Origin of the sequence: Nocardia sp. NPDC057272 (assembly GCF_042668615.1) — a bacterium.
Lineage (GTDB): Bacteria > Actinomycetota > Actinomycetes > Mycobacteriales > Mycobacteriaceae > Nocardia.
On the sequence record NZ_JBHUYK010000001.1, the window covers coordinates 1 to 230686 of the forward strand.

200 protein-coding genes, 3 tRNA genes and 1 pseudogene (1 of these 204 cut by a window edge) are annotated in these 230686 nt (G+C 68.4%); 92 read left to right on the forward strand and 112 right to left on the reverse strand.

All coding sequences use genetic code 11. The annotated features are described in order from the left end of the window. Window positions 1-114: 114 nt before the first annotated feature. Entirely contained in the window at window positions 115-1734 is a 1620-nt protein-coding gene (locus ACFULV_RS00005; RefSeq protein ID WP_378651460.1) for a DHA2 family efflux MFS transporter permease subunit, read from the reverse strand. A 73-nt stretch (window positions 1735-1807) separates the two neighbouring features. Here ACFULV_RS00005 and ACFULV_RS00010 point away from each other — a divergent pair, with 73 nt between their 5' ends. Beyond that, the gene (locus tag ACFULV_RS00010) at window positions 1808-2317 is read left to right on the forward strand and encodes a MarR family winged helix-turn-helix transcriptional regulator (protein ID WP_378651466.1); all 510 of its coding nucleotides are present in this window, start codon (window positions 1808-1810) and stop codon (window positions 2315-2317) included. 110 nt (window positions 2318-2427) lie between these two features. Here ACFULV_RS00010 and ACFULV_RS00015 read toward each other — a convergent pair whose 3' ends face one another. After that, on the reverse strand, window positions 2428-3276 hold the full coding sequence (locus ACFULV_RS00015; RefSeq protein ID WP_378651469.1) for a DoxX family protein: 849 nt from the start codon (window positions 3274-3276) through the stop codon (window positions 2428-2430). Between the two features lie 149 nt (window positions 3277-3425). Between ACFULV_RS00015 and ACFULV_RS00020 the strand changes: the two genes are divergently transcribed. Continuing rightward, on the forward strand, window positions 3426-4547 hold the full coding sequence (locus ACFULV_RS00020; RefSeq protein ID WP_378633412.1) for a PQQ-dependent sugar dehydrogenase: 1122 nt from the start codon (window positions 3426-3428) through the stop codon (window positions 4545-4547). Between the two features lie 55 nt (window positions 4548-4602). On the opposite strand, the gene gatB is transcribed toward ACFULV_RS00020, so the two are convergent. The 8 genes from gatB to ACFULV_RS00060 form a co-directional block, all read right to left on the reverse strand. Continuing rightward, entirely contained in the window at window positions 4603-6108 is a 1506-nt protein-coding gene (gene gatB / locus ACFULV_RS00025) for an Asp-tRNA(Asn)/Glu-tRNA(Gln) amidotransferase subunit GatB (protein ID WP_378633409.1), read from the reverse strand. Between the two features lie 45 nt (window positions 6109-6153). Beyond that, complete coding sequence (locus ACFULV_RS00030) at window positions 6154-7533, reverse strand: alpha/beta hydrolase family protein (protein ID WP_378651472.1); 1380 nt, start codon at window positions 7531-7533, stop codon at window positions 6154-6156. Between the two features lie 52 nt (window positions 7534-7585). After that, window positions 7586-8620, reverse strand: coding sequence for an ATP-dependent 6-phosphofructokinase (locus tag ACFULV_RS00035; RefSeq protein ID WP_378633402.1), 1035 nt, complete (start codon window positions 8618-8620; stop codon window positions 7586-7588). Window positions 8621-8648: 28 nt separating this feature from the next. Next, on the reverse strand, window positions 8649-9533 hold the full coding sequence (locus ACFULV_RS00040; protein ID WP_378651475.1) for a hypothetical protein: 885 nt from the start codon (window positions 9531-9533) through the stop codon (window positions 8649-8651). Between the two features lie 109 nt (window positions 9534-9642). Further along, window positions 9643-10452 (reverse strand): formate dehydrogenase accessory sulfurtransferase FdhD, encoded by an 810-nt coding sequence (fdhD, locus tag ACFULV_RS00045; RefSeq protein ID WP_378633397.1) that lies wholly within the window; start codon window positions 10450-10452, stop codon window positions 9643-9645. A gap of 77 nt (window positions 10453-10529) precedes the next feature. Next, window positions 10530-11165 (reverse strand): DUF1345 domain-containing protein, encoded by a 636-nt coding sequence (locus ACFULV_RS00050; RefSeq protein ID WP_378651477.1) that lies wholly within the window; start codon window positions 11163-11165, stop codon window positions 10530-10532. Between the two features lie 47 nt (window positions 11166-11212). Then, the gene (locus ACFULV_RS00055; protein WP_378651480.1) at window positions 11213-12124 is read right to left on the reverse strand and encodes a LysR family transcriptional regulator; all 912 of its coding nucleotides are present in this window, start codon (window positions 12122-12124) and stop codon (window positions 11213-11215) included. Window positions 12125-12136: 12 nt separating this feature from the next. Continuing rightward, complete coding sequence (locus ACFULV_RS00060; RefSeq protein ID WP_378651483.1) at window positions 12137-13378, reverse strand: FUSC family protein; 1242 nt, start codon at window positions 13376-13378, stop codon at window positions 12137-12139. 296 nt (window positions 13379-13674) lie between these two features. On the opposite strand from ACFULV_RS00060, the gene ACFULV_RS00065 reads away from it, so the two are divergent. From ACFULV_RS00065 to ACFULV_RS00075, 3 genes are read left to right on the forward strand one after another with little or no spacing between them, the layout of a single operon-like run. Then, the gene (locus ACFULV_RS00065; protein ID WP_378633383.1) at window positions 13675-15996 is read left to right on the forward strand and encodes an FdhF/YdeP family oxidoreductase; all 2322 of its coding nucleotides are present in this window, start codon (window positions 13675-13677) and stop codon (window positions 15994-15996) included. A gap of 20 nt (window positions 15997-16016) precedes the next feature. Next, window positions 16017-16682 carry a hypothetical protein gene (locus tag ACFULV_RS00070; protein ID WP_378651486.1) on the forward strand — a complete coding sequence of 222 codons (666 nt, stop codon included), beginning with the start codon at window positions 16017-16019 and terminating at the stop codon, window positions 16680-16682. 11 nt (window positions 16683-16693) lie between these two features. After that, window positions 16694-17194 (forward strand): NADPH-dependent FMN reductase, encoded by a 501-nt coding sequence (locus ACFULV_RS00075; RefSeq protein ID WP_378651489.1) that lies wholly within the window; start codon window positions 16694-16696, stop codon window positions 17192-17194. 55 nt (window positions 17195-17249) lie between these two features. Here ACFULV_RS00075 and ACFULV_RS00080 read toward each other — a convergent pair whose 3' ends face one another. Genes ACFULV_RS00080 through ACFULV_RS00090 form a run of 3 tightly spaced genes read right to left on the reverse strand, consistent with a single transcriptional unit; the run spans window position 17250 to window position 22283 of the window. Further along, window positions 17250-20240 carry a protein kinase gene (locus ACFULV_RS00080; RefSeq protein ID WP_378651492.1) on the reverse strand — a complete coding sequence of 997 codons (2991 nt, stop codon included), beginning with the start codon at window positions 20238-20240 and terminating at the stop codon, window positions 17250-17252. A gap of 43 nt (window positions 20241-20283) precedes the next feature. Further along, window positions 20284-20973 (reverse strand): response regulator transcription factor, encoded by a 690-nt coding sequence (locus tag ACFULV_RS00085; protein ID WP_358063879.1) that lies wholly within the window; start codon window positions 20971-20973, stop codon window positions 20284-20286. Next, window positions 20970-22283 (reverse strand): sensor histidine kinase, encoded by a 1314-nt coding sequence (locus tag ACFULV_RS00090; RefSeq protein WP_378651495.1) that lies wholly within the window; start codon window positions 22281-22283, stop codon window positions 20970-20972. Before ACFULV_RS00090 ends, ACFULV_RS00085 begins: the two co-directional genes overlap by 4 nt. A gap of 156 nt (window positions 22284-22439) precedes the next feature. Between ACFULV_RS00090 and ACFULV_RS00095 the strand changes: the two genes are divergently transcribed. The 3 genes from ACFULV_RS00095 to ACFULV_RS00105 are packed head-to-tail and all read left to right on the forward strand — an operon-like array spanning window position 22440 to window position 26002. Further along, the gene (locus ACFULV_RS00095) at window positions 22440-22763 is read left to right on the forward strand and encodes a hypothetical protein (RefSeq protein WP_378633368.1); all 324 of its coding nucleotides are present in this window, start codon (window positions 22440-22442) and stop codon (window positions 22761-22763) included. Between the two features lie 27 nt (window positions 22764-22790). Continuing rightward, window positions 22791-23513, forward strand: coding sequence for an ABC transporter ATP-binding protein (locus ACFULV_RS00100; RefSeq protein ID WP_378633366.1), 723 nt, complete (start codon window positions 22791-22793; stop codon window positions 23511-23513). Then, on the forward strand, window positions 23510-26002 hold the full coding sequence (locus ACFULV_RS00105) for an FtsX-like permease family protein (RefSeq protein WP_378651498.1): 2493 nt from the start codon (window positions 23510-23512) through the stop codon (window positions 26000-26002). The genes ACFULV_RS00100 and ACFULV_RS00105 overlap by 4 nt, the downstream gene beginning before the upstream one ends. Before the next feature lie 115 nt (window positions 26003-26117). On the opposite strand, the gene ACFULV_RS00110 is transcribed toward ACFULV_RS00105, so the two are convergent. Next, window positions 26118-28667, reverse strand: coding sequence for a protein kinase (locus ACFULV_RS00110; RefSeq protein WP_378651501.1), 2550 nt, complete (start codon window positions 28665-28667; stop codon window positions 26118-26120). Between the two features lie 154 nt (window positions 28668-28821). Between ACFULV_RS00110 and ACFULV_RS00115 the strand changes: the two genes are divergently transcribed. Then, complete coding sequence (locus ACFULV_RS00115) at window positions 28822-29718, forward strand: hypothetical protein (protein ID WP_378633358.1); 897 nt, start codon at window positions 28822-28824, stop codon at window positions 29716-29718. A 10-nt stretch (window positions 29719-29728) separates the two neighbouring features. Here the strand turns inward: ACFULV_RS00115 and ACFULV_RS00120 are convergent, their stop codons facing one another. Both ACFULV_RS00120 and ACFULV_RS00125 read right to left on the reverse strand, forming a co-directional pair. Beyond that, complete coding sequence (locus ACFULV_RS00120; RefSeq protein ID WP_378633355.1) at window positions 29729-30394, reverse strand: response regulator; 666 nt, start codon at window positions 30392-30394, stop codon at window positions 29729-29731. 9 nt (window positions 30395-30403) lie between these two features. After that, window positions 30404-31567 (reverse strand): sensor histidine kinase, encoded by a 1164-nt coding sequence (locus ACFULV_RS00125; RefSeq protein ID WP_378651505.1) that lies wholly within the window; start codon window positions 31565-31567, stop codon window positions 30404-30406. 167 nt (window positions 31568-31734) lie between these two features. Between ACFULV_RS00125 and ACFULV_RS00130 the strand changes: the two genes are divergently transcribed. Both ACFULV_RS00130 and ACFULV_RS00135 read left to right on the forward strand, forming a co-directional pair. Further along, the gene (locus ACFULV_RS00130) at window positions 31735-32496 is read left to right on the forward strand and encodes a hypothetical protein (protein WP_378633350.1); all 762 of its coding nucleotides are present in this window, start codon (window positions 31735-31737) and stop codon (window positions 32494-32496) included. Between the two features lie 40 nt (window positions 32497-32536). After that, window positions 32537-32968, forward strand: coding sequence for an SRPBCC family protein (locus tag ACFULV_RS00135; protein ID WP_378651508.1), 432 nt, complete (start codon window positions 32537-32539; stop codon window positions 32966-32968). Window positions 32969-33097: 129 nt separating this feature from the next. Here the strand turns inward: ACFULV_RS00135 and gatA are convergent, their stop codons facing one another. Further along, window positions 33098-34585: an Asp-tRNA(Asn)/Glu-tRNA(Gln) amidotransferase subunit GatA gene (gene gatA, locus ACFULV_RS00140; RefSeq protein WP_378633346.1), complete on the reverse strand. Its 1488-nt coding sequence runs from the start codon at window positions 34583-34585 to the stop codon at window positions 33098-33100. Next, window positions 34582-34878 (reverse strand): Asp-tRNA(Asn)/Glu-tRNA(Gln) amidotransferase subunit GatC, encoded by a 297-nt coding sequence (gene gatC, locus ACFULV_RS00145; RefSeq protein ID WP_378651510.1) that lies wholly within the window; start codon window positions 34876-34878, stop codon window positions 34582-34584. The genes gatA and gatC overlap by 4 nt, the downstream gene beginning before the upstream one ends. 235 nt (window positions 34879-35113) lie before the next feature. Here gatC and ACFULV_RS00150 point away from each other — a divergent pair, with 235 nt between their 5' ends. After that, complete coding sequence (locus ACFULV_RS00150; RefSeq protein ID WP_358105186.1) at window positions 35114-35764, forward strand: amino acid-binding protein; 651 nt, start codon at window positions 35114-35116, stop codon at window positions 35762-35764. A 5-nt stretch (window positions 35765-35769) separates the two neighbouring features. Here the strand turns inward: ACFULV_RS00150 and ACFULV_RS00155 are convergent, their stop codons facing one another. From ACFULV_RS00155 to ACFULV_RS00165, 3 genes are all read right to left on the reverse strand, one after another. Next, window positions 35770-36285 carry a GNAT family N-acetyltransferase gene (locus tag ACFULV_RS00155; RefSeq protein WP_378633343.1) on the reverse strand — a complete coding sequence of 172 codons (516 nt, stop codon included), beginning with the start codon at window positions 36283-36285 and terminating at the stop codon, window positions 35770-35772. Between the two features lie 70 nt (window positions 36286-36355). Further along, a complete protein-coding gene (locus ACFULV_RS00160; RefSeq protein WP_378633340.1) occupies window positions 36356-36700 on the reverse strand; it encodes a hypothetical protein in 345 nt (114 codons plus the stop codon). A 20-nt stretch (window positions 36701-36720) separates the two neighbouring features. Further along, window positions 36721-37917: an ATP/GTP-binding protein gene (locus ACFULV_RS00165; RefSeq protein WP_378651512.1), complete on the reverse strand. Its 1197-nt coding sequence runs from the start codon at window positions 37915-37917 to the stop codon at window positions 36721-36723. 324 nt (window positions 37918-38241) lie between these two features. On the opposite strand from ACFULV_RS00165, the gene ACFULV_RS00170 reads away from it, so the two are divergent. Further along, window positions 38242-38553 carry a hypothetical protein gene (locus ACFULV_RS00170; RefSeq protein ID WP_378651515.1) on the forward strand — a complete coding sequence of 104 codons (312 nt, stop codon included), beginning with the start codon at window positions 38242-38244 and terminating at the stop codon, window positions 38551-38553. A 21-nt stretch (window positions 38554-38574) separates the two neighbouring features. Here the strand turns inward: ACFULV_RS00170 and ligA are convergent, their stop codons facing one another. From ligA to ACFULV_RS00195, 5 genes are all read right to left on the reverse strand, one after another. Further along, on the reverse strand, window positions 38575-40698 hold the full coding sequence (ligA, locus tag ACFULV_RS00175) for an NAD-dependent DNA ligase LigA (RefSeq protein ID WP_378651518.1): 2124 nt from the start codon (window positions 40696-40698) through the stop codon (window positions 38575-38577). A gap of 89 nt (window positions 40699-40787) precedes the next feature. Beyond that, window positions 40788-41846, reverse strand: coding sequence for a methionine synthase (locus ACFULV_RS00180; RefSeq protein ID WP_378652389.1), 1059 nt, complete (start codon window positions 41844-41846; stop codon window positions 40788-40790). A 201-nt stretch (window positions 41847-42047) separates the two neighbouring features. Continuing rightward, window positions 42048-43166 (reverse strand): tRNA 2-thiouridine(34) synthase MnmA, encoded by a 1119-nt coding sequence (gene mnmA, locus ACFULV_RS00185; RefSeq protein ID WP_378633331.1) that lies wholly within the window; start codon window positions 43164-43166, stop codon window positions 42048-42050. Further along, window positions 43166-44386, reverse strand: a complete 1221-nt coding sequence (locus ACFULV_RS00190) for a cysteine desulfurase family protein (RefSeq protein ID WP_378651521.1) — start codon at window positions 44384-44386, stop codon at window positions 43166-43168. The genes mnmA and ACFULV_RS00190 overlap by 1 nt, the downstream gene beginning before the upstream one ends. Window positions 44387-44599: 213 nt before the next feature. Next, entirely contained in the window at window positions 44600-45034 is a 435-nt protein-coding gene (locus tag ACFULV_RS00195; RefSeq protein WP_378651524.1) for an ester cyclase, read from the reverse strand. A 393-nt stretch (window positions 45035-45427) separates the two neighbouring features. Here ACFULV_RS00195 and ACFULV_RS00200 point away from each other — a divergent pair, with 393 nt between their 5' ends. The 5 genes from ACFULV_RS00200 to ACFULV_RS00220 all read left to right on the forward strand — a co-directional run bounded on the left by ACFULV_RS00200 (window position 45428) and on the right by ACFULV_RS00220 (window position 52965). Continuing rightward, window positions 45428-46006, forward strand: coding sequence for a dihydrofolate reductase family protein (locus ACFULV_RS00200; protein WP_378651526.1), 579 nt, complete (start codon window positions 45428-45430; stop codon window positions 46004-46006). A gap of 46 nt (window positions 46007-46052) precedes the next feature. Next, entirely contained in the window at window positions 46053-46538 is a 486-nt protein-coding gene (locus tag ACFULV_RS00205) for an Lrp/AsnC family transcriptional regulator (protein ID WP_378633322.1), read from the forward strand. A 198-nt stretch (window positions 46539-46736) separates the two neighbouring features. Further along, window positions 46737-50210 carry an indolepyruvate ferredoxin oxidoreductase family protein gene (locus tag ACFULV_RS00210; RefSeq protein WP_378651529.1) on the forward strand — a complete coding sequence of 1158 codons (3474 nt, stop codon included), beginning with the start codon at window positions 46737-46739 and terminating at the stop codon, window positions 50208-50210. A gap of 182 nt (window positions 50211-50392) precedes the next feature. Next, entirely contained in the window at window positions 50393-51475 is a 1083-nt protein-coding gene (locus tag ACFULV_RS00215; RefSeq protein ID WP_378651531.1) for a Glu/Leu/Phe/Val dehydrogenase dimerization domain-containing protein, read from the forward strand. After that, complete coding sequence (locus ACFULV_RS00220) at window positions 51472-52965, forward strand: APC family permease (protein ID WP_378651534.1); 1494 nt, start codon at window positions 51472-51474, stop codon at window positions 52963-52965. The genes ACFULV_RS00215 and ACFULV_RS00220 overlap by 4 nt, the downstream gene beginning before the upstream one ends. A 59-nt stretch (window positions 52966-53024) precedes the next feature. Here ACFULV_RS00220 and ACFULV_RS00225 read toward each other — a convergent pair whose 3' ends face one another. Beyond that, window positions 53025-53765, reverse strand: a complete 741-nt coding sequence (locus tag ACFULV_RS00225; protein WP_378651537.1) for an IclR family transcriptional regulator — start codon at window positions 53763-53765, stop codon at window positions 53025-53027. Then, window positions 53762-55255, reverse strand: a complete 1494-nt coding sequence (locus tag ACFULV_RS00230; protein WP_378651539.1) for an APC family permease — start codon at window positions 55253-55255, stop codon at window positions 53762-53764. The genes ACFULV_RS00225 and ACFULV_RS00230 overlap by 4 nt, the downstream gene beginning before the upstream one ends. Window positions 55256-55493: 238 nt before the next feature. Between ACFULV_RS00230 and ACFULV_RS00235 the strand changes: the two genes are divergently transcribed. The 3 genes from ACFULV_RS00235 to ACFULV_RS00245 all read left to right on the forward strand — a co-directional run bounded on the left by ACFULV_RS00235 (window position 55494) and on the right by ACFULV_RS00245 (window position 58731). Further along, window positions 55494-57059, forward strand: coding sequence for a flavin monoamine oxidase family protein (locus ACFULV_RS00235; protein WP_378652392.1), 1566 nt, complete (start codon window positions 55494-55496; stop codon window positions 57057-57059). Between the two features lie 29 nt (window positions 57060-57088). Beyond that, window positions 57089-57733 carry a Rid family hydrolase gene (locus ACFULV_RS00240; RefSeq protein WP_378651542.1) on the forward strand — a complete coding sequence of 215 codons (645 nt, stop codon included), beginning with the start codon at window positions 57089-57091 and terminating at the stop codon, window positions 57731-57733. Window positions 57734-57879: 146 nt separating this feature from the next. Then, window positions 57880-58731, forward strand: a complete 852-nt coding sequence (locus tag ACFULV_RS00245; RefSeq protein WP_378651545.1) for a 3-hydroxybutyryl-CoA dehydrogenase — start codon at window positions 57880-57882, stop codon at window positions 58729-58731. Window positions 58732-58785: 54 nt separating this feature from the next. On the opposite strand, the gene ACFULV_RS00250 is transcribed toward ACFULV_RS00245, so the two are convergent. The 4 genes from ACFULV_RS00250 to ACFULV_RS00265 all read right to left on the reverse strand — a co-directional run bounded on the left by ACFULV_RS00250 (window position 58786) and on the right by ACFULV_RS00265 (window position 68486). Further along, on the reverse strand, window positions 58786-64938 hold the full coding sequence (locus ACFULV_RS00250) for an amino acid adenylation domain-containing protein (protein WP_378651547.1): 6153 nt from the start codon (window positions 64936-64938) through the stop codon (window positions 58786-58788). A 378-nt stretch (window positions 64939-65316) separates the two neighbouring features. Beyond that, on the reverse strand, window positions 65317-66228 hold the full coding sequence (locus tag ACFULV_RS00255) for a lysophospholipid acyltransferase family protein (protein WP_378651550.1): 912 nt from the start codon (window positions 66226-66228) through the stop codon (window positions 65317-65319). 47 nt (window positions 66229-66275) lie between these two features. After that, the gene (locus tag ACFULV_RS00260) at window positions 66276-67094 is read right to left on the reverse strand and encodes a GNAT family N-acetyltransferase (protein ID WP_378633297.1); all 819 of its coding nucleotides are present in this window, start codon (window positions 67092-67094) and stop codon (window positions 66276-66278) included. Between the two features lie 96 nt (window positions 67095-67190). Then, window positions 67191-68486, reverse strand: a complete 1296-nt coding sequence (locus ACFULV_RS00265; RefSeq protein WP_378633294.1) for an amidohydrolase — start codon at window positions 68484-68486, stop codon at window positions 67191-67193. A gap of 106 nt (window positions 68487-68592) precedes the next feature. Here ACFULV_RS00265 and ACFULV_RS00270 point away from each other — a divergent pair, with 106 nt between their 5' ends. The 5 genes from ACFULV_RS00270 to ACFULV_RS00290 all read left to right on the forward strand — a co-directional run bounded on the left by ACFULV_RS00270 (window position 68593) and on the right by ACFULV_RS00290 (window position 74950). Beyond that, on the forward strand, window positions 68593-69687 hold the full coding sequence (locus tag ACFULV_RS00270) for an Lrp/AsnC family transcriptional regulator (protein ID WP_378651552.1): 1095 nt from the start codon (window positions 68593-68595) through the stop codon (window positions 69685-69687). Window positions 69688-69883: 196 nt separating this feature from the next. After that, window positions 69884-71425, forward strand: a complete 1542-nt coding sequence (locus ACFULV_RS00275) for an ABC transporter substrate-binding protein (RefSeq protein ID WP_378651555.1) — start codon at window positions 69884-69886, stop codon at window positions 71423-71425. After that, window positions 71422-72363 (forward strand): ABC transporter permease, encoded by a 942-nt coding sequence (locus tag ACFULV_RS00280; RefSeq protein WP_378651558.1) that lies wholly within the window; start codon window positions 71422-71424, stop codon window positions 72361-72363. Before ACFULV_RS00275 ends, ACFULV_RS00280 begins: the two co-directional genes overlap by 4 nt. Then, a complete protein-coding gene (locus tag ACFULV_RS00285) occupies window positions 72360-74192 on the forward strand; it encodes a dipeptide/oligopeptide/nickel ABC transporter permease/ATP-binding protein (RefSeq protein WP_378651560.1) in 1833 nt (610 codons plus the stop codon). The genes ACFULV_RS00280 and ACFULV_RS00285 overlap by 4 nt, the downstream gene beginning before the upstream one ends. Next, entirely contained in the window at window positions 74189-74950 is a 762-nt protein-coding gene (locus ACFULV_RS00290; RefSeq protein ID WP_378651563.1) for an ABC transporter ATP-binding protein, read from the forward strand. Before ACFULV_RS00285 ends, ACFULV_RS00290 begins: the two co-directional genes overlap by 4 nt. A gap of 75 nt (window positions 74951-75025) precedes the next feature. On the opposite strand, the gene ACFULV_RS00295 is transcribed toward ACFULV_RS00290, so the two are convergent. Continuing rightward, window positions 75026-76354 carry an NAD(P)/FAD-dependent oxidoreductase gene (locus tag ACFULV_RS00295; protein ID WP_378651566.1) on the reverse strand — a complete coding sequence of 443 codons (1329 nt, stop codon included), beginning with the start codon at window positions 76352-76354 and terminating at the stop codon, window positions 75026-75028. Between the two features lie 145 nt (window positions 76355-76499). Between ACFULV_RS00295 and ACFULV_RS00300 the strand changes: the two genes are divergently transcribed. Next, complete coding sequence (locus ACFULV_RS00300) at window positions 76500-77354, forward strand: LysR family transcriptional regulator (protein WP_378633279.1); 855 nt, start codon at window positions 76500-76502, stop codon at window positions 77352-77354. Between the two features lie 20 nt (window positions 77355-77374). Here ACFULV_RS00300 and ACFULV_RS00305 read toward each other — a convergent pair whose 3' ends face one another. The 5 genes from ACFULV_RS00305 to ACFULV_RS00325 all read right to left on the reverse strand — a co-directional run bounded on the left by ACFULV_RS00305 (window position 77375) and on the right by ACFULV_RS00325 (window position 82344). Further along, entirely contained in the window at window positions 77375-78361 is a 987-nt protein-coding gene (locus ACFULV_RS00305) for an aminoglycoside phosphotransferase family protein (protein ID WP_378651568.1), read from the reverse strand. A gap of 35 nt (window positions 78362-78396) precedes the next feature. Further along, the gene (locus ACFULV_RS00310; RefSeq protein ID WP_378651571.1) at window positions 78397-79995 is read right to left on the reverse strand and encodes a protein kinase; all 1599 of its coding nucleotides are present in this window, start codon (window positions 79993-79995) and stop codon (window positions 78397-78399) included. A 127-nt stretch (window positions 79996-80122) separates the two neighbouring features. Then, window positions 80123-80473 (reverse strand): hypothetical protein, encoded by a 351-nt coding sequence (locus tag ACFULV_RS00315; protein WP_378651574.1) that lies wholly within the window; start codon window positions 80471-80473, stop codon window positions 80123-80125. Window positions 80474-80564: 91 nt separating this feature from the next. Then, complete coding sequence (locus ACFULV_RS00320) at window positions 80565-81521, reverse strand: electron transfer flavoprotein subunit alpha/FixB family protein (RefSeq protein ID WP_378633270.1); 957 nt, start codon at window positions 81519-81521, stop codon at window positions 80565-80567. Between the two features lie 37 nt (window positions 81522-81558). After that, window positions 81559-82344 carry an electron transfer flavoprotein subunit beta/FixA family protein gene (locus ACFULV_RS00325; RefSeq protein WP_378651577.1) on the reverse strand — a complete coding sequence of 262 codons (786 nt, stop codon included), beginning with the start codon at window positions 82342-82344 and terminating at the stop codon, window positions 81559-81561. Window positions 82345-82531: 187 nt separating this feature from the next. Between ACFULV_RS00325 and ACFULV_RS00330 the strand changes: the two genes are divergently transcribed. From ACFULV_RS00330 to ACFULV_RS00345, 4 genes are all read left to right on the forward strand, one after another. After that, entirely contained in the window at window positions 82532-83320 is a 789-nt protein-coding gene (locus tag ACFULV_RS00330) for a class I SAM-dependent methyltransferase (protein ID WP_378651580.1), read from the forward strand. Next, on the forward strand, window positions 83317-84861 hold the full coding sequence (locus ACFULV_RS00335) for a 1,4-alpha-glucan branching protein domain-containing protein (protein ID WP_378651583.1): 1545 nt from the start codon (window positions 83317-83319) through the stop codon (window positions 84859-84861). The genes ACFULV_RS00330 and ACFULV_RS00335 overlap by 4 nt, the downstream gene beginning before the upstream one ends. Next, on the forward strand, window positions 84858-86111 hold the full coding sequence (locus ACFULV_RS00340; protein WP_378633263.1) for a glycosyltransferase family 4 protein: 1254 nt from the start codon (window positions 84858-84860) through the stop codon (window positions 86109-86111). Before ACFULV_RS00335 ends, ACFULV_RS00340 begins: the two co-directional genes overlap by 4 nt. Window positions 86112-86286: 175 nt before the next feature. Then, on the forward strand, window positions 86287-88227 hold the full coding sequence (locus ACFULV_RS00345) for a TerD family protein (RefSeq protein ID WP_378651586.1): 1941 nt from the start codon (window positions 86287-86289) through the stop codon (window positions 88225-88227). A 119-nt stretch (window positions 88228-88346) separates the two neighbouring features. Here ACFULV_RS00345 and ACFULV_RS00350 read toward each other — a convergent pair whose 3' ends face one another. Then, on the reverse strand, window positions 88347-89645 hold the full coding sequence (locus ACFULV_RS00350) for a putative glycoside hydrolase (protein ID WP_378651589.1): 1299 nt from the start codon (window positions 89643-89645) through the stop codon (window positions 88347-88349). Between the two features lie 175 nt (window positions 89646-89820). Between ACFULV_RS00350 and ACFULV_RS00355 the strand changes: the two genes are divergently transcribed. After that, window positions 89821-90810: a polysaccharide deacetylase family protein gene (locus ACFULV_RS00355; RefSeq protein WP_378651592.1), complete on the forward strand. Its 990-nt coding sequence runs from the start codon at window positions 89821-89823 to the stop codon at window positions 90808-90810. Window positions 90811-90819: 9 nt separating this feature from the next. On the opposite strand, the gene ACFULV_RS00360 is transcribed toward ACFULV_RS00355, so the two are convergent. Next, window positions 90820-92112 carry a PQQ-binding-like beta-propeller repeat protein gene (locus ACFULV_RS00360; RefSeq protein ID WP_378651596.1) on the reverse strand — a complete coding sequence of 431 codons (1293 nt, stop codon included), beginning with the start codon at window positions 92110-92112 and terminating at the stop codon, window positions 90820-90822. 122 nt (window positions 92113-92234) lie between these two features. On the opposite strand from ACFULV_RS00360, the gene ACFULV_RS00365 reads away from it, so the two are divergent. Continuing rightward, window positions 92235-92981 (forward strand): acyltransferase, encoded by a 747-nt coding sequence (locus ACFULV_RS00365; RefSeq protein ID WP_378633250.1) that lies wholly within the window; start codon window positions 92235-92237, stop codon window positions 92979-92981. A gap of 102 nt (window positions 92982-93083) precedes the next feature. Then, window positions 93084-93623 (forward strand): DUF1697 domain-containing protein, encoded by a 540-nt coding sequence (locus ACFULV_RS00370; protein WP_378651599.1) that lies wholly within the window; start codon window positions 93084-93086, stop codon window positions 93621-93623. A gap of 35 nt (window positions 93624-93658) precedes the next feature. Here ACFULV_RS00370 and ACFULV_RS00375 read toward each other — a convergent pair whose 3' ends face one another. The 10 genes from ACFULV_RS00375 to ctaD all read right to left on the reverse strand — a co-directional run bounded on the left by ACFULV_RS00375 (window position 93659) and on the right by ctaD (window position 103505). Then, complete coding sequence (locus ACFULV_RS00375) at window positions 93659-94900, reverse strand: class I SAM-dependent methyltransferase (RefSeq protein ID WP_378651602.1); 1242 nt, start codon at window positions 94898-94900, stop codon at window positions 93659-93661. Then, on the reverse strand, window positions 94901-95878 hold the full coding sequence (locus ACFULV_RS00380; RefSeq protein WP_101466273.1) for a class I SAM-dependent methyltransferase: 978 nt from the start codon (window positions 95876-95878) through the stop codon (window positions 94901-94903). A 216-nt stretch (window positions 95879-96094) separates the two neighbouring features. After that, window positions 96095-96871, reverse strand: a complete 777-nt coding sequence (locus tag ACFULV_RS00385) for an enoyl-CoA hydratase-related protein (protein ID WP_378633242.1) — start codon at window positions 96869-96871, stop codon at window positions 96095-96097. 9 nt (window positions 96872-96880) lie between these two features. Next, window positions 96881-97687 carry an NUDIX hydrolase gene (locus ACFULV_RS00390; RefSeq protein ID WP_378633240.1) on the reverse strand — a complete coding sequence of 269 codons (807 nt, stop codon included), beginning with the start codon at window positions 97685-97687 and terminating at the stop codon, window positions 96881-96883. A 211-nt stretch (window positions 97688-97898) separates the two neighbouring features. Then, window positions 97899-98735, reverse strand: a complete 837-nt coding sequence (locus ACFULV_RS00395) for an ABC transporter ATP-binding protein (RefSeq protein WP_358063630.1) — start codon at window positions 98733-98735, stop codon at window positions 97899-97901. An 18-nt stretch (window positions 98736-98753) separates the two neighbouring features. Further along, window positions 98754-98912, reverse strand: coding sequence for a hypothetical protein (locus ACFULV_RS00400; protein WP_378633237.1), 159 nt, complete (start codon window positions 98910-98912; stop codon window positions 98754-98756). Window positions 98913-99052: 140 nt separating this feature from the next. Next, on the reverse strand, window positions 99053-99835 hold the full coding sequence (locus ACFULV_RS00405) for a peptidyl-tRNA hydrolase (RefSeq protein ID WP_378651605.1): 783 nt from the start codon (window positions 99833-99835) through the stop codon (window positions 99053-99055). Window positions 99836-99945: 110 nt separating this feature from the next. After that, the gene (locus ACFULV_RS00410) at window positions 99946-100371 is read right to left on the reverse strand and encodes a hypothetical protein (RefSeq protein WP_378651608.1); all 426 of its coding nucleotides are present in this window, start codon (window positions 100369-100371) and stop codon (window positions 99946-99948) included. Between the two features lie 80 nt (window positions 100372-100451). Continuing rightward, window positions 100452-101681: a phosphoserine phosphatase SerB gene (gene serB, locus ACFULV_RS00415; protein WP_378652394.1), complete on the reverse strand. Its 1230-nt coding sequence runs from the start codon at window positions 101679-101681 to the stop codon at window positions 100452-100454. A gap of 81 nt (window positions 101682-101762) precedes the next feature. Further along, window positions 101763-103505 (reverse strand): cytochrome c oxidase subunit I, encoded by a 1743-nt coding sequence (ctaD, locus tag ACFULV_RS00420; protein ID WP_378633231.1) that lies wholly within the window; start codon window positions 103503-103505, stop codon window positions 101763-101765. A gap of 298 nt (window positions 103506-103803) precedes the next feature. Here ctaD and ACFULV_RS00425 point away from each other — a divergent pair, with 298 nt between their 5' ends. The 8 genes from ACFULV_RS00425 to ACFULV_RS00460 all read left to right on the forward strand — a co-directional run bounded on the left by ACFULV_RS00425 (window position 103804) and on the right by ACFULV_RS00460 (window position 123599). Continuing rightward, on the forward strand, window positions 103804-104607 hold the full coding sequence (locus tag ACFULV_RS00425) for a VOC family protein (RefSeq protein ID WP_378651610.1): 804 nt from the start codon (window positions 103804-103806) through the stop codon (window positions 104605-104607). 189 nt (window positions 104608-104796) lie between these two features. Beyond that, window positions 104797-105216, forward strand: a complete 420-nt coding sequence (locus ACFULV_RS00430; protein ID WP_378651613.1) for an AMP-binding protein — start codon at window positions 104797-104799, stop codon at window positions 105214-105216. A 144-nt stretch (window positions 105217-105360) separates the two neighbouring features. Continuing rightward, complete coding sequence (locus tag ACFULV_RS00435; protein WP_378651616.1) at window positions 105361-118851, forward strand: amino acid adenylation domain-containing protein; 13491 nt, start codon at window positions 105361-105363, stop codon at window positions 118849-118851. Beyond that, the gene (locus ACFULV_RS00440) at window positions 118848-119858 is read left to right on the forward strand and encodes an ATP-binding cassette domain-containing protein (protein WP_378633221.1); all 1011 of its coding nucleotides are present in this window, start codon (window positions 118848-118850) and stop codon (window positions 119856-119858) included. Before ACFULV_RS00435 ends, ACFULV_RS00440 begins: the two co-directional genes overlap by 4 nt. Further along, window positions 119855-120673, forward strand: a complete 819-nt coding sequence (locus ACFULV_RS00445; protein WP_378633218.1) for an ABC transporter permease — start codon at window positions 119855-119857, stop codon at window positions 120671-120673. Before ACFULV_RS00440 ends, ACFULV_RS00445 begins: the two co-directional genes overlap by 4 nt. Beyond that, the gene (locus ACFULV_RS00450) at window positions 120673-121461 is read left to right on the forward strand and encodes an ABC transporter permease (RefSeq protein ID WP_378633216.1); all 789 of its coding nucleotides are present in this window, start codon (window positions 120673-120675) and stop codon (window positions 121459-121461) included. Before ACFULV_RS00445 ends, ACFULV_RS00450 begins: the two co-directional genes overlap by 1 nt. 48 nt (window positions 121462-121509) lie before the next feature. Continuing rightward, window positions 121510-122604 (forward strand): ABC transporter substrate-binding protein, encoded by a 1095-nt coding sequence (locus ACFULV_RS00455; RefSeq protein ID WP_378651619.1) that lies wholly within the window; start codon window positions 121510-121512, stop codon window positions 122602-122604. An 86-nt stretch (window positions 122605-122690) separates the two neighbouring features. Continuing rightward, on the forward strand, window positions 122691-123599 hold the full coding sequence (locus tag ACFULV_RS00460) for a dioxygenase (RefSeq protein ID WP_378651622.1): 909 nt from the start codon (window positions 122691-122693) through the stop codon (window positions 123597-123599). 279 nt (window positions 123600-123878) lie between these two features. On the opposite strand, the gene ACFULV_RS00465 is transcribed toward ACFULV_RS00460, so the two are convergent. After that, on the reverse strand, window positions 123879-124070 hold the full coding sequence (locus ACFULV_RS00465; RefSeq protein WP_378651624.1) for a hypothetical protein: 192 nt from the start codon (window positions 124068-124070) through the stop codon (window positions 123879-123881). A gap of 125 nt (window positions 124071-124195) precedes the next feature. On the opposite strand from ACFULV_RS00465, the gene ACFULV_RS00470 reads away from it, so the two are divergent. Together ACFULV_RS00470 and ACFULV_RS00475 are read left to right on the forward strand one after the other, a co-directional pair. Beyond that, window positions 124196-124549 carry a hypothetical protein gene (locus ACFULV_RS00470; protein ID WP_378651627.1) on the forward strand — a complete coding sequence of 118 codons (354 nt, stop codon included), beginning with the start codon at window positions 124196-124198 and terminating at the stop codon, window positions 124547-124549. Between the two features lie 15 nt (window positions 124550-124564). Beyond that, a complete protein-coding gene (locus tag ACFULV_RS00475; RefSeq protein ID WP_378652397.1) occupies window positions 124565-125419 on the forward strand; it encodes a PQQ-binding-like beta-propeller repeat protein in 855 nt (284 codons plus the stop codon). 21 nt (window positions 125420-125440) lie between these two features. Here ACFULV_RS00475 and ACFULV_RS00480 read toward each other — a convergent pair whose 3' ends face one another. Next, a complete protein-coding gene (locus ACFULV_RS00480; protein WP_378651630.1) occupies window positions 125441-126118 on the reverse strand; it encodes a TetR/AcrR family transcriptional regulator in 678 nt (225 codons plus the stop codon). Window positions 126119-126213: 95 nt separating this feature from the next. On the opposite strand from ACFULV_RS00480, the gene ACFULV_RS00485 reads away from it, so the two are divergent. The 3 genes from ACFULV_RS00485 (at window position 126214) to ACFULV_RS00495 (ending at window position 129610) form a co-directional block, all read left to right on the forward strand. Then, window positions 126214-127506: a lipase family protein gene (locus tag ACFULV_RS00485; protein ID WP_378651633.1), complete on the forward strand. Its 1293-nt coding sequence runs from the start codon at window positions 126214-126216 to the stop codon at window positions 127504-127506. A gap of 8 nt (window positions 127507-127514) precedes the next feature. Continuing rightward, entirely contained in the window at window positions 127515-129053 is a 1539-nt protein-coding gene (locus ACFULV_RS00490; protein WP_378651636.1) for an AMP-binding protein, read from the forward strand. A gap of 152 nt (window positions 129054-129205) precedes the next feature. Beyond that, window positions 129206-129610, forward strand: a complete 405-nt coding sequence (locus ACFULV_RS00495; protein WP_378633201.1) for a hypothetical protein — start codon at window positions 129206-129208, stop codon at window positions 129608-129610. 1 nt (window position 129611) lies between these two features. Here the strand turns inward: ACFULV_RS00495 and ACFULV_RS00500 are convergent, their stop codons facing one another. Then, window positions 129612-130769 carry an epoxide hydrolase family protein gene (locus ACFULV_RS00500; protein WP_378651639.1) on the reverse strand — a complete coding sequence of 386 codons (1158 nt, stop codon included), beginning with the start codon at window positions 130767-130769 and terminating at the stop codon, window positions 129612-129614. Window positions 130770-130832: 63 nt separating this feature from the next. Here ACFULV_RS00500 and ACFULV_RS00505 point away from each other — a divergent pair, with 63 nt between their 5' ends. Beyond that, entirely contained in the window at window positions 130833-131789 is a 957-nt protein-coding gene (locus ACFULV_RS00505; protein WP_378651642.1) for a helix-turn-helix transcriptional regulator, read from the forward strand. A gap of 47 nt (window positions 131790-131836) precedes the next feature. Here ACFULV_RS00505 and nrdF read toward each other — a convergent pair whose 3' ends face one another. Then, window positions 131837-132799, reverse strand: coding sequence for a class 1b ribonucleoside-diphosphate reductase subunit beta (gene nrdF / locus ACFULV_RS00510; RefSeq protein ID WP_358105034.1), 963 nt, complete (start codon window positions 132797-132799; stop codon window positions 131837-131839). 394 nt (window positions 132800-133193) lie between these two features. Here nrdF and ACFULV_RS00515 point away from each other — a divergent pair, with 394 nt between their 5' ends. From ACFULV_RS00515 to ACFULV_RS00525, 3 genes are all read left to right on the forward strand, one after another. Continuing rightward, window positions 133194-134180, forward strand: coding sequence for a hypothetical protein (locus ACFULV_RS00515; RefSeq protein WP_378651645.1), 987 nt, complete (start codon window positions 133194-133196; stop codon window positions 134178-134180). Window positions 134181-134199: 19 nt separating this feature from the next. Beyond that, window positions 134200-135144: a hypothetical protein gene (locus tag ACFULV_RS00520; protein ID WP_378651648.1), complete on the forward strand. Its 945-nt coding sequence runs from the start codon at window positions 134200-134202 to the stop codon at window positions 135142-135144. A 136-nt stretch (window positions 135145-135280) separates the two neighbouring features. After that, the gene (locus tag ACFULV_RS00525) at window positions 135281-136261 is read left to right on the forward strand and encodes a peptidase (protein ID WP_378651650.1); all 981 of its coding nucleotides are present in this window, start codon (window positions 135281-135283) and stop codon (window positions 136259-136261) included. Here ACFULV_RS00525 and mgtE read toward each other — a convergent pair. Further along, on the reverse strand, window positions 136258-137706 hold the full coding sequence (gene mgtE, locus ACFULV_RS00530; protein ID WP_378651653.1) for a magnesium transporter: 1449 nt from the start codon (window positions 137704-137706) through the stop codon (window positions 136258-136260). The genes ACFULV_RS00525 and mgtE overlap by 4 nt on opposite strands. 360 nt (window positions 137707-138066) lie before the next feature. Then, window positions 138067-138642 (reverse strand): TetR/AcrR family transcriptional regulator, encoded by a 576-nt coding sequence (locus tag ACFULV_RS00535; RefSeq protein ID WP_378651656.1) that lies wholly within the window; start codon window positions 138640-138642, stop codon window positions 138067-138069. Between the two features lie 80 nt (window positions 138643-138722). Between ACFULV_RS00535 and ACFULV_RS00540 the strand changes: the two genes are divergently transcribed. After that, window positions 138723-139409 carry a DUF899 family protein gene (locus tag ACFULV_RS00540; RefSeq protein ID WP_378651658.1) on the forward strand — a complete coding sequence of 229 codons (687 nt, stop codon included), beginning with the start codon at window positions 138723-138725 and terminating at the stop codon, window positions 139407-139409. Here ACFULV_RS00540 and ACFULV_RS00545 read toward each other — a convergent pair. Next, the gene (locus tag ACFULV_RS00545; RefSeq protein WP_378651661.1) at window positions 139388-139915 is read right to left on the reverse strand and encodes a hypothetical protein; all 528 of its coding nucleotides are present in this window, start codon (window positions 139913-139915) and stop codon (window positions 139388-139390) included. The genes ACFULV_RS00540 and ACFULV_RS00545 overlap by 22 nt on opposite strands. A 183-nt stretch (window positions 139916-140098) precedes the next feature. Between ACFULV_RS00545 and ACFULV_RS00550 the strand changes: the two genes are divergently transcribed. Together ACFULV_RS00550 and ACFULV_RS00555 are read left to right on the forward strand one after the other, a co-directional pair. Then, window positions 140099-141091 carry an LLM class F420-dependent oxidoreductase gene (locus ACFULV_RS00550; protein ID WP_378651664.1) on the forward strand — a complete coding sequence of 331 codons (993 nt, stop codon included), beginning with the start codon at window positions 140099-140101 and terminating at the stop codon, window positions 141089-141091. Window positions 141092-141131: 40 nt separating this feature from the next. Next, window positions 141132-141587 carry an RDD family protein gene (locus ACFULV_RS00555; RefSeq protein ID WP_378651666.1) on the forward strand — a complete coding sequence of 152 codons (456 nt, stop codon included), beginning with the start codon at window positions 141132-141134 and terminating at the stop codon, window positions 141585-141587. 17 nt (window positions 141588-141604) lie between these two features. Here the strand turns inward: ACFULV_RS00555 and ACFULV_RS00560 are convergent, their stop codons facing one another. Further along, window positions 141605-142093 carry a DUF3558 family protein gene (locus tag ACFULV_RS00560; RefSeq protein ID WP_378651669.1) on the reverse strand — a complete coding sequence of 163 codons (489 nt, stop codon included), beginning with the start codon at window positions 142091-142093 and terminating at the stop codon, window positions 141605-141607. Between the two features lie 398 nt (window positions 142094-142491). Between ACFULV_RS00560 and ACFULV_RS00565 the strand changes: the two genes are divergently transcribed. Then, window positions 142492-143976: a cellulase family glycosylhydrolase gene (locus tag ACFULV_RS00565; protein ID WP_378651672.1), complete on the forward strand. Its 1485-nt coding sequence runs from the start codon at window positions 142492-142494 to the stop codon at window positions 143974-143976. A 71-nt stretch (window positions 143977-144047) separates the two neighbouring features. Continuing rightward, window positions 144048-144458 (forward strand): RDD family protein, encoded by a 411-nt coding sequence (locus ACFULV_RS00570; RefSeq protein ID WP_378651675.1) that lies wholly within the window; start codon window positions 144048-144050, stop codon window positions 144456-144458. Between the two features lie 50 nt (window positions 144459-144508). On the opposite strand, the gene nrdE is transcribed toward ACFULV_RS00570, so the two are convergent. The 4 genes from nrdE to ACFULV_RS00590 form a co-directional block, all read right to left on the reverse strand. Continuing rightward, entirely contained in the window at window positions 144509-146590 is a 2082-nt protein-coding gene (nrdE, locus tag ACFULV_RS00575; RefSeq protein WP_378633474.1) for a class 1b ribonucleoside-diphosphate reductase subunit alpha, read from the reverse strand. A 59-nt stretch (window positions 146591-146649) separates the two neighbouring features. After that, the gene (gene nrdI / locus ACFULV_RS00580; RefSeq protein WP_378633160.1) at window positions 146650-147123 is read right to left on the reverse strand and encodes a class Ib ribonucleoside-diphosphate reductase assembly flavoprotein NrdI; all 474 of its coding nucleotides are present in this window, start codon (window positions 147121-147123) and stop codon (window positions 146650-146652) included. Between the two features lie 30 nt (window positions 147124-147153). Then, on the reverse strand, window positions 147154-147387 hold the full coding sequence (gene nrdH / locus ACFULV_RS00585; RefSeq protein WP_358184484.1) for a glutaredoxin-like protein NrdH: 234 nt from the start codon (window positions 147385-147387) through the stop codon (window positions 147154-147156). 387 nt (window positions 147388-147774) lie between these two features. Then, the gene (locus tag ACFULV_RS00590; RefSeq protein ID WP_378651678.1) at window positions 147775-148344 is read right to left on the reverse strand and encodes an NAD(P)H-dependent oxidoreductase; all 570 of its coding nucleotides are present in this window, start codon (window positions 148342-148344) and stop codon (window positions 147775-147777) included. 96 nt (window positions 148345-148440) lie between these two features. Between ACFULV_RS00590 and ACFULV_RS00595 the strand changes: the two genes are divergently transcribed. Both ACFULV_RS00595 and nadE read left to right on the forward strand, forming a co-directional pair. Beyond that, complete coding sequence (locus ACFULV_RS00595; protein ID WP_378633472.1) at window positions 148441-149088, forward strand: TetR/AcrR family transcriptional regulator; 648 nt, start codon at window positions 148441-148443, stop codon at window positions 149086-149088. Window positions 149089-149094: 6 nt separating this feature from the next. Beyond that, window positions 149095-149919 carry an ammonia-dependent NAD(+) synthetase gene (gene nadE, locus ACFULV_RS00600; RefSeq protein WP_378633155.1) on the forward strand — a complete coding sequence of 275 codons (825 nt, stop codon included), beginning with the start codon at window positions 149095-149097 and terminating at the stop codon, window positions 149917-149919. A gap of 28 nt (window positions 149920-149947) precedes the next feature. Here the strand turns inward: nadE and ACFULV_RS00605 are convergent, their stop codons facing one another. Genes ACFULV_RS00605 through moaA form a run of 3 tightly spaced genes read right to left on the reverse strand, consistent with a single transcriptional unit; the run spans window position 149948 to window position 151606 of the window. Next, window positions 149948-150310, reverse strand: coding sequence for an iron chaperone (locus tag ACFULV_RS00605; protein WP_378633152.1), 363 nt, complete (start codon window positions 150308-150310; stop codon window positions 149948-149950). A gap of 2 nt (window positions 150311-150312) precedes the next feature. Then, entirely contained in the window at window positions 150313-150555 is a 243-nt protein-coding gene (locus tag ACFULV_RS00610) for a MoaD/ThiS family protein (protein WP_056812377.1), read from the reverse strand. Beyond that, entirely contained in the window at window positions 150548-151606 is a 1059-nt protein-coding gene (gene moaA, locus ACFULV_RS00615) for a GTP 3',8-cyclase MoaA (RefSeq protein ID WP_378633150.1), read from the reverse strand. Before moaA ends, ACFULV_RS00610 begins: the two co-directional genes overlap by 8 nt. Window positions 151607-151748: 142 nt before the next feature. Between moaA and glp the strand changes: the two genes are divergently transcribed. From glp to ACFULV_RS00630, 3 genes are read left to right on the forward strand one after another with little or no spacing between them, the layout of a single operon-like run. Beyond that, window positions 151749-152954: a gephyrin-like molybdotransferase Glp gene (gene glp, locus ACFULV_RS00620; protein ID WP_378633147.1), complete on the forward strand. Its 1206-nt coding sequence runs from the start codon at window positions 151749-151751 to the stop codon at window positions 152952-152954. Then, entirely contained in the window at window positions 152951-154033 is a 1083-nt protein-coding gene (gene moaCB, locus ACFULV_RS00625) for a bifunctional molybdenum cofactor biosynthesis protein MoaC/MoaB (RefSeq protein WP_378651681.1), read from the forward strand. Before glp ends, moaCB begins: the two co-directional genes overlap by 4 nt. Beyond that, on the forward strand, window positions 154026-154457 hold the full coding sequence (locus ACFULV_RS00630; RefSeq protein ID WP_378633142.1) for a molybdenum cofactor biosynthesis protein MoaE: 432 nt from the start codon (window positions 154026-154028) through the stop codon (window positions 154455-154457). Before moaCB ends, ACFULV_RS00630 begins: the two co-directional genes overlap by 8 nt. Before the next feature lie 2 nt (window positions 154458-154459). Here the strand turns inward: ACFULV_RS00630 and ACFULV_RS00635 are convergent, their stop codons facing one another. The 3 genes from ACFULV_RS00635 to ACFULV_RS00645 form a co-directional block, all read right to left on the reverse strand. Next, window positions 154460-155491, reverse strand: coding sequence for a CobW family GTP-binding protein (locus ACFULV_RS00635; RefSeq protein ID WP_378633140.1), 1032 nt, complete (start codon window positions 155489-155491; stop codon window positions 154460-154462). Window positions 155492-155620: 129 nt separating this feature from the next. Beyond that, window positions 155621-157261, reverse strand: a complete 1641-nt coding sequence (locus ACFULV_RS00640) for an N-acetylmuramoyl-L-alanine amidase (RefSeq protein WP_378651684.1) — start codon at window positions 157259-157261, stop codon at window positions 155621-155623. 187 nt (window positions 157262-157448) lie between these two features. Then, window positions 157449-157985 (reverse strand): RNA polymerase sigma factor, encoded by a 537-nt coding sequence (locus ACFULV_RS00645; protein WP_378633135.1) that lies wholly within the window; start codon window positions 157983-157985, stop codon window positions 157449-157451. A gap of 242 nt (window positions 157986-158227) precedes the next feature. Here ACFULV_RS00645 and ACFULV_RS00650 point away from each other — a divergent pair, with 242 nt between their 5' ends. Further along, window positions 158228-158563, forward strand: a complete 336-nt coding sequence (locus tag ACFULV_RS00650) for a hypothetical protein (protein WP_378651687.1) — start codon at window positions 158228-158230, stop codon at window positions 158561-158563. Window positions 158564-158572: 9 nt separating this feature from the next. Here ACFULV_RS00650 and ACFULV_RS00655 read toward each other — a convergent pair whose 3' ends face one another. The 3 genes from ACFULV_RS00655 to ACFULV_RS00665 all read right to left on the reverse strand — a co-directional run bounded on the left by ACFULV_RS00655 (window position 158573) and on the right by ACFULV_RS00665 (window position 161908). Beyond that, entirely contained in the window at window positions 158573-160060 is a 1488-nt protein-coding gene (locus ACFULV_RS00655) for a nitrilase-related carbon-nitrogen hydrolase (RefSeq protein WP_378651689.1), read from the reverse strand. 76 nt (window positions 160061-160136) lie between these two features. Continuing rightward, on the reverse strand, window positions 160137-160817 hold the full coding sequence (locus ACFULV_RS00660; protein ID WP_378651692.1) for a response regulator: 681 nt from the start codon (window positions 160815-160817) through the stop codon (window positions 160137-160139). Then, a complete protein-coding gene (locus tag ACFULV_RS00665) occupies window positions 160814-161908 on the reverse strand; it encodes a sensor histidine kinase (protein WP_378651695.1) in 1095 nt (364 codons plus the stop codon). The genes ACFULV_RS00660 and ACFULV_RS00665 overlap by 4 nt, the downstream gene beginning before the upstream one ends. Before the next feature lie 215 nt (window positions 161909-162123). Between ACFULV_RS00665 and ACFULV_RS00670 the strand changes: the two genes are divergently transcribed. Continuing rightward, window positions 162124-163092, forward strand: a complete 969-nt coding sequence (locus tag ACFULV_RS00670; RefSeq protein WP_378633122.1) for a cation diffusion facilitator family transporter — start codon at window positions 162124-162126, stop codon at window positions 163090-163092. A 510-nt stretch (window positions 163093-163602) separates the two neighbouring features. Here ACFULV_RS00670 and ACFULV_RS00675 read toward each other — a convergent pair. Continuing rightward, window positions 163603-166962 carry a WD40 repeat domain-containing protein gene (locus tag ACFULV_RS00675; protein WP_378651698.1) on the reverse strand — a complete coding sequence of 1120 codons (3360 nt, stop codon included), beginning with the start codon at window positions 166960-166962 and terminating at the stop codon, window positions 163603-163605. Window positions 166963-167061: 99 nt separating this feature from the next. Between ACFULV_RS00675 and ACFULV_RS00680 the strand changes: the two genes are divergently transcribed. From ACFULV_RS00680 to ACFULV_RS00690, 3 genes are all read left to right on the forward strand, one after another. After that, window positions 167062-167559: a hypothetical protein gene (locus ACFULV_RS00680; RefSeq protein ID WP_378651701.1), complete on the forward strand. Its 498-nt coding sequence runs from the start codon at window positions 167062-167064 to the stop codon at window positions 167557-167559. Between the two features lie 212 nt (window positions 167560-167771). Then, the gene (locus tag ACFULV_RS00685; RefSeq protein ID WP_378651703.1) at window positions 167772-168422 is read left to right on the forward strand and encodes a hypothetical protein; all 651 of its coding nucleotides are present in this window, start codon (window positions 167772-167774) and stop codon (window positions 168420-168422) included. Beyond that, on the forward strand, window positions 168422-169102 hold the full coding sequence (locus ACFULV_RS00690; RefSeq protein ID WP_378651706.1) for a hypothetical protein: 681 nt from the start codon (window positions 168422-168424) through the stop codon (window positions 169100-169102). The genes ACFULV_RS00685 and ACFULV_RS00690 overlap by 1 nt, the downstream gene beginning before the upstream one ends. A 542-nt stretch (window positions 169103-169644) precedes the next feature. On the opposite strand, the gene ACFULV_RS00695 is transcribed toward ACFULV_RS00690, so the two are convergent. After that, window positions 169645-171006, reverse strand: a complete 1362-nt coding sequence (locus ACFULV_RS00695) for a lipase family protein (protein ID WP_378651709.1) — start codon at window positions 171004-171006, stop codon at window positions 169645-169647. Then, the gene (locus ACFULV_RS00700) at window positions 171003-172151 is read right to left on the reverse strand and encodes an esterase/lipase family protein (RefSeq protein WP_378633107.1); all 1149 of its coding nucleotides are present in this window, start codon (window positions 172149-172151) and stop codon (window positions 171003-171005) included. Before ACFULV_RS00700 ends, ACFULV_RS00695 begins: the two co-directional genes overlap by 4 nt. Before the next feature lie 192 nt (window positions 172152-172343). On the opposite strand from ACFULV_RS00700, the gene ACFULV_RS00705 reads away from it, so the two are divergent. Further along, a complete protein-coding gene (locus ACFULV_RS00705) occupies window positions 172344-173618 on the forward strand; it encodes a PucR family transcriptional regulator (RefSeq protein ID WP_378651711.1) in 1275 nt (424 codons plus the stop codon). A 43-nt stretch (window positions 173619-173661) separates the two neighbouring features. Here the strand turns inward: ACFULV_RS00705 and ACFULV_RS00710 are convergent. Next, window positions 173662-173988 (reverse strand): annotated as a pseudogene (locus tag ACFULV_RS00710) (transglycosylase family protein); the annotation flags it as partial. 397 nt (window positions 173989-174385) lie between these two features. On the opposite strand from ACFULV_RS00710, the gene ACFULV_RS00715 reads away from it, so the two are divergent. Beyond that, window positions 174386-174880 carry a DM13 domain-containing protein gene (locus tag ACFULV_RS00715; RefSeq protein WP_378651714.1) on the forward strand — a complete coding sequence of 165 codons (495 nt, stop codon included), beginning with the start codon at window positions 174386-174388 and terminating at the stop codon, window positions 174878-174880. A gap of 28 nt (window positions 174881-174908) precedes the next feature. On the opposite strand, the gene ACFULV_RS00720 is transcribed toward ACFULV_RS00715, so the two are convergent. Then, a complete protein-coding gene (locus ACFULV_RS00720) occupies window positions 174909-175541 on the reverse strand; it encodes a response regulator (RefSeq protein ID WP_378651716.1) in 633 nt (210 codons plus the stop codon). Window positions 175542-175552: 11 nt separating this feature from the next. Continuing rightward, complete coding sequence (locus tag ACFULV_RS00725) at window positions 175553-176755, reverse strand: sensor histidine kinase (protein ID WP_378651717.1); 1203 nt, start codon at window positions 176753-176755, stop codon at window positions 175553-175555. A gap of 246 nt (window positions 176756-177001) precedes the next feature. On the opposite strand from ACFULV_RS00725, the gene ACFULV_RS00730 reads away from it, so the two are divergent. Further along, on the forward strand, window positions 177002-177562 hold the full coding sequence (locus ACFULV_RS00730) for a heme-binding protein (protein ID WP_378633096.1): 561 nt from the start codon (window positions 177002-177004) through the stop codon (window positions 177560-177562). A 50-nt stretch (window positions 177563-177612) separates the two neighbouring features. Here ACFULV_RS00730 and ACFULV_RS00735 read toward each other — a convergent pair whose 3' ends face one another. After that, window positions 177613-178566 carry a DNA polymerase domain-containing protein gene (locus ACFULV_RS00735; RefSeq protein WP_378651719.1) on the reverse strand — a complete coding sequence of 318 codons (954 nt, stop codon included), beginning with the start codon at window positions 178564-178566 and terminating at the stop codon, window positions 177613-177615. 198 nt (window positions 178567-178764) lie between these two features. Between ACFULV_RS00735 and ACFULV_RS00740 the strand changes: the two genes are divergently transcribed. The 3 genes from ACFULV_RS00740 to ACFULV_RS00750 all read left to right on the forward strand — a co-directional run bounded on the left by ACFULV_RS00740 (window position 178765) and on the right by ACFULV_RS00750 (window position 180732). Next, a tRNA-Glu gene (locus ACFULV_RS00740) sits at window positions 178765-178837 on the forward strand. A gap of 126 nt (window positions 178838-178963) precedes the next feature. Further along, window positions 178964-179569 carry a QsdR family transcriptional regulator gene (locus ACFULV_RS00745; protein WP_378633091.1) on the forward strand — a complete coding sequence of 202 codons (606 nt, stop codon included), beginning with the start codon at window positions 178964-178966 and terminating at the stop codon, window positions 179567-179569. 17 nt (window positions 179570-179586) lie between these two features. Continuing rightward, window positions 179587-180732 (forward strand): acyl-CoA dehydrogenase family protein, encoded by a 1146-nt coding sequence (locus ACFULV_RS00750; protein ID WP_378633088.1) that lies wholly within the window; start codon window positions 179587-179589, stop codon window positions 180730-180732. Between the two features lie 55 nt (window positions 180733-180787). Here the strand turns inward: ACFULV_RS00750 and ACFULV_RS00755 are convergent, their stop codons facing one another. The 8 genes from ACFULV_RS00755 to ACFULV_RS00790 form a co-directional block, all read right to left on the reverse strand. Beyond that, entirely contained in the window at window positions 180788-182008 is a 1221-nt protein-coding gene (locus ACFULV_RS00755) for a cytochrome P450 (RefSeq protein WP_378651721.1), read from the reverse strand. Then, entirely contained in the window at window positions 182005-183258 is a 1254-nt protein-coding gene (locus tag ACFULV_RS00760) for a cytochrome P450 (protein ID WP_378633083.1), read from the reverse strand. The genes ACFULV_RS00755 and ACFULV_RS00760 overlap by 4 nt, the downstream gene beginning before the upstream one ends. Next, complete coding sequence (locus ACFULV_RS00765) at window positions 183258-183806, reverse strand: ATP/GTP-binding protein (RefSeq protein WP_378633469.1); 549 nt, start codon at window positions 183804-183806, stop codon at window positions 183258-183260. The genes ACFULV_RS00760 and ACFULV_RS00765 overlap by 1 nt, the downstream gene beginning before the upstream one ends. 43 nt (window positions 183807-183849) lie before the next feature. Beyond that, window positions 183850-184194: a DUF742 domain-containing protein gene (locus tag ACFULV_RS00770; RefSeq protein ID WP_378633080.1), complete on the reverse strand. Its 345-nt coding sequence runs from the start codon at window positions 184192-184194 to the stop codon at window positions 183850-183852. Beyond that, on the reverse strand, window positions 184191-184601 hold the full coding sequence (locus ACFULV_RS00775) for a roadblock/LC7 domain-containing protein (protein WP_378633077.1): 411 nt from the start codon (window positions 184599-184601) through the stop codon (window positions 184191-184193). The genes ACFULV_RS00770 and ACFULV_RS00775 overlap by 4 nt, the downstream gene beginning before the upstream one ends. Further along, on the reverse strand, window positions 184598-185992 hold the full coding sequence (locus ACFULV_RS00780) for a sensor histidine kinase (RefSeq protein WP_378651722.1): 1395 nt from the start codon (window positions 185990-185992) through the stop codon (window positions 184598-184600). Before ACFULV_RS00780 ends, ACFULV_RS00775 begins: the two co-directional genes overlap by 4 nt. A gap of 197 nt (window positions 185993-186189) precedes the next feature. Then, entirely contained in the window at window positions 186190-187395 is a 1206-nt protein-coding gene (locus tag ACFULV_RS00785; RefSeq protein ID WP_378652400.1) for an SGNH/GDSL hydrolase family protein, read from the reverse strand. A gap of 2 nt (window positions 187396-187397) precedes the next feature. After that, window positions 187398-188396, reverse strand: coding sequence for a saccharopine dehydrogenase NADP-binding domain-containing protein (locus ACFULV_RS00790; RefSeq protein WP_378651725.1), 999 nt, complete (start codon window positions 188394-188396; stop codon window positions 187398-187400). A 118-nt stretch (window positions 188397-188514) separates the two neighbouring features. Between ACFULV_RS00790 and ACFULV_RS00795 the strand changes: the two genes are divergently transcribed. Continuing rightward, window positions 188515-189429, forward strand: coding sequence for an AraC family transcriptional regulator (locus ACFULV_RS00795; RefSeq protein ID WP_378651728.1), 915 nt, complete (start codon window positions 188515-188517; stop codon window positions 189427-189429). Window positions 189430-189432: 3 nt separating this feature from the next. Here ACFULV_RS00795 and ACFULV_RS00800 read toward each other — a convergent pair whose 3' ends face one another. Beyond that, the gene (locus ACFULV_RS00800; protein ID WP_378651731.1) at window positions 189433-189675 is read right to left on the reverse strand and encodes a hypothetical protein; all 243 of its coding nucleotides are present in this window, start codon (window positions 189673-189675) and stop codon (window positions 189433-189435) included. Between ACFULV_RS00800 and ACFULV_RS00805 the strand changes: the two genes are divergently transcribed. Then, the gene (locus ACFULV_RS00805; RefSeq protein ID WP_378651733.1) at window positions 189665-190060 is read left to right on the forward strand and encodes a TetR-like C-terminal domain-containing protein; all 396 of its coding nucleotides are present in this window, start codon (window positions 189665-189667) and stop codon (window positions 190058-190060) included. The genes ACFULV_RS00800 and ACFULV_RS00805 overlap by 11 nt on opposite strands. On the opposite strand, the gene bla is transcribed toward ACFULV_RS00805, so the two are convergent. Then, window positions 190053-190916 (reverse strand): class A beta-lactamase, encoded by an 864-nt coding sequence (gene bla / locus ACFULV_RS00810; RefSeq protein WP_378652402.1) that lies wholly within the window; start codon window positions 190914-190916, stop codon window positions 190053-190055. The two genes, ACFULV_RS00805 and bla, sit on opposite strands and share 8 nt — an antisense overlap. Window positions 190917-191138: 222 nt before the next feature. Between bla and ACFULV_RS00815 the strand changes: the two genes are divergently transcribed. The 3 genes from ACFULV_RS00815 to ACFULV_RS00825 all read left to right on the forward strand — a co-directional run bounded on the left by ACFULV_RS00815 (window position 191139) and on the right by ACFULV_RS00825 (window position 196838). Further along, on the forward strand, window positions 191139-192014 hold the full coding sequence (locus ACFULV_RS00815; RefSeq protein ID WP_378651736.1) for a LysR family transcriptional regulator: 876 nt from the start codon (window positions 191139-191141) through the stop codon (window positions 192012-192014). Window positions 192015-192124: 110 nt separating this feature from the next. Then, window positions 192125-193018: a serine hydrolase gene (locus ACFULV_RS00820; protein ID WP_378652405.1), complete on the forward strand. Its 894-nt coding sequence runs from the start codon at window positions 192125-192127 to the stop codon at window positions 193016-193018. A 40-nt stretch (window positions 193019-193058) separates the two neighbouring features. Then, window positions 193059-196838: an arabinosyltransferase domain-containing protein gene (locus ACFULV_RS00825; protein WP_378651739.1), complete on the forward strand. Its 3780-nt coding sequence runs from the start codon at window positions 193059-193061 to the stop codon at window positions 196836-196838. Between the two features lie 65 nt (window positions 196839-196903). Here ACFULV_RS00825 and ACFULV_RS00830 read toward each other — a convergent pair whose 3' ends face one another. Next, window positions 196904-197992, reverse strand: a complete 1089-nt coding sequence (locus ACFULV_RS00830) for an alpha/beta hydrolase (RefSeq protein ID WP_378633059.1) — start codon at window positions 197990-197992, stop codon at window positions 196904-196906. Window positions 197993-198251: 259 nt separating this feature from the next. Between ACFULV_RS00830 and ACFULV_RS00835 the strand changes: the two genes are divergently transcribed. Beyond that, window positions 198252-199415, forward strand: coding sequence for a metallophosphoesterase (locus ACFULV_RS00835; RefSeq protein ID WP_378651742.1), 1164 nt, complete (start codon window positions 198252-198254; stop codon window positions 199413-199415). A 30-nt stretch (window positions 199416-199445) separates the two neighbouring features. Here ACFULV_RS00835 and ACFULV_RS00840 read toward each other — a convergent pair whose 3' ends face one another. Further along, the gene (locus ACFULV_RS00840) at window positions 199446-200153 is read right to left on the reverse strand and encodes an LppP/LprE family lipoprotein (RefSeq protein WP_378651745.1); all 708 of its coding nucleotides are present in this window, start codon (window positions 200151-200153) and stop codon (window positions 199446-199448) included. A 175-nt stretch (window positions 200154-200328) separates the two neighbouring features. Here ACFULV_RS00840 and ACFULV_RS00845 point away from each other — a divergent pair, with 175 nt between their 5' ends. The 5 genes from ACFULV_RS00845 (at window position 200329) to ACFULV_RS00865 (ending at window position 207439) form a co-directional block, all read left to right on the forward strand. Continuing rightward, window positions 200329-200685, forward strand: a complete 357-nt coding sequence (locus ACFULV_RS00845) for a PadR family transcriptional regulator (protein WP_378651747.1) — start codon at window positions 200329-200331, stop codon at window positions 200683-200685. Further along, the gene (locus tag ACFULV_RS00850) at window positions 200676-202019 is read left to right on the forward strand and encodes a permease prefix domain 1-containing protein (RefSeq protein ID WP_378651750.1); all 1344 of its coding nucleotides are present in this window, start codon (window positions 200676-200678) and stop codon (window positions 202017-202019) included. The genes ACFULV_RS00845 and ACFULV_RS00850 overlap by 10 nt, the downstream gene beginning before the upstream one ends. Window positions 202020-202067: 48 nt before the next feature. Then, window positions 202068-203465 (forward strand): 3' terminal RNA ribose 2'-O-methyltransferase Hen1, encoded by a 1398-nt coding sequence (locus tag ACFULV_RS00855; RefSeq protein ID WP_378651753.1) that lies wholly within the window; start codon window positions 202068-202070, stop codon window positions 203463-203465. Next, window positions 203466-205985, forward strand: coding sequence for a polynucleotide kinase-phosphatase (locus tag ACFULV_RS00860; RefSeq protein ID WP_378651756.1), 2520 nt, complete (start codon window positions 203466-203468; stop codon window positions 205983-205985). Window positions 205986-206062: 77 nt separating this feature from the next. Continuing rightward, on the forward strand, window positions 206063-207439 hold the full coding sequence (locus ACFULV_RS00865) for a DUF4246 domain-containing protein (RefSeq protein ID WP_378651759.1): 1377 nt from the start codon (window positions 206063-206065) through the stop codon (window positions 207437-207439). A gap of 202 nt (window positions 207440-207641) precedes the next feature. Here the strand turns inward: ACFULV_RS00865 and ACFULV_RS00870 are convergent, their stop codons facing one another. Both ACFULV_RS00870 and ACFULV_RS00875 read right to left on the reverse strand, forming a co-directional pair. Next, window positions 207642-208337, reverse strand: a complete 696-nt coding sequence (locus tag ACFULV_RS00870) for a class I SAM-dependent methyltransferase (protein ID WP_378651762.1) — start codon at window positions 208335-208337, stop codon at window positions 207642-207644. 37 nt (window positions 208338-208374) lie between these two features. Further along, entirely contained in the window at window positions 208375-209019 is a 645-nt protein-coding gene (locus ACFULV_RS00875; RefSeq protein WP_378651765.1) for a dihydrofolate reductase family protein, read from the reverse strand. A gap of 61 nt (window positions 209020-209080) precedes the next feature. Here ACFULV_RS00875 and ACFULV_RS00880 point away from each other — a divergent pair, with 61 nt between their 5' ends. Next, window positions 209081-209599 carry a winged helix-turn-helix transcriptional regulator gene (locus ACFULV_RS00880; RefSeq protein WP_378633032.1) on the forward strand — a complete coding sequence of 173 codons (519 nt, stop codon included), beginning with the start codon at window positions 209081-209083 and terminating at the stop codon, window positions 209597-209599. Between the two features lie 3 nt (window positions 209600-209602). On the opposite strand, the gene ACFULV_RS00885 is transcribed toward ACFULV_RS00880, so the two are convergent. Continuing rightward, window positions 209603-210619, reverse strand: coding sequence for a fatty acid desaturase family protein (locus ACFULV_RS00885; protein ID WP_378633030.1), 1017 nt, complete (start codon window positions 210617-210619; stop codon window positions 209603-209605). Window positions 210620-210743: 124 nt separating this feature from the next. Here ACFULV_RS00885 and ACFULV_RS00890 point away from each other — a divergent pair, with 124 nt between their 5' ends. Next, window positions 210744-211229: a nuclear transport factor 2 family protein gene (locus ACFULV_RS00890; protein ID WP_378651767.1), complete on the forward strand. Its 486-nt coding sequence runs from the start codon at window positions 210744-210746 to the stop codon at window positions 211227-211229. A 92-nt stretch (window positions 211230-211321) separates the two neighbouring features. Here ACFULV_RS00890 and ACFULV_RS00895 read toward each other — a convergent pair. The 7 genes from ACFULV_RS00895 to ACFULV_RS00925 form a co-directional block, all read right to left on the reverse strand. Next, a tRNA-Ala gene (locus tag ACFULV_RS00895) sits at window positions 211322-211394 on the reverse strand. Window positions 211395-211575: 181 nt separating this feature from the next. After that, window positions 211576-212316, reverse strand: a complete 741-nt coding sequence (locus ACFULV_RS00900) for a DsbA family protein (protein WP_378633026.1) — start codon at window positions 212314-212316, stop codon at window positions 211576-211578. A gap of 65 nt (window positions 212317-212381) precedes the next feature. Beyond that, complete coding sequence (locus ACFULV_RS00905; protein ID WP_378633024.1) at window positions 212382-213713, reverse strand: MFS transporter; 1332 nt, start codon at window positions 213711-213713, stop codon at window positions 212382-212384. Next, entirely contained in the window at window positions 213710-215347 is a 1638-nt protein-coding gene (gene pgm / locus ACFULV_RS00910) for a phosphoglucomutase (alpha-D-glucose-1,6-bisphosphate-dependent) (RefSeq protein ID WP_378633023.1), read from the reverse strand. Before pgm ends, ACFULV_RS00905 begins: the two co-directional genes overlap by 4 nt. 47 nt (window positions 215348-215394) lie before the next feature. Further along, window positions 215395-215757, reverse strand: coding sequence for a fluoride efflux transporter CrcB (gene crcB, locus ACFULV_RS00915; protein ID WP_378633021.1), 363 nt, complete (start codon window positions 215755-215757; stop codon window positions 215395-215397). Between the two features lie 64 nt (window positions 215758-215821). Further along, on the reverse strand, window positions 215822-216238 hold the full coding sequence (gene crcB, locus ACFULV_RS00920; RefSeq protein WP_378651770.1) for a fluoride efflux transporter CrcB: 417 nt from the start codon (window positions 216236-216238) through the stop codon (window positions 215822-215824). Window positions 216239-216412: 174 nt separating this feature from the next. Further along, a complete protein-coding gene (locus ACFULV_RS00925; RefSeq protein WP_378633018.1) occupies window positions 216413-217906 on the reverse strand; it encodes an MFS transporter in 1494 nt (497 codons plus the stop codon). A 129-nt stretch (window positions 217907-218035) separates the two neighbouring features. Between ACFULV_RS00925 and ACFULV_RS00930 the strand changes: the two genes are divergently transcribed. From ACFULV_RS00930 to ACFULV_RS00945, 4 genes are all read left to right on the forward strand, one after another. Then, the gene (locus ACFULV_RS00930) at window positions 218036-218713 is read left to right on the forward strand and encodes a TetR/AcrR family transcriptional regulator (RefSeq protein WP_358070330.1); all 678 of its coding nucleotides are present in this window, start codon (window positions 218036-218038) and stop codon (window positions 218711-218713) included. A 57-nt stretch (window positions 218714-218770) separates the two neighbouring features. Next, a complete protein-coding gene (locus tag ACFULV_RS00935) occupies window positions 218771-220072 on the forward strand; it encodes a D-arabinono-1,4-lactone oxidase (RefSeq protein ID WP_378651773.1) in 1302 nt (433 codons plus the stop codon). 142 nt (window positions 220073-220214) lie between these two features. Next, complete coding sequence (locus ACFULV_RS00940; RefSeq protein ID WP_378633013.1) at window positions 220215-220628, forward strand: arsenate reductase ArsC; 414 nt, start codon at window positions 220215-220217, stop codon at window positions 220626-220628. 52 nt (window positions 220629-220680) lie between these two features. Further along, the gene (locus ACFULV_RS00945) at window positions 220681-221079 is read left to right on the forward strand and encodes a VOC family protein (RefSeq protein ID WP_378633010.1); all 399 of its coding nucleotides are present in this window, start codon (window positions 220681-220683) and stop codon (window positions 221077-221079) included. On the opposite strand, the gene ACFULV_RS00950 is transcribed toward ACFULV_RS00945, so the two are convergent. Together ACFULV_RS00950 and ACFULV_RS00955 are read right to left on the reverse strand one after the other, a co-directional pair. Then, on the reverse strand, window positions 221055-221543 hold the full coding sequence (locus ACFULV_RS00950) for an NUDIX hydrolase (protein ID WP_378651776.1): 489 nt from the start codon (window positions 221541-221543) through the stop codon (window positions 221055-221057). The genes ACFULV_RS00945 and ACFULV_RS00950 overlap by 25 nt on opposite strands. A 124-nt stretch (window positions 221544-221667) precedes the next feature. Then, a complete protein-coding gene (locus tag ACFULV_RS00955) occupies window positions 221668-222363 on the reverse strand; it encodes a helix-turn-helix domain-containing protein (protein WP_378651779.1) in 696 nt (231 codons plus the stop codon). A gap of 141 nt (window positions 222364-222504) precedes the next feature. Between ACFULV_RS00955 and ACFULV_RS00960 the strand changes: the two genes are divergently transcribed. Beyond that, complete coding sequence (locus tag ACFULV_RS00960) at window positions 222505-223329, forward strand: DUF1266 domain-containing protein (protein WP_378633002.1); 825 nt, start codon at window positions 222505-222507, stop codon at window positions 223327-223329. Here the strand turns inward: ACFULV_RS00960 and ACFULV_RS00965 are convergent. Then, window positions 223307-224194: a hypothetical protein gene (locus ACFULV_RS00965; RefSeq protein ID WP_378651782.1), complete on the reverse strand. Its 888-nt coding sequence runs from the start codon at window positions 224192-224194 to the stop codon at window positions 223307-223309. The two genes, ACFULV_RS00960 and ACFULV_RS00965, sit on opposite strands and share 23 nt — an antisense overlap. Before the next feature lie 111 nt (window positions 224195-224305). Between ACFULV_RS00965 and ACFULV_RS00970 the strand changes: the two genes are divergently transcribed. Then, window positions 224306-224515, forward strand: a complete 210-nt coding sequence (locus ACFULV_RS00970) for a DUF5302 domain-containing protein (protein WP_378651784.1) — start codon at window positions 224306-224308, stop codon at window positions 224513-224515. An 89-nt stretch (window positions 224516-224604) separates the two neighbouring features. Here the strand turns inward: ACFULV_RS00970 and ACFULV_RS00975 are convergent, their stop codons facing one another. The 9 genes from ACFULV_RS00975 to ACFULV_RS01015 form a co-directional block, all read right to left on the reverse strand. Then, the gene (locus ACFULV_RS00975) at window positions 224605-225666 is read right to left on the reverse strand and encodes a hypothetical protein (RefSeq protein ID WP_378651787.1); all 1062 of its coding nucleotides are present in this window, start codon (window positions 225664-225666) and stop codon (window positions 224605-224607) included. 53 nt (window positions 225667-225719) lie between these two features. Beyond that, window positions 225720-226328 carry a methyltransferase family protein gene (locus ACFULV_RS00980; RefSeq protein ID WP_378652408.1) on the reverse strand — a complete coding sequence of 203 codons (609 nt, stop codon included), beginning with the start codon at window positions 226326-226328 and terminating at the stop codon, window positions 225720-225722. Window positions 226329-226330: 2 nt separating this feature from the next. Further along, window positions 226331-227011: a cation transporter gene (locus tag ACFULV_RS00985; protein WP_378651790.1), complete on the reverse strand. Its 681-nt coding sequence runs from the start codon at window positions 227009-227011 to the stop codon at window positions 226331-226333. A 14-nt stretch (window positions 227012-227025) separates the two neighbouring features. After that, window positions 227026-227355 (reverse strand): ArsR/SmtB family transcription factor, encoded by a 330-nt coding sequence (locus ACFULV_RS00990; RefSeq protein ID WP_378651793.1) that lies wholly within the window; start codon window positions 227353-227355, stop codon window positions 227026-227028. A 124-nt stretch (window positions 227356-227479) separates the two neighbouring features. Further along, on the reverse strand, window positions 227480-228334 hold the full coding sequence (locus ACFULV_RS00995; RefSeq protein ID WP_378651796.1) for a hypothetical protein: 855 nt from the start codon (window positions 228332-228334) through the stop codon (window positions 227480-227482). 170 nt (window positions 228335-228504) lie between these two features. Beyond that, window positions 228505-228581: transfer RNA gene (locus ACFULV_RS01000), tRNA-OTHER, on the reverse strand. 93 nt (window positions 228582-228674) lie between these two features. Further along, window positions 228675-229505 (reverse strand): helix-turn-helix domain-containing protein, encoded by an 831-nt coding sequence (locus ACFULV_RS01005; protein ID WP_378632988.1) that lies wholly within the window; start codon window positions 229503-229505, stop codon window positions 228675-228677. Then, the gene (locus ACFULV_RS01010) at window positions 229502-230017 is read right to left on the reverse strand and encodes a DUF6879 family protein (RefSeq protein ID WP_378651798.1); all 516 of its coding nucleotides are present in this window, start codon (window positions 230015-230017) and stop codon (window positions 229502-229504) included. The genes ACFULV_RS01005 and ACFULV_RS01010 overlap by 4 nt, the downstream gene beginning before the upstream one ends. Then, window positions 229989-230327 (reverse strand): hypothetical protein, encoded by a 339-nt coding sequence (locus ACFULV_RS01015; RefSeq protein WP_378632983.1) that lies wholly within the window; start codon window positions 230325-230327, stop codon window positions 229989-229991. Before ACFULV_RS01015 ends, ACFULV_RS01010 begins: the two co-directional genes overlap by 29 nt. A 341-nt stretch (window positions 230328-230668) precedes the next feature. Here ACFULV_RS01015 and ACFULV_RS01020 point away from each other — a divergent pair, with 341 nt between their 5' ends. Beyond that, window positions 230669-230686, forward strand: the beginning of a protein-coding gene (locus ACFULV_RS01020; protein WP_378651801.1) for a hypothetical protein. It continues 204 nt past the right edge of the window; 18 of the gene's 222 nt are visible here — the first part of the coding sequence; its start codon is at window positions 230669-230671; its stop codon lies beyond the right edge, outside the window.

Sequence of the window (230686 nt, forward strand, 5' to 3'; positions counted from 1 at the left end):
TCGTTGATGCGACCGGCGGCGAGCCTGTTATCGGGTAGCCCGATCCCGGCAAGTTACCCATGTTCTGGCGAAATCACGGGTTGCGATTCGCGGGCGGGGCGGACTGCCCTGCTGTCAGACGAGCGCGGGTTGTGTTGTCGACGTCGACGACTCGTCGTCGCGGCCGGTTCGGGAGGGAATCAGGGCCGTGGCCACGAGGCCGAGCAGGACGAAGCCCGCGGCCAGATAGGCGCCGAGGTTGACGCCGGCGGTCATGGCGGATCGACCGGCGGTGGCTACTTCCTGCGTATCCGGCTGGGTGGCAAAGCCTTCGATCGCCGCGCCCGCGCTGCCGGTGATGGCGTGCGCGTATTGCTGGGCTTGCGCCGGAGGCGTACCGACCGAGGTGAGGTCGTCTTCGACATTCGAGCTCAGCGTGGTGAAGAAGATCGTCGTGAGCAGTGCGATGCCGAGGGCGGAACCCAGTTGGCGGAAGGCGCTCTGGATGCCGGATGCCTGGCCGTTGTCGGCTTCGGGAATGTCGGCGAGGACGACGTTGGTCACTTGAGCCGTAGCGAAACCGACACCGATGCCGTACACACACAGGACCAGCGCGATCGACCACCACGAGCTGTCGGTGGCGGCGAAGAAGCCCAGTGCGGCCAGGCCGACGACCTCCAGCCCCAGACCGAGGCGGACCATGTTCAGCGGCGAGGCCTTCCCTGCCATCCCGAAGCTGGCACCACTGGCGATGAAGCTGCCGATGGCGATCGGCACCAGGGCCAGACCGGACTGCAGGGCGCTGTAACCGAGGGTGAACTGCAGCCACAGCGGGAGCACAGCGACGATGCCGAACTCACCGAGGCCGATGATCAGCGTCGCGATATTGCCGTTGCGGAACGAGGCGAGCGAGAACAGGCTCAGGTCCATCAGCGCCTTGTCGGCATTGCCGCCGCGGCGCAACAGCACCTGCCGGATGACGAACCCGCCCAGCGCCAGCACACTCAGCACGAGCGCGACCAGCACCGGCGAAGGTCCGCTCGCCCAGGTGAAGCCGGCGATCCCCATCGGATGGACGGTGGTGATCCAGCCGTAGGTGCGGCCCTCGACCAACCCGAAGGCCAGCAGCCCGAGGCCGAGCACCGACAGGATCGAGCCGAGCACATCGAGTCGACCGGCGACCTTCGGCGACGGCGCGATGCACGCCAGCACACCGACCACGATCAGCACAGCCAGGGGCACATTGATGCCGAACGCCCAGCGCCACGACACATGCTCGGCCAGCCAGCCACCGAGCAGCGGGCCGAGCGCGGCGGCCGCACCGATCGTGGAACCCCATACCGCGAAGGCCTGACCACGGGCTTTGCCGGTGAAGGTGGCGTTGAGCAGGGCGAGCGAGGTCGGCAGGATCATCGCCGCGCCCGCGCCCTGCAGGAATCGGGCGATGACGAGCAGTCCGCCGTCCGGTGCCAGCCCGGCCAGGATGCTGGTCGCGCCGAACACCACGACACCGGCGACGAACACCCGGCGTGCCCCCACCATGTCGGCGAGGCGGCCGACTACCAGCAGCAGGGCCGCGAAGACGATCGCGTAGGACTCCTGAATCCATTGCGCCTCGGTGGAACCCGTGTCCAGGTCTTCGATGATCGACGGGATGATCACGTTCACGATCGTGGTGTCGACCACGATCAGCGCCACGCCGAGGGCGATGGCGATCAAGCCGAGCCATCGGCGGATGGACGACTCTTGACTCATCGCACACACTCCTATTTCCATGGTGGAATATTTCCATGGTCAAAGTAGATTGTGGGCAATAGGATGTCAAACGATGCGAAAGGAACCTATGAGCCAGTCGGACGCTCGCGCCCAGTACGAACGAATCCACGAGGGCATGCGGGCCTACGGCGCGAGTTACCGGGAACTCGCCCGCCGATTCGCGACCTGGCTCGGGTTGCACTCGACCGATGCCGAGGCCCTGATCGAGATCCTCACCGCAGAGGAACGCGGGACCACACTGTCACCGGCACGCCTCAGCGAACGGATCTCGTTGTCCAACAGCGCCACCACCGCGCTGCTGAACCGGCTGGAACAAGCCGGTCATATCGTGCGCAGCCGAGAACACGACGACCGTCGCGTGATCACACTGCGCAGCACACCCCGCATCCACACCCTCGCCAACGACTTCTTCGGCCCGCTCGGCACGAAGGTGGAGGACACGGTGATGGGGAAATACTCCCCCGAGGAGCTGCGACGATTCGAGTCGTTCCTGGCCGACGTGCACGCCACCATGACCGCCCACCTGACTGAACCCGCACCATCGCGACCACTGATGTCGTGAGAACATCGGTAACTCACCGGGTACCGGCTCACCGAGTTGCCGCGCGACCGCCCGCCGCGTCATCGACGCACCGCGCCCCTAGGTCTGGCTCAAAGACGCGGAGAGGCGGATCAGAAGGGGCCGATGCCCTTCAAGGGATTGCCGCCGTGGAGGAACCAGAAGGTGAGGATGGCAGCGGCGACGGCCAGGACGACCACCGCGAAGGAACCGTAGGAGGGGCGGGTGGCCCAGCCTCGGGTGCGGTCGAAAGACCAGCGGCCGGGGCCGGTGAGGATGATCGCCAGAGCGGAACCGGCCAGGACGGAGTCGAGTTCGACGCCGGTGGGGGTGCCCGCGTTGTACTGGAAGCCGGGAACCATGCCCTGCTTCCACATCCACGCGTTCAGGATCGTGGCCAGGACGGCGCCCGCGGCGAGCGGGGTGGCCAGGCCGATCACCAGCAGGATGCCGCCGCCGAGTTCACCGGCGATCACCAGCGCGGTCGACAGTGACGGGTAGTCCCAGCCGCCGCTTTCCATCATGGTCTTGGTGCCGTCGAGGCCGGGGCCGTGGAACCAGCCGGTCAGCTTCTGCAGACCGTGGTAGATGAAGGTGTAGCCGACCACCAGGCGCAGCACGAACAGGCCGAGGTCGAGGGTGCCGCGGCGAGCCTCGCGGTTGCGGCGCTGCAAGCGGACGGTGCCCGCCGAGGCCGCCGACGCGGGCGGGATCGTCGCGTACCCGTAATCTTCGTCGCCGCCGCCACGACCGGTTTGCGCGGTACTCGCACCGGGAACCTCATCACCGGGGTCGAGACCGAGATCCTCGTCGGTACGGGGGATGTCCTTCGGATCCGGCTTACGCATCTGCGTCGTCGGCGAATCGAACGGGCTGGTCACCGGGCGACCCGCCGCCGACGCGCCCTGCCCGGCCGGTGCCGAACCTTCGGCCTTCGGAGTGTCATTCGACTTGTCGGTCACCGACTCACCTTATGACGTGCCGTCCCGGTGTGCCGCCCTTCCTCGCAACGGGCGTGTCAGCCCCGCTCGACTTCCGGTCGCGTCGGGGCAGCCGCATTCGGACGCGACGGGCGTGTCAGGCCCGCACCGCTGCCGGTAACGTCTGACCTATGAGTTCGGGAATCGCGGGCCGCGTGGCAGTCGGGGTGGCACTGAGCACCGTTTTGCTAGCCGGGTGCGCCCGTTTCGACGAGTCGGCGTCGAGTCCGTTCACCACCGAACCGCAACTGGGTGGGTCCGGCGCGGAACCGAAGAAGCCGCAGGAAGACCCCTCGCAGCCGCCGCGACCGACCGGACCGTGTATCGATCCCGATCCCAATGTCATCGCCACCTGCATGGAATCGGGGGCCGGGCTGATCGCGGTGGGCGAGGGCGCCTTCGTCGCGGAGCGAAAGACGGGGCGGATCCTGCAGGTGAAGCCGGTCGACGCGAGCACACCGCAGGAGACGCCGGTGGAGATCGCCAGCGTGCCCGTCGACGGGTCGGCCGACGGCGGCATCTCCGATATCGTGCTCTCCCCCACCTTCGGTGAGGACGGGCTGATGTACGCCTACATCACCACCGGCAGCGACAATCGGGTCGTGCGGCTGTCCAAGGGCGGGGCCGCCAAGCCGATCCTCACCGGAATCCCCAAGGGCGCCGACGGAAATCGCGGCGCACTGGAATGGTCCACGCCGACGCAGCTGATGATCCTCACCGGTGACGCCGGAAACCCCGGCGCCGCAGCCGATCCCGGCTCGCTCGGCGGCAAGCTGCTTCGCCTGGACTCCCCGTCGGCGGGCGCGAACAACCCACAGGTGGTGGCGTCGGGTATCGGTTCGGCCGGCGACATCTGCCGCGACGGCAAGGAAGGCATGTGGGTCACCGACCGCACCGCCGCCGAGGACCGGCTCCAGCACCTGAGCCCCGACGGCACCCTCAGCGTCTCCTGGACCTGGCCCGACCGTCCCGGCGTCGGCGGCTGCACGGCCACCGGTGACGGCGTCGGCATCGCGCTCAGCGAGGGCAAGGCGCTGGCCGCCGTCGCCGCGGACCCCAATACGTTCGCCGTCACCACCGCCCCCACCCTGATCGCGCAGGACAAGTACGGCAGGTTCCTCGGCGCCACCGCCAGCGCCGACGGCAGCATCTGGGTCACCACCACCAACAAGACCGACGGCGAGCCGGGTGAATTCGACGACCGCGTCGTGCGCATCCCGCCCCCGCAGGGTGGAGCCGGCGGCCCGGACTAGGAGATGAAGCGGCCGCCCGTACTGCGAAAGCAGTGCGGGCGGCCGCTTCGCATCCTCAGCTACAGGCGGCGATGACCAGATCGCGTACGCGGGCGGCGTCGGCCTGGCCGCGCGTGGCCTTCATGACGTCGCCGACGATCTTGCCCGCGGCCTGCACCTTGCCGGAGCGGATCTTCTCGGCGATGTCGGGGTTGGCGGCGAGGGCCTTCTCGACCTCGGCCTGCAGGGCAGAATCGTCGCTGACCATGCCGAGGCCCTTGGCCTCGACGATGGCGGCGGGCTCGCCCTCACCGGCGAGGACGAAGTCGACGACCTGCTTGGCGACCTTGTTGTTGACGGTCTTGGTTTCCACCAGTGCGATCACCGCGGCGACCTGGGCGGGGGTGATGGGCAGGTCGGCGAGGGCGATGTCGCGTTCCTTGGCCTTCTCGGTCAGGTAGGCGACCCACCAGGAGCGCGCCTCGTTGGCGGGGGCGCCCGCGTCGACAGTGGCGATGATGAGGTCGAGGGCGCCCGCGTTGACGAGGTCGCGCATGACCTCGTCGGACAGGCCCCAGTCGGCCTGGATCCGGGCACGCACCAGCCACGGGTATTCGGGGATGGTGGCGCGCAGCTCCTCGACCCATTCGGCGGCCGGGGCGACAGGCTCGAGATCGGGCTCGGGGAAGTAGCGGTAGTCCTCGGCGGTTTCCTTGCGGCGACCGGCGGCGGTGGAGCCGTCGGCCTCCTGGAAGTGGCGGGTCTCCTGGACGATCTCGCCGCCGGCGGTGAGCACCGCGGCCTGACGACGCATCTCGTAGCGCACCGCGACCTCGACGCTCTTGAGCGAGTTCACGTTCTTGGTCTCGGTGCGGGTGCCGAATTCCTTGGCGCCGATCGGCATCAGGGACACGTTGGCGTCGCAGCGCAGCGAACCCTGCTCCATCTTCACGTCGGAGACGTGCAGCGAGCGCAGCACCTCGCGCAGCGCGGTGACGTACGCGCGAGCCACCTCGGGGGCACGCTCGCCGGCACCGGTGATGGTCTTGGTGACGATCTCGATCAGCGGCACGCCCGCGCGGTTGAAGTCGAGCAGCGAGTGGCTCGCACCGTGGATGCGTCCGGTCGCACCGCCGACGTGCAGGGACTTGCCGGTGTCTTCCTCCATGTGCGCGCGCTCGATCTCCACCCGGAAGATGGACCCGTCGTCGAGTGTCACGTCGAGGTAGCCCTCGGTGGCGATCGGTTCGTCGTACTGGCTGATCTGGTAGTTCTTCGGCTGATCGGGGTAGAAGTAGTTCTTGCGCGCGAACCGGCCCCACGGGGTGATCGAACAGTTCAGCGCGAGACCGATCCGGATGGCCGATTCGATGGCCTTCTCGTTCACCACGGGCAGCGAGCCGGGCAGGCCGAGGCACACCGGGCACACCTGGGTATTGGGTTCGGCGCCGAACTCGGTGGGGCAACCGCAGAACATCTTGGTCGCCGTGGACAACTCGACGTGGACCTCCATGCCGAGCACCGGCTCGTACCGGGAGATGACATCGGCGTAATCCATCAACTCGACCGTGGGTGCACTCATGACGCCCAGTCTAGGTAAGCCCGCTGACGCACTCGGCCGGTGGTCCTAGCGTGGCGGGACGCGCTGGGTGAGCCAGCCGGTGACGTAGGTGAGCACCGCCGGGTCGATGGTCGTCTCGATGGTCGCGTACTCGCTCGGCTTGCCGGTCGCGGTGGGCTGCATCAGGTGGTTGAGGCCGGGAAAGGTGTACACGGCCGCGTCGGGAGCGGCGGCGAGGTTCTCGCGCATCGGGCCCTCGTTCTGGGTGGCGACGACCTGCTGGTCCTTGTCGCCGAAGAACGCCAGCACCGGCACGCGCAGCGCCTGCAGCGTCGGTTTCGGGTCGTGGGTGATGAACGAGGTCATGTACGGGGTGTTGAACCCGTCGACCACCTCCTGGGGCGCGCGTTCGGCCACGGGCAGGGAGTCGTTGTGCCGCTGGGTGAAAGCCCGCGCGCCCTCGATATCGCCCGCGCGCAACAGCCTCGACCATTCACTGACGTAGGCGACCTGCTGGTCGATCTGGTCCTGCGGTGCGCCCGTCGCGGCCATGATCACTTTGTTCTGCTCGATCAGCACGTCGGCGCCGGGCACCGACGGACCTGCCATCAGGACCGCGAACGCGACATCGCTGCCGGGCAGCGCGGCGACCATCGGGGCGAGGTAGCCGCCTTCGCTGTGCCCGAACAGACCCACCCGGGCGGGATCGATCTCGGGGCGGGCACGCAGGAACGCGAGGCCCGCGGCCGCGTCGGCGGCGAGGTCGGGATAGGTGGCGTCGTCGAGAGTGCCGCTGGTGCCGCCGACACCACGGTCGTCGGTGCGCAGCACGGCATAGCCTGCGCGAGTGAAGGTGTCGGCGAGCAGCTGGAACGGGCGGTGACCCATCAGCTCTTCGTTGCGGTCCTGCGGGCCACTACCCGTGATCAGCAGCATCGCCGGAAACGGGCCACTACCTTCGGGTTCGGTGAGCGTGCCGGCGATGGTGATGTCGCCGTTGTGATAGGTGACGTCCTCGCTGCGGTACGGGTACGGCGGCTTCGGGTCCTGCGGGCGGGGCAGGTTCTCGATCTTGCCGCGCTGCAGCGTGACCGGAGCCTTCTCCCCGGACTGCACCCAGTCACCGGTGAGCCGGTCGCCGTCGAGCTTGCCGCGGAAGCCGGGGTCACCCGGCGCGTCGGGGATGGTGAACTCCACCCGGTCCGGTTCGGTGCGAACGTCTTTCAACGGCGCGTCGCTCACACCCTGAGCCGGGATGTCGATGGTGGCCGATCCGTCCTCGGCGAAATTCACCCCGATCGCGATCGGCTGCCCCGGCACCTCGATGTCACCGTGCCAGCTGCCCCGCACAGTGGGGGCCGCCGCGTCGTCCGAGGACTGCGAACACCCCGCCACCAGCGCGGTGACGACGAACAGAACCGAAACGATCACTCGACCGGTGCGCATGAACCCACGGTACCGACGCGCACCGACCATGGTGGAGGAACCCGCGCCGGTATCAGCCGAAGAACGCCGACGCCTCGCTGAGCCGTTCCGGCGGAACGCGTTTGAGCTGCTTGGTCGCCTCCGACAGCGGAACCAGCCCGATATTGGTGCCGTGCAGCGCCACCATCTGACCGAAATGTCCCGCGTGCACCGCCTCGGCCGCGTGTACCCCGAACCGCGTCGCGAGAATGCGGTCGTAGGGCGTGGGGCTGCCACCGCGCTGAATATGGCCGAGCACCGTGGTGCGCACCTCTTTGCCGATGCGGCGTTCGATCTCCGACCCCAGCTGCTGGGCGACGCCGGTGAACCGCTCGTGGCCGAACTCGTCGATCCCGCCCTCGCGCAACGCGAATCCGGATTCCGGCGCGGGATGCGCGCCCTCGGCGACGACGCAGATGAAGCTCTTGTCACCGCGCTGGAAGCGGGCCTTGATCATCGCGCACACCTGGGACACGTCGAACGGTTCCTCGGGCACCAGGGTCAAGTGGGCGCCCGCGGCGATCCCGGAGTTCAGCGCGATCCAGCCGGCGTGGCGGCCCATCACCTCGACCAGCATCACCCGCTGATGGGATTCGGCGGTGGTGTGCAGACGGTCGATGGCCTCGGTGGCGATCGACAGCGCGGTGTCGTGGCCGAAGGTGACGTCGGTGCAGTCGATGTCGTTGTCGATGGTCTTGGGCACGCCGACCACCGGCACGCCCTCGTCGGCGAGCCAGCTCGCGGCGGTGAGGGTACCTTCGCCGCCGATGGGGATCAGCGCTTCGATGCCGTTGTCGTCGAGGGTCTGCTGGATCCTGGGCAGGCCGGCGCGCAGCACCTCGGGATTGGTGCGTGCGGTGCCGAGCATCGTGCCGCCCTTGGTGAGCAGGCGGTCGGTGCGATCGTCGTTGTGAATGCGGATCTTTCGATCCTCGAGTAGGCCGCGCCACCCGTCCTCGAAGCCGACGATGGCATCGCCGTAGCGTCCGTTCGCGGTGCGGACCACAGCCCGGATCACCGCGTTCAGACCTGGACAATCTCCGCCTCCGGTCAAGACTCCGATGCGCATGGCGTTCATCTTGCCGCACCGGCCCCGATCAGGGGCAGTGACCTCCGGCCAGCTCGCTCAGGTGCCCCGAGATGAGCGTCGCCATCTTGTCGAGCATGGCCATACCGTCGTTGAAGCTGCCCGAATCCGGTTGTGCGGCGAAGGCGATCGCGATCCGCCCGGTGGGCGAGTCGATCAGACCGAATTGGCGGACCAGGTACTTACCCGCCGGGTCGGGCCCCCACCCGCCCTTGAACTCGGCACTGCCGAACGCGCCGAGACCCCAGTGGTGGCTGGCGATGATCTGCTGCATCAGCCCGACCACGCGCTCGCTCTGCGGGATGCACGGCAGCTGCGAGGCGAAGCGCACCTGGTCGGCCAGCGTCCATTCGGCCTGACCGTAGACCGACGCGTCGGCGCGGGTGCGCGTGGTCGGCACGGTGGTGCGGGTGTCGCCGCCTTCGCGCAGCACGCCCTCCACCGCCTCGGCCGCGTCGGCACCGCTACCGAGCGAGGCCCACAGGGTGTCGGCGGCGCCGTTGTCCGACGCGGTGATCGCCGCGGAGGCATACGACGAGTAGGAAGCGCTGTTACGCAGGGCCGCGATGGCGAGCGGCACCTTGATCGTCGACCAGGCCGGCCCGGAGGACCAGTTGCCGAAGGTGACCATCTTCTTGCCGCCCACCGGCATGATCGCCAGCCCCGCGCTCCCGCGGAAACCCTGCTGGAGCTCGCTGAAATCGGCGGCGAGGCTGCCGGGTACCGCGATCGAGATCGTGCCGTTGTCGGCGCCGGGATCGGCGACGGGAACCGTGGTGGTCACGCTCGGCCGGGCGGCCTTCGGCTCGGCACCGCAACCCGCGGTCGCGAGCACGACCACGCCCAGCAACGCGGACAGCACCACCCGGACGTGATGGCGTCGTTCATTATTCATTATGTGAAGCATTTTTGTTTGTAAACTCCCCCGGGGCGTTCGGTGCTGGCGACCCGTACCGTTACCGTACTGCGACATATGCCGATCGCCCACTTCGAGCACCGAACCCTCAGGTCAGACGGTGTTCGCCCGTATAGATATTCATCGTTTCGGCACGCAGGAAGCCGACGAGTGTGAGGTCGGACTCGGCGGCCAGGTCGACAGCGAGCACGCTCGGCGCCGACACCGCGGCCAGGATCGGGATCCCGGCCATCACCGCCTTCTGCGCCAGCTCGAACGACGCGCGACTGCTCACCACCAGCACCAGATCGTGCGCGGGCACCCGGTTCTCGCGCACCGCCCAGCCGATCACCTTGTCGACGGCGTTGTGCCTGCCGATGTCCTCGCGCAGGGCCAGCAGCGTGCCGTCGGCGGTGAACAGGCCCGCCGCGTGCAAGCCCCCGGTGGCTTCGAACAACTTCTGCCCGGCGCGTAGCTGTTTCGGCAGGTCGGTCAGGGTGTCGGTACTGATCGACACCGAGTCGTGCGGGATCGGGAAGCGGGTGTGGGTGCGTACTTCGTCCAGCGCGGTCTTACCGCAGAGGCCGCAGGCGCCGGTGGTGAGGAAGTTGCGGGTGTGGATCGGCGCCGGATTACGCAGGCGCAGATCGAGGACGTTGTAGGTGTTGCGGCCGTCGCTGTCGGTGCCTGCGCAGTAGCGCGCGGTGACGATGTCGTCGGCCGATCCGATGATGTCCTCGCCGAACAGGAACCCGTGGACCAGGTCGATGTCGTTGCCGGGGGTGCGCATGGTGACGGTGAGCGATCGGCCGTCGACCCGGATCTCGAGCGGCTCCTCGACGGCGAGAGTGTCGGGTCGCTGAATCCGCCCGGCCGGGGACAGGCGGGTCGTCTTGCGCCGTGCGGTCACTCTGCTCATCCCATGACTCTGCTCACTGTGCGGGTTCTGATCAAACACGGGTTGCCGATCAGGTGATCGGCGCGATGGATCAACACTCAACCGGTGGCGAGTCCGGCGACGAGATTGATCGTCGTCGCCAGAATGACCGTCCCGAAAATGTACGACAACAGGCAGTGCCGAAGGGCGATGGCGCGAATCTTCTCGTTGGAGACATTGGTATCGGAGACCTGGTAGGTCATGCCGAGGTTATAGCTGAAATAGAAGAAGTCGCGGTAGTCCGGCTGCGCGGTGATGTTGAAGTCGATCCCGCCGCGCGGCTGCTGGTAGTAGATGTAGGCGTAGCGCGCCGCGTACATCAGGTGCACCGAGGCCCACGCCATGAACACTCCGCCCAGCGCGACCGCTGCCGCGATGTTCGACGCGGTGGAATGGCGCAGGACCAGGACCACCACGATGCCGACCAGTCCGCTCAGCGCGGCGGCCACCACCGACAGCTCCTCGATGAACGGCTGGAAGTCTTCCCGCCGCGCGACCCGCTCGGTTTCCCCGGGGCTCATCGGCCACAACACGAACCACCCGGCGATGACGAATACTGTTGCCGCGGAAGCGATTCCCGACAGAATTCCCAGCGGCGCCTCGTGCCCCAGCCCGACGGCCAGTCCGACGATCACGCCGATGACCGCCGAGCCGACCAGGCGCGTGACAGCCGACAGCAGCAACCGGGTGCTCATGGTCGTGCACAGTACCCAACGGGTTGCCCGGTCATAGCTGAACGGGATCAACCGGTGGCCGGGCGCGGCGCGACAGCGAAGTCGGTGGCCCGTGCGGTGCCGATGAGCGCGGTGGTGAGCACCGATCCGGGCTCGACCGCCGCGGTGACGAGCACGATCTGCGCGGTGACCACCGGGTCGGTGAGTTCGAACACCCGGATGTCGGCGGTGGGTCCCAGCGCCGCGACCCACGGCTGCGGCACGATGCACGCCCACCGCCCGGTGCGGGCGTGTTCGAGCAACGTCGCCACCGAGTCACTCTCGAGTTGCGGTGCCGCGGTGAGGCCCAGCGTCGCGAGCGCGTCGTCGATCAGCTGACGACCGCGCATCCCCGGTGGCAGCAGGCACATCGGCAGTTCCAGCGCGTCTGCCCAGGAGATCTCGGTACGGCCCGCGACGAGCGCGCTCCCCGCGACGAGAACGTGGCGTTCGGCGTAGAGCGGGGTGAGGGTGAGGCCGGAAGTATCGACACCCTGCGCGTAGACGATGCCGGCGTCGAGCTCGAATCGGCGAATCCGTTCGACGATGTCGAGCGAGCGCAGACTCGTCTCGACCCGCACCCGCATCAACGGATGTTCGGTACAGAAAGGGTCGGTGAGCAGCGCGACCGTGCTCGACGCCGCGGGCACCACCCCGATCCGCAGTTCACCGGTGAGACCGGTTTGCAGCGCGCGGACCTCGTGTTCGAGCGCCCCGCGGTCGGCGATGATCCGCCGGGCCCACAGCACCAGCCGCTCCCCCTCGGGGGTGAGACCCTCGAACGTGCGCGCGCGGCGGACCAGCGGCACGCCGAGTTCGTGTTCGAGTTTGCGGATCGCCTCCGACAGCGCGGGCTGCGACACGTAACAGGCCTTCGCCGCCCGGGCGAAATGCCGTTCCCGGGCGAGCGCGACGAAGTATTCGAGCTGACGGAACAGCATTCGGCGATCGGGTCAGTCGTCCTGGTCGTCGGCCGCTTTGTTGCGCGCCTTCACGATCTCGAGCGCCTTCTCGGCGGTGGCCTGGTCCGGGTAGGGGCCCATCCGGTCGCCGTACCAGCAGGCCTTGCCCTGTTCGGCCTTGTGGTGCTTGAGGCAGTAGTACCACTCGTTGTCGTCAGCCATGCCGACAGTATGCAACGTTTCGCATACCGGCGTCTCGTAGGTGGGTAACGCGGGGGTAGCGGGTTCGCGAATGAGCAGGGCGACAGCGATTCCCACCGCGACGCCGATCACCGTGTCGACCCCGCGTTCGGTGAGCAATGTGAGCGGATCGGACGGATCGGCCAGTTCGGTCATCGACATGATCAGCGGCGTGAAGAAGCCCATCGCCACGGCGTAGTGGCGGGCCATGAACAATTCGGTCGGGTAGAGCAGCGCGATGATCGCCAGGCCGAGCATCGCCGGGCTCGGACCCGGGATCAGCAGCGGCGCGGTGACCGCGAGTCCGATGAACGTGCCGACCACCCGGTGCATGCCGCGGGTGATCCGGTCACGGGAGCTGGCGGCGGCCAGGGGCACCGCGGCGCCCGCCATCGCCCAATTGGCATGGCCGACGCCGAGCAGCAGCCCGATCCCGCCGGAGATCGAGATCGCCAGCGCGTAGCGTCCCGCCTGCACGTACGACACTCCTCCGGTGCGATGTGGCGCGATCGGTACCCGCATCGCACACATGCCTGCCCGGCGGACTCGCCGCGTCGACTCGAGATAACCGACCAGCACGCACAACGCCGCGGTGCCCGCACACAGCACCGATGCCAGGAGCGGATCGCGCTGAGCCCCGGCCACCATGGCGATGGCGCCGAACGCGAAGATCCCGAAGAACGGCCCCTCCGGCCGCAAGCCGAGGCGGTCGGTGATCGGCGAGGCCACCGCGGCGAACACCGCCACCGCCGACACCAGCACCGCGGGAGGGGCGTGCAGGCGCGCGAGCAGGATGCCGGCGCCGACGGCGCCGACCAGCATCACCGCCGCTTCGCTCTGGTGGATCAAGCGCCGGTGCGGCGATTCCGCGAAGCCGTACATCCCGGTGAAGGAACCGAAGACGGCGTAGATGAGCAGGTCGGTGCGGCCCACCGCGATCAGCACGAGGCCGGGAATCGCGAGACCGACGAAAACGCGGGCGGCGGGCAGATGATCGATCTCGGTGACGAACCGGTGATAAATCTGGCGCGCCCGTGTTCGCGTGGTGCGCAAGGGTTCCTCCGAAGTCGGTCGCGGGACATGCCCGTAGGGCCGATGATCAAGCCTGCACGATCCGCGCGCACGCCGTCAACCTGCGGTGATCCCGGTCGCACCGGCGAAAACGGCGCTCTGGCGGGGGTGATAAGCGCGACCGATCGACCGGTCGGAAATCGGTCTTGGACGTCGCCGACCGACACGACGAAAGTTACCTACGCCCTTCCGTGATCTCGACGGTAGAGAATCCAACCGAGGCACTGGACAGAGCACATCTTTCTCGACCCGCATTCACCGCGAAGGGAAGATCTGACATGGCTGACGGCCCGCACACCATCTGGGATCCCGATCAGGGCCCGAGCGAAGCAGCAGACCGGGCAGCCGTGCCGAAAGCCAAGCCCTACCACCATCCGGCGGCGGGCTGGGGCGCGGCGATCGCGGTCGGAAAGTTCATGGTCGGCAAGGAACACGAGCCGTTCATCGGCACCAAGGCCATCCTGAAGATGAACCATCAGGAACGCGGCTTCGACTGTCCGGGCTGCGCGTGGCCCGACGCCACCGACGGCTTGGTCCTCGACGTGTGCGAGAACGGCATCAAGCACGTGACCTGGGAGATGACGCACAAGCGGTGCACTCCTGAATTCTTCGCCCAGCACACCGTGACCGAGCTGGCAACCTGGAGTTCCTTCGACCTCGAGGACCAGGGCAGGCTCACCGAGCCGATGGTCTACGACCCCGAGACCGACCACTATGTGCCGATCAGCTGGGCCGACGCGTTCGAGATGGTGGGCAAGGCGCTGCGCGAGCTGCCCGACCCGAACGAGGCCGCGTTCTACACCTCGGGCCGACTCGCCAACGAGGCGACGTTCCTCTACCAGTTGATGGTGCGCGAGTACGGCACCAACAATCTGCCCGACTGCTCCAACATGTGCCACGAAGCCAGCGGCCGAGCTCTGCAGGCCTCGCTCGGCACCGGCAAGGGCACCTGCGACCTCGAGGACTGGGACAAGGCCGACGCGCTGTTCGTCATGGGCCTCAATGTCGCCTCGAACGCGCCGCGCATGCTGACCTCGCTCGCCGAGGCCTACAAGCGCGGCGCCCAGGTGGTGCACGTCAATCCGCTGATCGAAGCGGGCTCGCGCAACACGATCATCCCGCACGACTTCCTCGCGATGGCCACCTTCCACCCGACCAAGACCGGCACGCTCAACCTGCAGGTGCGTATCGGCGGCGACTTCGCGCTGATCCGCGGCATGGCCAAGGCCGTCCTCGAAGAGTCCGCGACCGACGAGAAGGCTCTCGACCACGAGTTCATCGAGCGCTACACCGTCGGCTTCGACGAGTACGTGCGCGAAGTCGAGGCGACCACGTGGGCCGATATCCAGACCGAGTCGGGCCTGAGCGAGGCCGAGGTCCGCAAGGCCGCCCGCATCTATTGTGACTCCGACCGCAGCATCATCAGCTGGTGTCTCGGCATCACCCAGCACGAGCACGGCGTGGAGACGATCCGCGAGATCGTCAACCTGCTGCTCCTGCGCGGCAACCTGGGTCGCGAAGGCGCGGGCCCGTCGCCGGTGCGCGGGCACAGCAATGTGCAGGGCAACCGTACGTGCGGCATCGACAACAATCCGCCCGCCGCGTTCCTCGACCGGCTGGCCGAGGTATGTGAGATCGACGTGCCGCGCGCCAACGGCTACGACGTCGTCTCCGCCATCGAGGCGCTGCAGAAGGGCAAGCTGAAGTTCTTCATGAGCATGGGCGGCAACCTCGTCCAGGCCGCGCCCGACAGCGAATACACCTTCGAGGCGTTCCGGAAGGCCGATTTCACCGTCATGGTCTCCACCAAGCTCAACCGCAGCCACGTCGTGCACGGCAAGCGGGCGCTGATTCTGCCCTGCCTGGCGCGCACCGAATACGACGAGCAGCGCAGCGGCCCGCAGGTGGTCTCGATGGAGAACGGCATGGCCGTGGTGCACCTGTCCAAAGGCATGAAGAAGCCCGCGTCGCCGCATCTGCTGTCGGAGCCCGCGATCCTGGCGGGTATCGCCAAAGCCGCACTGCCCGAGACGAAGACGCCGTGGGAGTACTACGTCGAGGATTACGACCGCATCCGCGACACCATGTCGAAGGTGCTGGACGGTTTCGAGGACTACAACCGGCGGGTGCGGCTGGGACTCGGATTCCGGATCCGCCAGCCCGCGCGTGAGCTGATCTTCCTCACCCCGTCCAGCAAGGCGGAGTTCTCCGCCGCGACGCTGCCCGACACGACCAACCCGGCCGGGGTGCTCACCCTGGCGACGCAGCGCTCCCATGATCAGTGGAACACCACCATCTACACCAACAACGATCGCTATCGCGGGGTGAAGAACCTGCGCACGCTGGTCTTCATGAACTCTCGCGATATGCGCGACCGCGGCCTGAAGGAATTCGACGAGGTCGACATCACCAGTACCGCCCGTGACGGGTCGACGCGGTCGCTCTACAGGTACAAGGTCGTCACCTACGACATTCCGCCGGGCTGCGCCGCCGGGTACATGCCGGAAATGAATGTGCTGTGCGCGATCGGCGATTACAGCACCGAGAGCGATCAGCCGATGATGAAGAGCGTGAAAGTGACTGTCACACCGTCGAGTTGAACTCATTCGAGGAGATGGCAATGAACCAGCACACGCGAAAGACACTGGCGTCGATCGTCGGGCATCCGGCGCCGCGCGATATCGAATGGACGCAGTTCATCACCATGTGGGACGACATCGCCGACGAGGTCGAGCAGGAGCACGGTGATCGGCTGGCGGTGAAGATGAACGGGCATCGCGAGGTGTTCCATCGCCCGCACGACGGGCGGGTATCGATCGGCGATATCGAGCGCGCGCGCCAATTGCTGAAGGACACACCGGTACTCAAAGGTTCGGGCGATATGTTCGTGGTCGCGATGGACAGCGAGAGAGCGCGGGTATTGCATTTCGACCTCGACACTCCCGAGGTCGCCGAGACCGAACGCGATGTGACCAACCACGACAAGGTCGCCCACCATCTCCGCACGGTCGAGCGTCACACCGGGCACGACGATCAGCAGGTGTTCATCAAATATTTCGATGATCTCGCGGTGGCGTTGATCGAGTCGATCGGCACCGAGAATTTCGTGCTGCTCGGGCACGGGCGCGGCAATTCCGATGTGGCCGATGATTTCGTGAAGCGCTTGCGCGAGATCAATCCCCCACTCGCCCAGCGGATTGCCGGGGTCGGCGTGATCGACCTCAGCGCGGCCGACGACGCGACGCTCGAGGCCGCGGCTCAGCGGATCCTCGAGGCCGCGAAGTAGGGGGACAACCGATGTCATATCTGCTCGCACTCATCGCCGAACCCGGCGAGAAGTCCCCGGCGCAGCAGTTGGCGACCGAGGCCCAGCGGGTCGCGATCCGCAACAGTATCGACGTGGTGAGCCTGGCCGAGCTCGACACCCTGCCGCCCTACAGCGCCGCGATCGACACCGAGGACGGGCGGCCACTGATCGCCAACCAGTTGCGCCGCTCCACGCTGGAAGCCGACGGTGTGCTGCTGTTCGCGGCCGAGGGCGAGTCCGTGGCGCCGCTGGCGGCGAGTGTGATCGCGTGGCTGGCCAATCCGGAGTCGGCGCCGACCGTCGGGGGCAAGCCGGTCGCGGTGATCACAGTCGGGCCGGGTGAGGTGATCAATCAGGACTTGGCCGATCGGTTGCGCAAGGCGGGCGCCGAGGTGGTGGCCGACGGTGTGTCGATCACCGGATCGTGGAGTGACCCGGACACCGTGGCCCGGCTCGGCGACACGGTGGTCGCGGTCGCTTCGGCGAGCTGAGGTTCCCTACGCGACCGCGGCCCCCGAGTTATCGGGAGCCGCAGTCGTTTTCGGGTCAGTAGACGTAGACCACGGCGTTCTCACCGCCGGTGCAGGTGACGAGTTTGCCCTCCGGTGCACACGTCATCGTGTAGGTGCGGCCGGTCACCGGGCTGGTCGCCACCACCGAGCGGGCGCCCGTCCCGCCGCCGGCGTAGGCCTCCCGGACCGCTTCGGCGAATCCGCAGCTGGTGACCGCGCTGCCGACGGCGACCTTGTTGTAAGAGCCTGTGGCGGTGCCGGTTTCACAGGGCTGCGCGCCCGCGGGCAGGGTGACCGGTCCCGCCGAGGTGGTGGGGGCGGCCGTGGTCGCGCGCGCAGTCGTGCCCGCGGGTTGGCCGGAACCACCCGGCGCCTGCGAAATCGGTGCGGCCGTGGAAGTTTCGGCGGGATCGGCGGCCGACATCATGCGCCAACCGATCGCGCCACCGACCGCGAGTACCAGAACGGCGAAGACACCGGCCAGCACGGGCAGCAGAACCGATCGGCGACGCTCCGAATCCTGGTGCGCCCAGGCCGGATCGGAACCATACGCGGGATCCGGTCCATAGGCCGGGTCAGGCCCGTAACCGGGGTCGTATGCCGGATCGCGGTAGGCGTGATCACCGTAGGCACTGGGCGGTTCGTCGTAGTCGGAGTACGCGTTCTCCTGACCCACGTACTGCCGGGTCGCGGCCGACCTGGCCGGATCCTCGAACTCCGGCGGGGCCTGATGGGCAGCGAAAGGCGCGGCACCGCCACGGTACTGATGTGTCGGCTGCGAGCGCTGCGGATCGAGTCCGTCGGCGCCGTAGTGCTGGGTCGGCGCCGATCGTTGCATGTCGGCGGGGTCGTACTGCTCGGTCGCCGGTGCGTACTGCGCGGGCGGGCCGCCGAACCGGTCGTCGGCGTCCTCGTCGAAACGCTCGGGGGGACCACCGAATCGATCTCGCGGATCGTCGAGATCGCCGCCGAACTTCTGCGTCGGCGGCGCGAAGGCGGCGGGGTTGTACTGCTCGGTCGGCGGGCCGAACGCGTCGCCTCGGCCATGGCCGGAAGGGCCGTCGAATCCGGCATCCGGCGGGCCGCCGAAAGGTCCTGCGGGACTGTCGAACCGGTCGTCGGGGGCGTTCTGTTCCGCACCGAACCGCTGGGTCGGAGCCGCGAAGGGGGCAGGCGAGTTCGGGCGGGGTGCGTCGAATTCCGGTGTGGGAGCGGGGAACCGGGGGTTGGGGTTCGACGCCGGCGGGAGGTATTGCTCGGTGGGCGGGGTGTATGCCGCCGGGAGGGGATGTTCGCCGGAGTAGCGCTGGGTGGGGGCGCCTCGCTGGGGATCCTGCTGCGGCGGGAGACGGTGCGGGCCGGTGGGCGCCGGGTAAGGGGTGGCCGACGCGGGACGCTGTGGCTGCAGCAGGGGAGCCGATGTTTCGCCCGGCTGCGCACCGTCGTAGAGGTGCGCGTCGGGGAAGGGGCGCATCCGTGGGAGGCCCTGGTCGGGGGTGTAGGCCGGGGGCGGCTCGGGGGCCTCCGGCTCATCGGCCGACGGGAGGGGCGCGAAGTAGGTGTCGGCGGGCCGGATTTCGGCGGGGCCGGTCGGCTGGATCACCGCGGGTATCGAGATCTCGCCGGTGCCCTCGGCGGGAACACGGCGGAAACCGGTGGTATCCGATGCTCCGGGGCGCGCCTCGGGCGGACGGATGATCAAGGTCGGCTGGGCGCCGGTCGCGGTCGACTGACTGCGCGAGGTCTCCACACCACCGGTGGCGGTCACCGCGCCGATCACCCGGAACTCCCCGGTCGGCGTCGGCACCTGCTCGACGTCGGCGGGATCCTGCGAGTCGGGGACGCCCTTGCGGGCACCACTCGCGGCACCGATGGGCACCGCACGCGCCGGCCCGGTGGCGGACCCCGCGGGGCCGCCACGCTCGGCACCGGCCGGTCCGCCAGGAGCACCGGTCGGCGCCCCGGCGGCACCGCGTCCCACACCGGCGGCGAAACCGGCGGCGGCGGCGAAACCGCGCCCGGGAGCCGAGCCCGGGCTACCTTGCGGGGCACCCGATGGCGCGCCGGCGGCACTGCGGAGCGTGGGACCGGACGAAGAACCTGGAGTCACATCATGGCCACCGGGGACGCGGCGGGCCCCGTCGTACGACGCGAAAGCACCCGATGGCGCCGGCGCGCCGGCTTCCCGCACGGCCGAAGCCAGCGCTCGGCGAGCGGCGACGGCCAACGCACCGGCCGACGCGTAGCGATCGGCCGGGTCCTTGGCCATGCCGGTGCCGATGACGTCGTCGAGCGCGCCGGGGATACCGTGCAACAACTCGCTCGGCCGCGGCGGGGCCTCGGACAGGTGCGCGCGGACCAGCACGCTCATGCTCGCCGCGGGGAAAGGCGAAGCGCCGGTGAGGCATTCGTGCAGCACACAGGCCAGTGAGTACACGTCGGCGCGATGCGAGATCGGGCCGACATCGAAGCGTTCCGGTGCCATGTAGATGTAGGAGCCGACCGCCATCCCGGCCTGGGTCACCGCGCTGTCACCCTCGGTGTGCGCGATGCCGAAGTCGGCGAGGTAGGCGAAATCGGCGGGCGTGACCAGGATGTTGGCGGGCTTCACATCGCGGTGCACCAGCCCACCCGCGTGCGCGGCGTCCAGCGCGGCGGCGATCTGCTCGACGACGGCGACCGCGCGTTCCGGGCTCATCGGCCCGCCCCCGCGCAGCACGGTCCGCAGATCGGAGCCGGGCACCAGGCGCATATCGATGAAGAGGACCCCGTCGATCACACCCCAGTCGTGGATCGGGATCACGTGCGGTTCGGCCAGCTTGGCCGCGGCCTGGGATTCGCGCCGGAACCGGACCTGGTAGGCAGGGTCCTGCGCGAGCTCCTCGGCCAGCAACTTCAGAGCGACCACTCGGTCCTTGCCGGTGTCGTAGGCCTCGTAGACCTCGCCCATCCCGCCTTTACCCAGCATCGACCGCAACTCGTACGGGCCGAATCTGCTCCCCGTCCGTGACCCAGGTGCCTGCACCAGCGTCCGCCTCCCACTTCTGGCAGGCCCGTGGACCTGCTTCTCAGTAGGAAGATTCTCCCGGTGTCACTACGCCGTGGTCAAACGCGAACACGATCGCGGCGGCTCGATCGCGCAGGTCGAGCTTGCCGAATATGTGTCCGACGTGGCTTTTCACGGTTACTTCCGAGATACCGAGTTCGGCGGCGATCTCGCTGTTGACCCGGCCCGAGCCGATCAATTCGAGCACTTCGTACTCGCGGGCGGTGAGTTCGCCGAGCCGGCGATCGGTTCGGGTACCGACCGGTTTCACTGTTCTGTACGCCGTGAGCACCCGTCCCGTCACCGAGGGATCGAGCCACGCGCCACCGCCCGCCACGGTCCGGACCGCGCGGATCAGATCCTCCGCGGGCGAATCCTTGAGCAGGAAGCCCGCGGCGCCCGCGCGCAGCGCGCCGGAGAGGAGCTGATCGTCGTCGAAGGTGGTGAGCACCAGCACCGGTGGGGCGTCGGGGCGGGCGCGCAGCAACCGGGTCGCATCTATGCCGCCGACCCGCTTCATCCGCAGATCCATCAGCACCACATCGGGTCGTTGCGCGGCGACGGCGGCCGCGACCTCGTCGCCGTCGGCGCACTCGTTGATGGTGAAACCGTCGCGACGCCGCAGGATGCGACGCAATCCGCCGCGCACGAGTTCCTGGTCGTCGACCACGAGCACTGTCACCAGCTGCTCGATCGGCGAAGCGGTCGTCACGTGTCCTCCTGAAGTTTGTTCCAGAGCTTGCCCGGCAGCACGGCCGAGAGGGTGGCGCACGAGCCGGTTCGCAGGGGGAAGCCGACCCCCACGGTCCAGCCGTCGTCGCGGTTGCCCGCGGTGATCTTCCCACCGAGCAGTTCGGTGCGTTTGCGCATGCCGCGCAGTCCCATCCCGGTATCGCGGCGCGGCGCGGGCCCGGGCGGCAGCGAATTCGACACCACCAGCGTGGCCGCCTCGGCCGAGACATCGAAGCGCACCGTGGCGGGGGCGCCCGGCGCGTGCTTGATGACGTTGGCCAGCGATTCCTGACCGATCCGGTAGAGCGCGTGGCCGATGGCACCGGAGACGGTGGTCAGGTCGCCGGTGCGCGCGTAGTCGACGGTGAGCCCGGCGCGGCGGAAGTCGCCGATGAGTTCGTCGATATCGGCGGCGCCCGGCTCGGGAGCCAGTTGCGCCGGGCCCGCGTCGAGCATGCCGACCGTGCGCCGGATGTCGGCCATCGCCTGGCGGCCGAGGCGTTCGGCCTCGACGAGCGCTTCCACCGCCTCGGTGACGTCGTCGTCGGTCTGGAGCGCGCGGCGGGCGGCGGTCAGGTGCAGCAGGGTGATCGAGAGCGAATGGGCGATCACATCGTGGACTTCGCGGGCGATCCGGCGTCGTTCCTCGTCGGCGGCCTGACCGGAGCGGATCGCCTGATTCTCGCGCTCTTGATACAGGAAACGTCGCTGATACTGCAGCATCACCCCGACGAACATGCCGAGCAGGATGCCGATGATGTACATCGGTAGTCCTTGCAGCGGCTGCTCACCCCAGTGCACGTGCCCGGCCACGTCGAACGCGACCAGTTCGAGGATCGCGAGCAGGGTGAATCCGATCGTCCACCCGCGCGAGGCGACCGCGGCCACCTCACCGGCGACGATCACCAGCACGAACGGCGCGAAATCGGCGTTGACCGGCTGCAACAGGAACAGGGCGCAGGAAGCCAGTGCGCTCCCCTTCAGCAGCACGGGGTGGGGATTCACCCGGAAGATCGCGAACAACGGGATCGGCAGGAACGCGGTGGCCATCGCCAGCAGCGGCAGCACGCTCGGGAAATACGCGTGCCGTTGGATCACCGCCGCACCGGTGACCACCAGCAGGGCGAGGTCGGCGGTGAGGATCACCGCGGGCGGATAGTCGTAGGGCAACGATTCGATGCGTTCGCGGACGGTGGTGAGCAATCGTGGCACCGCGGCTCTGGCCGCGAACCGCTGCCGCAGGCTCACTCGGCCCGGCGCCTTCGCGGGGATGGCGTGGCTCACATCCATGATGTAAGGCTAGTCGCCGCCTACCGGGCGAGCATCGTCCCGCGAACGGTACCGATCTCCTACCTGGGTAGGAGAAGAAGTCGGGTCCCCGGGACGACGATTCGGCCGTTCGCCGCCCGTAACGTTCGATTCACCCGCTCACGGAAGGTGAAGCCCATGACCTGGACCGATCTACACCACCGCACCGAGATCGTGCACACCGTGCTCGCCAGGGCAGCGGTCGACCCGAACGACCCGGCCCTGTTCGCCGGCATCGCCGAGCTCGACACGCTCTTCGGCGGAGTCGACGGCCTGCTGCAGGCGCTGGCCAACCGCTGGGACAATCATCTGCGCGTCAAACTCGAACTGGCCGAGATCGACGGCCGCACCCCGATGGAGGCCTATCTCGAGCTGGCCGCCGAACAACCGGCCCTGCGTGGGCTTCTCGACGCACGCCCGGCGATCGGGCAGACTACCCGCGACCGCGCACTCGCACGCTGAAACCCGAAACTCCCTGGGGGACAAGATATGCCCGACATCGAATCGCCACAGCAGCCGATGCTGGAGTTGACCCGGGTGGTCAAGCAGTATCGCGTCGGTGATCAGGAAGTCCGCGCGCTCGACGAGGTGAGCATGCGCATCGAAGCAGGCCAGTTCACCTCCATCATCGGGCCGTCGGGTTCCGGCAAGAGCACCCTGCTGCACCTGCTCGGTGCGCTCGATCGTCCCGATGAGGGCTCGATTCGTTTCCGCGGCACCGAGATCGGCGATCTCGACGAAGACCAGCAGGCCGCGTTCCGGCTCGAGCAGGTCGGCTTCATCTTCCAGTTCTTCAACCTGCTGCCCACGCTGTCGGCCTGGGAGAACGTCGCCGTGCCGAAGCTGTTGGACGGCACCGGCTTACGTAAGGCCAAGCCGCGCGCGCTGGAACTGCTCGATCTCGTCGGCCTCGGCGATCGCGCACAGCACCGGCCCGCGGAGCTCTCCGGTGGGCAGATGCAGCGCGTGGCGGTGGCCAGGGCACTGATCATGGATCCGCCGCTGATCCTGGCCGACGAACCGACCGGAAACCTCGATTCCAAGACCGGCGCCGCGATCCTCGCGCTGTTGGGCGACATCACGGCGCAGGGCAACTCGGTGGTGATGGTGACTCACGACATGAGCTCCGTCGACTACTGCGACCGGGTGATCACCTTGCGCGACGGTCAGATCGGCGCGGACGAGCGCGTCGCTTCGCGGGTCGACGCATGATCGCCGCCGCCATCGATCGATTGCGGCTGTTCAACTTCGGTGAACTGCTCCGCCATCCCGGCCGCACCCTGATGTCGGGAGCCGTGATGGGAGTCTCGGCCGCGCTGATCGTCGCGGTGCTGAGCATCTCCGGGTCGGTCACCGGGTCGGTCGACAAGCTCACCAAGGGTCTGGCGGGCACCGCCGAACTCGAGATCACCGGTATCACCGACGCGGGCTTCGAACAATCACTGCTACCCCAGATCGCCGCGACACCCGGAGTGGCGACGGCGGTGCCGATGCTGCGCGGCACGCTGGGTGCCGGCCCCGACCGGGCACTGCTGATCGGCGCGGATCAGAATATCGGCGCGCTCGGCAGCGATCTGGCCGGGCCGATGTCGCAGTACACCACCAAGCTGCTCAGCACCGAGCGCGGCGTGCTGGTCGGCGCGGCCATGGGCCTGCGCGAGGGCGACCCCGTACCGATCGGGGCGGGCACGGCGAAGGTGGCCGCGGTCCTCGACTCCGAGGCGACCGACCGGCTCAACAGCGGACACGTCGTGGCGGGTCCGCTGCCGCTGATCCAATTCCTCACCGACCGGGTCGGCAAGCTCGATTCGGTCCAGATCGTGGTGAAGCCCGGCACCGATGTGGCCGCGCTGCGCACCGCCCTCACCGAAGCGGTGGACGGCCGGGCGGTGGTGGCCGAGCCGAGTCTGCGCACCGCGCAGGCCGGTGGCGCGATCCAGATCATGCGGTACTCCACGCTGATGTCGTCGGCGGCGGCGCTGATCGTGTCGGCCTTCTTGATCTACAACGCGATGAGTATGGCGGTAGCGCAACGCAGGCCGACGCTGTCGCTGTTGCGGGCGATCGGCGGCAAGCGGGCCCCGATGGTGCGTGATCTGCTCGTCGAGGCCGCGATGCTCGGGCTGATCGGCGGGGCGATCGGCGCGGGAATCGGTGCGCTGATGGGGCGGTTCGCGATCGACAGGCTGCCCGCCGCGATCGTGCAATCGGTCGAGGCGCGCACCGAATTCCAGGTGCCGAACTACGCGATCCCCGTCGCGATCGCCGCGTGTGTGGTGGCGACGGTGCTGGCGGCGTCGATCGCGGCCAGACAGGTGTACAAGGTCGCCCCGGTCGAGGCGTTGGCGCCGGTGGAGGCCAGCGATGCCGCGGCGACCAACTCGGCGTTGCGCTGGGTCGCCCTGGCCGCCGGTGTGCTTCTCGGTGCGGCGGCGGTGGCCATCGCCTTCGTCGACCTCGGGCGACTGTCGCTGGCCGCGATCACCACGTCGTTCACCGCGACGGTGTTCCTGTGTTTCGCCGCCACCGGTCCGATCGTGCGTGGATCCGCGGCGATCGCCCGCTGGTTCGGTGCGCCGGGCGCGCTCGGGGCGACAACGCTGGAACGCGCGCCGCGCCGGGTCTGGGCCACCGCGATGACGGTGATGATCGGCGTCGCGGCGGTGGTCGCGCTCGGTGGCGCGTCGGGCAACATGGTGAAGTCGGCGACCGATTCTTTCCAAAGTCTGGGCGACACCGACCTTTACGTGAGTCCGAGCCCCGTCGAGCAGTTCCCGACCGGGCCGGTGCTGCCCGACGGGCTGGCCGCACGGGTCGCGAACGTCCCCGGCGTGGAACGGGTAAGCCCCGCCCAGATGGCCTTCGCGACCATCGGCAGCGGTCGGGTGATGTTGCAGGGCTATCCGCCGAGTACCGCCGATACCCGTCTCGGCGCGGTCGATCGGGCGGTGATCGACCGGATGGAGCGGCGCGAAGGTGTGGTCATCACCCGTGATGTGGCGCGGTCGCTCTCGCTGACCGTCGGCGACGAGATCACCATGCCCACCCCGTCCGGTGAGCGCAAAACAGCTGTGCTGCAGGTTATCCCGTACTTCACCGCCGTCTCCGGTGTGGTGATGATGAACCTCGACCAGATGCGGGAGTGGTATCAGCGACCCGGCGAGACGATCCTGTCGATCCACTACTCGCCCGGTGCCGACCCCGATGCGGTGCAGGCCGCGGTCCGCGCGATGGTTCCCCGGGAAATCCACGTCGACACCGGCGCCGACATGGTCGACGCGATCTCCTCGAGCGTCCAGCAGGGTGCGGCGATGAGCAACATGATCCTGTGGATCGTCGTCCTGGTGGCGACGGTGGCGTTGCTGAACACCCTGATGCTGTCGGTCCTGGAGCGACGCAGGGAGCTGGGGGTGCTGCGCGCCATGGGCACCAACCGCAAGTTCCTCCTGCGCTCGGTGCTCGCCGAAGCCGCGGGCATCGGATTCATCGGCGCGGCCATCGGTCTCCTCGTCGGCGTCGCGGTGCAGTATCTGGCCACGGTGGCGATCGGGCACGCGATGACCATCGACATCGTCTACCGGCCGAGCCCGCTGATCGCGGTCTACGGTGCGGTCGCGCTGGGCCTGGCCCTGCTGGGCTCGATCCCGCCCGCACTGCGCGCGGCGCGGATGCCGATCGTGGCCGCGCTGGCCGTGGACTGACCTCGGTCGCCGCGGTGCCCGGCATCTCAGCCCGGCGCCGCGGCGGCGACGCCTTCCCTGACACCGCCACCTCGGTATCGCAGGTCGATCGCCCCGGAATCGGCCCTGTCATCGCTCAGAGCGGAACTTCGTCCCACCACGCGATGACCTCGTCCTGCGCGGAAGGGCGGGTGGCCCCGCCGGTGCCGCTGCTGCCCCGGCGACTCACCACCACAAGGTAATTCGCGCGGGCGGAGTCGCCGGGGAAGCTCAACACCTGGTGCGCGGTCTGGATGCGGATGCTCGCCGGATCCGGAACCACCCACCGCTGCAGCGAGAACGGCACTTCGTCCTTGTTCCCCACGTAGCGGACGGTCGCGGGCAGCGCCTCCAGCACCGACCGCGCCTGGCTCGCGTTCGCGTATTCGAGCACCAGGTAGCTCACCGCACCCGCCTGATTGTCGAGCCGCTCGCACTGCCACCCGGTCGTGATCGGAGTCCACTGCAACGCAGGCTCTTTCCACGCCAGCTCGCTGACATTGCGCACCCCCACGCACCGCGCCCCCCGATACCCCACACCGTCGCTCATCTGCCCTTGCGGAACCAAGGTCGGGAAAACCCGCCGACTCTCCGCGAACGAATCCGCCATCTCGGTCACCGAATTCGACGGCCCGCTCGCGCCGTCTTCCACGTCGAGACCGTCGTCGTCCCCCGGCAACACCACCACGACCAACGCGACAACCAACGCGACCAGCACCAGAACCAGTGCCACCAACACAACCCACCCGAACCGCTGCATCCCCGACACCCGTCGAGGCACCGGCCAATACCCCCGATGCGGCACCATCCAGGGCCCCCGCGGCCCGGGCCGCGGGGGCCCGTGCTGCTGCCCCGCACCACCCGGCATAACCGGGCCACCCGACTGCCCCGCCGCCGCCGACTGGCCCGCGTCTACCTGAGGCCCCGCGCCACCCGGCTGCCCCGCACCACCAGGCTGGCCTGGGCTGCCCGGCTGACCCGCAATGCTCGGCTGTCCGGCAATGCTCGGCTGTCCGGCAATGCTCGGCTGACCCGCGTTACTCGGCTGACCCGCGTTACTCGGCTGACCCGCATTGCTCTGTGCTGCGCTGCCAGGCTGTCCCGGCTGGCTGGACTGCCCTGCGGCCCCCTCCGGCGCCACAGGCCCGGCTGGGGCCGTGTTCGAGGCCCCAGCGATCGACGTCACCTCGGTCAGGGCCGCCGCGTTCGCCGCGTTCAGCTCGCCCGCGTCGCGCATCGATACGACATCGGTTGCCGCAGTGGCCGATACCTCGCCGGACGCCGCACCGCCGGTCGCTGCGTCGCCATCCGATCGAGCCACCGTGGATGACGGCTTGTCGAGAGACACTGGGCTGGCGGATATTCCGGCATCGCCCACGGGCACGGCCCCAGCTTCGGCGCCCCCCGGCGCGGGGGCCTGCAGGCCCGCGGATGGCGGCACGGCAGCCGAGGCCGCGACCGCGGGCGCAGCGGCAGCCATGGGCGCCGCACCAGGCGCAGCGGGCGCGGATCGGCGCGCATTCGGCTCTCCGGCAGCGGGACTCGCGGCCGGACGCTGGACCACCGGAGGTACTTCGCCGGGCGGCACCGCACCGCTCGGCGCGGCCGGGCGCGGGGCAACCGGCGGGACAGCCCCGAAAGGCCGCGAGGGCGGTTGCCAATCAGGTTGTGGCGCAGGCTGTCCGGGGGGACCCGGGTACCCTGGCTGTGCCATACCGGGCGGTACGTAAGGCGCGGCAGGTCCTTGCTGCGGGGCGGGCGGGTAGTAACCCGGCATCGGGTTCGCGGGCGGGCGTGGCAGGACCGGTGGGGTCTTGGAGGTCAGCGCCTGGCGGGCCGCCTTGGCGAACGCTGCGCAGGAATCGAACCGTGCCGCAGGATGTTTCGCCATCGCGGCGGCGAGGACGGCATCCATGATCGGCGGCAGACCCGCGCGACGCAGCGCCAGGGGCGGGGGCGCGGCGTAGAGGGTGCCGCGGATGATCTCGTTCGGATCGGCGGAGTCGAAGGGCGCCAGTCCGGTGAACAACCAGTACAGCGAACACGCCAGCGAGTACTGGTCGGAGCGATGGTCGAGTTCGGCACCGGTCATCTGCTCCGGCGACGCGTAAGCCAGTGTCGCGGTGAACATTCCCTGCTGGGTGAGGTGGGTGGAGTCGGCGCGAAGACGGGCGATACCGAAGTCGGTGAGGAAGACCCGCTCGCCCTGGCCGCCGGTGGAGCGGGCCAGCAAAATGTTGGCGGGCTTCACATCTCGGTGTAGCACTCCCCTGCCGTGCGCGTAGTCCAGCGCGTCGGCGACCCCTTCGATGATCTGCACGGCCCGCTCGGGCGGCAGCGCCATCGGGTCGACCGTCGCGGCGTCGATCCCGTCGACGTACTGCATGCTGATCCAGAGTTGTTCGCCCTCGGTCCCCCGGTCGAAGACGGTGACGATGCCGGGATGGTCGAGCCCTGCGGCGAGATCGGCCTCCCGTTCGAACCGCGCGCGAACGCGCTCGTCGGCGAACAGATCCCGGTTGAGCAGCTTGAGCGCGGTGAGCCGGTCCAGGCGCGGATGCCGGGCCAGATACACCGTGCCCATGCCGCCCTGGCCCAGCATCGCCTCGATGGTGAACCCCGCGAACACCTCACCGATGTCGTGCACTACGACCCCCTTCCGACCGTGTGACCACGTTCATTCGAATTCTCGCCGAAAATCGGTGAAACTTGCTAACAGTCGTCCGGGTGTGACCGGACGCGTTCGACGAGAAGTTTGCACCGCCGGAGCACGCGCAATGGGTGGTGGGGAGGATTCGGTGGTGAAGTCGACCGGAACGGCGGCTGCCTGTCGCAGGCTGCTGCTCTGTGGGGTGCTGGCATCTGCCGCACTGTCCACCTCGTGCGCCACGCCGGGCACCCCGACGGCGGTGAGCGCGCCCACGGTCACCGTCAACAGCGAAGACGCCTGGCATCCCGGCCTGTCCATCGGGCTGCCCGATTCGCTGGCCGCGGAGTTCACCCTCTTGCAGTCGAAGCTGCCGGGCCAGGTCGGCATGGCCTTGATGCCGGTCGGCGGCGGCCGGATGACGATCTACGGCGACTGGACCACCGGCATCGCCTGGTCCACGATCAAGATCCCGCTCGCGGTCGCCGCGTTGCGCCACGACTCCGACCAGTCGATCTTCGAGATGGTGGAGGCCGCGATCACGGTGTCGGACAACGACGCCGCCGAAGGCCTGTGGGAATCCCTCGGTGACGCACCGGAAGCCGCCGACGCCGTGCAGCAGATCCTCGACGAGGCGGGCGACGCGGCCACCGGCAAGTCGGGCACCCGCACCGAACTCGACGGCACCTCCTTCGGCGGCACCGAATGGTCGCTGGCCAACCAGGTGCGGTTCGCGTCGCGGCTGCCGTGCCTGCCGCAGGCGGAGGTCGTCACCTCGCTGATGGGTGAGATCACCGAGGATCAGGGGTGGGGTCTCGGCTTGCTGGACGATACCGAGTTCAAGGGTGGCTGGGGTCCCGACGACGTCACCGGGGTCTACACCGTGCGCCAGTTCGGACTGGTGCCCGTGGGCAGCGGGCAGCTCGCGGTAGCCCTTGCGGCACAAGCCGATTCGGGTTCGTTCGACGACACCACCGCGCTGCTCGACCGGATGGCGCTGCTGCTGGCCCGGCACCTGCCGAACTTGCGCGGCGGCGTCTGCCCGCGCTGAGCGCACCGGCTCAGCCGGGAACGACCAGGCCGGATTCATACGCCAGGACCACCGCCTGGGCGCGGTCGCGCAGCCCGAGCTTCGAGAAGACCTTGGAGACATGGGTTTTCACGGTCTGCTCGGCCACGAACAGCGCCGCGGCGATCTCGGTGTTCGACAACCCCTTGGCCACCAGTTCGAGGACCTCGCGTTCACGCGGGGTGAGGGTGCCGAGCGCGGGCGCGGGGGCGGTACGCACGGTATTGCGCCTGCGGGTGACGTCGGCGATGAGCCTGCGGGTGATCGTCGGCGCGAGCAGCGCCTCACCGTCGGCCACCACCCGCACCGCGCGCACCAATTCCTCGGCGGGCGCGTCCTTGAGCAGGAACCCGCTCGCCCCGATGCTCAGCGCCTCGTAGACGTAGTCGTCGATGTCGAAGGTGGTGAGCATGAGCACCCGCACCGGCGGATCGAGATTCGCGGTGAGGATCGCGCGGGCGGCATCGAGGCCGTTCATCTCCGGCATCCGCACATCCATCAGCACCACGTCGGGACGCAGCCGCTTGGCTTCGGCCACCGCCACTTTGCCGTCAGGTGCGTCGCCGACGACGCTGATATCGGTCTGCGCACCCAGCAGGGCGCCGAAACCCTGGCGCACCATCGCCTGGTCGTCGGCGATCAAAACGGTAATAGCCACCCGACCACCCTAGTGGGTGGGCAGTGTCACCGAGACCTCGAATCCGCCGCTGAGCGTGGGTGCCGCGTGGAGCTCACCGCCGACCGCGACAACGCGGGTGCGCATGCCGTCGATGCCGTGCCCACCGCCCGCACCGGGCTGGGGCACCGTGGCGGTCGCCGCGTTGTGCACGGTCACGCTCACCTCGCCGGGGCCCACCGCCACGGCGACGTGCACCGCGGCACCCGGTGCGTGCCGCGCGCAGTTGGCCATCGACTCCTGCACCACCCGATAGACGACGAGCCCGGTCGTCTCCGGCACCGATTCCAGATCCCCGGTCACCGTCCAGTCGACGGGCAGACCCGCGCGCAGGGCCGACGCGCAGAGGGCGGGCACGTCCGAGGCGCGCGGCTGCGGCGCGTGTTCGGGCAGCTGGCCATCACTGCGCAACACCCCGAGCAGGCCGCGGATCTCGTTGAGCGCGGTACGGGCGGTGGCGCCGATCGACTCGAACTCGGCGCGTGAGGCGGGGTCGAGGTCGGTGATCCGGTACGGCGCGGTCTGCGCCTGCACCACCACCATGGACATGTGATGGGCGACCACATCGTGCAGGTCACGGGCGATGCGCGCCTTCTCCTCGAGGATCGCCCGGCGCGCGCGCTCTAGCTCGGTCACCTCTTCCTGCCGCTCGAGCTTGCGCCGCGAGGCCAGCAAGATCCGCACGAGATAGCCGAACAGCGCCAGCGCGCCGAACCCCATCGCCCAGCCCCACAGCGGACCGGTGTCCGAGCCGGGCATCGTCGTGGCGAACAGCATCGAGGTGGCCGCCCAGGCGACGACCACGATCGGCACCGCCGCCCGCAGCGCCACCGCGAACAACAGCACGAACAGCACGATGATGTGCACCACCTGGAAGGGCAGATCGTTGTCGGCGCCCGGCTGCATGCCGATCGAGAACAGCAGCGCGGCCCCGGCGGAGATCGCCCACCCCATCGCCGGGTTGACCCGTACGAACAGGATGGGGAAGGCCGCCAGCGCCGACAGCAGCGGCGCGGTGACCGGCGAGACCTCGTGGGTGACGAACAACGTCGGCCACGCGATGCTGTACAAAATCAGCGCGACCAGCACCGTTGCGAAGTCGAACCAGGTGCGCGCGGGTATTCCTCGCGCGGCGGGGCGCAGTGGTGCGGTCATGACAGTGAGCCTACGAACCGTCCGGTCAGCGGACCTCATACCCACGAACCGAATACGACCCCCTACCCTGGTGTGACCCCGGCGCCGGGCCTGCCACCCGCGCGCCCCGATAAACAAGTCCGTAGCGGGATGCCCGCCGCGTGACCCGCTCCTTACCGTCGGAGGCCATGAACACCCCGCTTCGCCCGGTACCCGCCGCCGCTCGGGCCCGTACCGCAGATTCCGCCGCCTCCGCGCCGTCCCCCGATTCCGCGCAGCACCGCCGTCGTAGCGGTGTCGCGCTGTGCACGGCCGGGCTGGCCATGGCCGCCGCCGTGGTCATGTCGGCACCGGGCGCCATGGGCGGTACGACCCCGACCGGCAGCGAGAACGTCGCGGCCGCCGCCGCGGTGCGCGCGCTCATCGACGACAGCCCGGACGCCACCTCGCTCATCCCCCGCGATTTCGGCTACAAGTTCGGTTACGACCCCGTCCAGCTGGACGGCTTGCTGGTGAACCCGAACGGCGGCTGCTCCTCACCGGTGACGCTGCCCGCCGAGTTCGAGTCGGCGTGTAAGGCGCACGACCTGGGCTACGACGTGCTGCGCTATGCCGAGCGGGTCGACGAACCCCTCGGCGGGTGGGCGCGCCGCTCGGTGGACGCGGCGCTGAACCGGCGTATCCACGCCTCGTGTCAGCAGCGCGACGACGAGTTCTCCCGTGCTCGCTGCGGCGTGATGGCCGATATCGCGTTCACCGCCGTGGACGTGAACTCGCGACGTCAGGAGTACGGCGCACCGGTGGTCGAGAACGTCTTCGCCCAGACCGACCCGGCCGACCGGCCCAACCTCTGGCCGCTCGCCCGCACCGTTCTCGGCTTGTTCGCGGTGACGGCGGCTTCGGCCGTGATCATCGACGCGCTGCGCAAGTTCCGCCGGCGCTTCGTCTGATGCGGTTGCCGAAAACTAGAACATGTCCTAGTTTTCACACATGTCTCTAGTCATCGACGAAACGATCGAGATCGACGCCCCCGCCGCGAAGGTGTGGGAGGTGCTCACAGATTTCGAGCGCTACGGCGAGTGGAACACCTTCTGCTACGAGGCGTCGAGCACGCTGGAACCGGGCTCGACCATCGACATGCGGGTCCAGCTGGGCAGCAACCGCCGTCCACAGCGGGAATGGATCCGCAGCCACACCCCGGGCGTCGAGTTCAGCTACACCATGAAGCCGGTGCCGCTGGGCGCGCTGCACAGCCTGCGCTCGCACACCGTCGTCCCCCTCGGCCCCGACCGCTGCCGCTACGAGTCCCGGTTCACCCTCGCGGGCTGGCTCAGCCCCGTGGTGAAGTTGGCGCTCGGCAAGGATCTGCGAGCCGGCTTCACCGCGATGACAGCGGGCGTCGGCCAGCGCGCGGCGGCCTGAGCGCACTCGTTCGGGTACCGTCCGGCCAACACCGAGGCGGCCGCCTGCACGGCAACCCCCGGCCGCGACTCACCAAAAACGGGGCGCGCCCGGCTCTTTCGAACCAGCGCGCCCCGCTCGGGGAATTTCTCAGACCGCGCTCGGGGTCGGCAGCGCGCCACGAGCCACCTCGTAGGCCGCGCCCACCCGGTACAGGCGGTCGTCGGCCAGCGCGGGGGCCATGATCTGCAGACCCACCGGCAGGTTGTCGTCGGCCGACAGACCCGACGGCACCGACATGCCGGGGTGACCCGCCAAGTTGGTCGGCAGGGTGCACAGGTCCGACAGGTACATGGCCAGCGGGTCGTCGACCTTCTCGCCCAGCTTCCACGGCGTGAACGGGCTGGTCGGCGAGACGAGCACGTCGACCTGCTCGTAGGCGGCGTCGAAGTCGCGCGCGATCATCGTGCGGACCTTGAGCGCCTGGCCGTAGTAGGCGTCGTAGTAGCCCGCCGACAGCGCGTAGGTGCCGATCATGATGCGGCGCTTGACCTCCGGGCCGAAACCGGCCTCACGGGTCAGCGACATCACCTGGTCGGCGCTGTGGCTGCCGTCGTCACCGACGCGCAAGCCGTAGCGCATGGCGTCGAAGCGCGCCAGGTTCGACGACACCTCCGACGGCATCACCAGGTAGTACGACGACAGCGCGTACTCGAAGCTCGGGCACGACACCTCGACCACCTCGGCGCCCAGTTCCTTCAGCACCGCGACGGCGGCGTCGAAGGAGGCGATGACGCCGGATTGGTAACTGTCGGAATGCAATTCGCGCACCACGCCGACGCGCACGCCCGTCAGGTCACCGTTGGCGCCCTGCTTGGCGGCGGCCACCACCGGCGCCACCGGCACATTGCGCGAGGTGGAGTCGCGCGGGTCGTGCCCGGCGATCACCTCGTGCAGCAGCGCGGTGTCGAGCACGGTGCGACCACACGGACCACCCTGATCCAGCGACGACGCGCACGCGATCAGGCCGTAGCGCGAGACGGTGCCGTAGGTGGGCTTCACCCCGACCGTCGCGGTGACCGCGGCGGGCTGACGAATCGAGCCACCGGTGTCGGTACCGATCGCCAGCGGTGCCTGGAACGAGGCCAGCGCCGCCGCCGAACCGCCACCGGAACCACCGGGGATGCGGGTGGTGTCCCACGGGTTGCGGGTGGGACCGTAGGCGGAGTTCTCGGTGGACGAGCCCATCGCGAACTCGTCCATGTTGGTCTTGCCGAGAATCGGGATGCCCGCGGCCCGCAGCCGGGCGGTGACCGTCGCGTCGTACGGCGACATCCAGCCCTCGAGGATCTTCGAGGCACAGGTGGTCGGCATGTCGGTGGTGGTGAAAACGTCCTTGAGCGCCAACGGAACTCCCGCCAGCGACGAGGCGGGTGTTTCGCCCGCGGCGAGCGCGGCGTCGACCACGGCGGCCGCGGCGAGGGCTTCGTCGCCCGCCACGTGCAGGAAGGCGTTGAGCTCACCGTCTACCTTGCCGATGCGATCCAGGTGCGCCTGGGTGACCTCGGTGGAGGACACCTCGCCGCCGTGGATCTTGCTCGCCAGCTCCGCAGCCGACAGCTGGGTCAACTCAGTCATTCGCCCTCTCCCAGGATCTGCGGGACCAGGAAACGCTGTTCTTCCACGGCGGGCGCCTGGTCCAGCGCCTGCTCGGGGGTGAGGCTGGGCGTAACCACATCGGGCCTGGTCACATTGGTCGTCGGATTCGGCGACGCGGTGGCGGGGACATCGGCGGCGACCTCGGTGATGGTCTGCACGTGGCTGAGGATCGAATCCAGCTGACCGGCGAACTGGTCGAGTTCGGCGTCGGTCAACGCCAGCCGGGACAGCCGGGCGAGGTGAGCGACCTCGTCGCGGGAGATTGCGGGCACCGCGGGACCCCTTTCGGCTTCGGTGGGCAGTATTCGGTACAGCCTAATTGGCGGGGCCCAGAGGTTTTTACGCGCCCGTCCCCGCACGTCGGACGCACCCGCCGCACACGAAAGTTCGCGCATGTCGCGCCGATGGGGTCATACTTCGGGTCGAGAACCCGCGTTCAGGGGTGTAAGTATTGCTTCACCGGGTATTCGTCTCGAACAACCCCGGCCGTTATGGAAAGGAACGCACGTGTCATACCTGCTCCGCGTGCAACTTCCGGATCGACCGGGAAGCCTCGGCTCCCTCGCACTCGCCCTCGGCGGGGTCGGCGCGGACATTCTCTCGCTCGATGTCGTGGAACGCGGCGCCGGCTTCGCGATCGACGATCTCGTCGTCGAAGTCCCCACGGGCGCACTTCCCGACACCCTCATCACCGCCGCGGAATCGGTGCGCGATGTGAGCGTCGACTCCATCCGCCCGTACTCCGGCGTGCTCGACACCCACCGCGAGCTCGAGCTGATCGACCAGGTCGCCAGCGCTCGCGACGACCGGCTCCAGGTGCTCGTCGACGGCTGCCCGCGGGTGCTGCGCGTCGGCTGGTCCACGATCATCGGCCTCGGCCCGGCAGGCGCCTACCGCATCGTCGGCAGCCCGAGTGCCCCTGAGACACAAGCGGGTTCGGCCCCGTGGATGCCCATCGAGAAGCCGATGTGGCTCGACGGTGAGGCCGAATGGGTGCCGGAGATCTGGCGCGACATGGACACCAAGCTCGCCGCCGCACCGCTGGGCAACACCGGCCGGGCACTGCTCCTCGGTCGCCCCGGTGGGCCCGACTTCCGCCCGTCGGAAGTGGCGCGGCTCGGCTACCTCGCCGGCATCGTCGCCACCGTGCTGAACTGATCGGGTCAGCGCAGCGCGAGCCGCATCACGAACAGTTGCAGTCCGTCGTGGGTGGCCCAATCACGTTCGGGGACACCGACAAAGCCGAGCCGCTCGTACAGCCGGTGCGCGTCGACCATCGAGAACATCGTGGTGAGCGCGACCGCGTCGAAACCGCCTGATCGCGCCTCGTCGACGACGGCGCGAACCAGTGCGGTGCCGACGCCGAGTCCGCGGGCCCGCTTCGACACCGCGAGCATCCGGAACTCGAGTTCGCCGGGCTGAGCGATCTCCGCGTAGGGCGTGCCGGGCTTCGCGACCGTGAGCGAGCCGACGACCTCCCCGTCGTGCACGGCCACGAGGACCTCGGCCTCGGCCGCCCGATGCGGCACGTCGGCGAGTTCGCGCACGTAGTCGTCCCCGTCGGCGACATAGCCGTCGCCCACGTACACCTCGACGGTCAGCGCGGCGACCGCGTCGTATTCGTCGGGGTGGGCGGGCCGGATCAGAAGTCCGGTGGTCTGGTCGTCGGTACCGTGCATCCCCGAATGGTCCCATCCGGACGCTTGTGAGCTCCGACTCACCCATGCCCGGCGAGGCCGGTGAGGTCGCTCAGGAGCCGAGGTAGGGGCGCAAGCCGGGGTGCTCGGTGTGCCAGTCGTCGGGATTGTGCGGTGGGTAGGCCACGGCGAGGTGGTCGCCGGGTGCGGGCCAGTGTGCGGCGTCCCAGGCGAAGCGGCGGTAGACGACCTTGCCGGTGATCGACGGGCCGGTGACGGTGCCGGTGATCGTCACGTAGTGCTCACCGGTCATCGCGGGCAGCGGGCTGACACCGGTCACGTAGAGCGACCCGTGTTCGAGGTTCGCCCTGCCCCGGCCGGTCCGCCCGGAGACGACGGCCGCGATCGTCACCACCAGCATCGTCACCAGCGCTACCGCCATCACCACTTCGAGCATGCGCCCATGCTATGCCCCGCTCACAGCGGCGTGAGTTCGCTGACCCCCAGGGCACGGCGCACCTGCCACACCGCCGTGCGGGTGCGCTGGGAGCGGCCGTTGCCGCGGTCGATCAGCGCTCGATCGGCGGTGGTGTAGATCAGTTGTGCGCCACGGGAATTGGTCTCCGGGTTCTGGAACAACTGGACGAGGCGGTCGGTCTCCTCCACCGGCAGGCCGACTCCGAGATCGTCGACCGCGAGCACCTGGCCGGTGTCGAGGGCTTCCAGCATGGCGGGCAGTACGCGCAGCAGCGAACGGGTGGCGGTGGATTCGTCGGCCAGTTCGAACGGGACGTCGATGCCCTCGTGCACCAGGCTCAGCCCCGCGCCGCGGCGCTCGACCATGCGCCGGTACAGCGCGTCACGTGCCGCACGCAGGGTGCTCAGCTCGCGTTCCACGAGAATCTGCTCGGGGTGGTCGATTTGGCCTGCCAGCGCGCCGATCTCGGCGTCCAGATCACGCAGGTAGTCCGCGTACATCGGATCGTGTTCGGCGACGAGCAGATCCTCGATCCCGAGATCGGCGGTGCGCAGCAGCATCAGCAGCCGCGCCGCGTTGTCGGGCGAGCGGGAGATATGGCTGCCGAGGTCGTGCGCGAGCGCGTCGGTGTCGACATCGCCTTGCTGCACAGTCAGATTCGCCGCGAACCACCGGTACGCGGGCACGAGCGCCTCGGCGTACATCTGCCCCGCCAAGCTCAGCAGCAGCGCGTTCGGCCGCAGCAACGGCACCAGCGCCGCCACCCCGTACCGGGCCGCTTCGAACATCGGCCCGATCTTCACCTCGTCACCCCGGCGTTCGAACACGATCCGCTTGCGCGACCGAGGATGGGTGTAGAGCCACTCCGCGACCACGTCGGCGTTGTCGAGCCGGAACCCGTAGGTATAGGGCACGCCCTCGGCGACGAATCCGGCGACGAATTCCGTCGGCCGCTCGGCGAACCCGAGATGCGGTCGCCGCACCGGGCCCGCGTAGGGATCCCATCCGCTCACGGAATTCAGGACCGCGTCCCGCATCTGCCCGATCGCGTCGATCACGCTCGTCTTCCCGGCCGCCGCCACCCCGTGCACCGCGGTCACCGGCACCGCCAACGGCCCGCCGGCCCCCTTGGTCAGCCGCAACTGCTGAGCCTCCGCCAGCGATCCATGATTGGTCACCTGAAAACTGCGCAGCAAGGGTCCGCCTCTCCGAGATTCTTGGCAAGACTAAGGGACGTAGGGTGTCCGCCGACACAACAGGCTGGTCCACGGCTCCAGCGTTCTCGGCCGAATCGCAAGCCGACCGTGCGCGATGACCAGCCCCCGTTCGCCTCGCAGCACTGCCGAATCCCGCCTGATCTCGTCAGGACATGGGTAACTCACCGGGCACGGGCAAATGCGACTACCACTTCATAGCTTGCCGCGCGACAAAGCCTCCCCGTCCCGTAGTCTGGCTGAAATTCACGGAGAGGCGGAACAGTGGCGGTTCGGGTGATTGTTCGCGGAGTTGTCGTTGCCGCAGTGACCGCGGGAGCGCTCGTGCCCGCGGCGCTGGTGAGTGCGCCCAGCGCACTGGCCGATCCGTGCCCGGCGGGAACCGCGCGGGTGTTCCTGGGGAACTCGACCAACTCGTGTCAGGGTGCGGGGTCGGTGTCCTACACCGACGCTCCGGTGTCGAAGGTGTGCTCGATGACGAGCACCGATGTGACGGTGGAGATCCAGACCAACATCAAGAAGCGGCCGCTGCGCACCCAGGAGCTCAGCAACGGGCAGTGCGCGTCGTTCGACATGAAGACCCAGATCGGCAACACGGTCACCGTCACCCCGAACTGACGCCGGGGTGTTCGGGCTCGGCTAGTCCGCCACGACCGGATCCTCGTCCGGTGCGACCCTGACCGCGTCGGGGCCACCCTCCAGGAGCCGCCGGAAGCCGTCTTCGTCGAGGATCTGGACGCCGAGTTCTTCCGCCTTGGCCGCCTTCGAACCGGGCGCCTCGCCGATCACCACGAACGCGGTCTTCTTCGACACCGAGCCCGCCGCCTTGCCGCCGCGAACGAGGATCGCCTCCTTCGCGCCGTCGCGGCTGAAGGTCTGCAGGGATCCGGTGACGACGATCGACAGACCGTCGAGGTTGCGTTCGATGGATTCGTCGCGCTCGTCTTCCATCCGCACCCCGGCCGCACGCCACTTGTCGACGATCGCACGATGCCAGTCGACGGTGAACCATTCCACGACCGCCGCGGCGATGGTGGGGCCGACACCGTCGGTGGCTGACAGTTCTTCTCCTGTCGCGGATTCGATGCGCGCGAGGTCCGCGAACTCGGCGGCCAGCGCGCGGGCCGCGGTCGGACCGACATGGCGGATGGACAGCGCGACGAGCACCCGCCACAGCGGAGTGTCCTTGGCCGCTTCGAGGTTCTCGAGCAGGCGGGCACCGTTGGCCGAGAGGGCACCGTCCTGTTTGGTGAACAGCGGCACGCCGAGCAGATCCTGCGCGTCGAGGGCGAACAGGTCGCCTTCGTCGGTGATCGCGCCCGAGGTGAGCAGGGCGTTGGCGGCTTCGTAGCCGAGGGCCTCGATGTCGAAGGCGCCGCGACCGGCCAGGTGGAAAACGCGTTCGCGCAGCTGGGCCGGGCAATGCTGCTGGTTGGGGCAGCGGATGTCGGCGTCGCCCTCCTTGGCGGGGGCGAGTTCGGTGGCGCACTCGGGGCAGTGCGTCGGCATGACGAATTCGCGTTCGGTACCGGTGCGCGCGTCGACGACGGGCCCGAGGACCTCGGGAATCACATCACCGGCCTTGCGGATCGTGACGGTATCGCCGATGAGCACGCCCTTGCGCTTCACTTCCGAGGCATTGTGCAGGGTCGCCATCGACACGGTCGAGCCGGCGATCGAGACCGGCGACATCACCGCGAACGGGGTGACCCGACCGGTGCGGCCGACGTTGACCTCGACGTTGAGCAGCGTGGTGGTGGCCTCTTCGGGCGGGTATTTGTAGGCGATGGCCCAGCGTGGGGCACGTGAGGTGGAGCCGAGGCGGCGTTGCAGGGCCGTCTCGTCGACCTTGATCACCTGACCGTCGATCTCGTGCTCGATGTCGTGGCGATGTTCGCCCCAGTAGGCGACCCGCTCGATGACCGCGTCGATGCCCTCGACCAGGCGGGTGTGGGCCGAGACCGGCAGGCCCCAGGCAGCCAGTGCCTGGTAGGCCTCGTGCTGGGAGGCCGGGCGGTAACCCTCGATACGGCCGAACCCGTGGCAGATCATCCGCAGCCGACGCTGGGCGGTGATCGCGGGATTCTTCTGGCGCAGCGAACCGGCGGCGGTATTGCGCGGATTCGCGTAGGGCGGTTTGCCCTCGGCGACGATCTGCGCGTTCAACGTCTCGAAGTCCTCGAGCCGGAAATACACCTCGCCGCGAACTTCCAGGAGCTCCGGGATCGGGAATTCCTCAGTGGGGGTGAGCTCTGCGGGGATGTCTTCGATGGTGCGCGCGTTGAGGGTGACGTCCTCCCCGGTGCGCCCGTCACCGCGAGTCGCGCCGCGCACCAGCTTGCCGTTCTCGTACACGAGGTTCAACGCGACGCCATCGATCTTGACTTCGCACAGATAGTGCAGCCCGGACCCGGTTTCGGCTTCGACCCTGCTCGCCCAGGTGCGCAGCTCGTCGTAGTCGAACACGTTGTCCAGCGACAGCATCCGCTCGAGATGGTCGACCGCGGTGAACTCGGTCGCGAATCCACCGCCGACCAGCTGCGTGGGCGAATCGGGAGTCCGCAGATCCGGATGCGCGTCCTCGAGAGCCTGCAACTCGCGAAGCAACGCGTCGAACTCACCGTCGGTGATGATCGGCGCGTCCCGCAGGTAGTAGCGGAACTGATGCCCACGCACCTCGTCGGCCAACTGCTGCCACTGCACCCGCTGCTCGGGCGTAGCGGCTTCGGCACTCACAGAAACCGCGCTGTCGCTGTCACTCACCCACCCGAGGTTAGTCGAGCACACCGACACATCCACGCACGTCGCAGCCGTGCGGGAACGAGATTTCGTGGAGATCGGCGGGAACTACGTCACCGATGACCGCGGCCCGACCGCGACTGTTCCGGCCGCTCGATGGTGAGCGACTCCGGGTCCTCGGCGAAAGCGCGGGCGACGTCGGCGGCCACCGCGAGGGCCTTGCGAGACCACGCGAGCGGAGCGCCCGCCAGACCGCAGGTGGGGGTGACCAGGACCTGGGTGAGGGCCGCACGAGGGAAACCGAGGTCGTCCACGAGCCGGACCGCGGGCTCGGCGGCGGTGCGCCAGGTGAGCGGGCTCGTGGGCGGTTCGGTGGGGATGAGTCCGAGGGCCAGCTTCTTGCCGGAGTCCACGGCTTCGCCGATGTCGTCGAAGTCGGCGGTGGTGATGGTCGACGCGTCGAAGGACAGGGCGGCGGCCGCGGTGCGGCGCAGGGTGGGCAGGGCCGGGCGGGCTGCGCAGGTGTGCAGGACGACCGGGCCCGGTTGGGCGTTGATCACGACGTCGAGGAAGTGGATCGCCTCCGGCCCGGGCAGCGCACGGACGGTGTTGAGCACGCTCGGGCCGGTCAGCGATCCGTCGAGAACCGTTGTCAACTGCGGTTCGTCCAGTTGCACAACCACTTTCGCCCCGAGTCGTTTACCGATCTCGGCGGCGTGCAGGGCAAGGCCCTCGGCCAGCGAGTCCGTGAGGTCGCGCAGCGCACCGCGATCGGTGAGAATGCGATGGCCGCCGGGCAGTTCGACCTCGGCGGCGAGGGTGAGCGGCCCGACCGACTGGATTTTGATCGCCCGGCCGGAACCGACGAGACCCGCTGTCTCCCAGGCTTCCTCGATCGCGTCGAGATCTACGCGCACGAAGTCGCGGGCCTTGCGCGAGACCGAACCCGGGCGGTCGGCGAGCCGGTAACCGCGGGTGGTCGCGTCGAACCGCAGATCGACCAGGAGCGCGGAGGCGCGCCCGATCATGTCGGCGCCGATCCCGCGATCGGGAAGTTCGACGAGGTGGGGCAGTTCCGGCAGTTCACCGATAATGGTGGTCGCCGCCTCGAGTGGATCGGTGCCCGGCCAGGAACCGAGGCCGGTGGCGAACGCCCCGGCGAGCAAGTCCACCCGCTCCGCCGCGGATCGGTCGTCGGACTGCTCACTACCACGCCACAACGTCACGCGCTCAACACCTTTCGTGTCGTCTGGGTCAGTGGTCCGCACCGGATCGGCGTCGACCACCACGAACCGTGCGCCGCACCACGGCGCGGGCCGTCACCCGTCATCCTGCCGTGCGCGCCGACTGCCGGCGCACCCACCACGACACGATCAGGCTGACGCCGCCGACGAACCGGACTCGACGTCCGCGGCACGGTCGGTGCCGTTGATGGTGCCACTGCCGATCACGGTGTCGCCGCCGTCGTCGTCGGGCAGGTACAGCACGATGGCCTGACCCTTGGCGACGCCGGTGAGCGGCTCACGCAACCTGGCGACGAAGCCGTCGCCCTCGGGCTCGACCACGGCGGGCGCGGTCCCGCCGTGCGCGCGCACCTGCACGACGCACTCGATCGACGAGGTCGGGCGCACGCCGGACGTCCAGATCGCGCGGTCGGCGGTGACGATGTCGACCTGCAGATCCTCGACCGAACCGACCTTCACGGTCCCCGAATCGGGATCGATCCCGGTCACATACCGCGGCTTCCCGTCGGCGGCGGTATGGCTCAGGCCGAGGCCCTTGCGCTGACCGACGGTGAACCCGTGCACACCCTCGTGACTACCGAGCACCGTGCCGTCGGAATCGACCAGCGCACCGGGCCGGATGCCGATCTTGGCACCGAGGAAGGCGCGGGTATCCCCGGACGGGATGAAGCAGATGTCGTGGCTGTCGGGCTTGTTCGCCACCGCCAGCCCACGCTCGGCGGCTTCCTCGCGGATCCGCGGCTTGGGGGTGTCACCGACCGGGAACATCGCCCGCGCGAGCTGCTCGGCGGTGAGCACCGCCAACACGTAGGACTGGTCCTTGTCCGCGTCGACAGCACGACGCAGCACACCCTCGTCGAGCCGCGCGTAATGCCCGGTCACCACCGCGTCGAAGCCCAGCGCCTGCGCGCGATCGGCCAGCGCGGAGAACTTGATCTTCTCGTTGCAGCGCAGGCACGGGTTCGGGGTCTCCCCCGCGGCGTAGGCGGCGACGAAGTCGTCGATCACGTCTTCCTTGAAGCGATCGGCGAAATCCCAGACGTAGAACGGAATTCCGAGCACGTCGGCGGCGCGACGCGCGTCACCGGCGTCTTCCTTCGAGCAGCAGCCACGCGACCCGGTGCGCAGCGTGCCCGGGTTCGCCGACAGCGCCAGATGCACCCCGACCACCTCGTGCCCGGCGTCCACGGCCCGCGCCGCGGCCACCGCGGAATCGACACCACCACTCATCGCGGCGAGAACTCTCATCAGGCACCTCCTCTAGCGCCGGCCAGGCCTGCGGCCCTGGCCCGATCGATGACCTGCGGCAGCACGGTCAACAGTGTTTCGACATCGGCTCCGGTCGACGTGTGACCGAGCGTGAAGCGCAGCGAACTGCGCGCCTGCCACGGTTGCACACCCATCGCGATCAGCACATGACTGGGCGAGGCGACGCCCGCGTTGCAGGCCGAACCGGTGGAGCATTCGACACCGGCGGCGTCGAGCAGCATGAGCAGCGAGTCGCCCTCGCAGCCGGGGAACGTGAAATGAGCGTTGCCGGGCAGTCGTTGCGCCGGCCCGTTGAGCACGGCATCCGGCACCGCGGCCCGCACACCGTCGATCAGCTCGTCGCGCAACGCCCGCAACCGCTGAGCGCGCGCGGGCAGGTCGGTGACGGCATCACGCAACGCGGCGGCCATCCCGATCGCCGCGGCCACATCGGAGGTACCGGAGCGCAGGTCGCGTTCGTGCCCGCCGCCGTGCACCAGCGGCACACACGGCACACTTCGGCCCAGCAGCAGTACGCCGATCCCGTGCGGACCGCCGACCTTGTGCCCGGCCACGCTCAGCGCGGCCAGCCCGCTCGCGGCGAAGTCGACCGGAATCTGGGTCACCGCCTGGATGGCGTCGCTGTGCATCGGGATGTCGAATTCCTGTGCTACAGCAGCCAATTCGGTAATCGGCTCAATGGTCCCGACCTCGTTGTTGGCCCACATCACACTGACCAGCGCCACCTCGTCGGCGTGCGCGGCGAGCACCTCGCGCAGCACCTGCGGCGAGACGACGCCCTCCGCGTCGACCGGCAGCCAGCTGACCTGCGCGCCCTCGTGCTTCTCCAGCCACTCCACGGCATCGAGCACCGCGTGATGCTCGACCGAGCTGGTGACGATCCTGGTGCGCCGCGGATCAGCCGCCCTGCGCCCCCAGAAGATCCCCTTGACGGCGAGATTGTCGCTCTCGGTGCCCCCGGAAGTGAAGATCACTTCGGACGGCCGAGCACCCAGATCGGCGGCGATCGACTCGCGCGCCTCTTCCAGCGACCGCCGCGCCGCCCGCCCCGATCCGTGCAGCGAGGACGCGTTGCCGACCGCCCCGAGGGCAGCCGTCATCGCCTCGACGGCGGCGGGCAACATCGGAGTGGTCGCCGCGTGATCGAGGTAGACCGTCTTGGGCGCACCGTTGACCGGACCCGAATAAGCCGACTTCATGACCGACAAAGCCTATACCACCGCTGACCTGGTCATCTTCGGGGTCCACCCCTGCTTCCTACGATTTTTCGACGATTTACCCAGGATCCTCAACGCGGGCATCACCGATCGGTATTCCCGGATCGACGGTACAGACGCCGGGAATCCGCTCGATCAGACGACCTCAGCTCCCTCCGTGCGTCATTGCGTGGGTGCGGTCTGCCACATCACGGGTCAGGTTGTCGCGGAGTGCGCCGACGGGACTACGCCGAGTTGCTGCATCATCCCGAGCGTGTCCCAGGAGGCCCAACTCTCGATGATCTTGCCGTCCTCGAAACGATTGATCGTAATTCCCTGAACAACTGCCGATTTGCCGGTGGCGGGCATACCCATCATCTCGCCGTCATTGGTTCCGGTTCCCGTCCATCGGGTGGTGACGAAGTCGCCTTCGGCGATCTGTTCGTTGATCAGGAACCGTTGATCCGAGAAAGCGGCGAGATACATCTGCACGAGCCGCCTGAGGCCTTCGGGGCCATGAACCTCGGCGAACGGGTTCTGCGGATCGTGGTTGATGCAGCCGTCGGCCATGACCTCGTCGAAGACATCGAGGTCTCGCGAGTTCCACGCGTCGAAAATGCGCTTGGCTGAAGCCTTGTTCTGCTCTGACATGGCGTTTCCTAACTGGTAGTGACGCCGAACCGGCGAAGGGGCTCGTCACTACAGGCAGCCTTCGCCGCGCCCGGCGTTCAGCATGGTGTGACGTTCGAGCCCCGATGCCGACGGAATCCAGCCGTCACAACCCGATACGAGGACGCTGCCATCACGGAGGATGCCCGCCCCAGAAGTTGCCCGGCAAGCATTCGACTCCCCACCGGGCGCAAACGTGAAGCCGGTGTACGGAATAATTGTGCGCCTTTTTCGCAGGCGAGGTAAGGGGCGACAGCGAGAAAGCGCGGCCGGATACACCGAAGGCGACGACCACCTGCCCTCCCCGGTCGGCGCGATGAGTTTTCCGGGCCTACGTCGTCTGCATCGATACATCCAGACGACAAGGAGAATCCGATGGCGACCACGTACACATTCGATGTCTTTTCCAGCCTCGACGGCTATGGCAGCGTCAGCGGGGGCGACTGGGGTGGGTACTGGGGCAAGCAAGGGCCCGAGCTGCTCGGCCACCGGCTGGCTCTGTTCGAGGTGGATCAGCGGATGGTGTTCGGGCCCAAGACCTATCGGGCATTCGCGGAGATGCTGGCTTCGGGCGACGTGGCGGAGGTGCGTGACCCCTGGGTCACCCGGATGCGCGATCTCCCGGCGACGGTGGTGTCGAGCACGCTGGAGGGGCCGCTCGACTGGCCGGACGCGACGATCGCCCGCGGTGACGCCGTCGACGTGGTCGCCGAGCTCAAGGAGAAGTCCGCCGTGCCGTTGCGCTCCCACGGCAGCCTGTCGATGAACCGGGCGCTGATGGCCGCGGGACTCGTCGACCGCGTCCAGGTGACGGTGTTCCCGGTGATCACCGGACAGACCGGTGACGACCCGATCTTCCGGGGTGCGGCCGACTTCGACCTCGAACTGCTCGAGAGCCGGACGCTCGACGGCGACATCCAGGAACTCGTCTACCGGCCGACCCTGCACGGCTGAGATCAGGTGTGCAGTTCCCGGGTTCGGTGCGTGTCAGAATGCGCCCATGACCATCAAGTTCGACGCGCTCGATGCCGCCTTGCTGGCCGAACTGGCCCGTGACCCGCGAGCGCCGATTCTCGAGCTGGCGCAGCGACTCGGGGTCGCCCGCAATACCGTGCAGGCGCGGATGAAACGGCTCGAGGCATCGGGTGCCGTGCGGGGCTATCCGCCCGATATCGATGTGCAGGCCATCGGGTTCGCGGTGCACGCCTTCCTCGGCATCGAACTCGATCAGAACAAGATGGATCCGATCATCGAGACACTGCGCGGGTTCCCGCACGTCCTCGAGGTGCACGCCACCACCGGCCGCGCCGATCTGCTGGTGCGCATCGCCGCGCAATCGCAGCAGGATCTCCTGGAGATCATCCAGCGGGTGCACGCCATCGACGGCGTGAACCACACCGAGACCATGCTCGCCCTGGCCACCCCGATCGGGTATCGGAGCCTGCCGCTGGTCGAGCACCTGACGAACCGGACGAATCAGCCGTGATGTGACCCAGGTCTCTCGTCCTCGAGCAGATTGACACATCCAGCCCAGTGGTACAGATCACTTTTGAGCAGACTGATCAACTATTCGACTGACTGTTGACACCGATTGCCGCTCCACGGCACATTTCGCAGCACCGATAGCAAGTTCCTTCGTTGCGCAGCTCACGATCTGGGTTGTGGAAAGTGTGGTGAGGCGTTCATGACCACCGTCGTCTGTGCGACTGCCCGACCGTCGGCCGAGCCGGCCGCGCCCTACGACCTCGCCGATCGCTACCGCTCCGGCGCGGGCCCGGTGCTGCTGACCGGGGTCCAGGCCATCGCCCGGCTGCTGGTGGAACAGCACGTGCGCGATATCCGCGCCGGTCGCCGCGTCGCGACGTTCGTCTCCGGCTACCAGGGCAGCCCGCTGGGCGGGGTGGACAAGATGCTGCTCGGCATGCCCGAGGTGCTCACCGAGCACGACATCACCTTCGTCCCCGGGTTCAACGAGGAACTGGCCGCCACCGCGGTCTGGGGCAGCCAGGCCGAGCTGCCCGCCGGGCGGCCGACCCACGACGGCGTGGTCGGAGTCTGGTACGGCAAGGGTCCCGGCGTCGACCGCGCGACCGACGCCATCCGGCACGCCAACATGTACGGCGTGAATCCGCGCGGCGGCGTGCTGCTGCTGGTGGGCGATGATCCGGCCTCGAAGTCGTCGACCGTGCCCGCGGTGAGCGAACGCTCGCTGGCCGCCATGGGTGTGCCCGTTCTGTTCCCGCGCAATGCCGAGGAGATCATCACCCTCGGCATGCAGGGCATCGCGATGTCGCGGGCGTCGGGTTGCGTGGTGGCGTTGAAGATCGTGGCCGATGTCGCCGACGGGGCGTGGACGGTCGACGCGGATGTAGCCGACCTCGCCCTGACGGTGCCCGAAGTACAGTGGGAGGGAACGACTTTCGTCTACCGGCAGCGGCCGATGGCGGCTCCGACCGACAGCGTGCTCGCCGAAGCGGACCTGTACGGGCCGCGCTGGGCGACGGTGCACGCGTACGGTGCGGCCAACGCTCTCGACGTCGTCGAGGTGGACCCGGCCGAGGCGAAGGTGGGGATCGCGGCCACCGGCACCACCTTCGACGCGGTCCGCCAGGCTCTGCTGGATCTGGGTGTCGACGAGGCGACCATGCACCGCGCCGGAATCCGGTTGCTGCGCATCGGCATGCCCTATCCGCTGGGCACGGCCGCGCTCACCGATTTCGCCCGCGGGCTCGAGCAGTTGATCGTCGTCGAGGACAAGACCGCGTTCATCGAAACGCAGGTCCGCGAGATCCTCTACGGCACCCCGGACGCGCCCCGCGTGCTCGGCAAGCAGGACGAGCGCGGCGCGCGCCTGATGCCGGTCGACGGCGAACTCACCGCCGGACGGCTGCTGGCGCCGCTGCGCCGGGTGCTACGCGGACGGGTGGAGCTGAAAAGGGCAGCGCCACCGGCACTTCCGCTGGAAGTTCTCTCCGCCAAGCGGACGCCCTATTTCTGCAGCGGCTGCCCGCACAACCGCTCCACCGCCCTGCCCGACGGCTCGATCGGCGGCGGCGGCATCGGCTGCCACACCCTGGTCACCATGTCCGGGCGCACCGACAGCGCGGTCACCGGGCTCACCCAGATGGGCGGTGAGGGCAGCCAGTGGATCGGGCAGGCGCCGTTCACCGATGTGCCGCATCTGTTCCAGAACATCGGCGACGGCACCTTCTTCCATTCCGGTCAGCTGGCGATCCAGGCCTGCGTCGCGGCCGGGGTGAACATCACCTACAAGCTGCTCTGGAACGAGGTCGTCGCGATGACCGGCGCCCAGGACGTGGAGGGCGGGATCACCGTCGCGCAGCTCACCCACAAACTCACCACCGAGGGTGTCCGCAAGGTCGTCATCTGCGCCGATGAGCCGAAGCGGCACAGCAAGCGAGCGCTGGCGAAGGGCACGCTGTTGTGGCATCGCGACCGGCTCGACGAGGCGCAGAAACTGCTGCGCGAGATCGAGGGCGTCACGGTGCTGATCTATGACCAGCACTGCGCCGCCGACGCCCGCAGACAGCGCAAGCGCGGGACACTGCCGACCCGCAACACGCGGGTGGTGATCAACGAGGCCGTATGTGAGGGCTGCGGTGATTGCGGCGCCAAGTCGAACTGCCTGTCGGTGCAGCCGGTCGAGACCGAGTTCGGGCGCAAGACCCGTATCGATCAGACCTCGTGCAACACCGATTACAGCTGCCTGGACGGCGACTGCCCGTCCTTCGTGACGGTGGAGTTGGATCCGGCCGAGGGCAAGTCCCGGCGGCGCGAACCCGTCGAGCCGCCCGCCGTGGCCGATCCGGGCGTGGGCGCGCCGACTCGCACGCAGAACGTGCTGATCGCCGGAATCGGGGGTACCGGCATCGTCACGGTGAACCAGGTCCTGGCCACCGCCGCCCTGCGCGCGGGCTACGAGGTGGAGAGCCTGGACCAGATCGGCCTGAGCCAGAAGGCCGGCCCGGTGCTGTCCCACCTGCGGTTCTCCACAGGGGAATTGGAGCCGGCCAATCGGCTCACTCCCGGCAGCGCCGACTGCCTGCTCGCCGTCGACCTGCTCACCGCCACCGACCCCCGCTACCTCCAGTACGGCGACGCGGCGAGCACCGTGGCGGTGGCGTCGACGAGCCAGACCCCGACCGGCGACATGGTCTTCGACAAGTCGGTGGCCTACCCGGCGACGGACACCCTGCTGGATCGGCTTGCCACGGTGACGCATTCGATCAGTCACTTCGACGCGCTCGCGGCGGCGCTGACGCTGTTCGGGAACACGGCGGCGGCCAATTTCCTGATCGTGGGCGCGGCCGTCCAGAACGGCGGGCTGCGCCTGCCGGTCGCGGCGATCGAGGAGGCCATCGGGATCAACGGTGTCGCGGTGAACGCCACCATCGCGGCGTTCCGGTGGGGGCGGGTCGCCGTGGCCGATCCGGCGGCGTTCGCGGCGGCGGTCGACTCACGTCGGCCGCGACGCACCCAGCCGGTGGCGCCCGCGGAGCTGCTGGCGAACACCAGCGTCGAGGGCGAGGTGCGCCGGATCGTGGAGCTGCGAGCGGCTCAGCTGATCGGCTACCAGAACGCGAAGGTGGCGCACCGCTACCTCGAGACGGTCGAATCCGTCTGGGCGGCAGAACGTTCGGTCACCGAGCGCACCGAATTCAGTGCGGCGGTCGCGCGCGGGCTGTACAAGTTCACGGCTTACAAGGACGAGTACGAAGTGGCCCGGCTGCTCGTGGACCCGGACTTCCTCGCCGACGTGCAGGCCCAGGTGCCCGGTGGCGAGAAGCTCACCTACAAGCTGCACCCGCCGATGCTGCGTGCGCTGGGCCGCGACAAGAAGATCGGTCTGCGGCCGAAGTCGCATGTGGCGCTGAAGGTTCTGGCCAAGGGCAAGTTCCTGCGCGGCACCAAGCTCGACCCCTTCGGCTACGCCCACGTCCGCAAGGTCGAACGCGAACTGCTGGCCCACTACACCGGCATGGTTCGCCGGCTGGCACACGATCTGACCACCGAGAACTACGAAACAGCCACCGCGGCAGCGGCACTGACCGATGTCGTGCGCGGCTACGAGGACATCAAGCTCGGCAATGTCGAGCTGTACCGCGCCGGGCTGCGCGAGCTCGGTATCGAGGACTGACCGAACCACGCTGCCACCGAACCCACGGTGCCACTCGGCTGCCACGACCCACGGCCGAGCGCCCCGCGGTACCACCACGTCGCCGCACCAGCGGCACAACGGAACCGCCGCGTACCCGCGGCATCACCACCCCGCGCACCAGGGCACAACCCTGGTGCGCGGAAACCGGAAAGGAATCGACAGTGACCGTTGCGCACACCGAGGCAGGAGTCTTCGGCCGATCGCACGAGTTGAGCGCCCGCGCCCACGAGCAGGTCGTGTTCTGCGAGGACGACAGGTCCGGGCTGAAAGCGATCATCGCGATCCACTCGACCGCACTCGGCCCGGCCCTCGGCGGAACCCGCTTCTACCCGTACGCCGACGAATCCGCGGCCCTGCAGGACGTGCTGCGGCTGTCCTGGGGGATGACCTACAAGGCCGCCGCGGCCGGTGTCGACCTCGGTGGCGGCAAAGCGGTGATCATCGGCGATCCGGCCACCCTCAAGAGCGAGGACCTGCTCGCCGCCTACGCGCGGTTCGTCGAAACCCTCGGTGGGCGCTACATCACCGCCGGTGATGTGGGCACCAACACCGACGATCTGGATGTCATCGGTCGGCACACCCGCCACGTCACCGGCCGCAGTGTCGGCGCGGGCGGCAGCGGCGACAGTGCCCGGCTGACCGCGCTCGGCGTCTTCCACTCGATGCGCGCCGGAGCCGAATTCGTCTGGGGCGCACCGACACTGGCCGGTCGCACGGTCGGCGTCGAGGGTGTCGGCAAGGTCGGGCGCGAACTCACCGCCCTGCTGCTGGCCGACGGCGCCGAGGTCTGCGTGACCGATGTGAACGAGGCGGCGCTGCGGCGCATCACCGACGAACTGCCCGCCGTCCGCCTGCTGTCGACAGTGTCCACCGCGCCGGTCGACGTGTACGCCCCCTGCGCGATGGGCGCCACCCTCACCGCGGCGAGCGCCGCGACGATCGAGGCGAAGCTCGTCTGCGGCGCGGCGAACAATCAGCTCGCGACACCCGAGGTCGAGCAGGCGCTCACCGACCGCGGCATCACCTGGGTGCCCGATTTCGTGGCCAATGCCGGTGGCCTCATCCAGGTGGCCGGTGAGCTGCGCGCCGCCACGCCGGCCGAGGTCGAAGCCGAGGTCGCCGACATCTACCCGCGCTGCCGCGAGATCATCGCCGCCGCCATCACCGAGGGGATCGGGACCGGCGCCGCCGCCAACCGATTCGCCGAGCGCCGTCTCGATGCCATCCCGCGGTCTCTCTCATGACGAGCAAGAGCGGCTTGTTCCGCACCAAGTCCGTCGAGCAGTCGATCCGCGACACCGACGATCCCGATGCCAAGCTGAAGAAGGATCTGACGGCCAAAGACCTGACGATCTTCGGTGTCGCCGTGGTGATCGGCGCGGGCATCTTCACCCTCACCGCGCGCACCGCGGGCACCGTGGCGGGACCGGCGGTCTCACTGGCCTTCGTGTTCGCGGCGATCGCGTGCGGGCTCACGGCCCTGTGCTACGCGGAGTTCGCCTCGACCGTGCCGGTGGCGGGCAGCGCGTACACCTTCGCCTACGCCACCTTCGGCGAGGTGATCGCCTGGATCATCGGCTGGGATCTGATCCTGGAGTTCGCGCTCGCGGTGTCGGTGGTCGCCAAGGGCTGGTCGCAGTACCTCGGCGAAGTGCTCGGATCATCGGCGCCGGTGCTTCACCTCGGCACGGTGAAGTTCGACTGGGGCGCGGTGCTGATCATCGCGGTGGTCGGCGTGCTGCTGGCGACCGGGACCAAGCTGTCCTCGCGGGTCTCGGCCATCGCCGTCGCGATCAAGCTAGGTGTGATCGCGCTGGTGCTGGTGGTCGGTGCGACCTACTTCAAGCCGTCGAACCTGACGCCCTATATCCCGCCGGCGCAACCGTCGGAGAAGGCCGATGGGATGCACCAGTCGCTGTTCGCCTTCCTCACCGGCTCCGGTGGCACCAGTTACGGCTGGTACGGCCTGCTCGCCGCGGCAAGCCTGGTGTTCTTCGCCTTCATCGGCTTCGACGTGGTCGCCACCACCGCCGAGGAGACGCGCAATCCACAGCGCGACGTCCCGCGCGGCATCCTGGCGTCGCTGGCGATCGTGACGGTGCTCTACATCGCGGTGTCGCTGGTCCTCACCGGGATGGTGTCCTACACCGAACTGGCCGACGGCAACGCCACATTGGCCACCGCCTTCGCCATCCACGGCGCCACCTGGGTGAAGAACATCATCGCCATCGGCGCGCTGGCCGGGCTCTCGACCGTGGTGATGGTGATGTTCCTCGGCCAGACCCGGGTGCTGTTCGCCATGGCCCGCGACGGTCTGCTGCCTCGCGGTCTGGCGCAGACCGGCAAGAAGGGCACACCCGTGCGGCTGACCGTGCTCGTCGGTGTGGTGTGCGCGCTGCTGGCCGGATTCGTCGAGTTCGGCACGCTGGAGGAAATGGTCAATATCGGCACACTGGTCGCGTTCGTCCTGGTGTCGATCGGGGTGCTGGTACTGCGTCGCACCCGCCCGGATCTGCCGCGCGGGTTCCGCGTCCCGTTCGTCCCGGTGGTTCCCGTTCTCGGCGCGCTGGCCTGCGTGTGGCTGATGGTCAACCTCTCGATCGAGACCTGGCTGCGCTTCGTGATCTGGATGGCACTCGGTGTCATCGTGTACTTCGCCTACGGTCGCAGGCACTCGGTCCTCGGTCGCAGGCGACCGGATTCCGCGGAACCGGAGCTGACACCGGTCCGATAGACCCACCGCACACCCGGGGCCCGGCGATTCGGTGGGATCGCCGGGCCCCGGGTGTGCGGTCAGAGTGTCAGCTGACCGGCCGCCGACGTGAGCAAGCCGACGAGGTCGCGATCGTGCATGGGCAGGCGGCCGGTCTTGCCGATCGCGGCCAGGGCACCGGTGACAGTGCCGTCGGCGGTGCGGATCGGGACGGCGACAGCGCTGCGGCCGAGGCGGCATTCGTTCACCTCGACGGCGACGGCGTCCACGGCGACTCGGCGCAGCTCCGCGGCGAGATCGGCGGCGTCGGTGATGGTGGAGGTGGTGACCTTGCGCAACGTTGCCTCGACCACGGATTCGGGGTGCCGCGCCAACAGGATCTTGCCGATGGCGGAGGCGTGCGGGCAGGTGAGCAGCACCTTCTCACCACTGAGCTCGTGGTCGGGGTCCTTGTCGATCATCCTGATCCGGCCGCCGGCGAACGAGGCGAGATGGATGCCGAAACGCAGCTGGGCACGCAGTTCGCCGAGAATCCGGTGGTTGCCGGAGACGGGCTCGGGGGCGGCGGCCCCGGCGAGCTCACGGGTACGGCGGCCGAGGGCGAAACCGGACAGGTCCTCGATCCGCACCAGGTAACCGTCGGCGACAAGCAGATTCAGCAGGCGGTACGCGGTCGCGGGGGCGATGCCGGTCTGCGCGGCGATGTCCTTCGCGGTGGCGCCCGAACCCAGTCGCGCCACGGCCTCGAGCAGCGCGAGGGCCTTCTGGACAGCCCTCGGCTCGTGCCCGGTCGGGCCGTCGCGGCGGGTCGTCGTTGTCACTGTTCGGCGCGGTCCGCCCCTACCAGGGCCATCGCGCCGCGGGCGTTGACGGCGAACACCCCGGCGCCGGGCAGCACGTCCGCGGATTCGGGACTGTCGAAAACACCGATGGCCATGAGACTTCCGGGACAGCTGTCGCGCAGATAGCGATACCAGCCGGCACCGGCCAGCAGCACCGCGAGCACCGTCGCGGGCGCGACCACCACACCGTCGCTCGCATCCGACACCGTCAGACAGACCAGCACCGCGGCGAGCACCCCACTGCCGACCCAGCCGGCGACGAGGTCGGCGCGGCTGCGCTCGCGGATCCGGCCGAGGAACAGCACAGCACCCACCGCGACCAGGATGTAGGACAGCGCGAGTGCCGTGCGCATCACGGTCTTGGCCGCGGCGGGCACACCGTCGAGCGCGACGAAGCCCGAACCGACCGTCGCGACGATGCCGATGATCAGCACCAACGCCACGTGCGGGGTCCGCAACCGCGGACCGACCCGGCTCAGCAGCCGCGGCAGCACACCCTCCACGCTCATCGAATACATCAGTCGCGACGCGGCGTTCGACGAAGCCATCGACGACCCGAGCCACGAGCACGTCAGCCCCGCGTCGAGCAGGATCACCACGAGCAGACTCGACCCACTAGCCGTCCCGTGCAGATACGCGTTCACCACCGCCCCCGCATGCCCGGACCAGGCCGCCCACGACGCGAAGATGAACAGCGCCCCGCACAGCACCGGGGTGAGCAGCACCGTCCGGGTCACGGTGACCAGCGGACGCCGCGTCTCCGGTGCGAAGAACGTGGCGCTCTCGAAACCCGCGAGCGCGAACAGCGCCGACATCGCGATGGCCAGCACCGCGGGAACATTCGGTGCGGCCGGGGTGATCGCGACAGCAGGCCCCGACACCAGCATGAGGCCGATGATGAAGGCCAGCGAACACGCCTCGACCGCCAGGATCGCGATCGCGGCGAACCGCACACCACGCACCAGCACCGCGCCGATCAGCACCGCGATGCCGAGATAGACGGCCCCGATCTGCCAGCCGCGCAGCGTGATTCCCAGCTGCGCTGCCATGGCCAGAGCGGTCTGCGACCCGTGATACATCGTCAGCGACGCACTGCCCAGGTACTTCACCAGCATTCCGACACCACAGGTCAGCGCCGCGCGCGGTCCGGCGCCGTGGCTGACGAAGGTGTAGAGCCCACCCGCCGCGGACAGGCGCCGGGTGAACTGTGCGACGCAGTACGCGATCAGCGTGATGACAAGCGTCGCGATGACGATCGTCACCAGGCCGGGCAGCAGGGCGTTGTGGGTGAGCATCGTGACCGGCAACAGCACCATCGACGCGGCGGGCGCGGTGGTCGCGATCGACTGGCCGAGCAACGCCACACCCGGCAGTTGCCTGCGCCCCAGCGCCCGCAACGGCGACACCGCGGGGCGCTCGGGTTCCCCGGCCGCGAACGAGCGCGCGACCGCGTCGGCCAGTGCCGTCATCCCACACCTCCCAGCGTTGTCGGTGCGGGCGAGGATATCCAGACCTGGTTTCGGCGGTATTGCGGGCGCGAGTCGACCGGTGGCAACCGAGCGAGAAAGTGACGGCGGGCGATCCCACTCGCCGACCGGTGAACGTTTTCCGCGGCGTAGCGGCACCGACCCACCGTCGACGGACGCTGTCGCAGAACGGATATCGCGGCGGACGGAGCTACCCATGGCAGTCACCAGAAGATCATTCATGCAGAGTCTCGGCATCACCGGCGGGGCCGGCCTCGCCTACGGCGCGATGTCGACCCTCGGCCTCGCGCCCGCCACGGCGCAGGTGTCGTTCCGCTCGCCCGCCATGGGCGACCTCATCGGCAAGAGCGACGGTGGCGCGAAAGTGGCGATCCTCGGCGGGGGCCCCGCGGGGTTGTGCGCGGCCTACGAACTGGGCAAGGCCGGATACGACGTGACCGTGCTCGAAGCCAGGAAGCGCGCGGGCGGACGGGTGTGGTCGGTGCGCAACGGCACCACCGAAACCGATCTCAACGGCGAAACCCAGAGCTGTACCTTCGCCGAAGGGCACTACTTCAATCTGGGCGCCACGCGAATTCCGCAGGGCCACATCACCCTCGACTACTGTCGCGAACTCGGTGTCGAGATCCAGCCGTTCGGCAATCAGAACGCGTCCACCTTGGTCAACTATCAGAGCGGCACCTCGATCTCCGGGCAGTCGGTGCAATACCGCGCCGCCAAGGCCGACATGTACGGCTACATGTCCGAGCTGCTGCAGAAGGCCGCGACGCGGGGCGCACTCGACGACGTGCTCTCCGGCGCCGACAAGGAAGCGCTGTCGTCGTTCCTGCGCGATTTCGGCGACCTCTCCAGTGACGGCCGCTATCTCGGCTCGACCCGGCGCGGCTACACCGCCGAACCCGGCGCGGGTCTGAACTTCGGCGAACAGCCGAAGCCGTTCCCGATGTCCGACACGATCCGCAGCGGTCTCGGCCGCAACTTCAGCTTCGAATTCGGCTACGACCAGGCCATGATGATGATGACCCCGGTCGGCGGCATGGACCGCATCTACGCTGCCTTCCAGCGCGAGATCGGCACGCAGCGCATCCATTTCGGCGCCGAGGTGTCGGCGATGAAGAACACCCCCGACGGTGTGCGGATCGAATACACCCAGGACGGCGCGCGCAAGTCCCTCGACGCCGACTACTGCATCTGCACGCTGCCGCCCCATCTCGTCGGTCGCCTGGCCAACAACCTGCCCGCCGATGTACTCACCGCGCTGAAGGCGGCGATCCCGGTGTCGTCCGGCAAGCTCGGCATCGAGTACTCGCGCCGCTGGTGGGAGCTCGACGACCGGATCTACGGCGGCGCGAGCAATACCGACAAAGACATTTCGCAGATCATGTTCCCGTACGACCACTACAACGGCGACCGTGGCGTGGTGGTCGGCTACTACAACACCGGCAAACGTCATCAAGCCTTCGAATCACTCACGCACCGGCAGCGTCTGGCGAAGGCGGTCGACGAGGGCGCGGCGATTCACGGCGACAAGTATCGACGCGACATCGCCTCGTCGTTCTCCGGCAGCTGGCGGCGAACCAAGTACTCCGAGGGCGCGTGGGTCGGGTGGTCGGGCAGCAGCTCCCACGGCGGCGAGGCCACCCCCGAGTACACGAAGCTCCTTGCCCCCGTGGAGCACATCTACTTCGCCGGGGACCACCTGTCCAACGCGATCGCCTGGCAGCACGGCGCCTTCACCTCCGCCCGCGACGTGGTGACCGCCCTGCACGCTCGCGTCGCCGCCTGAATCTCTCACCCCGACAAGGAGTATCGACCATGAAGACGACGATCACCCTGGCCGTGACGGCCCTCGCGGCGCTGACCCTCACCTCCTGCTCGGCCGACCCGGCCGAGTCGAAGCCGTCCGCTGCGCCGAGTACCTCGGTTCTCGAAGCAGGACAGGCGAATCCGATGATCGCCCAAGGCGTGACGATCGCCGCCGACGCCACCGTCTACAAGACCAGCGGGCTGGGCCCCACCGCCACCAACAAGGCCGCCCCCACCGGCAGCCCCGAATCCTTCATCGACACCCAGCAGTTCGCGGACGCGAAGCTGCCCGCCGGTGTCACCGTCACCGAGGCACAGGGCATGTCGGTGCTGGCCAGAATCCGGGAGAACCTCGAAGCTCAGGGCCTGACCCTGGACGACGTCATCACCATGCGCGTGTTCCTCGACAACGCTCCCGGCACCGACCGTGCCGACTACGCCGGCTGGAACCGCGCCTACCGGCAGTTCTTCGCCAATACGAACCTCACCACCGGCGACACCGAGCTGGTCCCCCTCGGCAGCGCCGCCCCGGCCGCACCCCTGGTCCGCAACGCGGCACGACCGAGCCGCTTCGCCCTGGAAGTGGCGAGTCTGCCGGTGGCGGGGTGGCTGGTCGAAGTCGAAGTCGACGCTGTGTACCCGGCCCGTAAGTGAGCCGGCTCGCCTGACGAATTCCCTGGTCAAGGTCGCGTCCGGCCGGTGCGATAACTCACGTTCTCGCCAGCCTGTGGCACTGAGTGCCAGCCCGGGTGAAATAATCCCCGGGACAGCCAGGGCAATGCGATGTTGGGAGTTCTCCAGTGGAGTTGATCGGTGTAATCGGAGGCGGCACGATGGGCGCGGGGATCGCGGAGGTGTGCGCCAAGGCGGGCAGCTCGGTGCTCGTGCTCGAGACGAAGCCGGAGTTCGCCGAGGCGGCACAGAACCGGATCGCCACCTCGATCGGCCGTGCCGTGACCAAGGGCAAGATCACCCAGGAGGAGGCCGACGCGGTGCTCGCGCGGGTGCGCGTCACCCTGGACATGGACGAGTTCGCCGATCGTGACCTGGTGATCGAGGCGGCGCCGGAGATCGAGGCGCTCAAGTACGAGATCTTCGGCAAGCTGGACAAGATCGTCAAGCCCGAGGGCATCCTCGCCACCAACACCTCCTCGATCCCCGTGATCAAGGTGGCCGGGGCGACCGAGCGGCCCGAGCGGGTCGTGGGCGTGCACTTCTTCAACCCCGTGCCGGTGATGCCGCTGGTCGAGATCATCTCGACCCTGGTGACCGCGCCGGAAGCGGCCGTGGCCGTCACCGACTACGTGAAGAACACCCTCGGCAAGATGGCCGTGCAGGCCGGTGACCGCTCCGGGTTCATCGTCAACGCGCTGCTCATCCCCTACCTGTGTTCGGCGATCCGGATGCTCGAGTCGGGCTACGCCACCGCCGAGGACATCGACGCGGCGATGAAGGGCGGCTGCGGCTACCCGATGGGCCCGCTGACGCTGCTCGACACCGTCGGCCTCGACATCGCCCTCGCGGCGTCGGAGTCGCTCTACGCGGAGTTCGCCGAGCCGCACCTCGCCCCGCCCGCGCTGCTGCGCCGGATGGTGGACGCGGGCCGACTGGGCCGCAAGACCGGACGCGGGTTCTACGACTACGCGAAGTAATGCTGATTCCCGCAGGAGCCAGGTGCTCCTGCGGGAACCTCGGCGAGCCCCCGCTCACGCGGGCGCGAGATGGTCCGCTCCGGGCGCCGGGAAGAAGCCGATGTCGATGTAGTGGTCGAAGTAGCGGGCGATGACCGCGGCGTCGACCGCGGGGAACTCGATCGGCAGGCCGCGGAAGGGTTCGGCGGGGGCCGATTCCACGCCGGTGAGCACCGCCGCCGGATTCGCCTTGGCGAGCGCGGCCGCGTAGTTGCCGCTCAGTGCCGAAGCCCGCGCCAGGATGGGGTCCGCGTCCCGGCGTTCGGCCGCGGTGGAGAGCTGGAGGCCGAATTCCATCGGGTCGATGAAGTCGAAACGGTAACCGCGACTGCGGATCTCCTCGTAGACGACCTGCAGCGGCACCTGCGCACCGGAGGCCCGGAAGATATTGCCGATGGCCGCCACCTGGCGGGACCGGCTGACGATTCCCGCCGCGACATGGTCGACCGGGGCCATCTCGATGGCGATCGCGCGCACATCGACCGCCACCCCGAGCACCAGCATGGACCGCAACATCGTCCACCAGGCGTCCTCGGCGGGGGCGACGCCCGTGCGGGAGTCGCCGGTGATCAAGCCGGGGCGGTATACGGCGATGGGAACGCCACGCTCGATCGCGGCGTGCACGAGCTGCTCGGCGACCCACTTGGTCATCGCGTAACCGGGCAGACCGGCGGGCACCCCGTTGTCCTGCGGGACCCCCGCCAGCACCGACAGGGTCGACACATAATGGATCGGCTTGACCCTGGTGGTGGTGGCCAGGCGCAACACCTCGGTGGTGCCGCAGACATTGGCCGCTCGCATCCGCGCGTACGGTTCGAGGTGGTTCACCAGCGCGCCGTTGTGGTAGATCGCGTCGGCCCTGGCGGCGAGTTCGGCGAAGCGCAGTGGGTCCATGCCGAGGTTCGGCTGCGCGAGATCGCCGGGGACGCCGACGATCCGGTCGCGATAGGGCCACAGGTCGATGTGGTACTTCGCGGCGGTGGAGACGACGCGATCGACCGCGCCCGCGTCATCGGTGGCGCGGACCAGGCAGTGGACGGTCGCCGACGTCTGTTCGAGGAGTTCGCGCAGCAGGAAGCTGCCGAGGAACCCGGTGGCGCCGGTGAGCAGCAGCGTGGCCGGTGCGCCGGTGCGCTGGGGCGCGCAGCCGGTGAGGTCGATCGACGGGTCGAGGATCGCGTCCACGGCCGGATCGGGACCGGCGGCCGAGGCCGACGACTCGTCGCGCAACGCCAGTGCCAGGTCGCTGACCAGCGGATAGCTGAACAACAGGCGCAGCGGCACCTCGATGCCCAGTTGCTCGGCGAGGGTGGCGCGCACCCGGATCGCCGCGAGCGAGGTGCCGCCGAGGACGAAGAAGTCGTCGTCACGGCCGACCCGGTCGAGATCGAGCGCTCCGGCGATCGCCGAGGCGACGATCTGCTCGTCGGCGGTGGCCGGCGCCTGGTATTCGCGGATCTCCACAGCGGGCGCGGGCAGCGCCTTGCGGTCGAGCTTGCCGGTGGCACCGAGCGGGAACTCGTCGAGCACCAGCAGACGGTGCGGAATCATGTACGGGGGCAACAGGGTTCGAATGGTCGCCAGCACGTCGGCGGTGTCGACCGATGCGTCGAGGGGTGTCACGTAGCCGACCAGCTGTTCGTGATGCACCGCGACCGCCGCCCCCGCGACCGCCGGATGCGTGCGCAGCGCCGCCTCGATCTCGCCGGGTTCGATGCGCAGGCCGTGCAGTTTGAGCTGAACGTCGGTGCGACCCAGGTAGGTCAGATCACCGGACGGGAGTCTGCGCACCAGATCGCCGGTGCGGTACATGCGCTCACCGACGGGACCGTACGGGTCGGCGACGAATCGCTCCATCGTCTTGTCGGGGCTGCCGAGGTAGCCGCGGGCCAGCTGCGCGCCGGCCAGGTACAGCTCGCCGGGCGTGCCGACGGGCACCGGCCGCAGCCGCGCGTCGAGCACATAGGCGCGAGAATTCCAGTGCGGCAAGCCGATCGGAACGATGCCGTCGCCCACCTCGGTCACATCGGCGCCGGTGATCGACACGGTGGCCTCGGTGGGACCGTACAGATTGTGCAGTCGACCCGCGGTGACGGTGGTGAAGCGTTCGATGGTGGCATTCGGCAGCGCCTCACCGCCGACCCACACCGCGCGCAGCGAACGCAGGGCGCCGGTGGGCGCGGCATCCAGCAGCATCTGCAGGACCGAGGGCACGATGGTCGTGCCGGTCACACGATGACGGGCAACGAGTTCGGCGAGGTAGGCGGGATCGGTGAGCCCCTGCGTGGCGGCCACGACCATGTGCGCACCGGCGCGCAACGGGGAAGCGAAACCGATCATCGAGGCATCGAAGGTGAACGGAATCGACTGCAGGACAGTGTCGGACTCCCCCACCCCGTATTCGCCGACCATGAACGCGGCCTGGTTGACGATCGCCGAATGCGGCACGCCGACGCCCTTCGGCTTGCCCGTCGAACCGGACGTGAAGATCACATACGCCAGGTCGAGGGTGTGCAGTGGGCGCAGCCGGTCGGCGTCGGTCAGCCAGGCGTCCGAGAGGTGCGACAGTGCCACCCGGTCCACGGTGACGACCGGCAGGCCGTCGGCCGCGATCGCGTCGCCGGTGGTGGTCAGCATGCAGACCGGCCGTGCGGCGGCGAGGATGTCGGCGCGGCGCTCGGCGGGCGAATCGGGATCGAGCGGCACATAGGCGCCACCGGCCGCGAACACGGCGTACATGGCGACGACGAGATCGATCGACGGCCGAATCGCCACGCCCACCGTGCTTCCGGGGCCGACACCGTCGGCGACGAGCAGCCGGGCCAGCCGGTTGACCCGGCCGGCCAGCTCGCCGTAGGTCACCGTGACCTCGCCGAAAGTGACCGCGGGTGCGTCCGGACGATGCTGGGCGCGGGCCTGGAACTCGTCGAGCAATGTCGCGTCGGGGACGAGCCGGAGCTCGCCCGAGGGCTCGGTCAGCTCGGCTTCGGTCAGGACCGGCAGGTCGCCGACGGGCCGGTGCGGGGCGGCGACCGCCGCGGCCAGCAGCCCGGACAGGCGGGCACCGAGCCTGGCCATGGTCGAGGCGTCGAACAGGTCGGTGGCGTAGCGCCAGGAGCAGCGCAGACCGGCGGGTCCGTCACTGTCCTCGAGCGGAACAACGGTGAGCTGGAGATCCACCGGCGCCGCTTCCTCGCCCAGATCCACCGCCGACACCGTCAGCTCGGGCAGTTCGAGGCGCGTGGCGCCGAAGTTCTGGAACGACAGCGCCACCTGGTACAGCGGGTGGTGCGCCTGGGTACGTGGCGGATCCAGTTCGGCGACAAGGCGTTCGAACGGCACATCGGCGTGGGCGAAGGCGGCCAGATCGATATCGCGAACCCGATCGAGCAGGGACGCGAAGGATTCGGCGGCGTCGACGCGGGTGCGCAACACGATGGTGTTGACGAACATGCCGACGAGATCGTCGAGCTCGGGCTCGCCACGGCCCGCGACCGGCGCGCCGACGGTGACGTCCTCGGTACCGGCGACCCGCGCCAGCAGCACCGACAGCGCCGCCCGCACCACCATGAACAGCGAGGCATTGTGTTCGCGCGCCAGGGTTTCCAGCGCGGCATGCACCTCGGCGGACACCGCGAAGTCCTGGGCGGCGCCGCGAGTGCCCGCCACCGGCGGACGCGGCCGGTCGGTGGGCAGCTCGAGCAGGGCCGGGGCACCGGCGAGCGCGGTGCGCCAGAACCCGAGCTGTTCGGCCAGCAGCGAGCCGGCATCGTCTGCCGCGCCGAGCATTTCCTGCTGCCAGAGCGTGTAGTCCGCGTACTGCACGGGCAACGGCGCCCAGCCGGGCGCCGCACCGGCGGCGCGGGCGGCGTAGGCGGTCATCAGGTCGCGCGTCAGCGGGCCGAGCGAGAAGCCGTCGGTAGCGATGTGGTGCACGACCACCGCCAGCACATGATCGGTCTCGGAGAGCCGGAAGACGGCCGCGCGCACGGGAACTCGACGGCACACATCGAATCCGCCGAACGTCAGCCTGGCCAGTGCGCCCGGCAGATCGGCTTCCGCGATCGGGTCGACCACCACGTCGAGGCCGGCCTGCGCCAGGGGCAGCACCTGCTGGAAGCCCGCGCCCTCGTGCTCGGGGTACACCGTGCGCAGCACCTCGTGGCGTTCGAGCACGTCGTCGAGTGCGGCGGTGAGCGCGACGGTGTCGAGCGGGCCGGTCAGCCGCAGCGCGACCGGGATGTTGTAGGCGCTGGAGTCGGGATCCAGCCGCGCCATGAACCACATGCGCTGCTGGGCCAGCGACAGCGGGACGTGCGCACCACGTTCGCGGCGGGTCAGCGGCACCCGCGCCGACGCGGCACCGACCAGCGCGTCGAGGGCATCGGCCAGCTCGGCCACCGTGCCGTGCTCGAACACGGTGCGGGCCGGTACCCGCACACCCACCGCGGCACCGAGCCGGCCGGCCAGCTGGGTGGCGAGCAGCGAATTGCCACCGAGGGCGAAGAAGTCGTCGCCGCGCCCGATCGGGTCGGCGCCGAGCAGTTCGGCGAAGACCGCGGCCACGGTGCGTTCGGTGTCACCGCGCGGCTCCTCGAACTCGCGGGCGGCGAGTTCCGGCGCGGGCAGTGCCCGGTGATCGAGCTTGCCGACCGGCGTCAACGGCACCTCGTCGAGCACCACGATCGCGGCGGGCACCGCGTGCTGGGGCAGGTGCCGCTCGGCCAGCCGGGTGAGTGCCGCCGTGTCGATCGTGGCACCCGCGGCCGCGACGAGATAGGAGACGAGCGCGCTCTCCCCGCTGGGCAGCGTCCGGATCAGCGTGGCGGCGAAGCGCACCGTGTCGTCGGCGGCGAACAGCGCGTCGATCTCGCCGAGTTCGATGCGGAAGCCACGCAGCTTCACCTGCGCGTCGGTGCGCCCGAGGAATTTCAGGCCGACCCCGCCGGGCACGGGAACCCACTGCACCAGGTCACCGGTGCGATAGAGCCTGCCGCGACCGAGCGGGTCGGCGACGAATCTGCTCGCGGTGAGCCCGGCGCGATCGTGGTAGCCGCGGGCCAGACCTTCGCCGGTGAGATACAGCTCGCCGGGCACCCGATCCGGTACCGGGCGCAGGCGGGCGTCGAGGACCAGTGCCGTCATCCCGGGGATCGTGTCGCCCATGGTGATCACGTCGTCGGCGGTCAGCCGATCGCTCATCGCGCAGACGATGGTGGTCTCGGTCGGGCCGTACACATTGAAGAACGCGCGACCGGGCGCCCACCGCGCGATCAACTCGGGCGGATAGGCCTCACCGCCGACGGCGAGCGCGGCCAGTTCCGGCAGCGCCGCCGGGTCGAGCCCGGCCAGGGCGGCGGGCGTGATGAAGGCGTGGGTCACCCGTTCGGCGCGCAGCAGTTCGGTCAGTTCGTCGCCACCGTAGACATCGGGCGGCGCGATGACCATCGTCGCGCTCGCGCCGATCGCCAGCAGCATCTCCAGCATGCTGGCGTCGAAGCTGGGCGAGGCGAAATGCAGGGTGCGCGAGGCGGCGGTGATGCCGAAGCGGCGGACCTGTTCGGCGCACAGACCGGCCAGGCCGGTGTGGGTGACCGCGACCCCCTTGGGGACGCCGGTCGAGCCGGAGGTGTAGATGATGTAGGCGAGGTCGTCCGGGGAAAGCCTGCGGATGCGTTCGCCCGCGCTCACGGGTTCGTCCGACATCGCGGCGCATTCGGCGCCGAACTCGTCGGAATCGAGGGCGAGCCACTGGATCCCGGCGTCGAGCCGGGCCGCGTCCGCCGTCGTGGCCAGCCCGAACGCGGCACCGGAGTCGGCGAGCATATGGGACACCCGCTCGGCCGGGTAGCGGGGATCGACGGGCACGAAGGTGGCGCCGGACTTGGCGGCCGCCCAGACCGCGACCACGGATTCGATCGAGCGGGTCAGCGCGAGGACGAACCGGTCACCGGGGCCGAGGCCGCGGGCGATCAGCACCCTGGCCAGACGTGACGACCACTGGTCCAGTTCGGTGTAGGTGAGGGTCTGCCCGGCGAATCGCAACGCGGGCGCCTCGGGGGCACGTTCGACGGCGGCCAGCAGGAGGCGCGGCAACGTGGACGTCACGGGCGCGCGGCGGATTCGCCGCGCGGCGCGACGGCGTACGCCAGAAGCTTGCTCAGTCACCGGAAAGGCTTCCCTTCACCATGGATCACCCTTGCGATCGCACATCTCGAACATCGCCTGGACTCTCGGCTACACGGGGTATCGGAAAAATCCTGCGTGACGGTACCGCAAATATCTCATCAATTTCGGCGCAGTGGCAATTTGATCGTTTCAACGTACACACCAATGGGTATAGCCGACTGGCCAGTTTGTTACACAGCTCATACGCAGGTCATACGCCGGACGAAACATCTCCGAGCGGACAGGGACGTTTCACATTTCCACTATTCGTCGCCCGGTCACCGACCTGCACATCCGTGACGATTCCTCCGGCACAGACGACAAAACCGGAGACCGCGAACGCGGTCTCCGGTCGTCGATGATTCCGGCCGGGAATGGTTACCAGGCAGTAGCCCTCGCCGGGCGGCGAACCTCCCCCTGCTCCCCCATCGAGGGGTCCTGCACGCGGGTATTGCCCGCTTCGATCCACTGGGTGTCGGCCACTCCGTGGCGGGAACGGTCGGTGCCACGCACCGCCGCCTCGCAGCGCCGGGCCAGATCCCGGCGATCCGGTCCGGGGTGTTCGAGCGGCTCGAGCACGATCTCGGCGATCATGCCCTTGCTGCGCAGCACCCGCTTCGCGGAATCGGCGAAGGTGTCGGTGCCGACGAAACCCGGTACGGTGCACGGCATTCCGTCGCTGTCCAGGTACCGCAGCCGCACCGGCTGGACCGGGGTGGCGGTGTCGACGGCGGCCTGGAACATGGCGGGCCGCATCGAGCCGTAGGCCCGGCCGCACCAGGTGGTGCCCTCGGGGAAGACGACGATCCGGTTACCCGCGGACAGCCGGTCGGCCACCTGCCCGACCACACCGGGCAGTTCCCGCAGTCGCGCCCGCTCGATCGGGATCACGCGGGTGAGCTTGGCGAGTTTGCCCAGCAGCGGCCACTCGACCATGTCGGCACGAGCCACGAAGCTGACCGGCTGCACCGCGGCCAGCGCCACCACATCCGCCCAGCCGATGTGCCCGGCCACGATCATCACCGCGGTGCCGGTGTCGGCGAAGCCCTCCGCCGAGGACTGCTCGGGAATCCGATTGTCGATGATGCGTAATCGCATCCCCAGGCAACTCAGTGCCGCCCTGGCGTAGCGGCGCTGCAACTGCTCGCGCCGCGACTTCGGGGTGGCCACGGTCAGGACCGGGAAGCTGAGTACGAGCCCGGCCATTCCGGCCAGCCGGGCGAACATCCTGGCGGTGCCGACCTCGTCGATCGGCTCGATGCAGCCGGACCCACAGGGGCTCGACGGCATCCACGAATGAGAGTGCGTTGCGAGCGGCGCGTCGAACACCATGGGGTTTACTTCCCGTCGAAATTGGCGGCCGCGCTCTGCAGCCGCTCCAGGTACCGGGTGTTGATGGTTTCCATGCCGAGCAGCGCGACGAAGTCGGCGACGGCGAAATCGGGATCATGGGCCGGTTCGCCGCAGATCTCGGCGCCGAGGCGCAGGTAGCCGCGCAGCAGCGGCGGCATCTTGGGGCGGCTCGGCGGGGTCATCTGATCGAGGGAGAGTCCGTCGACGACGACCGGGTTGTACGGGTGCACCCGACGCTCGGGGTCGCACGCGTGGCGGCCGAGCAGCTGGTCGCGCACGCCGCGCACATTCACTCCGGCCGGATCGGTCGGCGAATCCCGCATCGGCACCGACACACAGCCCATTACCCAGTCGTAGCCGGTGAGCTGGATGTAGTGCAGGATGCCCGCCCACATGAGGGTGAGCACCGAGCCGTTGCGGTGATCGGGCACCACGCAGGCCCGGCCCATCTCGACGATCCGGTTGCCCGTGGGATCGAGCTGGGTCAGATCGAACTCGGTGGCGGTGTAGTAGCCGCCCGCCGCGTCGACCTTGTCCGGCGGCAGCATGCGGTAGCAGCCGACGAACTGTTCGGAGAACTCGTCCCGAACCAGCAGGTGGTCGCAGTGCTCGTCGAACTTGTCGGCGTCGAGGCCGGTGGCGTTCTCGGGCATCTGGAAACCGGGTTCGGAGGCGAACACCTGATAGCGCAGTCGCTGTGCGGCTTCCCGGTGCTCGGCATCAGACGCGACGACCAAGGAGTACCGAGATTTCCCCACCCCGGAGTCCGGCGCCGGGGCGGTCAACACGGACGAAATTGTCATACTGCTGATGAAGCCAGTCCGAGCTGGCATCGGGGCGACACCTCAGTGTCGTGTCGATGCCAGCTCGGTGAACGAGACGGGAGTCACACCGAGCGTTCATTTCACGGCTGCGCAACGTTCGCCGACACCCAGTTCCGCCCGTACCGCAGCGCTCATCGCGGTGATCGCGGCGGGCAGTGTCACCGCGGGATCGGGAGCGAATCGCGACGAGTGATTGGTGGGCAGATAGGGCGGCAACGTGCCTTCTGCCAGCATGTACGCGGCTTCGGTGGGGCCGAATCGGTCGGCGCCGAAGCCACCGACGTTCCAGAACACCGACGGGCAGCCCGCCGCGGTCCCCAGCAGGCCGAAATCCTCACTGCCGCTGAGGGGATTGCGTAGCGGCAGCACGGCCAGCCCGGACGCGCCGAGTTCGGCCATCACCCGCTCGGTGTCGCCGGGGGTGTTCACCGTCATCGGGAACGGGTGGAAGAACTCGACCTCCGGGTCGACGAGCGCACCCGCGGCGGCGGCCTCGGCCGCGACCACCCGCCTGATCGCCTCCATCATCTGCTCGCGCGATCGATCGGAGAACGTGCGCAGGGTGAGTAGTAGTTCCGCGGTCTCGGCGATGATGTTCGGCCTCGTGCCGACGTGCAAGGACCCCGCGGTGAGCACCGGCCCCGATGCCACCGCCGCCTGTCGTGCCACCAGAGCCTCCAAGCGCAGGACCAGCGACGCCGCCATGGTCAACGGGTTCACGGCCAGGTGCGGAGTCGAACCGTGTCCGCCGACCCCGGCCAACCGCACCCGGACCGAATCCGAGGCCGCCATCACGATGTCGGCGCGGGTCACGACAAGACCGGCGGGCGTCGGTCCCACGTGTTGACCGAGGCAGATATCCGGCCGTGGAAAGCGTTCCAGCAGACCGTCGTTCAGCATTCCGGCCGCGCCGGCGCCGGTTTCCTCCGCCGGCTGGAAGATCGCGACAACGGTGCCGGTCAGCGTGTCGTCGGCGGACAGCTCCGCGCAGGCACCGAGCAGGGCGGTGACGTGCACATCGTGTCCGCAGGCATGCATGACACCCGAGACGGTCGAGGAGTAGTCGACGCCGGTGTCCTCCTGCACCGGCAGGGCGTCCATATCGGCGCGCATCCAGACGACGGGTCCGGGCCCGCCTCGCAACACCGCGACCACGCCGGTGCCGCCGACTCGTTCGGTCACCTCCCAGCCGGGAAGCGTGCGCAACTGTTCGGCCACCAAGCTCGCGGTCGCGAATTCCACGCCCGACAGTTCCGGATACGCGTGGAGCCGGCGGTACAGCTGCTGCCAGCGGTCCTCGGTGGGCGCTGCGACGACCGAGCGGCCGAGACCGGCGAGCAGGGATTGTGGCGGCGCGCTGATTTCGTTCATCACTGCGAAGTCCTTCGGGTCAGGGAAGCGGCGGGCCACATCACCGTGCCGACCGAGTCACCGGGCCGATAGAATTCGCCGGATCTCGCCACCGAAAGGCAAAACTATGCAGAATTTCGCCACTCTGGACGAACTGGACTACCAATTGGTGGCCGCGTTGCAGGTGGCGCCGCGGGCACAGTGGCAGCAGATCGGCCGTGCGCTGGGCATCGACGGCTCCACCGCTGCCCGCCGCTGGACGCGTCTGCAGAACGCGGGGCTGGCCTGGCTCACCTGCTATCCGGTCAGCATCGACGGCGTATCGCCGCTTCTGGCCATCATCGAAATCGACTGCGCGCCGAGACGTCTGCACGAGGTCGCGGCCGAACTCGCGCTAGACGTGAACCTGGTGACCGTCGAACTCACCACGGGCGCGCGCGACCTGATGATCACCGCGGTGTTCTTCGACCACGCGTCCTTGGCCCGCTACATCACCTTCCGGCTCGGCACGCTCGACGGCGTGGTCACCACCCGCTCCCAGGTGGTGACCACCTCGTTCACCGAGGGCAGCCGCTGGCGACTCGACCGCGCACGGATGGCTCACACCTCGCTGGTCGCCCCTGCGCGCCGACGCTCCCCCGGCTACGGCTCGATCCACGCCGACGACATCCCGCTGGTCACCGAGCTCAGTCGCGACTGCCGCCAATCGGTCACCGCGCTGGCCGAACGCACCGAGATGAGCCCCACCACCGTGCGCAGGCGGCTGGCCCGGCTCGAGCAGGACAATGCCATCGCCTATCGCTGCGAGGTGGCCCGCTCCATCTCGGGTTGGCCGCTCAGCGTCACCTTCTGGGCCGCGGCGCCACTGTCGCGCGTGCCGGAGATCGGCAACGCGATCGCGGCGATGCGCGAGACCCGCATGTGCTACTCGCTGACCGGTCCACGCAATCTGATCTTCAACGTCTGGCTGCGCACGATGGCCGACATGCCCGCGTTCGAGGCGCGGCTCACCGAAGCCATGCCGGAACTGACCATCGCCGATCGCTCGATGGCGTTGTGGCCGTTGAAGATCGGGGCCACCTTGCTCGACCCGCACGGGCGCCACCTGCGCCACATCCCGATCGGGCGCTGGGAGGACGGCGCGGCCTCCAGTGCCGAGGACGCCCTCGTCGACCTCCTGCGCGGTCGCCCCGATTCGGTCACCGAGGCTATCGCACAATAAAATTCGGCACCCAGCCGCCTCGGCCACCGGACAGGGCGGACCAGAGCCCCTCGACCTGGCGAATATCCGCAGCACATGAGCTGAGCTTGCCCTTTTTCCGCATCCCACGGCCTTCCTGCGGCTGATAGCTGCGAACAGTCAGGTCCTGACAGCGGCACTGATTCCTTGATGTCACCTCACGCATCAAGGAGTTCGCATGAAACGCCCCCTCTTCGCCGCAGCGTGTGTCGCGGCGGCCGCGACGCTCGCCGCGTGCACGACATCACAGACCAGCGGTCCGGGCTCGGCCGCGTCCGACTCGACCGTGCGCCTGGCCCTGACCTCCGATCTGGGCAGCTTCGACCCCGCGCGGGCGGCCGGCTCCTCCGACTACGCCTTCGGTCGTCTGCTGTACTCGACGCTGGTCGGTCTCGACGACAAGAACGTCGTCGTCCCCCGGCTGGCTGCCAGCTGGGACGTCACCGCGACGCAGGCGACCTTCACCCTGAACAAGGGCCTGACCTGCTCCGACGGTGCCCCGCTCACCGCGAGCCAGGTCGCTGCCTCGCTGGAGTACTTCCGCAAGACCGCCCCCGGCGCGGCCTACACATTCGGCGCGGCCAACGCCGGCGACAAGACCACCATCACCGGCGACGACGCCGCGGGCACCGTCTCGGTGCGCATGGCCAACCCGTGGTCGGAGCTGCTCCCCTCGCTGGGCCTGGTCAACGCGGGCATCATCTGTAAGCCTGGCCTGGACGACCCCACCGGCCTGGCCACCGGCTCGGTGCCGGGCGCGGGTACAGGTCCCTACGTCATCACCGCGAGCGAACGCGGCTCCCGCTACACCGCGTCCCTGCGCGAGGGATTCGACGCGTTTCCCGCCTTCGCCGGCGACCGGTCCGGTCGCTCGCCCGCCACGATCGAGCTCAGCATCGTCAAGAGTGAATCGGCGGCGGCCAATCTCCTGCAGACCGGTCAGCTCGACTTCGCCGGTTTCACCGGTCCCGACGGCACCCGGCTGGAACAGGGATTCGAGACCGCGACCGCGCCGATGATCCGCAACTTCCTGTTCTTCAACCAGCGTGCGGGCAAGCCCGGCGCCGACGCGGAATTCCGCAAAGCCGTCGCGCAGGCCGTAGACGCCAGGGCCTACGACAAGGTTCTCGGCGGCTCCGGAACCCTGCTGAAGAGCTATGTCGACAGCACCGCCAACGTCTGCGCCAACACCGACGACGCCCTGCTGACCCAGCACGATCTCGCCTCGGCCACCCGAGTCCTCACGGGCAAGAAGATCACCGTGACGGGCACCAACGCGATCGCCGACGGCGCGGGCAACACCTATGTCGCCGAGGCACTGCGCGCGGCGGGCGCCGAGGTGAAGCTGGTCAATGTCGACAACAACACCTGGGCATCGTCGGTGCTGCCCAGCGGCGACTGGGACATCAATGTGATGGCGTCACTGTCGACCACGCTGCTCACCGCGTCGAACCTGCTCACCGGCGCCGAACCGCCCCAGGGCCGCAACTACGGCGCGACCCACAACAACGCCTTCGACCAGGGTCTGCGCGCGGCCGTCGTCACCACCGATCCGACGGCCAAATGCGCCGCCTGGCAGCAAGGCCAGGCTGGTCTGCTCAGCGCCGTCGACATCGTGCCGCTGTCGACGCTGAACGTGCGCTACGTGTTCAGCGACGGTGTGCGGGCCCATATCCCCAACGGTCAGATCGACCTCAGCACCCTCCGGATCGGCTCGTGACAGGGTGGCTCGGCTTCGCGCTGCGCCGCGCGGCCGGACTCCTCGCGGTGGCGGTGGTGCTCGTCGTGGTCACCTTTGCCATGATCCAGCTCATCCCCGGTGACCCGGCCGAATCACTGGCCGGTCAGAACGCGACCCAGGCCGACATCGCCCGGATCCGGACCGAACTCGGGCTCGACCGCCCGGTGCTCACCCGCTTCTTCGACTACGTGTCGGGCCTGCTGCAGGGCGACCTCGGTCGTTCCTTCCAGACCAGGGAGGCGGTCTCGGACGTGATCGCGGCGCGGCTGCCGTTCACCGCGCAGCTGGCCGTGTTCTCGCTGATCCTGGTCCTGGCGATCGCGCTGCCGCTCGGCATCGCGATCGCGGCCCGGCACAGTCGACGCACCGACGGGGCTTTCACCCTGTCGACCGGATTGCTCGGTGCCGTACCGGAATACGTGGTCGGCACCGCCCTGGTGGTGGTCTTCGCGATCACCCTGGGGTTGCTGCCCGCGGGTGGGGCACAGACGACCCAATCGATGATCCTGCCCGTGCTGGCCATCAGCCTGCCCAGCATGTGTGTGATGGCGCGAGTGGTGCGACGCGAAGCCGGAACAGTGCTGTCTCAGGACTACATCCGCACCGCGCGCGGTAGGCGTCTGCCCCCGCTGCGGCTGTACACCCGCCACGTGCTCCCCAATCTGCTCACCGCGGTGATGACCCTGAGTGGTCTGGTGCTCGCCTCGATGCTGGGTGGCACGGTGATCGTGGAAACGGTGTTCGCGTGGCCGGGGATCGGGCAGCGAGTGGTCGACGCGCTGCTGGTGCGCGACTACCCGGTGATCCAGGGCTGTGTGCTGGTCCTCGGTCTGCTGGCCGCCGTTCTCAACCTGCTGGTCGATATCGCGCTGGCGATCCTCGATCCGCGTTCGTCGCTGGCCGGAGGTAACCGATGAAGACTCGTCCCCATCCCTCCCTGGTGGTCGGTGCGATCGGTTTCACCGCCGTCGCGCTCGTCGCGCTGATCGCGCCGCCACTGCTGGGCGACACCGCCGCCGCCATGTCCTCGACCGTGCGGGCGGGGATCAGCGCCGAGCACTGGCTCGGCACCGACTCGCTCGGGCGTGATGTCTGGGCACGCACCCTGGTCGCGGCCCGGCTCACCCTGGTCTTGACCACCGTGGCGACAGCGTTGGCGGCGGCACTCGGTATCGCGATCGGCACCGTGGTCTGGGTGTCCGGGCCGCGAGTGCGCGAAATCGGACTGCGAATCATCGACATCATGGTCACCGCACCGACATTGATCATGGCGCTGGTGGTGGCGACCGTACTCGGCGCCGGACCGACTGCGTCGGTGATCGCCATCGTGCTCGGTGGTTCACCGTCGTTCGCGCGGCTCACCGCCAACCTCGCCGGTTCGGTCGCCGGGCGCGACTTCGTCTCCGCCGCCAAGCTACTCGGCGTCTCACCGGCGAGGGTGATGAGCAGGCACCTGCTGCCGAACATCGCCGGGCCGCTACTGGTGCTGCTGTCCTCCGCGTACGCGCAGGTTCTGGTCGCCCTCTCCGGGCTGTCGTTCCTCGGTCTCGGTGTGCAGAATCCCCAATACGACTGGGGCTCGATGCTCAACGGGGGCCTGCGTTCGCTCTACACCACCCCGTCGGAAGCGCTCGGGCCCGCCGTCGCCATCACGGTGACAGGCGTGTTCGCCTCGCTGATCGGTGACGGTCTGGCCGCCACCCTCGACCCGCGCGAACGCACCGTGCAGCGACGCGTGACGGCGGTGCCGAAACCGCTCGCCCCCCAGGCTCCCTCGCCCGAGGCGTTGCTGACGGTGACCGACCTCAGCATCGAGTTGGACAACGGTGTGCGCCTGGTCGATTCGGTCTCCCTGCAAGTGGCGCCCGGTGAAATCGTCGGCCTCGTCGGCGAATCCGGCTCGGGCAAGTCCCTCACGGCGATGGCGGTGGCGCGACTGCTGCCCGACGAACTGAGCACCCGGGCGGCCTGTCTCGATCTCGACGGGCTCGACCTGACCGCCGCCGACAGCGATCCGGTGCGGTTGGCGACGGCGATCGGCATCGTCTACCAGGATCCGTCGGCGTCGTTCAATCCGGCGCAGCGCATCGGTAGTCAGCTCACCGAAGTGCTTCGCGTACATCTCGAGACGAGCCGACGCGATGCCATGGCGGCGGCGGCCGAGGCGTTGCGGCGCGTGCATGTGCGCGACCCCGAGACCGTGCTCGGCCAGTACCCCCATCAGCTCTCGGGTGGCATGCGTCAGCGGGCGATGATCGCCGCGGCTGTGCTGCCCGATCCGCGGCTGATCATCGCCGACGAGGCGACCACGGCGCTGGACGTGACGGTGCAGGCGGAAGTTCTCGACCTGCTGCGCGAGATCAACGACCGTGGCACCGGCATGCTGTTCATCTCCCATGACATCGGCGTGGTCGGCACACTGTGTCATCGCGTGGTCGTGATGTACGCGGGCCGCGTCGTCGAGGAGCTGACCGCCGAGGAGCTGCGAGCCGGGCGAGCTCGGCATCCGTACACCCAGGCCTTGCTGGCGGCCAGCCCCACTCTCGACGGCAGCGCTTCCAGCGGCAGGCTGGCGACCATTCCGGGCCGCCCGCCCGCCCCCGCGGACAGGCCCGCCGGATGCGCGTTCGCACCACGGTGCCCGCTCGCGGTGCCCCGGTGTGAGGCCGAGTTGCCACCACAGGTCGGCGGGGTGGCCTGCCATGTTGTCAATGCCCCACTCGCACAGGAGGTCTCCGCGCGATGAGCAGTGGACTCGAAATCCTCGGACTCACCGTCTCGTACGGCTCCGGCCGACGCGGGGTCACCGTGGTCGACGACGTGACGCTTCGGGTGCCGACCGGCGAAACCCTGGGCTTGGTCGGCGAATCGGGGTCGGGCAAGTCGACCATCGCGAAAGCCGTGGTCGGACTGCTGGCACCGAGTGCCGGACAGATCACCCTCGACGGGCAGTCACTGACGGGGAAGCCGTCGCGTGAGTCGCGGCGCCGTGTGCAGTTGGTCTCCCAGGATCCCTACGCCTCGCTGAACCCGCGCATGACCATCGGTGCCGCCATCGCCGAAGCCATCGACCCGGCCCGCGCCAATCCGCGCAGACACACCGAGGCGATCGGGCGCTGGCTGGAAACGGTGTCGCTCGACCCCGCTGTCGCCCAGCGCTATCCGCACGAGTTCTCCGGCGGCCAGCGTCAGCGGATCGCGGTGGCGCGTGCCCTGGCAGTGGAGCCGGAGGTGATCATCGCCGACGAGATCACCTCCGCGCTGGACTGCTCGGTCCAGGCCGAGGTCCTGAATCTGCTGCTCGATCTGCGTGAACGCCTCGGGCTGACGATGCTGTTCATCTCGCACGACCTGGCGGTGGTGCGTCATGTCAGTGATGCGGTGGCGGTGCTGCGCCACGGCGAGCTCGTCGAATCCGGTTCCTGCGCACAGATCTACGGGAATCCGAGCCAGGCCTATACGCGGAAATTGCTCGCCAGCGTGCCCACGTTCGCGACGGCCTGAGCCTCCCCGCCGGATTGCCGCCCTCGGCGACAGCAACGACCCGCCACGATGGTGACGGGTCGTTGCTGTTTCGGGTCAGACGGTGACGCGCTCGCGCGAGTCGGTCTCGGCCACGACGTCAGGAGCGGCCTCGTTCCGGACCGGGGCGTCAGTCTTGGTGGCGACGGCTCGAACCTCGGTGGCCTCGTCGAAGCCCGGTCGTGCGGTCCCGATGAACGCGACCAGCCATCCCGCCACCGCGGCGAAGCGGTTGCGGAAGCCGACCAGATACATCAGGTGCACGGCCAGCCACATCGCCCAGGCGATGGTGCCCTTGAACGTCACGCGCTCATTGAGCTTCACCACCGCGCTGAAGCGGCTGATCACGGCCATGCTGCCCTTGTCCCAGTAGACGAACGGCGTGCCCGCGTCCTTCTTGCGACGGATGATGTCGGCGGCGTGGCGACCCTCCTGCATGGCGACCGGCGACTGGCCGGGGTAGCCGTTGAGCGAGGTCATGTCGCCGATGGCGTAGATGTCGGCGTGGCCGCCGACGGTCAGGTCGGGGTTGATCAGGATGCGGCCCGCGCGGTCGGTCTCGGCGCCAGTGGCCTCGGCGAGCAGGGTCGCGAAGCCGCCGACCTGCACGCCCGCCGACCACACCACCGTCTCGGCGGCGATCCGGCGCTCCATCCCGTCCTTGTCCTTGACGGTCACCTTGCCCTCGTCGATGTCGGTGACGAAGGTGCCGAGCAGCACCTCGACGCCGCTGTCGGTGAGCGAGCGCTTCGCGTACTCCGAGAGCCCGCCGCCGAAGGGCGGCAGCACCTCGCCGGCGCCCTCGACCAGAGTCACCGAAACCTCCTGATGGAAGTGCCGTTTCGCGAGTTCCTTGATCTGGCCCGCCACCTCGACACCGGTCGCGCCCGCGCCGACCACCACGAAGCTGAGCAGGCGATGCCTGGTCACCTCGTCGGCACCCTCGGCGAGGGCGAACACGTGGGCGATCTGGTCACGCAGGCGCTGGGCGTCGTCGATGGTCTTGAGCGAAAAGGTCTTCTCGGCGAAGTCGTCGCGGCCGAAGTAGCTCTGGCTGGCGCCGGTGGCGGCGATCAGCGAGGCGTAGGCGATCTGGCGGGGACCGTCGGCGGTCTCGTAGGTGAGGACCGCGTTCTCCGCGTCGATGCCGGTGACCTTGCCGAGGCGGACGTCGATCTCGGGGTGGCGGCGCAGTACGTTCTTGATCGGCGGCGCGATCTCCTCGGGCGCGAGCACGCCGGTCGCCACCTGATACAGCAGCGGCTGGAACAGGTGTTCGGGCGTGCTCGAGATCAGCACGACACCGACTCGTGACTTGGCCAGTTGCTTGGCTGCGGCCAGGCCTCCGAAGCCCGAGCCGACGATGACGACATCTGTGTGTTCCATGATCACTCGCTCCAAGATCGCGTTCCAGATCGGTAATAGGTCCTTTCCTATGAGTAAACGCGATGCGGAACGAAGATGTTTCCACTGCCTGGGCGCATAATAGAGATGACTCTTATCTGCATAACTAATCAATAGGAGGTACCTGGTGGAACTTCGACAGTTGGCCTACTTCGTGGCCGTCTGCGAGGAGCTCAGTTTCAGCCGCGCGGCCAACCGCTGCTTCATCTCCCAATCCGCGATCAGCCATCAGATCGCGAGACTGGAACGTGACCTCGGCGCGCAACTGTTCGAGCGCACCACCCGCGCCGTCGTCCCGACCGACGCGACCTCGCGCCTGCTGCCACTGGCCAAGCAGATGCTGAGCCTGGAATCGGCGATCCGTGCCGCCGTGCGCACCACCGGACCGCGAATTCGCTTGGCCGCCAACATGTCTTTCGCCGCGCCCTCGCTGTCGGCGATCGCCACCGCGCGCGCCGCCCACCCCGACGCCGAGATCGAATACGTGATCAAGCCGTTCCGGCAGCGGATCACCGCGGTGGCCGACGGCGACTGTGATCTGGCCTTGATCCGCGGCAGTGTCGAACAGCCCGGCCTCGCGGTGGAACAGCTGTGGGTCGAGGACCTGGTGATCGCCATCTCGAGCAATCATCCGCTGGCCGAACGCGGCGCGGTCACCCTCGCCGATCTGAGCCCCTACCCCCTGCTGCTCCCGCCCGAGCAGGAGCAGGTGTTGTTGCACACACTGATCCGCTCGGCCTTCGCCGACCTCCCGACCGGGCCCACCTTCGGCCCGCCGATCCCGCCCGATCACACCGCCACGATGGAGCTGCTCAACCGGCCCGAGTCCTGGACGATCCTCTACGAGGGCCCTACCAAGGGCCTGCTCACCCTCGACCTCACTGACCACCGCCTTCGCATCCCGGTGTCGGCGGTCCTGCGCGAGGACGCCCGCGAGAACCCGATCGTGCAGACCCTGCTGGATGCGCTGCACCGACCGTGAGTCGTGGTGGCCCCGGCCGTTCAGATCGGGTCGCCGGATCGCCACGGGTCGCCTGCCAGCGCCGTCGCGACCGCCACGTGCAGCGGCAGGGTGTCGTCGTCGCCGTCCTCGACCGACCAGACGATCTCCTCGATCGCGCGCAGGAAAGCCCAGGCGCCCGCGCGGTCGATCGGAACATCGAGGTGACGCGCGGTCGTGACGACGACGGCGCGCGCGTGTTCGGGGGTCGGCGTCGTCTGAACCTGGATCATGATCAGGAAGCCCGCGTCGAAGGCGGCTTCGCCGAGGCAGGGTTTCGGGTCGATCAGCAGCCACGGTTCACGTTCGGCGGCCACGATATTGCCGAGATGGGTGTCGCGGTTGACGATCAGCAGTTCACCGGCCGGCTCGCTCAACTCGGCGCACCCGCGCGCTGCCCGTTCTCGCAGCAGCGGTGAGATGTGTTCGGCCAGTGCGGGTTCCGGATCGGCCAGCCGCGCACGGAGACCGGTCACGATGTCGGTGGCCACGGGCAGTTCCGGGAAACCGGCGGGAACCGTGGTCGGGGGGCGCCGCAGGCGGCGATACAACCCGCAGGCGAACGCCACCTTGTCGGCGTTCTCCGGTCGCCCCTCCAGGCTGGGGAACCCCGGCTGGGTGAGCAATTCCGTGCCCGGACGGGCCCATTCGAGCAGCATCGCACCGCTGGCCGGGTCGAAATCGAGCAGCCGGACCGCACCGTCGCCGTCATAGCTGTGGAGCGCGGTGGCCTCGGCGAGGTTCTCCTCGTCGACCATCGGCACCTTCAACACCACCCATGCCCCGCCCACGCGCCGCGCGGCCGCCACATAGGCATGCGTTCCGCCACCGAACGGCGCGGAGAACTCCGTCAGCCCCCACCGCGCGGCCAACCCGGCCACCACCTCGGGCAACGCATCGATCCACCGCGCCCCGGCCGCACCGAACACCGCGCGAACCGTCTCCTCGACCGACGATGGCAGCACCACCGCCACACGCCCAGACGACATCAGCCCACCCTACTGACCGCCGGCTACACCGCAGGTCATCGCCAGCGACTCGCGCGCACCGCCTTGCGATACCGAATCCAGCGCCCGGTCGACGGTGATGCCGCGAAACCGACCAGCGCCGCCGCGAGGACGAACACCGCAGCACTGGCGGCGGTCGCGGCGTAGACCTCGCCCACCGCGGACCCGATAACCCCGAACAGCGCGAAGAGCCCGACGAGCACCGCGGTGATGATCGACATGACACGACCGGCGGTGCGCGCGCACAGCAGTAGTAGCGCGCCGCTGCCGGTGAACGCGACGACGACGGTGAGAATCGCGATCGCTATGAACGACCCGCTCGGATCCTTGCCCCGGTCGATCTCGTCGAGGGTTTCGGTGATGCCGTAGATCAGGAAGGCCCCGATCGACAGACTGAACAGCAGCGTCACGATGCCGACGAAGAACGCGGCGGCCTTCGACGGCTCCGGGCCACCGACCGGGGCCTGCTGCCACGGACCCGGGTACATCCGCGGATCGCCGACCGGCACACCGTATTCCGCACGCCCCCACCCCGGCTGCCCCTGCCCACCGGAGCCGAATGCCTGCGGGGCGGGCCGCTGGACGTACCCGGATGGGACGGACTGCTGCGGGTGCCCCTCGGAGCCGTGCCACCGCTGGGCGGGATCTGTCCACGGCCGCTGCGCGTGTTCACCCGAGCCAGGGACCCGGTGCTCGGAGTCGGTCCACGGCTGACGCACGGTCGGCGCGGCGACATGCCTCCCCTCGAGCACGTCCCGCAGTACATCGGTGAATTCCGTCGCGCTGCCGAATCTCTCGTCGCGACGCTTGGCCATCGCGCGGGCGATGACGCCGTCGACCGCGGGCGGCAGATCCGTTCTGACCGAGGTGAGCCGCGGCACCGGCTGCGACAGGTGGCCGGCGACCACCTGTCCGGGGTTGGTGGCGGTATAGGGCGGATGACCGGCATACATCGCGAACAGGGTGCAGGCCAGCGAGTACTGGTCGCTGCGATGGTCGACGATCTCACCGGAGAGTTGCTCGGGTGAGGCGTAGGCGAGGGTGGCGGTGAAAGTCCCCGTCGCCGTGAGCTGGGTGTTGGCGGTGGCCACCCGGGCGATCCCGAAATCGGTGAGTACCGCCCGGATTTCACGACCGTGTTCGGCGTCGGCGATCAGGATGTTGCCCGGCTTCACGTCCCGGTGCAGCACCCCGTGCTGGTTGGCGTAGTCCAGTGCCGACGCCGTTTCCCCGATCAGGCGCGCGGTGACCCCCGGCTCGTGCGCACGCGAATCCCAGGTGGCGGCATCGGTTCCGCGAATGAACTGCATCGCGATCCACAGATACCCGTCATCGCTGCCACGGTCGTACACCCCGACGATGCTCGGATGATCCAGCTGCGCGACAACATCGGCCTCCCGCTCGAACCGCCGCTGCAGTTCCTGATCGGCCGAGAACTCCCGATTCAGCAATTTCAGCGCGACGCTGCGCGGCAACCGAGGATGCTCGGCCAGATAAACCGTCCCCATCCCCCCTTGCCCGAGCACCCGCTCCAAGCGATATCCAGCGAAGCCCGCCCCCGATTCCAACACAACCCGCACGCTACAGGGATCGCGGTCCACGTCGCACGCAAGCACTTCAGCGGCAGAACTCGACGGCTGGATCTACGGACAGTATCCGCTGCCGATTCCACACAGCAGAAACGACATCAACCCAGCCTGCCGACACCGACTCAACAGGTCGATCAGACCAGGTCGGGCCGATCTATCCGATACCGCGATACTCGCACGGCGGCTCACCACTGGCCGAGGCAAGCGGACACAGGAACTGGTTCTCAATGAAGTTGTGCAGCAAGAACAGCGGAATACCTACGACACTTCCCAGGTCACCGGAACCACTGGACGCGGCGGTGTCCGCGACATCCCTCGCGTCGGACACGGCACTACCCGACGCCGCCGCAACACCACCACCACCACCGATCAACGCCGCCCCGACGAGCCCACCGGCCACTACGGTCTTCCACATCAGAATCCTCATCTCCGCCGGCGTCGATTCACCGTCGTCGCTAATTCTGAAACAGATCTGCCTCAAATATGGCGAAACGGCCGCCCTCATCAGTTGGGGCGCACCGAACGACAACGGCCCGCGAAGCCTGTTGTGGAGACAACAGGTTTCGCGGGCCGAGGTCGAACCGACCGGGTGGTGATCAGCCCTTGTGGGACTTGACCGCTTCGGTCAGCTGCGGGGAGACGTTGAACAGGTCGCCCACGATGCCGTAGTCGGCGATCTCGAAGATGGGTGCTTCCTCGTCCTTGTTGACAGCGACGATGGTCTTCGAGGTCTGCATGCCGGCGCGGTGCTGGATGGCGCCGGAGATGCCCAGTGCGATGTAGAGCTGCGGGGAGACCGTCTTGCCGGTCTGACCCACCTGGAACTGGCCCGGGTAGTAGCCCGAGTCGACGGCGGCACGCGAGGCGCCGACAGCGGCACCCAGCGAGTCGGCCAGCGCCTCGACGACCGAGAAGTTCTCGGCGGAACCGACGCCGCGGCCACCGGAGACCACGATGCTCGCCTCGGCGAGATCGGGGCGGTCGCCACCGACGATCGGGTCACGCGAGATGACCTTCACGACGCCGTCTTCCTGCGCCGGAACCTCGACGACGACCTGCTCGCCGGCGCCGGCCTGCGGAGCGGCCTCGATGGCGCCGGGGCGCACCGAGATCACCGGCACGTCGCCGGTGGCCTTGGCCTCGACGGTGAACGCGCCACCGAAGATGGAGTGCACAGCGGAGCCGTCGGCGTTGACGCCGATGACGTCGACGAGCAGACCGGAGCCGATGCGCGCGGCAAGGCGGCCCGACACCTCCTTGCCCTCGGCGGAGGCGGCGACCAGCACGGCGGCGGGCGCGGCGGAATCGACCAGGCCGGCCAGGACGTCGACCTTCGGGGTGACCAGGAAGCCCTCGATGTCGTCGGACTCGGCGACATAGATCTTCTCGGCGCCACCGGCGGCCAGCGCGGCGGCCAGCTTGTCGGCGGTACCGGCGGGACCGGTCACGACGGCGGCGGGCTCGCCCAGCGCACGGGCGGCGGTGAGCAGTTCGGTGCTGACCTTCTTCACGGCACCGTCGGCGTGCTCGATGAGCACAAGTACTTCAGCCATTAGTTCTTTCTCCTTAGAAGTCTCGGACGGCGCCGGATCAGATGATCTTCTGACCGATGAGGTAGGACGCGATCTGGTTGCCGCCCTCGCCCTCGTCCGTGATCTTCTCGCCCGCGGTGCGAGCCGGCTTCGGGGTGGCGCTGGTGACCTGGGTGCCCGCGTTGGCGACACCGACGGTCTCCGGGTCGACGCCCAGATCGGCCAGGGTGAAGACCAGAACTTCCTTCTTCTTCGCGGCCATGATGCCCTTGAAGGAGGGGAAGCGAGGCTCGTTGATCTTCTCGGTGACCGAGACGATCGCAGGCAGGGACGCCTCGAGCTTGAAGACACCCTCGTCGGTCTCCCGCTCGCCGGTGATCTTGTCGCCGTCGACGGTGAGCTTGCGCAGGTGCGTCAGCTGCGGGATGCCGATGTACTCCGCGATGATCGCGGGCACGGCACCGGCGCGGCCGTCGGTGGCCTCGTTACCGGCGATGACCAGCTCGACACCCTCGACCTGGCCGAGCGCGGCGGCCAGCACGTAGGCGGTCTGCACGGCGTCGGAGCCGTGGATCGCCGGGTCGTTGATGTGGATGGCCTTGTCGGCGCCCATGGACAGCGCCTTGCGGATGGCCTCGTTGGCGCGGTCGGGACCGGCGGCCAGCACGGTGACCTCGCCGCCCTGGGCCTCCTTGATCAGCAGCGCTTCTTCGACGGCGCGCTCGTTGATCTCGTCGAGCACCGCGTCGGCGGCCTCGCGGTCGAGGGTGTAGTCACCATCGGTCAGCTTGCGCTCGGACCAGGTGTCGGGGACCTGCTTGATGAGTACGACGATGTTCGGCATCGGTCTTCGTCGACCTCCTTCTGGGGACACGTGTGTGGTGGGGCCGCACGAGCTGAGCCGTACGTCCGTGTGAGATATCTAGCTCAGATCGGAACACTACCCTACGCTAAGTTACCCGTGGGTAACCTACCCGCGCAAGAGGTCCCTGACTCCTGCGTGAACCGGCGGTACCAGTAACCTCGGACCAATGAGCGAGGCTGTGATCCCTGCCGCACCCGTGGCCGCCACACATGAACCACTGCCGTTGACCGGCGAGCGGACGGTGCCCGGCATCGCCGAGGAGAACTACTGGTTCCGCCGGCACGAGATCGCCTACGCCCGACTGCTCGACCGCTGCACCGACAAGATCGTGCTCGAGGCGGGCTCGGGCGAGGGCTACGGCGCCGACATGATCGCGGGCGTCGCCCAGCGCGTCACCGGTCTGGACTACGACGAGAGCGCCGTCGCGCACGTCCGCGCGCGCTACCCGCGCGTGCAGATGATCCAGGGCAATCTCGCCGCGCTGCCCCTCGACGACGAATCCGTCGACGTCGTGGTGAATTTCCAAGTCATCGAACATCTCTGGGACCAGGGACAGTTCCTGCGCGAGTGCCTGCGCGTGCTGCGCCCCGGCGGCGTGCTGCTGATCAGCACCCCGAATCGCATCACCTTCTCCCCCGGTCGCGACACCCCCCTCAACCCGTTCCACACCCGCGAACTCAACGCCGCCGAGCTGACCGAAATGCTCGTCGACGCCGGGTTCACCGTCTCCGAGATGCTGGGCGTGCACCACGGCGCGAGCCTGAAAGCGCTGGACGCCAAGCACGGTGGGTCGTTCATCGACGCCCAGATCGAGCGCGCGCTGGCCGGTGAGCCGTGGCCCGCCGACCTCACCGCCGACGTCGCCGCCGTCACCATCGACGATTTCGACCTGCGTGAAGGCGATATCGACGCGAGCCTGGACCTGGTCGCGATCGCCGAAAAGGCAACACGTTGACCGATTCCCGCTCCGCCGTGCCGGGCCAGTTCACACTGGTCCTGCACTCCCACTTGCCGTGGCTCGCCCATCACGGGCGCTGGCCGGTCGGCGAGGAATGGCTCTACCAGTCCTGGGCCGCGTCCTATCTGCCGCTGGTCAAGGTGCTGAAAAATCTTGCCGCCGAAGGGCGTTCGCATCTGCTGAGCCTCGGCATCACACCGGTGCTCGCCGCGCAGCTCGACGATCCACACTGCCTCGCGGGCATGCATCACTGGCTGGGCAACTGGCAGTTGCGCGCCGACGAGGCGTCGATGTCGGGAAATGTGGCGCTGGGCCGTCACGAACATCGGCTCGCCGCGACAGCGCTGGCCGATTTCGAACAGAACTGGCAGCACGGCGGTTCGCCGGTCTGGCGGTCGCTGATCGACGCCGACGCGATCGAACTGCTCGGCGGACCGCTGGCGCACCCGTTCCAGCCGCTGCTCGATCCGCGCCTGCGCCAGTTCCAGCTCACCGAGGGCCTGGCCGACGCGCACCTGCGCTGGGGCACCACACCGACCGGCATCTGGGCGCCCGAATGCGGCTACACACCCGGCATGGAACGGGGCTACGACGCCGCGGGCATCACCCACTTCATGGTCGACGGCCCCTCGCTGCGCGGCGACACCTCGCTCGGCAGGCCGGTCCGCGATTCCGAGGTCGTCGCCTTCGGACGCGACCTGGCCGTGAGCTACCGGGTCTGGTCGCCGAAACAGGGCTACCCCGGCCAGAGCGCCTACCGAGATTTTCACCACTACGACCACGCGACCGGGCTCAAACCCTCGCGCGTCACCGGCAAGACCGTCGACGGTCCTGACAAGGCCCCTTACGATCCCGAACTGGCGGCCGAAGCGGTCACCCGCGACGTCGCCGACTTCGTCGAGACCGTCCGTGCCCGGCTGATCGAGGAGTCCGCGCGGATCGGCAGGCCGGCCCTCGTGGTGGCCGCGTTCGACACCGAGCTGTTCGGGCACTGGTGGCACGAGGGGCCGCAGTGGCTCGAACAGGTGCTGCGCGCGCTGCCCGACGCGGGGGTGAACGTCGGCACCCTCGCCGATGCCCGCGAGAAGGGCTTCGTCGGCGAACCTGTGCAGCTCAACGACTCCTCGTGGGGTTCGGGCAAGGACTGGCGGGTCTGGGCGGGCGACCAGGTCGCCGACCTCGTCGAGCTCAACGCCGACATCGTTCGCCTGGCACTGGACACCCTCGACAAGGTGCGCCGCGACGGATCCCTGCGCGACCCGGTCGCCGATCAGTTGCTGCGTGAGGCGATTCTCACCGTCTCCAGCGACTGGGCGTTCATGGTCAGCAAGGACTCCGCCGCCGGGTACGCCCGCGATCGGGCCCACGAACACGCGCACGCCGTCCGCGAGCTCGCCGAGGCGATCGGCGCCGGTCAGTTCGCCAAAGCGGCCCGTCTCGCGGCAGGATGGGCGATGGCCGACGGATTCTTCCCTGGTCTGGACGCGCGGCGGTTGCCGACCGCTGTCCCGTCGGCCGCCGTTGAAGGATCCGCATGAAGATTTTGATGGTGTCGTGGGAGTACCCGCCGGTCGTGGTCGGTGGGCTCGGTCGGCATGTGCATCACCTGGCCGTCGAGCTGGCCGCGGCCGGTCACGAGGTCGTCGTCCTGGCACGCCGGCCGACGGGAACCGACTCGCTCACCCACCCCACCCACTCCTACATCGCCGACGGCGTGCTCGTCGTCGCGGTGGCCGAGGACCCGCCGTGCTTCGACTTCGGCGAGGACATGCTCGCCTGGACGCTGGCCATGGGGCACGCGATGGTGCGTGCCGGGGTAGCGCTCGGCAAGCCCGGCGTCGGCGAGGGCTGGACGCCCGATGTGGTGCACGCGCACGACTGGCTCGTCGCGCACCCGTCCATCGCGCTCGCCGAGTACTACGACGTGCCGCTCGTCTCGACGATCCACGCCACCGAGGCCGGGCGCCACAGCGGCTGGGTGTCGGGCCGGGTCAACAAGCAGGTCCACTCGGTGGAGTGGTGGCTGACCAACGAGTCCGATCAGCTCATCACCTGCTCGACCTCCATGCAGGACGAAGTCGACCGGCTCTACGGGCCCGAGCTCGCGCCGATCACGGTGATCCGCAACGGCATCGACGTCGGCTCCTGGACCTTCCGTTCCCGCGCGCCGCGCTCCGGCCCGCCGCGCCTGCTCTACGTCGGCCGCCTCGAGTACGAGAAGGGTGTGCAGGACGCGATCGCCGCTCTCCCCCGCATCCGCCGCGCCCACCCCGGCACCACACTCACCGTCGCCGGCGTCGGCACCCAGTTCGAGTGGCTGCGTGAACGCGCCCGCGTGCACCGCGTCGCCCGCGCGGTCCACTTCGTCGGCAGCCTCGGCCACGACGAACTCCTCGGCTGGCTGCACGGCGCCGACGCCATCGTCCTGCCGAGCCGCTACGAACCCTTCGGCATCGTCGCCCTCGAGGCCGCCGCCGCGGGCGTTCCCCTGATCGCCTCCACCGCAGGCGGTTTGGGCGAAGCGGTGATCGACGGCGTCACCGGCGCGTCCTTCGCCCCCGCCGACATCGACGGCCTGGTGGACGCGACCCGCGCCGTCCTCGACGACCCGGCCACCGCCCAGGCCCGCGCCCACACCGCCCGCGAACGCCTCACCGCCGACTTCGCCTGGGACGTGGTAGCCGCCGAAACCGCCCAGGTCTACACCGCCGCCAAACGCCGAGTCCGCACCTCCCTCGGCCGCCCGGACATCGTGGAAAGACCCCTACCGGAACGCGATCCGAAGTAGCTCCCTATCCATTCGGGCGATCATTCAAACGTGATCCGTGTAACAGAGTAGGTTTCGCCGCCGACGACCCTCGGCACCGTCATGCCATCGCGGTGTGCGCCAAGGGGGTCAGCGAGCGGGTCGGCTGCATCAGCCTTGCGACTGAACGCCGACCTTCGAAGGGTGAACCGCCACTGTGTCGTCTCCGCTGCTGTCCAAGGGCCAGAACATTCCGCTTCCCGAGGATGTCGACCGTGTCGACATCGTGATCGGCTGGCCGGAACCCGAGATCGAAGTCGACGCCTCCGCGCTGCTACTCGGCGCCGACCGGCGCGTCGGGTCCGATGCCGACTTCGTCTTCTACAACCAGACCGAATCACCCGACGGCTCAGTATGTTTCCTTGGAACGAGCGCCACCGAGGAAGGAAAGCAAGCCAGGATCTCGATCGACCTGTCGGCGGTTCCCGTGCACGTCCACATCATCGGATTGGCGGGCAGCGTCGGCGAGGGCACATTCGGTGCGCTGGGCAAACTCGCGTTCCACGTCATCGATCCGGCCGGGCATTCGCTGGCCGAATATCTGACGGCCGACGCGGACACGGAGTCGGCATTCGTCTTCGGCGAGGTATATCGGCGCGACGGCAACTGGAAGGTGCGGGCTGTCGGGCAGGGCTGGGAGTCGGGCCTGTCCGGGCTGGCAACCGATTTCGGGGTCACTGTCGAGGACACTGCGCCAGCACCCGCTGAGCCGGAAGTCGTTGTCCCCGAGCCCCCCGCCGTGCAAACACCGTCGCGCGGAGTAGCAACCACCAGGCGCGTTGTGCGCAAAACCAAGCCGATCGAATTCAGGCAGGCCGAATCGGATACCTGGCAACCCGCTCGGTTGTTCTCGGTCATCGGGGTCGGCGCGGGCGAGGAACAGGAACGGCGCACCACCTCCGCACTCATCGCCACCATGCAGGCCGTACGGCCCTTCGCCAGGGCAATCTGTGCTCGAATGGGCGCACCCGCTGGGGCTTTCGAGGGCTACCTCGAAGTGCAGTACGAATCGGGCGATACCAAAGTCATCCCGGACGCGGTGTTGAAGGTGAGTCGCGGTGCCAAACAGTGGACCGGGCTGCTGGAAGTGAAGACGGGCAATGGCAAGCTCCGGCGAGATCAGCTGGAGAGCTACCTCGACGTCGCGCGGCGAAAGAAGTACGACGCCGTCGTCAGCCTGTCCAACGACATCCCCGCCGGGCCGGGCGAACTACCCGTCCAAGTGGACCGTCGCAAGCTGACGAAAGTGGCACTGCGCCACCTGTCGTGGGCCGAAGTGGCCCACGAGGCGCGCATGCTCACCACACACGGTGGTATCGACGACGCACTGCAAGCCTGGATTCTCGCCGAGTTCCTGCGCTTCCTCGATCATCCCCGTTCGGGTGCGGCCGAGTTCGTCGACATGGGCAGACACTGGGTCACCGTCCGTGACGCCGTCACCCAGGGAACACTGCGGGCGGGCGACGCGAAAGCGCTGACGGTCGCCGACACATGGGTGTCGCTGTGCAGGCACCTCGCGCTGCGGCTCACCGCCGAACTCGGTGTCGAGGTCAAGCACGTCCTCGCCCGCAAGTTCCAGTCGGATCCGGCGGTGCGGGCCGCCGCCGTCGCCGAACGGCTGGCCACCGACGGTTCGTTCGAGGCCGTTCTGCGCATCCCCGAAACCGCGGGCGACCTCACTGTCATCGCCGATGTGCGGACGAACAAGGTCCGCTGCCGCACCACCATCGCCGCGCCCGACGAGGGCACGCAAGCCCGCCGTGTGTCGTGGCTGACCAAACAGCTCACCGATGCGCCCGGCCGCGTCCAGGTCGAAGCAGTCTTCGCCGAACGTGGCAACGAAACGTGCGAATTCCTCGACACCGTCCGCACCACGCCCAAGTCACTCATCGACGGCCGCACCAGCCCGATTGTCTCGTTCACCCTCGAACAGACCTTCCCGATGGGCAACAAACGCTCGGGCACCGCTGCTAGCTTCATCGCCAGCGTCACCACAGCCACCGACGCCTTCTACGGCGCGGTGATGCAACCGCTGCGTGAGTGGGTTCCCGCAGCGCCGAAACAGGCCGGCCTGGACCCGACGGAAACAGCCGAGTAGTTCGAAAGCCGCCCGGCGGGGGTTCTGGGCGGTTCATCGGTGACGGGTGAGGTGGGGGCGATGATCCGCGCTGTGTCCTGTCGGGGCCAGCTCGTTGTCGCTGCGAAACCTGTTCCGCGTCAGGCCGGTTGGAGGCCGCCGCCGTGGTAGCGGGTGGCGGCGTTCCAGAGGAAGAAACTGTCGATGCCCGCGTCTCGGGTGGCGTCGATCTGGGCGCGGAGTTCGGCGTCGCCGTAGGTGACGCCGAGGCTGAAGTCCTGGAGCCACGGAGCCACTTTCGCACCCGTGCCCGCCGTGGCCGCCGTGAAGTCCTGCAGTGAGCGGAAGATGATGTCGTAGGGCTGGGCGTTGGGGTTCGCGACGCCGTATTCGCCGGGGCCCCAGTGCGACGGGTAGATCATGGGCGCGACGAAATCGACGCTGCGGGCGATGAGCGGGATGTCCTGGGCGATCTCGTCCGGGCGGGTGGAGGCGATTCCGTAGACCGCCGCGCTCAGGTGCGCCCCCGCGACGTGCACGGGGTAGCGGCTCTCGGCGAGGAACCCGGCGACCGCGACCGCGGGGGTATCGGTGAGGCCGGCGAAACGCATGCTGTTCAGGCTGCCGTCGGGGCGGCGGACGTAGTCGTACATGATGCCGTCGAAGCCGAGTTGCGCTGCCTCTACCGCGAGAGCGATGTTGTATCCACGAACGTCGGGGTTGGCGAAATTGGTGAAGGCGATCGGGCCGTAGTGGCTGGAATAGGGTTGCCCGGAAGGATTCTGGACAACCCAGTCGGGTCGGCCGTTGTGCCAGGCCCAGCCCGCGAGAGTCGGATCGCGGAATGCGACGATACGCCCGACTACCTGCAGGCCCATATCGTGCAATTGCCGCAGAGCCGCCGGGGCATCGTAGATCGCCGCGGCGGCACCGGATTCGAGGGCGAGCGGCACCTGGGAGGCGTAGCCGATCACGCCGTCCTCGTCTTTGATGTCGAGCTGCACGGTGTCGATACGGCCCTCACGAGCGAGATCGAGGACAGCTTCGCGCAGTCCCTCGTGCGACCAGGCGTGCGCGGTGACGTGCACCGCGCGCATCCTCGGCAGCGTGCTCGACGTGACCGCCGTGCTGCTGGTCTGATTGCCGTCGGCGTCCGTCGCGACGACCTCGAACGCGGGGGCCCATCGCACCGAGAGTTCGAATGTCCCGTCCGCGGCGGGGACCACCGAATCGGGTCCGATGGACACGCGAGCCGCGTCGGTGGCGGTGCCGCGCACCACGACCGGCGCGCGATAGGAGCTCACCGGATCGGTCGGTGTCATCCGCAATGTCGGCGGCACGGTGTCGGCGACGGGCGATTCCGCGGATCTGCTCAGCGCGAATCCGGCTACCAGGGAGACGACCAGCGACGCGAGGGCAACACCGATAACGGGAGCCATCCATCGCCGTCGATCAGCCGATCGGAGCTGCCATTCCACCGTCAACACCGCCTTTCAAAACCATTGACACGCCAACTATTTCGCAGTTCCGACGCGGCGTACTCGGTATCGATAGATCGACTGTAATCCGTCGCCGCGGCGTAATATCGCATTGATGATGGGCGGTTCGAACACAATGTTTCGGCTCGTGTCGGCGGCAGCGCTGGCGGCCGCACTCACGGCCTGTACCACGGTGAACGATGACGCGGTTCCGGCGCACACGACGGTGCCGGTGACGACGGCGAAACCGGCACCGCCGAATCCGGCCGAAATCGCCGCCAACGAACTGGGATTCGTCCCGGTTCTGATGTATCACCAGATCACCCCGAATCCGGCGGGCGAATACGACCAGACCCCGGCGGAATTCCGGGACGAACTCGAACGGTTGTACCGCGAGAACTACCGCCCGGTGACCGCCGCGCACTACATCTCCGGCGACCTCGACCTGCCCGCCGGTACCCACCCGGTGGTACTCACCTTCGACGATTCCACCGGCAGCCAACTCGGTTTCACCGACACCGGCGCGGTGGCACCGGACAGTGCCGCGGGCATTCTCGCCGAGTTCGGCGCCCGCTACCCCGACTTCCACCCGGTGGCCACCTTCTACGTGAACAACGAGCCGTTCGGCGCAGACCCGCGCGCGCTGCCATGGCTGGTCTCGAACGGCCACGAAATCGGCGCGCACACAGCCGATCACGCCAACCTCGCGAGCCTGGACGCCGACGGCGTGCAACGCGAACTGGTGCAGAACGTGCGCGCGGTGACCACGGCGGTGCCCGGAGCGGTCGTGCGCACCATGGCGCTACCGCTCGGCATCCATCCTCGCGATCACGCACTGGCCACGGCAGGCCACTGGGACGGCACCTCCTACCGCTTCGACGCCGTGATGCTGGTGGGCTCCAACCCCGCCCCCGCCCCCTACGGCGCGGTCGACCCCGGCGGGGTGCCGCGCATCCGATCGGGCCGGGGTGCGGTCCCGTTCGATTCGGCCTATTGGCTGGACTGGCTCGCCGCGAACCCGGACCAGCGCTATACCGCCGACGGCGATCCGGCGCGCATTTCCTTCACCCGGCAGCGCGCGACGGAACTCGACGCGCGCTGGCTGGACCGAGCCAACCCGTACTGAGGCGGGTACTCAGGCGTCCGGGGTGAAAGCGAAGATCTCGCCGAGGCGGGTGGCGACGACGACTTCACCTTCCGGACCGATGGAGGTGCCCGTGGTGGTGCCGGTGGCAGCCGGCAGGGGGTCGGAGTCGATGGTGTTGCCGGTGGTGGTGTCGAAGGTGATGAGGCTCAGGCCCGCGCCGATGGCGGCGACGGTGTAGCCGATGTCGCCCGAGGTGTGTGCCGGGGTGCCACGCAGGGCGAGGTCCTTGCGTTCCCAGACGATCTCGGCCTTGTCGTCCTGGTCGCGCAGCGCGGTCAGGTAGCCGTCGTCGCCCGCCGGGATGATCAGGTCGCCCGCCACGGAGATGCCGCCCTGCGGCGCCCACGGCAACGGCTGGGTCCAGCGGGTGGTGCCGTCGGTGGTGTTCAGGGCGATCAGGCGCTTGCTGTTGTCGCCGATGTAGACGGTGCCGCCGTCGGCGGAGAGGGAGGGGCTGGTCGCGCTGCCGCCGGTGAGTACCTCGGCGCTCCACTCCTGGGTCACCGCGCCGTCGGCGTAGCGCAGCGCGCGCAGCGCGGCGGCCTGCTTGCCCGGCTCCCAGACGGTGACGAAGAAGCGCCCGGTCGACGGGTCGACGGCGGTGGTATTGGCGACGGCGCAGCGGGGACCACCGGTCCGGCAGTCGTCGAGCCCGTCGCCGGAGGCGGGACGGGTGAGACCGGGGTACTTCAGGAAGTCGGGTTCACCGAGCAACTGCAGGGTCGGCACCACACGGCCGCCGGTCTGACGGCTCAGCACGTCGACCTGACCGGACTGCGTCACTGTCAGCACGTTGCCGTCACCGGTGAACTGGATCGCTACCGGCACGCCCGCCACCGGGGTGCGCCATCGCGGCTGACCGAGGTAGTTGAACGAATTCACCGCGCCGTCGTCACCGACGTACACATTGCTGACTCCGTCGAGCACGGTCGGCGCTTCGATCGTCGACGGGCCGAGCGGGTTGCAGAAGCGTTTGCGGCCGGTGAGCATCTGGAACGAGAAGATCGCACAGTTACCGGTGCTCGTGGTGACGAACATCTGGCCCTCGGCGCCGATCGTCAACGGCTGGGCGATCGGGCCGCCCACCGGACGTGACCAGCTCAGCGACATCGAGTCCGCACCCCGCACCGGGCTGCCGCTCGCGTTGCTGCCATCGTGATGCGTTGCGGGCCAGCCTTTTCCGGCGCCGACCGTGATGTCGTCCACATCCGTGCCGCACCCGGCCAGCGCCACCACACCGGCGGCAGCGAGCGAGGCAACGACGCGAGTCCGAGTTCGCACCTGCTGATCTCCCTGTGTAATCGGGGTATGGCACGGTAAGTGTGCCCTGCGAAAGTACTCTGTGTACCCGACGACCGAATCCCCGGGGCACGCCCGGTGCGATCATGACGGGAGAGTAGTTCGTGACGAGCATGTGGGGCGCGCCACTGAGCGCGCGCTGGCGTGGATCACGCCGCCGCGATCCGCAGCAGGCCCGATTTCTGACCAGGGATTCGCTGCGCTGGGTGCTCGCCAACCGCGCCTACACCCCCTGGTACCTGGTGCGTTACTACCGGCTGGCCAAGTTCCGCCTGGCCAACCCGCATATCGTGCTGCGCGGAATGGTGTTCCTCGGCCGCAATGTGGAGATCCACGCGACCCCGGAACTCGCGCGCATGGAGATCGGCCGGTGGGTGCACATCGGCGACGGCAACGCCCTGCGCTGCCACGAGGGCTCGCTGCGGATCGGCGACAAGGTGGTGTTCGGCAAGGACAACGTCGTCAACACCTACCTCGACATCGAGATCGGTGAGTCGACCCTGGTCGCCGACTGGTGCTACATCTGCGACTTCGACCACCGCATGGACGACATCAACATGCCCATCAAGGATCAGGGCATCGTGAAGAGTCCCGTGCGGATCGGCCCCGACACCTGGATCGCGGCGAAGGTGACCGTCCTGCGCGACACCCGGGTCGGACGCGGTTGCGTGCTCGGCGCGCACGCGGTGGTGCGTGGCGATGTCCCCGACTACAGCATCGCGGTCGGCGCTCCCGCCAAGGTCGTGAAGAACCGCAAGGTCGCCTGGGATGCCAGTGCCGAGGAGCGCGAGGCCTACATGGCGGCGCTGGCCGACATCGAGCGCAAGAAGAACGCCGCCGCTCAGTCCTGACTCCCGGGCGATTCGGCCGGTTCGCGAGGATCGGCCGAATCGCGCTGACACGGCCGCCGGATGCGATGGTTTCTGTCGGTGGGGGTCGGTACGGTCAGCGACGTGGAAAGCTATGCGGCGCTGCTGCGGGGGATCATGCCGACCAACCCGAACATGCGCAACGAGAAGTTGCGCGGGGTGTTCGAGGGGCTGGGCTTCGAGAAGGTCGCGTCGGTACTCACGAGCGGCAATGTCGTCTTCCGCACCGCCGATGACCCCGCCGACCTGGAAGATCGCATCCAGCAGGCACTCAGCGCCGAACTCGGCATCCCGGGCGGCACCATCGTCCGCAGCCATCCCGAGCTGCGCGCGCTCCTCGACCGCGACCCCTTCGAAGGTCTCCCCCACGAACGCGGCTCCTATCTCACCGTCACCTTCTTCAAGACGAAGATGCGTGAAGCCGACACCAAGACCTTCGACGACGACCCCCTCACCCGCGTCATCGGCTACGACCGCAAGGCCCGCGCCTTCCTCACCGTCATCGACAACAGCACCGGCGCGACCCCTGACTTCATGGCCCGCCTGGAGAAGATCTACGGCAAGGACATCACCACCCGTACCTGGCTCACGGTGCAGCGCGTGGTGAAGAAGATGGAAGCCTGACCCGTGACCAGGTGCGGCCGGCCATAGCCGCGCTGTCAGCGGGTGGGAGCGACCGTTCGGCAGAGGAAGACGACGCCGGCGCGGCCGATGCGGGTGATCACCAGGGTGTACGGCGTCGAGCCGCGCTGCTTGAGCTTCTTGCGAAGTCCATCGGGGTCGACGTCGACGCCGCGGATCAGGATTTCCAGGGAGCCGCAGTCACGGCGGTTCAGTTCCTGGCGGAGGGTCTTCTCGCGGAGTTCGAAACGGTCCTCGATGCGGAAGCCCCGCATGCCCGTGGGAACCGTGTCGCCGGTGAGATAGGCGATCTGTGGGTCCAGTTGCCAGAGGCCGTGTTTCGCGGCGTAGTGACGGACCAGGCCCGCACGGACGACGGCGCCGTCGGGGTCGACGATCCAGTCGCCGGGGGCGCGGTCGGGGATGTCGTCGGGGGCGGCGTCGGTGAGCGTTGTCGCGCCGCCGTGGGAAGTCAGGACGGTGGCGCGTCGGGTGACGCCGGGCTCGGTGAGGCCGGGCGACCAGAGGCAGGCTTCGCGGACGGCACCGTCGAGAGAGACAATCTCCACCTCACCGTCCCAGCCGAGGCGGTCGAAATCCAGGCCGGGTGCGGACTTCACGGCGAGATCGCGGCCCGCGTAGGCGGCGAGCAGATCCGGAAGTGGGGGTTGGAGTTTCGCGGGATCGAAGGTGCGACGGCCGTCGGCCCGACGAGCCGGATCGGCGATGATCACGGTGTCGCGCGTGGTCGGCACGAGGGCATCGGCCCTGGCCAACACGATGTTTCGACTACCAGCCGCTGACGGGGCGGCATCCGAACCGGTCACCGGGCCGCGGTCCACCGCCGATACCGGCCCCACCCCGAGATTGTGGGCGGCCATGGCCAAGCGGACGTCGTCGAGATCGCTACCGACCACCGCCGGACAGGCCGCTGCCAACTCGGACAGTTCCGCGCCGATCGAGCAGGTCACGTCGTGCACCGCGCGGCCGGCCAGGCGGGTCGCCCGATGCCGGGCGACGAGCGCGGGCGTCGCCTGTTGCAGCGCGTCGTCGGTGAACAGCCACTCCCCTGCCGTCGGCAGCTTCACCAGGGCCTTACGGCGCAACCGCACCGTCTCGATCAAGGCGGGCGCGAGTGCACCGTGCGCACGACGCACCTGCTCGATATCGCGCAGGTGCGTCGCGGTCGTCAGCTCCAGCCGGTCGACCTCGGCGAGCGCGGCACGGCCTGCCGCGCTGCCGAGATAGGCGACATCGTCGCGGCCGAAGCGATAGCCCACCTACTTCTGCGCAGCGCCCGGCTTCACGCCGGTGATCATCGCGTTGTAGAAGAACTCACGCGGCACGACCTTGCGCAGCACGTTCTCGTCGAGCCAGCTCAGGCCCAGCCACGCGCGGTACTGCGCCAGGCGATAGGGCATGGTCAGCTTCTCGTCGGGGACCGCGGCCTCGAAGGTGCGCACCGGCCAGCCCCACAGGGCGGCGGCGAGTTCCTCGGTGGTGGCCTTCACATCGACGGCACCGGCCGACTTCGCCATCTTCTCGAGATCGCTCGGGTCGAAGGTGTGCAGGTCGACGACGGCCTCGAGCGCGGCGGCGCGAGACGACTCGTCCAGTTCGGTCTGCGGACGACGCCAGCCCGACAGGAACGGCAGCTTGGTGATCTCGGTGGTCACCTTCCAGGTGGCCTGGCCGAGGCGACGGGCGTAGATGTTGCCGATGGTGGTGGGCTCACCGGCGAACACGAAGCGCCCGCCCGGCTTGAGCACGCGCAGGCACTCCTTGAGCGCCAGTTCCACGTCGGGGATGTGGTGCAGCACGGCGTGGCCACACACCAGGTCGAAGGTGTCGTCGTCGTACGGGATGGTCTCGGCGTCGGCGACGCGACCGTCGACATCGAGGCCGAGGTGCTCGGCGTTGCGCAGCGCGACCTTCACCATGCCGGGCGAGAGGTCGGTGACCGAGCCGGACTTGGCGACGCCACCCTGCATCAGGTTGAGCAGGAAGAATCCGGTGCCACAGCCCAGCTCGAGCGCACGCTCGTACGGCAGCGGAGCGGGGCCCACGGCGAGGTCGAACCGGCCGCGCGCATACGCGATACAGCGTTCGTCATAGGAGATCGACCACTTGTCGTCGTAGGTCTCCGCTTCCCAGTCGTGGTACAGGACCTGGGCGAGTTTGGTGTCTTTGCGCGCTGCTTCGACCTGGGCCGCGGTGGCGTGGGGGTTCGGCGCCGGGTCGTCGGGATGGACCGTCATGCAGGCCAGCCTAATATGTGCGCCCGGGCACGCCGCTGCTGGGACAAGAGACTGCTCTTTCCTGCGCTCACGACCGGTCGCCGGACTCCCGCGAGCGCGAGCCGCCACCGGACCGGACCGCCGGTTCGCGCCGCCTCAGCGCGGGATGGCTGGGAGGTTACCCGGGTACTCACAACACCGGCCCGCACGAAGTTAACCCAGGTTCCGGCGGTGTTGCTAGCGACCCGTGAAGGTCGCGGCGTTGGGTCCTTCCGCGGCGAAGGTACGGGTGCCGGTGCGGGCGTCGTCGGTGTCGAACAGCGCCGACCACTCGGTGACCGCGGTGGAATGGCCGTGCGGCCCGGACTCGAAAACCGCCTTGGCCGCGGCGAGGGCGCGGGGTGCGGCGGTGACGAACTGCGCGGCCCACGCGCGCGCCGCGGTGAGGACATCGTCGGGCGCGACGACCTCATCGACCAGGCCGATCTTCTCGGCTTCTTCGGCGCCGACGAAACGACCGGTGTAGACGAGATCCTTGGCCCGGCTCGCGCCGATGAGCAGCGAGAGCCTTCGGATGCCGGAGAGCGGAATCAGGCCCGCTTTGATCTGCGGCAGACCGAGTTTCACGTTGTCGCCGACGATCCGGTGGTCGGCGCCCAGCGCGAGTTCGAGGCCGGCGCCGAGGCAGTAGCCGGTGATCGCGGCGACCGTCGGCTGCGGAACCCGCGAGAGGCAGCCGAGCGCGGCCTGGAGATCGGCGGCCATGGCGGCGGCCTGTCCGGCGTCGAGCTCGGCCAGCTCCGACATCTCGTCGCCCGCGCTGAACACCCGCTCGTCGCCGTAGACGATCAGGGCCGAGACCCCGGGATGCTCGGCCACCGTGGCCGCCGCGGCCGCCACCTCACGGGCCAGCTGGGCGTCGACGAGGTTCAGCGGCGGACGATCGATGCGCAACAGCGCGACGCCACGGGTGGTCGGCTCGGCGGGCAGCTCGAGGGTCACGAATTCGGCCATGGGAGCAACCTACCGGCCGCCGAGTGCACCCAATTGCGGTAGCTCGTCGAAATACCGTTCGTTGTCGGGGAAGTCCGACAGCGGACGCCCGCCCGCCCCCGGCGAGTACTTCGGCATGATCGGCTCGACGACGCGGTCGGCGGCCAGCGCGGCCGCGGTGTCGGCGAACCCGCACAGGGCGTCGAGCTGCGACCACGTCGGTGGCATCAGCACGTGTTCGCCTGCCCGCCAGCTCGCCAGGGCGTCCTGCGGTGTCCGCCAGGCCACCTGGGCGGCCTCGGAGGTGGCGCCGTCGGCGATCTGGCCCTGCGGGAGCACCGCGACGAAGAAGCGGGTGTCGTAGCGGCGGGGTTCGGCCTCCGGCGTGATCCAGTTCGACCACGGACGGAGCAGGTCGGCGCGCAACACCAGGCCCTCGGCCGCGAGGAAATCGGCGAGCGACAATTCGCGGCGCTCGAGCTTGCCGCGCGCCGCGCGATAGCGCGCCGAGTCGTCGACGACGGAATCCGCGGTCGGTCCGGCCAGCAGCACGCCGCATTCCTCGAACGTCTCCCGCACGGCCGCGGCGACGAGCGCCTGCGCGGTCTGTTCGTCGGTGGCGAAACGCTCGGCCCACCAGGCGGGTTCGGGGCCCGTCCAGGCGATGTCGGCAGTGCCGTCGGCGGCGTCGACGCCACCGCCGGGGAACACTGTCACCCCGGCCGCGAACGCCATCCCCTTGACCCGGCGCTGCAGGAACACCTCGATACCCGCCTCGCCGTCACGCACCAGCATCACGGTCGACGCGTCCCGCACGGAGACCCCGGACTCACTCATATCGTTCCTCTCCACCACCGAGCCGCACGCCCGGCGAACACCGATCTGCCGACCGGACCGGCTGTCTCCTTCGAGCCCAGCCCTGTCAGCACCCTAACGCCCGCTTGGTCGAGCGTGAGCCGGGATTCCCGGCGACCGGGCGCTCAGGCAGGTCAGCCCGGCCGTCGGTGCGCGAAATCGCGGCTCGCGAGTCAGTGCGGCGAGCCGACGCTCAGTTACGGCGCCGGTGCCCGCCCGAACGACGAGCCCGCCGCGCGAACCACCGCCCGTCGACCCGGTCGAGCGCGATCGACTGGCTGAAGGCGTTGCTCAGATTCTCGGCGGTGAGTACATCGCCCAGCAGACCTTGGCCGACCACCTCCCCCTCCTTGAGGAGCAGCGCGTGCGTGAAGCCGGGCGGGATCTCCTCGACGTGGTGGGTCACCAGCACCATCGCGGGCGCGTCGGGGTCGGCGGCGAGATCGCCGAGACGTTCGACGAGTTCCTCACGCCCGCCCAGGTCGAGGCCCGCGGCCGGTTCGTCGAGCAGCAGCAGTTCGGGATCGGTCATCAGGGCGCGCGCGATGAGCACCCGCTTGCGTTCGCCTTCGGACAGGGTGCCGTAGGTACGGTCGGAAAGGTGTTCGGCGCCGAGGGTTTCCAGCATGTCGACCGCGCGTTCGGTGTCGATGTCCTCGTAGCGTTCGCGCCAGCGGCCGAGCACGGCGTAGCCGGCCGAGACCACCAGGTCACTGACCTTCTCGTCCACCGGGATGCGGCTGGCCACCGCCGCCGAGGACAGTCCGATACGTGGCCGCAATTCGCTGACGTCGACGCGACCGAGCGTCTCCCCCAACAGATTCGCGTTACCGGAGGTCGGATGGAGTTCGGCGGCGGCCATTCTCAGCAGCGAGGTCTTGCCCGCGCCGTTCGGGCCGAGCACCACCCAGCGTTCGTCGAGCTCTACTTGCCAGGAGACCGGGCCGACGAGGGTTCGGCCCGAGCGACGGATGGTCACATCGGAGAAGTCGATGAGCAGATCGGGATCGGGTTGCGACACGCGCTCCATCTTGGCCCACGCGGGCTCTCAGCGCAGCGACCGGCCCGTGCGAGATTCGTCGATCCTGGTCGTCGACGGGTCACCCGGGCTGCGAACTTCGCTGCGCAACATCCGCGCGGCGACGAAGGAGACCGGCACCGACAGCACAACCCAGACGATCAGGATCACCACAATCGTCGTCATCATCGCGGAACCTCCCTGTACCTCGACGTGCACGGCTGTCGGTTACGTATACCCGTGAGGCGCTGCCGCCACACCGCGTTATCGCGGCGAGTCGCGAAAACCGCAACCCAACTGCCGGATTCGCGTCGCGCGTGTCGCGGCGATCACTGCCGTGGCGGCACCGCGATCACCGTCATCGAACCGGGCGCCACCTCGGTGAAACCGGCGTCGCGCACAGCCACCGCACGACCCGCCGCCACCTCGGCCACCAACCCCGCCCACTGCTGTTCGCCGGCGTCGCGCACCGCGCAGCGGAATTCGCGCTCCGCCCATGCGGCCGCCGCGGCCACGGGCAGCGCACCCGCCAGCAGCATGCTCGCGTGCCCGACCTGTGCGGCCGCCTTGCCCACCGACATCTCCAGCGCCGCGTTCACCCACAGCACCGGCGATGCCGGATCCGCCGGGCCCGGCTCGTCGTGGTCGAGATCGGTTCCGCCGATCTGGAGTTTGCGGATGCGCTGATCGATCTCCCCGACCGGGCCGGGAACGAACGCACGGGCCTGCGCGCCGTCGACCTCGACAGTCACCCCGTCGACGTCTCCCGCGGCCACCCACTGCGCACCACGCGCCCGCCGGGCGACCTTCCTGATCCGCGACCGCTTCCACGCGAGGTACCGCGGCTCCCACTCCCCGCCGGGCCCCGAACGCGGGTCGAGGCACACCGCGACCGCCGCGGCGGCGGCCGCTTCCAGCAGTGCGCTGCGGGCGGGCGGGTCAGCCTTGGGAATGTGCAACACCATCTGCATCGCCTGCACCATCGCCGGATCGTCGGGGTCACCGCCGCCGCCGTAGCCCTGCGCCAATTCCGCATGCCGAGCGGCGAATTCGGCCGCTTCGTCGCGGACCGGGGCCTCGGCCTGTTCCTCGGTTTCCAACCCACTACCCATGCCACAACACCCGTTCGATCGACACCAGTCCGCCCGCCAGCCTAATAGCGCGGGCGCGTGGCCTTCCCGGGCCTTTCCCCGGGACAAGGGTGGTCTCGCGCCGACCCGGCTCAGCTCACCCGGACATCCACCATGAAGGTCGGCTCTGGGCCGATCGATGGTTCGCTGGCCGGCCCGTACGTGAACTGCAGCGAGGTCACCCCCCGTTCGATCGCCCGGAACGGCCACACCGTGGCGTTGCCCTCACTGGTCGGCCCACCGTCGGTGATCAGGATGCCCTTCTCGGCGTTGACCATCCCCCACTCGCCGGTCGACGCGGGATCCCGCGGCAGACGCACCAGCAGGCGCTGGCCCACCGTCGCCACGACCGTGCTGCCGTTGGCGGGCAGCTCGATCGTCAGCGGATCGGCCGCGGACTGCGCGACGGCGGTCGGCTGGAGGGTGACGTCATACGGTTCGGTCTCGTCGCCACCGCATCCGGCGGTCGATCCGCCGAGCCCCGCCAGGGCGACCAGGACGAGAAATGACCTGCGCACAAACAACCTCCCGGTGACGAGCGGTGACGACGTGCCTGTGCCGTCACTCTACGTCGGTGAGGTCGCGATTCCGCGTGACGCTACCGGCCGAGCAGCGGAACCCGTCGCACGCCACCGTCACGCGCGTCGGCCGCTTCCACCTCGTCGCGGGTGACGCCGAGGATGAACAGCACCGCGTCCAGGTAGGGGTGCGACAGCGCCGTGTCGGCCACCTCGCGCAGCGCGGGCTTGGCATTGAACGCCACGCCGAGCCCGGCCGCGTTGAGCATGTCGATGTCGTTCGCGCCGTCACCGACCGCGACGGTCTGCTCCATCGGCACCCCCGCCTCGGCGGCGAACTTGCGCAGCGCGGTCGCCTTGAACGCCCGGTCGACGATCTCGCCGACGACCCGCCCGGTGAGCTTGCTGTCGATGATCTCCAAGGTGTTGGCCTGCACGAAATCGAGTTCCAGCTCGTGCGCGAGCGGCTCGATCACCTGCCGGAACCCACCGGAGACCACACCGCAGCGGAAGCCGAGCCTGCGCAGGGTACGAATCGTGGTGCGCGCGCCCGGGGTGAGCTCGATCCGGTCGGCGACCTCCTCGATCACCGACTCGTCGAGGCCCTCGAGGGTGGCCACGCGCTGACGCAGCGATTCGGCGAAGTCGAGCTCGCCGCGCATCGCGGCCTCGGTGACCTCGCGGACCTGGTCTTCGACGCCGGCGTGCGCGGCCAGCATCTCGATCACTTCGCCCGTGATCAGGGTGGAGTCGACGTCGAACACGATCAGGCGCTTGGCCCGGCGGGCCAGCCCGGCCCGTTCCACCGCGATGTCGACCTGTTCGGCGACGGCCACCTCGGCCAGTGCGGTGCGCAGCCGCGCGTCGCCTTCGTCGCTGGTGTCGGTCGCGGTGACCATCAGTTCCATCCCGGTCACCGGGTAGTCGGCGATGCCACGGATGGAGTCGATGTTGGCGCCACCGGTGGCGAGTTCACGCGAGATGGCGCTGAAGGCCTTCGCGGTGACCGGGGCGCCGAGCACCACGACCGCGTGCGTGGACATCGGCGGCTTGCCGATCTGCGCGTCGACCGACACGTCGACCTGCATGCCGACGGTGTTCATCGCCTCTTCGAGCTCGTCCTGCAACGCCTCGGGGTCGTTGGGGCACGACACCAGCACCCCGAGGGTGAGGCGACCCCTGATGACCACCTGCTCCACGTCCAGCAAGCTCACCTGATGCCGGGACAACGTCGCCAGCAGCACCGAGGTGACGCCTGGTCGGTCGGGGCCGGTGACGGTCACGAGAACTGTGGTGTCGGCCAAGTCGATCTGCTCCGTTCGATTACCCACAAAAAGAGTGTGCACCCGCTGGTCACCCAGCAGGTGCACACCCTGTCGTTCGGTGGTGTCCTACTTCTTCGCGAGCGCGCCTTCGGACACGTGCGTGCTGTGCTTACCCGAGCCCCAGCCGACGTGCGCCTCGGCCTTCATGCGGTCGACCATGTGCGGGTAGTGCAGCTCGAACGCGGGACGCTCGGACCGGATCCGCGGCAGCTCGTAGAAGTTGTGGCGCGGCGGCGGGCAGGTGGTGGCCCACTCGAGGGAGTTGCCGTAGCCCCACGGGTCGTCGACCGTGACGACCTCGCCGTAGCGGAAGCTCTTGAAGACGTTCCAGATGAACGGCAGCATCGACGAGCCCAGGATGAACGCACCGATCGTGGAGATCGTGTTCAGCGTGGTGAAACCGTCGGACGGCAGGTAGTCGGCGTAGCGACGCGGCATGCCCTCGGCGCCCAGCCAGTGCTGGACCAGGAAGGTGGTGTGGAAGCCGACGAAGGTGGTCCAGAAGTGCCACTTGCCCAGACGCTCGTCCATCATGCGACCGGTGATCTTCGGGAACCAGAAGTAGATACCCGCGAAGGTCGCGAACACGATGGTGCCGAAGAGCACGTAGTGGAAGTGCGCGACGACGAAGTACGAGTCGGTGACGTGGAAGTCCAGCGGCGGCGAGGCCAGGATGACGCCCGACAGACCACCGAAGAGGAAGGTCACCAGGAAGCCGATCGACCACAGCATCGGTGTCTCGAACGTCAGCTGACCGCGCCACATGGTGCCGATCCAGTTGAAGAACTTCACACCGGTCGGGACCGCGATGAGGAAGGTCATGAAGGAGAAGTACGGCAGCAGCACCGCGCCGGTGGCGTACATGTGGTGCGCCCACACCGCGATCGACAGCGCCGCGATACCCAGCGTCGCGTAGACCAGCGTGGTGTAACCGAAGATCGGCTTACGGCTGAACACCGGGAAGATCTCCGACACGATGCCGAAGAACGGCAGCGCGATGATGTAGACCTCGGGGTGGCCGAAGAACCAGAACAGGTGCTGGTAGAGCAGGATGCCGCCGGTGGCCGGATCGTAGATGTGGCCGCCCAGGTGGCGGTCGTAGGCCAGACCGAACAGCGCCGCGGTGAGCAGCGGGAACGCCAGCAGCACCAGCACGGAGGTGACCGCGATGTTCCAGGTGAAGATCGGCATGCGGAACATGGTCATACCGGGTGCGCGCAGGCAGACCACGGTGGTGAGCATGTTGACGCCACCGAGGATCGTGCCCAGACCCGAGACGGCCAGACCCAGGATCCACAGGTCGGTGCCGACACCGGGCGAGTGCAGGATGTCGGTGAGCGGCACGTAGGCCGTCCAGCCGAAGTCCGCCGCGCCGCCGGGGGTCACGAAGCCCGCGGTCGCCATGGAGGCGCCGAACAGGTACAGCCAGTAGCTGAACGCGTTCAGTCGCGGGAAGGCGACGTCGGGTGCGCCGATCTGCAGCGGCAGGACGATGTTGGCGAAGCCGAACACGATCGCCGTCGCGTAGAACAGCAGCATGATCGTGCCGTGCATGGTGAACAGCTGGTTGAACTGTTCGGGCGAGAGGAACTGCAGACCCGGACGTGCGAGCTCACCACGCATGAGCAGCGCCATGAGGCCGCCGATCATGAAGAAGCTGATCGCCGTCACCAAGTACATGGTGCCGAGCACCTTGGGGTCGGTGGTGGTGACCGCCTTGTAGAGGAACGAGCCCTTCGGCCCGGTCCGGGCCGGATACGGTCGAGTCGCTTCCAACTGAGGGACTGGCCTGGGCTCTACCGCAGTCACTGATCCTCCTGAAGATGCCTGTACGTCACTCGCAGCGTCGGCCGCGCCTGAAAGGACGGACAGCAGCAGACATGCGTTGGAGTGAATCGTAAACCGTGCTGCCGCAGCATTCCGCGCGGGTCCTACTCTGTGTCGTATTCGGCGCGCCGTAGTTCGCGATCCCGATCTTCCTCCGCAGGTCGCGTGGGTGCAACGGTTGTCGGCGATGACTTTTCGGCGGTCGGCGCGTCATGATCGATGCCGACGCGCGAACATGCCAGCGTCTCTATCGCGCTACCCCTTCAGCCGAGGAGAAGTCATGTCGTTCAGCCCGAAACCCGGTGATCCCACCTGGGTCGACCTCTACACCACTGATCTCGACCGCGCGATCGCCTTCTACGGCGAATTGTTCGGCTGGACCGCCGAACGCGGCGGCGAGGAGTTCGGCGGCTACACCACCCTGCGCAAGGACGGCCGAGCCGTGGCCGGTGCGATGGGTCGGCACGACGATCCGGGCGACCCGTACCCCGATCGCTGGACCGTCTACCTGAACTCCCCCGACGCCCTCGCGACGACGGCGAACGTGAGTCGAGCGGGCGGCAATGTCATCGTCGAACCGATGGCGGTCGGCGATCTCGGTGCGATGGCGGTGATCGCCGATGTCAGCGGTATCGGCGTCGGTGTCTGGCAAGCCGACACCTTCGCGGGCTTCGAAGCGGTCGGCATCGTCGCCGACGGGACATGGACCGACCACATCGGCGTCCCGTCCTGGTTCGAGCTGATCACCCGCGCCTACGACGAGTCCCTGGTCTTCTACCGCGACATCTTCGGCTGGCGCGACACCCTCACCATCGCCGACACCGCGGACTTCCGCTACACCACCATCCACGCGACCCCGCCCATGGGCGGCGGCATCCTCGACGCCAACGGCCATCTCGCCGACGGCGTACCCGGCTCGTGGACGGTCTTCTTCGGCGCCGACGACGTCGACAAGTCCGCCGAACAAGCGGTCGCCCTCGGCGGCACCGTCGCCTTCGAACCGATGAACACCCCCTACGGCCGCCTCGCCGGCCTGATCGACCCCACCGGCGCGCATTTCAGCATCGGCGGAAACGCCCGCTGAGGCGAAACCCACGGCGGCCGGCGGCGCGCGCACGAGGCTGCCGCCGCCGGGGTTCGCCCACCCAGGGGTGGTAATCGATCCCCCTGGGAGTCGGCGCACCAACGCTGGGGTTGCTGTCGGATCCCCCTCCCGAAGACGAGATTAGAGGTGTACCCACAGACACCCGTCAAGCCTTCGAAGGGGAACACGATGAGCACCCTGGTCACCGCACCCGCCGACAACGTCATCCCGATGCGCAGCCGCTCCGCCGCGCCGGTCGCCGGTCACCTCGCCGACGCCGATCTGGACCGTTGGGCGAACCGCCTGGCCCGGCTCCTGCTCACCCGTGGCGCCGACGCAGGCGACCGGATCGCCCTCGCTGTCGACCCCCGGATCGAGTCGGTCGTCGCCGAGGCCGCGGTGCGCAAGATCGGTGCGATCCCGGTGTCGCCGATCGAGGGCGCGTCCACCGCCCCCGGCGCCGGATTCGGGATCACCACCAGGGCCCGCCGGGGCGAACTCGGCGACGGCGCCGACTGGCTGGTGCTCGACGAGCGCTCGACCCTGCAGCGCTATCTGGTCACCTCCGACGCGCCGCTGGCGGCCACGGAACTGCGCGCAGTCTGCTGAACCCATTCCGATGCGCTCGATACAGGTTCAGAATGAACATAGAGCGCAGTACGCAACGGCGGGTACTACCTACCAGGTAGCTACCCGACGGTCGGGAACCAGAGGTGAACGCCCAGCTCCAGACATGAGAACGCAGGTTCGCTCATGATCCAGTCCTCTTCGCATGCGTCGGATGCCGTCGCACCCGAAGGCCCTTTTCCCCTGTCGGCCGCCCAGCGCGGCATCTGGTTCGCCCAGCACATCGCGGGCGATACCCCCATCTCCATCGCCCAGTACGTGGAGCTGTCCGGCGCGGTCGACCTCGCGCTGCTGATCGACGCGGTCCAGCGGACCGGTCGTGAATTCGGTACCGGCTATCTGCGGCTGGTCGATATCGACGGCCACCCCCATCAGGTCGTCGACCTGACCCTCGACGACGACGTCGCCGAACTGGATCTGCGTGACCGCCCCGACCCGGAAGCGGCCGCGCACGCGTGGATGCGCGCCGAGTACACCGCACCCCTGGATGTGATGCACGACCGATTAGTCCGCATCGCCCTGCTGCGTGTCGCCGAGGATCGCTGGTTCTGGTACGCGCGCATGCACCACATCGTGCTGGACGGGATGGGCGCGCTGGCGCTGGTACAGCGCGTCGGCGAGCTCTACAACGCCGCCTTCGACGGCCGTGAGCCCCCGGCCACCAAGGCCGAGCCGTTGCAGAAGATCGTCGATGCCGATCTGGCGTACCGCACCTCCGGCCGTTTCACCACCGACCGCGAATACTGGCGCGAGCACCTGGCCGCGCTGGCGGATCCGGTGACGCTCGCCGGCCGCGACGCCGAGGTCGACGCCCACCCCAACCGGGTATCGGGCGCGCTGCCCGCCGAGACCGGCGCCCTGCTGGATTCGGTCGCGGCATCGGTGAATTCGGGTGTCGCGCCGACCGTGGTCGCGGCCTTCGGCGCCTATCTCGCCGCGATGACCGGCGCGCCGGAAGTGGTGCTGAGCCTGCCGGTCTCCGCACGGACCTCGGCGACCCTGCGTCGTTCGGGCGGCATGCTCGCCAATGTCGTGCCGCTGCGCGTGCGACTCGACCCCACCACCACCGTCGGGGCGGCGATTCTCGCCGTGCAGAGCGAGCTGACCGGTGCGCTGCGACGCCAGCGCTACCGCCAGGAGGACATCGTCCGCGATCTCGGCTGGGCGATGGACGAGGCGGCGTCGTTCGGTCCCGCCGTGAATCTCATGATGGTGGACACCAAGATCGCGCTGGGCCCGGTCGTCGGGCGGCTCCACGTGCTCACCTCCGGCCTGATCGACGACCTGTTCGTCAACCTGTACCCGGGCGTCGGCGGCGAGAGCACCCACATCGACCTGCAGGGCAACGCGAACCTGTACAGCGACGCCGACCTGGCGGGCCATCACGAACGATTCCTGCTGTTCCTGCACCGGTTCCTCGTCGCCGGACCGGACGCCCCGCTGTCGACGGTGCCCGTTCTCTCGGAGGCCGAGCAGGCGGCCTCGGTGCCCGCGCGCGGCCCGGCCGGCGTCGCGACGCGCACCCTGCCCGAGATCCTCGCGGCGGGCGCCGCGCTCGACCCGGACGCGGTGGCGCTGTGCTGGGGGGCCGACGACACACTGAGCTATCGCGAGGTCGACGACTACACGAATCGCCTGGCCCGCCTGCTGATCGCCGCCGGTGCGGGGCCTGAACACGCGGTAGCACTGTCGATTCCGCGGTCCGCGGAGTCCGTGCTCGCCACCATCGCGGTGGCCAAGACCGGTGCGCCGTTCGTGCCCATCGATCCGACCTACCCCGACGATCGCATCGAGCACATGATCGACGACAGCGGGGTCGTCACCGGCTTGACGGTCGACGAGGTACGAAAGTCCCTGCCCGACAAGGTCGATTGGCTCTCGCTGGACGACGCGGCCACCACCGCGGGACTCGCCACCCATGACCCCGCGCCGATCACCGATGCCGACCGCACTGCCGCGATCGCGCCGGATCAGGTCGCCTACGTCATCTATACCTCCGGGTCGACCGGACTGCCCAAGGGCGTGCTGGTCTCGCATCGCGGCCTGGCGAACCTCGCGACGAGTTCGGGAGCCGGGTTCGGGGTCGAGCCGGACTCTGTTGTCGCCCATGCGGTCTCGCCGAGCTTCGACATCTCGGTCGAAGAGATCGTGGTGACCCTGGCCGCCGGTGCCACTCTCGCGGTGGTCCCGCCGTCGGCCTACGCGGGTGAGAACATGGCGCACGTGCTGCGCACCCACCGCGTCACCCATCTCAATGTCACCCCGGCGGTTGTCGGTTCACTCGACCCGGTGACGCTGCCCGACCTGCGCACGATCGTGGTCGGCGGTGACGCGTGCCCGCCGGAGCTGGTGGCGAAATGGGCCGGTCGCTCGCTGATCAACGGGTACGGGCCCACCGAAACGACGATCACCACCACACTGAGCGAACCACTGGTGCCCGGCGCCCCGGTGACGATCGGCAGCCTGGTCGGTGGCGTCTCCGGCCTGGTCCTCGACCCGTGGCTGCGTCCGGTACCGGCGGGCACCGTGGGTGAGCTGTACCTCGCGGGCCCGGGTGTCGCGCGCGGTTACCACCGGCGCAGCGGGTTGACCGCGAGCCGGTTCGTGGCGAATCCGCACGCACCCGGCGACCGGATGTATCGCACCGGCGATCTGGTGCGCTGGACCGACACCGAGGGCCGCGTCACCCTGGAATACCAGGGGCGCAGCGACTTCCAGGTGAAGGTGCGCGGCTACCGGATCGAACTCGGCGAGATCGATGCCGCGTTGCAGCGGCTTCCCGAGATCGACTTCGCGATCACGCTCGGTGTCGAGTCGCCGACCGGCGCCACCGCGCTCGTCGCCTATGTCACGGCCGAACCGGGTGCCGATGTCCATCCCGAGGCGGTCAAAGCCGCTGTCGGCGAGACGCTTCCGGCCTATATGGTGCCCGCCGTCGTGATGGTGCTCGACCGGGTGCCGCTGACACCGCTCGGCAAAGTGGACCGAAAGGCATTGCCCGCACCGGACTTCGGTGCCCGTACCGTCGTGAGCCGGGCACCGTCCACGCCGCGCGAGGAAGCCTTGGCAGCCCTCTTCGCCGAGGTGCTCGGACTCGACACCGTCGGTGTCGACGACAGCTTCTTCGCTCTCGGTGGCGACAGCATCGTGTCGATCCAGCTGGTCTCGCGGGCGAAGGCCGCCGGTATCTCGTTCAGCGCCCGCGACGTCTTCGAACGCAAGACGGTCGCCGCGCTGGCCGCTGTCGCCGACGACACCCAGGTACCCGTGGTGGACGAGCTGCCCGGCGGCGGGGTCGGCGCGGTAGAGCTCACCCCGATCGTGCACGCGATGGTCGAGCGCCCGGGCACCTGGGGACGCTATGGGCAGGCCGTCCTGATCGGGCTGCCCGACGGTTTCGACCGTCTCCGGCTCGCGGCGGCGCTACAGGTCCTGCTCGAGCACCACGATCTCCTTCGTTCGTCACTGCGACCGACCGCCGACGGCTGGGAATGGGTGGTGGCCGAGCGTGGTTCGGTCGACGCCGAGGATCTGATCGAGGTGACCCGGGCCGGCACCGAGGACACGGTCGAGCGCGCCTTGCAGAACGCCGCGGACCTGCTCGATCCCACCGCGGGGGTCGTTGCCCGGTTCGTGTTGATCGAACGCGCCGACGCCGCCCCACTGTGCTGGCTGGTCCTGCATCACCTGGTCACCGATGGCATATCCTGGCGAATCCTGTTGCCGGACTTGGCGACCGCGTCCTTCGGCGGCGCGCTCGACCAGGTCGGTACCTCCTTCCGCCGGTGGGCGCACGGCCAGCCCGAGAACGCCGCGACACGTCTCGACGAACTGCCGATCTGGCAGCGAATCCTGGCCACGCCCGACCCGCCGTTCGCCCGCACCGGCCGTCGGAGCGCCGACAGCGCGAGGGCCACCGCGGCTACTTCCGATCGGTCCGGCGACACGGCACAGGTCGCCTCGCCGGCTGCCGGCTCCGAGCTGTCCGACTCGGTGGCGGAGACCGTTTCGGTCCCCTGCGCCTTCGACCCCGCCCTCGACGTGGTCGCCACGATGGCGCAGTGGCAGTCGACGGTGCCTTCCGATGTAGCGCAGGCCGTCTTGCACGGCGTGCCCGATCAGTTCCATTGCGGCGCTGACGATGTGCTGCTGGCCGCGCTCGCCATGGCCGTGTGCCGATGGCGTGACCGGACCGGTGCCCTGCTGACGCTGGAGGGCCACGGCCGCGACGAATCCCTGCTGCCCGGCGCCGATGTCGCGCGCACGGTCGGCTGGTTCACCAGCGTGTACCCGGTCGCGCTCGACCTGACCGGGATCGATCTCGGCGACGCGTTCGCCGGTGGCCGTGCGGCGGGTTCGGCGATCAAGGCAGCCAAGGAGCAGTTGCGGTCGGTCCCCGATCGCGGTGTCGGCTTCGGCTTGCTCCGCTATCTGAACGACGAGTCCGCCGCGGCACTGGCCGACGCGCCGACACCCCAGCTGAGCTTCAACTATCTCGGCAGGGCGGTGACCGGCGACGATCCCTGGGTACCGCGGCGCTTCGCCGCGACCAACGACGACCGGGCCCCGCTGGCCGCCGTCGTCGACATCAACGCGGTGCTGACCGATGCCGGACTGGAAGTCACCTGGGCCTACGCGAGCAGACTGCTCGACGAGGCCGACGTGCGCGAGTTGGCAGCGCTGTGGTCGCAGGCCCTGCGGGCACTTGTCACCCATGCCGCAACCGGCGACGCGGGTGGCCGCACCCCCTCGGATTTCGCGCTCGTCACGGTCGATCAGCCGCAGATCGAGCGCTGGGAGCACGCCTACCCGACGCTCACCGACGTCTGGCCGCTCTCGCCGCTGCAATACGGCCTGCTCTTCCACGCGCTCTACGACTCCGACACCGCCGACGGTTACACGGTCCAATCGCTGCTCACCCTCGCGGGCACGGTCGACGCCACCCGGCTGCGCGGTGCCGCGCAGGCGCTCGTCGACCGGCACGAGAACCTGCGTGTGGCCTTCGTCGAGACCGACGACGGCCCGCGTCAACTCGTCCTGTCCGCCGCCGAGATCCGCTGGGAAGAAGTAGATCTCACCGGGATCGCCGACGAAGACCAGCGAGCTCGCGAGCTCGATCGAGTGATCGAGCTCGACGCGCTGACCCGCTTCGACCTGACCCGGCCCCCGTTGCTCCGCTTCACCCTGGTCAGGACCGGCGAGGAGACGTTCCGGCTCGTCATGACCAATCACCATCTGGTGCTGGACGGTTGGTCGACGCCGCTGCTGGTGCGGGAGTTGCTCACCCTGTACGTCACCGCGGGCGACGCGTCGATGTTGCCGCCCGCCCCGTCCTACCGCGACTTCCTGTCCTGGCTTGGAGACCAGGATGCGGAGGCGTCGCTGTCGGCGTGGAAACAGGCCATGGCCGGGATCGACACGCCGACCCGCGCCGTCCCCACCCTCGTCGGCATCGAGTCGACCGAGACCGCGATGCTCTCGCACGATCTGTCCTGTGCCACGGTCGCGGTACTCGAATCCGCGGCCAGAGAAGCGGGTGCGACCGTGAACACGCTGGTCCAGGCCGGTTGGTCGCTGCTGCTGGCCATGCTCACCGGTCGCACCGATGTGGTGTTCGGCGCCACGGTGTCCGGCCGGCCGCCGGAGCTGCCCGGTGTCGAGGAGATGGTCGGGCTGTTCATCAACACCGTCCCGGTGCGGGTGACGCTGGATCCGTCGGAGAAGGTCTGCGACCTGCTGGCCCGTGTGCAGGCCGAGCAGGCGCGGCTCATGGACCACCAGCACGTCGGTCTCGCCGCCATCCACCGCGTTGCCGGGCTGGCCGAATTGTTCGACACCCTCACTGTTTTCGAGTCCTACCCCATCGATCGGGAGGCGCTGTCGCAGGCCCTGGACATCGCGGGCATGCGGGTGCTCGATGTCGAGGGCACCGACGCCACGCCGTACCCGTTGAACCTCATGGTGATTCCGCTGCGCGGCGAGGCCGGTGCGGGCGACGCCTTGCGCATCACGGTGAAGTTCATGGCCGATCAGCTGGAACCCGCCGCGGCACAGACACTCCTGGACCGGTTCGTCCGGGTGCTCGCCCAGCTCGCCGAGAATCCGCACGCCCTGGTCTCGCAACTGCGAAATTGCAGCGACGCGGAACTGGCCACGCTGGCACCGGTGCACGGGCCACCGCCCTTGCCGATGCGCACGCTGCCCGACATCCTCACGGCCGGCGCGCGCATCGATCCCACTGCGATCGCGGTCAGCTCGGGCGAGCTGCGGATGAGTTACGGCGACCTCGATGCCTGGTCCAACCGGTTCGCCCGGGTCCTGCTCCGCCGCGGGATCGGGCCCGAGATCTTCGTCGTACTCGCGCTCACCCGGTCGCTGGAATCGGTGGTCGCAGTGTGGGCGCTGGCCAAGACGGGGGCGGCCTTCGTCCCGCTGGATCCGAGCTATCCGGTGGAGCGGATCGAGCACATGCTCTCCGATTCGAAGGCCCCGATCGGCGTCACTGTGACGGCCACCGGCGAAGACCTGCCCGGGTCCATCGACTGGCTGCTGCTCGACGACCTGAACACCATGCGCCGCGCCATGCTGGTCTCCGACGCGCCGATCACCGACGCCGAACGCGGCGGCCCGCTCGATATCGACCACACGGCCTACCTGATCTACACCTCCGGTTCCACCGGCAAGCCGAAGGCGGTTCTGCTCAGCCATCGCGGCATCGCGAATCTCGTCGCCACCCAGCGCGAAACCCTGGGGCTGGACCCCACCGCCAGCGCACTCCAGGTCGCCTCCCCCAGCTTCGACGCCTCGGTCTTCGAGATGCTGACCGCGCACGCCGCGGGTGGACGCCTGGTGGTCTCACCGCCGGAGGTCTACGGCGGCGGCGAACTCGAGACGCTACTACGCACCGAGCGGGTCACCCATGCGGTGATCACCCCGTCGGCGCTGGCGACGATGGAGCCCACCGATCTCACCGAGTTGCGGGTGCTGTCGGTGGCCGGTGAGGCGGCCACCCCTGAGCTCATCGAGAAGTGGGCCGCGGGCAGGCGGATGGTGAATCTGTACGGCCCCACCGAGTTCAGCATCTGGGCGACCGGTCCCGCCGAACTGCTCCCCGGCGAGCCGGTCACCATCGGCGGACCGATTCGCGGTGCGGCACTGGTGGTGCTGGACAGCTGGTTGCGTCCGGTGCCGGTCGGCATCGCCGGTGAGCTGTATCTGGCCGGGCCCGCGCTGGCGCGCGGCTACTTCAACCGGTTCGAGATGACAGCGAGCCGGTTCGTCGCCAACCCGTTCGGCGTCGCCGGGGAACGGATGTACCGGACCGGCGACATGGTGCGCTGGGTCACGGGCGAGAACGCCGCGCTCACCCTGGAATACCTGGGCCGCAGCGACTTCCAGGTGAAGATCCGCGGCCTGCGGATCGAACTCGGCGAGATCGACGCGGTGCTCTCGCGCGACGACGAGGTCGACTACGCGGTGACGATCGGGCGCGAAGGACCGGCGGGCGCCACCGTGCTCGTGTCCTACGTGCTTCCCGTGCCGGATGTCGCCCTCGACACCGAACGGTTGCGCGCTCAGGTCGCGGCGGAACTGCCGGGATACATGGTGCCCGCCTATGTCGTCGTCCTGGACGATATCCCGCTCACTCCGGTCGGCAAACTGGACCGCAAAGCCCTGCCGATACCGGACTTCTCGGCCACCCAGCAGTCCTATCTCGCACCGCGCACACCGATCGAACAGGCTGTGGCCGTGGTGTTCGCCGATGTCCTCGGCAGCGAACGGGTGAGCGTCGACCAGTCCTTCTTCGAACTCGGCGGCAACTCGCTGAGCGCGACGAAGGTTGTCGCCCGGGTCAATTCGGCGCTCGGCTCCACCATCGCTCTGCGGGACCTGTTCGACGCGCCGAGCGTCGCCCAGCTGTCGGCGCGGGTCGTCCCCGCGGCCGAGGGCAGTCCGGGCCTGCCCGCGCTGGCTCCCCGCCTGCGCCCGGACCGCATCCCGCTGTCCCCCGCCCAGCAGCGCATGTGGGTACTCAATCAACTCGACCCCGACTCGTCGGCCTACAACATCGCGATCGCCCTGCGCCTCACCGGAACCCTCGATGTGGAAGCCATGCGCCGCGCTCTCGCCGACGTGGTCGAACGGCAGGAGAGCCTGCGCACCCGCTACCCCGCCGACGCCGAGGGCCCGCGTCAGGTGGTCGTCGGCATCGACACCGCGGTTCCGCCGATGCCGCTGATCGACACCGAAGACGGCGCGCCACTGCGTGAGCAGATCAACGAACTGGCAGGCACCGGCTTCGACCTCACCCGTCAGGCACCACTGCGTGTCGGCCTGTTCCGCCTCAACAGCCGCCCAGCCGAGACCGGACCCCACAATGCTCATCGATCCGAAGACCCTGTGCCAGTACATGTCATCGTCCTCGTCGTACACCACATCAGCGCAGACGGCGCATCGATGGCCCCGCTGGCGGCGGACCTGGTCGCCGCCTACTCGGCGCGGGTGTCGGGTACAGCACCCACGCAGCCTGCGCTCACGGTGCAGTACGCGGACTTCGCGCTGTGGCATCGCGAGCTTCTCGGCAGCGCCACGGATTCGGAGTCCGTTGCAGCACAGCAGATCCGGTATTGGCGCGAGACACTCGCGGGCGCACCGGATGCGCTGGAACTCCCCGCCGATCGCCCCCGTCCGGCGGTGCAGACCATGAGCAGCGACGATGTCGACTTCACCGTCGACGAACAGACCCACCGTGCGCTGATCGACTTCGCCGCCGCGAACAATGTCAGCGTCTTCATGGTCGTCCACGCCGCCCTCGCAGTGCTGCTGGCCCGGCTCGGCGGTACCGGCGATGTCGTCATCGGCACGCCGATCGCGGGTCGCGGTGCGGCCGCGCTGGACGAGCTCGTCGGCATGTTCGTCAACACCCTGGCCCTGCGCACGCCGGTCGACCCCGGCACCGGGTTCCGGCAGCTGCTCGCCACCGTCCGCGACACCGACCTCGACGCCTTCGGCCACGCCGACGTACCGTTCGAGCAGCTCGTCGCGGCAGTCGACCCCACCCGGTCGACCGCCCATCACCCGCTGTTCCAGGTGTCGCTGTCGCTGCAGAACTTCATCGAACCGGTACTCGAACTACCCGGACTGCGTTTCGAAGTCGAGGACTTCGACCGCCGCTCCTCGGCCTTCGACCTCACCCTGGACCTGCGCGAACGGTTCGACGAGACCGGCCCGGTGGGCATCGACGGTGTCCTCACCTACGCGACAGACCTGTTCGACGCGGCCACCGTCACCTCGTTCGCGACCCGATGGCGGCAGGTGCTCGCCACCGTCCTCAGCGACATCGACATCCGCCTCGCCGATATCGACCTCCTCGCCGAATCCGAACGCGCGGAACTCGTTCCGGTCCACGGCCCCTCCACCGCGGGCACCACGACGTTGGCCGACCTGCTCACCGCCACCGCGGCGACCTTCGCCGACCGACCGGCACTGGTTGCCGACACTGCGACGGCCACCGCGACCCAGGCCACCGCGGTCACCGGCACCATCTCCCCGACCGAGCCCACATCCGCCGGTGACGCGGCACAACCCGCGCAGGTATCCGGCGCGATCACCTACGGCGCGCTGAATGCCCGGTCGAATCAGTTGGCCAGGATGCTCATCGAGGCGGGAGCGCACACGGAATCTGTGGTAGCCCTCGGCCTCCCACGATGTGTCGAGCTCCACGTCGGCATCTGGGCCGCGGCGAAGGTGGGCGCGGCGTTCCTGCCGGTCGACCCGAAACATCCGGCGGACCGCATCGACCACATGCTCACCGATTCCGGCGCGCGCGTCGGAATCACCCTCGCCGAGTACCGGCCGCAGCTGTCCGACACCACCCGCTGGCTGATCCTCGACGACCCCGGCTTCGCCACCCGCATGGCCGCCACCGACGACGCTGACCTCACCCCCGCGGAACTGCCGGTTCCGATCAGGGTGGAGAACCCGGCGTGGATGATCTACACCTCCGGCTCCACCGGTACCCCGAAGGGCGTCACCGTCACCCATCGTGGCTTGGCCGACCTGGTCGCCTCCCAGCGCACCGATCTCGCCCTCGACGAACACGCCCGGGTGATGCAGGTGGCCTCGCCGAGCTTCGACGCGTCGATCTTCGAGGCACTCATGGCCTTCGGCTGCGGCGGCGCCTCGGTGATCGCCCCGCCGGATGTCTTCGGCGGCGCCCCCCTCGCGGAACTGATCGCCGCCGAGCAGGTGACCCACATGGTGATCACGCCGTCGGCACTGGCCACCATCGATCCCGCCGACGTGTCGAGCCTGCGGGTGCTCGCGGTCGCGGGTGAGGCGGTCGGCCCCGATCTCGTCGCGCGCTGGTGCGGCGGCGCAGGCGGGCGGACGATGGTCAACCTGTACGGCCCGACCGAATACACCATCTGGGCAACAGGTTCCGCGCCGTTGTCCGCTACGGAGCCGGTGACCATCGGCGCTCCCGTTCGCGGTGCGTCCGCACTCGTCCTCGACGACCGCCTGCGCCCGGTACCCGTCGGCGTCGCGGGTGAGCTGTACCTCGCGGGCACTGCGCTCGCGCGGTGCTACCACGCGCGGCCGAGCTTGACGGCAGCCCGATTCATCGCCAATCCTTTCGGCGGTCCCGGCGAATGCCTTTATCGCACAGGCGACCTGGTGCGGTGGACTCGCACCGCAGGCCCCACCGACACACCGACCGGATTGGCGCTGGAATATCTCGGCCGCACCGACTTCCAGGTCAAGGTGCGCGGCCAGCGCATCGAGCTCGGCGAGATCGATGCGGTGCTCGGCGCCATCGACGGTGTCGATTTCGCTGTGACGCTGGGCGTTGCGGGCCCCACCGGTGCCACCGCTCTCGCCGCCTACCTGGTGCGCGTGCCCGGCGCCGACCTCGACATCGCGCACATCCGCGCCCTCGCCGCCGACACGCTCCCCGCGTACATGGTGCCCGCCGCTTTCGTGGTGCTGGACGAGATCCCCATCAACGCGGTCGGCAAACTCGACCGCAAAGCGCTGCCGGAGCCGGTGTTCGTCACCGACGACACCCCGTACCGCGCACCGGAGACACCGACCGAACTGGTACTCGCCGAGGTCTACGCCGAACTGCTCGGCCGTCCACAGGTCGGCATCGACGATTCGTTCTTCGCCCTCGGCGGCGACAGCATCCTCGCCATCCAGCTCGTCAGCCAGGCGAAGCTGCGCGGCGTGCACTGCACGCCGTTGCAGGTCTTCGAACACCGCACGGTGGCGGCGCTGGGCGCGGCCGTCGACGCCGCCGAGACGGTGGAAGCGCTCGCCGAACTGCCCGGTGGGGGCACCGGTGACCTGCCGCTGACACCGATCGTGCGCTACATGGTCGAACGCGGCGGCGATTTCGACCGGTTCGCCCAGACCGCGGTGCTGGAACTGCCCGTCGGCATCGAGCGCGCGCAACTCGTCGCCACTGTCTCGGCCGTGATCGACCGGCACGACATGCTGCGAGCCCACCTGTGGGCGGCCGAGGACGGCTGGCGGCTGCGTGTGGCCGACCCCGGGTCGGTCGAGGTCGACGCACTGGTGCACCGCACGGCCTTCGACGCCGCCATCGACCCGATCGAGCTGCGCGAATACGCCCAGACCGAGCTCGACTCCGCGATGAACCGACTGAATCCGGCGGACGGGGTCGTCCTGCAGTTCGTGTGGCTGGATCCGGTCGGCGACGCCGGCGCGCACCCCGGGCCCGGTCGCCTGATCATCGTCGCGCACCATCTCGCGATCGACAGCGTGTCGTGGCGCATCCTGGTGCAGGACTTGATCGCCGCCTGGGCCCAGGTATCGGCGGGCGCCACCCCGATCCTCCCGGACATCGGTACGTCGATGCGGCGCTGGTCGCACGCCATGACCGAGCAGGCCCGTTCCGAGCGGCGCCGCGCCGAACTCCCGTACTGGCAAGCGGTGGTGCACGGCCCCGACCCACTGCTCGGCGCCCGTCACCTCGATCCTGACACCGATCAGGGGCAGACCGTCCGCCGTCTCGACATCGAGGTCGACGAGGACACCACGACAGCGCTGCTCACCACCCTGCCCCGCCTGTTCCAGGGCAGTGTCACCGACGCGCTGTTCGCCACCCTGGCGGTGGCGCTGGTGCGCTGGCGCGCGCGCAGAGGCGTGGACGAGCCCTCGGCGCTGCTGCGTCTGGAAGGCCATGGCAGACAGGAAGAAGTCGTGCCCGGCGCCGATCTGTCGCGGACCATCGGCTGGTTCACCAACCTGTACCCGGTGCGCCTCGATCTCGCCGACATCGACATCGACGACGCGCTGGCGGGCGGCCCCGCCATGGGCGCGGCCATCCGCCGGGTCAAGCACGACCTGCTCGCGGTCCCCGACAAGGGCATCGGCTTCGGCATGCTGCGCTACCTCAATCCCGAAGCCGCCGAGCACCTTCCGACCCGGCTCCCCGGCCAGATCTGTGTGAACTACCTGGGCAGGCACACCTCCGTCGACACTCCGCCCGGCCTCGAAGGTCTCGGCTGGCTACCCACCGACGCGCTCGGTGATCTCGAGGCGGCCGAGCATCCGGACGTCCCGATCATGTCGCCGATCGATATCAACGCCATGGTCGTCGGCAACCGGCTGCAGGCCGAGTTCGGTTACGCGGCACAGCTGCTGGATCGCGCGGACGTCGCCGAACTCGCCCACCTCTGGGTAGAGGCACTCGACGCGGCGGCACGATTCGCCGAAACCCCCGCGGCCCAGATCGCCTCGGCCGACGAAGCCGCCGCCATGACCGCGCGCACGGCAGCGGTCGTGGAGCCCGGACCGACCGGACTCGGTCTCGACGTGCTGCTACCGATCCGCCCCGACGGCGATCGACCGGCACTGTTCTGCGTCCACTCCTCCTCCGGAATGTCGTGGAGCTACCTGGGATTCGCCGAACAGCTCCGGCCGGGCCGCCCGATCTACGGGCTCCAGGCGCCCGACCTCAGCGGCCGTGAACCCTCCGCCCGCTCCATCGAGGAATTCGCCCAGCGCTACGTGCGCGAGATCCGCGCCGTGCAGCCGAGCGGCCCCTATCACCTGCTCGGCTGGTCCTTCGGCGGGCTCATCGCCCAGGCCATGGCGGTGGAACTGCAGGCAGCGGGCGAGCAGGTCGGCGTCGTGGCGCTGCTGGACACCGACACCGCCGATATCGACGGCGACACCATCGAGCGCCTGTCGCCGGGCGCCTTCATCAACACCTTCGGCGCCATCTTCGGCATCGACGACGTGCCCGCCGAAGCGACCGCCGAACAAGCGGCCGAGCTCATCACCGCCCGGCTCGGCGGGGTCGAGCTCATCGACGCGGCCACCATCGAGCGCATGGCGGGCTCCTACAACGCCTCCGCGGGCACCCGGACCGGCTATCAGCGCCCGGTCTACCACGGCGACGTCGTGTATTTCCGCGCCACGGTCGATCCCGCCGAATGGATGGGACCCGACGGCTGGCGGCCCTACGTCACCGGCGATATCACCGACCACGACGTCGACGTGACCCACGACGACATGACCAATCCCTACGCACTGTCGGTCATCTCGCCACTGCTCGATGACCACTTGGAAGCAGGAGACCGGATATGAGCGTCGAACACACTCTCGTGCAGAGCAACCCGCGCACCGGTGGTGTCGTGGTCGAAGGGATCGAGAAGTCCTTCGGCGACGTGCACGCCCTGCGCGGCGTCGATTTCGAGGCCGCCCCTGGTGAGGTGCTCGGCATCCTCGGCCCCAACGGCGCTGGCAAGACGACGATGGTGAACATCCTGTCCACTCTCGTCACGCCCGACAGCGGGCGGGCGGTGGTCGCCGGACACGACGTTGTCGCCGACCCCGCCGCGGTGCGCAAACGGATCATGCTCACCGGGCAGTACGCCGCGCTCGACGACATGCTCAGCGGCTACGAGAACCTCGTCATGTTCGGCAGGCTGATGGGGCTGCGCAAACCGGCGGCGCAGGTCAGGGCCAGGGAACTGCTCGGCGAATTCGATCTGGAGAAGGCGGCGAATCGGCGCGTCGGCACCTACTCGGGCGGCATGCGGCGCCGCATCGACATCGCGTGCGGTCTCGTGGTGCGGCCCGACGTCGTCTTCCTCGACGAACCGACCACCGGCCTCGATCCCCGCAGCAGACAGGGCGTCTGGGACCTGGTGCGCAGCTTCAAGACCGCGGGGATCACCACCCTGCTCACCACCCAGTACCTGGAGGAGGCCGACGCGCTCAGCGACCAGATCATCGTGATCGACCACGGCGTGGTGATCGCCTCCGGCACCGCGGACGAGCTGAAACACCGTACCGGCGGCAGCTACTGCGAGATCGTGCCGCTGGATCTGGAAGGGCTACCGACCATCGTCGCCGCGCTCGGCTCGCTGCTGCCCGCGGAGAACCTGGCCGCGCTCACCCCCGAATCGGATCGCATCACCATCCCCGCGCCCGACGGTGCCAAGACACTCGCCGAGGCCCTGCGCAGACTCGACAACGCCTCGGTCGAGCTCGTCGACATCGCCCTGCGCAGACCCTCGCTCGACGATGTGTTCCTGCAGCTCACCGGTCACCTCGCCTCGACCGAGGACGAATCGGCGGCCACCCCATGACCGCCATCACCTGGAACACCTCCGTGCGCGCGACACCGGAGACGGTGCAGCAGTGGTGGGTCCTGAGCACCCGGCTGATCGTGCCCTCGATCAAATCCGGCGAGTTCCTCGCCTCGGTGCTCGCGCCCGCGGCCTTCACGGCCAGCTTCTACATCCCGCTGAAAACGGTGATGACGTTCTCCGGCAACGGTTTCAGCAGTTACGCCCAGTACATGATGCCGCTGGTGATCCTGCAGGCCGCCGCGTTCACCGCCATCTCGGCGGCGTTCCGCTCGGCCACCGATTCCGTGGCCGGCCTCAACCGCCGCTTCGGCGCGATGCCGCTGCGCCCGCTGGTTCCGGTCGCGGCGCGGATGTCGGCCAACCTGTTCCGGCTGCTCATCTCGTTGGCCGCGGGGATCGCCGCGGGCTATGTGATCGGCTTCCGGTTCCGGCTCGACGCCGCGCATACCCTCGGCTATCTGGCGTTCTCGGTACTCATCGGACTCGCGTTCACCCTCGGCGCGGATGTGATCGGCACGCTGTCCAAGAGCCCCGAAGCCACCTCGCAGGCGCTGCTGCTGCCCCCGTTGATCTTCGGCATGCTCTCGACCGGTCTCGCACCGGCGAGCCAGTTCCCCGAGTGGATCCAGTGGTTCGTGCGCAATCAACCGGTCTCCCAGTTCGCGATCGTGTTGCGCGCGCTGGCCGGTGACACCAAGGGCAACGCCGGGACGGTGACCTGGTCGCTGGTGACCCCGTCGCTGCTCTGGCTCGCCGCCATGGTGGCGATCTGCGCGCCGGTGGCCATCCGGCTCAGCTCGAGGAGGGCCTGATGGCAGAACAATCGGAGACCTCGGCGGTGTCGCTGCTGCGGCACACGCTGATCCAGACCGAGCGGCTGCTGGTGCGCTGGGCACGCAACCCGGTGACGCTGCTCGAGACCCTGCTCATCCCGTGTCTGCTGCTGGTGATGCTCAACATCGTGGTGGGCGGTCAGATCGAGAAGTTCACCGGCGACGATGCTCTCTACGGCTCGGTGCCGATGGTCGCCCTCGTCGGCGCGCTGTCCGGCGCCGTCGCGAGCGGCGTGCTGCTCGGCCGCGAACGCGACGCGGGTCTGCTGGCCAGATTCTGGGTGCTGCCCGTGCATCGTGCGTCGGGCCTGATCTCGCGCATCCTCGCCGAAGGCTGCCGGATCCTGCTCGGCACTGTGGCGGTGCTGATCGTGGGCTATCTGCTCGGCTTCCGCTTCCACCACGGTCCACTGGCCGGCCTCGTATTCCTGGCAATCCCCGTGGTGTTCGGACTCGCCTTCGCCACCATGGTCACCGCCGTCGCCGTCTACAGCGCGAAGGCCTCGCTGGTCGAGGGCATCACGATCCTCGCCTCGCTGATGATGTTCTTCAGCACCGGATTCGTGCCGCTCGTGGCCTTCCCGACCTGGATTCAGCCGGTGGTGCGCTACCAGCCGATGTCGGTGGCCGTCGACGCGATGCGCGGACTGTCCGACAAGGGTCCCGTCGCCGTGCCCCTGCTGCTCACCCTCGCCTGGTCGGGCGCCGCGCTCCTGTTGTTCGCCGTGCCCGCCGCCGTCGGGTTCCGGCGCGCGAGCCGCCGGTAGCTCGGCCCGCGGCATTCGCGCCGCCGGCTACGCAGTACCCTCGTGCGCATGCTGGCGAGCGTCCGAAACCGCACCCGATTCCGTCGCACCGCAGAGCAGGGCGGGCGCGTCCGCTCACGCGGCGTCGTCGTGGCTGCCGCGTTGCTGTGCGCCGCCGTGTTCACCGCGGGATGCGCGGACAAGCACGATGACGCGAGCACGATCATCCGCACCACCACGAATATCGCCGGTGCGGGCGTGGTCGGGGCCGATCGCGACACCGCGACCGCGTGCCCGTTGCCGAGTGCGCCCGACGCGGGCCCCGGCGGCACCCGAACGGTGACGCACACCGCCGGTACCTCGCAGGTTCCCGCCGACCCGCAACGTATCGTCGTGCTCACCACCTCGGCGCTCGACGCGGCCTGCGCGGTCGGTCTGTGGGAGCGGGTCGCGGGCTCGGTGACCCTCGACGGCGACCGTTCGCAGCCGATGTACCTGGGATACGGCGTGGTGAAGGTGCCCAGCATCGGACCGATCGGTCAGCCCGATCCGGCTCGCATCGCCGAGCTGAAGCCCGATCTGATCCTCGGCGACGTCGCACCGGCCGCGGGCGGGTACGAGGCGCTGAGCAAGATCGCCCCCACCGTGCTGATCGGCGCGGGCGGCAGCTGGCAGTCCGATTTCGCCGCTTATTCCGCGGGGATGAACCGCAACGATGCCGCCGAAACCGCCCTGCAGAACTACCTCACCGAGGCCCACGACCTCGGCCCCGCACTGAACGCGCGCCAGTCCCAGGCCTCGGTGCTGCGCTTCACCGCCGACACCACGCAGGTCCAGGGCGCCGAAACCTTCGCCGCCCAAGTCCTGTCCGATGTCGGCGTCCAGCGCCCGACCGCCCAGCGCGGACCGTCCTTCGACATCACCGAAGCCGACCTCGCCACCAAAGCCGAAGGCGACATCATCTACGTGATGTTCGACGGCCCGGACGGCGAGAAACACGGCAGACAGGTTCTGCGCTCCGACCAGTTCGAGGAACTGGGCGCCTCGACCGACAAGCGGGTCTTCGCGGTCGACGACAAGATCTGGCACACCACAGGTCTCACCGCCGCCCGCGCGGTCCTCACCGACCTGCGCAACAGCCTCAACGGTTACGTCACCGATTGACTCCCAGCTGACTCCCAGCGTGTTCGCAGTCCCAGCGCAGTCCACCTGCTTAGCGTGGTCGCCAACAAGGCAGCGAAGGAGCAGCTATGGGAGAGCACGATCTGGGACTGGGGCACGACCTTCGAGTGATGTCACGGCGGCGTGCGCTGAGTTTTCTCGGCGTCGCCGGGGTCGCGGCAGCGGCGGCGGGTTGCGCGGCCTCGACCGACAGCTCCGGCACGAGCACGAGCCCGGCCGACAGTGCCACCTCCGCGTCAGCCGAAACACCCGCCGCGGCGCCGCAGGAGACCGCGGGCCCCTACCCGGGTGACGGTTCCAACGGACCCAATGTCCTGATCGAATCCGGGGTGGTGCGGTCCGATATCACTACCAGCTTCGGCACGTATTCCGGTACCGCCCAGGGTGTTCCGATGACACTCACGCTGAATCTGCGCGACCTCGCGCAGAACGCGGCAGGCACCGGAATGGCGGTGTACGTCTGGCATTGCGACCGCGAGGGCCGGTACTCCCTCTACACCGAGGGCGCCACCGAACAGAACTACCTGCGCGGCGTCCAGGTGGCCGACGACGACGGCACCGTACGGTTCACCTCGATCTTCCCCGCCTGCTACGCCGGTCGCTGGCCACACATCCACTTCGAGGTCTACGACTCCCTCGCCACCGCGGTCGCGGGCGACAACGCCCGCCTCACCTCCCAGATCGCGCTCCCCCAAGACGCGTGCACCGCCGTCTTCGACGCCGACTCCGGCTACGTGAACAGCACCCGCAACCTGTCCGGCGTGACGCTCGCCTCCGACGGCGTCTTCGGCGACGGCTGGGACGCCGAACTGGCCACCGTCACCGGCACCCCCACCATCGGCATGTCCGTCTCCCTCACCCTCGGCGTAGCCGCCAAATCCCAGAACACCCAGTCCGACAACGGTTTCCCGGGCTCACCCCCCTCCGGCAACGGCGCACCAGGCGGCCCACCACCCGCCGGCCCAGCACCCCGCTGAAGGGCCCGCGGGACTGAAGCCCGAACGGTCGGGTAGCCGTGAGCCCGTTATCCTCAGGACGCGACTCTGTCGCGCCATCGCTGGGGAGGGTCGATGAACAACAGCCACAGTACGTCTTTGCCACGGCTACCGGACTATTCGCGGTCGGCAACGTTTACCGCAGCCCTCGGTACCGCGGTACTGGTCGGTGGCGTCACGCTCGGCCTCTACAGTCGGTTCCTCGCCGCTGCGAACCCGGTCACGCCACAAGACGATGCTCGAGCCGAGCTACCCGATGCCCTAGGAATGTCGGCCATCGTGGTCGGCGTCGCGGCACTGCTCGTCGTCGCTGTCGTTCTCCTGACCGCGCGACGACTGCGCGCCGCAGGTTTCGGCAACCCCGGCGTGACGATATATCTGGTCTTGGCCGTCGCCATCGGGCGCACAGTGCAACTGCACGTTCCGTCCGTCACGCAGCAGATATTCGAGCACTACACAGCCTTCCCCGGCTGCCCACCGCGCTCGCCGCCTGGGTTCTCGTGGGCCTCGGCATCCTTCTCCTCTGCTATCCCCTCACCGCCACACCACGTTTCACACCGACGACGCGCACGATCGCGGTGCCTGCCACGATCGGCCTGCTGCTGTGCGCGCTTGCCACCGGCGGGGCGCTGTGGGTCGGTGACGACGACCGGTACGTCGACCATCGCACCGCCGCTTCGGTAGTCGTACCGCCGATCCCGAATCGACTCGGGCAGGAGCGATTTCGCATCGATCTACCGAAAGAGAGCAGGGTGGTCGTCGGCGGACCCGGCTTCCTCGTCGGCACGCCGACCGGCATCACCGCCTACGACGGAGCAACCGGTAGCGCCCGCTGGCACTACCAACGCCCAGATGCAGCGGAAGACGGCGTGCACCAGCAGGACAGCAACTTGCTCTCCAGCCCCTCCGAGAACGCCGTCCTCACCAGCTGAAACCACCTCGGGTGGATCGCATTCGACGCCACCACCGGCGAAAAGCTCTGGACCGAATCCGAATTCGCCGATGACAGCAGAACTGGAATGCGAGTCGCCCGCGGCTTCGATGCCGCCGGCGAACCGATGCTGGCCTTGGTCGACAACGAACTCTTCGGCGGTTCGTACGGCAACTTCGCCCGGTACAACGCGCGCACGGGGCGACACATGTGGTCCGAGCCCGCCACACCGGATGGCTGCGACACCATGAAGTCGCGGATCGCCATCACCTCCCCTGCGGTTTACCAGGTGCGGGTATGCCGAAACGAGGAGTCCGCGTGGACCACCCTCCTCGCGCTCGATCCGGCCACGGGCGCGGAGACGGCGAAGCGGGATCTCTCCAATCCCGACCCCGACCGCGCACCGAAGGTTTCGGTGAAGAAGGACGCGCTGTCGGTTGACTGGCCCTACCGGAACGAACCACTCGACCACCTGGTCGTCGCGGCTCCCGGACTGCTCGGCACTACCGCCGTCACCGCCGACTATGTCGAGGTGATCGCCAACGACCCGGCGACCGGCACCCTCGTCACCAACTCCTGGAGTACTGGGATCACGATGTCGCAGGGCGCAGCGCCGGACCGCTCGCTCACCGACCCCGACGCCGGGCTGGGCGGTGTCACACCGTTCGACTCGATGCTGATCGCCGACGAACTGATCGCAGTCGGCGATGCGCAATTGCGTACGTGGCGACGCGCCGACCTCGTCGAGAACGCGCCCCCGGTACCCCTCGGATCCGGACAGGCCTCCCAGATCATCGCCGCACCCGGCATCATCCTGGTCCCCTTCACCGACAAATCCGCAGACCTACAGCTGATCGGATTCGCACCCTGACCAAGGTGCCGCCCAGCGACCTCAGTGCTCTGAACGGTCCGCGGCGGCGGCCAGTCCCAGGTGCACGATCTCGATGAAGGCCGTGAGATCTCTGATCAGGACGTCGATGTCGCCTTGCGCGCCCGCGTCGGTGTGGAGCCAGTCGGCGACGGTTTCGAACAGGCCGCCGATCGCGGAGACAGCGAGGGCGTGCAGGTCGACGCCGATTCCCCCGGGGGGCACGAATCCGTATTCGCGCCACAGGGTTTCGAGGAACTGGGCGGCCCAGCGGCGGTTGACGCGCCGCTGCTGTTCGACCTTCGCCGAAATGCCGCTGGCTTCACCGAAAGTCACCTTCGCCACGCGGGGGTCGTCGACCATCGAGTGGGCGAAGGCCCCGATGACGGCGGCGACCACCTCGTCGCGGGCGCTCGAGGATTCCGACAGCGCGGTGGCGACCCGGTCCTGCGCGCGTTCGCTCTGCTGCTGCAGCAGCGCCAGATAGCAGTCCTCTTTGCTGTCGAAGAGCTCGTAGAAGGCCTTGTTGCCGACGAAGGCGGTCTGGCAGATCTGCTCGATCGCGGTGTTGACGTAGCCCTCGGCGGCGATCAGGTCGAAGGCGGCGGCCAGGATCTGTTCGCGCCTGCGCGCGCGGCGCTGTTCGGCGTCCAGGCCCTGGATGCGCCGGGAGCGGACTTGGCTCTTGTCGGTCGACGTCACGCAGCTCAGCCTACAGATTCCCGAATATAAACAAGAACTCTTGTTCTCAACAAGGCACCGTGCTGTAATCAGCATCACCTATCGAAGGAGATGCCATGCAGCGCAGCACGGCCACCTGCCGGTCGCCCCGGCTCCGACGGCTCGGTGCCCGAGCCCTGCCCCTGCTCGCGATGACGGCGCTGGCGGCAGGGGGTCCGGCGGGCGCCCAGGATTTCGAACTGCCGCCACTGCCGAACGAGGCGCAGGTGTATCCGGCGGTCGTGCCGATCCCCACACCGCAGCACGACCCCTGGTACGCCGACCCGGCCGACCTCGCCGGCTACGCCAACGGGGACGTGATCCGCAGCCGGGTGGTACAGACTCACGTGCTCGGCCTGCCCGCGCCCGTACACACCACCCAGCTCCTGCTACGCAGCTCCGACGTGCACGACAACCCGATCGCCACCGCCACCACCGTGCTGATGCCGGGCACCCCGTGGCTGGGTCCCGGTGCGCGCCCGCTGATTTCGTATCAGGAGGCGATCGACAGCCTCGGTCAGCAGTGCAATCCGTCCTACACCCTGCGCGCGGGCATCCAGAAGGAGGTGGCCATCATGAGCCAGTTCCTTGCGGCAGGCGCGGCCGTGGTGGTCACCGATTTCGACGGCAAAGAGAACACGATCATGTCGCCTAGCGAGGGCCGGATGGTGCTCGACGGCATCCGCGCGGCCCGGCGCGGCGGACTCGGGCTCGAGGCCGCACCGGTGGGGCTGTGGGGCTATTCCGGAGGCGGCAACGCGTCCGCCTCGGCCGCCGAGCAACGCCGCCACTACGCTCCCGAGCTCGACATCAAGGGCAGCGTGCAGGGCGGAATCCCCGGCGACAAGGTCGCGATCGCCCCGTTCGCGATCTCGGGACAGCAGCCGCAGGCCAACTTCACCGGCTGGCTCGCCGTGCTCGGACTGGCCCGCGAATACCCCGAATTCGACGCCCAGCTACAGCAGTACCTGACTCCGGAAGGCCGCCGGGTGGCCGACGACCTGCGGGAACGCTGTCTCTACACCTCCGTGGCGACCACCCTGCTCCGCCCGATGGCGCAGTACCTGACCGATCCGCAGGCCGCGCTGGTTGCCGCGCGACCCGCGCTGTCCGCCGCGAGTTTCGGCAGACCCGAGAACACCCCCGATATGCCGCTGCTGATGTGGCATTCGACCACCGACCAACTGCTGCCCGCCGAGCTGGCGATCGACACGATCGCCGGTGACTACTGCGCCCGCGGCGTGAACATGCGGATGATCAGGGTGCCGTTCTCGGAGCACATCAGCGCCGAGATCGTCCCCGAACTGGGCACGGTCGCGTGGCTGCTCGCGGTCGCCGCGGGCGCCGACCCGGGGCCACGAGTATGTTGAGCGCCGCCATGACCTCGCTACGCCAGATCCGCGCCCTGGCACGGGCCGGGATCATTGATCCGCGTCACCCCGCGCAGATTTTGCGGACCGCCCGCACCATGCGCGCGTTCGGCCCGATCGCCGGTGGGATCCGTTCCTCGGCGCGACGCGCACCCGAGCGCATCGCGCTGATCTGCGACGGCGAGCGGATCAGTTACCGGGAACTCGATCAACGCACCGACGCACTCGCCGCCACCTGGCACGCCGACGGCCTCGACGCGGGTGACACGGTCGGCGTGCTCTGTCCCGACGGAGTGCGGCTCGTCGAATCCATGGCCGCCACCGCGAAACTCGGCGCTCGACTGGTGCTGCTCAATACCGGATTCGGCGCGGCGCAGTTGCGTGACGTGCTGGACCGAGAGGGGGTCAGCGCACTCGTCCTCGACCCCGCCCTGTCCACGATGGCTCAGGATCTACCCGAACGGATAGTCCTGCTGGACAACATGATTCGCTCCGACGTCCCACCGATCGGCACGCCCGCACAGCAGGGCGGTTTCGTCCTGCTCACCGGCGGCACCACAGGTACGCCCAAGGGCGCACCACGACAAGTCGAATCACCTTTGGCCGCCGCACAATTCGTCGACCGGGTTCCGCTGCGACGCGGGCAGACGGTGCTGCTGTGCGCGCCGCTGTTCCACGGCACCGCGCTGTCCCAGTTCATCCTCTCGCTGAACCTGGGGTCGACGATCGTGCTGCACGGCCGGTTCGACGCCACCCGCGCCCTCGCCCAGATCGCCGAACATCGCGCCGACATGGTCGTGCTGGTGCCCACCATGCTGCGTCGCCTCCTCGATCTGGACCCGAAGTCCTTGTCCACCACCGATACCCGCTCCCTGCGGATCGTGTTCACCGCCGGGGCGGCGTTGCCGTCGTCGTTGGGCACCAGGGCGATCGACACCTTCGGCCCGGTGATCTACAACTTCTACGGCTGCACCGAGACCGGTACGGCCACCATCGCGACCCCGCAAGACTGGATCGCCGCACCGGGCACCGTGGGCAAACCCCCGGTCGGGATCACCGTCGCGCTCTACGACGCCGACGGCACCCGGATCACCGAGCCCGGCGCGGTCGGCACCGTCTACGTGGGCAACACCATCGCCTTCGAGGGCTACTCCGGTGGCGGGTCCAAGCAACTCCGTGGCGGGTTGATGAGCACCGGCGACCTCGGTCACTTCGATTCCGGCGGTCGGCTTTTCATCGACGGACGCGATGACGACATGATCGTCTCCGGGGGCGAGAACGTCTTCCCCGGCGAGATCGAGGACCTGCTCTACCGGCACCCGTCGATCACCGAAGCGGCCGTGATCGGTGTGCCCGACGAGGAATTCGGTCAGCGGCTCGCCGCGTTCGTGGTGCCCGCGGGCGAGATCGACGCCGAGACCGTGCGCACCTACGTGAAAACCCACCTCGCCCGTTTCAAAGCCCCACGCGATGTGCTGTTCGTCGACGAACTACCGCGCACCCCGACCGGCAAGATCGACCGCCGCGGCCTGGCCGCACTGAGCTGACCGAACCCGGCGGCGCCGACGAGGGGTCGGCGCCGCCCGCTCGGCCGAGAAACCGCTGGTAGCGGCCCCATTGCTATCATGGCCAACAGTGCTCCATGATGTCGCGCCCGCCTGGCGACGAAGCTCGGCCACCCAGCGCTCGAGGAGGAAACATGGCTCAGCATGCCGATGATCGAGTCCCGCCCACATCCGACAACGCCGCCGATCTCGACCTGCCGTGGGCGCCCCGCGACCACAAGTGGAGCGGCCCGAAGGCCGAACACGACGCACTGAAGTGGGCCGACGGCGACGCGCTCAAGTTGGCGAGCATCTACCTGTATCGCGAGCCCGGTGGCAATCCGGCGACCGAGGCCGACTACAAGTTCCCGGTCGCCGACATCATCGACGGCAAGCCGACACGGGTCTTCCACGCGGTCACCAACGCCGCGTCCCGCCTCGACGAGGCGCACATCTCCGAAGCCGACCGCGCCACGGTGAAGCATCGGATCTCCGAGCTCTACCGGGACGCGGCCGAGGCCTTCGACGACCCGTCACTGCGGGCGCCCTGGGATCGCTGACTCAGCGCAGTCCACGAAAGAACGCGCGGATGTCGTCGACCAGCAGGTCCGGCACTTCCATCGCCGCGAAGTGGCCGCCACGATCGAACTCCGACCAGTGCACGATGTCGGTGTCGGCGCCGGCGTAGCGCCGGATCGCGATGTCCTCGGCGAAGACCGCGACGCCGACGGGCGTGGTCAGCGGCGTGGTCTCCCAGGAGCGGACGTGGGTGGCCTCGTAGTACAGCGCGGCCGATGAACCCGCGGTGCCGGTGAGCCAGTACAGCATCACGTTGGTCAGCAGCCGATCCCGGTTCACGGCGTCCTCGGGCAGGCCCACGGCCGGGAACGTCCACTCCTTGAACTTCTCCACGATCCACGCGAGCTGACCGATCGGCGAATCGTGCAGGCCGTAGGCCAGGGTCTGCGGGCGTGAAGCCTGGATCTTGAAGTAGCCGTTGCCCTCGCTCTTGAACAGGGCGAGGCGGTCCAGCCGGGCGAGCTCGGCGGGAGTCATCGTCGCCTTCTCGTCGTCGGCGACCGGGCCGAACGGGATGTACCCGAAGGTCGCGGCATTGACGTGCACGCCGATCACCTTGTCACCGCCCGCGCGGCCCACCTCCGGCGTGACGAACGCGCCCCAGTCTCCGCCCTGCGCACCGTAGCTCTCGTAACCGAGCCTGCTCATCAACTCGACCCACGCCTTGCCGATGCGGGCCGGATCCCAGCCCTCCTCGGCGACCGGCCCGGAGAATCCGAAGCCGGGCAGCGACGGGATCACCAGGTGGAAGGCGTCTGCCGGATCGCCACCGTGGGCCGCGGGGTCGGTGAGCGGACCGATCACATCGAGGAACTCGACGACCGAACCCGGCCAGCCGTGCGTGAGGATCAGCGGCGTGGCATCGGGATTCGCCGAACGTACGTGCAGGAAATGGATGCGCTGGCCGTCGATCTCGGTGGTGAACTGCGCGAACCCGTTCAGTTCCGCCTCGGCCGCGCGCCAGTCGTAGGAGGTGCGCCAGTAGTCGGCCAGCTCGCGCAGGTAGGCCACCGGCACACCGCGACTCCACTCGGCGCCGGGCTGCTCGGCAGGCCAGCGCGCATCGGTCAGCCTGGCTCGCAGGTAGTCCAGATCGGACTGCGGGATGTCGAGGTGGAACGGGGTGATCTCGTTGGTCATGAGGACAACGGTATGACCACAAACGGACACCTTCTGTCCTATAGAACTGGCAGAGTCGAATTCGTGAAAGAAACTTCGGCGCGGCTACTTCGGCTGCTCTCCCTGCTGCAAACGCGGCGCGAATGGTCCGGCGACGAGCTCGCCGCGCGCCTGGATGTCAGCACCCGCACAGTGCGCCGCGATATCGACAAGCTGCGCGCGCTGGACTACCCGGTCCGCGCGGTGAAGGGCATCGACGGCGGCTACCACCTCGAGGCGGGCGCGCAGCTGCCGCCGTTGCAGCTCGACGACGAGGAAGCCGTCGCGATGGCGATCGCGCTGCGCACGGCGTCGATCAGCGGGGTGAGCGGGATCGGCGAGATCGCGCTCAGCGCGCTGGTCAAACTCGAGCAGGTGCTGCCCGCCCGATTGCGGCACCGCGTGCACGCCATGCAGGTCTCGAGCGTCCAGACCCCCGGCCGGTCCCGCGTGGATGTCGATCCGGCGGTGTTGTCCGCCGTCGCGGCCGCATGCCGCGACCGTCAACGCCTGCGATTCGACTATCGCAGCGGTGGCCGCGAATCCCGTCGCGAGACCGAACCACACGAACTCGTCACCTGGGGCCCGCGCTGGTACCTGGTGGCCTGGGATATCGACCGCGACGACTGGCGCACCTTCCGGGTGGACCGCATGTCACCGAAAATCCCGGTGGGCCCGCGCTTTTCACCGCGCGAGATCCCCGGCGGCAACGCCGCGGCACACGTCGCGAAAGGTGTCGCCCAGCTCTGGCCCTACCGCGCCGTCGTGCGACTACACGTGCCCGCCGACTCCGAACCGGCCCGCTCCGCGGCCACCTACGGCACCGTGCAACCGATCGACGCCGACTCCTGCCGCCTGGAGATCGGTGCCGACAATCCGCGCGGCTTGACCTTCCTGCTCGGCGCCCTCGACACCGATTTCGACATCGAGCACGGCCCGGAACTGGTCGAGCACCTGCGCCTGATCGCCGCGCGATTCACCAGGGCGACCACCCCGCAATAGCGGAACGGCGGCGGAAAACGCTCCGCCGCCGTTCGAATGGAGTTCGCTCAGAACTCCCAGTCCTCGTCCTCGGTGTTGATCGCCTTGCCGATGACATAGCTGGAACCCGAACCCGAGAAGAAGTCGTGGTTCTCGTCGGCGTTGGGCGACAGCGCCGACAGGATCGCCGGGTTCACCTCGCACTCGTCCTTCGGGAACAGGCCCTCGTAGCCGAGGTTCATCAGCGCCTTGTTGGCGTTGTAGCGCAGGAACTTCTTGACGTCCTCGGTGAGGCCGACCTCGTCGTAGAGGTCCTGCGTGTAGTCGACCTCGTTGTCATAGAGCTCGAAGAGCAGCTCGAAGGTGTAGTTCTTGAGCTCGTCGCGCTCGGCCTGGGAGACCAGCTCGAGGCCCTTCTGGTACTTGTAGCCGATGTAGTACCCGTGCACGGCCTCGTCGCGAATGATCAGACGGATCATGTCGGCGGTGTTGGTGAGCTTGGCCCGCGAGGACCAGTGCATCGGCAGGTAGAAGCCGGAGTAGAACAGGAAGCTCTCCAGCAGCGTGGAAGCCACCTTGCGCTTGAGCGGATCGTCGCCGTTGTAGTACGACAGGACGATCTCGGCCTTGCGCTGCAGGTTGCGGTTCTCCTCCGACCAGCGGAACGCCTCGTCGATCTCCTTGGTGGAGCACAGGGTGGAGAAGATCGAGCTGTAGCTCTTGGCGTGCACCGACTCCATGAACGCGATGTTGGTGTACACCGCCTGCTCGTGCGGGGTGAGCGCGTCGGGGATCAGCGAGACCGCGCCGACGGTGCCCTGGATGGTGTCGAGCAGCGTCAGGCCGGTGAAGACCCGCATCGTGAGCTGCTTCTCGTCGGGCGTGAGGGTGTTCCAGGACGGGATGTCGTTGGACACCGGGACCTTCTCGGGCAACCAGAAGTTGCCGGTCAGCCGATCCCAGACCTCGGCATCCTTCTCATCGGGCACCCGATTCCAATTGATGGCCGACGCCCGATCGATGAGCTTCATTCCGCCTCCACACCTTTCCGCCAGACCTGTTGACCCGCACCCGCCGCCGTGCGCGAAGCCCTTCACCCACGAACACTACTCGTAGTGGGTGACAACCTCGGGGAGCACTACAGCTTGTGTTGCGGCGCGCGGAACTCGACCCGACCGGCCGAACACCCACGCCACACACGCGGCCCCCATTGTGCGGCACGATCGCGAAGTCACCACCATCGCATCGCCAGTGATTCGCCACATGTGTGCCGGCACCCGCTTCACCGGTGAGCGCCGCCACTGCCCGGCGCACCCGGGCCCGGTGCGGATACGGGGCGCCGATTCCGGCACACTGGGCATTCGACAGGGCTCGACCGTGAGCCGGAGGGAGGCGGGAGTCGTCCCGCGCGAGGGGGATTTGTCGATGCTGTGGCGTCGTTGCGCGGTGGCCGCCGCTGTCATGATCGGGCTCACCGCCTGCCAGGACGACCTACCCGGGCACCGGCCGGTCACCCCGATCGAGGCGGCCTCGGCGATGCCCGCGTACTGGAAGACGGCGCCGACCTCCGACGATCAGCGCCTCGAACTGCTGCGACGGCTGCGCGCGATCGACCCGTGCGCGCTCATCCCCCGGACCGACCTGGCGAAGATCGGCACCCTGCTCGAGGTCGATAACGACGGCCCGAACAAGTGCGAAGCGACGTTCGACTCCACCGAGAGCGGCAAGGGCACCTCGGTCAGCTGGGCGATCGGCGTCGCGCCGACCGGGTACGGCTGGGGACAGTCCCAGCGCGAGGAGGTCGACGGCATCACCGTCGGCGTTCTGCGCGATCTCGACAACGGCCCCCAGGTCGAAGGACAGCTCGACCGAAGTTGTCTCGCCACCGCGGCTTTCGCCAATACGACCACGCTCCCGGTCCACGTGCGAACGCCACTGGGCACCGAACCGTGCCCGGCCGCGCAGTCCGCGCTGGCCCGCGCGATGGGCGGGCTCGCCGCCGAACCGGCACAGGGCACCTCCCCGGACACCCCGCGGACCGCGCTGCACGGCAAGGACCCGTGCGAGGTCGCCGCCGCGCTCGACACCGCGGTCACCGTCCTCGATCTGCGGATATGGTCCTGCCAGTTCACTTTCCGAGGTGCGGCCATCGATGTGGACTACGGCTACGAGGCGCGCGGCTACGCCGACAGCGGCAAGCCGCTCTTCACCGTCAACGGCCACACAGGGTACGGCCCCAGCGACGACACGAGCGAATATGCCTCGTACACAGCGATAGTCGGCCCCAGCCTGCCCGGACCCGGTTCCGACCTGATGGGCCCCGCCGTCCCCACCATCCGCGTCTTCGGCACGGACCGTGCCGCCCTCGAATCCGTCCTCCGTTCGACCACCGAACTCTTCCCCGCCACCTGACCGGACAAGGAGAACCCCTGTGCGACAGCTCATCCTGCTCGCCACCGCAGTGCTGACGATGGTCGCCTGCGGAAGCGAACCCGCACCGGACTCCATGCCCGAGGGTGGATTCTGGTCCACCGCAGCGGTTTCCGATCAGGAGAAGGTCGCGGTTCTGCGTAAGGTCAGGGCGATCGATGTGTGCGCGCTGCTCCCCCGCGTGGCACTGGGCACCCTCGGCACAGTGCGCGACGTCGAGAACGTGCATCCGAATCAGTGCCGGCTCAGCATCGCCGTGCCGGGTCATCTCACCGGCATCGACGCGACCTGGAGTACCGGGGTGATGTTCGAGGGCGAGCCGAGCATGGACGGCCCGGTGGACGAGGAGTCGATGGGCGACGTGCGGGTGCTGTTCAACGACGAGCCCGCCGCGTCGGATGATCCGCAGGTGCGCGGGGCCTGTCAGGCGTGGGCGCGGTTCGTGGCGGGGGCCGACCTGTCCTTCAGCGTGCGGGCGCCGCAGGACGCGTGCGCGACGGCGAAGACGCTGGTACGGATCGCGTTGACCGAGTGGCGCGAGGAGCCGCCCCAGGGTTCCTCGCCGGATTCGGATCGGGCGGTGATCACCGGCGCCGATCCGTGCGCGGTCGCGCCGTTGCTCGGCGTTCGGGTGCCGGTGGCCGATCAGCGCGTCACCACGTGCAAGGTGATCGTCGACGGGCACGACGCGATCGTCACCTTCGACTACAACGAGGAACGCTCGATCATCGACGACACCCCGGCCTTCACCGTGGGCTCGCGCCAGGTGTACCGATTCGATACGGCCCAGGCCGACATGGCGTCGCTGTCGGCCGTCGTCGGTCCCGGCCTCGCACCGGGACCGACCGACGCACTGCTCGGCCGGCGCGTGCCGACGGTCTCGGTCACCGCCCACTCGACGATCGCGGAGAAGGTCATGCGCGAAACCTTGCCGCTGGTGCGCTGACAGCTCGGCACCGGTGCGATCACGACAACGTTCTGAGAACGACCTGGCGTGATGTTTGCGCGAGTGTTGCCGTCGCGGGCAGACTCGGTGGTCGGGCGCGGGTCCGGGCCCGTATCTGTCGAGGACAGGGGTGCCGATGTATCGCAGGATGGCGCTGGCCGCTGCCGCGTTGCTCGTGTGCGCCGGATGCGGGAGTGACGACGCGGGCAACCCACCCGATTACGGGGAGCTGCCGCCGCCGCCCACACCGGTGATGCCCGCCCAGCCCCCCGAGTTCTGGTCGAAGGTCCCCCAGGATTTCGCCCAGCGAGCCGAGGTCGCCCAGGCGACCCGCCAGGTCGATGTCTGCGCGCTGCTTCCGCGCGACACTCTGGCACGGCTCGGCGAGGTCAAGAGCGTGACCGTCGGCCTGGATTCGTGCCGGGCCCTCATCGGCAGCGACAAAGCCGGTGAGGGCTCGACCCTGACCTGGCACGCCACCCTGCTGGGCAGCCTGTCGGCCGGTGGCCGGGGCACCACGCGGCAGATCGGCGACGCGAACGTCCGCACGGTCCCCGACCGCGATACGGGTGAACCGCGCGCCTGCGGCGTGACCGCCCAGTTCCCGTCGAGCGCGGCCTTCTATCTCGGCCTTTCCACACCGGGCAAGAACCCGTGCACGGTCGCCGACGAACTGATGCCCGGCATGATCGAGCGCTGGCGTCAGTCGCCGAAACAGGGCACCTCCCCCGACACCGCGCCGACCGTGCTGCTCGGCGCGGATCCGTGCACGGTCCGGGGCAAACTGGCCGGCGCCGTCCCCGACGACGAACAGCGGCTCACTCAGTGCCTGTTCGGGTACCGCGGCGAGAAGATCACCGTGAGTTACGAGTACCGGGTACCCGAGTATCTGGCCGCCAACAGCACCGAGGACCACATCAACGGCCGCACCGTGCACCGCTCGGTCTCGGTGTACGACAGCTCGATCCCGATCTACACCGCGGCCGTCGGCCCGGAATTGCCCGCCGAATCCACCGTTTTCGGCAGGCGCATCCCCGTGGTCGAGGTGGTCGCCGCCACCGACGACGTCGCGAAAGACGTCATGGCACAGGCGCTCACGCTCTTTCCGCAGCGTTAGATCCCCAGCACGAGCTTCGCGGTCGTGAAGTAGATGATCAGCCCGGTCGCGTCGACCAGGGTGGTCACCATCGGCGCCGACACGACCGCGGGGTCGATCCGGAACTTCTTGGCCAGCAACGGCATCGTGCCGCCGATGGTCGCCGCCCAGCCGCAGATGACCACCAATGTGATGGCCACGACGATGGCGATCTTCGGCCCCACGAACACCGTGCCGATCAGCAGCCCGGCCGCGGCCAGCATGCTGCCGAGCACCAGCCCCACCCGGCACTCGCGCCAGATCACCTTGAACAGGTCCGAGACCCGCACCTCGCCGACGGCCAGCGCGCGCACGCACGCCGTCGCCGCCTGCGCACCCGCGTTGCCGCCCGCGCCGATCAGCAACGGGATGAACAACGCCAGGCTCGCGGCCTGTTCGAGCGTCGTGGCGAACATGTCGGTGACACTCACCGTCAGGGTCGCCGCGAACAGCAGCAACATCAACCACAGCGCCCGATACCGCGCCAGCTGGAACACCTTGGCGGCCATGTAGTGGCCCTCCCACGGCGCCGAACCGGCCTGCTTGGCGACGTCCTCGCTGTCGGCGGCCTCGAGCACCTCCATCGCGTCGTCGATGGTGAGCAGCCCGACCACCCGGTCCTCGCTGTCGACGACCACCAGGTTGATGAGGTTGGTGGAACTCATCAGCCGGGCGGCCTTCTCCGCGGCATCGGTTGCCCGCACGAACGGCGGCTCGGTGACGACGAGCTCGGACACCATCGCGTCCGGCGAGTGCAGCACCAGTTCGCGCAGTTCGACGATGCCGGTGAGGCGGCGGCCGCGATCGACCACGGGCAGCGTGTAGACGGTTTCGGCGTTGGCGCCCTTGGCGCGCACACAACCCAGCGCCTGCGCGACGGTCAGATTGTCCGGCAGCGCAACGACTTCCGGCGTCATGTACAGCCCGACCGAGCCCTCGGGGTAGCCGAGCAGCGTGGCGGTCATCCGGCGCTCGCGCGGGCTCAGCCCGGCGAGGACCTTCTTGGCGACCTTGGCGGGCGCTTCGTGCAGCATGCGGGCGCGGTCGTCGGGGTCCATCGCCTCGACGAGATCGCGAAAGCTCTTCTCGCGCAGGCCCTGCAGGATCTGCTGCTGGTCGACCGGCTCGAGCTCCTCGAACACGCTGAGCGCGCGCTCCTTGTCGAGCAGCCGGAACACGACACCGGCCTGCACGGCGTCCATGCGGGCCAGCGCGTCGGCGATGACGTGCGGCGGACGGTTGTCGAGCCAGTCCAGGCCGCCACAGACCCGGTGGGTCTCGACGATGTCGCGCACCGATTCGGACAGGATCGCGAGCGCCTCGGTGACAGCGTGGTCCTCCACGGCTGCGCGGCGCGGTGAAACCACCTCGGGCACAACGGTTTCGGTGGGCACATGACGGGTGGTGACGAGATCGACGTTCGACATGATCGAGTCCTCTGGCGTGACAGCGCACACGCCTGCGGCACAACAGCTACAGGATGCGCGAGAAGTGGAACGAGTGACGGTGGTTCACACCGCGGGGCGTCCACCACCGAGGCCGGCACGCACAGACCGGACCGAGCAGGTCAGGATCGGCAGTACGAGGACGAAGGGGTGACGCCGCGCGGCCTTCGACTGGGAGGTTCATTGCGCATTGCAACCCCACCTCCTCGCAGTCGCCGCGGGTGATCGCTCCGCGGATCGCTTGGAGTACCCACTCGGGCACACCCTTCCACTGATGAGACTACATGCGAGGGCCGATCGTTTCACCTTCAGCGCGCGTACCACTGGTCACAGTGATACCGATCACACCACCGACGGCAGCCCCGCGATGACCGTGTCAACCGCCTGTTCGGCGAGCGGCCACAGCTCGGCGCGGTCCAGGTGCCGCAACGGCCCGCGCAACGCCAGTTCCGCGAATCCGTGCACGGTGGACCAGCAACTCCAGGTCGCACCCGCACGCGCCGCCGGTGCGAGATCGCCGATGTGCACCATCATGTCGAGGGCGTCGGCGAGGGCGAGGTAGGGGGGCGAGTCGACGACCGACTCGGGCGAGGTGTCACCGGCGCCGAAGAACGCGACCGCGAACCAGCCGGGCTCGAGCAGCGCGAAGCCGATATAGCCGAGACCGACCGCGCGCAGGCTCGCACGACCGGTCGCGGGGCCGCGCTCCATCCCCTCGGCCATCCTGGACTCGATCGCGGCCGAGACCGCGCGCAGCAGGGCACGCCGGTCGGGAAAGTGCCGGTAGGCGGCGTTCGGCGTGACGCCGACCTGGCGGGTGACCGCACGGATGGTCAAGGCGTCGGGGCCGCCGGCCCTGGTGAGTTCCAGCCCGGCCTCGACCAGTGCCGCCGCGAGGTCACCGTGGTGATAGGCCAACTCTTGAACCCTCTCTCGACGAAGTGTACGGTGTGAACATATCAAATGTGCACGCCGTACACATCGGAGGGTGGCTCACCATGACCGCATTGCCCACCATCGTCGATCAGGACGTCTGGCAGGCCGAACTCGATCAGCTCCGGATCCGGGAGAAGGCCGCGACCCGCGAACTCGACGCCGTCGCCGCCCAGCGCCGGCGCATGCCCGCCGTCCGCCTGCCCGACTACACGCTCGAAGCCGAAGACGGCCAAAATGTTTCGCTCGCCGAGGTCTTCGACGGACACTCACAACTGATCACCTACCACCACATGTGGACACCGGGGAACACCTGGCAGTGCCCCGGCTGCACCGGCCTCACCGCGCAGTACGCACGACTGGACTTCCTCGACGGCTACGACGCGCGATTCGTCATCGTGACGCAGGGGCCGATGGACGAGGTACTCGCCTACAAGAAGCGCGTCGGCAACGCGATGACCTGGTATTCGACCGCCGACAGCCCGTTCGGCGCCGACATGGGCGCAGGCCCCGGCGCGGGTTTCGCCGTGAACACATTCCTGCGCGACGGCGACACCGTCTACCGCAGCTGGCACACCGACGGCCGCGGCACCGAACAACTCGCCTACACCTTCGGCCTCATCGACGCGCTCCCCTACGGCCGCCAGGAGCAATGGCAGGACAGCCCCGAGGGCTGGCCGCAGTCACCGACCTACAGCGGCTGGCCGAGCAGCAAGGACATCGCCGCGTCCTACGGCGACCCGAGCGCCTGACCTGCGAGATCAGCGCCCACCGCACGCTCGACGGCAGGCCGGTCGGGCGTGTGGGTCAGCCACGGCGGGATCGGCCCGGTCTGCGCGCCGAACAGGTACAGCCGGGGCACCAGGTCGCGCAGGATCACGTGCACGTCGAGCCGGTCGTCGATCATGTGCGTGATGCCGAGTTCGGCGCAGTGCGGCGCCTTGCCCGCGCGAGTTCTGCAGAAGCGCAGGTGTTCTCGGGGGATTCCGGTGCGGGCGGCGAAGTCGTGATGGTCGAGCCATTGCCTGGTGCGCTGCTCGATGCGCGGACCACATTTGGAGATCACCCAGGCGTTGCCGTCGAAGGCTCTCACCAGCCGGTTGAGCACGGCGAACGCATCAGGACCGGGTGGAGTGCTCATCGCTTCGTCGAAGCCACCCGACAGGAATACGGTGTCCGCGGCGCCCGGTTCGAGCGCTGCCCCTTGGATCACTCGGCCGAAGTCGACGCCGAGGCGGGGTGGAGAAATATTGTTCATACGCCCGCAAGCATGCCCGGGTTCTCCCCGCGTGCCAACAGATTTTCGGCGCATAACGGCCGGTCCAGGGTTCAGCGCGGTGCGCGCACAATAGTTGCCTGAGCGCGCAGAAGTGGAACAGTGGATCTCGACAGCCGCGGCGTGTGGCGCCGCTCGAGCTCTACTCACTCCAGGAGAAAACCTGTGCGCTTCGGCATCTTCGTTCCCCAGGGCTGGCGGCTAGATCTGGTCGGTATCGAACCGGCCGACCAGTGGTCGGTGATGCGCGAACTGGCCCAGCGGTTCGACGCGGGCACCGACTGGGAGTCGATCTGGGTCTACGACCACTTCCACACCACACCCGTTCCCACCGACGAAGCCACCCACGAGGCGTGGACGTTGATGGCGGCGTTCGCGGCCACCACCTCCCGGGTGCGGTTGGGCCAGATGTGTACTGCCATGAGCTACCGCAACCCCGCCTACCTCGCCAAGGTGGCCGCCACCGTCGATCTCATCTCGGGTGGCCGGGTGGAGATGGGCATCGGCGGCGGCTGGTACGAACACGAGTGGCGCGCTTACGGTTACGGCTTCCCGTCCGCCGGTGAGCGCCTCGGCCGCCTCGACGAAGGAGTCCAGATCTTCCGCGAGGCCTGGAAGACCGGCCGAGCGACATTGGACGGCAAGTACTACCAGGTCGACGACGCGATCGTGCACCCACGACCGTTGCAGGAGAACGGGATTCCGATCTGGATCGCCGGTGGCGGCGAGAAGAAGACCCTGCGCATCGCCGCCAAATACGCCGATTACACCAACTTCAGCGGCGACCCCGACGAGTTCGCCCGCAAGTCCGACATCCTGCGCCAGCACTGCGAAGAGGTCGGCACCGATTTCTCCGCCATCACCCGCAGCTCGAACTTCAACGCCATCGTGGGTACCACCGAAACCGAAGTGCAGGAACGGCTCTCGACCATCGTCGACCGCTTCACCCCCTTCCTCGGCGCCGATGAGGCGAAAGCCCGCGTGCACGAACAGTTCGCGACCAGCGCGGCGGTCGGCACTCCGGAACAAATCGTCGAACGCCTCACGAAGGTCAAGAACCTCGGCCTCGCCTACACCATCGTCAACTTCCCCGAAGCCGCCTACGACACCTCCGGCATCGAACTCTTCGAACGCGAGGTGATTCCGGCATTGGCGTAATCCACGGCCGGTCATAAGCGTCGCCCCTTACCTTTCGTCCATGAGCGACCCGGTGACCGTGCGGAACGAGGCGAAGGTTCTCGCCGCCAGATACGAGCGAGATGTTGACGGCCGACTGATCTTCGTTCCCGCGGTCCCCGACAAGGCAGAGTCGAAACCCGAGTTCCCGCTGCTCGCGACGAACGCACACGGCAGCTCCACCTGGATGTGGCTCGCGTTCCCCATCGACATGGCACTGCACCTCGCGATCGGCGCCGCTGTCTGGTTCGTGTTCCCGACCCCGGTGGCCTTCGCGTACGGCGCCCTGGCCTGGCTGACCGCCTCGTTCATCCACCGAACCTTCGTCCAGCGCCTCACCCGAACAACGCTCGGCAAGTCGCTGTTCGGCCTCCGAATCCGCTACGCCGACGGCACCTACCCCACCCTCGGCCGCCTCGTCAAAGAATGGTTTCGCGGCGTCGGTTGCACCATCGAACTCTGCTGCTCGTTCGGCTGAACCCAGTCGGACTCGGCTCAGGTCGGGAAGGTCGGAATGATCGAATCGCCCATGTGGCGCAGGGTGGTGCAGGCGTCGGCGGTCTGCTGGGTGGGGTTGTTCACGACCACCATGCGGATGACGCCTTGGGACGCGGCGAAGAGGATGTCGCAGGCGGTGGGGGTGTCGCCGAGGCGACGGCCGGTGCGGCCCGCGACTGTGTAGTCGGTGAAGGGTGTCGGACCTGCTTCCTTTTCGAACTCCTCGAGGGTTCGCGAGGTCGAGAACACCCTCAGGTAGGCGGTGGCGCCGGTCCATTCGCAGGTCTGCCAACCGGCGGACACCGCACCGGCCGCCACCTTCGTCGCGGGGTCGACACCGGCCTTCTGTAGTGCGTCCGCGGTGACTCCGGTGCACGGCTCGAACAATGCCTTCGGCTGCGCGGCCTGGGACTCCTCGCTCGCGCATCCGACGAGCGTCGCCAACGCCAATCCCCCGGTCGCTACCACCATGAGCGCGCGCTTCATCCGTTCCCTCTCACCGTGCATCGCAAAACGCGGCCACGTTAACAAGGCTCGCAACCTCACCGAGCGATCGTTCGACAAGACTTGGTCGGTCACCACCTGGCTCACACGGCGACTGTGACGAACACCCACCCAGCGACAGCCCCCGACGTGAACTCCGCGTCGACCTTGTATGCGTCGAGCGGGATGTAGACGACTCGGCCACAATCCACAAACACCACGACGACGCATCCGCGGCAAGACATCTTCGGCGTCGAACACGCAGCGATTCATGGCCTTTCGCGATTGTGGCCTTGACCACACCGCTGCGATCCGGCTATGTTCTCTCGCCAACAGAATTGGACATACGTTCAGTTGAACGAGCGTCCGTCTGGGGATCGAGGACGCAGATGATGAGGACGATGAGGCGACCGGTGCGCTGGCTGACGGCGGTCGCACTCGCAGCCGGGCTGGCCGTGAGCAGCGCCCCGGTGACCGCCGACCCCGCGACACCGCTGACGCCGCTGCGGGCACAGGGGTCCGCGTTGATCGACGGGTACGGACGCACCGTGCTGCTCCACGGGGTGAACACCGTCGACAAGGACGCGCCCTACCTGCAACCCGGCGACGGATTCACCCTCACCGACGAATCGGCGGCGATACTGGCCCGGCACGGGTTCACCACAGTCCGGCTCGGGGTGTCGTTCGACGGGCTGATGCCGACAGCGGGTGTTGTCGATACCGCCTACCTCGACCGGGTCGAGAATGTCGTGGATACCCTTGCCGCGCACGGCATCTACACCTTGCTCGACAATCACCAGGACGGATTGTCGAAGATCTGGAACGGCAACGGATTTCCCGAATGGGCGATCCGCGCCCGGCCCTCGGACGGTGAGCCGAATCCCGGATTCCCGCTGTACTACCTGATGCCGAGCATGAATGCCGGGTGGGACGAGGTGTGGAACAACACCTACGGGGTGCTGAACCATCTGGGAGTGGCGCTGGGCGCGCTCGCCGAGCGGATGAACGGGCGAGCGAGCGTGCTCGGGATCGAGTTGCTCAACGAACCGTGGCCCGGTTCACCGTTTCTCACCTGCTATCCCGACGGCTGCCCCGACTTCGACGTGAAATATCAACGGGCACTGCAACAGCTGACCGATGCGGTCCGGGCACGCAATGCCACGGTGCCGGTGTTCTGGGAGCCGAACGTCACCTGGAACGAGACCATGCCGAGCCACCTGGGCAAGAATCCACCGATCACCAGCCCGAATATCGTTTTCTCCCCGCACGATTACTGCATTCCCAGCCAGCTCGCGATCTACCTCGGCCTGCCCGAGGAGCTGCGCGCACTGTGCCCACCGCAGCAGGACCGGACCTGGTCGAACATCGACGCGTTCGCCGGCCGCACCGACATCCCCACCATGGTCACCGAATTCGGCGACGGCGATCCGACCGTGTTGCGCAACACCACCACCCGGGCCGACGAACGGTTCGTCGGCTGGCACTACTGGCATTACAGCGCCCGCGACGGTGATCCCTTCCGCGGTGAACTCGGCCGCGAACTGGTCCGCACTTATCCACAGGCCACCGCGGGAACCCCCGACGGCATGGTCTTCGATTCCGGCACAGGCGATTTCGCCTACCGGTACCGTCCTCGCCCAGCCTCGGCCCCGACCGAGATCTACGTCTCGGATCTGTTCCATCCGGACAGCTACGAGGTGAAGGTCACCGGCGGTCGGGTCACCTCGGCGCCCGGCGCGCGCATCGTCACCGTGGAAGCCGAGGGCACCGACCCGGTCACCGTTCGCATCCACCGCCCTGGCTCGGCGGGCGCGGACCTTCCCACCGGCGGCGGCACGGGATCGGCCTCGGGATTTCCCTGGTTGTCGTCCGGATCCGCGGGCTGACACCGGAGGTGATCAGGTCGGCAAGGTCGACACCGGGTGCTTGTTAAGCGGCGTCGACCACGCTGAGCCCCATGAGCAACGCAGCACCGCCCCGGCACGCGGCGAGGAACAGCGGATACGAGCGCGGCCCCGCACGACCGAAGGACGAATTCCCGCTCACCGGGCGCACTTCCAGCGGCGACGAGACCGGCGTGATCCCCGCGTTCCTCATCGATATGGCGCTGCACGCCGCGATCGGCGTCACCGCCTGGTACCTCGCGCCCGGCACGACAGCCGTTCTGTACGGCATCCTCGCCTGGCTGAGCGCGTCTTTCCTGCACCGCACCGTCATCCAGCACCTCACCCGGACAACGATCGGCAAGTGCCGGTACGGACTCCGACTGCGCCACGCCGACGGCACCTACCCGTCGACCTGGCAGCTGACCGTCCAGTGGTTCCGCGGCGGCTGGTCCTGCTTCGATCTCTTCGACAGTGCCCGCTGACACGAAAGGGGCGGTCTCCCTCGGGAGACCGCCCCTTTTTCGAGCTCAGCTCACAGCATGCAGCTGACGCAACCCTCCACCTCGGTGCCCTCCAAAGCCATCTGGCGCAGGCGGATGTAGTAGAGCGTCTTGATGCCCTTGCGCCATGCGTAGATCTGCGCCTTGTTCAAGTCACGGGTGGTGGCGGTGTCCTTGAAGAACAGCGTCAGCGACAGGCCCTGGTCCACATGCTGAGTGGCCGCGGCGTAGGTGTCGATGATCTTCTCGTAGCCGATTTCGTAGGCGTCGTCGTAGTACTCGAGATTGTCGTTGTCCAGGTAAGGGGCCGGGTAGTAGACGCGGCCGATCTTGCCTTCCTTACGGATCTCGATCTTCGACGCCACCGGGTGGATCGAGCTGGTCGAGTGGTTGATGTAGGAGATCGAACCGGTCGGCGGCACGGCCTGCAGGTTCTGGTTGTAGATACCGTATTCCTGCACCGAGGCCTTGAGCAGCCGCCAGTCGTCCTGGGTGGGGATGCGCACGCCGGCGTCGGCGAACATCTGAGCCACCTTGTCGGTCTTGGGCTCCCATGCCTGGTCGGTGTACTTGTCGAAGTACTCGCCGCTGGCGTACTTGGAGTCGGCGAACCCACCGAACGCGGAGCCGCGCTCCTTGGCGATCAGGTTCGAGGCCCGAATCGCGTGGTAGACCACGGTGTAGAAGTAGATGTTGGTGAAGTCCACACCTTCTTCGGAGCCGTAGTGGACCCGCTCACGCGCCAGGTATCCGTGCAGGTTCATCTGGCCGAGGCCGATGGCGTGGGACTCGTTGTTGCCCTGCTCGATCGAGGGCACCGAGAAGATGTGCGTCTGGTCCGAGACGGCGGTGAGCGCGCGGATCGAGGTCTCGATCGTCTGACCGAAGTCGGGCGAATCCATCGCCTTTGCGATGTTGAGCGAACCCAGGTTGCACGAGATGTCCTTGCCCACCTTGGAATACGACAGATCGTCGTTGAATTCCGAAGGGGTGGAGACCTGCAGGATCTCCGAGCACAGGTTCGAGTGGGTGATCTTGCCCTTGATCGGGTTGGCCCGGTTCACCGTGTCCTCGAACATGATGTAGGGGTAGCCCGACTCGAACTGCAGCTCGGCGATGGTCTGGAAGAACTCGCGCGCCTTGATCTTCGACTTGCGGATGCGCTTGTCGTCGACCATCTCGTAGTACTTCTCGGTGACGTTCACATCGGCGAACGGCACACCGTAGATGCGCTCGACGTCGTACGGCGAGAACAGGTACATGTCCTCGTTCTTCTTCGCCAGCTCGAAGGTGATGTCGGGGATCACCACACCCAGCGAGAGCGTCTTGATGCGGATCTTCTCGTCCGCGTTCTCACGCTTGGTGTCGAGGAAGCGGTAGATGTCGGGGTGGTGGGCGTGCAGGTACACCGCGCCCGCGCCCTGACGCGCACCCAGCTGGTTCGCGTAGGAGAAGGAGTCCTCCAGCAGCTTCATGATCGGGATGACACCCGAGCTCTGGTTCTCGATCTTCTTGATCGGGGCACCGTGCTCACGGATGTTGCTGAGCAGCAACGCCACACCGCCGCCGCGCTTGGACAGCTGCAGCGCGGAGTTGATGGAGCGCCCGATGGACTCCATGTTGTCCTCGATACGCAGCAGGAAGCAGGACACGGGCTCGCCGCGCTGCTTCTTGCCGGAGTTGAGGAAGGTGGGGGTGGCGGGCTGGAACCGGCCGTCGATGATCTCGTCGACCAGGTTGCTCGCCAGCACCTCGTCGCCGGCGGCCAGCGTCAGCGCGACCATGCAGACGCGATCCTCGAAACGCTCCAGGTAGCGCTTACCGTCGAAGGTCTTGAGCGTGTACGAGGTGTAGTACTTGAACGCGCCGAGGAAGGTCGGGAACCGGAACTTCTTGGCGTAGGCCTGCTGGAACAGCTGCTTGACGAAAGGCCGACCGTACTGGTCGAGCACCTCGGTCTCGTAGTAGTTCTCCTTGACCAGGTAGTCCAGCTTCTCGTCCAGATTGTGGAAGAAGACGGTGTTCTGGTTCACGTGCTGCAGGAAGTACTGGTGCGCGGCCTCGCGATCCTTGTCGAACTGGATCTCGCCGTTGGGGCCGTACAGGTTCAGCATCGCGTTGAGGGCGTGGTAGTCGAGCACCTCGCCCGCCTCGCCGCGCACCGCCGACTGCTCTAGGCGTGCTGACTTGCCTGCCGGTGCTGTGGTTGCTGTTGCCAAAACAATCCCAATCCCTCTCGGACGCGCGCGACGTCCTCAGCGGTTCCCATGAGTTCGAAGCGATACAGATACGGCACCCCGCATTTTTGCGAGATGATGTCTCCTGCAACGCAATAGGTATCGCCGAAGTTCGTGTTGCCGGCCGCGATCACCCCGCGCAGCAGCGCGCGGTTGTGTGGGTCGTTGAGGAACTTGGCGACTTGCCGTGGAACGAGGTCCTTGTCGGGACGTTGTCCACCCATGACGTGCCGACCACCACCATAGGTGGGGGTGATCAGCACGTAGGGTTCGTCGATCCGCGGCGGTTCAGCGGTGGTGTGTAGCGGAAGTCGAGTTGCCGGGAGACCGAGCTTCTCGACGAAACGATGAGTGTTCTCCGAAGCGCTGGAGAAGTAGACCAGCCCGCCCGGAGTCATCTGCTCGGGCATGGCGCCTCCTTACCGGCGAACCGGCGCGAACTACGCAGCCGCGACGGCGAGCGACTTGATGCGGTCGGGACGGAAGCCCGACCAGTGATCGTCACCCGCGACGACGACCGGCGCCTGCAGGTAGCCCAGGGCCATGACGAAGTCACGCGCCTCGTCGTTCTCCGAGATGTCGATGACGTCGTAGTCCACGCCGACCTTGTCGAGAGCCTTGTAGGTGGCGTTGCACTGCACGCAAGCGGGCTTGGTGTACACGGTGATGGTCATGATGGAAGTCCCTCTCTCCTATGCCTGATCCACAGCCTGTGATCCGTATGCAATGCACGAACGGGTGATGCTGCGCAAACTCCTGGATCTGGCGAAGAAAGCCCTGCTCGCAACCCCTTCCCTTGGGCCCGATCAGTGGTGGCTCCACACCGTCTTCCAGTACGACAGACACTACACCTAGTGTCCGACAGATGGGAACAACACAAGGTGTTGCGAGTCGCACGGATGTAATTCCCACGCGGTAAGTCCCAGGACGGGCCGCCGACCAGCAGGGAAAACAGTGGTTCAGATCACGATTTCATCTACCGGCGAGTCTTCAGCAAACTTCGTGGACAGCGAAAGGGCGTCGCATCCGTGACGGATGCGACGCCCTGCCGAAGGACCAGCTTACGCCGTGATCAACGTGCCGTTCACCGCGGCGACCAACTCGTGCACGGTCGCGCCGAGCTGGGTCAGCGCCTCGGCGTCCTCGGCCGGATGGGTCTGCGCGAAACGCTCGCCGATGGTCGCGAACTGCGCGTGCGCCGACTCGACGACGACGCCGCCCGCCACGCCGACGGACTTGACGGTGTCGCCGTGTGCCCACGCCGCGGCGTTCGGGCTGATCGACGCGCTCACCACGGCGACCGGCTTACCCTTGATCGCACCGGCGCCGTACGGACGCGAGGCCCAGTCGATGGCGTTCTTCAGCACGGCGGGCAGGGTGCCGTTGTACTCGGGGGTGACCAGCAGGACGGCGTCGGCGGCGGCGACGGCGGCACGCAGCGCCTCGGCCCGCGCGGGCACCTCACCGGGTACGTCCAGGTCTTCGTTGTAGAACGGGATCTCGCCGAGGCCCTCGTAGATGCTGATGTCGACACCGGCGGGCGCGGTCTGCACGGCAGCCTCGGCCAGGCGGCGATTGATGGAGCCCGCGCGCAGGCTTCCGACGAGAGTAAGGATGCGGGTCTCGCTCATTGCGACTCCTGGTGTACTCAGTGGAATGATCCAAGTTTCATCCGACATTAACCGGACCCCGGTCCGATTACTTCCCGCGGAGGACGCGTGAGCGGCGTGAGCTATGGCACACCCAAGTCCGACGAGCCACCCCTGCTGGGAATCGGACGGCCGCTGCCCGGCAGCGCGGAACCCGTCGAACGTGCCGACGCCGCGCGCAATCGCGCGCTGCTGCTCGACGCGGCCCAGCAGTTGGTGCGTGAGCACGGCGTCGACGGACTCACCATGGACGCGCTCGCCAAGCGCGCGGGTGTCGGCAAGGGCACGGTCTTCCGCCGGTTCGGCAACCGGACCGGGCTCATGCTGGCCCTGCTGGATCACTCCGAGCAGAAATTCCAGGCCGCGTTCATGTTCGGGCCCGCGCCGCTCGGTCCCGAGGCAGGCCCGGTCGAGCGGCTGATCGCCTTCGGGCGGACCCGGCTGCTCGACATCGAGGTGGAGGGCGATCTACACCAGGCCGCGGAGAAGGACGGGCGTTTCGGTGGTGGACCCTACGCCCTGCACAAGGCGCACATCATGCTGCTCCTTCGCGCGATCGGCGTCGACGGTGAGGTGCCGCTGATCGCCGACACCCTGCTGTCCACACTGTCGGCGGCGCTGGTCATCCACCAGGTCGAGGTGCTCGGCTACACCCGCGATCAGATCGGCGACAACTGGGAATGGCTCGTTCGCCGGGTCGTTTCGCCTGTCCCCCAAGTAGAGTGAGACCGCATGGGGACACTGCGTGAACAGATCATTGCCGAATTGGGTGTGCTGCCCGAGATCGAGGCGAAGCAGGAGGTCCGGCGGCGCGTCGACTTCCTGAAGGACTACCTGGCCACCACCCCGGCCAAGGGATTCGCCCTCGGGATCAGTGGCGGGCAGGACAGTGCGCTGGCCGGTCGGCTGTGCCAGCTGGCCGTCGAGGAGCTGCGCGCCGACGGTGTCGAGGCGAAGTTCCTGGCGGTCCGGCTGCCCTACGGCGTGCAGGCCGACGAGCACGACGCGCAGACCGCCTTGAATTTCATCGACCCCGATCGCACGGTCGTGGTGAACATCCGGCCCAGCGCCGACGCGGTGGGCATCGAGGTGGCGGGCGCGCTCGATCACGAGCGCCTGCGCGACTTCGTGCGCGGCAACATCAAGGCGCGTGAGCGGATGGTCGCCCAGTACGCCCTCGCGGGCCAGGAAAGCCTGCTGGTGGTCGGTACCGATCACGCGGCCGAAGCGGTCACCGGGTTCTTCACCAAGTTCGGCGACGGCGGTGTCGACCTGACTCCCCTCACCGGTCTCACCAAGCGCCAGGGCGCGGCCCTGCTGCAAGAACTCGGCGCTCCGTCGAGCATCTGGTCCAAGGTCCCCACCGCCGACCTCGAAGACGACCGCCCCGCCCTCGCCGACGAGGACGCACTCGGCCTGCGCTACGCCGAGATCGACGACTACCTCGAAGGCAAGGACGTCACTCCCGAGGTGGCCGCCCGCGTGGAGTCGATCTTCACCAACACCCGCCACAAGCGCACCGTCCCGGTGACCCCGCTCGACACCTGGTGGCGCTAGGGGCGTGATCCCGGCCCCACCGGCCGGATCAGCAGATCTGGGCGCCTTCACCGGAGGCGGTGGCTCGCAGCAGGTCCCGAACCAGCTCGTAGTCCGGTTCTTTGCGGAAACGCAGGCATCCTTTGCCCATGTCCTGGCTCGCGAGACGGTCGGCGAAGGCCGCGCGGACGTCGGAGCGCAGGAGATAGAAGGAGATGTACTGCTTCTGGCTGGCGAAGGCGACCTCGCCGGTGCCGTCGCGTTCGTAGGCGGGCATCCCGTAGGACATCACCTCGGTGAAGCCCGGCAGCTCCTGGAGGCACAGGTCGCGCAGCCTGGTGAGCGCCTCGCGGCGATCGGCCGGGAGTTCGGCGAGGTAGGTCGCTACGTCGGGGGCCTTGCTCTGGACCACGGCTAGCCGCCCGCGAAAGGCGGGAGAACGTCGACTCGGTCGCGGAGCATGGCCGACGGGTCGCGGGTGAGTTCGTCGCCGATGAGGAAGGCGCAGACGCCGACGAGGCTGTCGATATCGGAGCCGTAGGTGGCGGCGAGGGTGGCGCGCAGGTCGGCGACGGTGGCGCCGTCGGGTAGGTCGAGGGATTCGGTGTTCTTGCCGACCGCGTCGGCGATGGCGGCGAAATAGCGGACCTCAACCACCGATGGCTCCCATCGTGCGTTCCGGGGGGACGAAACCGGCGGCGTCGATACCGTGACCGGCCCACTTCTGCCACATCGCACCGCGCCACAGCTCGGCGACCTCGTCGTCGTCGGCGCCTGCCCGCAGCGCGGTGCGCACGTCGAACTCCTGGTCGCTGAACAGGCACGAACGCAGCATGCCGTCGGCGGTGAGCCGGGTGCGGTCGCAGCTGTCGCAGAACTTGCGCGTGACCGTGGCGATGATCCCGACAGTCGCCGGCCCACCGTCGACCAGCCATTTCTCGGCCGGGGCGGACGGGTCGGCGCGGGCGGTGGGGGTCAGGGTGAAGCGCTCGCCGAGGACGTCGAGGAGGTCGGCGGCGGTCACCATGTGATCGCGGGCCCACTCGTGGTCGGCGTCGAGGGGCATCTCCTCGATGAAGCGCAGTTCGCACTGTTCGGCCAGGCACCACGCGAGCAGGTCGGCCGCGCCCGCCAGATTCTGGCGCATCAGCACGGCGTTGACCTTCACCGGCGCCATCCCCGCGTCGCGCGCGGCACGGATGCCGTTGAGGACCGACTCCAGCCGGTCGCGGCGGGTGAGGCGGGTGAAATCTTCCCGGTCGACGGTGTCGAGGGAGACGTTGACCCTGGTCAGGCCGGCCGCGGCGAGCTTATGGATGCGATGTTCCAGGCCGACGCCGTTCGTCGTCATAGCCAGCGGGGTGCCGGGCACCGCCGCATGACAGCCCGCGATGATCTGTTCCAGCTCACGGCGCATCAGCGGTTCGCCGCCGGTGAACCGCACCTCCCGCACACCCAGCTCGCGCACCGCCAGCGACACCAGCCGCACGATCTCGTCGGCGGTGAGCAGTTCCTGGCGCGGGATCGGCGGCAAGCCCTCTTCGGGCATGCAATAGGTGCAGCGCAGCGAACACTTCTCGGTGATGGATACGCGCAGGTCGCGGGCGACCCGGCCGAAGCGGTCGACGAGGAACGGCGTCTCGGGCCTGCCGTCCAGGGACGGCCGCTCCGATCGCACGGCGGGTATCCCCATTTCGACCAGCGTCATCTCTACAGTATGACCCGTAAGGCCCGTCACATTCCGTGCGCCGGGCCGATTCTTCGCGAACTCGTCAGCTCACCGCCGAGCGCCTACCACCGTGAGCAACGCGACGCCGACCGGCCCCGACGCCGACGATTAAGCTGGCAGCATGACTCCCCGGCCCGCTACCGCGTCGGCGCGCAGCGTCGACGAGTACCGCGACACCGTCGCCGCGCTGCTGGCCCGCCTCGCCGACCGCCCGGATGAACAGGTGCCGGTACCCGAGGCGCTCGGCCGCACGCTGTCGGCCGATGTGGTGTCGCCGATCGATCTGCCGGTGTTCCGTAACTCGGCGATGGACGGCTACGCGGTGCGGGCGGCCGATGTGGCCGTCACCCCGGTCACGCTGCCGGTGGCCGGCGTGGTGGCGGCGGGTAAGCCGGGCACCGACGCGCTGCCCGCCGGATCCGCGGTGAAGGTGATGACCGGTGCGCCGATGCCCCCCGGCGCCGACTGTGTGGTGCCGGTCGAGGATGTGCAGGCGGTCGAGGGCCGGATCGTGGTCGAACGTGGCCGCGGACGTGGCGAATTCGTGCGCGAAGCCGGTACCGATGTGCGCACCGGCGAGCTCGTCGCGCGGGCAGGCACGGTGCTCGCGCCCCGCCATATCGCCGCACTGGCCGCTGTCGGCCTGCCCACGGTGCCTGCCCTGAGTCGATTACGCGCTGTCTGCATCACTACCGGGGACGAACTCCAGCCCGCGGGCACCGCACTGGCCCCTGGCCAGATCTACAACTCCAACGGCATCGCGCTGGCCGCCGCGTTGCGGGCCGACGGTGTCGAGGTGGTCGAGGTCGCGCACAGCACCGACGACCCCGCGGTGTTCACCTCGGTATTGCACGCCGCGACCGCCGTCGCCGACCTGGTGTTCACCTCCGGTGGCGTGTCCAAGGGTGACTTCGAGGTCGTCAAGGATGTGCTGGGTCCGCTCGGCGGGACCTTCGGCTCGGTCGCGGTGCAGCCGGGCGGACCGCAGGGCTACACAGTGGTCGACGAGGTTCCCGTGCTCAGCTTCCCGGGCAATCCGGTGAGCACGATGGTGTCGTACGCCGTGTTCGCGCGCCCCGCCGTGCGCGCGCTGGCCGGATTGCCGGAGCTCGTGAGCGGCGAGACCACCCTGCTCACACCGCTTCGCTCCCCCGCCGGTCGTCGCCAATACCTGCGCGGCCTGCTGACCGAGGACGGGGTGGAAGTGATCTCGGGCCCCGGCTCACATCTCATCGCGGGGATGGCCTGGGCCGATGTCCTCGTCGACGTTCCCGCCGAGGTCACCTCGCTGGCCGCCGGTGTCGCTGTGCGAATCTTATCGCTATGAGCGAGTTGTCCCACGTCGACCGCGAGGGTCGCGCGCGCATGGTCGACGTCAGCGCGAAAGCCGACACCACCCGGATCGCTGTCGCCGCAGGCGAATTGCAGACGACCGCGGAAGTGGTCGCGTTGGTGCGGGCCGAGGGAATGCCCAAGGCCGATGTGCTGTCCACGGCACGACTGGCCGGAATCGCCGGTGCGAAAAAGACTTCCGAGCTGATCCCGCTGTGCCATCAGCTGGCGTTGTCGTCGGTGAAGGTGGAGTTCGGGTTCACCGAGACCACCATCACAGTCGAGGCGACCGCGAAGACCAAGGGGCCCACCGGGGTCGAGATGGAAGCACTGACCGCTGTCGCCGTGGCCGGGCTGACCCTGCACGACATGGTGAAGGCGGTGGATCCCGCTGCCGTGATGAACGGGGTTCGGCTGGTCACCAAAGAGGGTGGAAAGCACGGGCATTGGGTGCGACCCGAGGGTCGATCCGACACCGGCACACCGGCGCTCGACCGATCGACACAGGCGGACGCGGGTGCCGGCGCCGAGTCCGCGCTGCCGGCGACCACCGAATCCCAGGACGACGCTGCGGCGGAATCGCCTGACGCCCCGACCTTTTCGCGGACCGCGGTCGTGGTTGTCGCGTCTACCGGTACCGCGGCCGGTACCCGCACCGACACCACCGGGCCCGTCCTCGTCGACTGGCTGACGGCGCGAGGTTTTTCGGTGCGTGGGCCACTGGTCTACGCCGATGCCGAGATCGCCGCCGGGCTGGCCGACGCACTCAGCGGGGCGCCGGCACTCGTCGTCACCACCGGTGGCACCGGCGCCTCACCCACCGACGCGACGCCCGAGGCCACCCGCGCCGTGCTCGATCGTGAGCTACCCGGTGTCGCCGATGCCATTCGGCAGCGCGGGACCGCGAAGTTCCCCCTCGCCGCGCTGAGTCGCGGCGTTGCCGGGCTGGCCGGCGGGACCGTTGTCGTGAACCTGCCCGGTTCGCCCGGCGGGGTGAAGGACGGGACGGCGGTGCTGGAACCGCTGTTGGATCATCTGCTCGCGCAAGTAGCCGGAGGCGGCAACCATGAGTGACTTCGGTGCGGTTCGGCTGGCGACCATCAGCGATCAGGACCTCGATCCCCTCGCCGTCGAGAAGGCGGTCGACGGACCGGAATTCGGCGCGGTGGTGGTGTTCACCGGCAAGGTGCGCAACCACGACGGCGGCCAGGCGGTGACGTCGCTGGAGTACTCCGCGCATCCCCAGGCCGAGCGCTTCCTGCACGCGATCTGCGCGGAAGTGGCGCAGGCGAGCGGACTTCCGGTCGCGGCGACGCATCGCATCGGGTCGCTCACGATCGGCGGGCTGGCGATCGTGGTGGCGGTGGCCGCGCCGCATCGGGCCGAGGCGTTCACGGTCTGTGCCGAGCTGGTCGACCGGATCAAGCACGAGGTGCCGATCTGGAAGCGGCAGTTGTTCGCCGACGGGCTTTCCGAATGGGTCAACGCCTGCGGCTGACGCTACTGCGTGGCGTACCGCCACACACCGAGCATCTCCTGCTCGTCCAACGGTGTCTCACCGTCGAAGACTGTGTCGTGCAAGCGTTTCAACGCCGCGACCGTATCCAGTCCGGCACCGATCAGCACCAGATTCGAGACACGGCGCTCGCCGCGCGCCCAGCTTCCAGGGGTGACGACCACGTGCCGGCCCACCAGGTGCACTTCGAACTTGCGGCGCTCACCTGCCACCGCGAACGCGACACATCCCTTGGCACGGAACAGCCCTGACGGCGGATCTTCCAGAAAGGCCACCAGCGCACGCGGATTCAACGCGCGCTCGCTCGTGAACGCTACCGAGACGTAGTCGTCGTGAAGGTGGCGATGGTCGGGGTCGTCGTGATCATGGTCGTCGAGCAGCGTGTCGAAGCTCAGTTGCTCGGCTGTTTTCGGCTGCTCGGGTGCCCGATCGTCGAACAGCAGGCCTGGGTCGATGCGGCCGTGCGTCGTCGCGTAGACCGGCACCTGCCCCACCCAGTCGGTCAGCTGTGCGCGCAAACCGGCCAGCGCCTCGGCCCCGACTCGATCGGCCTTGTTCACCAGCACCAGATCCGCCATCCGCAGATGCGTCACCAGCTCGGGATGTCGCGTGCTGGTGGCGGCGAACTGCTCGGCATCGACCACTTCGACCAGGCCACCGTAGGCGATGCGCGGGTTGGGGTTGGCGATCACCATCCGGATCAGGTTGCGCGGCTCGGCCAGTCCGCTGGCCTCGACCACGATCACATCCACCGCGCTGCGCGGTTGCGCCAGCTGCGCGAACAGATCGTCGAGTTCGGACACGTCCACCGCGCAGCACACACACCCGTTGCCGAGCGACACCATCGCGTCGACCTGCCCCGCCACCAGCATCGCGTCGATGTTCACCGCCCCGAAATCGTTGACCACCACCCCGATCCGGGTCCCCCGATTGTTGCGCAACAGGTAATTGAGCAGGGTCGTCTTCCCCGAACCGAGAAACCCAGCAACGATCACGACAGGAATCACCGCACCCATGCTGCCACCACGTCACCGCGGCGAAGGCGACCGGTCCACCACGCCCGGACTCCCTCCGTCCGCCCCCAAGCGGCACACCGCCCACCCCTGCGATCAGAGGTGGGCGGGTCGACGTGCGGCGAACCGTTGTCAGGACGGGCTGAAAACCATGCCTACCAGGGTGTACGCGAGATTGATCAGCTGGCCGGGGATGGTCGACTCGTCCATGCCGAGCGCTTGAGCCAGCGGCATGAGCAGCGTCATGACGGTGGTGATCGGACCGCCGAGCGTGCTCAGATCGAGCTCGGATTCGTTGGGCGTCGCCTGGGATTTCGGGCTGGTGCCGCGGTTCTTCGGGGTGGTGGTGGACGGTGCGGCGGGAGCCTCGGGTGACGCGGTGCGGGCCGGGGCGCCGGGAGACGCGGTGCGGACGGGGGCTACCGGAACCGGATTCGCGATCGGGACCCGCTCGGGGATCGGAGCGGCAGTAGCAGGCGCGTTGGCGTCGGCGGGAGCCTGGTCCTCCGACGGTGCCGTCCGATCACCCGAGCCACTGGGAGGCGCGGACGAATCGGTCGGTGCCCGGTCGGGCGCGGGAGCCTGGGCGGGTGCGGGTGCGGGTGCCGGCGCGGGAGCGTGGGCGGGCGCTTTCGCTCCCGGCGTCGCAGTCGTCGAAGCGGGCGACTGGGCCGGTGCGGGTGCCGTCGTGCCGGACTCCGGCACCGACGCGGTGGTCCCGCTGGGCTTCGTCGACGGCTGTGCGGGTTCGGCCAGATCGGTGGTGGGCGCCGGCCCGCCGTTCGTACCCTCGGAGGGAGTTCCGGCGCCGTTGGGATCCTCGGCCGGGGCGGAAGCTCCGTTCTGGCTCCCCGCCGGTCCGGGCGCGGGTGCGTCGGTGTTGGGCGAGGGGGCCTCGGTCGGGTCGGCGGCGGGTGCGCGTTCGGGTTCCTGAGCGGTCGTCGCGACCGGTATCCGACCCGGCGCGGCGGCGTAGGCGGGAATCGGCTTGTTCAGCAGGAACCCGACGACGCCGGTCGCGATGGCGACCGCGTGCTCGAGCTGGCCTTCGCGCGATTCCAGGCGGGCGGCGTCGTCGACATTGGCGCCGTTGCCCATCTCGACGAACACCAGCGGCACCTGCGTCAGCGCCGGGCCCGCCACATCCTCGCGGGTCTGCAGGCCCGCCTTGACGCCCGCGTAGTTCGCGGGTGAGAAGCCGGCCGCAAGGTAAGCGTCGCGGACCGCGCTCGACACGAGTCGCCCACCACCGGATTGCGCCTTGTCGGCGATCGAGTCGGGAATGGGCAGCTGGGGCACGATCATGTGGAAGCCGTGCTGGTCGGGGCCCGCACTGTCGGCGTGAATGCTCACCGCCACGTCGGCGCCGGACTGGTTGGCGGCGCGCGCGCGATCGTCGACGCAGCCGCCCCACCCGGTGTCGTCGGCGCGGCTCAGCACCACATCGGCACCCAGTGCCTCCAGAGATGCGCGCACGAGCTGGGCGACATCCCAGTTGATGGTGTGCTCGGGGATGCCGTTGAGCGAGGTCATGCCGGTGGTCTGGCAGTCCTTGGTACCACCGCGACCGTTGTCGACCTGGCGGCTCAGGTCCTCGGAATGCGCCGTCCCCTGGTGACCGGGGTCGAGGAAGATCGTCTTACCGGCGAGCTGCTCGCTGGTCGCTGGTTCAGGGGCGGCGTGGGCGGTCACGGGGACCAATCCCGACAGCGACACCACCACCGCGGCGGAGACGGTAGAGCAGATTCCGGCCTTGATGATGTTTGGTTGCATGTTCGGTCGGTGCTCCGGGACCGGAGCACCCCTCCCTTCCCATTGGTAACACCTGGTAACACCAAACCCAGTGGTTCACTCTTGCAACGTTGACAACCACAGGGCAAGCACAGTTACCGAAATGTAACTGGATAGGAGTATCAAAAGACGCTGGTCGGATGCCCAGCTGAGCCGTCAGCGGGCCAGTTCAGGCAACTTCTGGCAATTGGCGCAGCGACCGCAGCGCGTAGTGAACCCGGGTCTTCACGGTCCCGATCGGAACACCGAAATCGGCGGCGACTTCCCGGTATCCGCGGTCGTGCAAGATCACCTCGGTCACGGCTGCCCGCTGCGGTTCCGGGAGCCGAGCGAGGAGTTGATCGACCAGTAACCCGTCGACCAGACCGTCGGCGAAATCCGGTTTGCCGCAGACCGACACCTCGGTGATGTCGTCCCAGCCCACATCGCCGGGGCGGACGGCTCTGGCCCGCACGATGTCGATGATGACGTTGTGTTCGATCGCCAGCAGCCAGGTCCGCACGCTGCCCTTGCGACCGTCGAAGTCGTGACACGAACGCCAGCCACGCAGCAAGGTCTCCTGCACCGCGTGCTCGGCCAGGCCGGCGTCGCCGAGGCTGCGCATGGCCCGCCAGTGCAGCAGACCGCGATCGGTGGCCAGCACCTCGGCCAGCCCGTCCCTGGTACACAGGCGCGCGCAGTGCGCACCGCAGGTGTTGTCCGTCATATGGGGTTATCGCGGTGGACCGCGCCGATGACAACGCCGCGCGTTAAGCGGCTCTTCAGGATCCTGCTGGGGCCGTACCGGAAGGTAGTTCTTGCGAGCCCGGCCGGGCCTGCTCCAGGAGGGGGGAGCAGGGACGCCGGGCTCGTTCGTTTCCGGACCCGATCATCGCGGGTTCGCGCATTCGAGCGAAGTCCAGCACGATCGGACCGGGGCGACGACAATCGCCCGCGAGGAGCGAACAAGTGGACATCCATGCATATCCGACCGACGCGCAGACGCCGGTCGACCGGGCCGAGGCCACCCGCGTGGCGGCCGAACACCTACCAGTCGACCTGCCGGGTCACGATCGGCAGATCGTCGAATTCGCGGACGGCTTCGCGGTTTTCGCGGTTGAGCCGTTGCACGCGCCACCGGATCGGCCGATCCCGATCGGCGGCTCGGTCTACGTGATCGACAAGGTGACCGGGGCGGTGTCGTTCTGGCCGACCTATCCGACCGGCGTGATCGCCGCGCACTACGCGCTGCTCCTGGCGGCGGGACAGTTGGTCGTCGCCGATTCCTGGCCCGATCAGGACTGATCGAGTAGTTCACGACGTCTCCTCGGTCGAGTGGCTACGGCGACGCATGGCGGCGAGTCCGCAGGCCACAGCCAGCGCGATCGCGAGTGCGCCGAACCAGTCGCCCCAGCGGACGTAGGGAGTGCGATCGCCGGCGGTGCGGATGTCGGCCAGCACCGTGTGGGTTTCGGTGATGCCGGTGCGGACCGAGGCTCGAACGGCGCCCTGTGCGTCGGTGGCGGTCAGCTCGCCGAGCTGGGCGGGGCGGGCGATGGCGATGCCCGATTCGACAGCCCGTACCGCCGCCATCCGGCTGTGTAACCAGTGATCGACACTGAAATCCAGCGCAGGCGCGAGCAGGAGCGTCGCGCCGTCGGCGCGGTTCTGGCGAACGAGGGCCGGGTGGTCGAGGTCGGCGCAGATCGCGAGCGCCCACGAGCGGCCGGGGATCTGGACCGGGGTCGCACCGCGTTGTAGGCCGGACTCGAGCCCGGGGACGAGATAGCGCTTGGCGTAGATGGTTTCGCCCGGATAGGCGATGGCGGCGTTGACGGTGCCGCCCGGTTGCTCGAGTTCCAGGCCGACGACCACGTGGATGCCACGGCGAGCGGCTACGGCGGTGAGCGGGTCGCGCAACAGGAAGAGTTCGGATCGTCGTGCATGCCATGCTTTCTCGGAGAACACGATGACCTCGGCGCCCTGATCGGCGAGTTCGTCGACGGCGGTAACCGCCTCGGCGATCATCCGCGCACCGTCGGGCGACGCGACAGGAACATACATCGGTGGCTGTGCGAGAGCCACCAGCCCTACCCGTGTCACCGGACCGCCGCTCGCCGCCGCGGAACACCACAGACCTGTGCCGACGGCGAAGGTTACGACCGCGGCCGTCACGCCCGCTGTCCTCAGCAGGCGTGGCGCTCGGATGCCGGGTGCCGTCATCGTGCCAACGGCACTGGGCACCGCGAGCACGAGGAAGCTGATCCCCCACACCCCTGTCAGCGAAGCGACACGCACGATCGGATCGACCCCGGCCTGGGAGTAGCCGATGCTCCACCACGCGCCGATCCCGCCGACCAGACCGAACAGGAACTCGGCGGCGGTCCATGCGGCGGGTAGCGCGAGCACAGCCAACCCGACCCTGTTCTGCGTCAACAGCTTTCGGAAGAGTGCCACACCGGCCCCGAAGGTGAGTGCGCTGCCGACCAAGAGGGCGACGGCGGTCGCCTCGGGTTGCTCCAGGGTGTCGGTGAAATAGGACCAGTATTCGGCGTTGCCGCCGAGCCAGGACAGCACCGCCGCCGCGTACACCGCCCGAGCTGAGCGCCGTGGGGCCAGCCACAGCACCGGGATCGGGGCGAGGAGGGCAACTCCGGGGACCGGCTGCAGACCGGTGCCGATACTCCACAACACCGCCGAGCTCACCGTGGCAGCCGACCAAGCCGTCAGCTCCCGACCGGACATTCGTCGGCCGGTTCGCCCGGAGAACTCTTCGCGCACAGCCTCTTCAGTAGATGTCACGCGACAATCGTCACGGTGGAGCGGGTCCCCGCACATCGCCCGTGCGAGCGGACTCGTCTCCCTCTCGCGAGTGAGCTCATCGCACACCACCCGGCAATTGATTGTCCCCCGGCGCCACCATTCCGGATTCGTAGGCGAAGACCACCGCCTGCGCCCGATCGCGCAGCCCCAGCTTCGAAAGAACGGAGCTGACATGAGTTTTCACGGTGTGTTCGGTGACAACCAGCCGCGCCGCGAGTTCCGTGTTCGATCGGCCGGCGGCGAGTTCACGCAAGATGTCGCGTTCCCGCGGGGTCAGCACGGCCAGCTGCGCGGACGCTTCCGGGTGGGCACGCGCGCGTCCGGCGACCTCGGCGATCAGCCGCCGCGTCACCGAGGGAGCCAGCAGTGCGTCGCCGGCGGCGACAACCCTGACGCCACCGATCAATTCGGCCCTGCGTGCGTCTTTGAGCAGGAACCCGCTCGCACCCGCCCGCAAGGCGGCATAGACGTACTCGTCGACATCGAACATGGTGAGCACCAGTACTTTTGCCGCGGTTTCCGCGCAGATCCGCGCGGTGGCCGCCACCCCATCCAGCCGGGGCATCCGCACGTCCATCACCACCACATCGGGGACGAGCCGCCGGGCCGCCGTCACCGCTTCCACACCGTCGGAGGCCTCCCCCACCACCTCGATGTCGGGTTCGGATTCCAGGATGAGGCGGAACCCGGCACGGAACAATTCCTGGTCGTCGACAACGAGCACCCGCACCGTCAACTCCTCTGTGCCAGTGGCAGATCGGCCGACACCACGAACCCGGCACGCGTCGGCTCCGCCCGCAGCAAGCCGCCGCACGCCTGTACCCGTTCGGCCATCCCGACCAAACCGAAGCCCGTCGGGCCCGCGCCCGCCCGCGCATGTTCCACGGCGGTGCCGTCGTCGGCGATCCGCACCCCGAGCCGACCCGATGACCAGCTCAGCGCCACCTCGACCCGCGTCGCCTTCGCGTGCTTGCCCGTATTGGTCAGCGCCTCCTGCACGATCCGGTACGCGGCGGCATCGGCTTGCGGTGAGATCGGCAGGCGGGTTCCGTGCTCGGTGAAACGCGCGGTCAGACCCCCGTGTTCGGCGAGGGCGACGAGATCGGCGATAGCCGCCACCCCGGGTTGATGCGGCGGATCGTCCTCGCGGAGCACACCGATGCTGTGGCGTAGTTCCCGCAGGGCATCACGTCCACCGTCGGCGATCGCCGCGAAGGCCGCGTCGGCATCCGCCCGATCCAGCAGCGGACCGGTTTCGGCGCGCACGATCATCGCGCCGACGGTGTGGGCCAGCCCGTCGTGCATGTCCCGGGCGATCCGCAACCGCTCGCGGACCACCGCGGCCTCGCGTTCGTCGTCGAGACGTCGTGTCCGTTCGGCGAGCGCGTCGATCTGTGCCTGCTTCGCACGCACGCCCGACCCGAGCGCCCATGCCGTCATGAACGACATCGCGGCGTAGGCGTACGAATCAGCGGGCTCGCGTGGCACCAGCAGCGATACCAGAATTCCCACCGCGACCAGTACGAAGGTCAGCCGGCGCTGCCGCGCGGAACAGTACGCCGCGATCGTGTACACACAGACGACCGTGCCGAACGGCAGCACCGGCAACGCGTGCACACAGCCGAGCGCCGTGATCGCCGGGCCGACCACGCACAGCACACCCACCGGCGCCCGACGCCGCCACAGCACCGGCGCCGATGCGAGGACCGACAGCCCGACAACCCACCACGACGCACCGACGACGAGCGCGGGCACGACGCTCGCGACCGTTACGACGGCGGCGATCAGTGCGTCCAGCGGCGACGGATGTTCCCGAGGTACTCCCACGACGTCCCAGTCTGTCCGCAAACAGTCCACCGCACCTCACTCTCGAGAGTGATTCGATGGGCAGCACCGCGACCGTACGCTCAGGCATAGGGTGGAATTCGACGCGGCAACATCCGATGACCAGCGACGATCGCGCTCGACCAAGAACGAATTGCATACATAACGATGTGTGCATATGATTGCGACCGATCGGACCGCAGGAGAAGGGGAACGCGATGGGCGCAGGGCACGGGCACGACCACGGGGTATCGGCCGACAGCGATCGACGCTGGCTGGCCGGCGCGCTGGCGGTGATCGTCACCTTCCTGATCGGCGAAGTGATCGTCGGCATCATCGCCGATTCGCTGGCGCTGCTCTCCGACGCGGCACACATGACCACCGACGCCGCCTCGATCGCGCTGGCGCTGTGGGCGATCCGGCTCGCGGCGCGACCGGCGACCGGGCGGATGACATTCGGCTGGAAGCGGGCCGAGATCCTGTCGGCCCAGGCCAACGGGCTGACGCTGCTGCTGCTGGCACTGTGGCTCGGCTACGAGGCGATTCGCCGGCTGTTCGAGCCGCCGGAGGTACACGGCTGGCTGGTGCTGATCACCGCGCTGGTCGGCGTCGCTGTGAACGTGCTCGCGACTTGGATGATCAGCCGCGCCGATCGCACCAGTCTCAATGTCGAGGGCGCCTACCAGCACATCCTCAACGACCTGTTCGCGTTCATCGCCACCGCCGTCGCCGGCCTGATCATCATCCTCACCGGCTGGGTCCAGGCAGACGTCGTCGCGACGCTGATCGTGGTGGCGCTGATGATCAAGGCCGGCATCGGGCTGATCAAGGCGTCGAGCCGGATCTTCCTCGAGGCCGCGCCCGAACATCTCGACCCGGCGCAGATCGGTCGCGACATGGCCGCGCGCGACGGCGTCACCGAAGTCCACGACCTGCACATCTGGGAAATCACCTCCGGCTCCCCCGCGCTGTCGGCCCACGTTCTCGTCCAGCCCGGCCACGATTGCCATGCGGTCCGCGAGGACATCGCGCACATGCTCGACCACGACCACCACATCGAGCACGTCACCCTGCAGGTCGACCACGCCAGCCCGAAACTGCTCGACATCGGCAACCGTGACTCCCACCCGTGCGCCGACTCGCACGGTCCCAAGCACGTGTCCCAACAGGCGCCCCACACCCACTGACGAGGGAAGGCCCCACACCCGTCGGGTGCGAGGCCTTCTCGTCGGTCACGCGCTAGCGAGGACCAGGTCGTTTCATCGACCTATGGGGCTGATTCAGCCGCCGAAGGAACCGGTCCACAGGGTGTCGACCAGCCCGTGCAGTGCGGCGCCGAGGGTGTCGAAGAGGCCGCCCAGGGCAGCGCTACCGGTGTCGATGATAACGGGGATCATAGTAATTCCTCTGTTTCTCGCATAGGCCCAGCCGGAGCTGGCTTACGAATGGCATATCGACACTCAAACGCGACGGGTTACGGATTTTCCGATTTAGTGACACTGGTAACAGTACGGCCACAACACCGCCCCCACCTGGCATTTTCGCGCGATACCCACTGTTCCTTAATTAATTCTGAGAACTCTATGAGATTCGTATTGCGACATCCGATAAGGCCGCATTTCCATTGCCCCAAGAAATAGGGGCACCGCTACACAGCGTCACACACAAATGCGAATACTCCGGCCAGGGGGTATCGGTCAGCGTGCCGGGCAGGTGTTCACATAGGCGTGGCCGGGGAGGGCGCCCGCCCATTCCTCGCGGGTGATCGGGGTGGTGCCGCTGGCGCAGATCCGATCGGCTTCTGCGGCGGCGTCGGTGCGCCATTGACGCAGGGTGCCGTCGACCGCGGACTCGGTGAGGACAGCGCCGCCGGCGGCGAAGGCCAGCATGGTGGGTTGCCGGTGGCGCAGCCCCCGGGCGATGGTGGCGTAGGCGGTGGGGTGCGCTGGGTCGGAGTAGTCCCAGAGCAGGATGGTGCCGCTGACGATGTCGTCGATGGCGAGCAAGGTTCCGTCCGGATCGAACGCCACCGAACCCGCCGAGCCGTTGGCGCCCACGGGGGCTGCAAGGGCACGCGGCGGGGTACCCGGCGTGCCGAGCTGGTAGACGAAGGCGCCGGTGAGAGTGCCTACCGCGAGTGTGTCGCGCGAACTCAGGGCCAGCGCGATGGTCTGTCCCGGGGTTCGCAGATCGGACAGTTCGGCGATCGGCTGCGCGGTGGAGGTGGTCGAGAAGACGCTGACATTGCCGGTGCGGTGGCTGCCCACGGCGAGCAGGCCGCCGTCCGGGCTGAACGCGAGGGAGGTCGGGTAGCCGCGGCCGAATCGGATACTCGACCGCAGCCGGGGCTCGCCGGCGACATCGAAGAGATCGACGGTCTGGGTCATGCTGCGGCCGATGGCCAAGGAACCGTCGGGGCTGAACGTGATGGCGCGGATGTCGACGCCTGCCGCGCTGAGCGGCGCGCCGACACGACGCGGAGTCACCGGGTCGGTGATGTCCCATACCTGGATCGCGGATTCGGTTCTGGTGACCGCCCTGGCCGCGTTCGGGGCGATCGCGACGACGTCGATCAGGCCGGCGGGGTCGCCGTCGAGCAGCGCTCGATCGGTGGCGTAGGGAGTTCTGGCCAGACTTCGCAGGTGGGGGAACAGGTCCTGCGGGAGGGCAGGCTGGTCGAGCGGAAACCGGAACAGCGTCAGCGAGCTGGTCGACACGACCGGGCCCGGCAGTTCGAACACATGCACGGCATGATCGAAACTCGTTGTCACCAGCGACCTTCCACCGCGCAGGAAGCGCGCCCGCGCGACCATGTCGATCGGGAGCGTGACCAGCTCCTCGCCGGTGTCCAGATCGCGAATGCGCGCCCGGGTGTCGCCGCCGACGATCACGGCGGATCGACCGTCCCCGGTCGGTGATACGTCGAGGTATTCGTTGGCGCCCCGCGGCACGGCAGGCATCGGGTCGAAGCCGTCCGCGCCTACTCGCCAGCGCGCGACCTCGCCCGGATTGAGGCCGACGGCCAGCACGGTGCCGTCGCCGTTGAACTCGACCGACCTCGCCTCCGCGCCGCCGGGCCGTTCGAGGCGGCGGTCGAACACCGGTGTCTGCTCGCGGTCGAGGGTCTCGATGTTCCAGGCGCGCACCGTGGTGGTCCAGATTCCGCCGAACAACGACGGCACCGCCGCGACGAGCGTGCGATCGCTCAGGGCGACCTCCGCACGCTGCCCCGAACCGGACATCGTCGGCAGGGCGACCGGGTGCGCCGGATCGTCGCCGAGGCGCCAGCTCACAACAGTCGCGCTGTGGGTGCCGATGGCGACGAACCCGAGGTCGGGACTGAGCGCTGCCGACGAAGGCAACCGGCCGCCGAGCGGCAGCTCGGTCACCAGGCGCGGTGCACCGGGGTCGGCGATGTTCCACAACGCCGACCGCATATCGCCCGCGACCACCAACCACTCGTGACCGGCGCTCATCGCGAGACCGCGGATGTGCCCGCTCCCGGTGGCGAACCGTGGCCACCGATCGATGCCGGACTCGCTCACCCGCACCAATTCCACAGAGCCGTCACCTTCGCCGATCGCGATCACGTCGCCCTGCGCGGTGGTCGCGATGCGTGGTGCGTCGGGATCGAAGACCACCCCGCGACCGAGCACGACGCCGGGACTGATCCGGATCGGCGCATTCGTGGCGGTGTTCTCCAGCAGCGCGGACCTCGCCTCCTCGGTCGGAGCGGTGCGATAGGCGGCGAGGGCGATCTGCTGGGACAGCGCGGGATTGAGATTGCCGCCCCCTCGGGCGACACCGGCGAACAGGCGCGAATTCGATTCCGCGCGAGCGGCCGCGTTCCCGATGCGCAGCTGGACCACATTGGTCACCGACACCACCGCCAGCAACACGGCCAGCCCGGCCGCGACAGAAACGATCCACAGCGCGAGGTTGGCCCGTGTGCGGGTCCGGGCGATCGCTTCGGTCACCGTGCGGGCGGCCGAGATCCGGTCGGCGTAATTCTGTGGCGCCTCGTCGGCGGCTTCCCGCAATGCCTCCGACGCGACCACCACGCGCAGCGACGAGCGTTGCGCGGCAGTCAGTTTGCCCGCATAGCCACCGACTGCCGTCAGATTCGACCCGGACAGGCCCGCGGTGACCGCGCACTCGGGGTCGAGTCGACGGGGCCGCAGCTTTCGCAGCAGGGCGTGCCGCGGTGCGAGATCGTCCAGGGCGACCGCGAACGCCGCGCCCATCGACGCGCCGTTGATGTCGTTGGCCGGGGCGCTGCCGTGCGTCGAGACCGACCATCGCACGCACGCGTCGGTGCCGGCCAATCTGCTGATGCGCCATGCTTTTTCGAGGCTGTCGGTGAAGGCACGATCGGCCTGCAGGAAACCCATCCGCGCCGGGTCGGGGTGCAGGCCGCTCGGTCCGCCCCGGACCTGGTCGAGGCGCAGCACGCCCACCTCGCCACCACCGCCGAAGCTGGCGAACAGCACGCTGATCCGGCTGCTGCGCACGACCGGGAGGGTATGCCCGGACAACTCCAGCGCGGCCATGATGGCGTACCCGCGCGCCGCGCGAGCGCCCTGTCCGAGGAGATGGCGCACGATCTCGCCGAGCGGAGCGTTCGCGCTGGTGATCGGAATGCCCGCGGGCAGCAATTGGGTACCCACCGAGGTCAGACCGGCGCGTTCGGCGTGATCGAGAAAGGCCGCACACGCGTCGTCGGTGTCGATCGAACCGGTCAATGCCCGCGCCAGCACCGCCATCGCGCGTGCGGCGGACAGATCCGCGGTGATCCGACGGTCCTGCGCGTCGGGATCTTCGGCTTCTTCCTCGAGCAGATCGTCCGCGGCGAGATCCTTCCAGCGAGCCAGCGACTGCCTCGCCAGCACGCCCGTCTCCCGCCGGTGTTCCAGCAATCGGCGGGCGGCATCCGGCCCGGCCGCAACGGCAGCACGGCACAGCGCAAGCCAGCGTTGCGACGCGCCGGTCAGCTCGATCAGCACCGCGTCATCGGACAACAGCGCATCCGTCGGCTGATCGGTCGATTCGCCTGCCATGTCTCCCCCATCTCCCTCCGGGCAGCACCGGCGACCCTGCCGGGAATGCCCCGATACGATGGAATTCCAGCACACCACCGATCGACCCAGGGGACCACGTTGTCGAGACGACACATCGCCGGACGCACCCTGACCGCCGCGGCCCTGCTCGTCACGATCCCGGTATCGGCGAGCTGTGTCGACGACACGGACACCGGCGCGAAGCCGACAGCCGTGGTCGCGCAAGAGATTTCCGCACCGCCGCCGCTGCCCGGCGCCGACGAGGTCGGGCAACTGATGCGACGGCTGCTCGACACCACCGTGTCCAACGCCGAGAAGCTCGAGCTGATCCAGGGCATCGGGAGCGACCCCGAGCTGCCGAACCGGGTGGCCGACGCGCCCCGCCAGGGCGGCGCCACCATCGCGCTCACCATCACGGGTACCCGCGCCGCACCCCCCGGCATGATCGCCGACGGCACCGCTTCCATCAACAACAGCCCGCCGCAGCCGCTCATCGTGAACTTCGTCGTCGAGGACGGGAAGTGGAAGGTCGAAAAGGCCTGGTACTGCCAGATCGCGTTCTCGTTCATGGTCGCCTCCCCGGCGTGCCCGACCTGATCCGTGGACACCGTCGATGCCGACTGAGCGAACCGCCGCGGGCCGCAACCGCATCTGTGTAGGAGCCGATCGACCCGACAGGAGGCTCCGCGATGCGACATGCTCGACCCCGTACCGCGCGCCACTGTCTGTCCTCGGCCCGGCCTGCGGCGTGGGGAGCGTCGAGAAACCGAGCCGTGGTGGGCGCGCCGTCGGCCGCGTGGGGGTGCCGGGTGAGCACTGAACCCTTGGACGAATGGCTCGGCGCCTGCTGGAGCGAGGTCCCCGAACGCCTGCGCCCGGCGGTGGTCGATCACATCTTCGGCGCCGATCTGGTCACCATGTCGACCTATGCGGCGACCAAAGCACGCTACGTCCTGGATCGGCTCGACCCGGACATGCGCAGCGACTTCGAAGACGTCGCCCAGGACACCATAATCGAACTCACCGCGACGCTGCCCACCGAGCGGATCCGGCACTGGAAAGCGTTGGTGCTCAAGAAGCTCCAGTGGCAGGTACTCCAGGACCGCCGCAGTCGCACCGCCGAGAAACGCCACCCCGGCCAGCGGGTCGACTACGAGTCGGCGGTCCTGGTACTCGAGGATCACCGGTGCGGCGACGCCGAGAACCGGCTCGCCGACCGCGCAGTCCTGCGGGACGCACTGGCCTCGATCACGCACGCGGAGACCGCGGCCGTGCTCCGCGCGACCTTCGTGATCGCCACGGACGGCAGCTATACCGATGTGCAGACCACCGGCGAGGTGGCCGGCGACCTGCGGTTCAGCCAGGAGAAGGTCAAGCGATTACGCGCGGCAGGCGCCAAATTGCTGCGCGAGGCCGTGCGCGCGCAGCTCGACGACCGGGACAACGAGGAGACAGCGTGATGGCGCCGGATCATGACGCGGACCGGTTGAGTCTGCCTGTCGACCTCGACGTGCTGATCGCCTTCGCCGCGGCCGACAGTCCGGACGCCGACGCGGAATCCGCCGCCGCGGGGGCGCGAATCGCCGAGCGACTGTTACGCGCGGGCGCGGTGTCGGGCGGCTCAGCCGCGCTCGGCGACCTCGGTGCGCGCCGGGCTGTGATGACGGTGCCCGGCTGGTCCGTGCAGCCGCTCGCCGCGTCGTCGGACAGCGAGCAGACAGCGACTCGCACGGTGCAGAAGCAGCGCGACCGGGAGTTGGGGATCGAATTCACACGCTCGCCCGCGGGCGCGGAGCAGACGCGAATCTCGGTGCACTCGTTCGGCGCTCGGGCCGCGGCGGGCGACATCGTGCGGGTCTCGGTGCGTCTCGGTGCCGAGCGCACCGAACTGCTCGTCGTCCTCTACGCCGGTGACGACGGCACGCTCACCGGGCAGGCCGTCACCAGGGCGCTCACCATGTCCGAGGATCTCGAGATCTCGCTGTTGCCGGGTGCGGCACTCGACAGCACGCACGTCTCGGCGGTGACCGATGCGGTGCGCTGCTCGCTGACGGCCGGGCGCAACGCCTGGCGGCGGGTGGCCAAGGGCCTACCTGCCGGTGATCCGGTACGGGCGGCGATCGTCGCCGGTTTGAGCTGATCGTCGCGGGTTGTGGTGCAAGGCACGGAACCCGGCTGCCGGAGATGTTCGTCCGGCAACCGGGTTCGGATACGCCCCGGGAGGGCGCGCCGACGGACCGGGTGGAACCCCCCTGCGGCTCCACTCGGCGAGCGGCGGCGCGGCCGTCACTCCCAGGGCAGTAGTACTTCACCGACGTCGGCGCGATGGTGGCGACAACGTCGGTGAAACCCCTCACCGACACTGATGCCGTGCGAGGGGCAAACGGTTCGCGGCGAACCGCCGCCGGGGCATGGCGCATCTATGTTCCGACGGCCGGTGCCGGTGCCGGTGCCGGTAGTGAGGAACACGGAATGACACCTTCGAGGAACGACACGGCGCGGCAGCTCGCCGCGTCGGCCGATCTCGAGGCGGCGCGGCGACAACGAGACAGCGACAGCCGAACACGGCGCGACACCGCGAAGTTCGTCGCGCTCTGGCCGCTGCGTGGCGAGGCTCAGCTCACGGCGGCCGCTCCTGACACGCCACCACAATCGAGCACGCGTCTCACGGAGTACACCGACTCAGCATTCGACCGCGATCGAGGCATCACCGACCACGTGCGGATGTTCGGCATCGCTGTCGCGCAGGCCGGTTCGTTCCGGTGACACCCCACCGATCGGCATACCTGCCAGCATCCGCAGCGCCAGCCGCACGAACGCGAAGTGCGTACGCAGAGCCCGCGGTGAGCGGGCGACGGAGGCAACCGTGCACGTGCCGGTCGGTGCGGGAATTCCAGCGAATCTGTCGGTGAGCCAATCGAGAATCGCCGGGACGATGAGGAATTCGAGTGGCAGGTGCGAACCGCGGCGCACGCGCAGGTAGCGCACCGTCGCCCCGGCCTGCTCGTACCGGCGCACGTGGGCGTCGATATCGGCGACGGCGATCACCTCGTCGTTCACCCCCTGGACGATGAGCAGCGGTGCGGCGGGTGCGCGAGTGCCGGGTTCGATGTCGGCGAGAATGCGGCGCAGGACGGGCTCGGCGAGCAACTCCCCCATGCCGCCGCGCAGATGCCGAGTCACATCGCGACGGGCGAACCGCAGCAGCAGCGCGAAGGTGCTGCGCTCCTCGGCCTCACCGAGCAGACCGCGATATCGCGCGTCGAAGTGATCGCTCAGCACCGGATCGAGTTCGGGATAGGCCTGCCGCAATCCCGCGACGAACGCCGCCGGGAACCCGGCGAACCATCCGCCGTTGAGACGAACGAACGCGGCGGCCGGGTCACCCACCGGTGATCCCGCCGCCGCGCCGACGATGTTCAGCTCCGGCGCGTACTCGGCGGCCAGTTCGGCGGCCCACGCCGTCGCCAACCCACCACCCGAATAGCCCCACAGGGCAACCGCCGTGGTGGGCGTCAGTACCATCGGGGCGAAGTCGAGCGCGGCCCGAATCCCGTCCAGCGCACGGTATCCGGGTTCACGTGCCGCTCCGAACCGGCCACCCGCCCCTTCGTGATCGGGTACCGATACCGCCCAGCCCTGCTCCAGGGCCATCGCGATGATCGGCAGCTCGAGCGGCGCGATCGAACCGATCGTCCACGCGCCGCTCCGCAACGCGTACGACGGAAAGCACTGCGGGGCAACCGCATCGATCGCGCACTGGAACGACACCAGCGGCCGGGGACGCGCGGCGGCGTCCCACGGCAGCAGCACCGTCGTCACCGACACTTCCGGCGCACCGTCGAGATCGCAGGTGCGGTACAGCAATTGCCAGGCCGTGATCCGCTGCCGGATCACCCCGAACAACGCGACCTCCACCGGCCGCGACCGCACCACCGTCCCCGGCGCGAGCACGTCGAAACCGGATGGCGCGTCGTAGAACGGGTCGTCGGGCGGGAGCAGCGGCGCGGCCTGCCGGGTCGGCGCCGGGGCGTCGACGGTCATAGGCTGCCGCCGCCACCGAAGAACCAGGGGTTGAACGTGCAGGTCAAGGTGGGACTGCCTTCCGGGTCGAGGGCACGCAGCGCGATCGAGGCGGCGCGCGGGGAATACATCATGGTCAGGTGGTCGGAGACGTCCTGCTCACAGCCGTTCTGCAGGGCGATGTTGTCGACGGTCGCGTCCGGTCCGGCCCGCAGGAAGGTGAGGTCGAGGGGATTCATCACCTCGTCGTAGCGGGAACCGACCACGGTGTAGGCGACGCCGGGCACGGTGTCGCCGGTGGCGTTGAGGGTGGTGTAGAACGACGAGCCGATGGCCTGTTCGACATTGGCAGCGCCGATGATCGGCCGGTAGAAGCCCAGGATGTCGATGCCGGCGTTGTTGATCATGCGGCCGAGGGTGGCGATCCCGAGCAGCGAGGTGCCGTGGTGGGTGGCGCCGAAACTGACGAGCTTGCCGACCTTGCCCTGGCCGCCCTCGAACTTCAGGTAGTGATTCGCGATGGTGCCGCCCTGGGAATGGCCGACGATGTCGACCTGGTCGGACCCGGTCGCCGCGCGTACTCGTTCGATGAAGGCGGCGACCTGACGGGAAGAATCGGCCATCGGGCCGACCCCGTAGCGCCCCGGCAGCACGGCGCCGAGTCCACCGGCCTCCAGCAGCCCGGATTTGCCGAAGTTCAAGGCGAACACGCAGTACCCGGCCTCGGCGAGGCGGGGCGAGAGATAGGAGAAGGTGTCGTAGGCGTTGAGCCAGGTGCCGTGCAGCAGCACCACCGGGCGCGGGTGCTGCGCCGAGGGCTTGCAATCCCAGCGGTTGGCGCCGGGCGGCGCGGCGTCGGGGTGGAGCAGGCCGTAGGCGAAGGCGGGCAGGTAGGCCGACATCTCGGGGCCCTCACCGACAGCGTCGGAGGCGCGGCTGCCCGACGAACCCGAACTGCTGCCCGAGGCGCTGCCGGTGTCGGCGATGGCGGTGGGGGTGCGGCCGTCGGCGGCGGCCACCGTGCCCGCGTTCATGTATTCGGCTAGCGAGGCGATCGTCGGTTCCAGCGTGGGGGCCGCGCCGGCCGGGCCCGCGGCCACGGTCAGCGCCGCGGCGATGCCGATTCCGCACAGTGCGCGGCGAAGGGAATGCGTCGTTGCAATCATGGTTTCACTTCCGTAGATCCGCGTCGACGAACAGGTAGCTCGGACGCGCTCTGCGAATCTATGACCCAGGACACAGTGATGTCACTGCACCGGGCAACGAGAAACTCTGGACCGGATTGGCGCGGGAACCAAGTTCTGTACGTTTTCGATCGGATGGTCCACTACCGGGCTGTCGTCGGACACAATCGAGTCATGCTCGCCGAACACCCCGTTTCCGAACTCCCCGCTCTGCCCGCGCTGACCGCCCGCCTGCTGACGCGGTGGCCACAGATCTCCGAACGCATGCTCGCCGCTGGTCTCGGCGCCAACGCGCCCGCCGAACTGCCCGACGGACACTTCACCGCGGAAGTGCTACCGACCATCTACGCGTGCGGGCGGGCCGTGCTCGAGGCGATCGGCGCCGACCGCGAGTTCACCTACGCCGAGGTCGCGGCCTTCGTCGCCCCGGTCGCCGAGCGTCACGCCGAGGACCGGCTGCCGTTGCTGATGCTGATCGGCGCGATCCACGGCTCGGCGCAGTCGGTGTTCGCGGAGGCGTTGTCGCTGGCTCTGCCCACCGAGACCGCGGAGATGGCGCGGGTGGGCAACCGCCTGCTCGACCTGCTGCGCCATATCAACATGACGGTCGTGGAGACCTACACCGAGGTCGAGCAGTCGATCTATCACGCCGAACGCGAGGCGCGCCGGGAGCTGTGTTCGGCACTGGTTCGCGGCCTGCCCGCCGAGGAGCTCGCGGCCCGCGCCGACACGATCCTCGCCGACCAGTACACGGTGCTGGCGGTCCATCTGAGCGAGCCGCCGCGCGTGGGCACCGCGGCCAACCTGGTGACCAGGCGACGGATCCGCGTGTTGCAGCGCGCTTTGGACGAACTCACCGGCACCACCACCCCGGCCACCTTCGACGGCGCTCACGGGATCGCGTTGCTGAGTCACAGTTCCGAAACCGACATCCTCGACACGGCGAAGTTCGACGAACTCGCCGACCGACTGCGGGCCCAGTTCGGGGTACCGGTGTATCTGGCCGAATTCTCCGGCGTCAGTCGTGACGCCATTCCGGCCGCGGCGAAGGACGCGACCGAACTGACCGAACTTGCGCGACTACGCGGCAAGCCCGGCGGCTGCTATCGGCTCGACGATCTACTGCTCGAATATCAGCTCACCCGGCCCGGCCCGGCCCGAGAACGCCTGGCGCAGCGGGTGATTCCGCTCCTGAGCAGCCCGCACCTGATCGATGCGCTGGAAGCGCATCTCGTGCACGGCGCCGACCGCAAAACTGCGTCACGACTTATTCACGTGCACCCGAATACTTTTACCTATCGCCTGCGCAGGATCGCCGAACTCACCGGTCTCGACCCGGCCGATCCGAAAGATTCGCGTATGCTCGCCGCGTCACTCACGGTGTATCGACTCGATTCCCTCGAGAACGAAAAAACCCGCTATTCGACGTGTGCATCGAATAGCGGGTAATTCGTTTCCCGACAAGGAAAGTCTTACTTGTCAGCGCTCTTTACAGGTAGGCGCTGCACACGGGCCAGGCGCCGGGACCCTGCGCGGCCAGCACGTTCTCGGCCACGCGGATCTGCTCTTCACGGCTGGCGTTGTCGGCGGTGCCCGCGCCACCGTAGGCTTCCCAGGTGCTCTGCGAGAACTGCAGGCCGCCGTAGTAGCCGTTACCGGTGTTGATGTTCCAGTTGCCTGTGCTCTCGCACTGCGCCACGGCGTCCCAGTTGTTCGCCGAGGCGGTTGCGGTGGTCAGACCGGCCGGAACGGCGATCATCGCGCCGGCAACAGCGGCAAGACCAAGGGCACGGGTGGTGAACTTGCGATTCAAAGACATAAAGTATTTCCTGCCTGCGCCCACCGACTCGGTGATGGAAACTACCGCGTCCCTGCCCCTCAGTCATGTCGGGGATCCTCGAATCACGGGGCAGGCTTTCTGGCGTTCTGCGATTCGATTCGGCTCGGGTTGTTGTTCAAGCCGTGATCGAATGTAGCCGGTTTGCGACCTGAGATCACGTACCGATCACGACGCCATTTGTAGCGAGCATTGTCCAAACGAACACTGTTCACCCCTGGTCGACCGTAATAAATCCGTAATCACACCACTGTCGTTATAGCGCCGTAATGTGACGGGGCTCATGCGGAACAAGAGACCCCAGTCACGTTTCTTTCCCGGCAATTCGGGCAAGCGGCCCACGCCGGGCCGGGGGATGATGGGTGAAAAGGAGGCGCACATGAGCACTCGCCGGACCCTGTTCACCATCATCGCCCTCGGCGTGGTCGCGGCCGTGAGCGTAGGCCTCTACCTGTTCCAGCCGTGGCGACTGTTCACCACGGTCACCGTCGACGAGGCGCCGATCGTCGCGGTGGACGGCGCACCACCGCCGGTCATCGCGGAGGGCACCTTCGTCTCCCATGAGCACGACACCTCCGGCACCGCCCAGCTCCAGCGCACGTCGGAGGGCACCATCGTGCTCCGGATCGTCGACCTGAACACCTCCGACGGGCCTGCACTGCACGTCTGGCTCACCGATCAGCCGGTGATCGTCGACGACTGGCACAACTTCGACGACGGCAACCACATCGACCTCGGCTCCCTGAAGGGAAACGAGGGCAACCAGAACTACGAGCTGCCCGCCGGTACCGATCTGTCCACGGTGAAGTCGGTCAGCATCTGGTGCGAGCGCTTCCACGTGTCCTTCGGCGCCGCCACCCTCGTTCCGGCGTAAACCCGCAGATCAGCGGGATAACGACCGGTCAGGCGAGCAAGCGGCGCTCGGTCGCGACAGCGACCGCCGCCGCGCGGGTGTCGACGCCGAGTTTGTCGTAGATGCGGCCCAGATGCGTCTTCACCGTGGCCTCGCTGATGTGGAGGGCGCGCGCGATCTCGCGGTTGCCGAGGCCGTGAGCGAGTTGACCGAGGATGTCGCGCTCACGCGCGGTGAGCGTGGGTCCTGGATTGCGCATCTTGGCCATCACCTTGGCGGCGACCGGCGCGGACAAGGCGGTCTGCCCGCTCGCCGCGGCGTGGATGGCGGCGAACAGTTCCTCCGGCCGCTCGGCCTTGAGCAGGTATCCGGTGGCGCCCGCCTCGATCGCGCGGGTGATGTCGGCGTCGGTGTCGTAGGTGGTGAGTACCAGGACGTGCGGGGTCGGCGCGGGCTGGGCGGTGATCCGGCGGGTCGCTTCGACGCCGTCCATGTCACTGCCGAGCTGGAGGTCCATCAACACCACGTCCGGGTTCAGGTTCGCGGCCTGCGTGACCGCGGTCGGCCCGTCGGCGGCCTCCCCGATGACCTCGATATCCGGCGCGCTCGACAGCAGCGCGTGCAGTCCGGCGCGGACGACAGCGTGATCGTCACAGATCAACAGGCGCACGGTGGTGGTCACAGGTGCCGATGTTAATCCGCCGACCGGTCGACCGCGGTCGCGCCGGAGACGGTGCCGAGCGGAATGGCGGCCGAGAGCACGGTGCCGTCGCCCGGCGCGGACTCGACGGTGCAGGTGCCGCCGAGTTGGCGGACCCGAGCCCGAACAGCGGGCAACCCGTGGCCGCGATGTTGTGCCGGGTCGGTCTGCGCGTCGGGGTCGAAGCCGCGTCCGTCGTCGGCGACGTCGAGCACGATCTGGTCGTCGAGACTGGTCAGGGTGATGGTGGCGGTGGTGGCCGCCGCGTGTTCGCGCACATTGGCCAGCGCGCCCTGGGCGATGCGCAGCAGGGTGGCCTCGACCCGCTGGGGCAGCGGTCCCGGCGTTCCTTCTATATGGCAGCGCACGCTCAGGGTGTCGGTGGTCTCCCGCTCGGCCAGCGCGGCCAGCGCGGCGGGCAGCGATCCGCCCGCGGCCAGGTCGGCCGGTGCCAGGTCGTGGACGAACCGGCGGGCCTCGGTCAGGTCACGTTCGGCGATGGCGGCGGCCGAGCGCAGATGGGTGTGCGCGAGCTGCGGATCGCTGTCCCACACCAGGTCGGCCGCTTGGAGCAGCATGCGCTGACTCGACAGGCCCTGTGCGAGGGTGTCGTGGATCTCCATGGCCAGCCGTTGCCGCTCAGCCAGGGTGCCTTCCCTGCGTTCGGTGGCTGCCAGTTCCCGCCTGGTCCGCACCAGGTCGTCGATCAGCGCGGCCTGCCGTTCGGCCTGACGGCGCATTCCGACGAACAGCGCCGTGGTCACCGCCGCCACCGCGGGTGGGGCGAGCACCAGATTCGGATCGAGCCACCCGGCGATGCGCACCTGGCTCACCACCACCAGCGCCGTGAGCGCGACGACCAGGATCACCGCGACCCGCTCCGACAGAATCCGCAACCCCGTGTACACCAGCGGCACCGCGCACCAGGCGAAACTCGGCGCGAGCACCACCAGCACCGACCAGGTGAGCACCAACAGCGCGAACCACACCAGCCGCCCCGATTGCCGCAGCTCGCTCAGCGCGTAGAGCACCGCGATCACCACGGAGAGCACGACGATCAACGGCGTCGACCGGGTCTCGCTGTGCCGGATCAACCATCGCATCAGGGAAGCGGCCAGCAGGACATAGAAGGCACTGTGAACGATGACGGCAAGCAGTCGCGTGTCGTCCCGCTGGGCGCCGAGCAACTGAGTCATGTCGTCCACCTGCATCTCTCGACGGCTGCGGCCGCGGGTTCTCGCCCCTACGGGTCCTGGGCAAACTCCGATTCTCCCCCGGCGATCGCCCGCGGTGGGTCATCCGATCGGTTGACCCGGGTGTCGACCGATCCGGCCCCGGAGTGCAGCCGGTACGCCGATCCGCGCGGGCCCGCGAGCGAACAGGATGGATATCAACAGGCCACGGCAGACCGCCGGCCGGCCGAGATCCGCACAGGAGCAGTCATGACCGCCAAGTCCACCACCCGCAACCGTCTCATCATCGCCGGCGCCACCGTCGGTGTCGTCGCCGCCGGTGTGGTCGGCGTCGTGACGGTCCAGGCGCAGGATCAGGACCCGGCCACCCGCACCCCCGTCGTCGTCAACGCCGCCGACGCCAACCTGGCCCAGTCGACTCACCTGTCGATCGCCGCCGCCACCAAGGCCGCGCAGACCGCCCTCGACGCCGCCGCCAAGGAGAACCAGCGGGTGAGCGTCGCGGTTGTCGACCGCAACGGCAATGTCATCGTCACCCTGCGCGGCGACGGCGCGGGCCCGCAGTCCTACGACGCCGCCCAGCAGAAGGCCTTCACCGCGGTCTCCTGGAACGCCCCCACCACCGAACTGGCCAAGCGTCTCGAGTCGGCTCCGCATCTGGCCGACATCGACGGCACCCTCTTCCTCGGTGGCGGCGCCCCGGTGAAGTCGAACAACGCCCCGATCGCGGGCATCGGCGTGGCAGGCGCCCCGAGCGGTGACCTCGACGAGAAGTTCGCCCAGGCGGGCGTCGCGTCGCTCGGGAGCTGATCAGCATCTGAAGCACTGTCCCCCTGCCGAATTCGGCAGGGGGACAGTGCTCATTCGGTGCGGCGGGCGCGGGCCCGGCGTTTGCCCTCGTGCATCGCCTGGACCCGGGCGATCGGAATGGTGTGGCCCTCGGCGATCAAGTCGGCCGGAAGTGCTTGTGGTGCGGGCATTTCCGTGGCCCACGGGTCGGTATCGCCGAGCAGGTTCGGCGCTGTGCGCAGGGTGAAGTCGGCGGGGGTCACCGAGTCGATGTCGTTCCAGCGCAGGGGAAAAGACACCGGAACACCCGGGCGGATACGCGGGCTGTATGCCGCGATCACCGTTGCGCCACCGGCTCGCGTGGAGTCGAGAAAGACCTTGCCCGCACGGTCCTCGCGGATGAACGCGGTGGTTCCGACGGTGGGGTCGATGCGCTCGGCCCTGGCCGCGACGGCCCGTGTCGCCGCCGCGGCGTCCTCGATCGCGACGCCGGGCTCGATCGGCACGTAGACGTGTAATCCCTTGGCGCCGCTGGTCTTCACCGCACCGGCGAGCCCGTCGGCCGCCAGCGCGGCCCGGATCAGATGCGCACCCGCGGCCGCGTCGTGAAACGTCTGCCCCGGTGAGGGATCAAGATCCAGCACCAGGTGCGTCGGTCCCGCGCTGTGGTCGACCGGCAGCAGCAGCGGGTGGTATTCCACCGCGCGCTGGTTTCCGAACCACAGCAGCGTACGCACGTCGTCGCCGAGCGCGTAGGTGACCTCGCGATGCGAGCTCTCGGCCCACACCGTCGCGCGCGGAACCCAGTCCGGGGTGTATTTCGGCAGGTTCTTCTGCATGAACGGCTCCTGCCCCGGCCGCACCCGCACCACCGACAGGGCCCGCCCCCGCAACACCCGAACGAGCCGCTCCCCCACGAACTCGAGATAGTCGACCAGATCCCGCTTGGTCGCCTCGGCCCCGTCGAACAACGGCTGATCGAGATTGCTCATCTCCACCCCACCGCGCAGCTCTTTGCTGGTCATGGCCCCACCTTGCCCCGCTGCCAGAGGGCGGTCAACCGGTCGTGCGCACAGAACCGCCGCCCGAGCTCGTCTCGGGCGGCGGCGTATCAGCAGAGCGCATCAGGCACATCGAGCAGCGATCATCACCCGTTTTGGTCGAACACCAGGTCGTCGGCTATCGTATGTTCCGCGCGGCTCACCCCGGTGAGCTGTAGTTCTGGCCCCGTCGTCTAGCGGCCTAGGACGCCGCCCTCTCAAGGCGGTAGCGCGGGTTCGAATCCCGTCGGGGCTACAGAGAGAACTCCTCGGTCATGGTGACCGGGGAGTTTTTTTGTGCTCGCGTCTTGTGCCCAGAGTGCAACATATTGACAGACGTTGCACAGTTCATACACTGTAGGAAACGGTGCATGGAGGTGACGTGATCGAGCAGACGGCGTTGGAGAAGCGGCTCCAGGACGCCGCGGCGCGTCCCGATGCCGTGAGCGCGTTCCGCGCCGCCAGGGCCGTATTCCTGGCCGGGCACCGACTCGAGATGAAGGAACTCGCCGTCGCGCTCGGGGTGAACCGGGCGACGCTGTTCCGATGGGTCGGTGGGCGCGACGAACTACTCGCCGAGGTGATCTGGTCGGTCGCCGAGCCGACCTTGCGGCGCGCGGCCGCCGCGGCGCCCGGTCACGGCGCGTACCGCATCGCGACGATCCTCGGTGATTTCGCGCAGGCCACCAACACCTCCTACGCCTTCCGCCAGTTCCTGCTGCGCGAACCCGAGCGGTCGCTGCGACTGCTCACCACACGCGCGGGATCGGTGCAGCACCGCGTCGTCGCGATCGTGGAAGAGCTACTCGCCGAGGAGATTTCGGCCGGGAATCTCGATCCGCTGCTGCCGGTGCCGGAGTTGGCGCTGCTGCTGGTGCGGATCACCGAGACCTTCATCTACACCGATGTGATCAGCGGTGAGGAACCCGACGCGGCCAGAGTTGTCCGGGCGTCATTGGTTCTGCTGGGCGAACGGCCCGAACAGTAAGTCAGCGAAAGGACACCATGAAGCGCTCCATCTTTACCGAGGACCACGACGCCTTCCGCGCGTCGGTCGCCGAGTTCGTCAAGCGCTCGATCGCGCCGAATGCCGAACGCTTCGTCGAAGAGCGGGCGATCGACCGCGAAACCTGGCTCGCGGCAGGCGAACTGGGCTACCTCGGCCTAGGCGTGCCCGAGGAGTTCGGTGGCAGTGACGCCGGCGACTACCGGTTCAACGCGGTGTTCGGTGAGGAGCTGTCGAAGGCGAGCGCCGCGATCGCGTCCTCGTTCGGCATCCACTACGACGTGTGCGCGCCCTACATGGTCGAGCTCACCAACGATGAACAGAAGCAGCGCTGGCTCCCGAAGTTCTGCACCGGCGAGATCATCACGGCCATCGGCATGACCGAGCCGTCGGGCGGTTCCGACCTGGCCGCGCTGAAGACCACCGCCGTGCGCGACGGCGACGACTGGATCGTCAACGGCTCGAAGACGTTCATCACCAACGGTTTCAACGCCGATCTGGTGATCGTCGCCGCCCGCACCAGCCCGGAGAAGAAGGCCAAGGGCATCACCCTGTTCGTCATCGAGACCGGAATGGACGGCTTCACTCGCGGGCGCAAGCTCGACAAGGTCGGTCAGCCCGAATCCGATACCGCCGAACTGTTCTTCGACAATGTGCGTGTCCCCGACGCCAACCGGCTCGGTGAGGTCGACCGGGGCTTCATCGCCATGATGGAGCGGCTGCCGCAGGAACGCATCGGCGCGGCGATCTCCAACCTCGCGCACGCCTCCGCGATCCTGGACGAGACGCTGCAGTATGCCAAGGAGCGCAAGGCATTCGGGCAGCAGATCGGCAGCTTCCAGTACAACAAGTTCCTGTTCGCCGAGCTGGTCACCAAAATCGAAGTGACACAGGCGTTCGTCGATCAGGGCATCGTCGCCCACGCTGCCGGTGAGCTGTCCGCGGTCGACGCGGCGAAGGCCAAGTGGTGGTCGGCGCAGGTGCAGAACGACGTGCTCGACGCGTGTGTGCAGCTGCACGGCGGCTACGGCTACATGCGTGAATACCGGGTCGCGCGGGCGTGGATGGACGCCAGGGTCACCAAGATCTGGGCGGGTTCCAACGAGATCATGAAGGAACTGATCGGCCGCGATCTGGGTCTGTAGCGCACGGATAGCGTCGCGCCCGGCGTAGGAGCCACCGGGCGCGACGCGTCGCCGGTCAGCTCAGGATGATCGGCAGCGCGGCCAGATCGTTCTGCGTGAGCACCGGCAGGTTGCCGATCTCACTGTCGGGCACGGCCAGTCGCAGCTTCGGGAAGCGGGCGAACAGCGCGGGCAGCGCGATCGCGGCTTCCAGCCGCGACAGGGCGGCGCCGGGGCAGATGTGCGGGCCGTAGCCGAAGGCCAGGTGGCGGTTGGCGGTCGGGCGCGTCACGTCGAACTCGTCGGCGGTCTCGCCGTGCACCGCGGTGTCGCGGCCGACGGCACGGTAGGACATCACCACGCCCTCGCCCTTGGCGATCACGGTGTCGCCGACAACGATGTCCTCGGTGGCGAAACGCATCAGCAGGTGCGAGACCGGGCCGTCCCAGCGCAGCGATTCCTCGATGACCTGCTTCCACTCCACGTCCCCGGCGAGGACTTTCGCCAGCTGCTCGGGTTCGGCGAGCAGCGCGCGCACGGTATTGATGATCAGGCTGACGGTGGTCTCGTGGCCTGCGGCGACGAGGGCCTTGATGTTGCCGATCGCCTCTTCCTCGGTGAGCGGCTCGCCGCCCTCGTCGGCGGTGACGAACGCCGAGGTCAGGTCATCGGCCGGGTCGGCGATCTTCTGCCGGACCAGGTCGGTGAAGTACACATCGAGGCCGCCGATCACCTCGAGGCGCTCGTCCTGCGGGGTCATCACCGAGAAGAACTTCTTGTACCACTCGAGCAGCTGCGCGTGGTCTTCGCGCGCGACGCCCATCAGGTCGCCGACCACGCGCATCGGCAGCGGGTAGGCGAAGACCTCCTTGAGGTCCACCGGCGCGCCGTCGGCACCGGCGGCTTCGAGGTCGTCGAGCAGGTCGGCGGTGAGCTGTTCGATCACCGGACGGAGCTCTTCCAGCCGCCGCGGGGCCAGTGCCTGGGCTGTCTTGAGCCGCAACCGGCGGTGCTCGGCACCGTCGACGCTGAACATCGACCGGTCGACGAGGACCATCCCGATCAGCGGCCACTGGTTGGTCACCACGCCGTCGGCGTACAGCGACCACGCGTTGATGTCCTTGACCAGCCGGGTGTCGGTGGTCAGCTGACGCGCGACGGCGTGATCGGTGACCGTCCAGGCGGGCACACCGAGCAGGTCGATCCGGGTGATCGGACCGAGTGCACGAAGTCGGGCGGTTTCCCCGTTGAGGTCACCGACCATGGGGTCGATGGCGAAAGGGCATGGCGAGCTCACGAAAAACCTCCGACGGGTCGAACTGGTGTGAAACGAACGGGCAGTGCGGTCATGCCCCGAAGGAAAGCCGAAGGTCGCCGGGTGAGCTGGTCGGCGGGCACCCCGAGGTCGACATCGGGCAGCCGGTCGAGCAGCACCTCGATCCCGGTCCTCGCGATGATCTCCGCGATCTGCTGCGCCGGGAAAGGACAGCGATACTCGCCATAGCTGAACGCGAAGTGCGCGTTGTTGCCGGTGGGCACCGAGCCGCCCTCGGTAAACGATTGGCGCACATGCGGATCGAGATTGGCCGCCGCGAGACCGAGCAGCAGGAGATCGCCCGCCCGAATCGTCTTGTCGGCGAGACGGGTGTCGCGCGCGGCCCAGCGCCCCGCCAGAATCGAGGTGGGCCCCTCTTCCCAGAGCACCTCGTTCATGGCCTCACCGACACTGCGCCTGCCACCGCCGAGCGCGTTCGCGAATCGGTCGTCGGTGAGCATCAACCGCATGGAGCTGCCGAGCCAGTCCGCGGTGGTGAGGTGACCCGCGGCGGCGATCGCCATCAGGTCGTTCATGTATTCCTCGTCGGTGAACGGCTCGGGGTCGGCCAGCATCATCGAGGCCAGATCCCCAGCGGGACGTGCCCTTTTCGCCGCGACCAGGCGGGCCATGTGCTCGGCGAAGCGGGCATGGCCGGACTGGGCGTCGGCGCCACCGTCGGCGAGCTGTTTCATCGCCAGGGCGAGGTCTGCCGCATCGATGTCGGGCAGACCGAGGATGCGAGCCAGAGCGAGGGCGGGCAGCGGCACCGCGAATTCGGCGATCAGGTCGGCGCTGCCGCGACCACAGAACCCGTCGACGAGGCGGTCAGCCAGTTCCTCACAGGCTCTGCGCAATTCGAAGTGATCCACCGCGTCCAGTGCCGGTTCCACCATCGCCAGGTGCCTGCGGTGTTCGGCGCCCGCGGTGAAGTAGATCGAGGGCATCGGGTGCCCGATCATCGGCAGCAGCGGCCAGTCCTCCGGTACCCGGCCCCACTGATTCCACAGCGACACATCGCGCGGGAACAGCAGTGGATCGCTGGTCACCTGGTGCAGTTCGCGATAGCCGATGATCAGCCACGCCGGAAAACCGCCCGGCAGCTCTACCTCGACGACCGGGCCGTGGTCGCGGCGCATCCGCCGGTAGACCTCGTGCGGTTCGATGTGGAACTCGGGCCCGCTCAACGGCACCGCGCCGGTGATCGGGCAGGCGCCGGTCGGTGTGCTCATCAGACGGTTTCTCCCTGCGGGACAGCGGAATACAGGTGCTCGACCAACGTGATCAGCACCTGCTTGCTCGATTCGCGCGAGCGCGCGTCACACATCACCAGCGGCACCGCCGGATCGAGATCGAGCGCGTCACGCACCGCTCCGGGCGAATGAGAATCGCCGAAGTCGTTGCAGGCGACCACGAACGGGGTGCCCTGATGTTCGAGCCGGTCGATCGCATACCAGGAGTCGCTGATCCGGCGCTGGTCGACCAGCACGATCGCGCCGAGTGCACCCGCGAAGAGCCGGTCCCACAGGAACCAGAACCGTTGCTGCCCAGGAGCTCCGAACAGATACAGCACGTGTTCGTCGTCGAGGGTGATGCGGCCGAAGTCGAAGGCGACGGTGGTGGTCGACTTGCCGGGCACACCGCTGGTGTCGTCGACACCTGCCCCGACGTCGGTCATCGTGGCTTCGGTGTCGAGGGGCCGGATCTCGCTCACCGAGCGCACCAGTGTCGTTTTGCCGACACCGAATCCGCCGATCACCACGATCTTCAACCCGTGCATTGCCGTGCTGTGCAGCGGCGCTCGAGCCCGCTCGGGCACGTTCTCAGAGCTTGCGAAGTCCAACGAGCACCTTCTCGAGGGTGGAAGCGTCCAGCGACATCGCCGCCGACAGCGGTGGGCGCACCGTGATCTTGCCCGAGGCCAGCAGGTCCGACAGCACGACCGTGGCCACCCCGACGGGCAGGCGCAGCTCGGCCGCGATCTCCACCACGGCGGTCGGCGCCCGGCACATGTCGAGGATCGCGGCTTGCTCCGAGGACATGCCCGCGGTGGGCGCGGACTCGCTGACCACCAGGGTGACCAGGTCGAAGTCCTCGGTCGCGGGGGCGCGGCCGCCGGTCAGCGTGTAGAAGCGGTCGGGATCGTCGTCGCGACCTGCCCTGGTCACTCGATCGCTCCGCGTCTGGGTTGGGCAGCCAGATGCTCGCCGAGCTGTTCGACGAGCTCGTGCATCGTGTGGCCGACCAGACCGGCATCGGCGTCCTCGGCGGCGACCACCGCCAAGTGCGCGCCGCGCCCCGCCTCGACCACGAACAGGATGCCGCCGTAGAACTCGGTCATCGACTGGCGAACTCCGCCACGCCCGTCACCGAACTCGACGGAAGCCCCGTGCGACAGGCTCTGGAATCCGGCGGCGATGGCGGCCAGCTGATCGGCGCGGTCCACATCGAGTTCCGGCGTATGGCAGATCTTGAGCCCGTCGCCGGACAGCAGCAGGGCGTGCCTGGCGCGCGGGGTGCGGGCGAGCAGCTTCTCGAGCAGCCAGCCGAGGTGGGCGGGGGCGGTGGTGGTCATCGGTCCTCCATGGGGTCGGGAGCCGCGGCGGCGCTGCCCGGTTCGTGGCTTGCGTTGGTGCGGCCCGGCGCGGAGCGCTGGAAGGCACCGAGGGCGGTGGGCTTGGCCGGGGCCGCCTTGGCGGCGGGTGCGGCGGTGAGACCTTCGGGGTGGACCTGGGCCAGGGTGTCGCCCCGGCGGCGTTTCGGCAGCGAGGGCGAGGTCGGGATCGCGCCGTCGGTCTCCGGTCGCGCGTGCTGGCCGGCGGCCTCGCTGAAATCCATGGTGCCGGTGTCGGTTCTGCGCGGGATCGGACTGTCGAACTGGCTCAGCGTGGCGGGTTCGGCGAAGCGCGGCGCCGCCACCACATTGCGACTGCGGCGTTCGGCGCGGGCGGTGAGTTCGCGCGGGATGACGACGACGACCGCGGTGCCGCCGATCGCCGACGGCCGATACGACACGGTGAGTTCGTGCTTGCGCGCCAGATGCCCGACCACCGCGAGGCCGAGCCGGGTACCCGACAGCGAGGCGAGATCCACGCCCTTGCCCTTGTGATCGCGCCCGGTGACGGCGGCTTCGGCGCGGCGCAGCGCGGAATCGCTCATGATCAGGCCGCTGTCCTCGATCGTGATCACCACGCCCGCGGGCACTTCCGCGGCGTAGACGTGCACCTCGGTGGTGGGCGGCGAGAAGTTGCAGGCGTTGTCGAGGAGTTCGGCCAGTGTGTGCATCACGCCTTCGGCGGCGTGCCCGGCGATGCCGACCTCGGCGATCGCCCGCAGCCGGACGCGCTGATACCCGGCGACGCGGCCCATCGCGCCGCGCAGAATCGATTCCATCGCAATCGGTTTCGCCCAGCGGCGCCCGGTCCGCGCACCGGACAGGACCGCGATGCTGTCGGCCAGGCGTCCCGCCTGGGCGGTGCGATGGTCGATGTGGAGCAGGTCGGTGAGCACTCGCGGATCGGCGTGGCGGTGTTCCATCTCCCGCAGTTCGGCCAGCATCGAGGTGGTCATCGCCTGGATGCGGCCGGCCGCACCGGCGAAGGCCGCCAGTGCCGCCGCGCCCCGGCGCGAGTTCTCCTGGGCTTCCCACGCGTACGCGGCGGTGTGCTCGTCGGCCTGGGTCAGGCGCGCGCTCGCCTCGGCCACGGTAGCGGCCAGTTGCTGCTCGGCCTGCTGGGCAGCGGCCAGACTCGCGCGCGCCTGCGCGCGCTGACGCAGAGCGAACCACACCGCGGGGCAGCCGATCAGTGCCGCGGCCACCGCCGCGGCGAGTACCGGGATGCCGATGGCCGGTGGCGTGAACACCGCGGTCACCGCGGCGATCGCCACCACCGCCACGCCGGCGCCGAGCACCACAGATCCGGCGCTGTCGCCGGACGCCTTCGGCGCAGCTACTGTCTGTGCCATCGGCAGTACTTCCGCAGTACTCACAGGCCCCCTGCCATAGTGGTCGATCAAACACGCAGCAAGGCAGCCTGTTTCGAAGTCGGAGTCGAGCATATCGAGCCCCCGCCCGACCTGCCACTCGACCGATCAGGGTTCACCGGCCGTTGGGGTACGGGTCAGTATCGGGCCTGGTCACGACAGGTGGGGCGAGACGGCGATCACGTCGCGAGAGCGGGTGCGATGACCGTCGCCATGGCTCGGTAGCCCGAATCATTGGGATGCAGGTGATCACCGCTGTCGAACGCGTCGGCGAGGCGGGTGCGATCACCGGGAGTGGCCAGCGCTTGTTCGAGATCGACCACCGTGTCGAAGGCGCCCGACTCCCGAATCCAAGTGTTCACCTCGTTCCGCAATCGTTCCTTCTCCGGCGAGTAGTACGCGGAACCGGCGAACGGCAGAATGGTCGCGCCGACGATGCGCACGCCCGCCGCGCGCGCCTGCGCGATCAAGGCGCGATATCCGGCGACGAGCTGGTCGGTCGACACCGGCGGGAAGACAATCCCGTCCGGGCCCGCACTGCCCGACAGGCCGATGTCGTTGATCCCGATCAGGACGACGGCGGTGCCGACGCCCGGTTGGTCGAGAACGTCACGACGGAACCGAGCCAGCGCGCTGTCGCCGAGCACGGTCGAGTCGGTGAGCAGCCTGTTGCCGCTGATTCCCGCATTGACCACCGGGCCGTGGTGGCCTACCGCCGCGAGTTGGTCGGGGTAGCGCAGGTCGGCGTCGAGGGTGGAGCGGTAGCCGTCGGTGATCGAATCGCCGAAGGCCACGGTGACGTCGCCGGTGCTCGACCGCAGCGTCTCGATGCCCGCCACGTAATACCAGGACTGCGAGGTGTCGGCGAACGGCGCCGCCGACGGGTCGGCGGCGTGATCGCCCTGCGCTCGGTAGCTGGTGGCCAGCGACTGGCCGTGCTGGGTCGCGGGGCCGGTGGGTCGGTCGAAGTAGAGGGTGACCGCGATCGATGCCCCCACGGTGCGCACGGCGTCGCTGATCACCTCGGCCCCCGGCGCGATCACGAAGGTGGACTGCCCACCAACGCTCAACCCCCGCACCGATTCCGGGGTGATCGCCGCGCCGCCCGCACTGGCGGCCACCGTCGCCGCCGACACGGGCAGGGGGTACTCGCCGAAGCGGTTCGACAACCGAATCCTGACTTGCGGACCCTCCTGCGACAGGCGAAACACCTGTCGCACAGTCTGATCGGCGAAACCCATCGCCGACCAGTTCTGGTAGACCGGGTACTGCACAGCGGTCGTCCAGGCACTCGACCACGAGGTTTCGGTGTCGCGAGCACCGAACGCCACCAGGACCAGCGCGGCCACGGCGGCGACGGGCGCGGCGATCCACCGTAGGCGCACCGTCAACGCAGCGACCATGTCATGCCGAACGGCGCGAGAGTGTCGAGGAATTCGACCGGCTCGAACAGCTCGGCGGGTGACTGCGCGCCGGGCGTGCCCACCCCCGCGGCAATTCGCGTCGCGACCTCGACCGCTAGCTGGGCGCTGTTGCGGTAGGCGTCGGGGCCGCTACCGATCCCGCGCAGGGTCCGGCCGTCGCGGTGGATGTCGACCACCATCGAGTACGCGGCCGGGGCCGACGGGGTTTCGGGCGCGGCGTCCAGATCGGCCTCGGTGACGGTGCCGACGATGTCGAAAATCGACGTCGCGAGTACACCCTCCACCGAGCGCGCCGTGGTGTGGCGTGGAATCGTCACCACGGAGGGTTGCGGAAACTTCATCACTGCAATGGGTTCCGTCTCGTCAGGAAGTAGGAAGGTGGCCCGGCGGGGCTGGGGACCGGTGCGGAATTCGCCGTCGGACCAGGACAGGCCGCCACTGGTGAAGACATCTAGATTCTGGAAGACGGTGCGCATACTTCCGCGCGAGCCCTCACCGCCGGGCGTGGCGACATGGCTCAGCACGATCTCGTCGGCGCCGCCGAGCCGCTCGGCGCCGAGGTGGGCGAGCAGGTCGCCGAAGATCCCCGCTTCGGTGGTCGCGGTCGAGAGCGTCACCCCGGCCTCTGCCGCGAGCGGACCGAATTCGGCGAAGACCTTCTCGACGAAGAGCTGTTCGCCCGCGACGTCGACGTAGTGGACGCCGGCGGCGATGGCGGCGCGCAGTACGCCCTCGCCGCGACCGGTGTAGTCGGGCAGGGTACTGATCACGGCGTCGACATCGGCGAATGCGGCGACGAGTGCGCCGTGATCGTCGGCCGCGGCGACCCGAACCTCGGCGTCGCGACCGGCGAGCCGCGCGGCGTCGCGGCCCACGGCCACGGTGTCGATGCCGCGCTCGCGCAGTTCCCGCACCGCGAATGTTCCGACGTGGCCACTGGCTCCGTAGACGGCGATCTTCATGTCGTACTCCTTGTGCTCATCGGGCTGATGAACACAGCGTATGAACTATTGGTGAGACAAGAAATCATCCAGAATCTCTTCTGGATATCCGATCGTCTCCGCGCGTATTGTTTCGAACATGGATCTGCTGAGCGATGTCCTGGCCACCGCGAAGACCGGCAGCCCGGCCTCCGGCATGTTCGTGCGGCACGCGCCGTGGGGCCGGGCGTATCCACGCATCGAGAGCGCGGGTTTCCATGTGATTCTGCAGGGTTCGTGCTGGCTGACGCGACCCGATGCGGAGCCGCTGGCCCTGGGCGCCGGTGACGCGGTCTTCATGCCACGCGGGGTGGCCCACGATCTGCTCGACCAGCTCGACAGCCCGGTGACCGAAACCGCGGGCCCCGAGGATGTCCGGATCGTGACGGGACCGGGCGCTCCCGCGACCCTGCTGTGCGGTTCCTACCAGCTCGCCGCCGACCGAACCCATCCGCTGCTGACGGAACTGCCCGAGGTGGTGCACATTCCGGCCCGGCTCGGCACGCATCCGTCGCTGCGCGCCGCGGTCGATCTGCTGGCCGACGAACTCACCCACACCCACCCCGGCGCCGACGCGGCGATACCCCCACTGCTGGACCTGCTGCTCCTCTATCTCCTACGCGCCCGGCTCGCGGACTCCGCCCAGACGACCGGCTGGGCGGCCGCGGTCGCCGACCCGGACATCTCCCGCTCCCTGCGCGCCGTCCACGACGACCCGGCCCACGGCTGGACCGTCGAATCCCTGGGCGCCCGAGCAGGTCTCAGTCGCGCCGCCTTCGCCAAACGTTTCACCACGCTGGTCGGCGAGCCCCCACTGACCTACCTCACCCGCTGGCGCATGCTCACCGCCGCCCGCCTGCTCCGCGACACCGACCACCCGCTCTCGACCGTCGCGAGGCACACCGGATACAGCTCCGAGTACGCCTTCAGCAAGGCCTTCAAACGCGAATTCGGCACGGCACCTGGCCGATACCGCTCGACACCGACCGAGCTCCTGATGGCGGGCGCGCGGTAACCCTCAGTCGAGCACAGCCGTGGCCTCCACCTCGACGAGCAGATCCGGCTCCCCGAGCGCGGCCACCCCGATCAACGTGATCGGCTTGACCGGATCCACACCGAGCTTCGCCGCCGCCCTGGCGACACCTTCGCCGAGCAGCGGATACTTGTCCGCACGGCCAAGGACGAAGAACCCGGCGGTGCGGTCGATGCTGATCGACCGGGCGGCGCAGCTGGCGGCGCGGCTGGCGCAGGTGCCGGTCACCGAGGATCCGGTGCACGATCTGGCCGCGCTCGGCAGCGCCTACCTCGCCAACGCCATGGCCAATCCCGATCTCTACCGGGTGATGTTCGACGCGGGTTTCGCGCTCGAGGACGCCGGAGCCGCCGACGCCACCCTCGACCGCCTGGTACGGGCGGCCGACTCGGCCAGGTCGATCGGACGATTCGAGGCCGATATCGATCCGCTCGATCTGGCCACGCAGAGCTGGACCATCGGACACGGGCTGGCGGGCCTGGTCGCGACCGGGCCGCTGCCACCGGCCGCGCTGGGCCACGGAATTCCCCTGCTCACAGCATTGTTCGTGGGAGCCGGTGATGATCAGCGCCAGTGCGCGCGGTCGGCGGAGTCGGGCTGGATCATCAGTTGAGTTGGGCTACAGCGGCTTTCGTCGCCTCGGCGACGAGGTCGTTGGAGGGTTCGGCGTTCTGGTCCGGCTTGGTGGTGAGGACGGCGAGGACCAGGGGCGCGCGGCTGGGGGGCCAGGCGACAGCGACGTCGAGGGCGGAGCCGTAGGCGGGGCTGCCGGTTTTGTCGCCGACGATCCAGTCCGTGGGCAGACCTGCCTTGATGCGCTTGGCGCCGGTCTTGCTCGCCTTCAGCCACATGGCGAGTTGGGCGCGTTCGGGTTCCGGGAGAGCGGTGCCGACGACGAGGGCGCGGTAGTTCGCCACCAGGGCAGCGGCGGTGGTGGTGTCGCGCTCGTCGCCGGGGATCGCGGTGTTGAGCTCGGGCTCCCAGCGATCGAGACGGGACACGGTGTCGCCGAGGGTACGCAGGAAAGCGGTGAACCCCGCTGGGCCACCGAGCAATCGGAGCAGCATGTTGCCCGCGGTGTTGTCGGACTGGGTGATCGCCGCGTCGCAGAGCGCGGTGACGGTCATGCCGGTGTCGATGTGTTTCTCCGTCTCCGGCGAGTTCACGACGATGTCGGCCGCGGTGTAGCGGATGATCTGGTCGAAATAACCGGTGGACAACGGATGCGCCTGCAGGAGAGCGCCACACGCCAGACCCTTGAACGTCGAGGCCATCGGGAAGCGCTCATCCTCCCGGTAGTCGACGGTCGCTCCGTTTCCGGTGTCGACCACCGAGAGACCGAGCCGCGCACCGTATCCGGCCTCCATATCGGCGAACGACGTTGTGGCGGGCACGCCGGCCGACGTAGTCGATGCCGGTTCGGCGTCATTGCTCGAGCAGGCGGTGAACGTCACGGCCGAGATCGCCAGCGCGACGGCGGCGATCCTGGTGCGGAGGCGGGGCGTCAGTATGGAGGAAGTCACCGGTGCACGCAATCATCGCCGACCGGTTCGAAGCCAATACCGGACAGCGGGCTGGACGAGTCGTACCCGATATCACCGCAGGTGAACAGCGGTGAGGCGACGTGGAAGACCGATCCCCACCAGCTCGTCACCCCAGATCGACCGAGTCGCGGCAAGCGCGCTGGTTCAATGGCCGATATGGATCTGATCCGCCACCTCCGGTTCTTCGTCTCCGTCGCGGACGAGGGCCACTTCGGGCGGGCAGCAGCGGCACTCGACATGACCCAACCGCCCCTGTCGCAGGGGTTGCGCCGCCTCGAACAACATCTCGACGTCGAACTCATCCACCGCACCAGCCAGGGCGCGCTGCTCACCACCGCGGGTAGACACCTGTTGCCGCGCGCCCGGCTGCTCGTCGACGACGCCGACCGATTGCTCGCCGAATCACAGCGGATCGCGCAGCTCAGCGGGACCGTGCGGTTCGCGGCGACGACCGCGCTACCCGATCGCCTGGTCACCGCGTGTGTCACCGGCTTGCGCGCCGCGGGTGGCAGCGTGGCGACGACACTGGCCACGACCGTCGATCTCGTCGCCGAGGTGCGCGCGGGCGTCTGCGATGTGGCGGTGATCGAACATCCGGCGCTGGTCGACGCGGTGGAGGCCGGACCGGTGGTGAAGTTGCCGCGCTGGCTGGTGGTGCCGGCCGAGCACCGCACCACCACCGCCGAACGGCCGACCTTCCCCATGCTCGCCGGACTGTATTTCGCGCATCCGCCGCGCGCCGCGAACCCGCCCGCCTTCGACAGCATCATCGATCTGCTGCGGGAACGCGGACTGGACGCACCGCCACTCGCGGCTCCCGACGATCGGGCGGTGTTGGCCGCCGTGGCCGCGGGCACGAGTTTCGGCGTCACCGCCACCTCACCGACGCCGACACCGGGGGTGGCATGGCTCACGCTGGCGCCGCAGTCGATTGCCTTGCGGATCAGGGTCATTCGCAGAGCGGACGCGGGAGCGCAGGCCGATGCGCTGGATCGGGTGCTGTACCGGGAGCGGCTGCGATGAGCGGGTTCGACGCGGCGACGGACGGCCGCCGCCCCGATTCGAGCCGGCTCAGCGCGACCGACACGCTGCCCGGATCGAGCACCACCGACACCGGACACGGCGGTGCCGGCATGCCGGAATCTGCGAGTGCCCGGATCCGTGCCGTGTTCGCCGATGCGGGCTGCGTCGGCTGGTTGCACGCCCGGCGCTGCGATGGCTCCGCCGGCGAGATCTCTGTCGGTGGGCACGACCGGGTGGTGATCGCGTCGGTCTACAAACTGCTGCTGTTGGCAGCGTTCCTGCGACAGGTCGACCACGGCCTGATCGACCCCACCGGCCGGCTCACCATCGATCCGGCCGACTGCACTCCGGGGCCTACCGGTCTTGCGGCACTGCATGATCCGGTCACGCTGAGCCGTCGCGACCTGGCGGCGTCGATGATGACCGTGTCCGACAATGCCGCCGCCGATGTCCTGCTCGGCGAGGTCGGTCTCGCCGCGGTGAGTGAGCTGGTGCACGAGCTCGCCCTGACGGATACCCGGATCGTCGGCGGCACGGCCGACCAGCACCGCAGCCTGGTCCGCGATACCGATACCCACAGCACCGCAGAGGCTTTCGCGGTCCTGGCGGACAACGACGAGGCGTGGACGGTCTCCGCCTACGACCCCTCCTACGCCAGCGCGACCACGCCCGAAGAGATGACCCGGTTCCTGTGGAAGCTGTGGACAGGTGACTTGTTGTCCACGGCCAGTACGGCATTCGCGCGCACGGTGATGAGCAAGCAGATCTGGCCGCACCGAATCGCCGCCGGCTTCCCCCATCGCGGAGTACTCGTCGCGGGGAAGACCGGGACCATCGGGGTGATCCGCAACGAAGTCGCCGTCATCGAATTCCCCGGCGAAACACCGGTAGCGGTAGCGGTCTTCACCCGCGCCGCCCGCGCGGATCCGATGCTGCCGGTGGTCGATGCCGCGATCGGCGAGGCGGCACGGATCGCCGTCACCGAACTACGCCGCCCGCGCTGAGGTGACAACTACCTGACGACCATGGCTAGCATCGTCGTTTGTGGGTGGAGATTCTTCCGGCTTCGGCCGAGTACAGAAAATCGGGATCGCGGCGGGGGCGCTGGGTGTGGTGCTGGCGGTGGCGACTCCGTTGCTGCCGGTTCAGCAGCAGCGCGCGAGCCTGGAGTGGCCACAGCCCCAGTCGATGCAACTCAGTGCGCCACTCGTGGACTACGTGCCGTTGTCGCTCGACGTGAGCATTCCGTGTACCGCGTTGCGCGACATGACCGGCGGGACAGTGCTGTCCACGGTTCCCGCCCAGGCGCCGCGAGCAGGATCGAAAGGCTTGGTCGCGCGTATCGAGGGCCAGCCGGGAGCCGGGCGCACGTTGTCCGTGGTGCTGCGCGACAAGTTGCTGTTGAGCGCGCCGATCGCGGATATCGCGGGGAACGCCCCCGTGCGAGAGAGCTCGGCCGCCGACGGCCGGGATGGCACACAACCGCCCCCCACCGACGCGAACCGGCCACCTGCCCCCAACGGCACACCGTCCGCCGGCGGCGCTCCACCCAACGGCGCACCGTCCGTCGGAGGCACCCCACCCGACGGTGCACCGCCCCTCAGCGGCACCCCGCCCAACGGCGCACCGCCCCTCAGCGGCACCCCGCCCAACGGTGCACCGCCCTCTGGCGGCACCACTCCCAACGGTGCGCCGCCACCCGGCGGTGCCACTCCACCCAACGGCGCGCCACCCACCGGCACCACTCCACCTAGCGGCGCTCCCGCTCCTGGCAGCACTCCCCCTTCGGGCGCGGTTCCGCCGAACGGGCCGCCGTCCTCGACGACGAAGCCACCGGCCGGTCCGGGCGGCGCGCCCGGAACAGCCGTGCCCGAGACCGCACGCGACGCCCGATGCGGAGCGCTGACCGTGATTTCCACCGGCTCGAGCACCACCGCCGAGCTCACCGGTATGACCCGAGCCGACGGCTCGCCGATGAAGACGACCGTGGACGCCGATGTGCGCCCACAGGTGGTCGGAGTCTTCACCGAGCTGGATCGCGGACGGATGGGAGACGCGCGACTGCATGCCGAGATCGATGCGCGGTTCTCGTCGAGTCCGAGTGACTGGAAGCTGGCGGCGATCGCCGGGGCGGTGTTGAGCGCCTTGCTCGCCCTGATCTGCCTGCATCGCGGCGACGCTCGCGACGGCCGCCGGGCGCGTCGCGTTCTGCCCGCCCAATGGTGGCGGTTCACCGGTCTCGACGCGGTGGTCGCGGGCACGTTGGTCAGCTGGCATGTGATCGGCGCCAACAGTTCTGACGACGGTTACATCCTCACGATGGCGCGCGCGTCGAAGGAAGCGGGCTACACCGCCAACTACTACCGCTGGTTCCAGGTCGCCGAGGCACCGTTCGGGTGGCCCTACGAGGTGCTCGCCCAGATGACCCGGGTCAGCGAGGTCGGGGTGTGGATGCGGTTGCCCGCATTGCTCGCCGGGTTCGTGTGCTGGCTGGTGCTCAGCCGGGAAGTGTTGCCGCGCCTGGGTTCCGGCGTGCGCGTGAGCCGCGTCGCGCACTGGACCGCGGCACTGGTGTTCCTGTCGATCTGGCTGCCCTACAACAACGGCCTGCGACCCGAACCCCTCATCGCGGTCGGCGCGCTTCTCACCTGGTGCTCGATGGAACGGGCGATCGCCACTCGCCGCCTGCTGCCCGCCGCCGTCGCGGTGCTGATCGCCGCGTTCTCCCTGGCGGCCGGGCCCACCGGATTGATCTGCGTGGCAGCGCTGTTGGCCGGTTCGCGACCGGTGCTGCGCACGATCATCGCCCGCGCCAGACCGGATTCGTGCGCTGGCGTGACCCCTCGCGGAACCGTGGTCCTCCGATACGCCGCACTCGTCGCTCCGATCGTCGCCGCGGGCACTCTCGTACTGGTCGTCGTCTTCGCCGACCAAACCTTCTCGACCGTCCTCGAAGCCACCCGCGTGCGCCAGCTCGTCGGCCCCGACATGTCCTGGTTCGAGGAACGCACCCGCTGGGATTCCCTGCTGTCGGTCAACCCCGACGGCTCCCTGGCCCGTCGCTTCGGCGTCCTCGCCATGCTCCTGTGCCTCGCGGTCGGCATCGTCGCGACCCTGCGCCGCGGTCGCATCCCGGCGACCGCGCGTGGCCCGGTGACCCGAATCCTCGCTGTCGTCTTCATGGCCCTGCTGCTGATGATGTTCACCCCCACCAAGTGGACGCATCACTTCGGCGTCTACGGGGGCCTGGCTGCCGCACTCGCCGCGATCACGGCAGTGGCGCTGGTCCGCGTCGGCCGGAACTATCTCCGAACACTGTTCGCCGCCGCGGTGCTGTTCCTGCTCGCCGTGAGCTTCACCGGCTCCAACGGGTGGTGGTTCGTCTCCGGCTATGGCGTCCCGTGGCCCGACCGCGCTCCCACACTCGGCGGGATCGAGGTATCGACCCTCTTCCTCGCCGCAGCGGCCGCGAGCCTCCTCACGGCCCTGTTCCAGTACTACGGCGGTATCGGTCGCCGCAGGCCGAATCGCAAGATCCCGGCTGTCGCGCCGCTGACCGTTGCCACGGCGGCCATGGTGCTGTTCGAAGTGGCTTCGCTTGCTGCCGCGGCTGTTTCGCAGTACCCGGCCTATTCGGTCGGGCTGTCGAATCTGCGCGCGCTGACGGGTGACCGGTGCGCGATGGCCGATGACGTTCTCGTCGAGACGAATACCGCGGACTCACTGCTCGCCCCGTACAGCGGCACCGTCGCCGACGGGCTGGCCGCCGAGAACACCGGCTTCACCCCGAACGGTGTCGGGAGTCTCGCCCCCGATCCCGGTCCCGGCCAATCCTCCGCCCCGCCTTCGGGTTCGGGTCCCGGCGGAAGCGGCCCCGGCGGCTCAGGCCCTGGCGGAAGCGGCCCAAGCGGTCCAGCCCCGGCCGGCGGCTCGACCGGGACACCACCAAGCGGTCCGAACGCGGGACCACCCGGAGCGGCCGGTCCTGCCGTGGCCGGCGTGAACGGCAGCACGGTGGCATTGCCGTTCGGCCTCGCCCCGGAACGAACGCCGGTGCTCGGCAGTCACTCGACCGGCGAACCACAGCGGACGCAGTTGACGACGCAGTGGTATCGGCTGGATCTGGCCGCCGCACAGCAGAATCCGGCCTACCGGGTGATGATCCTGACGGTGGCCGGTCGGATCGAGTCCACGGCGCCCGATGGCTCACGCATGCCGGGGCAACGCTTGCGAGTGGAGTTCGCTCGTCGTGCCGAGGACGGAACCACCACCGCCCTGGGCGAAGCGATCCCGCCGACGGTTGGTGGCGCTCCGGGCTGGCGGAACCTCCCGATCGCGCTGGATCGAGTTCCTGTGGGTACCACTGCCGTTCGGCTCGTCGCCGACGCGGCGGAGCCCGACCCCATGCAGTGGCTCGCGATCACCCCACCGCGCTTGCCGAAACTGTCGAGCCTGAACACCGTCGTCGGCAGCACCGACCCGGTCCTCACGGATTGGCATGTGGGACTGGCTTTCCCGTGCCAGCGCCCGTTCGACCACCACACCGGCGTCGCGGAGATGCCGATCTGGCGCATCCAGCCCGACAAGCTCAACGCCCAGGTCTCCGAGACCTGGCAGGGCGACACCGGCGGCGGCCCGCTCGGCTGGACCGGCATGCTCATGCAGTCACGCACCGTCCCCGCCTATCTGGCCGACGACTGGACCCGCGACTGGGGCGAGCTCCAACGCCTCACCCGCACCGTCGCCGCACCACCGGCCGACATCACCGTGCGCACCGAGATCCGCTGGGGCCTGACGAACGAAACCCCGATCAAAACCAGCTGACCCCGGCAAACACGAACCGCCGCTACCCCGAGCAGGGGTAGCGGCGGTGTCGGTTGTGGCAGAGGCTACTTCGGCGGTTCGCCACCGGCGGGCGGGCCACCGGCGGGCGGTCCGTCGACGGGCGGAGCGCCACCGCCCGGCGGGGTCGCGCCCGCGGGCAACGGCTTGCCGATGTTGCGCGCCATGTCGGGCATCAGACGGATGGCGACCTGTTCCCAGGTGCCCCAGTTGTGAATGCCGATGTCGGGGAAGTCGTAGCTGACGTTCTCGTAACCCAGTGCGGTCACCCGCTTCTCGAACGAGCGGGTGTTGGCCAGGGCGATCGCTTCCAGCGGCATGCCCTGGGTGATCGCGTCGACCGAGGACAGGTCCTGGTCGGCGGGCTTGGCGCTACCCGCGGAGACGTAGAGGCGGGTGTTGTTGGCGATCAGCTTCTCGACGAACCCGTACGGGTCCATCCGCTTCCACTTCTCACTGCCCGCGGGCGCCATCGCCTCGATGTTGTACCCACCGCTGGCGATCATCGCCCCGCCGAGCGCCTCGCGCATGCCGGGCATCGACATGTGCAGGTAGCCCGACAGCGACCCGGCGTAGGTGAACTGCTCGGGGTGGTATGCCGCCATCAGCATCGCCGCGCTACCGCCGCTGGACAGGCCGACCACACCGTTGCGGGTCGCGCTGAAGCCCAGCCGGGACTTCATCGCCTCCGGCAGCGTCTTGGTGATGAAGGTTTCCCACTGGTAGGTGTTGACCTTGCCCTGGGTGTCCTCCCAGCCGCCGATCGCCGAACCGGAGTCGGCACTGGGCAGCATTGACCCGTCGGGGTTGACGCCGAAGAAGTTGCTCGGCTGCTCCCAGTCGGCGTAGAAGCTGGACTGCCCGCCGACCGGCATCACGACGTTGATGTTGAACTTCGCCATCTGCGCCGGGATGGTGGTGTGCTTCTCCCAGCCGTTCAGGTCGTCCTCGGCGCGTTCGCCGTCGAGCAGGTAGACCACCCGATCGGTGTTGCCGTCGGCCGCGCGGATGATCCTGGTGTTGATCTCCCCCATCGACGTATCCACCCGGAAGTCGATCGCGGACGGGTCGGCATCGGCGGCGGCGGGCGCGACAGAGGCGCCGAACGGCACCACCACCACGACGGCGCCTGCCATCACTCGCCGAAGAACTCTCTTTACCCCACGCATGATCGGTGTTCTGACCTTCCCGTTTGTGCGGCCTCGCCGCTTCCCCACTCGACCCGCCGCGGTACTGCACCTGCGCGCGGGGCCCTGTCGGGCAGCATAGCGCGCACCTGATCCCAGGGGTACATCGAATTGTGCAGTGGGGCAGCCTGCTTCGCGCGCCCGCTGCGAACTGCGGATTCTCGGCGAGGGGCGGCGCAGGCGGAGCGCTACCCTGGGAGGTCGATTCGTGGCCGCGCCCGGCCGCCCTGCCCAGAACGGGACCGCCGTGAAGCTCGCCGTACGCCTGATGATGTTGTCGCTGGTCCTCGCCCTGTTGTTCGGGGTCCCCTGGTGGACGTTGGTCTCGGCGCCGACCGGTGGCAGCGGCACGCTGTTCTGGATCGGGACGGCGATCGCCGCGGCCGCGCTCGTGTGCCTGCCGCTCACGATGTTCCTCGGGCACGGGCCCGCGCAGTCCGATCCGGCGGTGATCGTCGGCGACACCCTGCTCGGGGTGGTGTGGGTGGTGTTCTCCTGGTCGGTGATCGGGCTGCTCGTGCGGGGCGCGCTGGCCGTCGGCGGGGTCGACGGTGCCCGGATCGTGGCGGCAGGGGTGCTGGTGACTTCCGCGGCGCTGGTCGGGTGGGGCGTGTACGAGGCGCGTCGGGTACCGCGGGTACGCACAGTCGACGTCGCGATTCGCGGGCTGGCGCGGGGCCTGGACGGGTTGCGCGTAGTGGTCGTCACCGACACCCATTACGCCGCGCTGAATCGGCGGCGCTGGTCGGAACGCGTGGTGGAGGTGGTCAACGCGCAGCGGCCCGATATCGCATGCCACGCCGGTGATCTCGCCGACGGCTCGGTCGTGAAACGCCAGGCGCAGGTCGATCCGCTCGGCAAGGTCGAGGCGCCGCTTGGCCGGTTCTACATCACCGGCAATCACGAGTACTTCGGCGACGCGCAGGGCTGGATCGACTACATGGCCTCGCTCGGCTGGCAGCCGCTGCACAACCAGCACAGCGTCCTGACCCGCGACGGCGACCGCCTCGTCATCGCCGGCATCGACGACCCGACCGGCGTCGGCCTGCCCGGTCACGGTCCCGATCTGCCCGCCGCACTCGCGGGCGCCGACCCCTCGCTGCCGGTCGTCCTGCTGGCCCACCAGCCCAAACAGATCGCCGACAGCGCCGCGGCGGGCATCGCGCTGCAGATCTCCGGTCACACCCACGGCGGGCAGATCTGGCCGTTCCACTACCTCGTCCGGCTCGACCAGCCGGTGGTCGCGGGCCTGAGCAGACACGCGAACAACACCCAGCTCTACACCAGCCGCGGCACCGGCTTCTGGGGTCCCCAGCTACGGGTTTTCGCCCCCAGCGAGATCACGGTGCTGGTGCTGCATCCCGAGCGCTGACACCCGACCCTCGGGGAATCCGAGAGCGGATCAGCGGTGCGGCTGGGTGACTTCGGTCGGCAGCGTGCCGCCCATCACCACCTTCGAACCGTTCCACGAATAGGTGATCGTCGCGGGGCCGCCCTGCGGCGCGGCAAAGGGTTCGTCACCGGCCAGCCAGCGGTAGTCGACGGTGACCGCGTTGTTGCTCGACCCGACAACGGTGGTGAAGGCGTACGGCTCGGAAGTGCCCGTGCCCAGGTACTTTCCGTTGCGGAAGAACAAGATGTGGATCGGCGCACCCGCGGAGTTACCGCCGATGGCGCGCACATACAACAGCTGACCACAGCTCCCCGGCTGATCAGTCGAAGCCTGCCCGGCGACCCAGCTTCCCTGAAGGCTCGCGAGGGCGTTCTGCACACCGGTCGAGGCCGGGTCTATGCAGCGGCCCGGTCCACTGATGTCGTCAGCGGGGGCGGGAGAGGTGGTGTCGGGGGCCGGGATCAGCGTGGGCGCTTGTGTGACCGGCGGTGTTTCGGGCTCCGGCGCGATGGTGGCGCCGGGCTGGGGCGCGGCGGTCTCCTCGGGCGCGGGCGAACCCGGGGCCGCGGTGCCCGGCGCGGGTGCGCGGGTGGTCGACGAGGCGGCCGTCGCACGGGAGGTCGATGTGGTTGTCCCTGAACCACTCTCGTCGGTGCAGCCTGTGACCAGTGCCGCGGCGACGGCGATCAGCGCGCCCATCCGAACTGCGTTCTTCATGGTTCCTCGATTCTGTGTCCCCTACGCGCTGTGGCGCGTACATGCAGACTTCATCGGGGCCCTCGACACGGTCGTTAGGCGATTCAACGAAATCCTCACCCTAGGGTGCGACATCCACACCCATATACCTAGATCTGCTAGGTTATTACCTAGATCTTCTAGGTATAGGGGTGCGATGCGTATAGACAAAGACCTGGTGGCAGCCTCGGCGACGCCGCTGGTGCTCGGAATTCTGGCCGAAGGCGAGTCGTACGGCTACGCCATCCTCGAGCAGGTCAACCAGCTCTCCCGCGGGCGGATGCAGTGGACCGACGGGATGCTGTACCCGCTGCTGCACCGGTTGGAACGGCTCGGGCACGTGTCGTCGACGTGGCGCGTCTCCGAGGGCGGACGTCGACGCAAGCACTACCTGATCACCGATTCGGGCCGGGCGGCACTCGCCGAACGACAAGCCCAGTGGAGCGTGGTCGCCGAGGCGCTGGACCAGGTCTGGCGCAGCGCCACCCAGCCGGTGGAGAAGGGATGGGCGTGATGGAGACCGAGTTGCAGGCCCACATCGACCAGTGGCGCGGGTACGTCCAGCGTCATCGTGCGATTTCGGTCGCCGACATCGACGAGATGGAAGACCATCTGCGCGAACAGATCTCGAACCTGCGAACCGCGGGCTTGTCCGGCGACGAGGCCTTCCTCGTCGCCGTGAAACGGATGGGCAGCATGGACGCGATCTCCCGGGAGTTCGCGCTCGAGCATTCCGAAAGACTGTGGAAGCAGCTCGTTCTGGTGCCGGAGGGGTCCGAGGGCGGTGCGGGCAATCGAGAGCTGATAGTTGTTCTCGCACTCGCCGTAGGTGCGGCGTTCACGATGAAGGCGGGCTTCACCTGGCTGGAGGGCCCCGCGTTGGGTCTCAACATCAGCCTGCTCGTCTTGCCGTTCCTCGCCGGATATTTCGCGTGGAAGCGCCAGGTTTCCGCGCGAGTGGCCGCCGTGCTGCTCGTGCCCGTCGTGCTCACCGCACTCGTGCTGAACCTGTATCCGTTCGAGCCCGAAGGGGCGACCGAGATCATCGCCGCGATCCACGCGCCGATCCTGCTGTGGCTGGTGGTCGGCTTCGCCTACGCGGGCGGTGACTGGCGCAGCGGGCGGCGGCGGATGGACCTCATCCGGTTCACCGGGGAGTGGTTCGTCTACCTGACCTTGCTGGCGCTCGGCGGCGGCGTGCTGATCGGCCTGACGGTCGGCGCGTTCGGGACCCTCGATTTCGACATCGAGCCGGTGATCGAGGACTGGGTGCTGCCCTTCGGCGCCGCGGGCGCGGTGATCGTCGCCGCGTGGCTGGTCGAAGCCAAACAGAACGTCGTGGAGAACATCGCCCCGGTGCTCACCCGGGTCTTCACCCCGCTCACCATCGTCATGCTGTTCGCGCTGCTCGCCGCCCTCGCGACCACCCGCAGCCTGACCGCGATCGACCGCGATCTGCTCATCCTGATGGACCTGATCCTCGTCCTGGTCCTCGGCCTGCTCCTCTACACGATCTCCGCCCGCGATCCACTGACCCCACCCGGCTTCTTCGACCGCTTGCAGCTGGTGCTGGTGGTCACCGCGCTGGTCGTCGACGTGGCGATGCTGGCCGCCATGCTCACCCGGATCGCCGAGTTCGGCTCCACCCCCAACAAGGTGGTCGCGCTCGGACTGAACGTGGTGTTGCTGGTGAACCTCGTGTGGTCGGGCCACCTCGGGCTCGGCTTCGTGCGCGGCAGGAAGACCTTCGCCGCTGTCGAACGCTGGCAGACCGACTATCTGCCCGTATACGGCGTGTGGGCGGCCGCCGTGATCGTCGCCATCCCACCGTCGTTCGACTTCCGATGATCTCCGGACTCGGCGAAAATCGCTGGCGGACCGTGACAGGATCATCAAGTGCTCTTGACGATCTCCACGACTCACACGCCGGCGACCGACCTCGGATACCTCGTGGTCAAACATCCCGACCGCGTGCAGTCGTTCACGACCACCGGCGGCACGGCACACGTCTTCTATCCACAGGCCGATGTCGATCGCTGCACCGTTGCCCTGCTGCTGGAGGTCGACCCGGTGGAGTTGGCGCGACCGAGCAAGGGGCACAACGGGTCCGCGCTCGGACGCTATGTGAACGACCGGCCGTATGTGGCGTCGAGCCTGCTGTCGGTGGCGCTGGGCAAGGTGTTCCGGTCGGCGCTGAACGGCACGAGCCGCGACCGTAAAGAACTGGCGGAGACCGCGATTCCGTTGGAGATCGAAGTCCCCGCCGTACCGTGCCGTGGTGGGACCGAGATCGTCGAGAGACTGTTCGCGCCGCTGGGTTGGACGGTGTCGACCACCTCGGTGCCGCTCGATCCCGAGTTCCCGGAATGGGGCCCGTCGCCCTACACCCACCTCCGTTTGACCGGGACGCTGCGGCTGGCAGAGGCACTGAACCACCTCTACGTGCTGTTGCCGGTGCTCGATGACGCCAAGCACTACTGGGTGGACGCCGACGAAGTCGACAAACTGCTCCGCGCGGGCGAGGGCTGGCTCGGCGCCCACCCCGACCGTGAACTGATCGCGCGACGCTATCTGGCCGGACGGCGCACACTCATGTTGTCGGCGTTGGAACGGCTGCGCTCGGTGGACGAGGTGGTCGACGATGCCGAAATCCCCGGCGACGCGATCGAACGCGTCGAAGCTGCCGAGCGCCGCACACCCCTGGTGAAGCTGCGCAAGGAAGCGGTGCTCGCGGCACTCGCCGAGACCGGCGCATCGCGTGTCCTCGATCTCGGTTGTGGCCCGGGCGCTCTGCTGCTCGCGCTGCAAGCCGAGGCCCGGTTCACCGAGATCGTCGGCGCCGACGTCTCCAGCGCGGCGCTGTCGATGGCGGAGCGGCGCTTGAAGTTCGACCGGATGTCGGACCGGCAGCGGGCCAGGATCACGCTCATCCAGTCGGCGCTGACCTACCACGACAACCGGCTGCGCGGTTTCGACGCGGCGGTGCTCATGGAGGTGATCGAACACGTCGACGAGTCCCGCTTGCCCGCGCTCGAACGCGCCGTCTTCGGGCATGCCGCGCCCGGCGCGGTGATCGTGACGACGCCGAACGTGGAATACAACGTGCACTACGAGACCCTCGACGGTCACCGCCACGACGATCACCGATTCGAGTGGACCCGTGCGGAATTCGCCGCCTGGTGCGCCCGCGTCGCCGAGACCTTCGGCTACACCGTCGATATCCGCCCGGTCGGCGACCACGACCCGCAGACCGGCTCCCCCACCCAGCTCGCGCTGTTCCGGAAGGCCGCGTAAATGAACATCGACCTCCCCGAGCTGTCGCTCATCGCCCTGGTCGGCATCTCCGGTTCCGGCAAATCCACCTTCGCCCGTGAGCACTTCAAGCCCACCGAGGTGCTGTCGTCGGACTTCTTCCGCGGCATGGTGGCCGACGACGAGAACGATCAGTCCGCGACGAAGGACGCCTTCGACGCGCTCGGCCACATCGCCGGGATCCGGCTGCGCGCCGGTCGACGCGTCGTCATCGACGCCACCAATGTGCAGAAGCACGCGCGGGCCGAATTGGTCGCGCTGGCACGGTCTTTCGATGTGCTGCCGGTCGCGATCGTCATCGATACGCCCGAAGCTGTGGCGTGGGAACGTACTCAGGGCCGCACCGATCGCGACTTCGGGCGCAACGTGCTGAAGCGGCAGAGTCAGGACCTGCGGCGTTCCCTGCGCGAGCTCGGTCGCGAGGGTTTTCGCAAGGTGCACGTCGTCAGTGATCCGGCCGAGGTGACGATCACCTACGAGAAGGCGTGGAACGACCGGCGTGAGCTCACGGGGCCGTTCGACATCATCGGCGATGTGCACGGCTGCCGGGCCGAATTGGAAACGCTGCTGGGCGAACTCGGGTGGACGCTGGTTTGCGACGAGGCCGGACGTGCTGTCGATGCCACCCACCCGGCGGGACGTCAGGCGGTCTTCGTCGGCGACCTCGTCGACCGCGGGCCCGATTCACCGGGCGTGCTGCGGTTGGTGATGGGCATGACCGCGAGCGGAAACGCGCTGTGCGTGCCGGGCAATCACGAGCAGAAGCTGCTCAAGAAGTTGCGGGGCAAGAACGTCACGGTGTCCCACGGCCTCGCCGAGACGCTCGAGCAATTGGACAGCGAGACACCGGAGTTCATCGAGTCCGCGGCGCAGTGGATCCACGACCTCGTGAGTCACCTGCGGCTGGACGGTGGGCGGCTGGTGGTCGCGCACGCCGGACTCAAAGAGGCATACCACGGACGCGCGTCCGGGCGCGTTCGCGACTTCTGTCTCTACGGCGAATCCACCGGCGAGACAGACGAATACGGCTTGCCGGTGCGCTATCCGTGGGCGCGGGACTATCGCGGTGCGGCAATGGTCGTCTACGGGCACGTACCGACGCCGAAGGTGGAGTGGATCAACAACACCGTCTGTCTCGACACCGGTGCGGTGTTCGGCGGCGAGCTGACGGCGCTGCGCTACCCCGAGAAGACGTTCGTCGCGGTGCAGGCCGAGCGGATGTATTACGAGCCGATCCGGCCGCTCGCCGATGCCGAATCCGCGCGCGACAACGAGACGCTCGACCTCGCCGATGTCACCGGGCGCAGGCACATCCGCACCGAGCACGGCACGGTGATCGTCGATGCCGAGAACTCGGCGGCCGCGCTGGAGGTGATGAGCCGGTTCGCGATCGATCCCCGGCTGTTGCTGTGGTTGCCGCCGACCATGTCCCCGCCGTCGACGTCGACCGTCGAGGGGTATCTCGAGTATCCCACCGAGGCGTTCGCCGACTATCGCGCGGCGGGTGTGGACAAGGTGGTGTGCGAGGAGAAGCACATGGGGTCGCGGGCCGTGGTGCTCGTGTGCCGTGACAAGGCGGCGGCTCGCTTCGGCGTCGGCGACGGATGCTCCGGTGCGATCTACACCCGCACCGGCCGGTCGTTCTTCAACGATCCGACCCTCACCGAGGCCCTCCTGGACCGCGTCCGTGCCGCGGCCGCACCGCTTTTCGACGAACTCGTCTCGGACTGGCTGCTCCTGGACTGCGAACTGCTGCCCTGGTCCGCCAAGGCCGCCGGGCTGATCCGCACCCAGTACGCGGCCGCAGGCGCCGCCGCACGGTCGGCGCTGCCCGCCGCGGTCGCGGCACTCGACGCCGGACTGGCCCGTGGGCTCGACCTCGGCGAACTGCGTGCCCGCACCGCCGACCGCGCCGAGAACGCGGCCGGTTTCACCCACGCCTACCGCCGATACTGCTGGCCGACAACAGGACTCGACGGCGTCCAGATCGCCCCGTTCGCCCTCCTCGCCTCCGCAGGCGCCTGCTACGCCGACCGCGACCACGGCTGGCACCTCGACATCAGCGACCGCTTGGTCGCGGCCGACCCTGTGACCTTCCGCCCTACCGGCCGCCGAATCGTCGACCTGTCCGACCCTGCCGCCGAAGCCGAAGCCACCACCTGGTGGCTCGAGATGACCGCGGCAGGTGGTGAAGGCATGGTCCTCAAGCCCTACGCCGGCCTCACCCACCGCAGCAGAGGCAAACTCGTCCAGCCCGGCATCAAATGCCGAGGCCGCGAATACCTCCGCATCATCTACGGCCCCGACTACACCACCCCGGAACACCTCACCCGTCTGCGCGACCGCACCCTCAGCCGCAAACGCACCCTCGCCCTCCGCGAACACACGCTCGGCCTGGCCGCCCTGGACGCCGTCGCCGCGGGCGAACCACTGTGGCGCGTCCATGAATTGGTCTTCGCCGTCCTGGCCATGGAATCCGTACCGACCGACCCTCGCCTCTGAGCTCTGCGGCGGTCAAATAGTGTCGTCTCCGGTATTCGCACCGCGCGACTCGCCAGAACTGTTGAGAGAATAGAGAATTGACTCAGCTCGCCCCGTTTCCGTTGCCCTTCCGTGCCGCTCATCTGGTGGCTGTCGCACCGGTCAGGACGGTGCGCGAGCTGGAGATGATGCGATTGAGCGCCGCTGTTCGGGAGAAATCACAGTGGCATCAGAAGATGCTGGACTCCGACATCGTCGCCCGATGGACTCGAGAAGCCGCCGAATCCGGAATGACGGAGGCGCAAATCCGCTATGTGCTCGATGAACTCGCGTACTACGCCGGATTACGCGACGAGAAGACCGGGATCGAGATGTCCGCTGTCGATGGGATGTGGCAATCGGACACCCTGATCGACGACACGTTGCGGGCTCGCCTGCGCGCAGCGGCCCGGGTGTTCGAGGATGTTCCAGCGGCAGAACACGATTGGCAACCCGGGTCGAACGGTCAGGTGCGCAATCTCGTCCATCCCTCGCTGTACTGCCTGGTCCGCGGCGTCAGCCGGCCCGATGACGCGCCATGGCCCGGCCCGGCGAAAAATGATGCCGGGTACGCGTATTCGCAGAAGTTTCAATGGCTGCCCACCGATGTCGATGTCACCGACACCGGCGAGGTCGCCTTCCGTTCCTATGTCAACAACGTCGACCCCGCTCGCCATCACGCACTCGAATCCGTCTTGCCGGAACTGTTCGCCCGCATGCTCCCACTGCTGGCCGATGTGCTGACCGACCTGCGCCGACCACGACCGGTGCGGATCGACGTCAACCCCTTCGCCTGGTACGAAGACTCCGAACCCACCGAGCCGACCGATGAGAGCGACGAAGCCCAGGAAGCCTTCGAGGCCGCCTGGGACGAATGGTGGGAAAACCGCCGACCGGCCATCCCCGACGCCCCCGCTTTTCAGCCACCCATACCCGTCGACGACAGCGATCGCGTCGACCTCACCGGGCGCAGATTGCAGGTCATCGTGAAACTCGCCAACATTTACCTCACACCCGAGAAGCCGGAATATCCGGGCGGTTCGTGGCACGTCGAAGCAATGCTCAACGAAAGCATCGTCGCCACCGGAATCTACTACTGGGACAACGAGAACATCACCGACAGCCGGCTCGGTTTCCGCGCGGCGATCGATGACCCCGAATACGACCAGAACGACGAAACCGGCATGCGCGAGATCTTCGGTCTCGCCGACGAGGACGCACTCAACCAGGACCTGGGATCGGTCCAGGCCACAGCCGGTCGCTGCGTGGCGTTCCCGAACATCCTCCAGCATCGCGTGGCACCGTTCCGGCTCCAGGACCCGACCCGGACCGGTCACCGCAAGATCCTGGCCTTCTTCCTCGTCGACCCTTCGACGACCATCGTCTCGACCTCCGACATCCCACCCCAACAACCCTGTCCCCGACGTCGACGATGACAGCGGCACAGGCCGACGCCTTCCGCACGGAACTGATGCGAGAGCGCAAGTTCTTCGTCGACGAACACAACAACGAACTCTACGAACGCGAATTCTCCCTCTGCGAACACTGATCTCGATGCCCTGCACTTCCAGGGAGCGGTGCCCACCGATGTCCGTCAGCTCGCCGCCGTTGCGGTGTGCCAGAACTGACGATCCCGGTTCACCACTCGTAGTACGACACCACCGCCGGCTGACCGGTATACCCGGGACCCGCGGTCGGGTCGGCGCCGAGGAAGGTGGCGGCGAAGGTCGGGCGGCCGTGTCCACGCACCTGGTGTCGACGGCGGTTGTAGGTCAGTCCTGCCGCGCGCAACGCATCGACGACAGCGGTCGTCGCCGGGGAACCGCCCGGACAGCGGATTTCGGAGGGGTCGAAGTCGGCGGCGAAGTGGCCGGAGGGCGTCATCCAGGATGTCATCGACTCGATCAGCGCCAGTTTGTCGCCGATGTAGTGCAGGCCGTGGACGCAGGTGACGAGGTCGGCTTCACGTGGCGGACTCCATGCTGTCGCCGAGGTGGTGAGCAGGCGCAGGCGCGGGGTGCGGGGTTTGTCCAGGAAGAAGTCGACGAGATCCAGGCCGATGATGGTGACGTCGGCGGTCGGGAATTCGCGGTCGAATCGTTCCTCTGCTTCGAGCAGGGCCCGGCCGGAGCCGCAGCAGACGTCGATCCACGTGACCCGGGTGGTGGGGTCGGCGCGCAAGCGCTCGGCGAGTACCTCGTAGGGGTCGAATCCGAGTTCGCGGGCGTAGCTGTTCACCCCGGACAGTCCTCGGCCGCGGTTCATCGCGTTGTTCGCGACTACCGAGGACTGTTCCAGCGTCAGGTCGTCGAGCAGGACGGGATCTGTTGGCACCACACAATTATCGCTGCCGCGCAGGTCACGTGATACGTCAGCGACGCCAGAAGAAGTGGTGGACGACTCCGCTGGGGCTGGGGACCTGCTCGTGGTGGAAGCGGTCGTCGTATTCGTCGGGGCTTTCCCACAGGCGTTCGCCCGCAACGATTTCCACCGGTGCGACGACGATGTGCATCGCGTCGATGAGGTCGGCGGCGAGGAATTCGCGGACCGTGGCGACGCCGCCGCCGATGCGTACATCCTTGCCGTCGGCGGCGTCCAGAGCCTGGGCGAGCGCGTCCTTCGGGGTTGCGTCGATGAAGTGGAACGTGGTGTCGGCCAAGGTGAACGACGGGCGCTCGTGGTGGGTGAGGACGAAGACCGGAGTGCGGAACGGCGGGTTGTCGCCCCACCAACCCTGCCAGTCGTAGTTCTCCCACGGTCCGCGCTGCGGACCGAACTTGTTGCGGCCCATGATTTCCGCGCCGATGTTCACGGCGTAGTCGCGGGTGATGTAGTCGTCGAGGCCGTAGGTGCCACCGGGATCGGTGCGGTTGGGCCAGTGCGCGGTGGCGCCTGCCCAAAACATGAAGTCAGAGGGTTCGGCGTGACCGAAGGGGTGTTCCAGACTCTGCCCCTCCCCCGCGCCGTACCCGTCGCTGGAAATGCTGAAATTCTGAACGCGGACCATCTGAGCCATCGGGGGTGCCCTTTCTGATTGCAATGTGCAAGCAGTGATGAACGTATCCTAGACTGATCCTATGTCGCAACCAGTTGCTCAGGAGAAGTTGCCGGTGCCGCCGGGCAAGTCGGGCTGCCCGATCAACCTCACAGTCGAGCTCCTCGGCGACCGCTGGAGCCTGATCATCCTGCGCGACATCATGTTCGGCGGACATACGCATTTCCGGGAACTACTCACCGGCTCCATCGAAGGCATCGCCTCGAACATCCTGGCCGCACGGCTCGCCAAACTCGTCGCCGCAGGTCTGCTCACTCGCGACGACGACCCCAGTCACCGGCAGAAGGTCGAATACCACCTCACCGAGGCCGCGATTCAGCTCGTTCCGGTGCTGGCCGCACTGGGCGCGTGGGGTGCGCGATGGTTGCACACGGCGCCGGAGCTGACGGTGCGCGCGGAGCTACTCGCCGCGGGCGGACCCCCGATGTGGGAGCGCTTCATGGATGAACTGCGCGCCACCCATCTCCGTGGCGCGCCGCTTCCCGACGACGGGGTGCTCGCAGAACTCACCGCCGCCTACCTCGCGGCGGCCGGCGAGTAAGGGTCAGCGAGCCGCCTGGCGGCCGACTTCGTTCAGGTGGGCCATCGCCTGGCGGTACGACTCGAACAAGCCGGTCTCGCAGTAGGGAACGCCGATCTCGGCGCAGAACTGCGCGACCATCGGCTGGGCATGGCGCAGGTTGGCGCGCGGCATCGACGGGAACAGGTGGTGCTCGATCTGGTAGTTCAGCCCACCCATCGCGGTGTCGACGAGGAAGCTGCCGCGCACATTGCGCGAGGTGAGCACCTGGCGACGCAGGAAATCGGTGTTGTCGCCGTCCGGCAGAACTTCCATGCCCTTGTGGTTCGGCGCGAAGGTGGAGCCCATGTACAAACCGAACAGACCCTGCTGAACGGCGATGAACACCAACGCCTTCCCCGGCGACAACACCAGGAACGCCGCCGAGAGCAAGCCGATGAAGTGGGCGGCCAGCAGCGCACCCTCCCAGACCCGGTTCGGGATCGGCCAGCGGAACACCGCGACGATGCTCTTCCAGTGCAGGCTGCCACCTTCCAGAAGCAGCAGCGGGAAGAACAGCCACGCCTGGTAGCGGAAAATGAATCGCCGCCAACCTGTTCCGGCCCGCGCACGGTCACCGGAGAACGCGAGCACACCCATCGCGTCCGGGTCCATGCCCTCGGTATTGGGGTGGGCGTGATGACGGTTGTGGTTGCTCGTCCACCACCCGATGCTCAGCCCGATGGCGAGGTTGCCCGCGATCAGCCCGTACAGGTAGTTGGCCCGCCGCCCGGCGAAGATCTGCTTGTGCCCGGCATCGTGCCCGAGGAACGCGATCTGCGAGAACACCGCGGCCAGGAACACCCCCACCGCCAGCGTCCACCACGAGTCACCGATGGCGAAAAATGCCACCCAACCAGCCACGAAGGCCACTGCGGTCAGCGCGCTCTTCCACCCGTAATACCCCACTTGCCGGTCGAGCAGGTCCGCCGCCCGGACGCGACGCAACAGGACCGAGTACTCACTGCCACGCACGGGAACGACATCAGACGCGATAACCACGCCACAAGCATGGCGCATGCAGGCCACGTCCGGGTGAACGGGTTGCAGATCCGCGATATCCACCGCTGGGTGGTCGCGGAGTTCGGCGGGAATTCGCTACCGTCAGGCTGACGAGGGGAGTCACATGTCCGCTGAACAGTTCGTCGCGAACTTCATCGATTTCTGGGATCGACCGTCCGTTGACCGAATCCCGGAGATTCTGCATCCGGACGTGGTGCTGACCCAGCCGTTGTCCCCACCGATGCACGGAATCGCCGCGGCGCAAAGAGAATTCGCCCAGATCTGGCGATTCCTCCCCGACCTACGGGCGCACGTCGACCGGTGGCGCGGTGACGACGACGTGGTCTTCATCGAGTTCCGGTTGCTGGCGCACGTGGGACGCCACCGCATCGAATGGCCGAACGTCGATCGCATGATCCTTCGCGACGGCAAGGCGATCCAGCGAATGAACTACTTCGATCCCCTACCGGTGCTGCCCATCGTTCTGAAGCACCCGTCACTGTGGCGGCGCTGGTGGGTATCGGGCGCGGCACGCCCCTGGCGGACCGGCCATCGGATCGACGACTACCGAACCATCACCGGAGGCGGCCCGGCCACCGTGCTGGATTGAAGATCGAGCCGATGTCGGCGTACGTATTACGACGACCATCTGACCATGAAACGACAAAAGTCCGGCTCGAAAGCCGGACCTTTTGTTGAAAGTGGAGCTAAGGGGACTCGAACCCCTGACCCCCACACTGCCAGTGTGGTGCGCTACCAGCTGCGCCATAGCCCCGTGTTCAGTTGTTTCAGCGGCTCTCGCTGCTGCCTGAATGAAGTTACACCATGCGTCTGAGAGAGAACAAATCGGCTGGTAGGCGGCGAAAATGTGGGGTTACGGGCGGGGGCGCAGTGGCTCGTGGGGCGGGAAGGATCGGCTGGTCAGGGGTAGAATGTGCCGAACCTCACGCGGGGGCTCAGGGGGCCAGGTTCACTACCCAGTTCTCGTCCTGCCAGTTGATCTTGGTGGTGCCGTCGTAGATCGCGGGGGTGGCGGCCTTGTTGCCGGTGCGGGCGTCGAGGTCGGCGAGGTTCTTCGCGGCGGCGGTCTTGGCGGCGTCGGACTGGGTGCCGTTGTTGATGCAGGCGGCGACGGATTCGGGGGCGCCGGATTCGGTGGCGATGGTGGCCAGGGCGGGGTTGCTCAGGTCGGAGCCGCCTTCGGAGGGCTGCTTCTTCGTGAACAGGGCTTCGTGGAACTTGCTGTAGATGGGCCCTGAACCCGTTTGGGCGACACAGAGATTCGCGGCTGTCGCGCGGGTGGAGTAGTCCTTGCTCTTGGACTGGGGGTCGAGGAAGGTGACGAGGTGGTAGTTCACCGCGAGCTTGCCTTCGTCGATCTTCTGGGCGAGCTCCTGGCCGTAGGCGGTTTCCATCGCGCCGCAGGCGGGGCAGATGGGGTCTTCGAAGATGTCGACGGTCTTGGGGGCGTCGGGGCGGCCGAGGCGGATGACGCCCTCGGGGGTGGTGGTGACCTGCACGGCGGCCTCACGGACGGGGCCGTAGCCCTCGTTGCGGACGGCGGGCGGCGGTTCCGCGCTCCACTTGTAGGCAGCGAACACGATCAACCCGATGAGGACGACCGCCACCGCGGCCAGCGCGTAGGTGGTGTTGCTGGAAACGGGGCGCGGATTGTGCGAAGAACCGGCTGTGCTCACCCGTCCACTCTGCCTCGAGTCGCCGGCGGCGCGCCGCGCGGGCACGCCGAAATGGCGCTGACCTGCTACTGCGGCTTGTGGTAATCGCTGGGTCGACCGGCGGGAACCATACCGTCACGCACCACCGGCTTACCGTCGGGACTGCCGTCGCAGGCGCATTGGGGGTCGATGCCGTCGCCCGCGTGGTCGGGGTGCTCCGGATCGTCGGGGTGCTCGATCTGCGAGGGCTCGGGCGTGAATACCCATACGGCCGCCGACACCGCCAGCACCGCACCGGTCACGGCCATACCCACCCCGAACGACGTGCGCTCGGCCAACCAGCCGATGACGATCGGACCGAGCACGGTGCCCAGATCGGCCGACATCTGGAACGCGGCCAGCACCGGACCACCGCGGGCCCGCGACCCGATCACATCGGCCAGCGCCGCTTGCTGCACCGGGCTGAACATCCCCGAACCCAGACCCGCGATGAACGACGCGGCGAGGAACCACGGCAGTGTCGGCGCGAAACCGAGCGCGCCGGTGCCGAGGGCGCAGATGACAGATCCGGCGATCAGGAACGGTTTCCGGCCGAGCCGGTCGGAGAGCCTGCCCGACGCGAACAACACGGCCGCGTTGCCCGCGGCGAACACCGTCAGCGCGACACCCGCCATGCCGACTTCCTGATGCAGCGTTTCCACGACGAGCAACGGGACGAATGCCATCCGCACACCGAACACCGCGATACCACCGGCGAAACTCGACAGCAGCACCGCCCGATAGGCGGGCTCGGCCCACCCTTGACGGAAGGTGAATTCGACAGGCTTCGCGCCGTTCTCGGGCGCGAGCACCGGCGATTCGCGCAGCCCGGCGAACACGATCACACACACCACGAGCAGCGCGGCCATGTAGATGACGAACGGCGCACGCAGCCCGAAACCGGCCAGACTGCTGCCGACCAGCGGCCCGAGCAACGACCCGATCAGGAAACTGGTCGAGTAGACCCCCGAGACCCGGCCGCGCGCGGCGGGCGGTGACACCCGGATGATCAGCGCCATCGACGACACCGTGAACATCGTGGACCCGATGCCACCGAGCGAACGCAGCACCAGCAGTTGCCAATACGTCTGCGCGAGCGCGCATGCCCCGGTCGACAGCGCCACGATCACGATGCCCGCCAGATACACCCGCCGCTCGCCCAGCTTCTGCACGAGCCGACCGCTGGCGGGCGCGAAGAGCAACCGCATCAACGCGAACGCGCTCACGATCGCCGACGCCGCCGCGATGCCCACCCCGAATTCGCGGGCGTACTGGGGCAGCACGGGCGCCACGAGACCGAACCCGAGCGCGATCACGAAGGCGGCCGCGATCAGTACCCAGATCTCGGCGGGTAGCCGGACTTTGGCCGGAGCGCTCACTCGGTCAGCGCCTGGTTCACCATCTCCTCGGCCGCGGCCTGTACCTGGGTGAGATGTTCGGGGCCGAGGAAGGACTCGGCGTAGATCTTGTATTTGTCCTCGGTGCCCGAGGGACGTGCGGCGAACCAGGCGTTCTCCGTGGTCACCTTCAGCCCGCCCAGCGGCGCTCCGTTGCCGCGCGCGGTGGTGAGGATGCCGGTGATCTCCTCGCCCGCGATCTCGGTGCCGGTGACGGCCTCGGGGGTCAGGCGCGCGAGCTTGGCTTTCTGCTCGCTGGTGGCGGCGGCATCGATCCGCGCGTAGGCGGGGCTGCCGTATTGGCGTTCCAGTTCGCCGTACCTGGCAGAAGGGGTCTGGCCGGTGACGGCGGCGATCTCGGCGGCGAGCAGGGCCAGCAGGATGCCGTCCTTGTCGGTGGTCCAGACGGTGCCGTCCATCCGCAGGAACGACGCGCCCGCGCTCTCCTCACCACCGAATGCCAAACTGCCACTGAACAATCCGGGCACGAACCACTTGAAACCGACCGGCACCTCGTGCACGTCCCGCCCGAGCACGCCGACCACGCGGTCGACCATGGACGAGGTGACGACGGTCTTGCCGATCTTGGTGAGCGCGTCCCACCACATCCGGTTCGCGACCAGGTATTCGATCGCGACGGCCAGGAAGTGGTTCGGGTTCATCAGGCCACCGTCCGGGGTGACGATGCCGTGCCGGTCGGCGTCGGCGTCGTTACCGGTGGAGATGTCGTAGTCGTCCTTGATGCCGACCAGGGCCGCCATGGCATGGCGTGAGGACGGGTCCATCCGGATCTGGCCGTCACTGTCGAGGGTCATGAAACGCCAGGTGGGGTCGACGAACGGGTTGACCACTTCGAGCTCGAGATCGAAACGCTGGCCGATCTCCTCCCAGTAGTCCACGCTCGCGCCACCCATCGGGTCGGCGCCCATCCGGATTCCCGCGCCCCGAATCGCGTCCAGGTTCAACGCGTTCGGCAGGTCGGAGACGTACTGGTCGAGGTAGTCGTAGCGCTGGACGTGGGTGTTCATCGCCTGATCGAGCGAGACTCGTTTGACCCCGGCCAGGCCACCGCGCAGCAGTTCGTTGGCGCGGGCGGCGATGGCGTCGGTGGCCTTGGTGTCGGCGGGGCCGCCGTGCGGCGGGTTGTATTTGAAGCCGCCGTCGCGCGGCGGGTTGTGGGAAGGCGTGACCACGATGCCGTCGGCCTGGTGCTTGGTACCGCCGCGATTGTGGTTCAGGACAGCGTGGCTCAGCGCGGGCGTGGGCGTGTAGCGGCCGCGGGCGTCGATCACCGCCGTGACGTCGTTGCCTGCCAGGACCTCGAGCGCGGTGGTCCAGGCGGGTTCGGACAGGGCATGGGTGTCGCGCGCGAGGTAGACCGGGCCGGTGATGTCACGGGTGGCGCGGTATTCGACGATCGCCTGCGTCATCGCCATGATGTGGGCCTCGTTGAACGCGCTGTCCTCGCTGGACCCACGGTGACCCGAGGTGCCGAACACCACCTGCTGGCTCGGCTCGTCCGGATCGGGGACGAGGCTGTAGTACGCGGTGACCAGGTGAGCGATATCCACCAGGTCGGTCGGGCGGGCGGGCCGTCCGGCGCGATCGTGGGCCATGGTGGGTGTTCCCTTCCGTGTCGGCTGCGCGCGGCTGGTCATGAGAATCATGCGCACAACCACTGGGTCAGGGACGCGGCGGCGTACACCGCGGCCAGGCTCGCCGCGACGCTGATCGCGACATTGCCCACGGCGTACACGTAGGCGCCCTCGGTTACCAGACGGACCGTCTCGTAGCCGAACGTGCTGAACGTGGTCAGCGCACCACAGAAGCCGGTTGCCGCGAATGCCAGCAGCGCACTGCCCGCACTCGCGCCGATCAGACCCCCGAGCAACGCCGAACCGACAATGTTAACGGTTAGCGTCCCCCACGGCAGCCCAGTCGGAAACCACGCCGACATCCGCCGGTCGATCAGGTACCGGGCAGGTGCCCCCAGCATGCCACCGGCCAGCACCAGCGCCACCGTCATGCCGCGCCTCCCCGTGTGGGAGCCCACATCTCGACCATCGGATGGCCCCCTTCCGTCGTCGATTTCACGCGAACCCCCGTCGCGCGACCCAGCGGGTCACGCTCATGGCGACTGCCACGGCACCGAGTGCCGCGAGCACCGACAGGCCGAGATAGGCGACCGCCGTGCCCGTCGCACCGGTGCCGATGAGTCTACGAATCTCGAGGCTATAGGTGGAGAAAGTCGTGAAGCCCCCCAGCACACCGATTCCCAGGAACGGCCGCACGAGTTTCGGTGCTTCCCACAGTTCGGTGACCACGACCATGAGCACCCCGATCGCGAAGCAGCCGAGCACATTCACCGTCAACGTCGACCATGGGAATCGGCCGGGGAGTACCGGCCACCAGTGCCCGACGCCGAAACGGGCGGTGGCGCCGAGTCCACCACCCACCGAGATCGCCGCGAGGACGGCCGGATCGAGCGCCGGGGGCCGCGATGCCATGCGTTCCCCTCCCGTCGGCCGATCCGTGTGGTGGTCATCGCTCATCGTATCGAGACCCACCGACACCCCGGCGAGCGGTGCGCCCCGTGGCAAACTTTCAGCAGCCCTCACCGGCGAACGACGATGGCCCGAACCGATTGTCGGTTCGGGCCATCGTCTGGCAGTTGTCCTGGATCAGTGCGCCAGCACCGGTTCACCTTCGGCCGGGGCGGGCACGGTGTTCGGCATGATCGCCGCGATCACGATCGCGCCGAGCACGAAAGTGGCCGTAGCCCACCAGAAGCTGGTGGTGTAGCTCTCGATCGCGCCCTGCGCCATCGTGAGCGGGCCCGGCTGGTGCGAGGACACGTAATCGGTCATCGCCGAGGCCGCGATGGTGCTGAGCAGCGCGGTGCCGATGGACCCACCGACCTGCTGGCTGGTGTTGACCATCGCCGAGGCGACGCCGGCGTCCTCGTGCTGCACGCCCGCCGTCGCACCCTGGAACGCGACCGACATCGCACCACCGAGGCCGAGGCCGAGCAGGACCAGCGCGGGCAGGATATGGGTGGCGTAGCCCGAGTCCAGACCGATCTGGGTGAGCCACAGCATGCCCGCGGCGGCGACCAGGAATCCACCGCTGATGACGATCTTGGGGCCGACCTTCGGCAGCAGCAGCGACGGCGCTGTGGTCGAGGAGACCACCATGCCCGCGACCATCGGCAGGAAGGCCAGACCGGTGACGATCGGCGTGTACGCCAGGGTCAGCTGCATGTAGAAGGTGAGGAACAAGAAGATCGCGAACATGCCGATGCCCATGACGAACACGGTCAGGTACGACGCGCCACGGGTGCGGTCGGCGACGATGCGCAACGGCAGCAACGGGTGCGCGACCTTGGTCTCGATCCAGACGAAGGCCGCGAGCAGCACGGCGCCACCGATCAGGAAGGCCAGCGTGGTCGGGTCGCTCCAGCCGTTGGACTCGGCGTGCGAGAAGCCGTAGACGATGCCGAACAGCGCGGCGGTGACGGTGACCGTGCCGTACCAGTCGAGCTTGGGACGCGAGGTCGACGTGTGCTTGGCCAGCAACAGCACAGCACCGACGAGCGCGACGGCGGCGAAGATCAGGTTGACGTACATCGCCCAGCGCCACGACGCCCATTCGGTGAGCACGCCACCGAGCAGCAGACCGATCGCACCACCGGCACCGGCGACGGCACCGAAGATGCCGAACGCCTTGGACCGCTCACCGGGTTCGGTGAAGGTGACCGTGAGCAGTGAGAGCGCGGCGGGCGCGAGCAGCGCGCCGAACACACCCTGGCCGACTCGGGCCGCGACGAGCATCTCGAAGCTGGAGGCCGCACCGCCGATGGCCGAGGCCACCGCGAAGCCCACGAGCCCGACGATGAAGGTGTTGCGGCGGCCGAACAGGTCGCTGAGCCTGCCGCCGAGCAGCAGGAGGCTGCCGAAGGCGAGGGCGTAGCCGGTGATGACCCACTGCCGGTCACCGTCGCCGAAGCCGAGGTCGGCCTGGGCCGCGGGCAGCGCGATATTGACGATCGTCGCATCGAGCACGACCATCAGCTGGGCGATGCCGAGTACGGCAAGCACCCACCAGCGCAGGGCGTGCGAGCCGCGGCGACCGGTATCCGCGGGGCTCTCGAGCCCGGTGTCGAGTGTGGTGGTCATAACTCCCCTAGAAGGTCTGCGGGTGGTTTCAGGTGGCATAATCGGAGATACCGCCTCCGCTTCATTCGAAGCTACCAGAGTAACGGAGAAATGACCTCCACTTAATCCCCGGATTGATAGGATGTACTTGTGAATCACGCCACGACGACTGCCACACCACCTCGCAGACTGCGCGCCGACGCCGCGCGCAATCAGCAACGCATCGTCGCGGCCGCCCGTGAGCTATTCGCCGATCACGGCCTCGAGATCACCCTCGACGACGTCGCCGAGCGCGCCGGAGTCGGCGTCGGCACGGTGTACCGGCGCTTCGCGAACAAGAAGGAACTGATCGCCGAGGTCTTCGACCAGCACGTGAAGGACTTCGCCGACGCGGCTGACGCGGCCATGAGCAACCCGGACGCCTGGCTCGCGCTCGTCGAGTTCTTCGAGAGTGCGTGCAAACACCTGGCGACCAATCGCGGCTTCGGCGAGGTCATGCTCGAACTCGAGGAAGATCCGGCCCGTTTCGCCGAGTTGCGCGACCGGATCCAACCGGCGGTCGCGGGCATCATCGATCGTGCGCGCGCGGCGGGCGCGGTGGACCCCGACATCGCGACCACCGACTTCTTCGCGCTGATCCACATGGTCAATTCCCTCGCGGAGTTCGCGGGGCCGATCAATTCCGAAGTGTGGCAACGATATATGGCCATCGCACTCAACGGCGTGCGCACCGACGCGGTGCCGCGCAGGCCACTGCTGGTCGCGCCGATGACCAACGAGGAAGTCGAGCAGGCCAAGGCCGCCGGCTGCCTCGGACGCCGCCGCTGAGCCGAAACCTGTCCGACCAGTAGCGCGCGTCACAGTGCATCCTCTACTGTTGGACACATGACCAAGAGCACCTGGGTGAACTGGGCAGGCCAGCAGAGCTGCACACCCGCCGTCGTCGCCGCGCCGCGCGACGTCGAGGAACTGGCCGAGATCGTGACCGAATCGGCGGCCGCGGGGCGGACCGTGCGCGTCGCCGGGTCGGGACACTCGTTCACCGACGCCGTGCTCACCGACGGCACGCTGATCGACCTCAGCGGTCTGGACAAGGTTCTCGACGTCGACTCCGCCACCGGACGCGTGCGGGTGGAGGCCGGGATCTCGCTGCACGCGGCGAGCCCGCTGCTGCACGGACACGGCCTGGCCTTCCCCAATCTCGGCGACATCGATACGCAGAGCCTCGCGGGCGCGACCGCCACCGCCACCCACGGCACCGGCGCCCGGCTGCGCAATATCTCCGCGGCACTGCACTCGGTGGAGGTGCTGCGCGCGGACGGCACCCTGGTGGAGCTCAACGAGCAGACCGACCCCGACGGCTGGAAGGCGGCGCGGGTCAGCGTCGGCGCGCTCGGCGTTGTCACCGCGGCAACCCTGCAACTCGAGCCGTCGTTCGTCCTCGAGTGCGTCGAGCGGCCGGTGCCGCTGGACGATGTGCTCGCCGATATCGACGAATTCGCCGACGGCAGTGATCATTTCGAGTTCTTCGCGTTCCCGCACAGCGCCACGGCGATGACCAAGGCCATCGATCGCACGCAAGCGCCGGAACAGCCGCGCGGCACGATGCGCGAGTGGATCAACGACATCCTGATCGCCAACCATGTCTACGACGGCATGTGCAAGCTCGGTCGGCGAATTCCCGCCGCCATCCCCCTGATTCACCGCGCGGCCACGCTCGCCGGGAGCAACAACCGGCAGGTCGACCGTTCCTATCGCGTGTTCTCCACCCCGCGGCTGGTGAAGTTCAACGAGATGGAATACGCGATCCCGCGCGCGCACGCGGCCGAGGCGATTCGCGAGATCCTCGCGCTGGGAAGACGATTCGGCACACCGATGCCGATCGAGGTGCGCTGGGTCGCGCCCGACGACGCCTTCCTGTCCCCCGCGGGCGGACGCGACACCTGCTACATCGCGGTGCACCAGTATCAGGGCATGGTATGGGAACCGTATTTTCGCGCGTGCGAGGCGGTCTTCGACGCCTACGACGGCAGGCCGCACTGGGGCAAACGCCACTTCCAGACCGCCGAGACACTGCGCTCGCGCTACCCCGACTGGGACCGCTTCACCGCGGTGCGCCGCCGCTTCGACCCCACCGGGGTATTCGCCAACGACTACGTGCACCGGGTACTGGGTGCACTCGACTGACGTCCTCGCCGCGCGGACACTGCTCGGACAACCGGGTCGCCGGTTCGTCCACACCCGCCCCCGGCGCAGCGCGCTGATGGAATGATGACGGGTGATATCCGAAGCGCCACAAGCACTTCGCCCCTGCGCCGAAAGGGCGACCATGGCCCACACTCCCAGCGTGTTGTTCGTCTGCGTCCACAACGCGGGCCGATCACAGATGGCGGCGGGTCTCCTGCGCGCCATGGCCGGTGACCGGATCGAGGTGCGCACGGCGGGCAGCGAACCGGCCGCCGCGCTGAACCCCGCCGCGGTGGTGGCCATGGCCGAGATCGGGATCGATATCGCGGGCGCACGGCCGACCGCGCTCACCGACGATGTCGTCGGGCTCTCGGATGTGGTGGTCACGATGGGATGCGGCGAGGTGTGCCCGTATTTTCCGGGGATCAGCTATCGCGACTGGGTGCTGTCGGATCCGGCGGGTCAGCCGATCGAGGTGGTGCGCGGCATTCGCGACCACCTGCAGATTCTGATCGGCAATCTGATCGCCGAACTGCTGCCGGTACCCGCGCGCTGATACGTCCGATTCGTTCAAGACGCACCCGCGATCGAGTGTTTACGCTGCGAATATGACTCCACAGCTTGATGTCGTGTCCGTTGTAGTTTCCGATATGGCCGCTTCGGTGGCCTTCTACCGCAGGCTGGGACTGGTCTTCCCGGACGGCGCCGAAGCCGAGGGCCATGCCGAGGCCGTGATCGGCGGCGGGCTTCGGCTGGCGCTGGACACCGAGGCGACGATCGCCTCCTTCGCGCCCGATTGGCAGCCGCCGACCGGTCCCGGCCGCAGCAGTCTCGCGTTCCGATGCGCCGATCCGGCCGAGGTCGACAAGCTCTACGCCGAGCTCGTCGACGCCGGCCATCACGGCGAACTGCCACCGTGGGATGCCTTCTGGGGTCAGCGCTACGCCTCGCTCGCCGACCCCGACGGGCACGGCATCGACCTCTACGCGCCGTTGCCCGCCGAATAGGACGACCAGTCGTGGGGGTCGCGCTGACGCTGCTGGTAGCGGCCGAGCATCTCGCGGACCTCGTCGCTGACCGGGGGTTCTCCGGTGAGCCTGGTCCACAGGTGGGCATCGTGGTCGGTGAGCGTCACCGGTCCCGTGGCGGCCACGTCGACGACGAAGGTGAACTGCCTGGTGCGGGCGCCCGCACCGGTCAGGTAGTCGAAATCACCGAGGTAGTCGCTGACTCCGGTGACCTCGAGCCCGGTTTCCTCCGCGACTTCGCGGGCCAGCGCTTCGTCGAGTGCCTCACCCGGCTCGACGACGCCGCTGGGCAACTCCCACCGGCCACCCAGGAAATCCGATCGTCGGCGGCGCAGGATGAGCACTCGCTGATGGCGGACGACGACCGCGCCGACGACAAGCCGGCGGATTTCGTCTCGTTCTGCCTCGATACGGAGCGTGGAGTACACGGATTCGTCGATCATCAGGTCACATCCTCTCGTCGGTGTTCGGACTGGCCTAAGCACTTGCGACGGGGCGTGCACTAGTGAGCCTAAACCTTCCGTCACGCTGTGCCGAATGAGACTTTCCGGGCGGTGAGGCGCCCGGTCAGCCGGTTTGCAGGGTGCGCACCGAGCATCCCGCCAGGTCACGGACCTCCCGGGACAGGTGCGCCTGGTCGGCGAAGCCGGTCACGGCGGCGATGTGCGCCGCCGGAACTCCGGTGCGAAGCGCCGCGAGCGCACGTTGAAATCGGAGAATACGGGCCAACATCTTGGGTCCGTAGCCGAAGGCGAACAGGGAGCGCCGGTGCAGCATCCGGGCCGACATGCTCGTCCGATCGGCGGTTTCGGCGACCGTCGCGCCCGCCGAAAGGGCATCGACAACGGCGGTGAGCGCCGGATCGGCAGGGCCGTTGTCGGCGGCGAATCGTAATGCGATCGCTTCCAAGGCGGCAACGCGGTCGGGCGCGTTGTCGATACGGTCGACGAGTTCGCGGGTGGTGCGCGACGGTGCGATCTCGGCCAGGTCGACCCGCTGGTTGAGCAGTTCTACCGCCGGAACCCCGAGCAACGTGGGAGCGATGCCCGGCGCGAACCTGATGCCGACGAATTCCCTGGCACGCGCAGCAGGCGCGAGGAACGCGCGACTGTCCGGACCCGCCACCATCAATGTGCCCTCGGTCCAGATCAGATCCATGCAACCGTCGGGGAACACGGTGACGGGGCCGGTGGCGGCGGGCATGGTCCGCGACCAGACCACCGCTCGGTCCAGCCGCGATTCGCGTTCCCGGTATTCGGCCACACTTCGACGGTAGTCCCGCCCACCGACAGGTAGCTGCCGCACCGTGATCACCCGGTACGTAAGATCTGACGGCACGACGTTCGGCTCGGCAGAGGGGTGCCAATGCAACCGACAGCATCAGTGCGGGGTGGACGGCCGCGGGTGGCGGGGTTTCCCGGTGCGGACATAGATATCGAGCCGGACGTGTGGTCGGGGGCGGCTGTCGACGACGACCGGATCAGGGCGCTGGCCGTCGGTGCGTATTACGGGCGCAGCTGGGGTGCGCAGTGCGACGGCGTCGCGTTCCTCCCGGAGGAGCCCGACAGCGCGTCGACGCGGCGGGAGACCGCGATCGAAGGACTTCACGAGTCGTGGGGCGTCGACAACGCCGAGGACGCCCACGACACCGTGCGGCGGCTGCTGGCCGGGATGCACGCGCCGCTGTTCGAACTCGTCCATCCGCTCGCCGTGATGGCCGCGACCGACACCGGCCGGGTCGATCGGTCGGGATTGGCCGACGAACATCGCGAATTCCTGCACACCCTCTCGGGTTTCCGCGGGTATCGCGGGCCCGCCGGGATCGATCGCGACTACGACGCCTGGCTACAGGCCATCAAACTCGGCATCACCGACAGCCTGCCGACGCCGCTACAGATCGACGCCACCGCATGGGACCTGGCACGGCTGGTGTTCATCGCCCGCGCCGCGTGCACGGCCGGATACCTGACCGAGGACGAGGCGTGGGAACACATGCTGACCGGGCTGGATCGGGCGCGTCAGCACTATCGCAACTGGCGCCAGTTCGGCGACGGGTTCCTCACCGGTGCGATCTTCTGGGCGGCCACGCAAGATCTGTCGGCCGCGAAAAGCCAAGTGGCCGAACGTAGGCGGATGATCGCGGGGCTGCACCTTCGACCGTCGAGTCCGTGGCGGCGGGTGTCGCTGCATCCGGGTGCGCCCGTGTTCAGCCCGGCATCGTCAGCATGATGCCGACGGCTTGACGGCGGAACGGATCGTCGTCGACCATGCCCAGTCTGCGGCGTTCCACCAGCAGTTGCCATTCGCCGAAGAGGTCGGCCGAGCAGGGCATCGACTGGGCGATGGATCCGTCGACGTGCTCGATCTCGCAGGCCAGACGAATGGCCTCGGTGATGCGGGTGAAGTCGGCGGGTTCCCAGTCGACGAAATCGAGATCGGTGCCCGCTCCCGAGATCCGCAGCGTCGCGACCTGTCCGGGGGCGGTGAGCACTTCGGCGCCGGTGAGGACCGAGACCGGGAATTCGTAGACCGCCCACGCGGACACGAACAGCAGGCGCAGCGTGGTGATCGCCACCAGGCCGGGAGCGCCCTCGTGGCCCGCCTGGGCGAGTTCGAGGACGTACTCGTCGGGCCGGGCACAGCTGTGCAGGATGTCGATCTCACGTAAGGAGTTGCCCGCGTGCCGCATTCGGCGCGCGGCCGCCGTGACATCGGGGCGCCGCGGGCCGTTCGAACCCTGTACCGAGTGCGGTGGAACGAGATTCGGGCGGGGCGGGAACACCCTGCGTAGGCTGACCAGGTCGCGTTCGACCGCCCTGATCAGCGCCTGCGCCTGTTCGCGTAGGCCGGTTTCGAGGAACACCGGCACCGGATGACGATCCGTCGGCGCACCGTTCACCACGAACTGCGCCGACCGGAAGAACAGCAGCAACGCCATCTGCCCGTCCTCGGTGTTCGCCAGCGCGATCCTGCCCAGCTCGGCCACCCCGACGTCGAGCGCGATCTCGTTGTCGGCGCGCAGCGGCGTCGTCACCAACCGCCCGTCCGCGTACCGGACCGCGACTCGCGCACCCCATACTTCGATCAAAGCCACGTCCCTCCTGGCCTGCCCCGCATCGGTGGATCCTACCGAGGGACCCTCGCGAGCGGGGCGATGGTCCTGCCGATGGTGTTCGACGGTGCGCCGAGGTGGCAGGCTGTACGCATGCCCGATGAACAGGAAGTCTCCGCCGAACAGTCCGCGGCCGCGATCGAAACCCCGGAGGAGGCGACGAAGCGGCGGTTCCGCGAGGCGCTCGAGCGGAAGAACGGCCACTCCTCCGCGGGTGGAGCGGCCCAGAATTCCGCCAAAGTGCGTGGGACGCATGCGCAGGCGGGCGGGAAGCGCACCTTCCGTCGTCGCGCCGGCGGATAGCCCCGCACCGGGCGGCGCTATCCCGTCCGTGAGCAGCCCTGCGCCGCGGTGATCACCGTGCGGCGCAGGGCTTTTCGGTAGATCGGAAGCTACTGCAAGCGGGAGGTATCGGCGTCCGCTTCGGTTCGGACGGAGTCCTCGAAGGTGGCGCCGCTGTCGGCTTCGCTGAAGACCAGCCAGCATCCCCGGATGGCGCCGAGCAGGTCTTCGAGCAGATCGATCGCGGGGCGAGTGGGGTCGAGGCGGCAGATGCGGTAGCCGTCGGTCCAGTCGTCGAGATCGTCGTCTTCGTCGTCGCGTTCCTCGATTTCCTGCGCGGCTTCGATGATGCCGTCCAGGTCGCGAACCTTGCCCTCGGAGACCGCGATGGCATCGGCGATCAGGTCGACCACCACCTGGGTGGGCGTCTCCCCCGCGCCGAGCCGTTCCAGGACCACGGTCGGCGTCTCGACCTGGAGGGCTTCGATGTCGTCCGCCTCGGCGACCACGTCCACCGGCTCGAGGCCCGTGACCTCGCCTGCCACCGTCGCCGCGGCTCGCAGCCAGTGCGCGGCGGCGACCGAGGCGGCGGCGGGGTCCAGTTCGGTGAACAGGTCGATCGAGCCGAGGGGATTGGCCCGGAGCAGGCTGTCCGCCGCGTGCACCTGCACCGGGGAGATCTCCGGGCGGGTGAGTTCGACGGCCTGCCTGGCTCGACCTGCCAGATCGCCCAGTTCCGCGGCCGTGATCGCCGCCTGCTCGGTGAGCACCTCGTTCACCACCCGGTCCACCAGGCTCGCGTCACCGATCGCATGGAGCACGCGGCCCACATGGTGCGCGGATTCCTCGATGGGGCTGTAGAAGACCAGCATGCAACCGTCGTCGTCGGGCAGATTGGGGGTGCGCAGCGCGGCTTCGACCTTCGCGAAGCGATTGCGCTCCTCCGCCCGCCGCCACGCTTCCCCGTTCACGACGTCGGGATCACCGGCGGCGGTCGCCGGATGGGTGTAGGTCCGCCACTGGAACCGCGCCAGACTCGCCAAGGCCGCCGCCAGCTCCACGCCGTGCTCGGCGCCTGGCACCTCGGCGATCGTCTCGGCGACATCACCGCGACCGGTCCCCCAGGTGGCGACCAGCGTTCCCGCCCCCGAGTCGTATGCATACCGCGTCATTCGCTCAGTTCTACGTGGCCCACCCGCACCACCCTTCACCAGGGTCTACCGGATCAGAGTGGAGCCCGTCCGAGACCGGGGACGAACCGTCCCGTCGCCGCGAGGTAGGCACGGTAGTTCGCGCCGTGGACCCGCGTCAGATAGGGCTCTTCGACCGCCCGTACCTGCAGCTCGATCGTCACCAGCAACAGTGCGAACGCGACGATCGCGACAGCGTTCGGGATGATCAGTGTGACACCGCCCGCGAAGACGAGCATCGCGGTGAAGATCGGGTTGCGAACCAGACCGAACACCCCGGTGTCGACCAAGGTCGTCGTCTCACTGGGATCGACCCCGATGCGCCACGATTCGCCCATCTCGTTCTGCGCGTACAGCGTTGCCGCGATACCCGCGACGGCGAGCACGAATCCGGCGGTCTGAATCGGCGTCGCGGACAGCGCCCCGATCGGGGCTACGACACCGGCCGGCTGCAGCACCGACGACGCCGTGCCGACCACGATCGCGGCGACGAAACCGACGCCGGCGAGCCATTCGATCGAGCCGGGCCGTCCGCTGATGCCGTGGAAACCGGACGAACCCGTGGCCTGATACTGACGCCAACTCCGCCAGCCTAAGCCGAGCAGGCCGAATACCAGGTACAGAACCAGTGCGCAGATCGCCATCATCAGGTGTTTCCTCGATCGTCGTTGTCACAGCAGCTGCGGGGACCGACATCGGTGGACCTCGTCGCGCAGCAGGGTTCGCCCTTCCAGGCGTTGATTCCTTCTCTGACCGCGATCACCGCGATCACCAGCGCCGCGAGCGGATCGGCCCACGACCAGCCGAACAGGCTGTTGAGCAGCAGGCCGACCAGCAACACGGCCGAAAGATAGGTGCACAGCAGGGTTTGCTTGGAATCGGCCACGGCGGAGGCGGACCCGAGCTCGCGTCCTGCCCTCCGTTGCACGGCGGACAGCACCGGCATGATCACCAGACTCGCGGCCGCCAGCCCGATCCCGACCGCCGAATGCCGCGCCTCACCGACCCCGAGCAGCGAACGGACGGCATCGACAGCGACATAGCCGGCCAGCGCGAAGAACGAGAACGCGATGACCCGCAGCGCCACCTTCTCCCGCGCCTGCGGATCGCGCCCGGCGAACTGCCACGCGACCGCGGCCGCCGAGGACACCTCGATCACCGAGTCCAGCCCGAACCCGATCAGCGCGGACGAGGACACCCGCGCGCCTTCGGTCAGCGCGATCACCGCCTCGACCACGTTGTAGCTGATCGTCGCCGCGACCAACCACCGAATCCGCGTCGCCAGCACCGCCTGACGCACCGAACTCGGCGCGATCGGCACCGGCATCCCGATCGTCTCCATCAGCAGCAGCCATCCGATTCCGCCGCCGGGCAACAGGCCGGATCAACAGCGAGCACCAGCCCGACCAGATCGTCCAGCGCCCGCCCGATCCGCGGATCCGCCAGCTCATACCGGCTGCGCCGCCCCTCGGGAACCGAGACGACCAAACCACATCCACGCAGGCAGGCCAGATGATTGGACAGGATCTGCCGCGAGACACCGATCGCCTCGGCCAGCTCCGACGGATAGCCGGGTTCCTTCCGCAGACTCAGCAGGATCTTGGTTCTGGTCGAGTCCGAGAGGGCATAGCCGAACCGGGACAGCGCGTCGGTCTGCACCGTGGATTCCATAGACCTAACGGTACATCAGAAACTGTATTCAGAAAAGGATGTACTGATGGCGCCGTTGAGCGGAAACAAAAGGCCCAACCACCACTCCGACGCCGCCTGAACCTGGAGCCAGTCGCCGAGGCAGCTACCTGCGTTGGACGGCACCTGAGACGAACCACTGAACCAAGGTCACAGCCAGCGTTGCTGCCATCTGAGCGGCATCCTTCGTGATCGGAATCGCGGGGGTGACGCCTTCGTGCCGGTCCGTATGCCCTTCCCAAAGCATCCGAATCATCAGCACCACTGCCGTCACGGGAACTGAGACACCAGATTTGTCGCGGATGGCAACCGCATACAGATGGCCTTGACGATCGAGTTGTCCCAGAACATGTCCCAAGGTTGCACCCGCCTGAGCGGGTACAACGACAGGAATCGCCGCCGCTTCGACAGCAAGGACCGCTTCCCGGTACGCCGTAGACGGATCAGGGTGGAACCTGTGCGCAGCGTCCCAGGCAGCCTGCAGATGAGTGGAAGCCACAGTGCGATTAACTGCCGCAGCGCTCTCGCCCGCGTGGCGCATTGCTGCCATGACCGCAGGGTCGTGACGACGTTCCAGAGAGTCACCGGATTTGCTGACCTTCCAGACCGAGCTCCCATCACGCAGGACAGCGTCGATCTGCTTGACCTCGTTCGGCGCCCGGCGCCGGTATAGAGAGCTCTCGTCGTGAGTCAACACATGTAGAGCTGCATCGATCCAGTCCAACAGCGCATCCGACGAAACCCCACGTGCTTCGTGATACCAGAACCGCTCACTCGGCAGGTAACGGAGCCGAGCGGCTATCTGCTGACGCTTCGCGTCGTCGATCAACTGGCTGGCGAGCCACTCTCGAAGCGGATATTCCAGCCACTCTGGAACATCTTCATGCCAACCCAGGTCGGCAGGCAGACCTGCCTTGCGGCTGCTGAACGGCTGCCAAGCCTGAGAGTTGTTGCTCGTCACGCAGTGAAGAATAGTGGCCAAAGGATCACTGCGCGAAAAACTTTCGGACTGACTCAAAAAACGACGCACAATGCGAACCGCACCCTGCGATCCGGACGGCCAGAGCAACGAGGTTATAGAGCCACAAACGCGAGAAGTCCCAGGTTGTTGACCTGTGACTTCTCGCCTTGTGGAGCTGCCGGGAATCGAACCCGGGTCCTCCGCCGCGTCGCAGATTCGGCAGCTTGCTGACCTGCGGTTGCATTCCAATCGGTCCGGCCTCCAGTGCCCTGTTTCCGCTCCCGGTGTGGGCGAAATGTGGGCCCCGAGTCCGAGCCGATTCTGGCTCTCTGGGCTGGCTTCACAGCCGCGTTTCCATCGCCCGGCGGATGAGCAGCCGGGCAGGGTCCCCAGTGGCGGCCTGGCGGGCGAGCGCGTCGAACGCACGGAGATAGATCAGGATCTCGCGGGGTTGGGTCACCCGCAGTTCCGCCGTGATCGCTTCGACCGTGGCGAGCCGCTGATCGAACAGGACGAAGTTCGTCGCCTGTATCGGCATCTCGGCTTTCGCGGGGATGATGCCCAGCAGCACCCTGGACAAGCCCGCCACGGCAAGCAGGCGGTCCAGTTGGCCGACCATGACCGCGTCGTCGCCGACCGTGGTGTGTAGCGCCTGTTCGGCGATGAGAATGTGGAACTTCCGCCGACCCGAGTACAAGAGCTGTTGACGTTCGATGCGCGCGGCGACGCCCTGGTCTACGTCGTCGGGCGTCCGATAGAACTCGACGTAACGGCGAAGAACGGCAGTCGCGTAGTCCGCTGTTTGCAAAATGCCGGGGATGATCTGCGGTTGGTAGATCCGGATCATCTCGGCTGACTCGGCTAGGCGGATGTTCGCCTTCTGCTGCCGGTGTGTGCCGGTGCCCAGAACCTTGCGCCACTCGGTGTAGGCCGTTTCGAGGTTGTGCAGGGTCGCCAGCAGATCGGCGAGCTGGTCGAGGGTGCCGGTGTGTGCGCAATAGGCGCGTAGGTCGTCGGATGACGGTGTCTGTCGGCCGTTCTCGATCTTCGAGACCTTCGCCTCGCCCCAACCGGCGAGGTCAGCCAGGGCGCGGCCAGTAATGCCTGCTGTACGGCGAAGCTCCCGGAGCCTGGCCCCGAGAGCTTCCCGCGCGTCTGCCGGATTGGTCACCCGGCGAACTCTCCGAACGGAACAGCCACGTTCCACAGCCGGTCACGAGTCGCGACGAAATGATCGACTACGGCCGGGTCGGTGGTGACCGCCAAGCCTGCCGGGGCTCCGCGTTCGTCGGTCAGGTTGTAGACGACCCGCTCGTCATCGAACAGCCACGCATCATCCGGCGGGATCTCTCCGGCGTCGTGACGTGGCACGTACCGGATGTTTTCGCCCGCTTCGACGTTGTGGCCGGTGACCGACAGCAACCATCGCTGATAGTCCGACAGCGGTGTGGTGACCACCCGGACACGGCTCACGCTCACGCCGCGTTCGGTCGTTTCCCGCATAAGCGCCTGCCACGGCGTCGCGGTGTAGGGCGCTGGCTCACCAGCGAGGAACGCACGCAGACGTTCGTCCTCGTCGGCGACGAAATAGGTGTCTCGGCACTCGAAATGGAACGCTGACCGCTTGGTTTCCCGGAACAGTCCGGGCCACAGGTCAGGCTCGGCGTTGGGCCGATAGCGCACCGTAAAAGGTCCTTTCGAGCTTGGGGACCTCGATAGCCGACTCGTCGGCGGCGAGGTTCATCTGTGCGAGCGTTTCCGGGTCGGTAATCGGTCGGCCGGTCAGGGTGAACGTGCCCCTACCGCTGTCGGCCATCGGTACCCCGACGTAGGTATCTGGTTGGGCGAAACCTAGGAGCAAGTGCGGGATTTCGACGGTTTCCGGTGAGTCCGTCTGCCATCCCTGGACCGCGTAGGTGCCGCTGTCGGTGGCGAACAGTGTCGGGCAGCCGCCCGAGTCGCTGCCGCCGTTGCCGAGGAACGTTAGGCGCATATCGCTACCCCCTGGTGAGAACTTGCGCGAGCTTTCCCGTACTCCCACATCGTCTCACCGTGTCACACAGGTTGTCGCCTGTTCAGACCAGTTGGAGCAAGTTCAAGAAAATTCCTGTCCAGGCGGTTGTACAAACCCATACCGTCAGCTCCAACGCTCCCGGCGGGTTTGAACTAAGAGTCCCCGCCGGGAGTGAATCCCGAAGAGCACCAGGAGGCCGCGATGCTCCCGCATTGGACACCCAGAACCGAACGCCCGCACCCGATCAACGTTGCGCCACCGAGCGTGATCAGGCGACTGCTCGCAGCGCTCGAGGCGTGGCCGACGAACAAGCAGCCCTCATGACCAGCCAGACGAAG

What these genes read in the sequence shown, in the direction of transcription:
- ACFULV_RS00005 (WP_378651460.1), bottom strand. Translation starts at nt 1,734, where the DNA reads ATGAGTCAAGAGTCGTCCATCCGCCGATGGCTCGGCTTGATCGCCATC.
- ACFULV_RS00010 (WP_378651466.1), top strand. Translation starts at nt 1,808, where the DNA reads ATGCGAAAGGAACCTATGAGCCAGTCGGACGCTCGCGCCCAGTACGAA.
- ACFULV_RS00020 (WP_378633412.1), top strand. Translation starts at nt 3,426, where the DNA reads ATGAGTTCGGGAATCGCGGGCCGCGTGGCAGTCGGGGTGGCACTGAGC.
- gatB (WP_378633409.1), bottom strand. Translation starts at nt 6,108, where the DNA reads ATGAGTGCACCCACGGTCGAGTTGATGGATTACGCCGATGTCATCTCC.
- ACFULV_RS00030 (WP_378651472.1), bottom strand. Translation starts at nt 7,533, where the DNA reads ATGCGCACCGGTCGAGTGATCGTTTCGGTTCTGTTCGTCGTCACCGCG.
- ACFULV_RS00035 (WP_378633402.1), bottom strand. Translation starts at nt 8,620, where the DNA reads ATGCGCATCGGAGTCTTGACCGGAGGCGGAGATTGTCCAGGTCTGAAC.
- ACFULV_RS00040 (WP_378651475.1), bottom strand. Translation starts at nt 9,533, where the DNA reads ATGAATAATGAACGACGCCATCACGTCCGGGTGGTGCTGTCCGCGTTG.
- fdhD (WP_378633397.1), bottom strand. Translation starts at nt 10,452, where the DNA reads ATGAGCAGAGTGACCGCACGGCGCAAGACGACCCGCCTGTCCCCGGCC.
- ACFULV_RS00050 (WP_378651477.1), bottom strand. Translation starts at nt 11,165, where the DNA reads ATGAGCACCCGGTTGCTGCTGTCGGCTGTCACGCGCCTGGTCGGCTCG.
- ACFULV_RS00055 (WP_378651480.1), bottom strand. Translation starts at nt 12,124, where the DNA reads ATGCTGTTCCGTCAGCTCGAATACTTCGTCGCGCTCGCCCGGGAACGG.
- ACFULV_RS00065 (WP_378633383.1), top strand. Translation starts at nt 13,675, where the DNA reads ATGGCTGACGGCCCGCACACCATCTGGGATCCCGATCAGGGCCCGAGC.
- ACFULV_RS00070 (WP_378651486.1), top strand. Translation starts at nt 16,017, where the DNA reads ATGAACCAGCACACGCGAAAGACACTGGCGTCGATCGTCGGGCATCCG.
- ACFULV_RS00075 (WP_378651489.1), top strand. Translation starts at nt 16,694, where the DNA reads ATGTCATATCTGCTCGCACTCATCGCCGAACCCGGCGAGAAGTCCCCG.
- ACFULV_RS00090 (WP_378651495.1), bottom strand. Translation starts at nt 22,283, where the DNA reads ATGGATGTGAGCCACGCCATCCCCGCGAAGGCGCCGGGCCGAGTGAGC.
- ACFULV_RS00095 (WP_378633368.1), top strand. Translation starts at nt 22,440, where the DNA reads ATGACCTGGACCGATCTACACCACCGCACCGAGATCGTGCACACCGTG.
- ACFULV_RS00100 (WP_378633366.1), top strand. Translation starts at nt 22,791, where the DNA reads ATGCCCGACATCGAATCGCCACAGCAGCCGATGCTGGAGTTGACCCGG.
- ACFULV_RS00105 (WP_378651498.1), top strand. Translation starts at nt 23,510, where the DNA reads ATGATCGCCGCCGCCATCGATCGATTGCGGCTGTTCAACTTCGGTGAA.
- ACFULV_RS00125 (WP_378651505.1), bottom strand. Translation starts at nt 31,567, where the DNA reads ATGACCGCACCACTGCGCCCCGCCGCGCGAGGAATACCCGCGCGCACC.
- ACFULV_RS00130 (WP_378633350.1), top strand. Translation starts at nt 31,735, where the DNA reads ATGAACACCCCGCTTCGCCCGGTACCCGCCGCCGCTCGGGCCCGTACC.
- ACFULV_RS00135 (WP_378651508.1), top strand. Translation starts at nt 32,537, where the DNA reads ATGTCTCTAGTCATCGACGAAACGATCGAGATCGACGCCCCCGCCGCG.
- gatA (WP_378633346.1), bottom strand. Translation starts at nt 34,585, where the DNA reads ATGACTGAGTTGACCCAGCTGTCGGCTGCGGAGCTGGCGAGCAAGATC.
- ACFULV_RS00155 (WP_378633343.1), bottom strand. Translation starts at nt 36,285, where the DNA reads ATGCACGGTACCGACGACCAGACCACCGGACTTCTGATCCGGCCCGCC.
- ACFULV_RS00160 (WP_378633340.1), bottom strand. Translation starts at nt 36,700, where the DNA reads ATGCTCGAAGTGGTGATGGCGGTAGCGCTGGTGACGATGCTGGTGGTG.
- mnmA (WP_378633331.1), bottom strand. Translation starts at nt 43,166, where the DNA reads ATGAGAGTTCTCGCCGCGATGAGTGGTGGTGTCGATTCCGCGGTGGCC.
- ACFULV_RS00190 (WP_378651521.1), bottom strand. Translation starts at nt 44,386, where the DNA reads ATGAAGTCGGCTTATTCGGGTCCGGTCAACGGTGCGCCCAAGACGGTC.
- ACFULV_RS00195 (WP_378651524.1), bottom strand. Translation starts at nt 45,034, where the DNA reads ATGTCAGAGCAGAACAAGGCTTCAGCCAAGCGCATTTTCGACGCGTGG.
- ACFULV_RS00200 (WP_378651526.1), top strand. Translation starts at nt 45,428, where the DNA reads ATGGCGACCACGTACACATTCGATGTCTTTTCCAGCCTCGACGGCTAT.
- ACFULV_RS00205 (WP_378633322.1), top strand. Translation starts at nt 46,053, where the DNA reads ATGACCATCAAGTTCGACGCGCTCGATGCCGCCTTGCTGGCCGAACTG.
- ACFULV_RS00210 (WP_378651529.1), top strand. Translation starts at nt 46,737, where the DNA reads ATGACCACCGTCGTCTGTGCGACTGCCCGACCGTCGGCCGAGCCGGCC.
- ACFULV_RS00220 (WP_378651534.1), top strand. Translation starts at nt 51,472, where the DNA reads ATGACGAGCAAGAGCGGCTTGTTCCGCACCAAGTCCGTCGAGCAGTCG.
- ACFULV_RS00230 (WP_378651539.1), bottom strand. Translation starts at nt 55,255, where the DNA reads ATGACGGCACTGGCCGACGCGGTCGCGCGCTCGTTCGCGGCCGGGGAA.
- ACFULV_RS00235 (WP_378652392.1), top strand. Translation starts at nt 55,494, where the DNA reads ATGCAGAGTCTCGGCATCACCGGCGGGGCCGGCCTCGCCTACGGCGCG.
- ACFULV_RS00240 (WP_378651542.1), top strand. Translation starts at nt 57,089, where the DNA reads ATGAAGACGACGATCACCCTGGCCGTGACGGCCCTCGCGGCGCTGACC.
- ACFULV_RS00255 (WP_378651550.1), bottom strand. Translation starts at nt 66,228, where the DNA reads ATGCCGTCGAGCCCCTGTGGGTCCGGCTGCATCGAGCCGATCGACGAG.
- ACFULV_RS00260 (WP_378633297.1), bottom strand. Translation starts at nt 67,094, where the DNA reads ATGACAATTTCGTCCGTGTTGACCGCCCCGGCGCCGGACTCCGGGGTG.
- ACFULV_RS00265 (WP_378633294.1), bottom strand. Translation starts at nt 68,486, where the DNA reads ATGAACGAAATCAGCGCGCCGCCACAATCCCTGCTCGCCGGTCTCGGC.
- ACFULV_RS00270 (WP_378651552.1), top strand. Translation starts at nt 68,593, where the DNA reads ATGCAGAATTTCGCCACTCTGGACGAACTGGACTACCAATTGGTGGCC.
- ACFULV_RS00275 (WP_378651555.1), top strand. Translation starts at nt 69,884, where the DNA reads ATGAAACGCCCCCTCTTCGCCGCAGCGTGTGTCGCGGCGGCCGCGACG.
- ACFULV_RS00285 (WP_378651560.1), top strand. Translation starts at nt 72,360, where the DNA reads ATGAAGACTCGTCCCCATCCCTCCCTGGTGGTCGGTGCGATCGGTTTC.
- ACFULV_RS00290 (WP_378651563.1), top strand. Translation starts at nt 74,189, where the DNA reads ATGAGCAGTGGACTCGAAATCCTCGGACTCACCGTCTCGTACGGCTCC.
- ACFULV_RS00295 (WP_378651566.1), bottom strand. Translation starts at nt 76,354, where the DNA reads ATGGAACACACAGATGTCGTCATCGTCGGCTCGGGCTTCGGAGGCCTG.
- ACFULV_RS00305 (WP_378651568.1), bottom strand. Translation starts at nt 78,361, where the DNA reads ATGTCGTCTGGGCGTGTGGCGGTGGTGCTGCCATCGTCGGTCGAGGAG.
- ACFULV_RS00315 (WP_378651574.1), bottom strand. Translation starts at nt 80,473, where the DNA reads ATGAGGGCGGCCGTTTCGCCATATTTGAGGCAGATCTGTTTCAGAATT.
- ACFULV_RS00320 (WP_378633270.1), bottom strand. Translation starts at nt 81,521, where the DNA reads ATGGCTGAAGTACTTGTGCTCATCGAGCACGCCGACGGTGCCGTGAAG.
- ACFULV_RS00325 (WP_378651577.1), bottom strand. Translation starts at nt 82,344, where the DNA reads ATGCCGAACATCGTCGTACTCATCAAGCAGGTCCCCGACACCTGGTCC.
- ACFULV_RS00330 (WP_378651580.1), top strand. Translation starts at nt 82,532, where the DNA reads ATGAGCGAGGCTGTGATCCCTGCCGCACCCGTGGCCGCCACACATGAA.
- ACFULV_RS00340 (WP_378633263.1), top strand. Translation starts at nt 84,858, where the DNA reads ATGAAGATTTTGATGGTGTCGTGGGAGTACCCGCCGGTCGTGGTCGGT.
- ACFULV_RS00350 (WP_378651589.1), bottom strand. Translation starts at nt 89,645, where the DNA reads ATGGCTCCCGTTATCGGTGTTGCCCTCGCGTCGCTGGTCGTCTCCCTG.
- ACFULV_RS00355 (WP_378651592.1), top strand. Translation starts at nt 89,821, where the DNA reads ATGTTTCGGCTCGTGTCGGCGGCAGCGCTGGCGGCCGCACTCACGGCC.
- ACFULV_RS00380 (WP_101466273.1), bottom strand. Translation starts at nt 95,878, where the DNA reads ATGACGGTCCATCCCGACGACCCGGCGCCGAACCCCCACGCCACCGCG.
- ACFULV_RS00385 (WP_378633242.1), bottom strand. Translation starts at nt 96,871, where the DNA reads ATGGCCGAATTCGTGACCCTCGAGCTGCCCGCCGAGCCGACCACCCGT.
- ACFULV_RS00390 (WP_378633240.1), bottom strand. Translation starts at nt 97,687, where the DNA reads ATGAGTGAGTCCGGGGTCTCCGTGCGGGACGCGTCGACCGTGATGCTG.
- ACFULV_RS00395 (WP_358063630.1), bottom strand. Translation starts at nt 98,735, where the DNA reads ATGGAGCGCGTGTCGCAACCCGATCCCGATCTGCTCATCGACTTCTCC.
- ACFULV_RS00400 (WP_378633237.1), bottom strand. Translation starts at nt 98,912, where the DNA reads ATGATGACGACGATTGTGGTGATCCTGATCGTCTGGGTTGTGCTGTCG.
- ACFULV_RS00405 (WP_378651605.1), bottom strand. Translation starts at nt 99,835, where the DNA reads ATGGGTAGTGGGTTGGAAACCGAGGAACAGGCCGAGGCCCCGGTCCGC.
- ACFULV_RS00425 (WP_378651610.1), top strand. Translation starts at nt 103,804, where the DNA reads ATGTCGTTCAGCCCGAAACCCGGTGATCCCACCTGGGTCGACCTCTAC.
- ACFULV_RS00430 (WP_378651613.1), top strand. Translation starts at nt 104,797, where the DNA reads ATGAGCACCCTGGTCACCGCACCCGCCGACAACGTCATCCCGATGCGC.
- ACFULV_RS00435 (WP_378651616.1), top strand. Translation starts at nt 105,361, where the DNA reads ATGATCCAGTCCTCTTCGCATGCGTCGGATGCCGTCGCACCCGAAGGC.
- ACFULV_RS00440 (WP_378633221.1), top strand. Translation starts at nt 118,848, where the DNA reads ATGAGCGTCGAACACACTCTCGTGCAGAGCAACCCGCGCACCGGTGGT.
- ACFULV_RS00445 (WP_378633218.1), top strand. Translation starts at nt 119,855, where the DNA reads ATGACCGCCATCACCTGGAACACCTCCGTGCGCGCGACACCGGAGACG.
- ACFULV_RS00450 (WP_378633216.1), top strand. Translation starts at nt 120,673, where the DNA reads ATGGCAGAACAATCGGAGACCTCGGCGGTGTCGCTGCTGCGGCACACG.
- ACFULV_RS00455 (WP_378651619.1), top strand. Translation starts at nt 121,510, where the DNA reads ATGCTGGCGAGCGTCCGAAACCGCACCCGATTCCGTCGCACCGCAGAG.
- ACFULV_RS00460 (WP_378651622.1), top strand. Translation starts at nt 122,691, where the DNA reads ATGGGAGAGCACGATCTGGGACTGGGGCACGACCTTCGAGTGATGTCA.
- ACFULV_RS00485 (WP_378651633.1), top strand. Translation starts at nt 126,214, where the DNA reads ATGCAGCGCAGCACGGCCACCTGCCGGTCGCCCCGGCTCCGACGGCTC.
- ACFULV_RS00490 (WP_378651636.1), top strand. Translation starts at nt 127,515, where the DNA reads ATGACCTCGCTACGCCAGATCCGCGCCCTGGCACGGGCCGGGATCATT.
- ACFULV_RS00495 (WP_378633201.1), top strand. Translation starts at nt 129,206, where the DNA reads ATGGCTCAGCATGCCGATGATCGAGTCCCGCCCACATCCGACAACGCC.
- ACFULV_RS00500 (WP_378651639.1), bottom strand. Translation starts at nt 130,769, where the DNA reads ATGACCAACGAGATCACCCCGTTCCACCTCGACATCCCGCAGTCCGAT.
- nrdF (WP_358105034.1), bottom strand. Translation starts at nt 132,799, where the DNA reads ATGAAGCTCATCGATCGGGCGTCGGCCATCAATTGGAATCGGGTGCCC.
- ACFULV_RS00515 (WP_378651645.1), top strand. Translation starts at nt 133,194, where the DNA reads ATGCTGTGGCGTCGTTGCGCGGTGGCCGCCGCTGTCATGATCGGGCTC.
- ACFULV_RS00525 (WP_378651650.1), top strand. Translation starts at nt 135,281, where the DNA reads ATGTATCGCAGGATGGCGCTGGCCGCTGCCGCGTTGCTCGTGTGCGCC.
- mgtE (WP_378651653.1), bottom strand. Translation starts at nt 137,706, where the DNA reads ATGTCGAACGTCGATCTCGTCACCACCCGTCATGTGCCCACCGAAACC.
- ACFULV_RS00540 (WP_378651658.1), top strand. Translation starts at nt 138,723, where the DNA reads ATGACCGCATTGCCCACCATCGTCGATCAGGACGTCTGGCAGGCCGAA.
- ACFULV_RS00545 (WP_378651661.1), bottom strand. Translation starts at nt 139,915, where the DNA reads ATGAACAATATTTCTCCACCCCGCCTCGGCGTCGACTTCGGCCGAGTG.
- ACFULV_RS00555 (WP_378651666.1), top strand. Translation starts at nt 141,132, where the DNA reads ATGAGCGACCCGGTGACCGTGCGGAACGAGGCGAAGGTTCTCGCCGCC.
- ACFULV_RS00560 (WP_378651669.1), bottom strand. Translation starts at nt 142,093, where the DNA reads ATGAAGCGCGCGCTCATGGTGGTAGCGACCGGGGGATTGGCGTTGGCG.
- ACFULV_RS00565 (WP_378651672.1), top strand. Translation starts at nt 142,492, where the DNA reads ATGAGGCGACCGGTGCGCTGGCTGACGGCGGTCGCACTCGCAGCCGGG.
- ACFULV_RS00570 (WP_378651675.1), top strand. Translation starts at nt 144,048, where the DNA reads ATGAGCAACGCAGCACCGCCCCGGCACGCGGCGAGGAACAGCGGATAC.
- nrdE (WP_378633474.1), bottom strand. Translation starts at nt 146,590, where the DNA reads ATGCTGAACCTGTACGGCCCCAACGGCGAGATCCAGTTCGACAAGGAT.
- nrdI (WP_378633160.1), bottom strand. Translation starts at nt 147,123, where the DNA reads ATGCCCGAGCAGATGACTCCGGGCGGGCTGGTCTACTTCTCCAGCGCT.
- nrdH (WP_358184484.1), bottom strand. Translation starts at nt 147,387, where the DNA reads ATGACCATCACCGTGTACACCAAGCCCGCTTGCGTGCAGTGCAACGCC.
- ACFULV_RS00590 (WP_378651678.1), bottom strand. Translation starts at nt 148,344, where the DNA reads ATGAGCGAGACCCGCATCCTTACTCTCGTCGGAAGCCTGCGCGCGGGC.
- nadE (WP_378633155.1), top strand. Translation starts at nt 149,095, where the DNA reads ATGGGGACACTGCGTGAACAGATCATTGCCGAATTGGGTGTGCTGCCC.
- moaA (WP_378633150.1), bottom strand. Translation starts at nt 151,606, where the DNA reads ATGACGCTGGTCGAAATGGGGATACCCGCCGTGCGATCGGAGCGGCCG.
- glp (WP_378633147.1), top strand. Translation starts at nt 151,749, where the DNA reads ATGACTCCCCGGCCCGCTACCGCGTCGGCGCGCAGCGTCGACGAGTAC.
- moaCB (WP_378651681.1), top strand. Translation starts at nt 152,951, where the DNA reads ATGAGCGAGTTGTCCCACGTCGACCGCGAGGGTCGCGCGCGCATGGTC.
- ACFULV_RS00630 (WP_378633142.1), top strand. Translation starts at nt 154,026, where the DNA reads ATGAGTGACTTCGGTGCGGTTCGGCTGGCGACCATCAGCGATCAGGAC.
- ACFULV_RS00635 (WP_378633140.1), bottom strand. Translation starts at nt 155,491, where the DNA reads ATGGGTGCGGTGATTCCTGTCGTGATCGTTGCTGGGTTTCTCGGTTCG.
- ACFULV_RS00640 (WP_378651684.1), bottom strand. Translation starts at nt 157,261, where the DNA reads ATGCAACCAAACATCATCAAGGCCGGAATCTGCTCTACCGTCTCCGCC.
- ACFULV_RS00645 (WP_378633135.1), bottom strand. Translation starts at nt 157,985, where the DNA reads ATGACGGACAACACCTGCGGTGCGCACTGCGCGCGCCTGTGTACCAGG.
- ACFULV_RS00670 (WP_378633122.1), top strand. Translation starts at nt 162,124, where the DNA reads ATGGGCGCAGGGCACGGGCACGACCACGGGGTATCGGCCGACAGCGAT.
- ACFULV_RS00675 (WP_378651698.1), bottom strand. Translation starts at nt 166,962, where the DNA reads ATGGCAGGCGAATCGACCGATCAGCCGACGGATGCGCTGTTGTCCGAT.
- ACFULV_RS00690 (WP_378651706.1), top strand. Translation starts at nt 168,422, where the DNA reads ATGGCGCCGGATCATGACGCGGACCGGTTGAGTCTGCCTGTCGACCTC.
- ACFULV_RS00695 (WP_378651709.1), bottom strand. Translation starts at nt 171,006, where the DNA reads ATGACCGTCGACGCCCCGGCGCCGACCCGGCAGGCCGCGCCGCTGCTC.
- ACFULV_RS00700 (WP_378633107.1), bottom strand. Translation starts at nt 172,151, where the DNA reads ATGATTGCAACGACGCATTCCCTTCGCCGCGCACTGTGCGGAATCGGC.
- ACFULV_RS00705 (WP_378651711.1), top strand. Translation starts at nt 172,344, where the DNA reads ATGCTCGCCGAACACCCCGTTTCCGAACTCCCCGCTCTGCCCGCGCTG.
- ACFULV_RS00715 (WP_378651714.1), top strand. Translation starts at nt 174,386, where the DNA reads ATGAGCACTCGCCGGACCCTGTTCACCATCATCGCCCTCGGCGTGGTC.
- ACFULV_RS00725 (WP_378651717.1), bottom strand. Translation starts at nt 176,755, where the DNA reads ATGACTCAGTTGCTCGGCGCCCAGCGGGACGACACGCGACTGCTTGCC.
- ACFULV_RS00730 (WP_378633096.1), top strand. Translation starts at nt 177,002, where the DNA reads ATGACCGCCAAGTCCACCACCCGCAACCGTCTCATCATCGCCGGCGCC.
- ACFULV_RS00735 (WP_378651719.1), bottom strand. Translation starts at nt 178,566, where the DNA reads ATGACCAGCAAAGAGCTGCGCGGTGGGGTGGAGATGAGCAATCTCGAT.
- ACFULV_RS00750 (WP_378633088.1), top strand. Translation starts at nt 179,587, where the DNA reads ATGAAGCGCTCCATCTTTACCGAGGACCACGACGCCTTCCGCGCGTCG.
- ACFULV_RS00760 (WP_378633083.1), bottom strand. Translation starts at nt 183,258, where the DNA reads ATGAGCACACCGACCGGCGCCTGCCCGATCACCGGCGCGGTGCCGTTG.
- ACFULV_RS00765 (WP_378633469.1), bottom strand. Translation starts at nt 183,806, where the DNA reads ATGCACGGGTTGAAGATCGTGGTGATCGGCGGATTCGGTGTCGGCAAA.
- ACFULV_RS00775 (WP_378633077.1), bottom strand. Translation starts at nt 184,601, where the DNA reads ATGACCACCACCGCCCCCGCCCACCTCGGCTGGCTGCTCGAGAAGCTG.
- ACFULV_RS00780 (WP_378651722.1), bottom strand. Translation starts at nt 185,992, where the DNA reads ATGGCACAGACAGTAGCTGCGCCGAAGGCGTCCGGCGACAGCGCCGGA.
- ACFULV_RS00790 (WP_378651725.1), bottom strand. Translation starts at nt 188,396, where the DNA reads ATGAAGATCGCCGTCTACGGAGCCAGTGGCCACGTCGGAACATTCGCG.
- ACFULV_RS00795 (WP_378651728.1), top strand. Translation starts at nt 188,515, where the DNA reads ATGGATCTGCTGAGCGATGTCCTGGCCACCGCGAAGACCGGCAGCCCG.
- ACFULV_RS00815 (WP_378651736.1), top strand. Translation starts at nt 191,139, where the DNA reads ATGGCCGATATGGATCTGATCCGCCACCTCCGGTTCTTCGTCTCCGTC.
- ACFULV_RS00820 (WP_378652405.1), top strand. Translation starts at nt 192,125, where the DNA reads ATGCCGGAATCTGCGAGTGCCCGGATCCGTGCCGTGTTCGCCGATGCG.
- ACFULV_RS00830 (WP_378633059.1), bottom strand. Translation starts at nt 197,992, where the DNA reads ATGGCAGGCGCCGTCGTGGTGGTGGTGCCGTTCGGCGCCTCTGTCGCG.
- ACFULV_RS00840 (WP_378651745.1), bottom strand. Translation starts at nt 200,153, where the DNA reads ATGAAGAACGCAGTTCGGATGGGCGCGCTGATCGCCGTCGCCGCGGCA.
- ACFULV_RS00845 (WP_378651747.1), top strand. Translation starts at nt 200,329, where the DNA reads ATGCGTATAGACAAAGACCTGGTGGCAGCCTCGGCGACGCCGCTGGTG.
- ACFULV_RS00850 (WP_378651750.1), top strand. Translation starts at nt 200,676, where the DNA reads ATGGGCGTGATGGAGACCGAGTTGCAGGCCCACATCGACCAGTGGCGC.
- ACFULV_RS00860 (WP_378651756.1), top strand. Translation starts at nt 203,466, where the DNA reads ATGAACATCGACCTCCCCGAGCTGTCGCTCATCGCCCTGGTCGGCATC.
- ACFULV_RS00875 (WP_378651765.1), bottom strand. Translation starts at nt 209,019, where the DNA reads ATGGCTCAGATGGTCCGCGTTCAGAATTTCAGCATTTCCAGCGACGGG.
- ACFULV_RS00880 (WP_378633032.1), top strand. Translation starts at nt 209,081, where the DNA reads ATGTCGCAACCAGTTGCTCAGGAGAAGTTGCCGGTGCCGCCGGGCAAG.
- ACFULV_RS00890 (WP_378651767.1), top strand. Translation starts at nt 210,744, where the DNA reads ATGTCCGCTGAACAGTTCGTCGCGAACTTCATCGATTTCTGGGATCGA.
- pgm (WP_378633023.1), bottom strand. Translation starts at nt 215,347, where the DNA reads ATGGCCCACGATCGCGCCGGACGGCCCGCCCGCCCGACCGACCTGGTG.
- crcB (WP_378633021.1), bottom strand. Translation starts at nt 215,757, where the DNA reads ATGACGGTGGCGCTGGTGCTGGCCGGTGGCATGCTGGGGGCACCTGCC.
- crcB (WP_378651770.1), bottom strand. Translation starts at nt 216,238, where the DNA reads ATGGCATCGCGGCCCCCGGCGCTCGATCCGGCCGTCCTCGCGGCGATC.
- ACFULV_RS00925 (WP_378633018.1), bottom strand. Translation starts at nt 217,906, where the DNA reads ATGACCACCACACTCGACACCGGGCTCGAGAGCCCCGCGGATACCGGT.
- ACFULV_RS00935 (WP_378651773.1), top strand. Translation starts at nt 218,771, where the DNA reads ATGACCAAGAGCACCTGGGTGAACTGGGCAGGCCAGCAGAGCTGCACA.
- ACFULV_RS00940 (WP_378633013.1), top strand. Translation starts at nt 220,215, where the DNA reads ATGGCCCACACTCCCAGCGTGTTGTTCGTCTGCGTCCACAACGCGGGC.
- ACFULV_RS00945 (WP_378633010.1), top strand. Translation starts at nt 220,681, where the DNA reads ATGACTCCACAGCTTGATGTCGTGTCCGTTGTAGTTTCCGATATGGCC.
- ACFULV_RS00950 (WP_378651776.1), bottom strand. Translation starts at nt 221,543, where the DNA reads ATGATCGACGAATCCGTGTACTCCACGCTCCGTATCGAGGCAGAACGA.
- ACFULV_RS00970 (WP_378651784.1), top strand. Translation starts at nt 224,306, where the DNA reads ATGCCCGATGAACAGGAAGTCTCCGCCGAACAGTCCGCGGCCGCGATC.
- ACFULV_RS00975 (WP_378651787.1), bottom strand. Translation starts at nt 225,666, where the DNA reads ATGACGCGGTATGCATACGACTCGGGGGCGGGAACGCTGGTCGCCACC.
- ACFULV_RS00980 (WP_378652408.1), bottom strand. Translation starts at nt 226,328, where the DNA reads ATGGCGATCTGCGCACTGGTTCTGTACCTGGTATTCGGCCTGCTCGGC.
- ACFULV_RS00985 (WP_378651790.1), bottom strand. Translation starts at nt 227,011, where the DNA reads ATGCCGGTGCCGATCGCGCCGAGTTCGGTGCGTCAGGCGGTGCTGGCG.
- ACFULV_RS00990 (WP_378651793.1), bottom strand. Translation starts at nt 227,355, where the DNA reads ATGGAATCCACGGTGCAGACCGACGCGCTGTCCCGGTTCGGCTATGCC.
- ACFULV_RS01015 (WP_378632983.1), bottom strand. Translation starts at nt 230,327, where the DNA reads ATGCGCCTAACGTTCCTCGGCAACGGCGGCAGCGACTCGGGCGGCTGC.